Annotated in this window: 173 protein-coding genes, 1 tRNA gene, 1 pseudogene and 1 riboswitch; of the genes and pseudogenes, 85 read left to right on the forward strand and 90 right to left on the reverse strand. The window is 59.2% G+C overall.

Going from position 1 to position 179,806, the window contains the following annotated elements; translation table 11 throughout:
* Positions 1-27 precede the first annotated feature (27 nt).
* The 14 genes from A9G06_RS06160 to ruvA all read right to left on the reverse strand — a co-directional run bounded on the left by A9G06_RS06160 (position 28) and on the right by ruvA (position 11,710).
* A tRNA-Lys gene (locus A9G06_RS06160) sits at positions 28-103 on the reverse strand.
* Between the two features lie 174 nt (positions 104-277).
* Complete coding sequence (gene ybgF / locus A9G06_RS06165; RefSeq protein WP_069554606.1) at positions 278-1,078, reverse strand: tol-pal system protein YbgF; 801 nt, start codon at positions 1,076-1,078, stop codon at positions 278-280.
* Between the two features lie 158 nt (positions 1,079-1,236).
* The gene (pal, locus tag A9G06_RS06170) at positions 1,237-1,761 is read right to left on the reverse strand and encodes a peptidoglycan-associated lipoprotein Pal (protein ID WP_005304908.1); all 525 of its coding nucleotides are present in this window, start codon (positions 1,759-1,761) and stop codon (positions 1,237-1,239) included.
* 49 nt (positions 1,762-1,810) lie between these two features.
* A complete protein-coding gene (gene tolB / locus A9G06_RS06175; protein WP_005335728.1) occupies positions 1,811-3,136 on the reverse strand; it encodes a Tol-Pal system beta propeller repeat protein TolB in 1,326 nt (441 codons plus the stop codon).
* A 95-nt stretch (positions 3,137-3,231) separates the two neighbouring features.
* A complete protein-coding gene (gene tolA, locus A9G06_RS06180) occupies positions 3,232-4,365 on the reverse strand; it encodes a cell envelope integrity protein TolA (RefSeq protein WP_013723471.1) in 1,134 nt (377 codons plus the stop codon).
* A 5-nt stretch (positions 4,366-4,370) separates the two neighbouring features.
* Positions 4,371-4,817 (reverse strand): protein TolR, encoded by a 447-nt coding sequence (gene tolR / locus A9G06_RS06185; RefSeq protein WP_005335733.1) that lies wholly within the window; start codon positions 4,815-4,817, stop codon positions 4,371-4,373.
* Positions 4,817-5,506 carry a protein TolQ gene (tolQ, locus tag A9G06_RS06190; RefSeq protein WP_005335735.1) on the reverse strand — a complete coding sequence of 230 codons (690 nt, stop codon included), beginning with the start codon at positions 5,504-5,506 and terminating at the stop codon, positions 4,817-4,819. The genes tolR and tolQ overlap by 1 nt, the downstream gene beginning before the upstream one ends.
* Positions 5,496-5,903, reverse strand: coding sequence for a tol-pal system-associated acyl-CoA thioesterase (gene ybgC, locus A9G06_RS06195; RefSeq protein WP_069554607.1), 408 nt, complete (start codon positions 5,901-5,903; stop codon positions 5,496-5,498). The genes tolQ and ybgC overlap by 11 nt, the downstream gene beginning before the upstream one ends.
* Before the next feature lie 104 nt (positions 5,904-6,007).
* Entirely contained in the window at positions 6,008-6,319 is a 312-nt protein-coding gene (locus A9G06_RS21365) for a cyd operon YbgE family protein (protein ID WP_041202810.1), read from the reverse strand.
* Positions 6,306-6,422: a cytochrome bd-I oxidase subunit CydX gene (cydX, locus tag A9G06_RS06205; protein WP_005304933.1), complete on the reverse strand. Its 117-nt coding sequence runs from the start codon at positions 6,420-6,422 to the stop codon at positions 6,306-6,308. Before cydX ends, A9G06_RS21365 begins: the two co-directional genes overlap by 14 nt.
* Positions 6,423-6,436: 14 nt before the next feature.
* The gene (gene cydB / locus A9G06_RS06210; RefSeq protein ID WP_005335741.1) at positions 6,437-7,573 is read right to left on the reverse strand and encodes a cytochrome d ubiquinol oxidase subunit II; all 1,137 of its coding nucleotides are present in this window, start codon (positions 7,571-7,573) and stop codon (positions 6,437-6,439) included.
* 11 nt (positions 7,574-7,584) lie between these two features.
* A complete protein-coding gene (locus tag A9G06_RS06215) occupies positions 7,585-9,141 on the reverse strand; it encodes a cytochrome ubiquinol oxidase subunit I (RefSeq protein ID WP_005335743.1) in 1,557 nt (518 codons plus the stop codon).
* 935 nt (positions 9,142-10,076) lie between these two features.
* Complete coding sequence (gene ruvB, locus A9G06_RS06220; RefSeq protein ID WP_005335744.1) at positions 10,077-11,087, reverse strand: Holliday junction branch migration DNA helicase RuvB; 1,011 nt, start codon at positions 11,085-11,087, stop codon at positions 10,077-10,079.
* A gap of 8 nt (positions 11,088-11,095) precedes the next feature.
* Positions 11,096-11,710: a Holliday junction branch migration protein RuvA gene (gene ruvA, locus A9G06_RS06225; protein WP_005335746.1), complete on the reverse strand. Its 615-nt coding sequence runs from the start codon at positions 11,708-11,710 to the stop codon at positions 11,096-11,098.
* 260 nt (positions 11,711-11,970) lie between these two features.
* On the opposite strand from ruvA, the gene A9G06_RS06230 reads away from it, so the two are divergent.
* Positions 11,971-13,980 (forward strand): methyl-accepting chemotaxis protein, encoded by a 2,010-nt coding sequence (locus A9G06_RS06230; RefSeq protein ID WP_069554609.1) that lies wholly within the window; start codon positions 11,971-11,973, stop codon positions 13,978-13,980.
* Positions 13,981-14,061: 81 nt separating this feature from the next.
* On the opposite strand, the gene lysE is transcribed toward A9G06_RS06230, so the two are convergent.
* Together lysE and A9G06_RS06240 are read right to left on the reverse strand one after the other, a co-directional pair.
* Positions 14,062-14,670, reverse strand: a complete 609-nt coding sequence (gene lysE / locus A9G06_RS06235) for an L-lysine exporter (RefSeq protein WP_069554701.1) — start codon at positions 14,668-14,670, stop codon at positions 14,062-14,064.
* Positions 14,671-14,865: 195 nt separating this feature from the next.
* The gene (locus A9G06_RS06240) at positions 14,866-15,642 is read right to left on the reverse strand and encodes a LuxR family transcriptional regulator (RefSeq protein ID WP_021231752.1); all 777 of its coding nucleotides are present in this window, start codon (positions 15,640-15,642) and stop codon (positions 14,866-14,868) included.
* A 62-nt stretch (positions 15,643-15,704) separates the two neighbouring features.
* Here A9G06_RS06240 and A9G06_RS21370 point away from each other — a divergent pair, with 62 nt between their 5' ends.
* From A9G06_RS21370 to A9G06_RS06270, 6 genes are all read left to right on the forward strand, one after another.
* Positions 15,705-16,343: an acyl-homoserine-lactone synthase gene (locus A9G06_RS21370; RefSeq protein ID WP_081042838.1), complete on the forward strand. Its 639-nt coding sequence runs from the start codon at positions 15,705-15,707 to the stop codon at positions 16,341-16,343.
* A gap of 209 nt (positions 16,344-16,552) precedes the next feature.
* Positions 16,553-17,452 (forward strand): LysR family transcriptional regulator ArgP, encoded by a 900-nt coding sequence (locus A9G06_RS06250; RefSeq protein WP_069554610.1) that lies wholly within the window; start codon positions 16,553-16,555, stop codon positions 17,450-17,452.
* Positions 17,453-17,551: 99 nt separating this feature from the next.
* Entirely contained in the window at positions 17,552-19,588 is a 2,037-nt protein-coding gene (locus tag A9G06_RS06255; RefSeq protein ID WP_069554611.1) for an exoribonuclease II, read from the forward strand.
* A 255-nt stretch (positions 19,589-19,843) separates the two neighbouring features.
* Positions 19,844-21,484 carry a sensor domain-containing diguanylate cyclase gene (locus tag A9G06_RS06260; RefSeq protein ID WP_069554612.1) on the forward strand — a complete coding sequence of 547 codons (1,641 nt, stop codon included), beginning with the start codon at positions 19,844-19,846 and terminating at the stop codon, positions 21,482-21,484.
* Between the two features lie 4 nt (positions 21,485-21,488).
* On the forward strand, positions 21,489-22,592 hold the full coding sequence (locus tag A9G06_RS06265) for an EAL and HDOD domain-containing protein (RefSeq protein ID WP_069554613.1): 1,104 nt from the start codon (positions 21,489-21,491) through the stop codon (positions 22,590-22,592).
* A 65-nt stretch (positions 22,593-22,657) separates the two neighbouring features.
* Complete coding sequence (locus A9G06_RS06270; protein ID WP_069554614.1) at positions 22,658-23,248, forward strand: HAD family phosphatase; 591 nt, start codon at positions 22,658-22,660, stop codon at positions 23,246-23,248.
* Between the two features lie 132 nt (positions 23,249-23,380).
* On the opposite strand, the gene hfq is transcribed toward A9G06_RS06270, so the two are convergent.
* Positions 23,381-23,740, reverse strand: a complete 360-nt coding sequence (hfq, locus tag A9G06_RS06275; RefSeq protein WP_005335772.1) for an RNA chaperone Hfq — start codon at positions 23,738-23,740, stop codon at positions 23,381-23,383.
* A gap of 176 nt (positions 23,741-23,916) precedes the next feature.
* Here hfq and A9G06_RS06280 point away from each other — a divergent pair, with 176 nt between their 5' ends.
* From A9G06_RS06280 to A9G06_RS06290, 3 genes are read left to right on the forward strand one after another with little or no spacing between them, the layout of a single operon-like run.
* Positions 23,917-25,188: a paraquat-inducible protein A gene (locus tag A9G06_RS06280; protein WP_069554615.1), complete on the forward strand. Its 1,272-nt coding sequence runs from the start codon at positions 23,917-23,919 to the stop codon at positions 25,186-25,188.
* Positions 25,181-26,830: an intermembrane transport protein PqiB gene (gene pqiB / locus A9G06_RS06285; RefSeq protein ID WP_069554616.1), complete on the forward strand. Its 1,650-nt coding sequence runs from the start codon at positions 25,181-25,183 to the stop codon at positions 26,828-26,830. The genes A9G06_RS06280 and pqiB overlap by 8 nt, the downstream gene beginning before the upstream one ends.
* Positions 26,827-27,396, forward strand: coding sequence for an ABC-type transport auxiliary lipoprotein family protein (locus A9G06_RS06290; protein ID WP_069554617.1), 570 nt, complete (start codon positions 26,827-26,829; stop codon positions 27,394-27,396). Before pqiB ends, A9G06_RS06290 begins: the two co-directional genes overlap by 4 nt.
* 79 nt (positions 27,397-27,475) lie before the next feature.
* Here the strand turns inward: A9G06_RS06290 and rlmD are convergent, their stop codons facing one another.
* A complete protein-coding gene (rlmD, locus tag A9G06_RS06295; protein ID WP_064339398.1) occupies positions 27,476-28,828 on the reverse strand; it encodes a 23S rRNA (uracil(1939)-C(5))-methyltransferase RlmD in 1,353 nt (450 codons plus the stop codon).
* A 273-nt stretch (positions 28,829-29,101) separates the two neighbouring features.
* Here rlmD and A9G06_RS06300 point away from each other — a divergent pair, with 273 nt between their 5' ends.
* Entirely contained in the window at positions 29,102-30,826 is a 1,725-nt protein-coding gene (locus A9G06_RS06300; RefSeq protein WP_069554618.1) for a proline--tRNA ligase, read from the forward strand.
* A 90-nt stretch (positions 30,827-30,916) separates the two neighbouring features.
* Here the strand turns inward: A9G06_RS06300 and A9G06_RS06305 are convergent, their stop codons facing one another.
* The 3 genes from A9G06_RS06305 to A9G06_RS06315 form a co-directional block, all read right to left on the reverse strand.
* Entirely contained in the window at positions 30,917-31,597 is a 681-nt protein-coding gene (locus A9G06_RS06305; protein WP_005363016.1) for an SDR family oxidoreductase, read from the reverse strand.
* A gap of 31 nt (positions 31,598-31,628) precedes the next feature.
* Positions 31,629-32,261, reverse strand: coding sequence for a TIGR04219 family outer membrane beta-barrel protein (locus A9G06_RS06310; protein WP_069554619.1), 633 nt, complete (start codon positions 32,259-32,261; stop codon positions 31,629-31,631).
* A gap of 95 nt (positions 32,262-32,356) precedes the next feature.
* On the reverse strand, positions 32,357-32,806 hold the full coding sequence (locus A9G06_RS06315) for a copper chaperone PCu(A)C (protein WP_005335782.1): 450 nt from the start codon (positions 32,804-32,806) through the stop codon (positions 32,357-32,359).
* Between the two features lie 90 nt (positions 32,807-32,896).
* Here A9G06_RS06315 and A9G06_RS06320 point away from each other — a divergent pair, with 90 nt between their 5' ends.
* On the forward strand, positions 32,897-33,646 hold the full coding sequence (locus tag A9G06_RS06320) for an enoyl-CoA hydratase-related protein (protein WP_069554620.1): 750 nt from the start codon (positions 32,897-32,899) through the stop codon (positions 33,644-33,646).
* Between the two features lie 18 nt (positions 33,647-33,664).
* Here A9G06_RS06320 and A9G06_RS06325 read toward each other — a convergent pair whose 3' ends face one another.
* Positions 33,665-34,093, reverse strand: a complete 429-nt coding sequence (locus A9G06_RS06325; protein ID WP_005335785.1) for a DUF2753 family protein — start codon at positions 34,091-34,093, stop codon at positions 33,665-33,667.
* Between the two features lie 285 nt (positions 34,094-34,378).
* Between A9G06_RS06325 and A9G06_RS06330 the strand changes: the two genes are divergently transcribed.
* Positions 34,379-35,038 (forward strand): CatB-related O-acetyltransferase, encoded by a 660-nt coding sequence (locus A9G06_RS06330; protein ID WP_069554621.1) that lies wholly within the window; start codon positions 34,379-34,381, stop codon positions 35,036-35,038.
* 94 nt (positions 35,039-35,132) lie between these two features.
* On the opposite strand, the gene A9G06_RS06335 is transcribed toward A9G06_RS06330, so the two are convergent.
* Complete coding sequence (locus tag A9G06_RS06335; RefSeq protein ID WP_069554622.1) at positions 35,133-35,840, reverse strand: ParB-like protein; 708 nt, start codon at positions 35,838-35,840, stop codon at positions 35,133-35,135.
* Between the two features lie 184 nt (positions 35,841-36,024).
* On the opposite strand from A9G06_RS06335, the gene A9G06_RS06340 reads away from it, so the two are divergent.
* The 3 genes from A9G06_RS06340 (at position 36,025) to A9G06_RS06350 (ending at position 39,744) form a co-directional block, all read left to right on the forward strand.
* Positions 36,025-37,629 (forward strand): ABC transporter substrate-binding protein, encoded by a 1,605-nt coding sequence (locus A9G06_RS06340; RefSeq protein ID WP_069554623.1) that lies wholly within the window; start codon positions 36,025-36,027, stop codon positions 37,627-37,629.
* 118 nt (positions 37,630-37,747) lie between these two features.
* Entirely contained in the window at positions 37,748-38,047 is a 300-nt protein-coding gene (locus A9G06_RS06345) for a hypothetical protein (protein WP_005335795.1), read from the forward strand.
* Between the two features lie 137 nt (positions 38,048-38,184).
* The gene (locus A9G06_RS06350) at positions 38,185-39,744 is read left to right on the forward strand and encodes a PAS domain-containing methyl-accepting chemotaxis protein (protein WP_069554624.1); all 1,560 of its coding nucleotides are present in this window, start codon (positions 38,185-38,187) and stop codon (positions 39,742-39,744) included.
* Between the two features lie 68 nt (positions 39,745-39,812).
* Here A9G06_RS06350 and dusA read toward each other — a convergent pair whose 3' ends face one another.
* Positions 39,813-40,799 carry a tRNA dihydrouridine(20/20a) synthase DusA gene (gene dusA, locus A9G06_RS06355; RefSeq protein WP_058059697.1) on the reverse strand — a complete coding sequence of 329 codons (987 nt, stop codon included), beginning with the start codon at positions 40,797-40,799 and terminating at the stop codon, positions 39,813-39,815.
* 137 nt (positions 40,800-40,936) lie between these two features.
* Between dusA and zur the strand changes: the two genes are divergently transcribed.
* From zur to A9G06_RS06370, 3 genes are read left to right on the forward strand one after another with little or no spacing between them, the layout of a single operon-like run.
* A complete protein-coding gene (gene zur / locus A9G06_RS21375; RefSeq protein WP_005335805.1) occupies positions 40,937-41,395 on the forward strand; it encodes a zinc uptake transcriptional repressor Zur in 459 nt (152 codons plus the stop codon).
* Positions 41,385-41,846 carry a chemotaxis protein CheX gene (locus A9G06_RS06365; protein ID WP_005343179.1) on the forward strand — a complete coding sequence of 154 codons (462 nt, stop codon included), beginning with the start codon at positions 41,385-41,387 and terminating at the stop codon, positions 41,844-41,846. The genes zur and A9G06_RS06365 overlap by 11 nt, the downstream gene beginning before the upstream one ends.
* 4 nt (positions 41,847-41,850) lie before the next feature.
* Positions 41,851-42,081: a hypothetical protein gene (locus A9G06_RS06370; RefSeq protein WP_005335809.1), complete on the forward strand. Its 231-nt coding sequence runs from the start codon at positions 41,851-41,853 to the stop codon at positions 42,079-42,081.
* A gap of 73 nt (positions 42,082-42,154) precedes the next feature.
* Here A9G06_RS06370 and brnQ (A9G06_RS06375) read toward each other — a convergent pair whose 3' ends face one another.
* From brnQ (A9G06_RS06375) to A9G06_RS06385, 3 genes are all read right to left on the reverse strand, one after another.
* On the reverse strand, positions 42,155-43,432 hold the full coding sequence (brnQ, locus tag A9G06_RS06375) for a branched-chain amino acid transport system II carrier protein (RefSeq protein WP_069554625.1): 1,278 nt from the start codon (positions 43,430-43,432) through the stop codon (positions 42,155-42,157).
* A 454-nt stretch (positions 43,433-43,886) separates the two neighbouring features.
* Positions 43,887-45,191: a branched-chain amino acid transport system II carrier protein gene (gene brnQ, locus A9G06_RS06380; protein WP_005335813.1), complete on the reverse strand. Its 1,305-nt coding sequence runs from the start codon at positions 45,189-45,191 to the stop codon at positions 43,887-43,889.
* A 191-nt stretch (positions 45,192-45,382) separates the two neighbouring features.
* Positions 45,383-46,093, reverse strand: a complete 711-nt coding sequence (locus A9G06_RS06385) for a tRNA1(Val) (adenine(37)-N6)-methyltransferase (RefSeq protein WP_069554626.1) — start codon at positions 46,091-46,093, stop codon at positions 45,383-45,385.
* A 119-nt stretch (positions 46,094-46,212) separates the two neighbouring features.
* On the opposite strand from A9G06_RS06385, the gene srmB reads away from it, so the two are divergent.
* Positions 46,213-47,436 (forward strand): ATP-dependent RNA helicase SrmB, encoded by a 1,224-nt coding sequence (gene srmB / locus A9G06_RS06390; RefSeq protein ID WP_069554627.1) that lies wholly within the window; start codon positions 46,213-46,215, stop codon positions 47,434-47,436.
* 286 nt (positions 47,437-47,722) lie between these two features.
* On the opposite strand, the gene A9G06_RS06395 is transcribed toward srmB, so the two are convergent.
* Genes A9G06_RS06395 through rlmB form a run of 3 tightly spaced genes read right to left on the reverse strand, consistent with a single transcriptional unit; the run spans position 47,723 to position 49,559 of the window.
* Positions 47,723-48,178, reverse strand: coding sequence for a GNAT family N-acetyltransferase (locus tag A9G06_RS06395; RefSeq protein ID WP_041209216.1), 456 nt, complete (start codon positions 48,176-48,178; stop codon positions 47,723-47,725).
* A 56-nt stretch (positions 48,179-48,234) separates the two neighbouring features.
* On the reverse strand, positions 48,235-48,807 hold the full coding sequence (locus tag A9G06_RS06400) for a Crp/Fnr family transcriptional regulator (RefSeq protein ID WP_005354833.1): 573 nt from the start codon (positions 48,805-48,807) through the stop codon (positions 48,235-48,237).
* 2 nt (positions 48,808-48,809) lie between these two features.
* Positions 48,810-49,559 (reverse strand): 23S rRNA (guanosine(2251)-2'-O)-methyltransferase RlmB, encoded by a 750-nt coding sequence (gene rlmB, locus A9G06_RS06405; RefSeq protein ID WP_069554628.1) that lies wholly within the window; start codon positions 49,557-49,559, stop codon positions 48,810-48,812.
* A gap of 854 nt (positions 49,560-50,413) precedes the next feature.
* Here rlmB and A9G06_RS06410 point away from each other — a divergent pair.
* From A9G06_RS06410 to A9G06_RS21865, 3 genes are all read left to right on the forward strand, one after another.
* Positions 50,414-51,388, forward strand: coding sequence for a hypothetical protein (locus A9G06_RS06410; protein WP_069554629.1), 975 nt, complete (start codon positions 50,414-50,416; stop codon positions 51,386-51,388).
* Positions 51,385-51,894 (forward strand): hypothetical protein, encoded by a 510-nt coding sequence (locus A9G06_RS21860; protein WP_139126172.1) that lies wholly within the window; start codon positions 51,385-51,387, stop codon positions 51,892-51,894. Before A9G06_RS06410 ends, A9G06_RS21860 begins: the two co-directional genes overlap by 4 nt.
* 375 nt (positions 51,895-52,269) lie before the next feature.
* Positions 52,270-52,599 carry a hypothetical protein gene (locus A9G06_RS21865; RefSeq protein WP_139126173.1) on the forward strand — a complete coding sequence of 110 codons (330 nt, stop codon included), beginning with the start codon at positions 52,270-52,272 and terminating at the stop codon, positions 52,597-52,599.
* Between the two features lie 593 nt (positions 52,600-53,192).
* On the opposite strand, the gene rnr is transcribed toward A9G06_RS21865, so the two are convergent.
* Positions 53,193-55,586, reverse strand: a complete 2,394-nt coding sequence (gene rnr, locus A9G06_RS06415) for a ribonuclease R (protein ID WP_069554630.1) — start codon at positions 55,584-55,586, stop codon at positions 53,193-53,195.
* Between the two features lie 134 nt (positions 55,587-55,720).
* Between rnr and A9G06_RS06420 the strand changes: the two genes are divergently transcribed.
* On the forward strand, positions 55,721-56,743 hold the full coding sequence (locus A9G06_RS06420) for a GGDEF domain-containing protein (protein WP_019445736.1): 1,023 nt from the start codon (positions 55,721-55,723) through the stop codon (positions 56,741-56,743).
* Between the two features lie 131 nt (positions 56,744-56,874).
* Here the strand turns inward: A9G06_RS06420 and ompA are convergent, their stop codons facing one another.
* Both ompA and A9G06_RS06430 read right to left on the reverse strand, forming a co-directional pair.
* A complete protein-coding gene (gene ompA / locus A9G06_RS06425) occupies positions 56,875-57,912 on the reverse strand; it encodes a porin OmpA (RefSeq protein WP_005335824.1) in 1,038 nt (345 codons plus the stop codon).
* Positions 57,913-58,176: 264 nt separating this feature from the next.
* A complete protein-coding gene (locus A9G06_RS06430) occupies positions 58,177-59,214 on the reverse strand; it encodes an SGNH/GDSL hydrolase family protein (protein WP_069554631.1) in 1,038 nt (345 codons plus the stop codon).
* A gap of 254 nt (positions 59,215-59,468) precedes the next feature.
* Between A9G06_RS06430 and A9G06_RS06435 the strand changes: the two genes are divergently transcribed.
* Complete coding sequence (locus A9G06_RS06435) at positions 59,469-59,849, forward strand: YgiW/YdeI family stress tolerance OB fold protein (protein ID WP_069554632.1); 381 nt, start codon at positions 59,469-59,471, stop codon at positions 59,847-59,849.
* An 85-nt stretch (positions 59,850-59,934) separates the two neighbouring features.
* Here the strand turns inward: A9G06_RS06435 and mltC are convergent, their stop codons facing one another.
* The 3 genes from mltC to mutY form a co-directional block, all read right to left on the reverse strand.
* The gene (gene mltC / locus A9G06_RS06440; protein ID WP_069554702.1) at positions 59,935-61,038 is read right to left on the reverse strand and encodes a membrane-bound lytic murein transglycosylase MltC; all 1,104 of its coding nucleotides are present in this window, start codon (positions 61,036-61,038) and stop codon (positions 59,935-59,937) included.
* A gap of 117 nt (positions 61,039-61,155) precedes the next feature.
* A complete protein-coding gene (locus tag A9G06_RS06445) occupies positions 61,156-61,428 on the reverse strand; it encodes an oxidative damage protection protein (protein ID WP_005335828.1) in 273 nt (90 codons plus the stop codon).
* An 8-nt stretch (positions 61,429-61,436) separates the two neighbouring features.
* A complete protein-coding gene (mutY, locus tag A9G06_RS06450; protein ID WP_069554633.1) occupies positions 61,437-62,489 on the reverse strand; it encodes an A/G-specific adenine glycosylase in 1,053 nt (350 codons plus the stop codon).
* Between the two features lie 237 nt (positions 62,490-62,726).
* On the opposite strand from mutY, the gene A9G06_RS06455 reads away from it, so the two are divergent.
* Positions 62,727-63,965, forward strand: a complete 1,239-nt coding sequence (locus A9G06_RS06455) for a multifunctional CCA addition/repair protein (RefSeq protein ID WP_069554634.1) — start codon at positions 62,727-62,729, stop codon at positions 63,963-63,965.
* 117 nt (positions 63,966-64,082) lie between these two features.
* Here the strand turns inward: A9G06_RS06455 and A9G06_RS06460 are convergent, their stop codons facing one another.
* Positions 64,083-65,681: a BCCT family transporter gene (locus tag A9G06_RS06460; protein WP_069554635.1), complete on the reverse strand. Its 1,599-nt coding sequence runs from the start codon at positions 65,679-65,681 to the stop codon at positions 64,083-64,085.
* A 9-nt stretch (positions 65,682-65,690) separates the two neighbouring features.
* Positions 65,691-66,218, reverse strand: coding sequence for a hypothetical protein (locus tag A9G06_RS06465; protein WP_069526903.1), 528 nt, complete (start codon positions 66,216-66,218; stop codon positions 65,691-65,693).
* Between the two features lie 163 nt (positions 66,219-66,381).
* Here A9G06_RS06465 and A9G06_RS06470 point away from each other — a divergent pair, with 163 nt between their 5' ends.
* Positions 66,382-66,861, forward strand: coding sequence for a MarR family winged helix-turn-helix transcriptional regulator (locus tag A9G06_RS06470; RefSeq protein ID WP_042081587.1), 480 nt, complete (start codon positions 66,382-66,384; stop codon positions 66,859-66,861).
* A 70-nt stretch (positions 66,862-66,931) separates the two neighbouring features.
* On the opposite strand, the gene A9G06_RS06475 is transcribed toward A9G06_RS06470, so the two are convergent.
* Positions 66,932-67,513: a YjaG family protein gene (locus tag A9G06_RS06475; RefSeq protein ID WP_021231718.1), complete on the reverse strand. Its 582-nt coding sequence runs from the start codon at positions 67,511-67,513 to the stop codon at positions 66,932-66,934.
* A gap of 162 nt (positions 67,514-67,675) precedes the next feature.
* Between A9G06_RS06475 and A9G06_RS06480 the strand changes: the two genes are divergently transcribed.
* Positions 67,676-68,620, forward strand: coding sequence for a D-2-hydroxyacid dehydrogenase (locus tag A9G06_RS06480; RefSeq protein ID WP_069554636.1), 945 nt, complete (start codon positions 67,676-67,678; stop codon positions 68,618-68,620).
* 71 nt (positions 68,621-68,691) lie between these two features.
* On the opposite strand, the gene mepM is transcribed toward A9G06_RS06480, so the two are convergent.
* Positions 68,692-70,029, reverse strand: coding sequence for a murein DD-endopeptidase MepM (mepM, locus tag A9G06_RS06485; protein ID WP_064339376.1), 1,338 nt, complete (start codon positions 70,027-70,029; stop codon positions 68,692-68,694).
* Between the two features lie 260 nt (positions 70,030-70,289).
* Here mepM and A9G06_RS06490 point away from each other — a divergent pair, with 260 nt between their 5' ends.
* Complete coding sequence (locus A9G06_RS06490; protein ID WP_069554637.1) at positions 70,290-71,588, forward strand: LapD/MoxY N-terminal periplasmic domain-containing protein; 1,299 nt, start codon at positions 70,290-70,292, stop codon at positions 71,586-71,588.
* On the forward strand, positions 71,585-72,526 hold the full coding sequence (locus A9G06_RS06495) for a TAXI family TRAP transporter solute-binding subunit (RefSeq protein ID WP_069554638.1): 942 nt from the start codon (positions 71,585-71,587) through the stop codon (positions 72,524-72,526). The genes A9G06_RS06490 and A9G06_RS06495 overlap by 4 nt, the downstream gene beginning before the upstream one ends.
* Here A9G06_RS06495 and A9G06_RS06500 read toward each other — a convergent pair.
* Together A9G06_RS06500 and znuA are read right to left on the reverse strand one after the other, a co-directional pair.
* On the reverse strand, positions 72,521-73,195 hold the full coding sequence (locus A9G06_RS06500; protein ID WP_069554639.1) for a transglutaminase-like cysteine peptidase: 675 nt from the start codon (positions 73,193-73,195) through the stop codon (positions 72,521-72,523). The two genes, A9G06_RS06495 and A9G06_RS06500, sit on opposite strands and share 6 nt — an antisense overlap.
* A gap of 67 nt (positions 73,196-73,262) precedes the next feature.
* Positions 73,263-74,201, reverse strand: coding sequence for a zinc ABC transporter substrate-binding protein ZnuA (gene znuA / locus A9G06_RS06505; protein WP_069554640.1), 939 nt, complete (start codon positions 74,199-74,201; stop codon positions 73,263-73,265).
* 93 nt (positions 74,202-74,294) lie between these two features.
* Here znuA and znuC point away from each other — a divergent pair, with 93 nt between their 5' ends.
* Positions 74,295-75,071, forward strand: coding sequence for a zinc ABC transporter ATP-binding protein ZnuC (znuC, locus tag A9G06_RS06510; RefSeq protein ID WP_005354861.1), 777 nt, complete (start codon positions 74,295-74,297; stop codon positions 75,069-75,071).
* A gap of 21 nt (positions 75,072-75,092) precedes the next feature.
* Positions 75,093-75,872 (forward strand): zinc ABC transporter permease subunit ZnuB, encoded by a 780-nt coding sequence (gene znuB / locus A9G06_RS06515; RefSeq protein ID WP_043849673.1) that lies wholly within the window; start codon positions 75,093-75,095, stop codon positions 75,870-75,872.
* A 7-nt stretch (positions 75,873-75,879) separates the two neighbouring features.
* On the opposite strand, the gene A9G06_RS06520 is transcribed toward znuB, so the two are convergent.
* Positions 75,880-76,770 carry a LysR substrate-binding domain-containing protein gene (locus A9G06_RS06520; protein ID WP_042032621.1) on the reverse strand — a complete coding sequence of 297 codons (891 nt, stop codon included), beginning with the start codon at positions 76,768-76,770 and terminating at the stop codon, positions 75,880-75,882.
* Positions 76,771-76,861: 91 nt separating this feature from the next.
* On the opposite strand from A9G06_RS06520, the gene A9G06_RS06525 reads away from it, so the two are divergent.
* Positions 76,862-77,719 (forward strand): DMT family transporter, encoded by an 858-nt coding sequence (locus tag A9G06_RS06525; RefSeq protein WP_041209234.1) that lies wholly within the window; start codon positions 76,862-76,864, stop codon positions 77,717-77,719.
* A gap of 3 nt (positions 77,720-77,722) precedes the next feature.
* Here A9G06_RS06525 and A9G06_RS06530 read toward each other — a convergent pair whose 3' ends face one another.
* Positions 77,723-78,310, reverse strand: a complete 588-nt coding sequence (locus A9G06_RS06530; RefSeq protein ID WP_069554641.1) for a uracil-DNA glycosylase family protein — start codon at positions 78,308-78,310, stop codon at positions 77,723-77,725.
* A 102-nt stretch (positions 78,311-78,412) separates the two neighbouring features.
* Here A9G06_RS06530 and rarD point away from each other — a divergent pair, with 102 nt between their 5' ends.
* The gene (rarD, locus tag A9G06_RS06535) at positions 78,413-79,303 is read left to right on the forward strand and encodes an EamA family transporter RarD (protein ID WP_069554642.1); all 891 of its coding nucleotides are present in this window, start codon (positions 78,413-78,415) and stop codon (positions 79,301-79,303) included.
* Here the strand turns inward: rarD and A9G06_RS06540 are convergent.
* The gene (locus A9G06_RS06540) at positions 79,285-80,019 is read right to left on the reverse strand and encodes an ABC transporter substrate-binding protein (protein WP_069554643.1); all 735 of its coding nucleotides are present in this window, start codon (positions 80,017-80,019) and stop codon (positions 79,285-79,287) included. The two genes, rarD and A9G06_RS06540, sit on opposite strands and share 19 nt — an antisense overlap.
* Positions 80,020-80,063: 44 nt before the next feature.
* Between A9G06_RS06540 and A9G06_RS06545 the strand changes: the two genes are divergently transcribed.
* The gene (locus A9G06_RS06545; protein ID WP_069554644.1) at positions 80,064-80,408 is read left to right on the forward strand and encodes a GIY-YIG nuclease family protein; all 345 of its coding nucleotides are present in this window, start codon (positions 80,064-80,066) and stop codon (positions 80,406-80,408) included.
* 90 nt (positions 80,409-80,498) lie between these two features.
* Here A9G06_RS06545 and pspG read toward each other — a convergent pair whose 3' ends face one another.
* From pspG to A9G06_RS06565, 4 genes are all read right to left on the reverse strand, one after another.
* Positions 80,499-80,717 carry an envelope stress response protein PspG gene (gene pspG / locus A9G06_RS06550; protein WP_005335871.1) on the reverse strand — a complete coding sequence of 73 codons (219 nt, stop codon included), beginning with the start codon at positions 80,715-80,717 and terminating at the stop codon, positions 80,499-80,501.
* Positions 80,718-80,765: 48 nt separating this feature from the next.
* Positions 80,766-80,972, reverse strand: a complete 207-nt coding sequence (locus A9G06_RS06555; RefSeq protein ID WP_043826074.1) for a PspC domain-containing protein — start codon at positions 80,970-80,972, stop codon at positions 80,766-80,768.
* Between the two features lie 2 nt (positions 80,973-80,974).
* On the reverse strand, positions 80,975-81,637 hold the full coding sequence (gene pspA, locus A9G06_RS06560) for a phage shock protein PspA (RefSeq protein WP_019446683.1): 663 nt from the start codon (positions 81,635-81,637) through the stop codon (positions 80,975-80,977).
* A gap of 210 nt (positions 81,638-81,847) precedes the next feature.
* A complete protein-coding gene (locus A9G06_RS06565; protein ID WP_069554645.1) occupies positions 81,848-82,576 on the reverse strand; it encodes a 1-acylglycerol-3-phosphate O-acyltransferase in 729 nt (242 codons plus the stop codon).
* A 186-nt stretch (positions 82,577-82,762) separates the two neighbouring features.
* Between A9G06_RS06565 and A9G06_RS06570 the strand changes: the two genes are divergently transcribed.
* Genes A9G06_RS06570 through A9G06_RS06585 form a run of 4 tightly spaced genes read left to right on the forward strand, consistent with a single transcriptional unit; the run spans position 82,763 to position 86,507 of the window.
* Positions 82,763-83,140, forward strand: coding sequence for a hypothetical protein (locus A9G06_RS06570; RefSeq protein ID WP_069554703.1), 378 nt, complete (start codon positions 82,763-82,765; stop codon positions 83,138-83,140).
* Between the two features lie 52 nt (positions 83,141-83,192).
* Entirely contained in the window at positions 83,193-85,235 is a 2,043-nt protein-coding gene (locus A9G06_RS06575) for a protein-disulfide reductase DsbD (protein WP_069554646.1), read from the forward strand.
* Between the two features lie 9 nt (positions 85,236-85,244).
* Positions 85,245-85,988 (forward strand): DsbA family protein, encoded by a 744-nt coding sequence (locus A9G06_RS06580; protein ID WP_069554647.1) that lies wholly within the window; start codon positions 85,245-85,247, stop codon positions 85,986-85,988.
* Between the two features lie 3 nt (positions 85,989-85,991).
* Positions 85,992-86,507: a protein disulfide oxidoreductase gene (locus A9G06_RS06585; protein WP_069554648.1), complete on the forward strand. Its 516-nt coding sequence runs from the start codon at positions 85,992-85,994 to the stop codon at positions 86,505-86,507.
* 62 nt (positions 86,508-86,569) lie between these two features.
* On the opposite strand, the gene A9G06_RS06590 is transcribed toward A9G06_RS06585, so the two are convergent.
* Positions 86,570-87,394, reverse strand: coding sequence for a LysR family transcriptional regulator (locus A9G06_RS06590; RefSeq protein ID WP_069554649.1), 825 nt, complete (start codon positions 87,392-87,394; stop codon positions 86,570-86,572).
* 130 nt (positions 87,395-87,524) lie between these two features.
* Between A9G06_RS06590 and A9G06_RS06595 the strand changes: the two genes are divergently transcribed.
* From A9G06_RS06595 to A9G06_RS21380, 10 genes are all read left to right on the forward strand, one after another.
* Positions 87,525-88,403 carry an NAD(P)-binding domain-containing protein gene (locus A9G06_RS06595; RefSeq protein ID WP_069554650.1) on the forward strand — a complete coding sequence of 293 codons (879 nt, stop codon included), beginning with the start codon at positions 87,525-87,527 and terminating at the stop codon, positions 88,401-88,403.
* The gene (locus tag A9G06_RS06600; protein WP_069554651.1) at positions 88,400-89,140 is read left to right on the forward strand and encodes an SDR family NAD(P)-dependent oxidoreductase; all 741 of its coding nucleotides are present in this window, start codon (positions 88,400-88,402) and stop codon (positions 89,138-89,140) included. The genes A9G06_RS06595 and A9G06_RS06600 overlap by 4 nt, the downstream gene beginning before the upstream one ends.
* 280 nt (positions 89,141-89,420) lie before the next feature.
* The gene (locus tag A9G06_RS06605) at positions 89,421-89,705 is read left to right on the forward strand and encodes a DnaJ domain-containing protein (protein ID WP_005305278.1); all 285 of its coding nucleotides are present in this window, start codon (positions 89,421-89,423) and stop codon (positions 89,703-89,705) included.
* A 23-nt stretch (positions 89,706-89,728) separates the two neighbouring features.
* The gene (locus tag A9G06_RS06610) at positions 89,729-90,271 is read left to right on the forward strand and encodes a hypothetical protein (protein WP_069554652.1); all 543 of its coding nucleotides are present in this window, start codon (positions 89,729-89,731) and stop codon (positions 90,269-90,271) included.
* A 12-nt stretch (positions 90,272-90,283) separates the two neighbouring features.
* A complete protein-coding gene (locus tag A9G06_RS06615; protein WP_005343119.1) occupies positions 90,284-91,051 on the forward strand; it encodes a hypothetical protein in 768 nt (255 codons plus the stop codon).
* An 11-nt stretch (positions 91,052-91,062) separates the two neighbouring features.
* Positions 91,063-91,965, forward strand: coding sequence for a hypothetical protein (locus A9G06_RS06620; protein ID WP_069554653.1), 903 nt, complete (start codon positions 91,063-91,065; stop codon positions 91,963-91,965).
* Between the two features lie 525 nt (positions 91,966-92,490).
* On the forward strand, positions 92,491-93,978 hold the full coding sequence (locus A9G06_RS06625) for a peptide MFS transporter (protein WP_253182313.1): 1,488 nt from the start codon (positions 92,491-92,493) through the stop codon (positions 93,976-93,978).
* 368 nt (positions 93,979-94,346) lie between these two features.
* The gene (locus A9G06_RS22255) at positions 94,347-94,505 is read left to right on the forward strand and encodes a DUF5993 family protein (protein WP_005343116.1); all 159 of its coding nucleotides are present in this window, start codon (positions 94,347-94,349) and stop codon (positions 94,503-94,505) included.
* 9 nt (positions 94,506-94,514) lie between these two features.
* Entirely contained in the window at positions 94,515-95,090 is a 576-nt protein-coding gene (locus tag A9G06_RS06630; RefSeq protein ID WP_069554655.1) for a disulfide bond formation protein B, read from the forward strand.
* Between the two features lie 731 nt (positions 95,091-95,821).
* Positions 95,822-96,220, forward strand: coding sequence for an SH3 domain-containing protein (locus A9G06_RS21380; protein WP_139126174.1), 399 nt, complete (start codon positions 95,822-95,824; stop codon positions 96,218-96,220).
* A 44-nt stretch (positions 96,221-96,264) separates the two neighbouring features.
* On the opposite strand, the gene parC is transcribed toward A9G06_RS21380, so the two are convergent.
* The 10 genes from parC to nudF form a co-directional block, all read right to left on the reverse strand.
* On the reverse strand, positions 96,265-98,559 hold the full coding sequence (gene parC / locus A9G06_RS06635) for a DNA topoisomerase IV subunit A (RefSeq protein ID WP_069554656.1): 2,295 nt from the start codon (positions 98,557-98,559) through the stop codon (positions 96,265-96,267).
* Positions 98,560-98,642: 83 nt separating this feature from the next.
* Complete coding sequence (gene parE, locus A9G06_RS06640; RefSeq protein WP_069554657.1) at positions 98,643-100,553, reverse strand: DNA topoisomerase IV subunit B; 1,911 nt, start codon at positions 100,551-100,553, stop codon at positions 98,643-98,645.
* A 115-nt stretch (positions 100,554-100,668) separates the two neighbouring features.
* Positions 100,669-102,678 (reverse strand): FUSC family protein, encoded by a 2,010-nt coding sequence (locus A9G06_RS06645; RefSeq protein ID WP_069554658.1) that lies wholly within the window; start codon positions 102,676-102,678, stop codon positions 100,669-100,671.
* Position 102,679: 1 nt separating this feature from the next.
* On the reverse strand, positions 102,680-103,546 hold the full coding sequence (locus A9G06_RS06650) for an HlyD family secretion protein (protein WP_069554659.1): 867 nt from the start codon (positions 103,544-103,546) through the stop codon (positions 102,680-102,682).
* Positions 103,539-103,781 carry a DUF1656 domain-containing protein gene (locus A9G06_RS06655; RefSeq protein WP_033113020.1) on the reverse strand — a complete coding sequence of 81 codons (243 nt, stop codon included), beginning with the start codon at positions 103,779-103,781 and terminating at the stop codon, positions 103,539-103,541. Before A9G06_RS06655 ends, A9G06_RS06650 begins: the two co-directional genes overlap by 8 nt.
* A gap of 196 nt (positions 103,782-103,977) precedes the next feature.
* On the reverse strand, positions 103,978-104,601 hold the full coding sequence (locus A9G06_RS06660) for an NUDIX hydrolase (protein WP_069554660.1): 624 nt from the start codon (positions 104,599-104,601) through the stop codon (positions 103,978-103,980).
* A 2-nt stretch (positions 104,602-104,603) separates the two neighbouring features.
* Positions 104,604-105,191: a YqiA/YcfP family alpha/beta fold hydrolase gene (locus A9G06_RS06665; RefSeq protein ID WP_069554661.1), complete on the reverse strand. Its 588-nt coding sequence runs from the start codon at positions 105,189-105,191 to the stop codon at positions 104,604-104,606.
* Positions 105,192-105,200: 9 nt separating this feature from the next.
* Positions 105,201-106,019 carry a 3',5'-cyclic-AMP phosphodiesterase gene (gene cpdA, locus A9G06_RS06670; protein WP_033113016.1) on the reverse strand — a complete coding sequence of 273 codons (819 nt, stop codon included), beginning with the start codon at positions 106,017-106,019 and terminating at the stop codon, positions 105,201-105,203.
* A 22-nt stretch (positions 106,020-106,041) separates the two neighbouring features.
* On the reverse strand, positions 106,042-106,491 hold the full coding sequence (locus A9G06_RS06675) for a DUF1249 domain-containing protein (RefSeq protein WP_005335899.1): 450 nt from the start codon (positions 106,489-106,491) through the stop codon (positions 106,042-106,044).
* A 1-nt stretch (position 106,492) separates the two neighbouring features.
* Complete coding sequence (gene nudF, locus A9G06_RS06680) at positions 106,493-107,134, reverse strand: ADP-ribose diphosphatase (protein WP_064335385.1); 642 nt, start codon at positions 107,132-107,134, stop codon at positions 106,493-106,495.
* 304 nt (positions 107,135-107,438) lie between these two features.
* Between nudF and tolC the strand changes: the two genes are divergently transcribed.
* On the forward strand, positions 107,439-108,761 hold the full coding sequence (tolC, locus tag A9G06_RS06685) for an outer membrane channel protein TolC (RefSeq protein ID WP_069554662.1): 1,323 nt from the start codon (positions 107,439-107,441) through the stop codon (positions 108,759-108,761).
* Between the two features lie 116 nt (positions 108,762-108,877).
* Here tolC and hldE read toward each other — a convergent pair whose 3' ends face one another.
* Entirely contained in the window at positions 108,878-110,305 is a 1,428-nt protein-coding gene (hldE, locus tag A9G06_RS06690; protein WP_069554663.1) for a bifunctional D-glycero-beta-D-manno-heptose-7-phosphate kinase/D-glycero-beta-D-manno-heptose 1-phosphate adenylyltransferase HldE, read from the reverse strand.
* Between the two features lie 229 nt (positions 110,306-110,534).
* Here hldE and lpxL point away from each other — a divergent pair, with 229 nt between their 5' ends.
* From lpxL to A9G06_RS06720, 6 genes are all read left to right on the forward strand, one after another.
* Positions 110,535-111,458 (forward strand): LpxL/LpxP family Kdo(2)-lipid IV(A) lauroyl/palmitoleoyl acyltransferase, encoded by a 924-nt coding sequence (lpxL, locus tag A9G06_RS06695; RefSeq protein ID WP_069554664.1) that lies wholly within the window; start codon positions 110,535-110,537, stop codon positions 111,456-111,458.
* Positions 111,459-112,084: 626 nt separating this feature from the next.
* Positions 112,085-114,007 (forward strand): PTS mannitol transporter subunit IICBA, encoded by a 1,923-nt coding sequence (locus A9G06_RS06700; protein ID WP_069554665.1) that lies wholly within the window; start codon positions 112,085-112,087, stop codon positions 114,005-114,007.
* Positions 114,008-114,044: 37 nt separating this feature from the next.
* Complete coding sequence (locus A9G06_RS06705) at positions 114,045-115,190, forward strand: mannitol-1-phosphate 5-dehydrogenase (protein ID WP_047436917.1); 1,146 nt, start codon at positions 114,045-114,047, stop codon at positions 115,188-115,190.
* Positions 115,191-115,323: 133 nt separating this feature from the next.
* Positions 115,324-115,845 (forward strand): MltR family transcriptional regulator, encoded by a 522-nt coding sequence (locus A9G06_RS06710; protein ID WP_005335907.1) that lies wholly within the window; start codon positions 115,324-115,326, stop codon positions 115,843-115,845.
* A 169-nt stretch (positions 115,846-116,014) separates the two neighbouring features.
* Positions 116,015-116,587 carry a DNA-J related domain-containing protein gene (locus A9G06_RS06715; protein ID WP_069554666.1) on the forward strand — a complete coding sequence of 191 codons (573 nt, stop codon included), beginning with the start codon at positions 116,015-116,017 and terminating at the stop codon, positions 116,585-116,587.
* A gap of 64 nt (positions 116,588-116,651) precedes the next feature.
* The gene (locus A9G06_RS06720; protein ID WP_005363113.1) at positions 116,652-116,900 is read left to right on the forward strand and encodes a hypothetical protein; all 249 of its coding nucleotides are present in this window, start codon (positions 116,652-116,654) and stop codon (positions 116,898-116,900) included.
* Between the two features lie 60 nt (positions 116,901-116,960).
* Here the strand turns inward: A9G06_RS06720 and A9G06_RS06725 are convergent, their stop codons facing one another.
* The gene (locus tag A9G06_RS06725) at positions 116,961-117,473 is read right to left on the reverse strand and encodes a mechanosensitive ion channel domain-containing protein (RefSeq protein WP_005354921.1); all 513 of its coding nucleotides are present in this window, start codon (positions 117,471-117,473) and stop codon (positions 116,961-116,963) included.
* A 13-nt stretch (positions 117,474-117,486) separates the two neighbouring features.
* A complete protein-coding gene (gene zntB, locus A9G06_RS06730) occupies positions 117,487-118,452 on the reverse strand; it encodes a zinc transporter ZntB (RefSeq protein WP_021231682.1) in 966 nt (321 codons plus the stop codon).
* A gap of 140 nt (positions 118,453-118,592) precedes the next feature.
* Between zntB and A9G06_RS06735 the strand changes: the two genes are divergently transcribed.
* Together A9G06_RS06735 and A9G06_RS06740 are read left to right on the forward strand one after the other, a co-directional pair.
* Positions 118,593-119,042 carry a YaiI/YqxD family protein gene (locus A9G06_RS06735; RefSeq protein WP_005335916.1) on the forward strand — a complete coding sequence of 150 codons (450 nt, stop codon included), beginning with the start codon at positions 118,593-118,595 and terminating at the stop codon, positions 119,040-119,042.
* A gap of 125 nt (positions 119,043-119,167) precedes the next feature.
* A complete protein-coding gene (locus A9G06_RS06740) occupies positions 119,168-119,668 on the forward strand; it encodes a metal-dependent hydrolase (protein ID WP_069554704.1) in 501 nt (166 codons plus the stop codon).
* 64 nt (positions 119,669-119,732) lie between these two features.
* On the opposite strand, the gene A9G06_RS06745 is transcribed toward A9G06_RS06740, so the two are convergent.
* Positions 119,733-120,938 carry a nucleoside transporter C-terminal domain-containing protein gene (locus tag A9G06_RS06745; protein WP_005363118.1) on the reverse strand — a complete coding sequence of 402 codons (1,206 nt, stop codon included), beginning with the start codon at positions 120,936-120,938 and terminating at the stop codon, positions 119,733-119,735.
* 542 nt (positions 120,939-121,480) lie between these two features.
* Between A9G06_RS06745 and dbpA the strand changes: the two genes are divergently transcribed.
* The 3 genes and pseudogenes from dbpA to A9G06_RS21875 form a co-directional block, all read left to right on the forward strand.
* On the forward strand, positions 121,481-122,860 hold the full coding sequence (dbpA, locus tag A9G06_RS06750) for an ATP-dependent RNA helicase DbpA (RefSeq protein ID WP_069554667.1): 1,380 nt from the start codon (positions 121,481-121,483) through the stop codon (positions 122,858-122,860).
* A gap of 89 nt (positions 122,861-122,949) precedes the next feature.
* Positions 122,950-123,240 (forward strand): YkgJ family cysteine cluster protein, encoded by a 291-nt coding sequence (locus A9G06_RS06755; protein WP_005341481.1) that lies wholly within the window; start codon positions 122,950-122,952, stop codon positions 123,238-123,240.
* A gap of 24 nt (positions 123,241-123,264) precedes the next feature.
* Positions 123,265-123,379 (forward strand): annotated as a pseudogene (locus A9G06_RS21875) (YkgJ family cysteine cluster protein); the annotation flags it as partial.
* A gap of 27 nt (positions 123,380-123,406) precedes the next feature.
* On the opposite strand, the gene A9G06_RS06760 reads toward A9G06_RS21875, so the two are convergent.
* Positions 123,407-123,814, reverse strand: coding sequence for a hypothetical protein (locus A9G06_RS06760; RefSeq protein ID WP_069554668.1), 408 nt, complete (start codon positions 123,812-123,814; stop codon positions 123,407-123,409).
* A 268-nt stretch (positions 123,815-124,082) separates the two neighbouring features.
* Here A9G06_RS06760 and A9G06_RS06765 point away from each other — a divergent pair, with 268 nt between their 5' ends.
* Positions 124,083-125,477 carry a PepSY domain-containing protein gene (locus A9G06_RS06765; protein ID WP_069554669.1) on the forward strand — a complete coding sequence of 465 codons (1,395 nt, stop codon included), beginning with the start codon at positions 124,083-124,085 and terminating at the stop codon, positions 125,475-125,477.
* Between the two features lie 70 nt (positions 125,478-125,547).
* Here A9G06_RS06765 and A9G06_RS06770 read toward each other — a convergent pair whose 3' ends face one another.
* Together A9G06_RS06770 and A9G06_RS06775 are read right to left on the reverse strand one after the other, a co-directional pair.
* Complete coding sequence (locus tag A9G06_RS06770; RefSeq protein WP_005363132.1) at positions 125,548-125,763, reverse strand: DUF6500 family protein; 216 nt, start codon at positions 125,761-125,763, stop codon at positions 125,548-125,550.
* A 106-nt stretch (positions 125,764-125,869) separates the two neighbouring features.
* Positions 125,870-126,775, reverse strand: a complete 906-nt coding sequence (locus A9G06_RS06775; RefSeq protein ID WP_069554670.1) for a 1,4-dihydroxy-2-naphthoate polyprenyltransferase — start codon at positions 126,773-126,775, stop codon at positions 125,870-125,872.
* A gap of 208 nt (positions 126,776-126,983) precedes the next feature.
* On the opposite strand from A9G06_RS06775, the gene A9G06_RS06780 reads away from it, so the two are divergent.
* The 7 genes from A9G06_RS06780 (at position 126,984) to A9G06_RS06810 (ending at position 135,568) form a co-directional block, all read left to right on the forward strand.
* Positions 126,984-128,306, forward strand: coding sequence for an isochorismate synthase MenF (locus tag A9G06_RS06780; RefSeq protein WP_069554671.1), 1,323 nt, complete (start codon positions 126,984-126,986; stop codon positions 128,304-128,306).
* Positions 128,307-128,338: 32 nt separating this feature from the next.
* A complete protein-coding gene (menD, locus tag A9G06_RS06785; protein ID WP_069554672.1) occupies positions 128,339-130,096 on the forward strand; it encodes a 2-succinyl-5-enolpyruvyl-6-hydroxy-3-cyclohexene-1-carboxylic-acid synthase in 1,758 nt (585 codons plus the stop codon).
* A complete protein-coding gene (menH, locus tag A9G06_RS06790; protein ID WP_069554673.1) occupies positions 130,056-130,853 on the forward strand; it encodes a 2-succinyl-6-hydroxy-2,4-cyclohexadiene-1-carboxylate synthase in 798 nt (265 codons plus the stop codon). The genes menD and menH overlap by 41 nt, the downstream gene beginning before the upstream one ends.
* Positions 130,854-130,857: 4 nt before the next feature.
* Complete coding sequence (gene menB, locus A9G06_RS06795) at positions 130,858-131,706, forward strand: 1,4-dihydroxy-2-naphthoyl-CoA synthase (RefSeq protein WP_198283370.1); 849 nt, start codon at positions 130,858-130,860, stop codon at positions 131,704-131,706.
* Entirely contained in the window at positions 131,706-132,635 is a 930-nt protein-coding gene (menC, locus tag A9G06_RS06800) for an o-succinylbenzoate synthase (RefSeq protein WP_069554674.1), read from the forward strand. The genes menB and menC overlap by 1 nt, the downstream gene beginning before the upstream one ends.
* Positions 132,628-134,034, forward strand: a complete 1,407-nt coding sequence (locus tag A9G06_RS06805; RefSeq protein WP_069554675.1) for an AMP-binding protein — start codon at positions 132,628-132,630, stop codon at positions 134,032-134,034. Before menC ends, A9G06_RS06805 begins: the two co-directional genes overlap by 8 nt.
* A gap of 298 nt (positions 134,035-134,332) precedes the next feature.
* On the forward strand, positions 134,333-135,568 hold the full coding sequence (locus tag A9G06_RS06810; protein WP_069554676.1) for a winged helix-turn-helix domain-containing protein: 1,236 nt from the start codon (positions 134,333-134,335) through the stop codon (positions 135,566-135,568).
* Between the two features lie 2 nt (positions 135,569-135,570).
* Here A9G06_RS06810 and A9G06_RS06815 read toward each other — a convergent pair whose 3' ends face one another.
* From A9G06_RS06815 to A9G06_RS06840, 6 genes are all read right to left on the reverse strand, one after another.
* Positions 135,571-136,122, reverse strand: a complete 552-nt coding sequence (locus tag A9G06_RS06815) for a fimbrial protein (RefSeq protein WP_069554677.1) — start codon at positions 136,120-136,122, stop codon at positions 135,571-135,573.
* 11 nt (positions 136,123-136,133) lie between these two features.
* Positions 136,134-137,162 (reverse strand): fimbrial protein, encoded by a 1,029-nt coding sequence (locus A9G06_RS06820; RefSeq protein ID WP_069554678.1) that lies wholly within the window; start codon positions 137,160-137,162, stop codon positions 136,134-136,136.
* Between the two features lie 5 nt (positions 137,163-137,167).
* Positions 137,168-137,899, reverse strand: a complete 732-nt coding sequence (locus A9G06_RS06825; RefSeq protein WP_069554679.1) for a molecular chaperone — start codon at positions 137,897-137,899, stop codon at positions 137,168-137,170.
* Between the two features lie 10 nt (positions 137,900-137,909).
* On the reverse strand, positions 137,910-140,444 hold the full coding sequence (locus A9G06_RS06830) for a fimbria/pilus outer membrane usher protein (RefSeq protein ID WP_069554680.1): 2,535 nt from the start codon (positions 140,442-140,444) through the stop codon (positions 137,910-137,912).
* Positions 140,445-140,511: 67 nt separating this feature from the next.
* On the reverse strand, positions 140,512-140,901 hold the full coding sequence (locus A9G06_RS06835) for a hypothetical protein (RefSeq protein WP_005354943.1): 390 nt from the start codon (positions 140,899-140,901) through the stop codon (positions 140,512-140,514).
* 99 nt (positions 140,902-141,000) lie between these two features.
* Positions 141,001-141,546 carry a fimbrial protein gene (locus A9G06_RS06840; protein ID WP_069554681.1) on the reverse strand — a complete coding sequence of 182 codons (546 nt, stop codon included), beginning with the start codon at positions 141,544-141,546 and terminating at the stop codon, positions 141,001-141,003.
* Between the two features lie 871 nt (positions 141,547-142,417).
* Positions 142,418-142,504: riboswitch (cyclic di-GMP riboswitch) on the forward strand.
* Positions 142,505-142,595: 91 nt separating this feature from the next.
* On the opposite strand from A9G06_RS06840, the gene A9G06_RS06845 reads away from it, so the two are divergent.
* The 3 genes from A9G06_RS06845 to A9G06_RS06855 all read left to right on the forward strand — a co-directional run bounded on the left by A9G06_RS06845 (position 142,596) and on the right by A9G06_RS06855 (position 147,242).
* Entirely contained in the window at positions 142,596-142,913 is a 318-nt protein-coding gene (locus A9G06_RS06845; RefSeq protein WP_069554682.1) for a fimbrial protein, read from the forward strand.
* A 470-nt stretch (positions 142,914-143,383) separates the two neighbouring features.
* A complete protein-coding gene (locus A9G06_RS06850) occupies positions 143,384-146,143 on the forward strand; it encodes a collagenase (RefSeq protein WP_069554683.1) in 2,760 nt (919 codons plus the stop codon).
* Between the two features lie 187 nt (positions 146,144-146,330).
* Positions 146,331-147,242, forward strand: a complete 912-nt coding sequence (locus A9G06_RS06855) for an ElyC/SanA/YdcF family protein (protein ID WP_069554684.1) — start codon at positions 146,331-146,333, stop codon at positions 147,240-147,242.
* Positions 147,243-147,324: 82 nt separating this feature from the next.
* Here the strand turns inward: A9G06_RS06855 and A9G06_RS06860 are convergent, their stop codons facing one another.
* The 3 genes from A9G06_RS06860 to A9G06_RS06870 all read right to left on the reverse strand — a co-directional run bounded on the left by A9G06_RS06860 (position 147,325) and on the right by A9G06_RS06870 (position 149,627).
* Complete coding sequence (locus tag A9G06_RS06860; RefSeq protein ID WP_069554685.1) at positions 147,325-147,939, reverse strand: superoxide dismutase; 615 nt, start codon at positions 147,937-147,939, stop codon at positions 147,325-147,327.
* Between the two features lie 17 nt (positions 147,940-147,956).
* Complete coding sequence (locus tag A9G06_RS06865; protein ID WP_083243739.1) at positions 147,957-148,436, reverse strand: hypothetical protein; 480 nt, start codon at positions 148,434-148,436, stop codon at positions 147,957-147,959.
* 174 nt (positions 148,437-148,610) lie between these two features.
* Positions 148,611-149,627 carry a chemotaxis protein gene (locus A9G06_RS06870; RefSeq protein WP_005335957.1) on the reverse strand — a complete coding sequence of 339 codons (1,017 nt, stop codon included), beginning with the start codon at positions 149,625-149,627 and terminating at the stop codon, positions 148,611-148,613.
* Positions 149,628-149,828: 201 nt separating this feature from the next.
* Between A9G06_RS06870 and A9G06_RS06875 the strand changes: the two genes are divergently transcribed.
* Entirely contained in the window at positions 149,829-150,548 is a 720-nt protein-coding gene (locus A9G06_RS06875) for an SDR family NAD(P)-dependent oxidoreductase (RefSeq protein WP_069554686.1), read from the forward strand.
* Here the strand turns inward: A9G06_RS06875 and A9G06_RS06880 are convergent.
* Both A9G06_RS06880 and A9G06_RS06885 read right to left on the reverse strand, forming a co-directional pair.
* Positions 150,535-152,601, reverse strand: a complete 2,067-nt coding sequence (locus A9G06_RS06880) for a GNAT family N-acetyltransferase (protein ID WP_069554687.1) — start codon at positions 152,599-152,601, stop codon at positions 150,535-150,537. The genes A9G06_RS06875 and A9G06_RS06880 overlap by 14 nt on opposite strands.
* On the reverse strand, positions 152,598-152,909 hold the full coding sequence (locus tag A9G06_RS06885; protein WP_042081878.1) for an HlyU family transcriptional regulator: 312 nt from the start codon (positions 152,907-152,909) through the stop codon (positions 152,598-152,600). Before A9G06_RS06885 ends, A9G06_RS06880 begins: the two co-directional genes overlap by 4 nt.
* A 136-nt stretch (positions 152,910-153,045) precedes the next feature.
* Here A9G06_RS06885 and A9G06_RS06890 point away from each other — a divergent pair, with 136 nt between their 5' ends.
* The 3 genes from A9G06_RS06890 to A9G06_RS06900 all read left to right on the forward strand — a co-directional run bounded on the left by A9G06_RS06890 (position 153,046) and on the right by A9G06_RS06900 (position 154,517).
* The gene (locus A9G06_RS06890) at positions 153,046-153,252 is read left to right on the forward strand and encodes a bacterioferritin-associated ferredoxin (protein WP_005335965.1); all 207 of its coding nucleotides are present in this window, start codon (positions 153,046-153,048) and stop codon (positions 153,250-153,252) included.
* A 144-nt stretch (positions 153,253-153,396) separates the two neighbouring features.
* Positions 153,397-153,873, forward strand: a complete 477-nt coding sequence (gene bfr, locus A9G06_RS06895) for a bacterioferritin (RefSeq protein WP_005354959.1) — start codon at positions 153,397-153,399, stop codon at positions 153,871-153,873.
* A 185-nt stretch (positions 153,874-154,058) separates the two neighbouring features.
* Positions 154,059-154,517, forward strand: coding sequence for a methylglyoxal synthase (locus tag A9G06_RS06900; RefSeq protein ID WP_005363178.1), 459 nt, complete (start codon positions 154,059-154,061; stop codon positions 154,515-154,517).
* 89 nt (positions 154,518-154,606) lie between these two features.
* Here A9G06_RS06900 and A9G06_RS06905 read toward each other — a convergent pair whose 3' ends face one another.
* Together A9G06_RS06905 and A9G06_RS06910 are read right to left on the reverse strand one after the other, a co-directional pair.
* Positions 154,607-155,758, reverse strand: a complete 1,152-nt coding sequence (locus A9G06_RS06905) for an iron-containing alcohol dehydrogenase (RefSeq protein WP_069554688.1) — start codon at positions 155,756-155,758, stop codon at positions 154,607-154,609.
* A 143-nt stretch (positions 155,759-155,901) separates the two neighbouring features.
* On the reverse strand, positions 155,902-156,357 hold the full coding sequence (locus A9G06_RS06910) for a hypothetical protein (RefSeq protein WP_069554689.1): 456 nt from the start codon (positions 156,355-156,357) through the stop codon (positions 155,902-155,904).
* 474 nt (positions 156,358-156,831) lie between these two features.
* Here A9G06_RS06910 and A9G06_RS06915 point away from each other — a divergent pair, with 474 nt between their 5' ends.
* On the forward strand, positions 156,832-158,304 hold the full coding sequence (locus tag A9G06_RS06915; protein WP_069554690.1) for a C69 family dipeptidase: 1,473 nt from the start codon (positions 156,832-156,834) through the stop codon (positions 158,302-158,304).
* 61 nt (positions 158,305-158,365) lie between these two features.
* On the opposite strand, the gene A9G06_RS06920 is transcribed toward A9G06_RS06915, so the two are convergent.
* From A9G06_RS06920 to A9G06_RS06930, 3 genes are read right to left on the reverse strand one after another with little or no spacing between them, the layout of a single operon-like run.
* Positions 158,366-159,112: an SDR family oxidoreductase gene (locus tag A9G06_RS06920; RefSeq protein ID WP_069554706.1), complete on the reverse strand. Its 747-nt coding sequence runs from the start codon at positions 159,110-159,112 to the stop codon at positions 158,366-158,368.
* 56 nt (positions 159,113-159,168) lie between these two features.
* Positions 159,169-159,414: a DUF3624 domain-containing protein gene (locus tag A9G06_RS06925; RefSeq protein WP_069554691.1), complete on the reverse strand. Its 246-nt coding sequence runs from the start codon at positions 159,412-159,414 to the stop codon at positions 159,169-159,171.
* Between the two features lie 31 nt (positions 159,415-159,445).
* Positions 159,446-159,955, reverse strand: coding sequence for an N-acetyltransferase (locus tag A9G06_RS06930; protein ID WP_069554692.1), 510 nt, complete (start codon positions 159,953-159,955; stop codon positions 159,446-159,448).
* Between the two features lie 186 nt (positions 159,956-160,141).
* Between A9G06_RS06930 and A9G06_RS06935 the strand changes: the two genes are divergently transcribed.
* Complete coding sequence (locus tag A9G06_RS06935; RefSeq protein ID WP_069554693.1) at positions 160,142-161,581, forward strand: RimK family protein; 1,440 nt, start codon at positions 160,142-160,144, stop codon at positions 161,579-161,581.
* Between the two features lie 84 nt (positions 161,582-161,665).
* Here A9G06_RS06935 and A9G06_RS06940 read toward each other — a convergent pair whose 3' ends face one another.
* Positions 161,666-163,294 (reverse strand): alpha-amylase family glycosyl hydrolase, encoded by a 1,629-nt coding sequence (locus tag A9G06_RS06940; protein WP_069554694.1) that lies wholly within the window; start codon positions 163,292-163,294, stop codon positions 161,666-161,668.
* 109 nt (positions 163,295-163,403) lie between these two features.
* Positions 163,404-165,371: a TonB-dependent copper receptor gene (locus tag A9G06_RS06945; protein WP_069554695.1), complete on the reverse strand. Its 1,968-nt coding sequence runs from the start codon at positions 165,369-165,371 to the stop codon at positions 163,404-163,406.
* Between A9G06_RS06945 and A9G06_RS21880 the strand changes: the two genes are divergently transcribed.
* Positions 165,360-165,620: a hypothetical protein gene (locus A9G06_RS21880; RefSeq protein ID WP_127006022.1), complete on the forward strand. Its 261-nt coding sequence runs from the start codon at positions 165,360-165,362 to the stop codon at positions 165,618-165,620. The two genes, A9G06_RS06945 and A9G06_RS21880, sit on opposite strands and share 12 nt — an antisense overlap.
* On the opposite strand, the gene A9G06_RS06950 is transcribed toward A9G06_RS21880, so the two are convergent.
* Positions 165,617-165,874, reverse strand: coding sequence for a DUF2442 domain-containing protein (locus tag A9G06_RS06950; RefSeq protein WP_005335997.1), 258 nt, complete (start codon positions 165,872-165,874; stop codon positions 165,617-165,619). The two genes, A9G06_RS21880 and A9G06_RS06950, sit on opposite strands and share 4 nt — an antisense overlap.
* Positions 165,875-166,133: 259 nt before the next feature.
* Here A9G06_RS06950 and A9G06_RS06955 point away from each other — a divergent pair, with 259 nt between their 5' ends.
* Positions 166,134-168,098 (forward strand): LTA synthase family protein, encoded by a 1,965-nt coding sequence (locus tag A9G06_RS06955; RefSeq protein ID WP_069554696.1) that lies wholly within the window; start codon positions 166,134-166,136, stop codon positions 168,096-168,098.
* A gap of 91 nt (positions 168,099-168,189) precedes the next feature.
* Here A9G06_RS06955 and A9G06_RS06960 read toward each other — a convergent pair whose 3' ends face one another.
* Positions 168,190-168,660 (reverse strand): Lrp/AsnC family transcriptional regulator, encoded by a 471-nt coding sequence (locus tag A9G06_RS06960; protein WP_005336001.1) that lies wholly within the window; start codon positions 168,658-168,660, stop codon positions 168,190-168,192.
* Between the two features lie 143 nt (positions 168,661-168,803).
* Between A9G06_RS06960 and A9G06_RS06965 the strand changes: the two genes are divergently transcribed.
* On the forward strand, positions 168,804-169,322 hold the full coding sequence (locus A9G06_RS06965; RefSeq protein WP_069554697.1) for a cyclin-dependent kinase inhibitor 3 family protein: 519 nt from the start codon (positions 168,804-168,806) through the stop codon (positions 169,320-169,322).
* On the opposite strand, the gene metA is transcribed toward A9G06_RS06965, so the two are convergent.
* On the reverse strand, positions 169,323-170,270 hold the full coding sequence (metA, locus tag A9G06_RS06970) for a homoserine O-succinyltransferase (RefSeq protein WP_069554698.1): 948 nt from the start codon (positions 170,268-170,270) through the stop codon (positions 169,323-169,325).
* A gap of 144 nt (positions 170,271-170,414) precedes the next feature.
* Here metA and A9G06_RS06975 point away from each other — a divergent pair, with 144 nt between their 5' ends.
* The 4 genes from A9G06_RS06975 (at position 170,415) to yidA (ending at position 175,697) form a co-directional block, all read left to right on the forward strand.
* Positions 170,415-171,653 (forward strand): DUF3391 domain-containing protein, encoded by a 1,239-nt coding sequence (locus A9G06_RS06975; RefSeq protein WP_005336014.1) that lies wholly within the window; start codon positions 170,415-170,417, stop codon positions 171,651-171,653.
* A gap of 53 nt (positions 171,654-171,706) precedes the next feature.
* Complete coding sequence (locus A9G06_RS06980) at positions 171,707-172,855, forward strand: CinA family nicotinamide mononucleotide deamidase-related protein (RefSeq protein WP_069554699.1); 1,149 nt, start codon at positions 171,707-171,709, stop codon at positions 172,853-172,855.
* A gap of 250 nt (positions 172,856-173,105) precedes the next feature.
* Positions 173,106-174,773 (forward strand): DUF342 domain-containing protein, encoded by a 1,668-nt coding sequence (locus A9G06_RS06985; RefSeq protein ID WP_069554707.1) that lies wholly within the window; start codon positions 173,106-173,108, stop codon positions 174,771-174,773.
* 114 nt (positions 174,774-174,887) lie between these two features.
* The gene (gene yidA, locus A9G06_RS06990; RefSeq protein ID WP_005363212.1) at positions 174,888-175,697 is read left to right on the forward strand and encodes a sugar-phosphatase; all 810 of its coding nucleotides are present in this window, start codon (positions 174,888-174,890) and stop codon (positions 175,695-175,697) included.
* 109 nt (positions 175,698-175,806) lie between these two features.
* Here the strand turns inward: yidA and A9G06_RS06995 are convergent, their stop codons facing one another.
* Together A9G06_RS06995 and tmaR are read right to left on the reverse strand one after the other, a co-directional pair.
* Positions 175,807-178,890 (reverse strand): transglycosylase domain-containing protein, encoded by a 3,084-nt coding sequence (locus tag A9G06_RS06995; RefSeq protein WP_069554700.1) that lies wholly within the window; start codon positions 178,888-178,890, stop codon positions 175,807-175,809.
* Positions 178,891-179,098: 208 nt separating this feature from the next.
* Complete coding sequence (tmaR, locus tag A9G06_RS07000; protein ID WP_005336024.1) at positions 179,099-179,416, reverse strand: PTS system regulator TmaR; 318 nt, start codon at positions 179,414-179,416, stop codon at positions 179,099-179,101.
* Positions 179,417-179,806: the final 390 nt, after the last annotated feature.

The following is a 179,806-nucleotide window of genomic DNA, read 5'->3' on the forward strand; positions in this document are numbered from 1 at the left end:
AATTCTGTCTCCACCGAGTGGAGTAAATGGTGGGTCGTGCTGGATTCGAACCAGCGACCAATTGATTAAAAGTCAACTGCTCTACCGACTGAGCTAACGACCCTCACCACGACCAGTTCCGACTGCATTACTGCTTCGGCTCTGACGGCGGCCTATATTACGGATTTAAATTTCCGGTGCAACAGAAAATTCGTAATTTAAATCCGTTTGCTCACTGTGCGTACAAATGCAGGCTGTTTTTACAGTAGCGTTACGAAAACAGTGACATACAGCAATGTTAGAGCTTGGCCAGACTCTGTTTGGCCAACTGGGCCGGCGAGGTGTTGGGATAGCCCTTGATCACCTGCTCATAGAAGGATTTGGCTTCCGCCTTCTTGCCATCCAGTTGCGCCAGCATACCCAGCTTCAGCAGCGCATCGGCTCGCTTGGGGGATTTGCTGTATTTGTTGGCCACGGTCGAAAACTGGGCCGAGGCACCGGCTCTGTCACCCTTGTTGAACAGCAACTGGCCGAGCCAGTAGTGTGCATTAGGTACATAGCCCGAATTGGGGTACTGCTTGATGAAGCCCTGGAAAGCCGGAATGGCTTTGTCGTAGTTCTTCTCTTTGAGCACCATATTGACCGCTGCGTCGTAGGCCTGATTCTCATCCTGATTGGTTGAGTAATTGGCGGCAGCAGCCGGTGTGGCAGCAGCAGGGGCCGGGGCGGCTGGAGCAGCTTGCTGGCTGCTGGCAACCTTGTCGAGCTCTTGGTAGAGCTGACGCTGGCGCTCTTGCGACTGTTCCATCTGGTAGGTCTGCTGCTCCAACTGACCACGCAGCTCGGAGACCTCCCCTTGCAGGGAGTCGACCTGTTGCTGCAATTCAGCTTGCAGTCGCAGACGGGCATTGAGGGTGCGCTCCAGCAGGGCAACCCGATCTTCCAGGCTACCGGTGGGCACGATGGCACCGTTGTTGCCGCTAAGGACAACCCCACCACCCGAGTCACCGCCCAGATCGCTGACAGGAGCCGCAGCTTGCGCATTCAGAGCAACCAATAGGGCCAGCGCAACGACAGCTTGCTTGTACACAGATTTCATTCGGATCAAACCTTAGCGTTTAGTACAGATAAAACGGCCAGCGCCATCGTCGCTCGCATATGCAGATTTCATTCGGATCAAACCTTGACGTTTAGTGCAAATAAAACGGCCATCGAAATGGCCGCTTGCATATAAACGAACTTCGTTCGGTTCAAACCTTAGTAAACCAGAACCGCGCGGCGGTTTTTGGCAAAGGCATCCTCGGTGTGGGACATGTCCAGCGGCTTCTCTTCGCCATAGCTGACGATGGAGAGCTGCTCGGCCTGCACACCCAGGGTTTGCAGATACTTGGCAACAGCCTTGGCACGACGCTCGCCCAGGGCGATGTTGTACTCCGGAGTACCGCGCTCATCGGCGTGACCTTCGATCAGGACTTTAACGCTCGGGCGCTCGCGCAGGTAGCTGGCGTGGGCATCCAGCAGATCAGCATACTGACCCTGGATATCGTAACCGTCGAACGGGAAGTAGATCACGTTGTCACGCTGCAGTGCTTCGAACTTCTGACGCATCTGCTCTTCCGGGGACAACATGCCGTTGGCGCCGCCGGTTTGTACACCGCCCATGCCGTCGGTCATACCTGATTCGGCGCCAGCGGCGTCGGAATCAGAAGAAGAACTACAAGCGGCCAGGGTGAACAGTGGCAGTGCGATGGCCAAACCCTTGAGCAGTTTATTGAGTTGCATGCTATTTCCTTAAACCTTTATAACAAAACAAAAAACAATTGGATTTTTATCAATTCAAGAAGGGCGACCAAGCTGGTGCACGAATTTCACCGCTACTGGTCGGAAGCACAGCCTTGAAGCGACCATCAGTCGACACCAACGCAAGACTCTTACGACCCTGATAGATGGTGGCATAAATGATCATGCTGCCATTGGGAGCCACACTTGGCGACTCATCCAGAGCACTCTGGGTAAGGACCAACAGGGCATTGTTTTCCATGTCCTGACGGGCAATACGATACTGTCCCTGAACACGGGTCACCATCACCATGATTTTGCCATCAGGAGTGATGGATGCACCCTGGTTGGATTCACCTTCCCAAGTCATCCGGCGAGTCATACCAGTCGCCAAATTTACGCTATAAATCTGGGGTTTGCCACCACGTTCAGAGGTGAACAACAAATTTTGCCCATCCGGCATCCAGGAGGGTTCGGTGTCGATCACACGGCTGGTTGTAACCCGGGTCAGCTGCTTGCTAGCGACATCAACCACATAGAGGTTCGGTGAACCATCTTTGGAGAGAACGATAGCCAGACGACGACCATCCGGAGACCACTCCGGCGCCCCGTTGATACCGCGGAAACTGGTGATCAGGCTGCGCTGCTGGGTGTAGATATCCTGCACGTAGATTTCGGACTTCTGGTTCTCGAAGCTCACGTAAGCCAGCTTGCTGCCATCCGGCGACCAGGCCGGAGACATCAACGGCTCGCGGGAGCGCAGCAGGGTCTTCTCGTTGTAACCGTCGTAGTCAGAAATACGCAGCTGGTACGGGAACTGGGTACCCTGCTGGACGGAGACGTAAGCCAGACGGGTCAGGAAGGCACCGCGCTCGCCAGTCAGACGCTCATAGACGATGTCGGAGATACGGTGGGCAAACTGGCGCATCTGGGCACCCGGGATGGTCGCCATGCGGCTATCCAGGATGTAACCGTTGCTCTCGCCACCTTGTGCCTTGGCCAGCTGGCCTTTCAGCACATCGACCAGCTCGAAGTTGACCTTGTAGGTGCCGTCACCGACTGCCGAAATGGAACCCACCACCACGGCTTCAACCCCTTGGGAGGCCCAGGGAGCGAAGTTGATCTCGCTGCTGCTGCTCGGGGTTTGCGGCATCTGGCCACGGGCCAGCGGCTTGAACTTGCCGCTGCGCATCAGGTCGTTGGAAACCACTTCCGCGATGTCCTGCGGCAACTGCCCGTTACCTTCCCACTTGAAGGGGGCGACAGCGATGGGGCGTGCGCTATCAATACCGCCGGTGATGACGATGTCCAGGGCCGCCTGGGCACTCTGGCCCAGCAACAAACAGCCAACCAAAGCAAAAAATACTTTTCTGATCATGGCTTAAATACTCGGTTCCAATATAGATGAGAGGTTAAATTCCTTTCTCGGCGAGAGGTTGCCAACCGGAGGCAAGCAACCTCGTTTTATCACGCTTAGATACTCGGTTCTAACTTCAGGTTAAATTCCTTCAACATCTCAAATGCCGCAGGATCCTTGGGCACAGGCAGTTGATTGGCTTTCAGAACAGCCGCCTTACCGGAACGACAGACCGCCGGGTCACCCTGGCCGTTATCTACCGATATGACAAAGCCACTGCTCGCAAGACGTACGCCGATAGTACATGTTTTGCCCCGCATGGTGGGATCCAAAATCATATACCGCTCAACAGTGGCCTTGATGAGCGCCGCATATTTGTCGACTTCGCCCTGGGCTGCTGCCGATGCCGCCTGACTGCGGGCATTGGCCTCAGCCGACAGCTGCTGCTGCATCATCTCTTCCATCTCTTTTTGCAGCTTGGCCTGCTCGGCTGCTTTACGCTTGCGCTCAGCCGCGATCTTGGCCTGCTTTTCGGCTTCTGCCTTGGCTTTCTTCTCTGCGTCAGCTTTTGCCTTTTTCTCAGCCTCTTCCTTGGCCTTCTTCTCGGCCTCGGCTTTGGCTTTTTTCTCTGCTTCTGCCTTGGCTTTCTTCTCGGCTTCAGCTTTGGCCTTCTTGTCAGCTTCCGCTTTCTTGGCCTTGGCTTCTGCCGCCTTTGCCTTCTCTTCGGCCTCTTTCTTCTCTTGTTCCTTTTTCTTCTTCAGCGCCAACGCCTTGCTTTCGGCTTCCGCCGCTTTACGCTCGGCTTCGGCCTTCTTGGCCTTCTGCTCTTCCAGCTTGCGGGCTTCCTCGGCTTTTTGGGCCTTCTCTTCCGCCTGCTTCTGCTCGGCCACCTTCTTCTGCTTTTCGGCTTCGGCCTTGCGAGTCGCCTCTTCGGCCTGCTTGCGCTTGGTCTCGGCGATGCGAAGCTGCTCCTGTTTCTGAGCCAGCTCGCGCTTGGCGAGATCCGTGTCTTCCTTATCCTTCTCTTTCTCTACCTTTTGAGGCTTGGGCTGAGATTTCTGCTGCTGGATCTGCTTGGCCTGCTCGTTGAGGAAGTTCTCATCGAGCATAACAGCATTGACGATCTGCCCCTTCGATTCGGGTCGTTTCGGTTTGCTGAAATCGAGCCCGACAAACAGGATGATGCCGATGATCAGGTGCAGCAGAAACGACGCGATGAGATAACCGGAAATACCACGCTTCACATCCATCTCCGTTAGTTCACCGGATCTGTCATCAGGCCAACCTGAGGCACACCCGCATTCTTGAGGGCCACCATCAACAGGATCACCTCTTCGTAGCGCACGGCCTTGTCACCCGCGACCACCACGGGGGCATTCTGGTTGATCGCCAGATAGCCCATGGCTTTTTCGGTGATGTATTGCTGCATCGCCTCTGGCGTGCCGCTTGGTACCGGCTCATCATCGGCTTCGCCAGCCTTGATGACATACTCGCCTTCGGTATTGACGCTGACGATGAAGGGCGGCTTGGCATCTTCCGGCAACTGCTCGGACTCAGCCTGTGGCAGATCCACCTTGACCCCTTGCGTGATCACCGGCGTGACCGCCATAAAGATGATAAGCAGCACCAGCATGACGTCGATATAGGGAACCACGTTGATCTCGGCCACCTTCTTGCGCCGGATCCGCTGATAGGTTTGCATTACTGATCACCCTGCTGCTGTGCAATTTGACGGTTCAGAATGGTGGTGAACTCGTCCATGAAGTTGGCGTAGGCGTTCTCCAGCCGCTCGACCTTGTTGGAGAAGCGGTTGTAGAAGATAACCGCCGGGATAGCGGCAAACAGACCCATGGCGGTAGCGATCAGCGCTTCCGCGATACCCGGTGCCACCATCTGCAGGGTGGCCTGTTGCACCTGACCCAGGGCGATAAAGGCGTTCATGATCCCCCACACGGTACCGAACAGACCGATATAGGGGCTGATAGAGCCGATGGTCGCCAGCACCGGCAGATTGGATTCCAGATCATCCACCGCGCGGGAGAGGGAGACACGCATGGCGCGGTAGGTACCATCCATCACCGCATCCTGACCACGGGCACCGGCCTTGAGCAAGCGGGCATACTCCTTGAAGCCGGAGTAGAAGATATCTTCCATGCCTTCGATGTCATCGCGGCGGGAAGAGGACTCCTGATAGAGGCGATTGAGATCGACCCCTGACCAGAAGCGATCTTCAAACTGTTCCGATGCGAGATTGGCCGCCTTGATCGCCTTTGAACGCTGGATAATCAGCGCCCACGAGACAATAGACATGCTCATCAGGGTCATCATGACCAGTTTTACCAACAGGCTGGCTTGCCAAAACAGGCCAATAAACGAAATTTCAGCGTGCACTTAACAGCACTCCCTTGATTTTTTCAGGTATAGCTACAGGTTTCATTTTCGGATGACTGACACAGGCTATCTGTACCATGGCCTGGGTGATCAGTCGTCCATCAGCCGCCAGGATCTGCTGCGAAAAGCGCAGGGATGCGCGTTTCACTTCAATCACTTGCGTTAATACATTCAATAGTTCATTAAAACGGGCCGCCGAGCGGAAATCGATCTCAGTTCGGCTCACCACGAAGGCATATCCCTCCTGCAGCCAGACGTCCTGTTCGACCCCTTTGGCACGAAGAAACTCGGTGCGAGCACGCTCCATAAACTTGAGATAATTGGCGTTGTAGACGATGCCCCCGGCGTCGGTGTCTTCGTAGTAGACACGCACCGGAAACTCAAAGACTTCCCCCATAACAATCTGTGATCCATTCGACAGTCAGATGGGGGGCTATCATAGCGCAGGGCTGAATAGGAAAGAAGCAGGGGGAGACAGGGAAATCCTGCCTCCCCCGTTTTTTATGAAAGGAAATATGAATGTGTCAGCCAGAGGCCATACAACAAACTGGGCCAGGCGAGCCAGGGGTTGAACAGCACACGTCCGGGCAGGCTTTTCAGATGAAAGCCAAGTCCGTTAAGTACGCCACAACAGACAGCCCACATCAGCCAGGGAGCAAGCCAGAGACCATGCTCGCTGGTGTTGGCTGCGATCAGATTGGGGGCCTGTAAAATAGCGACGGCCAACAAGGCCGCCGCGAGTAACATCAACCCCTGCCACGGCTGCCGCTCCAGTGGAGCGGCCAGCCTGGCGAGTCGATCACTTGTTTTCATCGATCTGACGATCCATGTTCTCGGTGTGTTCCAGCCACAGCGCATTGATGATGCCAAATGCACAGGCCAGCAACAGCCCCAGGATCCAGGTGAAATACCACATTGTCAGCGCACCTCTTAATAGAGAGATTGTTGGTTATCTTCGATGTGCTTGTTGGTTACCCGGCCAAACATCTTGATGTAAGTCCAGATGGTGTAACCCAGCACAATCGGTACGAAGATCGCTGCAGCCACAGTCATCACCTGCAAGGTGTTGAAAGAGGCGGTAGCATCCCACATGGTCAGGCTCAGTGACGGCTCAAGGCTTGAGGGCATCACGAACGGGAACATGGAGAAACCGGCAGTGAGGATGACCCCGGCAATCGCCAGCGAGGAGCTGGTAAACGCCAGCCAGCCGATGTTCATACGGGCAAACAGCGCAGTCAGCAGGCTCATGGCCAGACCCAGTACAGGGGCAGCCACCATCCACGGATAGAGGGTGTAGTTGTTCATCCAGGCACCAGCCTGCAGGACAACTTCCTTGTTCATCGGGTTGGATACCGCGTCAGTCGCAGCAGCCTTGACGATGACATACCCTTCCATACCGCTTACCCACCAACCTGCGGCAGCAAACAGCACCAGGGTCAGCAGTGAGCAGATCATGGCGGCAGTGCGGGAACGTGCCAGCACTTCACCGTCAGTCTTCATCATCAACCAGGTTGCGCCCTGGGTGAGCAGCATGAACAGGCTCACCAGACCAGCCAGAATGCCGAACGGGTTAAGCAGGCCAAAGAAGTTGCCGTGATAGGTCAACATCATGAACTGGTTAAACTCGAACGGAACGCCTTGCAGCAGGTTGCCAAAGGCCACGCCAAAGACGATAGGCGGCACGGCACTACCGGCGAACAAGGCCCAGTCCCAGTTGCTGCGCCATTTGGCATCAGCACGCAGGGAACGGTACTTGAAACCGACCGGACGCAGGAACAGCGCCATCAAGGTCAGGATCATGGCGATGTAGAAGCCGGAGAAGGTCGCGGCATACACCATCGGCCAAGCGGCGAACAAGGCACCACCGGCAGTGACCAGCCAAACCTGGTTACCTTCCCAGTGCGGCCCCATGGTGTTGAGCATCACGCGGCGCTCGACATCTTTCTTGCCGACGAACGGGAGCAGTGCGCCTACCCCCATGTCGAAGCCGTCAGTGATGGCAAAACCGATCAGCAGTACGCCGACCAGAGCCCACCAGATGACACGCAGAGTTTCGTAATCAAACATGGTCGCTCTCCTTATGCCTTGATCTGTTCAAAGTGATACTTGCCAGTCTTCAGGCTGCTGGGGCCAAGACGGGCATACTTGAACATCAGGTACATCTCGATAACCAGAAGTACGGTATAGAACAGGCAGATACCGATCAGAGAGAACCAGATCTCGGCTGCAGGCAAATTGGATGCAGAGAGGGAAGTCGGCAACACCTCTGCAATGGTCCAGGGTTGGCGACCATATTCAGCCACAAACCAGCCAGCTTCAATAGCGATCCACGGCAGCGGGATACCCCACAGCAGACCCTTGAGCAGCCACTTGCGCTTGCCGATCTGGTGACGGGCACTGTCATAGAAGGCCATACCAATCAGCACCAGCATCAGCATGCCGACGGCAACCATGATGCGGAAGGCGAAGAACAGCGGCAGAACCTGCGGGATGGAGTCATCCACAGCAGCCTTGATCTGCTCGTCGGTAGCATCGGTCACGTTGCTGGTGTAGCGCTTGAGCAGCAGACCGTAGCCCAGATCCTGCTTCACTTCGTCGAAGCGAGCGCGGGTCTCGTCAGACTTGTCACCGGATTGCAGCTTGGTCAGCAGGTCGTAAGCGGTCATACCGTTACGAACGCGCAGTTCGTGCTCGCTCTTCAGATCCTTCAGACCGGTTACCTGACCGTCCAGAGAACGGGTCGCGATAATGCCCAGCGCATAGGGGATCTTGATGGCGTAGTCGGTGCGCATCTCTTCCTGATTCGGAATACCGAACAGAGTAAAGGCGGCCGGAGCAGGTTCAGTCTCCCACTCAGCTTCGATAGCGGCCAGTTTCACCTTCTGCACTTCACCGGTCTCGTAACCGGATTCGTCACCGAGGATCAGCACGGACACGATGGAAGCCATACCGAACGCAGCGGCAATGGCGAAGGAGCGACGGGCAAAGGCCACATCACGATTCTTCAGCAGGTAGTAGGAGGAGATACCCAGCACAAACATGGCGCCACAGGTATAACCAGCCGCCACAGTGTGGACGAACTTGACCTGAGCAACCGGGTTGAGCACCACGTCAGCGAAGCTCATCATCTCCATCCGCATGGATTCGAAGTTGAACTCGGCACCGACCGGGTTCTGCATCCAGCCGTTGGCGACCAGGATCCAGAGGGCGGAGAGGTTGGTACCCAGCGCCATCAACCAGGTGGCAGCCAGGTGCTGATGCTTGCTCAGACGATCCCAACCAAAGAAGAACATACCGACGAAGGTGGACTCCAGGAAGAAGGCCATCAGCCCTTCGATAGCCAGCGGGGCCCCGAAGATATCGCCGACATAATGGGAGTAGTAAGCCCAGTTCGTCCCGAACTGGAACTCCATGGCCAGACCTGTGGTGACCCCCAAGGCAAAGTTGATACCAAACAACTTACCCCAGAATTTGGTCATGTCCCGGTAGATGGTGTTGTTGGTCATCACATAGACGGATTCCATGATCGCCAGGAGAAAGGCCATTCCCAGCGTCAGAGGTACAAACAAAAAGTGATAAAGGGCCGTCGCAGCGAACTGGAACCGCGATAGGTCTACCACATGCTCAGCAATCATGATGTTTCCTCACCGATTATTGGCACGGCTATTTTAAGTTTTAAGCACAAAGCTTCCGTTGGAGGTTATCGAATGAGCCTTATTGTGACGTGTCACAACAAAACGCGTTCAGTAACCACTGGCATTAACAACAAGGCAATACGAGAACACAAATAAAGCTAATGTTTAACAATTCCAAAACAATCAGCCTAAATTTATTCTCGCCCATGATGACCGGGTTTTTATATCACCTTTATTTGATTGAAATCAATGTAAAAGGACCCGCCATACATGGCTTTGAAAGGCATTTTTAATCTATTTCACGATTATTGACGCGAGCCAGATCACAAAACACGATAAAGCGTAAAACATTGATTTAAATCAATTTAAGAATTTAACATCCCGCCACTCGGTTTAATTTGAAAAGCGTGAATGACGCGCCTTTTTCCATGTTATCCGAGTCAGGCAATCTGATTCGAAAACTCAATTTAAAATTGCAAAGAATGCATACTCATGCGAACCAATTTCATCAATAAAGACATTAGATAAACTAATTTGAAGAGTGCAATTTTTCTTGTTTGCCGGGGTCGATTCGAACTCCTACAATGCGCCTCGCAGTGAGGGCATACCCTTGGATACAGGCCGGTTAATCCGGGTTCACGGTACGTATTCGACGATCAATTTGAACCTGTCTATTGGAATCGAAGATGAAAAAGTTTGTTGCTAAAACCATCCGTTACTACAAGCTTTCCTTTGTTCAGCTCTATCAACTGAACCGACTCTGAGAGCTCGCGACGGCTCACCTGTTTATTTTCCGGTCTGTGTCCAGACGCACTCACTGTCTGTGAACATCCATCCTGAATTGTCTTTGCCCACCGCATCCGCCGTGGGCTTTTTTTTTGCCCAGATAATAAAAAACCGCCTTTGACGGCGGTTTCATGTTCAAACGACTGTTTTTACTTCTCATCTGGTCGCTGAAGACCGAAATGAGCGTAGGCTCGTGTGGTCGCAATCCGTCCTCTGGGTGTACGTTGCAGATACCCTTGCTGGATCAGATAAGGCTCCAGCACATCTTCGATAGTATCTTTCTCTTCCCCGATCGCGGCGGCCAGATTATCGAGACCCACCGGGCCCCCCATAAACTTGTCTATCACAGCCAACAATAACTTGCGGTCCATGAAGTCAAAACCTTCGTTATCGACATCCAGCATGTCCATGGCGCGAGCAGCAATGGGGCCGTCGATCCGGCCATCGGATTTCACCTGGGCAAAGTCGCGCACCCGCCTTAACAAACGGTTAGCAATCCGCGGCGTGCCGCGAGAGCGACGGGCGACCTCAATGGCACCATCTTCCGTCATGTCTAGCCCCAGACAACGGGCACTGCGGGAGACGATATCGGTCAGGTCCTTGACGTTGTAGAACTCCAGCCGCTGGACGATACCGAAGCGATCCCGCAGCGGGCTGGTGAGTGAACCAGCCCGGGTGGTGGCGCCAATCAGGGTGAAGGGAGGCAGATCCAGCTTGATGGAGCGAGCCGCGGGTCCCTCCCCGATCATGATGTCGAGCTGGTAATCCTCCATCGCCGGATAGAGCACCTCCTCCACCACCGGGCTGAGGCGATGGATCTCGTCGATGAACAGCACATCGTTCGGTTCGAGGTTGGTGAGCAGCGCCGCCAGATCCCCCGCTTTCTCCAGCACCGGGCCGGAGGTGGTCTTGATATTGACCCCCATCTCGTTGGCGACGATGTTGGCGAGGGTGGTCTTGCCCAGACCCGGCGGACCGAAGATCAGCAGGTGATCGAGCGCTTCGCCCCGCTGACGGGCCGCTTCGATAAAGATCTCCATCTGTTCGCAGACGGTATCCTGACCGGTGTAGTCAGCCAGCTTCTTGGGGCGGATAGCCCGGTCAATAATGTCATCCTCACGGGCGGCACTGGCCGAGATGAGGCGGTCTGCTTCAATCATCAACTACCTCATACCAGGCTACGCAGGGATTCACGGATGATATCTTCCACCGACATCCCCTCTTTGGCGATCTTGCTGACAATCTGACTCGCCTGCTGCGGCTTGTAACCGAGGGCCACCAGCGCACTGGCCGCCTCCTCGGTCACATCCGGTGCCCGCAATTCGGGCTCACTGGCTGGCAGGGTGACCATGGCCGGGGAGAAGAGGTCGTGACTGACCCACCCCTTGAGGCGATCCTTCATCTCCACCACCAGCCGCTCGGCGGTCTTCTTGCCGACTCCCGGCAGTTTGACCAAAGAGCTTATCTCTTCACGTTCGACACTCAGCACAAACTGGGTAGCTGTCATGCCGGAGAGAATAGCCAGCGCCAGCTTGGGGCCGACTCCGTTGGTCTTGATCAGCTCGCGGAACAGCGCACGCTCCTGTTTGTGGTTAAAACCATAGAGCAGCTGGGCATCTTCCCGCACCACGAAGTGAGTATGGATGGTCGCTTCCTTGCCGATCTCCGGCAAATCATAGAAGCAGCTCATCGGCATCTGTACCTCATAGCCAACCCCGCCCACTTCCAGCAGGACCTCTGGGGGCTGCTTTTCAATGACAATGCCTCTCAAGCGACCAATCACGGCTCTCTCCTCACCAATACAACTATTCGTAAATTGGCTCATAGCATAAAGAATAACTGGATAAGTATCCAGCATAGGGCAGCAACCCCCTTGTGATCAGAGAGGCTTTTTATCCAATTTTCCACCATGCTTGATCGGGTGCAGCCAGTGCACGGGATGTTTCAGCGCTGCACCGGCCCCCGAGCGGGGGATAAACCACTACACTAAACCCGTTCGGAACCGAAACTGGTGCCAATGTCGATACCAAGGAAGGCCATCACATGAAAATTGTTACCACCTCCAATCTGGGTCTTGCCATATTGCTCGGCTGTACGCTGGGCATGGGGGTCGTTGGCTGGTATGGCAGCCAGCGGCTAGCCAATCTGCTCTCCTACGTACTGGGCGCCGCCTGGCAGACCGCCGACGGAGCCATGGAGGGCTCCATAGAGCTGGGCAACCAACAGCTACAGATTCAAAAGATGCAAAACGGAACCCCGCTCAATCGCGCCGAACTCGATGCAGCCAAGGCGGCGACCGATGACGCGCTGGCCCGGGTCAGCCAGGGGCAGCTCATTGATGGTGCAGCCCTTGCCACCATGGAACAGCACAAGCAGGACTATCAACAGCAACAAGAGAAGCTGCTGGCGCTCTATCACGCCTATACCGAGGTGGATCAGGCACTGCATCACAACGCCGATCTGATGGCCCGCCTCTCGACCCAGCTGGAGGTGATCGGCGATGGGGCAGTCGAGGCGCTGACCCAATCCCCCGACCAGACCATCAGCTGGAACAGCGGCCTCTCCACCCGTTGGGAAGCGGCCGATGGGGGGATGGAGTCAAACATCGGCTTTTTACGCCAACTCTATGCGCTAGAGAAGATGCGCAGACAAGGAGTCACAGATGCGATCAAGGCCGAGTTGAAAGAGGCGACCGATTTCTACCACGAAGCGATCGACAGCATGCTCGGCACCGGGCTGTTCGATATCGAGGGAACCGGCGAATTTGCCGGCAAGACACTGTCGGCAGAGTATCGCGCCCTGTTGGCCCGGCATCAGCAACTGATGGGACAGTGGGTCGATGCGCTCGGCAGCTATCAGGCCCAGCAGTCCGCCTATGAGGTCAGTGCCGATGAGCTGCGACAACAGCTGGTTGCCATCGAGGAGAGCGGCGATGCCACCGTCGAGGATCAGGTGGCCCAGCTCAACGGCATCATCAGCCAGACCCGAACCCTGCTGCTGGGTGGCCTGCTGCTGAGCCTGATCATGGTCACCCTCTGCGGCTTCTGGCTGACCCGCAAGCTGGTGACCCCGCTGCTGCAAGTGGACAAGCGGATGCAGGATATCGCCGCTGGCGAGGGAGATCTCAACGCCCGCATCAATCTGCAACGGGATGACGAGATAGGCTCGCTGGCCAACAGCGTGGATCGTTTCATCGAGAAATTGCAGAAGATGATCAGCTCCACCATGGACAACAACCAGCACATCAGCGAACACGTTCACACCTCGGTCAACCGGGTGGAGGCAATCAGCCAGAGCAGCCGCCAGACCGCCGAACATGCGCTGGCCCTGCACCACGACAGTGAGCAGATGGTGCAAGTCGCCACCGGTATCTCGGACAACTGCAGCATGGCGGCCCACAATGCCAACGAGGTGCGCCAGCTGACCACCGAGAGCAGCCAGTATGTCGCCTCCGCCAGCGCGGGCATGCAGCGGGTGGTACAGGAGGTGAGCGAGTGTGCCATCGCTATCAACTCCCTCAAGGAGCAGGCGGGTCAGATTGGCCAGATCATCTCCACCATCAGCGGCATCTCGGAACAGACCAACCTGCTGGCCCTCAATGCGGCCATCGAAGCGGCTCGCGCGGGGGAGATGGGGCGTGGCTTTGCGGTGGTCGCGGACGAGGTGCGCACCCTGGCCAATCGCACCGCAACATCGAGCGCCGAAATTAGCCAGGTGATCAGCAGCATCCAGCAGCAGACCGAGACCGCCTACCTGATGATGCAGCGCAACCTCAAGACGGTAGAGTCCGGCATGCAGGACTCCGAGAACACCAAACAAATCCTGTTCAAGGTGGAAGGCGCCATCGATCAGCTGGCCGACATGGTACAGCAGGTGGCCGTGGCTACCGGGCAACTGTCACACACCCTGAGCCACTCCTCTGACAAGGTCTCCGGCATCAGTCTGCAAGCCAGAACCGGCGAACAGGAGGCACAGGAGTGCCTGCAGCTCGCCTCCTCGCTTCATCAAGCCAGCCTGCTGCAACAGCGCCTGCTCTCCCAGTTCAGGGTCTGACCCCTTTCAATAGCAAAGATGCCACTCATATGAGTGGCATCCTTTTGCTACCGGTCGCTCATTCCTGCCGCCTTAAATTCCTCAACGTCCTATGGCCAGTTGAACAGCCAGGCTCAGCATGATGATGCCAACCAGCAGATCGATCCCCTGCTGTACCCGGCTGCGGGCCAGCCAGGGCGCCAGTGCCGCAGCACCCAGTGCCAGTGAGTAGAACCACACCAACGAGGCCAGCATGGCCCCCGCAGCAAAGGCCGGACGCAGGGACTCGCTCACCTGACTGCCAAGGGAGCCGAGCAGCATTAAAGTATCGAGATAGACGTGAGGATTGAGCAGCGTAACACCCAGCGTCATTGCCAGCACGCTTTTGGCACCCATCTGCTGAGCAGACTCGGCAAGCCCCTCCCCTTTACCACGCCAGGCAGTGCGCAGGGAACGGCCACCAAACCAGCCGAGAAACAGCACGCCTCCCCAGGTGAGCAGTGCCATGCCGAGGGGGCTGGTGGCCAGCACATTGGCCCCGCCAAATACGCCGATAGCAATCAGGGTGAGATCGCAGAAACTGCAGAGCGTGGCCGTCAGCAGATGGTGATTGCGATGGATGCCCCGGCTCAGCACAAAGGCATTCTGGGCGCCGATGGGGATGATCATGGCCAGACCGATGGTGAAGCCTTGCAGTGTCGTTGCGAGCATCATGGAGAGCACCGTTCGAAATGATGAATGAGCGGCACTATAGCGATGGCAGTTCCTTCTTAGAAATTCATTGATTTACTTATTGATTCATTTTTCTAATAAACTCGAGTCACTAAAGCCCCATCCGAAACCAACAGTCAATAGCAGGATCTGACAATTGAGTCCCCCTGCTTCTGCCCCGAGAATCAACAGGTTCTATTGCATCAGTTTAGGGAAGTTGGTGACAACAACCTGTTCAAGATTCGGCAGCAAAATGCCACTGCTAATCCCCTTGGCAATGGCTTGATAGCGATTCATTGATCCGGTTTTGCGAGTGACCTGATTGAGGTGGTAATTCACCGTACGCTCGGTGATCCCCAAAATGCAGGCGATCTCCCCCGATGTTTTCCCCTCACTGGCCCAGAACAGGCATTCGGTCTCACGATCCGTCAGCGCGGCTTGTTGATCCGAATCCCTCAGGCGCACAACCCTGATCGCAGCCTCGAAGATGTAATTGGCCATCCAGGAGAGGATTGGCGAGGACTCCAGCAACAGATCGCTAGAAGCCCGCTCGGAGGTGATGAAGGAGAGGATTCCGTTCTCCCCGGCTGCGCCGTGCAGAGGGAAGGAGATGCCATTGCGCAATCCGAACTCGGCGGCCAGTCCCATCACGTCCATGCTTCCCTCTTGCAGAAAGCGAGCCCGCTCATCGAGGCGGTTCCAGTAAATGGGTAGCGTCTGCTTGCGTGCCAACTGAATCACAGGGTCGCACGCCAGCATGTTGTTATCGGTATAGGTCTGTACCCAGGAGATAGGGCACTGATTAAACAGTACCACTTTGGGTCTTTGCATCGACATCGGAATGATCAGGGTAAAGCCGTAATAGTCATAACCCATATCGACCGTAAAGCGACCGATCAATCCGGCAAGACGGTCACCATCCGTCACCGAAGTGAAATGTTCCAGATACTCAAACAGTTGCTCTTGTTTCATATGCTAGCCCCCCTGGCCAAGCTTCTGATTATAACGGCGAACAGGCAGAGAGAGAGTTCATAATGTTGGTTTTCAAAGGAAAATTGAGAGATCACCCACGAAACGCCGTAGAGAACGAACTCTATCAATTTCGAAATCGCGTCTTTTCCGACCGGCTAGGCTGGGACGTCGAGTCTTACCACGGTTTGGAACGCGACCGCTTTGACACGCCAGACACCCATTGGGTACTGGTCGAAGATGAACGAGGAGTCTGCGCCTGTATCCGTCTGCTCAGTTGCGCCAGCGCCTATATGTTGCCCAGCATTTTTCCCACCGCCCTTGCCGGTGAAAACGCGCCCCGCACTCCCGAGATCTGGGAACTCACCCGTCTGGCTATCGATGCGACCCGCGCTCCGTGCATGACCAATGGTGTCAGCGAGCTGACCTGCGTGCTCCTTCGGGAAGCCTATGCGTTTGCTACAGCCAACGGCATCAAAGAGTTTGTTGGTGTAGCCAGCCTGCCCGCAGAACGCATTTTCCGCCGTCTCGGAATCCCTATGGCTCGTCTGGGCCACCGCCAAGCGGTAGATCTCGGTGCAGTGAAAGGTGTCGGCCTGCGCTTTTATCTGGATGAGCGCTTCGCGCAGGCGGTCTCGCAGCCACTTATCGGACACTATCAAACTGCCACCTATCGCTCGCATGAGTTAGCGGCCCAGATATAAAAAATCCCGGGAAAACAGGCCCGGGATAAACGTATCGCTGTATCGCTATGACCCCGCAGGGCTGCCCCCTGCGGTCTCTAGCAGTATGCCTTCCTTACAAGACAGAGCACCACTGTCAGATATCACAGCGCAACGCCCCTTCCACCGCCCATTGTTGTCCCCTGCCGAGTGACGTAGAGTCAGCCCTTGGGCAACGGAAGGGGGAGAAGATGAAAGAGCTGGACTACAAACTGCTGCGGGCGCTGGATGCGGTACTGCAGGAGCAGAACTTCGATCGGGCGGCCAAGTCGCTCCATATCACCCAGTCGGCCATCTCCCAGCGGATCAAGCAGCTGGAGCAACAGTTTGCCGAGCCGCTGCTCATTCGCAGCCAGCCGCTGCAGGCCACGCCACTCGGCCAGAAACTGCTGGCCCACTATCGGCAGGTACACCAGCTCGAGCTCGAACTGGCGGGGGAGCTGACCCCCGACCAGCCGCAGGGGCCAATCCGGATCAGCATCGCCGTCAACGCCGACAGCCTGGCCACATGGTTTTTGCCCGCCATTGCCCCCTTGTTGAAACAGCACCCCATCGAACTCAACCTGCTGGTCGATGACGAGAGCCGCACCCTCGACAAGGTCCGCGAGGGTCAGGCCTTTGGTGCAGTCAGCCTGCATCCCCAGCCGCTGGCGGGTTGCTGCGTCGACGAGCTCGGTGAGATGAACTATCTGCTTACCGCCAGCCCCGCCTTCGTAGCCCGCCACTTCCCTCATGGCCTGACCCGTGAGGCGCTGGCCAAGGCACCGGCGGTGGCGTTCGATCAGCGCGATGACATGCATGTGAGCTTTATGAGGGAACACTTCGGGCTGGAGCCGGGCGGTTATCCCTGCCATACGGTCCACTCGTCAGAGGCCTTCGTCGCCATGGCCGAACAGGGCCTGGCCTACTGTCTCATCCCCGAATTGCAGATAAGAGGCCAGCTGGCAGGCGGGTCACTGCTCAACCTCAGTCCCGACCACGTCCTGGCGGAACGCCTCTACTGGCACCGCTGGGTACTGGAAAAAGGGGTTCACAAGCAGCTCTCCCAACGCCTTATCGACCATGCCAGATCGCAGTTGAAACCACGCTGAGCAGGCCATTCACCTTGGCTTTGCAGGGCTAAAAACGTATAGTGCTGGGCGATCCTTCATCAGGTCTCCACCCAGGTTTTCACTTCAGGTTCCTCACTTATGTTCCAAGACAATCCGCTGCTGGCCCAGCTCAAGCAACAAATCCGCGAAAACATCCCGAAGAAAGAGGGTGTGATCCGCGCCTCGGACCGGGGCTTCGGCTTTCTGGAAGTCGATGAGAAGACCAGCTATTTCGTGCCGCCTCCCTACATGAAGAAGGTGATGCACGGTGACCGGGTGACCGCCCTGATCCGTACCGAAAAAGAGAAGGAAGTGGCCGAGCCGGATACCCTGCTGGAGCAGTCCGTCACCCGCTTCGTGGCCCGGGTCAAGATGTTCCGTGACCGCCTCAACGTGGTTGCCGACCATCCGCTGATCAAGGATGCCATCAAGGCCCGCGTCAAGAAGGGTCTGGATGAGAAAGAGTTCAAGGAAGGTGACTGGGTGGTGGCGACCCTCAAGCGCCATGCGCTGGTCGACGGCAACTTCTCTGCCGAGATCACCCAGAAGATCGCCGCCCAGGAAGATCACAATGTGCCCTGGTGGGTAGTGCTGGCGCGCCACAATCTGGCCCAGGTCGAGCCGGCTGATTTGCCGGAGTGGAAGGTGATCGAAGAGGAAGAGCTGCCCCGTCGCGATCTGACCGATGTCCCCTTCTTCACCATCGACGGTGCCAAGACCAAGGATATGGACGATGCGCTGGCCATCACCAAGCTGGACAACGGCTGGGAGCTGCTGGTCGCCATCGCCGACCCGACCGCCTATGTGGCCGAAGGGAGCGAGCTGGACAAAGAGGCCGCCCAGCGCGCCTTCACCGTCTACATGCCGGGCCGCAACGTGCCGATGATCCCGCGCACCCTCTCCGACGAGCTCTGCTCCCTGAAAGAGGGCGAGGAGCGCAACACTCTGTGCGCCCGTCTGCTGATCGCCGAAGATGGCCTGCTGCTGGAGGAGACCGCGTTCTTCGCCGCCCGCATCTGCTCCCACGCCCGTCTCAACTATGACGATGTCTCCGACTGGGCCGAGCATGGCAAAGAGCTGGCCATCGACGCAGGCGTACTGGCCCAGCTGCCGCTGATGAAGGCGATGACCGAGGCGCGCATCGCGTGGCGCACCGAGCATGCGCTGGTATTCCCGGATCGTCCCGACTACGACTTCGAGCTGGGCGAGAATGGCGAAGTGCTGGCCATCCACGTCGAGCCGCGCCGCATCGCCAACCGCATGGTGGAAGAGTCGATGATCGCCGCCAACATCTGCGCCGGTCGCGTGCTGGGCAAGAGCGTCGGTTACGGTATCTTCAACGTTCACACCGGCTTTGACGAAGAGTCCCTCGACGGCGCCATCGACCTGCTGAAAAGCGCCGAAGCCCCGTTCGAGCGCGACGAGATCGCCAGCCTCTCCGGCTTCTGCGCCCTGCGCCGCTGGATCGACAACCTCGACACTCGCTGGCTGGATGGCAAGATCCGCCGCTTCCAGAGCTATGCGCTGATGTCCTCCGAACCGGGCGCCCATTACGGTCTGGGTCTGGATGCTTACGCCACTTGGACCTCCCCGATCCGTAAATACGGCGACATGGTCAACCATCGTCTGCTCAAAGCCGTCATCGCCGGCAAGACCCCGGGTGAGCGCCCAAGTCAGGAGCTCACAGAGCATCTGACCGCCTGCCGCCGCCTGCACCGCATGGTGGAGCGTGACATCGGCGACTGGCTCTATGTCCGTTACCTGAAAGCCGCGGCTGGCACCGATCAGGTATTCAACGCCGAGATCATCGACGTGATGCGTGCCGGTCTCAAGCTGCGTCTGCAGGAGAACGGCGCTGTGGTCTTCCTGCCTGCCCGTCACATCCTCGACAACAAGGATCGACTGGAGTGCAACTGGGACAACGGCCGCGTCTATCTGGACAAGACCGAGGTGGTCTACGAGCTCGGCCAGATCATCGAGGTGAAGCTGACCGAAGCGGTGGAAGAGACCCGCTCCCTTATCGCCAAACCGGCGATAGATCTGGTACCGGGCCCGGCACCAGAAGCCCCGGCGGCCGAGAGTGCGCCAGCCGATAGCAGTGAAACGCCCGCTGAGACTGCCCCCAAGGCAGAATAAGCCACGCAGAATCATCTGATCTGCCCGAGAGCCCGCCATCGTGCGGGCTCTTTTTTTGCCCGGCATCCCGCCCTACAAGCTGCCATATATACCGTTATGGCACACAGTTCTATCCACGATTGGCAGAGAACGCAGTGAATGTCTCCACCAGCAGGGCTGAAAGCAACCGTTATGTGCGCTGCCTCTCCTTTCTGACATATTAATCAAGGAGAAATATGTCTATACTCGCTTGGGTACAATCCAAGGGATATTGGCATGCAGGAATGGGACCCGGAACACTTCACCAACTTCGCTCAGTTATGCGAAGTGAGCCTCGCCACCATCCGTGAAAAGACCGATGCCGAACGCCTCTACCTCTGGCTGAAAGCCCCCGAACCGCAGCTCTACAGTTTTCAGCTCGATCACGGGCTGACCACGCTTGATCTCGCTCATCTCGGTCAACTGACCCTGCCCCACCACCTGATCGACAAGGCGATGGAGAAGGGACAACTGGTGATCGAGCAGCTCCAAGCACCGCCGGATCCCGGCGAAAATATGGAGCCCGCTCAGCCGCAGTTACGCGCCTGTTTCCCTCTCAAGCGTCACATGAAGCTGGAAGGGGTCATCTATCTGGAGACCCGCCGCCGCATCGACCGCCTCTCCTCCCACCAGCGTCAGGGCATCCAGCTCCTTATCCACTATCTGACTGCCGAGCTCAGCAATCACCTGCTCTCCAGCCAGGTCAATCAGGAGCGTGACCAGCGGCTCCATACCCAGACCGATCTGGTACAGAGTCAGGCACTGCAGGGCTCCTTCCTCACCATGTTGCAGGCGCTGCACATGGTCAGCGTCACCCTCTCCCGCAGTCGGAGCGAGAACGATCTGCTGCGGGATGCCGTGCTGCTGGCCCGCAAGGAGCTGCAGTTCGATCGGGTCGCCATCTTCCTGATCGAACCCGATGGCAAGACCATGCGCGGCACCTGGGGCACCAGCGAAGAGGGCGAGCTGATGGATGAACACAACTTCATCAGCCCCATTCCGGATCACCCGACGGTACAAGAGGCGCTCAGGCGCAAGGACTACGTACTGGTGATGGAAGATACCCCCCTCTACTACGAGAAGCAGCAGGTGGGCCGTGGCTGGAACGCCATGGTATCGCTATGGGATGGCACCACCCCCATCGGCTGGATCGCCGCCGACAACCTGCTCTGGCACCGTCCGCTCAAGGCCTATCAGAGCGAGATCTTCAAACAGTACGCCGCTATTCTGTCACAACTGCTGATCCGCCAGCGCACTCAGGAGCAGCTGGAAACCCTGAACCGCCAGCTGGAAGCCCGGGTCGCCGAACGCACCATGCAGCTGGCCGAGACAAACCGGGCGCTGGAGGAGGCCAACCGGCGCCTCTCCCTGCTGTCGCTGGAAGATCCCCTCACCGGCATCGCCAACCGGCGCCAGTGGGACATCACCATGCAGCGGGAGTGGGAGTGGGCACGACGCACCCAGAACCTGCTGGCGGTATTGATGATCGACGTCGACGAGTTCAAGGCCTACAACGACCACTTCGGCCATGCCAAGGGGGATGAGTGCCTCCAGCAGGTGGCCCATGTGCTGCGGGATGCTGAACGGCGCTGCACCAATCTGGTCGCCCGTTATGGCGGGGAGGAGTTCGTCATTCTGCTCTGCGCCCCCCAACCCGGTGAAGCGGAACAGCTGGCCGGGCGGATCCACGATGGTCTTGCCCGCTTGAAAATGCCCCATCCCGCCTCGCGGGTTGCTGATTTCATTACGGTTAGCATAGGCTTTAGCTATCTGGTTCCCTCCCAGGACGGAGCATGGCAGACCCTGACCGAACAGGCTGACCAGGCGCTCTACCACGCCAAGTCACAAGGGAGGGCCCGCACTCTGGCCTATCGGTGATCCCATGCTGTTGCGTCGCTACCCCATCTTCAATCGTCGCCTGGCTCTGGTGGCCTACGGCATCGACTATCAGCTCAACTCACCGGCCGAATGGCCTTCACTGGCGCAACATTGCCGCCTGCTGGCGCAGGGGCGTCAATATCTGGTGCCCTTCACCCACGAACAGCTCGATGAACAGCGTCCCCTGCTGCTGGATCAGGACGCGATCCCGCTGGTTGAAGCCTCCAGCGAACGCCAGCCCAACTCGTTCCCGGTGCTGGAGCAGTGGCGCGACAGTCGGCGCAGACTGGCGGTACATGGCGCCAACCGGGATCCACGCTGGCTCGGCGCAAGTCGCCTGCTGGTGTACTGGATGGGAGAAGAGGGGATCTGCCAGCCCACCGAACACAAGCGGATGGCGCTGAACATCGAAACCTGGGCGGATTTTCTCCCGCTGCGGGAGGCGGGGGTCGACTTCTTTGCCGGCGGCTTTCTCGCCCGTCCCGAGCTGGTCAATCAGCGAGCCAATCAGCCCGATATGGCGCTGGTACAGCAGATCCTCCAGCTCATCTGCCACGAAGAGTTCTCCTTCGCCCAGGTAGCCCGCCTGCTGGAGCAGGATGCCTGGCTGCCCGGCCTGCTGCTCACCTACGTCAACGCCCCCGGCTTCGATCATGCCGCCCCCATCACCTCGGTACCCCGCGCCCTCTCCTATCTGGGGGAGCAGGAGATCCGCAAGTTCGTGCTGATCAACGGTCTGGCCCGGGTGAGCCAGCACATGCCGGAGGCCTGCACCCGAATGGCCATCGCCCGCGGCCGCTTCTGCGAGCTGATTGCCCTCACCGCCCTCGGTAAAGCGGAGGCCAGCTGGGCCTTTCTGGTAGGGCTGGTGCTTGATGGATCCCTGCTGTCGGAGCCGCTGATGGCCCACCTGCCCAAGAGCGTGCAGCGCGCCATCGAACTGCACGAAGGGCCACTCTTTCATCTGTTTCAGCTGGTCAGCACCTATGAACAGGGCAACTGGGCCCTGCTGGAACAGCTTGCCCCCAAATATCAACTCGATCCGGCCCAGCTCACCCCCGTCTATTTTCAGTCACAAATGTGGGGGCAAGCGTTTCTCACCAGCTAGGTGATGGCGAGGCGGGGAGCCACTGGCTAGAATGGGTTCCCTTTTTTCAGAGACTGACCCGCACCATGACGCTTTCCGGATTCCAAGGCCTGGTCTTTGACCTTGATGGCACCCTGGTCGACTCCATGCCGCTGCACCTCGCCGCCTGGGAACATACCGCCCGTGAGTTTGGCTTTCGCTTCGATGCCGACTGGTTCTATGAACTAGGTGGCATGCCGAGCCGCAAGATAGCCCTGCTGGTCGCACAGGAGCAGCAGATCCCTCTCGATCCGATCGAAGTCACCCGCTGCAAGACCGCCCACTATGTGGCCAACCTGCACAAGGCGACCGTCTTTCCGGCCATGCAGGCGCTGGTCGAGCGCTATCATGGCGTCATCCCGATGGGGATCGGCACCGGCTCGCCCCGCATCAATGCCGAGGCGGTGCTGCGCAACACCGGGCTGGATCGCTACTTCTCTGTGGTGGTCACCGCAGACGATGTGGAGCTGCACAAGCCCAATCCGGACACCTTCCTGCTGGTCGCCAGCAAGCTGGGGGTCGAGCCATCAGGCTGTCTGGTGTTTGAAGATACCGGTATCGGGGTTCAGGCCGGAGAGGCGGCGGGTATGCAGACCTGCATGGTCAAAGAGGGCAAGCCGATCGGCATAACAGCGTAGTGCGGAAAAAAATATCGCCCTGCAAGGGGCGATAACCGGAACCGGCTCTCATACGGGACATGAATGAAAATGAGAGCAGGTTCCGTCAGCTGCTGACGCAGGGCGCGTCAACGAGGAGTGCGGGGCAGACGATTACTCGTTGTTGCCGCCACCCTGATTGTCATCATAACGACCCGGCGCACCGTGGGGGCGCGGCGCCATGGAGACACGTGGCTTGCGAGCACGCTGGATATTCACCTGCGGACGGCCGGTGTGCATGGCGATGGTGGAGATCTTGGCCTTGTAGACCAGCTGCTGGTTACCATGAGCATCGGTCAGCAGCACGCTGTACTGGTCGAACCCGCTGATGGTGCCTTCCAGCTTGATGCCGCTCACCAGAAAAATAGCGACCTGACTGCGGTTCTTGCGCAACCAGTTGAGGGCAGAATCTTGCCCGTTCCCGAGGGAGAAGGCTTGCTCAATCGTGGAGTAGCTGGGGGATTCAGTTGTCATAAATTATTGTCCCGCGGAAAAAAAGTGGCGTTTGATTGTGCTAAATGGGCACTGGCTTGTCAAAGTCATTCTCACTCCCGCCAGCAATAGCGGCCTTCGGGGGCTGGTCGCTGACCAGCACAACTGCGATAATCGCCAGCTCTGGCTCTACTACGGGCCTTATCTGGGGTTTTATCTTGCATCCGGTTTCACACCAACACCACACCACCTATGTCCATGATGCCACTGCCTGCGAAGAGTGTGACCTGCTGATACCGGCCACACCGCTCGAGGTGGGACAGGCCAGCTGCTGCCCCCGTTGCGGACACACCCTGAGTCGCCACCTGCCACAGCAGGAGTTGCGGCCGATCTCCTACGGGTTCGCAGCACTCATCATGTTCGTGCTCGCCAATGCCTTTACCTTTATGTCCTTCTCGGCCAAAGGGGTGGGCCAGGAGATGACTTTTCTGCAGAGCATCACCACCCTGGTGGATGAGGGCTATCTGTTTCTCGGCGCGGTACTGAGCCTGACCCTGATCGGCCTGCCGCTGGTTTATATGGGCTCCATCATGCTGGTGCTGTGGCGGGTCGATAAAGATCTGCACAGCAATGCCCTGCGCTCCCTCGGCCGTCTGCTCTGCCGGCTCAAACCCTGGCTGATGGTGGATGTCTTTCTGGTGGGGGTGCTCATCTCGCTGGTCAAGCTGATGGGGATGGCCGACATCAAGATGGGGCTGTCATTCTGGGCTTTCGTCGGTTACACCGTGCTGCTCATCAAGATGATCTCCTCACTGGATCAGATGTGGCTGTGGCAGCGGCTGTTCGGCCCAACCGAGGCGCGGGATATCGACCCGGAAGCGGGTGCGCTGGAATCAGGTCTGGTGGGCTGCCATATCTGTGGCGCCCTGAGCGAGGTGGGCAGCCACAGCTGCTCCCGCTGCGGCGGCAAGCTGCATGCGCGCAAGCCGGGCGGCCTGAACCGCACCTGGGCACTGCTGTTTACCTCCGCCATTCTCTACATTCCGGCCAACGTCTATCCCATCATGGATACGGTGTTTCTCGGGGATGACAGCCCCTCCACCATCCTCGGCGGTGTGGTGCTGCTCTGGGCCATGGGCTCCTACCCCATAGCGGCGGTGATCTTTTTCGCCAGCGTGGTGGTGCCGCTGGTGAAAATACTGGCGCTATTCTGGCTTTGCTATATGGTGCAGCGCGGCAATGTCACCTCCCCCCTCGGCAAGCTCAAACTCTATCGCATGACCGAATTTGTCGGACGCTGGTCGATGATCGACGTCTTCGTGGTGGCCATTCTGGCGGGCCTGATCCGGCTCGACAATCTGATGACCATCTATCCCGGCCCTGCGGCCGTCGCATTTGCAGGTGTGGTGCTGATCACCATGGTCGCCGCCATGAGTTTCGACTCCCGCCTGATCTGGGATTTACAACAAGGAGAACGCGAACGTGAGTGAGCGTAAAAAAAGGTGGAAACCGGGCTCTGACTTTCTGAGCTCTGCCGCCGCAATCTGGATGGTGCCCCTGCTGGCACTGTTCATCGGTCTCTGGATGCTGTTCCAGCACTGGTACTCCCAGGGCCCCAGTTTCACCCTGACAGTCGCCACTGCCGAGGGCATAGTCGCTGGCAAGACGGTGATCCGTTCCCGCGAAGTGGACGTCGGCCGTATCGAGGCCGTCGAGCTGAGCGATGACTACAGCCATGCCGTGCTGAAAGGACGGCTGACCAATGCCGCCTCCGGCATGCTGCGCGGTGACAGCCAGTTCTGGGTGGTCAAACCCAGAGTGGGCCGTGAAGGGGTATCGGGTCTGAGCACCCTGCTCTCCGGCGCCTATATCGAGCTCGCCCCCGGCAAGAAAGGTCGGGCGCTGGACGAGTACGCCATGCTGGACAAACCGCCGCTCGCCTCCCTCGATGCCAAGGGGCTGCGCCTCACCCTCAGCAGTCGCGACACTCGCGCGCTGGGGGAAGGCTCCCCCATCAACTATCAGGGCTTCACCATAGGTCAGGTGGAAGAGGCGAAGTTCCTGCCGGAAAAGAGCGAGATGCAGTATCAAATCTTCATCCACGCCCCCTATGACATTCTGGTGAGCAGCAACTCCCGCTTCTGGATGACCCCGGGCTTCGAGGTCTCCATGAGCAGCGAGGGGATGAAGGTGAAGATGGATTCGCTGGAGAGCCTGATCGATGGCGGCATCACCATGGGTCTGCCACCCGGCTGGGCGCCTGGCGAACCGGTCAAACAGATGGAAGGGTTCACCCTGTTCCAGGATGAGGCGAGCGTGCTGGCCGGTAGTCTGGATCAGTTCATCGACTACGTCTTCCTGTTCGATGACAACGTGGGTGGCCTGCACCCGGGCGCGGCGGTGCAGTATCGCGGCATTCGGGTCGGTACCGTCATCTCCGCCCCCTACCTCATCGAGGACAAGGGCGTGCAGATCTTCAAGAGCCGCCAGATCCCGGTGCTGGCTCGCATCGAGGTACAGCGCCTCTCCCACCGCTATGCCAAGGCGGAGAAGGATCAATGGCGCGCCCTGTTCGGCAAGCAGTTCAAGGAGGGGTTGCGTGCCAGTCTCAAGACCTCGAGCCTGCTGACCGGCGGCAAGATCATCGACCTCAACTTCTATCCGGACGCGCCACGTTTCGAACAGGCCAAGCTGGCCGGTTATCAGGTCTTCCCCACCGTGCAGGGCGGGCTGGATCAGATCGAGCGCAAGGTGAACCTGATCCTCGACAAGTTTGTCGACATGGACATGGCGACCACCCTGACCAAGGTCAACGGGTCACTGACCACCCTGGATGGCACCCTGAAGAACATCAGTGCAGTCAGCGCCAACCTGAACAAGCTCACCGCCAAAGACTCCACCCAGCAGTTGCCGGCTTCGCTCAACGAGAGCCTCAAGCAGTTGCAGGAGACCTTGCAGGCCTATGATGCCCAGTCGCAGACCAATCAGGACCTGCGTCAGTCGGTGCAGACCCTCAATCAGTTGATGCGCGAACTGCAGCCACTGGTGCACTCCCTCAACGAGCAGCCCAGCTCGCTGATCTTCGATCGCGCGCATCCATCGGACCCTGAGCCCAAGCGAGGCAAACAATGAAAAAAGAGATCCTGACGCTGGCCTTGCTGGGCCTGCTGGCGGGTTGCAGCAGCCAGCCAAGCCTACACTACTACTCGCTCGATGCCGACAGCCAGCAACCCGTGATAGCCCCGGCCCAACCGCAGCACCAGCTGGTGCTGCGATCGGTAGCGCTGGCCAGCCAGCTCGACCGGATCAGTCTGGTCTATCAGCTGAAAGGCCAAGAGCTGCACTTCACCGAGTACCATCGCTGGGCCGGAGCACTGGACGATCAACTCAACCAGCTCACCCTCAATGGCCTCTCCACCCGCCTGCCGGGCTGGGTGGTGCGGCAGGATGGCGCCCGCAAGGGGCCGGTGCTGACCATCTCGGTGGAGCGTTTTCAGGGCCGCCACGATGGTCGCGCCGTGCTGAGCGGCCGCTGGCGCCTGTTGACCGAAGAGGGCACGGTACTGCGTGACGTCCCCTTCCAGCAGGTGCGGGTGTTGCCTGCCGACGGCTACGGCACTCTGGTGAGCGAACTGGGGCAGGGCTGGCAACAGCTGCTCGACCAGATCGCCGCCGAGGTGCGCCAGAGCGCCAGCTAATCGCCCATCCGCCGATTGCAGAGATAAAAAAACGACGCCAGTTGGCGTCGTTTTTTTATGGGCAAGAGTCGTGGACGACTTATGCCTTGGCAGGCAGGCTCAGGCGGGCAACCGCTTCCACATGCATGGAGTGCGGGAACATATCGACCGGTTGCACTTCGTCCAGCACGAAGCCCTGCTTGACCAGCCAGGCAAGATCGCGGGCCAGGGTCTGCGGGTTGCAGGAGACATAGACCAGACGACGGGGCGCCATGGCGACCAGGGTCTGCAGTACCGCCTTGTCACAGCCTTTGCGCGGCGGATCCATCACCACCACATCAGCGGTCACACCTTGGGCGTGCAGCTCGGGCATCAGCTGCTCCGCCTTGCCAACGTGGAATTCGGTGTGCTCGATGCCGTTGAGGGCGGCGTTGCGGCGGGCATCGCTGATGGCGCTCTCCACCGACTCGATCCCGACGACCTTGGCGGCCTTGCCAGCCAGGAAAAGGGAGATGGTGCCGATACCGCAATAGATGTCGAACACCGTCTCGTTGCCAGTCAGCTCGGCATACTCGAGGGCGCTGGAGTAGAGCACATCGGTCTGGGTCGGGTTGTTCTGGAAGAAGGAGAGCGGCGAGATCTCGAACTCGAGCTCATGGATCTTGTCGCGGATCACCCCTTCGCCAAGCAGCACACGGTTGGTCGCGCCCAGAATGCGGTTGGTACGCTCGTTGTTGATGTTCTGCACCAGAGTAGTAACCGGCAGATCGCTTAAGCTCGCCAACAGTTCGGCTTCGAACGGCAGCACCTCGCCCAGGGTCACCAGCACCACCATCAGCTCGCCGCTCTTGAAGCCCTTGCGGGTCATCAGGTTGCGCACACAGCCGCTGTGGTTTACTTCGTCATAGGCGGCGATGTCGTGCTCGCGCATCCAGTTGCGCACCCGGGCGTTGAGCTCGACATGCAGCGGATCCTGCACCGCACAGTCATCGGCGGTGATGAGATCGTGAGAGTGCTTGCGATAAAAACCGATCTCGGCACCGGCGTCACAGCCACGCACCGCATATTGCGCCTTGTTGCGATAGGCGAACGGACTCTCCATGCCAAGGATATCCTTGACCGGAGTGTCACCCAGCCCGACCTGCTCCAGTGCGCTCTGCACCAGTGCCTGCTTGAGCTTGAGCTGGGCCGGATAGGCCAGCGGGCGCACCTGACAGCCACCGCACTCGGTGTTGGGGCAGAAATCGGCAACCCGATCGGCGGAGGGCTGGAGCAGCTCGGCAACCTTGCCGTGCAGATAGTTCGGCTTGACCTCGGTCAGCTCCACCAGCGCCTGCTCACCGGGCAGCAGACCTTCGACAAACAGGGGGCGATCGAACAGGCGTCCTTTGCCATCTCCTTTGTCGGTCAGTTCCAGGATCTCGATCTGGTGTTGATGTCCCACTAACGGCATGAGCGGCTCCAAAAGTACTAAAAATGGGGGTGATGAACGCGGCAGAGCCATGCCCATCGAGAAAAGGTGGCAGAGTTTAGCGGAGATCCGGCCAAATTGCAGGCATAAAAAGCCTGCTTGTTGCAATGGTCATTGCCCCTGGTCATCTGCCGGGCGTTGCCACCTTTCGGGTTGCGGCAAATTTAGCCCTTGGGCCATAACGCCCAGCCTGTTAAAATTCCGCCCTTGAAATTATCCTGGGCCCCGCGCCCGTTCTAGCTAAGGTCTACCGCGATGCGTACCAGCCAATATCTGCTTTCCACTCTCAAGGAAACCCCCTCCGACGCTGAAGTTGTCAGCCACCAGCTGATGCTGCGCGCCGGGATGATCCGTAAACTGGCCTCCGGCATGTATGCCTGGTTGCCAACCGGTCTGCGGGTACTGAAGAAAATCGAGAACATTGTTCGCGAAGAGATGAACAATGCTGGTGCCGTCGAAGTTTCCATGCCGGTGGTACAACCCGCCGAGCTGTGGCAGGAGTCCGGCCGCTGGGATGACTACGGTCCCGAGCTGTGCCGCCTGACCGACCGTCACAACCGCCCCTTCGTGCTGGGCCCGACCCACGAAGAGGTGATCACTGCGCTGGTACGTTACGAAGTGAACAGCTACAAGCAGCTGCCGCTCAACCTCTACCAGATCCAGACCAAATTCCGCGACGAAGTGCGCCCCCGTTTCGGCGTGATGCGCGGCCGCGAATTCCTGATGAAGGATGCCTACTCCTTCCACATCGACAAAGAATCTCTGGTCGATACCTACGAGAAGATGCACGCCGCCTACTGCAAGGCGTTCACCCGCATGGGTCTGAACTTCCGTCCGGTGCAGGCCGATACCGGCTCCATCGGTGGTACCGGCTCCCACGAATTCCAGGTGCTGGCCGAGAGCGGTGAAGACTTGATCGCCTTCTCCGACAGCTCCGATTACGCCGCCAACATCGAGATGGCCGAAGCACTGGCGCCGGCCGGCGAGCGCGCTGCAGCCACCGCAGCCCTGACCAAGGTTGCCACCCCGAACGTCCACACCATTGACGAAGTGGCCGCCTTCCTGAACGTGGCTCCGGCCGCCATCGCCAAGACCCTGCTGGTACTGGCAGAGGAAGATGAGCACGGCAAGCAGGCCGTCATCGCGCTGGTACTGCGTGGCGACCACGAACTGAACGAGATCAAGGCCGAGAAGCTCTCTGGCGTTGCCAACCCTCTGACCTTCGCCAACGACGAGCAGATCAAAGCGGCCGCCGGTTGCGACGCAGGCTCCATCGGCCCGGTCGGCTTTGCCGGTCGCATCATCGTCGATCGCAGCGCCGCCCATCTGGCGGACTTCGTCTGCGGCGCCAACGAGACCGGATTCCACCTGACCGGTGCCAACTGGGATCGCGACATCGCTTCTTACGAAGTTGCCGACCTGCGCAACGTGGTGGAAGGCGACCCGAGCCCGTGCGGCCAGGGCAAGCTGCTGCTCAAGCGCGGTATCGAAGTGGGCCACATCTTCCAGCTGGGTACCAAGTACTCCGAAGCGATGAAGGCGAGCGTGCTGAACGAAGCAGGCAAGTCCGTCACCATGGAGATGGGTTGCTACGGTATCGGGGTTTCCCGTCTGGTGGCTGCCGCCATCGAGCAGAACAACGACCAGTACGGCATCATCTGGCCGGACGCCATCGCTCCGTTCGAAGTGGCCATCGTGCCGATGAACATGCACAAGTCCGAGCGCGTGGCCGAACAGGCACAGCAGTTCTACGCCGAGCTGAAAGCCGCCGGTGTGGACGTGCTGTTCGACGACCGTAAAGAGCGCCCGGGCGTGATGTTCGCCGACATGGAGCTGCTGGGCATCCCGCACGCCATCGTCATCGGCGATCGCGGTCTGGACAACGGCGTGGTGGAGTACAAGTGCCGCCGCACCGGCGAGAAGCAGGAAGTGGCCATCAGCGACATCATCGCCATGCTCAAGGTCAAGCTGGGCCGTTAATTCCGCCCTCTTCCCGATATAAAAAAGCGCGCCATTTGGCGCGCTTTTTGTTTCTGTGTGCTGACGACGGCAACCGGATGAAGGGTTGCCTCAGGGATTGCGACCGATAAAGAGGTCGGTCACGTGGCAGCTGCTTCTGGCTTCCAGTGCGTCGAGCATATAGGCCGCCGCATCTTCCGGGGTCATGAAGCCACTCGGGTCCACGTGATCCGAGTTGTCCCAGAATTCGCTGCGGATCCCGCTCGGATAGAGGTTGACCAGCCGCAGTGGCGAGCCTTTCAGCTCGGCGCGCAAGGATTCGAGAAAGCCGCGCATCCCCCATTTGGAGGCGCAGTAGAGGCTCTCGTTGGCCTTGCCCACCTGAGCGGCGGAGGAGAGCACATTGGCCAGCACTCCGCCTTTCTCCCCGATAAGCCGCACCGTCTGCTGGGCCACCAGAATGGTGGAGATGAGATTGCTCTCCACCACCCGGCGGATCTGCTCGGCGGTGTAGACACCGACCGGGCCAAACTCGCCCACCCCGGCGCAGTGGATCACCATGTCGGGCAGACCGCCCCACTCCACCGCAGCGGCAAAGGCGACATCGACCTCTTCATGGTGCGCCAGATCGGCGGCGATGCCGATCACCGCGCTGCCGAGCAATTGCTCCTGCTCCTGCAGTCGCTGATAACGGCGCCCCATCATGGAGACCTGATGGCCCCGCTCAACCAGACCTATGGTCAGCGCCCGGCCGAGACCAGAACCGGCACCTGTCACTATGATGTGGCCCATTATCGCTCCTCGTCGTCAGCTGACGATCAGATTAGAAGGTGAATTCGCCGCCCATGAACCAGCCATCGACAGACTGATCGATATTGGCGAAGTCGACCTTGGCTTCACGCCAGCCGGCACGCAGCTTGATCGGCATGGAAGAGAACTTGTAGGAACCACCCAGACGGTAGTCATAGTTGTCCGCATCGTGAGTGCGCAGATCGCCGAAGAAGGAGATACCGGTGCCCGGGATCTTCACTTCACTGCCGGCATAGGCCATCAGGGTATCTTCGTCATAACCCTTGCGACCGAAGTAGACCTGCTCGCCATCGTAGTGACGACCGGTCATACCCAGATCGATCTTGAACAGATCGTTGTTGAACAGACGGTAGTAGAGGCTCAGATCGTAGGCGGTCAGATCGTTCTTGAAGTTACCGCCGGAGGTGCTGAAATCGGAGACTTCAAACTTGGCGTTCGGCAGGAAGATGATGCCGTGTTCCAGTTGCAGATAGCCGTTCCAGTTGTAGCTGTCGTCATAGCTGCCATCAGCACTGGTGCCATAAGCCTGACCACTGCCCTTGGCGGCCCATACGTCGGCACCGGCGGCAAAACGCCAGTCGTCAGCGGCCATGGCACTCTGGCTGCACAGAGCCAGCACAAAACCGGCAATCAGCGTCTTTTTCATTACGTCACTTCCTCTTGCATACATGGAAAAGAGCACTATTTTACTCGGTGCAGCCAAAATACCCAGCGTCAATCCTGAACAAACGACGACAAATGTCAGTGCTTCATATGCTTCATCTCTGCCATCGGCTCAATCGGCTTCACCGGCAGTGACAGATCCAGCTTCTGACCATCGTCCATGGTGAGGGTAAGCGGGAAAGGGGTCTGCTCGGAGAGCGTGCCCACCTCGAACAGCATGATGTGCAGGCTGCCCGGTTTCAGCACCGCTTCGCCCTTGGCCGGGATCTCGATATTCTCGACCTGACGCATCTTCATCACGCCATTTTCGTGCAGGTGAGTGTGCAGCTCGGCACGCCCGGCCGCAGCAGAAGCCGCCGCCACCAGCTTGACCGGCTGGTCGGCGTCATTCTTGAGCACCATAAAGGCGGCAGTGTTGGGGGAGCCCGGCGGCAACAGCCGCACATAGCCGTCGACAGCCTCGACCTTGGCCAGTGCAGGCGCAGTCATCCCCAGAACCAGCAGAGAATAAAACGCACGTTTAAACATGGTTGAAATCCTTTTATGATGTTGTTAAACGGCGCCAAGGTTACCCCAGCGGCAACCTTTTTTGCACCTTTCAATAACAAGGATTTAGACATGGCCCCCATTCTCATTGCCGAGCAGCAGGATGGCTTGCTCACCCTGACCCTCAACCGCCCCGACAAGCGCAACGCTCTCAATACCGAGCTCTATAAGCAACTGGTGGCAGCGCTGCGAGAGGCGGCAGCCGATGAGGAGGTGCATGTCCTGTTGTTGCAGGGGCAGCAGGATTGCTTTACCGCGGGCAATGATCTGGCCGACTTTATGGGCAAGAGCGCGCTGGAGCCCGACGACCCCATCCTGCAGCTCCTCCACACCCTGGCCGACTTCCCCAAACCCGTGATCGCCGCCGTTGCAGGCCCGGCGGTGGGGATTGGCACCACCATTCTGCTGCACTGCGATCTGGTCTATCTGGGGGATAACGCCCGCTTGCAGCTTCCTTTCGTCGAGTTGGGGCTGGTGCCGGAGTTTGCGTCCAGCCTGCTGCTGCCGCGTCTGGTGGGACACCTCAAGGCGGCCGAGCTGTTGCTGCTGGCCGAGGCGATTGATGCCGAGGAGGCGCTGCGGCTCGGGCTGGCCAACAAGGTGGTGGCGGCCGATGGAGTGCTCCCCTTTGCCCACGAGCAGGGACTGAAGCTGGCGGCCAAACCGCCCAGAGCGCTGCAAAAGAGCAAGGCTCTGCTGAAACAGGAGCTCAAACAGGCGGTGCACTTCGTCATCGATCTGGAAGCGCGCGCCTTCGCTCAGGCACTGCAAGGGGAAGAGGCGCAACAGCGCATCGCCCAGAAACTCAAACGGCGGAGCTGAGCAGCCGCTCAACGCCAGTCAGTTGAGTCGAAAACGGCCGATCAGCTCGCAGCCCTGTACCTTGTCCTGTAACTGGATCAGCCGGGCAATTTCCGGATTGGGGTGACGCTTGAGAAACGCGAGCAGGGCACCGCGACAGCAACCCAGCTCGCTGATCAGTGCCTCGCACTCCCGGTTGGGGCACTGCGGCACCAGCGCAGTCACCAGCTCGGAGGCGAGTTTCAGATAGCGCAGCTCGTAAGTCGGCTCATCCATCGCCCGCCAGAAGTCTGCCAGCCGGTGACAGGTGGCGACTCGCATGGTGGCCAGCTCGGTCAACTCGACCTGGGTCATCTCGTAAACATCCCCCAGCGCCTGCTGATAAAAGCAGATCGCTGCCCCCAGCGAACCGGCCTGCCAGGCACGCTCCGCCTCCAGCATGTATCGTTGCCAACTTTGCGGTGTCATTTCGCTCTCCCGAGTCCGTCATGGTGGGAGTGTTATCATGGCTAATTGAGAATAAATATCAACCAGATGGTTAGTGCAGGATCTCTGCGCAACCTTGGCAAACCCGGCACCCGACCTTATGATCGTGCCCCTCCTTCCTTCTTTGGAGCACACCACAATGCGACCACGCCTCCCGCAGATACTGGGCTGCTCCCTGCTCTGCGTGCCCCGCATGCTGGTCTGGATCTATTAGCTGCGCTCACGCGAACGCAACCCATCCGATCCATTCAGCAAAGGAGTACCAACATGAACCCCTGCCAACACTGGTCGCAGGTCGAATACCTGCACCTGACGGTGACCAACCCCAATATCTGCCTCAAGGGGCAACACAGCTACTACTCGGGTGCCTGGGATGGCCCCTTCGAAGAGGTGGCAGTGCGCTACCTCCATGGCGATCCCTTCAGCCGCAGCCCGGAAACCGGCTGGGAGCCGCTCTGGCATATCGACCGGCTCCATATCGGCGACTATGTGCAGATTGCCGCCGGGGTGAAGATCATCATGGGGGGCAACCACACCCACAACACGTCCTTCATCAGCACCTATCCGTTCGCCGATCTGGCGGCGCTCAAGCGCAGCTACCACCCCGCAGGTGATACCCGCATCGGCAACGATGTCTGGATCGGCATGGAGGCGATGATCATGCCCGGCGTCACCATTGGCGACGGCGCCATCATCGCCGCCCGCTCGCTGGTCAATCAGGATGTGCCGCCCTATGCCATGGTGGCGGGCACCCCGGCCAGGGTGGTGCGGATGCGCTTTGGCGAGGAGGAGATTGCCCGGCTACAGGCCCTCGCCTGGTGGGATTGGCCGGATCAACAGGTCAACGATCTGCTACCGCTGATCCAGCAAGGTGACGTCGCCCTGCTTGAGCAGGCGGCTGCCCACTGGGCGGAGCGCCATGAGTGACCACCGCTAACCAGTAGCTGACAGCAGAAGGGCGACCCCGGGGTCGCCCTCTGTTATCTCCGGCATGCTCTGGATGCCGTCATCGCACATCCACTCACTGCGCGCTTTTGGACTGGTTGAGGCTGCACTGCTTGCCGGGATAACCGGGTAGATCCTTGGCATCGCTGCCGCAGGCGAGCCGTTTGGCCTGTTGCAGGCGGGCCGCCAGATTGGCGCTGTCCACCGGCATCCACTGCATCTGCTTGCCGAGCCAGCTGGCCCAGGCAAACTCGACGAAATAGACCTGTTTGTCCTTGCGAAAGTAGCCCGCATTCTGCAGCAGTCCGGCGAGGGTGCGATAGGGATAATCAGGCAGCTTGTCGATACTGCTCGGCAACTGCTCCGGGGTCAGCGGCTGCCCCTTCTCATCCTTGAGCCAGGTCCAATGGTTGTTCTGCATCTGGCTCCAGAAGTTGGCTTTGTCCTGCAGGCGGCCAATCACCTTGACCCGCGCATCCTTGACTCCTTGTTGCCACAGCGCCTTGGTGAGATGGTGTCTGTCCACCAGCCAGTAGCTGCCATCCGGCGCAATCACCACGGGGATCTCTTTCTTTTTCATCAACTTGTCGAGCTGCTTTGCGCTCATGCCCGCCAATGTGGCCTGGGTCTCATCGACCTGGATCTGGCCGACGCCCCCCTGGGTCGGGTGCAAGGCATCGATGCCGATCTCGCACCAGTTGCCCACCGCCGTGTCGCTCTGGCACGGGGCCAACGCCCAGGCACCCTGGCTCAACACACAGGCCAGCAATAACCATGCTTTCATCGTTTGACACTCCTCACCACATTGAACTGCACAGACGCCGGGAACGCTCTTCTACCCCGATTGGGAGTGAGAGTCGAATGCTGGCGGTCAGACCAGCAAACGGGATATCATGATTTCCCATCTGTCGGCGATATTTTCTCGCCGAGTTTTCTCCCCGCTTCACACTATTTGAAGGATCCGACCCATGAAAGGATGGAGCCCCTTGCTGGCCCTGCTGGGCTGTGCTGCTGTCCAGGCTGCCGATATTCCCGCCGGAACACAACTCGCCGCCGAGCAGATTGTCGTTCGCCACCTCAAGGATGAACCTGCAAGCCTGAGCCCGCTCAAGCTGGTCGGCCTGCCGGAGTTGCAGGTACTGCGGGATCTGTTCGAGGGGCTGCTGACCCAGGGGCCGGATGGCAAACCGGTTGCCGGGGTGGCGGCCAGCTGGGAGAACAAGGGCAACCAGTTCTTTACCTTCCATCTGCGCCCGGATGCGCGCTGGTCCAACGGCGATCCGGTCAAGGCCGGCGACTTCGTCTACGGCTGGCGCAAGCTGGTCGACCCGAAAGAGGCGGCCACCTTCGCCTGGTTTGCCCAACTGGCCCGTTTCGACAAGGTGGACGAGATAGTCGCTGGCAAATTGCCTGCCAGCGAGCTGGGGGTCAAGGCCCTCGATGACCACACCCTGCAGGTGACCCTCTCCCAGCCGGTGCCCTACTTCCTGAACCTGCTGAGCCACCCCAGCCTGTCGCCGCTCCATCAGGCCAGCATCGAGCAGTACGGCAACCAGTGGACCCAGCCCGGCAAACTGGTGGGCAACGGTGCCTTTGTGCTGAACAACCGGGTGGTCAACGAGAAGCTGGAGCTGACCCCCAACCCTTATTACTGGGATCGGGCCCATACCGTATTGACCAAGGTGATCTTCATGCCTATCAATCAGGAGAGCGCGGCCACCAACCGCTATCTGGCGGGCGATCTGCATATCACCGAGTCCTTCCCCAAGGAGCAGTACGACAAGCTGAAGCAGCAGATCCCGAATGAGGTCTACACCCCGGACCAGCTCGGCACCTACTACTACGCCTTCAATACTCGTCAGGCACCACTGAACGATGTGCGGGTGCGCAAGGCGCTCTCCTACACCATCGACCGCGCCCTGATCGCCGACAAGGTGCTCGGTACCGGCGAGAAACCGGCTTATCACTTCACTCCGGATGTGACCGCCAGCTTTACCCCGGTCGCCAACCTGCTCTCCACCAGCAGCCAGCCGGCGCTGGACAGCAAGGCCAAGGCCCTGCTCAAGGAGGCCGGTTACGGCCCGGACAAGCCGCTCAAGCTGACCCTGCTCTACAACACCGCGGAAATTCACAAGAAGATGGCGCTGGCGATTGCCAGCATGTGGAAGCAGAAGCTGGGCGCCGAGGTCGAGCTGACCAATCAGGAGTGGAAAACCTATCTCGACAGTCGCCAGAGCGGTCAGTTCGAGGTGCTCCGCTCCTCCTGGGTCGCCGACTACAACGACCCGTCAGCGTTCCTCGGCCTGTGGGGCTCCCGTCACAGCGGCAATATGGCGGGCTTTGCCAATGCCCGTTATGACCAGCTACTGGCAGAGGCGGCCAGCACTCAGGATGCCGCCAGCCGCAGCAAGCTGTTTGGCGAGGCGGAGGCGATCCTGCTGGATCAAGCCCCCATCGCCCCCATCTACCAGTACACCAATGCCCGACTCATCAAGCCATGGCTCAAGGGCTACCCCATCAACAACCCGGAGGATGTGGCCTACAGCCGCCAACTCTACCTCGTCAAACACTGACACCGGCCACAACGATGCGAGGCCCCGCCGGGCCTCGCTATTGATACTGTTCACACCACGATTTCCAGCCTAAAATTCCGCCCCTTCTGTTCAATTAATCTTCAATGCCCAGTCAGACATGCGTTATTTGATACTGCTCTCGTTGTTGTGGACCCTGCCTGCACAGGCCAACAGCGAATCCCAATGCCAGCAAGAGTTTGTCGGCTGGATGCTGCACCAGCAGCAACAGTTCAGCGATCGCAAATCTGACAAGATGGAGCGGCGCCGGGCCGAACGGGCCATCGAGTTGGCTCGTCAGGAGTACGACAAGCAGACCAGCTTTTGCAAGACGATGGAGCTGGTGCGCAGCTACAAAGATAGCGATCCGCGCTTTAAACCGAGAAGCGGCGAAGTTCACGATTTCACACCGGCCAGCTGACCCTTACTTCATCAATTCATTGTGTTGATTAATTGACCCAAGCCAAGTTCGGGGCACTGAAGAGCCTTAGAATGATTAACTGAGAACGACAATAAAAAACATAGTTATCAGTTATTTGGCTTTTTCAGGAACGACACATGACCAAACTCCATCAGGAGGGGGAGATACACTTCCCCGACAACATCGCACTCATCTCGACCACGGATCCCGCCAGTCATATTACCTATGCCAACCAGCACTTCTGTGATGTGGCCGGGTATGGTGCGGCCGAAATGGAAGGGGTACCCCACAATCTGGTGCGACACCCCGACATGCCCAAGGTGGCCTTCGCCGACATGTGGCAGCGGCTGCGACAGGGCAAAAGCTGGATGGGGTTGGTCAAGAACCGTGCCAAAAGCGGTCAGTTCTATTGGGTAAACGCTTACGTCACCCCGATCCTCAATGCGCAGAAGGAGATCGTCGAGTTCCAGTCGGTGCGCACCAAACCCGCCGCCAGCGATGTGGCCTGGGCCGAGCAGCTCTATGGCCTGCTGCGAAGCGGCAAGGCGCTTCCCTGGCTGAGCCGCTTTCACATTGAACCGGGTCGGCTGACCCTCTGGCTCTCCGCTTCTGCCTTGCTCACCACTCTTGCTACCTTTGCCACCGGCAACCTGTTATGGCTGCTGCCCACCGCCTTGTTGCTGTTGGCACAGGCAATCCACGGCTGGCGATTGCAGCAGCGGCTGGCTCATCTGCTCACCCTTGCCGATCAAGACAAGGGAACCCGCCTCTGTCAGGTGCTCTACACCCGACGGCGCGACACTCTGGCGGCCGTCGAACTGGCCCTGCGGATGAAGCAGGCCGAGCTCAAGGCAGTGGTCGGGCGCAGTGCCGACACCAACCAGCAGATCCTGCAGGCAGCCGAAGATGACCGGGGCAATATCCAGACCATTGATACTCATCTGCAGCAGCAGCGCGCCCACAGCGAGCAGCTGGCGACCGCCATCACCGAGCTGAGCCACTCCATTCGGGATGTGGCCCACAGTGCCCATGAGGCGAGCAATCTGGTTATAGAGGTACAGCAGGTTTCCGACGAGGGGCTGCAAGCATTGGCGACCACCCGATCTGCCGTCAACCAACTCCATCAGGAGCTGGATGCCAACCACGCAGTGCTGGCCCAGCTCACCAGCGACAGCCAGAAGATCAGCGGTATTCTGGAAGTGATCAGTCAAATCGCCGACCAGACCAACCTGCTCGCACTCAATGCAGCCATCGAGGCCGCCCGTGCTGGCGAACAGGGGCGCGGTTTTGCCGTGGTGGCGGATGAAGTGAGGGCGCTGGCTCAGAAGACCCGTGCCTCGACCAGCGAGATCCACGAGATGATCCAGGCGCTGCAACAGACTACACGACAGCTGTCGGACGGGATGACACAAGGGGCACAGACTTCGGTGCGCTGCCAGCAGCACGCAGGCACCACCGCCGACGTGCTCACCCAGATCAACCGGATGCTGGGGCAGGTAACCCGCACCAGCGACGAGATCGCCCAGGCAGTGAGTCAGCAGGCCGACGTCACGGCGACCCTCGATGAAGGGGTACACCAGATCCACCCGCTGGCCAGCCACACCGCCGACAACAGCAGGCAGGCGCTAGATGGCATCACCCTGCTGGTAGAGCGGCTGCAGGATCTCTCGCGGCTGATCAACCAGTTCAGACATTGAAGCGAGAGCGATCAAAAAAGCGCGTCAACTGACGCGCTTTTTGTTGTTCTTGCCCTGGCACAACTTGCTTATTCGGCCGCCTCGCTGCTGGCAAACTCCGGCACCTTGGCCATGGCATCCAGCACCACCTGAATACCGGCACCCGGTTTGCAGGCGTTCTCGCTCAGGTGACGACGCCAGGCGCGCGCCCCCTGCATATTCTGGAACAGCCCCAGCATATGGCGGGTCATGTGGGAGAGGTAGTTGCCCTTGGCCAGCTCCTGCTCGATATAGGGCAGCATCATCCGCACCACTTCATGGCGGCTCGGCACGGCGTTGTTCTGGCCGAACACCAGGTTGTCTACCTGCGCCAGAATGTAGGGGTTCTGATAGGCTTCACGCCCCATCATGACGCCATCGACGTGTTGCAGGTGCTCGAGAGTCTGCTCCATGGAAGTAACACCACCGTTGAGGGCGATGGTGAGATCCGGGTAATCCTGCTTGACCCGATAGACGCGGGGATAATCGAGCGGCGGGATCTCGCGGTTCTCCTTGGGGCTCAGGCCACTCAGCCACGCCTTGCGGGCATGGACGATAAAGGTATCGCAACCGGCATCGCGCACCTGTTCGATGAAGGCCTGCAGAAATTCGTAGGAGTCCTGATCGTCGATACCGATACGGGTCTTCACCGTCACCGGAATATCGACCACATCCCGCATCGCCTTGACGCAGTCTGCCACCAGCGCCGGTTCACCCATCAGGCAGGCACCAAAACGGCCGTTTTGCACCCGATCGGAGGGGCAGCCGACGTTGATGTTCACCTCGTCATAGCCGCGCTCCTCGGCCAACTTGGCACAGCGCGCCAGATCGGCCGGATTGCTGCCACCCAGCTGCAGGGAGATGGGATGCTCCTGCTCGCTGTAACCCAGATAATCCCCCTTGCCGTGGATGATGGCGCCGGTGGTCACCATTTCGGTATAGAGCAAGGTCTGGCGGCTCATCAGTCGATGAAAGTAACGGCAATGCCGATCAGTCCAGTCCAGCATGGGGGCGATGGAAAAACGCTGCGCCTGCATAAAAATCATCCGGGTTGGCTAAAGAAAGGGGCGGATTTTATCACAACGTGAAGCAGCCCCAGAAAATGAATTTTGTCGCCGCGCCATGCGAGGCCCTGTGATAGTATCCGGCTAATAGAAAGGGTATCTGCGCGATCATGAATCAAGACCAACTTTTACAACGAGCCGAGCGACTCTGTATACAGCGAGGGATCCGCTTCACCCCGACCCGACGTCAGGTATTTCGCCTGCTGGCGGCACACGGCAACGCCATCAGCGCCTATGATTTGTTGGCCCAGCTGCAACAAACCGAAGCCAATGCCAAGCCGCCAACCGTCTATCGGGCACTCGATTTTTTGCTCGAACAGGGCTTTGCTCACAAGGTGGAATCTCTCAACGCGTTTATCTTCTGCTGCCACTTCGATCACGCTCACCCGATGCAGTTGCTGATCTGCGACGAGTGCGGGGATGTGGTCGAGCTTCACGATACGGCGATCGATAGCGCGTTTTCCGAGCAGGCCCACCTGCATGGTTTTACTATTACCAATAAGACGATAGAGGCACATGGCCAATGTGCCCGTTGTACGCCCACTGTAGGAAGTCATCATGAAGGCTGATTTTGTAAATCCGTTCCTGCTATCCCTGCTCAATGTGCTCTCGACCATGGCACAGCTGGAACTCAAACCGGGCAAACCGAAACGCAAGATGGATGAGCTGGCGCGCGGCGACGTCTCCGGCCTGATTGGCATGGTCGGCCCGCAGACCCGTGGCTCCCTCTCAATCAGCTTCGAGAAGGGACTGGCGCTGGAGATCATGCGCCGCATGCTGGGGGAAGCTCCCGCCTCCATCAACGAAGAGGTGACCGACATGGTCGGTGAAATCACCAACATGGTGACCGGTGGTGCCAAACGGATGCTGGGCGAGAAGGGCTACGAGTTTGACATGGCGACCCCCATCATCGTCTCCGGTCCCAACCACACCATTACTCACAGGGCCGATGGCACCAAGATCATGATGCCGTTCGAATCGGATTTCGGTCGCGCCACTATCGAAATCTGCTTCGAGTAACCCTATGTGGAAAGCATTGAAATGGATTTTCATCTGCTGGGCCCTGCTGTTGATCCTGTCGGACATTCAGATCAGCACCTCCCTCTACAAGTACGAAGATAACCGGGTGCTCATCAACTTCCCGCGCTGGGAAGCCAAGCAGCCCTGGGGCACCTTCGAGTGGCATGCCGGACGGGTAGAAACCCACTGGTATGGTCTGGAGGGAAAACCCAAGCCAAAAGGCCCGCAAATCTGATCCTGTAACTGCTACAGCAGAAACAGAAGAGGCCAGCAGTTGCTGGCCTCTTTGCTATCTCGTTGTTTCTGAATCAAGCCGCTTCGGCCGCCAACTTCCCGCTTGGTCGCACCAGGATGCCGACGATGCAGGCCAATAGAGTCGGCAGCAGCCAGGCAAGCCCCTTGTCGAACAGCGGCAGGAAGGCAAAGCCGTCCATCGCCATCCCGGCAACCCCCAGCCCATCGAGGCAACCAAACAGAAAGGCGACCGTCAGCACACCGCGAAACACCAGCCGTGGCTGGGCAAACCACCCCTTGAGGAAGGTCACCAGCACCAGCGCGATGGCCACCGGATAGATGGCCACCAGCACCGGGATGGAGAGGCCGATCAATTCGCTCAACCCCACATTGGCCACCAGTGCACAGAGCGCCCCCAGCAGGATCACCCAGTTGCGATAGGCCCAACCTGTCAGGCCATGGAAGTAGTCGGCACCGGCACAGAGCAGGCCGACCGCACTGGTAAAACAAGCCAGGGTAATGATGGCCGCCAGAATAAACTGACCCGGTTGACCAAACAGACTCAGGACGTAGGCATTGACGATGGCGCCGCCATTACTGATATCGCTCGCCACCCCACCGGCGCTGTTGCCCAGCTGAAAGAGCGAGACATACACCGCCGACAACCCAACCGCCGAGATCAAGCCTGCAATGGTCAGATATTTGAACTGGCTGCGATAATCCTCGATCCCCTTCTGGCGCAGCAACCCGATGATCAGGGCTCCAAACATCAGGGAGGCCAGGGTATCCATGGTGTTGTACCCTTCCAGCATCCCTTTGGTAAAAGCCGCATCTATGTACTCACCGCTGGCATCAGGCATGATGCCCTGCGGCGTCATAAAGACCCCGACCGCCAGAATAAGCAGCATCGCCATCAGGGCTGGGGTCAGATACTTGCCGACCGCATCAAGGAGCTTGCCCCGATCGAGCGCCACCAGGATCACCAGCGCAAAGAAACTCAGGGTGTAGATCAGCAGCCCCTCGTGACCGGCATCGCCGAGCCAGGGCTTGAGCCCCATCTCGTAGGCGACCAGACCGGTGCGGGGAATGGCAAAAGCAGGCCCCATGATGATATAGATGGCGATGGCTAGTGCCGTCGCAGCCCCGGCGGGCAGATAGCGGGTCATTCCGGTCCAGCCACTCGCGCCGCCCCCCGAACTCCCCTTGGCCACCGCAATCAGGGTGATCAGCGGCAAGCCCACCGCCGTCAGCAAAAAGCCGCACATGGCGGCCAGCAGATGCTCACCAGCCATAAAACCGGCCAGCGGCGGAAAAATGATATTGCCAGCCCCCAGATAGAAGGCAAACGTCATAAACCCCAATCCGAATACGTCGGACAACTTCAATGATTTCGTCAAACTCAACCTCATCTGCCTTATCAGCTTGTTATTGATTGCACCCACTGCCTGGCAGATAACCGGTAACAATACCTCTCGCCCCCACACGGCCCGCGGACCGGATGAGGCGCACCACCTTTAGCATAAAGAAGAGGAGTTCGATCTCAATCACCAATTAATATCTTGAAACAATTTACTGCTGCGGAATTAATCGCCGAACAACTCGGCGCTCCATAAACAGGTGTCACACGTGGCGTATGGGAGGTGAGAAGGGGGGGGCAGGTTATAGCGGCCAAATACTGCTGCTCAGGTGCTATCTGCGTACAGTGACAATTACGGCAGCAAAGCGAGGCGAGGCGAGAAGCTAGGCTCACAGAAAACAAAAGAGCCTGCACGGGGCAGGCTCTTGGCAATATCAGATCGGGTGTGATCAGGCAGCTTCGGCAGCCATCTCGGTCGGACGCACCATCACGCCAACTACGCAGGCCAGCAGGGTCGGCATCAGCCAGGCGAGGCCCTTGTCGAACAGCGGCAGGAAGGCAAACGCATCCATCTTCATACCGGCAGCACCCAGACCATCCAGGCACCCGAACAGGAAGGCAACCATCAACACCCCACGGAACACCAGACGTGGACGGCCGAAGTAACCCTTCAGGAAGGTGACCAGCACCAGCGCCACGGCAACCGGATAGATGGCAACCAGTACCGGAATGGAGAGGCTGATCAGCTGGCTCAGGCCCACGTTGGCCACCACGGCACAGATAACGCCCAGCAACACCACCAGCTTCTTGTAAGCCATGCCGGTCAGATTGTGGAAGAAATCGGAACAGGCAGAGATCAGGCCCACGGCAGTGGTGAAGCAAGCCAGAGTGATGATGGCCGCCAGAATGAACTGACCCGGCTGACCAAACAGGCTCAGTACGTAGGCGTTGACGATGGCGCCACCGTTGCTGACATCGGTCGCCACACCGGCGGCAGTGTTACCCAGCTGGAACAGGGAGACGTACACCACGCTCAGACCAACGGCAGAGATAAGGCCAGCAATGGCCAGATACTTGAACTGGCTCTTGTAATCGTTGATGCCTTTCTGGCGCAGCAGATCGACGATCAGGGCGCCAAACATCAGGGACGCCAGGGTGTCCATGGTGTTGTAGCCTTCCAGGATCCCTTTCACGAAGGGGCTGTTCTGATAGTCACCGGACGCATCAGGCATGGAGCCTTGCGGCGCAACAAATACCCCGATCGCCAGAGTCAGCAGCAGCAGCATCAGTACCGGAGTCAGGTATTTGCCGATGGCGTCCATCAGCTTGCCCTGGTTCATGGAGACCAGAATGGCCACACCAAAGAAGATCACGGTATAGGCCGCCAGACCCGCTTGCCCCATATCACCGATGAACGGCTTGAGGCCCATTTCGTAGGCAACCAGACCGGTACGGGGCGCGGCAAAGGCCGGGCCTATGATGATATAGATGGCAACGGCCAGCGCAGTCGCGACACCGGCAGGCAGCAGCTTGGTCATGCCAGCCCAACCGTTACCGGCTTTCGCCACGGCCAGAATGGTCACCAGAGGCAGGCCCACGGCAGTGACCAGGAAGCCAAACATCGCCAGGGAGAGGTGCTCACCAGCCATGTAACCGGCCAACGGCGGGAAAATGATGTTACCGGCGCCCAAGTAGAAGGCGAAGGTCATAAACCCTAATCCGAGTACATCGGACAATGTGAGTGATTTCGTCAAGTTCAACCTCGTCTGTCTTGTAAATTATTGCTTGTTATAGTTTTTATCGGTCGCTGACCGGGTGTGTTCAGGGGGTATAAAAAAAGAGCCCCGCATGTTTTTTCATCGCAACCAGTGGTTTTAGCTGGTCTGGAGCGGGCACTCGATCTGGAACCAGCATAATGGCGTGAAAAAATAGTTCAAGACGAAATTTACATCTTCAAATAGAAGGGGTTGGTCAGTTGGATATATCTGTCGGAATAGGCCCCGTCAGCAGAATGGATCACAATTTCACCCCTCTCACACCTGTTTAATCCTCTGCCAAGTAGCAATAAAACACGATTTGCCTCTTTACCCTCTCTGGTGATAACAGCTGTATAACAAATACCATGCAGATCATAATTCGCCGAAATACATAAAATTTCATCGGCCATCGCCGTCGGCAGCACCAGCGCCACCTGCCCGTTCGGGCTCAGCAAACGATCGCAGGCCGCCAGTAATGCGGGGCTGTCGAGGGCGCCGGTATGGCGGGCCAACGCCCGCGCCGGATCGCTAAATGACTGGCCTGCCACGAAATAGGGAGGGTTGGAGACGACAAGATCGTAAGGGGCTGCCTGATAATCCTGAATGGCACTCTCTATGACGGTCACCCGATCGGCCCAGGGAGAGGACGCCGCATTCTCCCGCGCCTGGCTGGCCGCATTAATATCCAGTTCGACCGCATCAAGACGGCAGTCAGATCTGCTGCGCTGGGCCAGCATCAGGGCGATCAGGCCGCTGCCGGTGCCGATATCGAGCACTCGACGCGCCTGTTCGACCGGCGCCCAGGCACCGAGCAAAATGCCATCGGTGCCCACCTTCATGGCGCAGCGATCGTGATTGATATGGAACTGTTTGAAGGTAAATCCGCGACTACGTCCCATCTGGCCCCCGTCATCTGCAAAAATGGTGGGCGATTATAGCGGCTAAGACACACTCACCAATAGGAGCCGACGAGATAATCGCCTATAATCTGCCGTTTCCTTAATGACCGAGTATTGCCATGAGCCAGTCCTTTGATGATTTCGACCTGCACCCTGCCCTCAACCGGGCTTTGGCCGAGATGGGATTCACCCGCCCCACTACCATCCAGCAGATGGTACTGGAGCCAGCCCTGGACGGCCGCGATATTCTGGCATCCGCTCCGACCGGTACCGGCAAGACCGCCTCTTTCCTGCTGCCGGCGCTTCAGCACCTGCTGGACTTCCCGCGCCGCAAGCCGGGCCCCTGCCGCATGCTGATCCTGACCCCGACCCGCGAGCTGGCGCTGCAGGTGACTGCCCACGCCAAGGCGCTGGCGGCCCACACCAACCTCAGCATCGAGACCATCATCGGCGGCGTCAGCCATGAAGAGCAGCTGCCTGCCCTGACCAAAACCACCGACATCGTGGTCGCTACCCCGGGCCGTCTGCTCGAGTACATCGAGAAAGAGGAGTTCGAAAGCCACGACATCGAGGTGCTGGTGCTGGATGAAGCGGACCGCATGCTGGACATGGGCTTCATCAAGGATGTGAACCGCATCGTGGCAGAGGCGCGCTACCGCAAGCACACCATGCTCTTCTCCGCCACCCTGGAAGGGGCCGGCCTTGAGAAGTTCGCCAGCGAAATCCTCAAAGATCCGGTGGAGCTGCACGCCGAACCGCCGCGCAGCGAGCGTCGCCCCATCACCCAGTGGATCCATCTGGCCGATGACGCTGCCCACAAGCTGGCGCTGCTGACCCACATCCTGAAAAACCCGGAAACCCAGAAGGCGATCATCTTCGTCAAGACCCGCGAGCGTCTGGCGGAGCTCTCCGGCCAGCTGCAGGCGGCAGGCATCTCCTGCGCCTGGATCCGCGGCGAGATGGAGCAGAGCAAGCGTATCGAGTCGATCCGCAAGTTCCACGAAGGGGAAGTGCCCTTCCTGATCGCCACCGACGTCGCCGCCCGCGGCATCGACCTGCCGAACGTCAGCCATGTCATCAACTACGACATGCCCTACGGCGCCGATGTCTACGTCCACCGGATCGGTCGTACCGGCCGCGCTGGCAACCGTGGCTGTGCCATCAGCCTGGTGGAAGCCCACGACATGGCGATGGTCGCCAAGATCGAGCGCTACACCGAGGAGCGCCTCAAGCGCCGGGTGATCGACGAGCTGCGCCCGAAACACAAAGAAGCGCGGGTACCGGTGAAGAAGAAAAAGCCGGTCGACAAGAAGAAGTCCGCCAAGAAGAAAAAGAAGAAGTAATCGCCTGGCGATAAAGAGAAGGGCCATCCCGCGGGATGGCCCTTCTGCATTCTGTACATCTGGCAAATCGGAGCCGTGTTACTTAGGGCTCGCCACAGCCGTAGCAGGGCTATTTGCAGCCAGAACGGCTCACTATAAATTTAATTTATGGGTTTTAGCTGAATGCCCTAACCAAAACTTATAGTGAACCTCATCCGATCATCAGGACATCAATCTGCCCGCCAGACCCCATGTCGGGCCATCGCCCGATCCGGGCAACGAATCCCCCCTGAATGCAGTCGGTCTGTCAGGCCACCGTCTTGCGCATGCCGATGTGGGGGATATCGTCCTCGACATACCCCTCCCCCTCGGCCACAAAACCGTGCTGGCCGTAGAAGCCCTGCAGATGGGCCTGCGCCCCCAGCCAGATGCTGTGGGTCGGCCAGCGCGCCTCGCACGCCTTGACCGCCTCGCCGATCAGCTGGTGACCGAGACCACCGCCGCGCGCCCTGGGTGAGGTCACCACCCGACCGATGGCGGCACCGCGCTCGTCGCCGATGCCGGGCGCCATGATCCGCGCATAGGCGGCCAGCAGATCGCCCTGATAGCCGAGCAGGTGCCAGACCCCTTCGCGGCGATCGAGCCCGTCCAGATCCTGAAAGGGGCAGGTCTGCTCCACCACGAACACCTCGGCCCGCAGCGCCAGCAACTCATACAACTCGTCAGTGGTCAGTTCAGACCAGGGTTTCAGGATCCAGTTCATCGGCAACTCCTTATCAGTTCGGCCTGCCAGCATAATCGCGGCGCCAGTGCCCCGCATTAACCTTTGTTAAGTTCTTTCAGTCGCTTGCGAATGCGACTAAGGCTGATGGGAGTAATGCCGAGATAGGCGGCGATCTGGTGGTCGGGCACTCTGGCATCGAGTGCGGGAAAACTGTCGAGAAAGTGCTGATAGCGCGCCTGCGGGCTGCCGGTCAGCAGCAACTGCTCCTTCTCCTCCTTGATGCGCAGCTGCACCTCCAGCAGGTGCTGGTACCAGCGCGGCCAGCCGGGCAACTGGCGCAAGTCGGCCAGACTGAACAGCTGCAAACGGCAGGGCTCCAGCGCCTCCACGCTGTAGCGGGCAGGCTCGCCACTGAGCAGGTGGTGGAAGTCGAGAAACTCGTCCCCCTCCCAGTAGAACTCCTTGATGTACTCGCGGCCATCCTCCAGCACCAGCTTGGCCCTCAGCAGCCCCTGCTCTACCCTGACCAGCAGATCCGGGCTGTCGCCGGCATGCCAGAGACAGCTTTTCGGGCTGAGGGTCAGCGGGCGGGCAAAAGAGAGGAGGCGCGCGGCCTCCTCTCTATCTGCGACCTGCGCCCAATCGAAGGGGGGTCTGTCAGTCAGCATGATTAACCGCGACGCTGACGCACGGCTTCAAACAGGCAGACGCCGGTTGCCACCGAAACGTTGAGGCTGGATACCGCCCCCGCCATCGGGATGCTCACCAGCTCGTCGCAGTGCTCGCGGGTCAGGCGACGCATGCCCTTGCCTTCGGCGCCCATCACCAACGCCATCGGGCCGGTCAGTTTGGCCTGATAGAGGTCGTGATCGGCCTCACCGGCGGTGCCGACGATCCAGACGCCGCGCTCCTGCAGCTCGCGCAGGGTACGGGCCAGGTTGGTGACCTGAATAAGCGGCACCACTTCGGCGGCGCCACAGGCAACCTTGCGCACGATCGGGGTCAGGCCGGTGGCCTTGTCGCGCGGCACGATCACAGCATGAGCCCCGGCAGCATCGGCGCTGCGCAGGCAGGCGCCTAGGTTGTGCGGATCGGTCACGCCATCCAGCACAAGCAGGAAGGGCTGGCTCTGTTGTGCCGCCAGCTCGTCCAGCAGGCTGGCCAGATCGTGCTCGGCCAGCTTCGGCGCCTCTTTCACCCGGGCCATAATGCCCTGGTGATTGTTGCCTTCCGCTTTGTCATCAAGGGTCTTGCGGTTCACGCTCTGCACGCGCAAGCCGAGGGATTCCAGCTCGGCCAGCAGGGGTTGCAGCCGGTCGTCATCCCGCCCCTTGAGGGCCCACACTTCGATGAAGCGCTCGGGAGTGCGCTCCAGCAGCGCGGTGACAGCGTGAATGCCGTAGATCAGTTCAGTGCTCATGTTCAAGATCCGTAGGTCGGGTCGCATAAATGTGCCCCGAAGAAAAATGGCCGTACCGGCAACCTAACCCCCATGATGCTGGTCTCGTCACCGGTCGCTAAATGATGGCGCATCATACCAGAGACGCCGGCATCTAGGGAGAAGGAAGCTGCTCGGCCAAGCGCCTACCGCTATATCGAATCCTTCGGCGGCATATGGCGGCAAGCCAATCATGGCCTGTTAGCCATTACGCGGTGCTCAAAACGATGAGTGTTCAAATTTCAGTTTCCCAATTTCAGTTCATTGAAGATCAGCCCTTTCCTTGTTGATGTTCGACTTCAACACATCTCGGAACGATTAATTTATTGATCTTGCTCAGGAAAACATTATCACCCACTTCCCTCTCCTGAATAGCTCGCTAACATATACGTTTGGCAACAGCCTCGCCGGAGTCACCCATGGGGCAGGCCTACGCCACATCACAGGTTAACAACAGCAGGCTGGAGGCTGAAATTCAGGGGCGGTAGTCGTGCCTGATGGAATGGATAAGCGAGTAGCACGAGTGGCGCGATCACTGAACATGGTGACGGCCTTATGTGGATTTCTGAGCGGCTCACGCCGCCGTGGCTTGGTTACATCGTCCATGAGCACCCATGTGCTTTTTGTATACTGTCGTAATAGTGACGCAGAAAGAGGAAATCAAGCGAATACGCTCGGCACGAGAAGCAAGCTGGTAATATGTTGATTTAATGATAATTTTTACTTGGCGACGATAAAGATGTTACGGAGTTATATAGAATGCTCTGCTAACGGATTAGTACCGCCTTCCATCTAATCACTGTTAAGTGCTACTAAACACCTAATTAAGAGTAAAAATGAAAGAATATGAAACCATAGAAGAATTTGTTGATTCATTTGAATTTGAAAACATCGTTTACGAAAAGAAAGGTAATCATGATCATATACATACTTTAATACCGATGATTTCAAATGATTTCATTTATGCTCTACAAGCTAGCGAACAAACTAACGTAAAACATATTATTCATTTAGTGTTTAGTTCTTTTGATCACAATGGTAATTTTAACTTAGATAACTTCATTGAAAACCATGATCAAAATTATGATAAAAATGACTACTCTGTAAGCAAAGAATATTTAATGAGCGATTACATGGTAGCCTCTATTGTTGGAATATCTAGAGATTTTTCAAGAGTAATGCAGGAGATCAAGGTTAATAAAGCCAATCACATTAGCTATATTACAATTGGAAGGCTGCCTTCTACCTTTCAATCAGCTGCAATACTTATAAAAAATGGTTTTTACTATGAAACCAAATGTTTGTATCGTGTGATACTTGAGCAAATTGCATATTCATTTCAATGCAGCAACACTAGTGACGACAATGTTTATAATCTGAAACCACAATCTAGCATAACTGAACTCAAGAAAATATTTTCAAATGCAGGAGTTCTTAATGGGTTATTTTCACAGTTCATCCATCATAACAAGAATATATGGAATGAGTTTATAGATAATGAACACTATATAATTTCTCGTTCTGGCTCTCGCTCAAAAGATAATGTTATTTTTTTGGCTTTTTTAGCGGAAATGTATCTAGTAGTTGTATATGATATCTACAAGCGATTAAAACACAATGAACCAGATGAATTATTTTGTGGTAACATAATCATCAATATTGATATAATCGGGAAAGTAAAAGACTATTTCAAACAGAAATTTGATATAGAGTCTGAAAGCACTCAACAACCAGCTCTAGGTACCCCCTCAAGCGACACTCCTGAATCAGGCATTATACCTCAGCAGATAAAAGTAAGCATGGAAAAATGAAGAGATTTGAAAAGACACAATATTACATAAGTAATGGGTTCGTAAAAACACCGACTAACAACTCTGGGCTGTCTACGGATGTTTTGGTCAAAGGTACTACAGTGGTTAGAATTGGTGATGACAATTCATACCATCATTTCGCAGATGGGGTCTGTGGCGGTTTTTTTAAGTCCAACCATTTGGTCTGCATTTCAAGTCACCAAACTCCTTTAGGTGTTCCACACAGTCAAGGAAGCACAGGTCATGAATATACTGTAACAGAAATGGAATTATTATCTGAACTTACAGACGCAGAGGCTCTTCAATACAATAATTGGATCATACCTACAGTAAAGGATGTGATTGCAGGGAAAACACCATCATCTGATCCATTTGGGATGTTAAGCATTACTATAGAACTGATTCACTATGCTAAAAAGAACAACCTAAAGTTGGATCTGATTCAACCCAAAAATGTAATGAAACGTGGTTCAGTTTGGGTTCATATAGATCCATTTGCATTTTAGGCATAAGAGGGACTGTCAACGTGTGGCGTTTCCAGTCCCAATAAACCGTAGTGGTTACGGTAGTGTTATGCGTTGCTAGCCCCTTAGGCGGACGTTAGGGCTACTTTCTTAGCAACAGAAGATTATTAGGGAAACTGAAGATACATATCGATACAGAAGTAGATGATGTTGTAACTCTACAAAAAAGACAACTTTCCAGTTTGTTTTGAGTGAGGCTTTGGTTTACTTATCACCAATCATGGCCTTCTTTTGGGTGGCATTTTTAGTTTCAGGGGGGCTTACAAATGAAGAGAAGCTTGTAATATTTTTGGACTCTAAAGCTCACGACAACTCTCTTTCTAAAATCGGGCATATAACTCTTGAAGTATTAGTTTAATGACTATTAAGGATTTTCCCACGTCACGCTGGCTAGAAGAACTATCGGATGATATCTTGTTGTCAATTTCAAGAATAATATACTTTTTTGGCAGTAGTGTAAGTGGCTCTATTTTGGCGATAGAGATTTATTCAAATTTAAATCCTACCAAAGACAATCCAACTCCTGAGTTTTGGTTTTGGCTTGGGCTTTCTGCTATTTTCGGGTTCGGGGCATTTCTCTATGGCTGTAGCACTAGCTATACCTTCAAGTATAAGAAGGACATTACCAAATCCTGTCCTAACAAGTCAAAGCAGGCGGATACCGATAAAACTGGTGCCGATGTTTGAGGCGTTATGTGTAATTTATCTCACAAGGAAATAGACGTGCTCTACGAAACGTCAATATTTGAAAAGACATCTAGTTCAAGTGCAGCCAAGGTTGCGGCACTTCCACAAGATAACGAAACGTGGTGCTGAGCTATAAAAGTTGGTGTCTCGATAGCTTATCTTGGTGATTCAACTAGCCAAGATGCTAAAGAGTTCTCATCCCTCGATGAACTAATCAACTACGCTCATTAAAATTTAATTGGTGAGGTGTTAGTTATCACCGGGGCTAAGTCTTGGCGTTTTTAGAGAAAAATGGGGCCCCCACCTTTCTGAGCTCCACGTAGAGGCCAATAGAGTGGCAATCACGCAGGGATTGAGCTCCTAGCCATAGGCACGGCGCTTGGCCGCTCTCCGCCGAAGGGCTAAGCCCCCCCCCCCCCCTTTTGCGCTGACCATAAAAAATCCGAACCCCGGTAACAGGGTTCGGATTTTTTTCATCTCAAGCGTCGCAGGCTTTTGTAGTGATAACCCGGGCGCTGATGCAGATACCCGGGGGCCATCAGCCCCTTACGACCTCAGCCTAGGTCGCCAGACCCAAGCCATAGGCCGAGGGCTTACCCCTTGGCCTTCACCTTATCGCGAGCCTTTTTGCCCGGTCGTCTGTTGCTCGGTTTGGCGCGGCCACCCTTGTCGGATTTGCCGTGATCCTTGCCCTCTTTACGTTTTTCGTGGCGCTGGGCGCTCTTGGCCTTCTCTTTCTTGATCTCGGCCTGCTTGCGCGCCATCTCTTTGGCGTTCTTGCCGGTGGCCTTGAGGGGCTCTTCGACCATCACGAAGTCGATCTTGCGATCATCCAGGTTCACGCCCATCACCTTGACCCGCACCTTGTCGCCCAGACGGTAGCGACGGCGGAAGTTCTCGCCAATCAGCTGCATGTGCAGGGGATCAAACTGGTAGTAGTCGTTGGTGAGGGTGCTGACGTGCACCAGACCATCGATGTGGATCTCCGCCAGACGGACGAAGAAGCCAAAGCCGGTGACGCTGGCGATAACGCCGTCAAACTCGTCACCCACGTGATCCAGCATGTACTCGCACTTGAGCCAGTCGGCCACGTCGCGAGTGGCATCGTCGGCACGACGCTCGGTCATGGAGCAGTGCTCGCCCATCGGGTCCACTTCTTCCAGCTGGTAGTGATAACCACCGCTCGGGGTCCACTTGTGGCGCAGGTTGCCCTGCTGCTCCTTGGCGGTCTGATACTTGATCGCCCGGTGCAGGATCAGGTCGGGATAGCGACGGATTGGCGAGGTGAAGTGGGCGTAGGACTTCAGGGCCAGACCGAAGTGACCGATGTTGTCGGCCTGATAGATGGCCTGACGCATGGAGCGCAGCAGCATGGTGGAGAGCAGCTCCGCATCCGGGCGACCTTCAAACTTGGCAGCCAGCTCGGCGAAATCTTTCGGCTCGGGCTCGAGACCGCCCTTGAGCTCCAGACCCAGTTCGGCCAGGAAATCGCGGAAACCGGTCAGACGCTCTTCGCCCGGACGGTCGTGCACCCGGAACAGGGCGGCGGCTTCGTTCTTCTCGATATAACGGGCAGCAGCCACGTTCGCCTGGATCATGCACTCTTCGATGATCTTGTGGGCGTCGTTGCGCACCAGCGGCACGATGCGGTCGATCTTGCGCTGGGCGTTGAAGATGAAGCGGGTCTCCTCGCTCTCGAACTCCACCGCGCCACGCTGATGGCGGGCATGCTTGAGCGCCTTGTAGAGGTTGTTGAGCTCCTCGATATGGCCCACCAGCGGATCATACTGCTGGCGCAGCTTGGGATCGCCGTCGAGGATCGCCGCAACCTTGGTGTAGGTCAGACGGGCGTGAGAGTTCATTACCGCTTCGTAGAACTTGTAGCCGGACATGCGGCCAGCGGCGGAGATGGTCATCTCGCACACCATGCAGAGGCGGTCAACCTGCGGGTTCAGAGAACACAGACCGTTGGAGAGCACCTCCGGCAGCATGGGCACCACGAACTCGGGGAAGTAAACGGAGTTGCCGCGCTGATAGGCTTCGGCATCCAGCGCCGTGCCGGGCTTCACGTAAGCGGAGACGTCAGCAATGGCAACCCACAGACGCCAGCCGCCACCACGCTTGGCTTCACAGAAGACGGCGTCATCGAAGTCACGGGCGTCTTCCCCGTCGATGGTCACCAACGGCAGGGCGCGCAGGTCGATGCGGCCCTCTTTGGCTTTCTCAGGCACCTGCTCGCCGAGACCGGCAACCTCTTTGGTCACCTCTTCCGGCCAGGTGTGCGGGATACCGTGGGTACGCAGGGCAATTTCGATCTCCATGCCCGGCGCCATGTTCTCGCCCAGCACTTCCAGTACGGTGCCGACGGCATTGATGCGGGAGGTAGCGCGCTGATTGATGCGCACAACCACGACCTGGCTCTGGCGAGCCCCTTTGTTCTCCCCTTCCGGGATGATGATGTCCTGGCCGATACGGCTGTCATCCGGCACCACGAAACCTACGCCATTCTCGACGAAGTAACGGCCGACAATGTCTGCCTCACGGGACTTGAGCAGGCGCACCAGACGAGCTTCCTGACGACCCTTGCGGTCGATCTCGGTCGGTTGCACCAGCACGTAATCGCCATGCATCAGGCGTTGCATCTCTCGGTTGTTCAGATACAGATCCGGACCACCACCTTCCGGACGCAGAAAACCGAAGCCATCCTTGTGGCCGATTACATAACCTTTGACCAGATTCAGGCGATCCGGCAGGGCATAACATTGGTTGCGAGTGAATACCAGTTGTCCATCACGCTCCATGGCGCGCAGACGACGACGCAAGGCTTCCAACGGCTCTTCATCTTTCAGCTTGAGGACCTTGGCCAACTCTTCACGGGACATGGGCTTTTCATGGCCCTTGATGAGTTCCAGGATCAACTCGCGACTGGCGATGGGGTTATCGTATTTTTCGGCCTCGCGTTCGAGGAAAGGATCTTTTTGAGACATAAGCAGGCCTTAGGGTAGGTGGTAACGGTGCCATTATATCGGAGGGGGGGGCGAATGGCATCCATCGGCTGCCTTTTGGCCAATCTCTCTGTCATACTATCTTCAGTTCGCTGGCATGATGAGACACAGAACTCATGAGTAAGGACACATTTGCCCAATCCGCCGCCTATCTCAAACAGGCGGTTCCCTTGATGATCAAGTACCAGATCCCCACGACGCCGGACAATTACCACCTGTGGTACAACTATGTCTCGGCCAGCATGCCCGAGCTCAACCAGGCGATTGATCAGGCTGTCAAAATGCAGGGAACCTGCTCACTCACTACCTGCGAGCGGCTCTATCACCAGTATCTGGCCGCTCAGGACGAGAAGCAGATGGAGGCGATGAAACTGAGCCTCGCCGCCATGGCCAACGAGCTCGGCCACTCCATGCAGGACGCCATCTCCGATACCGGCATGTTTCAGGAGATGCTCGACAAGAGTTTTGACAAGCTCAGCCGCATTGATGACGAAGGTTTCAGCCTGGAAGACACCATGGGGATCCTGCGGGAGCTGGTGCGCGAATCGCGGGATGTACGCATGTCCACCATGCACTTTCGCAACCAGCTCAGCAATGCGGAGAAAGAGATCAAGGAGCTGCGGGCGGCGCTCAACGAGACACGCAAACTGGCCAACGAGGATGCCCTCACCAACCTGCTCAACCGCCGCGCCTTCGATCTGGAGCTGGAGGGGTTGATCCGCAGCCAGCACCCCTTCTCGCTGATCCTCGCCGATATCGATCGCTTCAAGAACTTCAACGACGAATATGGGCACCTGCTCGGTGATCAGGTGCTGCGCGCCTTCAGCAAACGGCTGCGCGACGCCTGCAAGGAGGGGGTCACCGCCTATCGGCTGGGTGGGGAGGAGTTCGCCATGCTGGTCCCCCATCGCTCGCTAGCGCTGGCCAGACAGATGGCGGAAAGCATGCGCCGCGCTATCGAGCGGATGTCGATTCTGGATCGCAAATCGGGCCGCCGCATCGACCACATCACCGCCTCGTTTGGCGTGGGCGAGTTCAATGGTCAGGAGAGCGCAGACTGTCTGGTCGAACGTACCGACAAGCTGCTCTACAAGGCCAAGGAGCTGGGGCGCAACCGGGTGATGCCGCTCCCTTCCTGATTTAGTCCCTTGTCCGACCGCAATGCCAATGTAAAAAGCCAGTCAGATCAACTGACTGGCTTTTTGGTCTCTCTTGCTCCAACAGGGGCTGTTCATTCCAGCCCCAGTGGAACTCTGCTCAGTGTGAAGGATTACTCCTGCACCTCGCTAACACCTTCGACTTTCACATCAACACGGCGATCCGGAGCCAGGCAGACGATCAGCTCACGCTTGGACTTGCTGACGCAGCTGTCGCCGGTAACCGGTGAGGATTTACCACGCCCTTCCACATTGATCTTGGCGGCCGGGATCCCTTTACCAACCAGATAGTTGGCAACAGTCTGGGCACGCTGCTCGGAGAGCTTCTGGTTGTAGGCATCAGAACCGATACGGTCGGTGTGACCAATTACGGTTGCCACGCCATCTTTGGGTCGTGCTTCTTCAATCTGGCTATAGAGGCTATCCAGTGCCTGACTGGCCTCTGGCTTGAGGGTCGCCTTGTTGAAGTCAAACAGCACATCGGAGCTCAGGGTAAACTGCTTCTCAACCATCACAGGTGCAGGAGCAGGTTCCGGGGCCGGGGCGGGCGCAACAGGGGCAACCTGACCAAAGCGATAAACCGCTGCCAGCGAGAGCAGGCCGTTATCCATTCTCAAACCGGTATCATCGCGGCTGCCATACGGGGTGGTGTACTGATACTCCAGGCGAGCGGCCCAGTCGAGATTGAACGCATACTCGGCACCCAGTGCACCGACCATGACAAAGCGGCTGTCATCTTTGTAAACATCGCTCTTGGTATCAGCCCAGCCATAACCGCCACCGACACGGCCATACAGATCCAGATTATCGGTAACCGGGAAGCCCAGTTTCAGGGTCAGTTGAGCCAGCTGTGCTTTTACTTCATCACTGAAAGCGCCTGCCGCCGTAGTGGCATCGTATTTGTAATTGCCCAGATAGTCGTAACCCAGCTCCAACCCCAGATTCTTGTTGATCTGATAACCGCCAAACACGCCTGCCCCCAAGGCATCGTTGGTCTCATTGCCAAGGGTCAGGGCATTGCTTTCATCAATGCCGTAGAAGTTGGACCAACCCAGTTTGGCACCGCCATACCAGGTGTTGTCTTGACCGGCAGCCTGGGCATTGGCCGCCAGCAAGCCGGTAACCAGCAAGGTAATCAATGATTTTTTCATGTTTGAGCCTCTGCAACTTTATGTAGGAGGAGGTTGATTGATATCACCTCGTCTTATAGGTGCAACCACCCAAAAGCGATCGCAGCATATCAACGTTAGCCTATTTTCAAGTCACTGATATCAATTAACAAAAAACACTCTAACGCAACCACGTTACAAAAACAGCAACAAACGTTTGTTATTTGAACTGAATGTGACGCAAAAAGACGCACAGATGAGGGCAGATAGGAAAAAAGGCCAGCAACATGCTGGCCCGAAGCGATATCAGTGACGAACAAACTCGTAGTGCTGATCGATAAAGTCAGCAACACGCTGGCTCAGTACCTTGTGCACCGTCCTGGTCGGATGCACTTGATCCCAGAATATATGCTCATCGCAGTTGAGAGTTGCGGCTCGCCCTTTTGCCTGCCCGCTCACCACCGCCTGCGCCAGGATCGGGTTACCGGCAATAGCCACTCTTTCGGAGACACTCAAAGCCGGGGTCGCAGCCACCTCGGCGGCGCTGCCGGAGAACGGCTTCCACGTATAGCCGCCACCGTAGCAGGCGTGTTCTGTGTCACTCAGCCCGAACAGCTGGGGATCGCGCATCATCTCGTCAAACTGCTTGTCCACTTCGAACAGCTTCACGATGCCAAGGGGAGCCAGCTCTCGAGTGAGGTTCTGCAACTTCTGGTTGTGGTAACTGGCCACATGGCGCACCTTCTCCACCACCTTCATACTGCGGGCTGACGGGGTCTGCCCCAGATCAGGAATGTTGAACAGCAGGATCTGCTGCGCACCGTTGAGCACCAACCGGTTGGATGCCAGCCGGATGGTATCGATCACCCTATCCGCATCCCGCTCAGTGTTCCAGCCATAGGCCAGATAGTCGTTGGCACCGACCCAGATCACCACCAGATCATCGGGGCGGAATTTGTCCTTTTTCAGGAACTGATCGATCTCGTAATCGAGGTTGTTGATCACCTGATATTTGGGATCCCAGGACCAGAAACCGAGCCAGCCGTTCAGGGCGCCCAGATGGTTATAGGCCACCGCGGTTGCACCGCCTTCCGCCTCGTTGGCCACGACCAGACCGGGAAAACGCTCGTCACCCAACTGCTCCAACCACACTGGGCCGTTGCTGAAGCGCCCGTTGAAGTAGGGTGGGCTGGAGGGGAGATACCCCCGCATCTTTTTGTACATCTTGCCGGTGTCGGAGAGGCTGTCACCAAACATCACAACCCGGGAAAAAGGTTGGCGTCCCTCTGCCGCTTGCGCGGTCAATGCCATTAACCCCAATAAACAAACAAGCCATTTTTTCATATTGTTATGCTCTTCGATTAAGCAGGTGAGACCTGCGGACTTCTCCTCGAGTGGCGACAGGCATGGGAAGAGTCTGCTGCCACTGACTTCTGGTGAAGGCGACAGATTACAGTTCCAGATGAAATCACACATGTTCCGACACCGATGAAATCGCTTGCGCTCACAAAACAGACAATCACACCAGCCTATTTCTTTCACGCTTGTTTCACATCCCCCCCGGCACAATGCCCCCATACCAACGACAGGAGTATGAAATGAACAAGGCAAGCGTAATCGGACTGTTGACCCTGATGTCTGTCTCCTCTTTTGCCATGGCGGCCTATACCGGCCCGCAGGAGCAGAACAAGGTTTCCGTTGCTCAATTGAAAGATCTGGCCGATGACAGCTGGGCCACCCTGGAAGGGAAACTGGTCAAGCACCTGGGCGGTGAGAACTATCTGTTCCGCGATGCCAGCGGTGAAGTGGAGGTCGAAGTGGATCAGGATGTGTGGCGTGGCACCGAAGTGGGCCCGGATGATCAGATCCGCATCCGTGGTGAAGTGGACCACAGCTGGAACAAAACCGAAGTGGAAGTGAAAACCCTGGAGAAAGTGGGCGCGGCCCCGCAGACCAAGGGCGGCTTTATCGCCAAATAAGGCCACTACAACGACGAACTGGCCGGACGTTAAAAGGGCGCTTGATATCAAGCGCCCTTTTGCATGGTTAACCCAGCGTCACCGCTTAACCGGCCCGACTGGCAAAGGCTCTTTTGAACCCCTTCTCGGCCTGATTGACCTTGTAGAGGTAACGGCGCGCCTCCTCTTTGGGATGTTGCTCGGTCAACACCTGATAGACCGCCTCGGGGGAGAGCCGGTTGATCCGGCCCGGCGCCGCCTTGCGATCGCTGGAGAAGGTATTGAGCACCCCGCCAGCGCCACCGTTATAGGCGGAGATCACCGCATAGCGACGGGAGCGCGGATCCTGAATATCCGCCAGATAGACGGTCTGCAACAGGTGCAGATAGGCGGTACCGACATCGATGTTGTAGGCCGGGTTGAACAACTCCTCCCGGGTCGGCTGGCCGTTCTTGCCCTTGACCCGCACATAGACGTCACGACCGGCGGTAGCCGGGATCACCTGCATCAGGCCATAAGCGTTGGCATGGCTCACCGCATAGGGGTTGAAGCTGCTCTCGGTCTTGATCACCGCATAGATCAGGCTCTCCGGCACGCCGTATTTTCGCGACGCTTCCCGGATGATCCCCGCATACTTGTAGCCCCGTCGATCTTCATGGTTAGCCACCATGGGAATATCGACGAAGAAGATGGTGCGAATCCCCAGAGTGCGCTTCTTCATCGCCGTGTTGAGCAGGTAATCGGCATAACGCTCGGCGCGCCAGGAGGCGCGGATTGGCTGGCGCTGATTGTCCAGCACCTGACCGTAGAGGAAAGGCTCGCCGCCGGTCAGAATTTCCCGGTCGGAGTAAAGATCCACTTCGGCCGGATCGTCCGGCGTCAGCAGGGTCTCGATAATGGCGCGACGCAGGTGAGCGCGGGGATCTATGCCAGAGACCGTCTCCACCATGATGTGGCCGCTGGAGAAGTCGATGTGGGCCCGGCTCTTGTACTGATCCGTATATTTTACGTAGTCAAACTTGCCCGCAAACAGCGCCTCCCGCCCCCATATCTCGTTCACGTTATGGGAGAGCGCGCTGATCATGTGTTCAAAACCGCGGATGTCCTTGCCGTTGACCAGATCGTCATCCTCACTCCCGCTGGGCTTGGGGGAGGATGAGCAGGCATAGAGAAACAGCAGGGTGCACAGCAGCCAAAAAATTCGGCCCATAGGATCCTCAAACCGGGCAGCAGAGCTGCCCATCATTCATTTGCTGCGACTTCAGGAGCGGTCACGCCAGTGTGGCGCCATTCCCGCACCTGTTCACACGTACAACAGCCGGAGAGCTTACTGGGCAGGCGGGGTGTAACCTTCGATCTGCACTTCACCTGCATCAAACAGGTAGCTGACCATCTCTTTTTCCAGCAGTTGGCGATGCTCAAGATTCATCATGTTGAGCTTTTTCTCGTTGATCAGCATCACCTGCTTCTTCTGCCACTCGGCCCAGGCTTCCTTGCTGATGTTGTCAAAAATCCGCTTGCCGAGCTCACCGGGATAGAGTTGGAAATCCAGACCCGGGCCCTCTTTTTTCAGGCGTTGGCAAAATACAGTACGGCTCATGTTGACCTCTATGGTTGTAACTCTGGATAGGCGAGCAGACGGGCCGTGGCGGCCGCCAGCCCCACCTCGGCAGGATGGCGTAAGTTATACCAGAGTCGGTTATCTGCTTCCATGAGCCGCAGCGGCTGCGCCTCATCAATGTCAATCAGCAGCGGCTGAATATCGAGATGGAAGTGGCTGAAGGTATGGCGAAAACCGGCCAGTTCACGATAACCGTGATGGCTCAGGCCGAGGGATGCCAGCAGACCATCCACCTCCGCCAGCGAGGCCACCTGCGGGAAGCAGTAGAGCCCGCCCCAGATCCCTTGTGGCGGCCGCTTCTCCAGCAGCAGCTCATCGCCGTGACGGATCAGCAGCATGATGCCATCGCGAGCCGGAATGCTCTTCTTCGGCTTGCTGTTGGGGTAGGCAGTGGGGTTGCCTTGCGACAGCCCCTGGCAATCGGCCCGCACCGGACAGCGATCACAGGCAGGCTTGCTGCGGGTGCAGATCGTCGCCCCGATATCCATCATCGCCTGATTGTATTGCGCCACGCCCAGTTTGGGAGTCAGCCGGATGGCGATCTCCCACAGCTCGTTCTCCACCTGTTTTTGGCCGGGCCAGCCCGGCAGCGCCAGCCAGCGGGTGAGTACCCGCTTCACATTGCCATCAAGGATGGCGTGGGGCTGACCCAGAGAGAGCGACAACACGGCCCCGGCGGTAGAACGACCAATCCCCGGCAGCGCCATCACCTCGTCAAAGCGCTCGGGAAAGAGACCGTGGTGGTGATCGCGGATCTGCTGGGCCGCCTTGTGCAGGTTGCGGGCCCGGGCGTAGTAGCCAAGCCCGGTCCAGTGGTGCAGCACCTCGTCGACAGGGGCATCGGCCAGCGCCACCACATCGGGGAAGCGCGCCATAAAACGCTGGTAATAGGGGATGACTGTGGCGACCTGGGTCTGCTGCAGCATGATCTCCGAGACCCAGACCCGGTAAGGGGTCTTCTCCTGCTGCCAGGGCAGGGTTTTGCGGCCATGAAGCTCGTACCACTCCAGAACCCGGCTTGCGAAGGTTGATTGATTCACGTTGTTCTCATGTCGTTGATATATGGGGAACTCTGCGGTTCCTTCGGCTCATCTGGCCTGAGCGGGCATAAAGTCATCCCGCAACACAGCGCCAGCTGTCTGGTGCGGCAGCGTAAGGCCTCGCCACGCCCAAGTCAAAGCCGCGCTGACTGGCGTTGCGGGCAGGTGGAGGTCAGGCAGCAAAGCGGTAACAAAGACGATATACTCGGCCCCACGATTGATGACGGGAGAGACGGTTTGCAGACTTATCTGGTTGGGGGCGCAGTGCGGGATCGCCTGCTGGGATTGCCGCAGGGCGACAGGGATCATCTGGTGGTCGGCGCCACCGTGGAGCAGATGCTGGCACTGGGATTTACCCAGGTCGGTCGCGACTTTCCCGTGTTTCTTCACCCCAAAACCCAGCAGGAGTATGCCCTCGCCCGTACCGAACGCAAACAGGGTCAGGGCTACACCGGCTTTGTCTGCCACGCCGCCCCCGATGTGACGCTGGAACAGGATCTGCTGCGCCGGGATCTCACCATCAACGCCATCGCCGAAGATGATCAGGGCCAGCTCCACGATCCCTACGGTGGCATCAAGGATTTGGAAAAACGGCTGCTGCGCCACGTTTCCCCTGCCTTTGCCGAAGATCCGCTGCGCATCTTGCGGGTCGCCCGCTTCGCCGCCCGCTTCCACGCTCAGGGCTTTACCATAGCGCCGGAGACCCTCGCCCTGATGAGCGAGATGACGGCCGCTGGCGAGCTGGCCCACCTCACGCCGGAGCGGGTCTGGAAGGAGCTGGAAAAAGTGCTGCTGGGGCCGACCCCGCAGATCTTTATCGAGGTGCTGCGCCAGTGCGGCGCCCTCAAGGCGCTGTTCCCAGAGATTGATGCGCTGTTTGGCGTCCCCGCCCCGGCCAAGTGGCACCCTGAGATCGACACCGGCATCCACACCCTGATGGTGCTGGAGCAGGCGTGCCGGATCTCCCCCGAGCTGACGGTACGCTTTGCTGCCCTCTGCCATGACCTTGGCAAGGGAGTGACCCCCAAGGAGTTCTGGCCAAGCCATCACGGTCATGGCCAGAAGGGGCTGCCGCTTATTCGCGCCCTGTGCGAGCGGTTCCGGGTTCCCAACGAGTGCCGGGATCTGGCGCTGCTGGTGAGCGATCTGCATACCCATATCCACATCGCCTTTGAGCTCAAGCCCGCCACCCTGCTCAAGGTGTTCGACAAGGCAGATGCCTGGCGCCGCCCCGAGCGCTTTGCCCAGTTGCTGGATGCCTGCCGCGCCGACTTCCATGGCCGTACCGGTTTCGAGGAGCGGGTCTATGCCGAGCCGGACTATGTGGCCGAAGCGCTGGCTGCCGCCCAGGCGGTGCCGGTGAAAGAGATAGTGGCGGCCGGTTTCAAAGGGGAAGAGATCAAGGAGCAGCTCGCCAAAAAGCGCACTGATGCCATCAGCCGCATCAAGGATGAGTGGACCTTTATCGAGGAGTAACCTCGGTCCCATAACAGACGGCCGCCCTGATGATGAGCTCCGCAAGGAGAGCATCGCCAGGGCGGCCGTTTTGCATCCAGATTGATATGTGAGGGGCGCTCACCCCTGCTGGTGCCGTTATGCCGGACCAATTCGCTCCATCAGGCTCATATGGGATGAGCCATCGTGGCGCTTGAGGTTCTGGCGATACTCGAACTGGCGCTGACTCTCCTGCTTGAGCCCCAGCATCAGCGAATAGCACATCGCCAACATGATCACCGAGAACGGCAGCGCCGCTATGATGCTGGCCGCCTGCAAGGCTGCCAGGCCGCCGGAAACCAGCAGGATAGCGGCAACCAGCCCCTGCCCCAGACCCCATACGGCGCGGTGCAGTACCGGCGGCTCCTGATCACCGATGGAGAGCAGGGTGGTGATGACCAGCGTGCCCGAGTCACTGGAGGTGATGAAGTAGGTGCAGATGAGCAGGGTCAACACGGCCTTGGCGATCCAGCCGAAGGTATCCCAGTGCAGCAGTTCGACCGTCTTGTAGAGCGCCAGCGTCACATCCTGATTGACCGCAGCCACCACGCCACCACCACCAAACAGCTCCAGATTCATCGCCGTGCCGCCAAACACGGTGAGCCAGAACATGCCGAGCAGCGAGGGTACCAGCAGCACACCGAGCACAAACTCGCGAATGGTACGCCCCTTGGAGATACGGGCGATAAACATGCCGACAAACGGCGCCCAGGCAATCCACCAACCCCAGTAAAACGCCGTCCAGCTCGACTGCCAGGCCGAGGTGCCGTTGGCCTCGGTGTTGGTCCAGAAGCTCAGTTTGACGATGTTCTGCAGGTAATCACCGATGTTCTGTACATAGGCGTTGAGGATATAGGTGGTCGGCCCCAGCACCAGAAAGAGCGCGAGCACGAAAACACTCAGCCAGATATTGAGCTCGGAGAGGAGCTTCACTCCGCGCCCGACCCCGGAGACCGCCGAGAGGGTGGCGATCAGGCTGATGCCGCCAATCAGCCAGAGCTGGTTGGACTGCGACACTGCCATACCGAACATCTGGTTGAGGCCGGTATTCATCTGGGAGACACCCAGTCCAAGGGAGGTTGCCACCCCGAACACGGTGCCGAACACCGCCAGCACATCGGCCGCATGGCCCCAGAAGCCGTAAATGCGCTCACCGAGGATGGGGTAAAGCACGGAGCGGATCGCCAGCGGCAACTTGCGACGATAACTGAAAAAGGCCAGCGATAGGCCAACGATCACATAGATGGCCCAGGGGTGCAGGCCCCAATGGAAAAAGGTGAGGCGCATGGCGATCTGGGCCGCTTCCGGGGTCATCCCTTCGGTAATGAACGGATTGCCCTGCAGATGGTTCATCGGCTCGGCGATGCTCCAGAACACCAGACCGATACCCATGCCTGCGCTAAAGAGCATGGAGAACCAGGCGAAGTAGCCGAACTCCGGTACCTGGTCGTCGTCACCCAGCCGGATGCTGCCAAAACGGCTGAACATCAGGTAGACAGCGAAGAACAGGAACAGGGCGACCACCAGAATGTAGTACCACTTGAACCCGGCAATAATCTGATCCTTGGCACCGACAAACCAGGCGGCCGCGGTATCGGGAACAAATACGCCAAATAGCAAAAACAGGGTGATCACGGTGAGGGCCGTCATGGCCATGGTGGGGTTGAGGCCTTTCAATAGCCCTTTGCTTGCTCGCATCCAGCCTCCTTAGTCGTTGTTGAAAAAGTCTTCGCCCACATGATCACCGGCGCCGCCGATGGCGCGATAGACCAGTTTGCCGGCTGCCTGTTCGCGGTGATCCACCAGCGAAACCGAGGGCTGGCCATTCACGGCGTGACGCTTGCCAAGGAAGATGGCCATGGGAACCCCCAGATTGGAGACACCGCTGGTGATCCAGAGGCGGTTGAAGTCGTAAGAGCCACCGATGAACTCCAGCTGGGCCAGGCCGGTATCGAGGCCGGTCAGATAGAAGTTCATGGCACTTTCGTCAGGAAAGAGGTGCACCAGCACATAGGCGTAGCGCAATTCATTCACCAACTCCTTTAGGTTGAAAGTACCTGTCTCACTACAAGAGAGGGGTAACTCACCATCATAGTGGTGCACCTTGAGGTTGTTCGGGTCTTCATCATAGGCAGGCTGATAGCGCACAAAAGCCGAGGTATCCGGCAGTTCATAGCGCACTCTGACCACACGTAACTCGGCCACCAGAGACTTGATATCCAGCTCGTCATTCATCATTTCGCTCCTCAAATGTCAGGGTGAATTCCGTGAAATGCCCGTCAACCTAACACAAAATTAATTAGAGCAGAAATCATTACAGCAAAAACCATATTGACCTTGTGACGAATTAGGCGGAAAATTCTGCGCCTCTCCATAGCCCTCCAATGACGCACACCCCATGGAAAAACATGATGAAGTGCTGGTCGCCCTGCGCCAGATTATTCGTGCCATCGACATGCACTCCAGGCGCTTGATCAAAGAAGCCGGGCTCACCTCCCCGCAACTCTTGCTGCTCAAAGGGATCGACGAGCTGGGACAGATCTCCATGCGTCAGCTGGCCGATCACACCAACATGAGCCAGGCCACCGCCACCACCATCATGGACCGATTGGAGAGCCGTCAACTGGTGCAGCGCGTTCGCAGCAATACCGACAAGCGCAAGGTTCACGCGACACTGACTGACGCAGGTCGCGCCCTGCTGGCCCAGGCCCCGACCCCGCTGCAAGAGCGCTTTATCCAACGCTTTCAATCCCTTGAAACCTGGGAGCAGACCCTGCTGCTCTCCTCCCTGCAACGCATCTCATCCATGATGAATGCAGACGAAATCGACGCGGCCCCGGTGCTGAGCGTCAGACCCCTCACCGAAGAGCAGGCATAAGCTGCTGAACAATTTCAGGCATAAAAAAGCTCCCGAAAGGGAGCTTTGTTCTATCAGGGGTCGTAGAGGATTACTCTTCCAGGCTGATCCCGATATTGGAGACGCCATCCTGAGAGGCAAATGCTCTGATGGCCAGGATTCGATCGCTGTCGCGTTCATGGGCAACCCGCTTGAGCAGTTCAACCTGGAACTCCAGTTCGGCTTCCATGTACTCGTGCTCGTAGAGCTCCTCTTCGGTCAGATCCCGCTCTTCCAGCAGCTCGATAAAACCGGCCACGGTACCGACTGACGCATGGCTGGCATCGTTGGCCTCTTCGCCGACCCGGCAGATCACTGAGTTGTAGGCGCAGCCCAGCGCAACACAGGCATCCAGCGCAGGATAGGCACCGTAGGATTCAAACTTGCGGGGATCCGGAATGTGAGACTCGAACTCTTCGAGAATGGCCCCCAGATTGACACGGGATCCCTTGACGGTGAGGTAGACCCACATCTGATCCAGCGCATGCCGGAAAGCGCCTGCATTGCCAAAGCCGGAAGCCTGACAGAACAGGGCATAGTTGGGGTACATGCGCTCTGCCAGCGCCAGGGTGTAGACGGTCTGTTGCCAAGGCTGTAGCTCGGCCAGTCGCTTATAAAACTTGTCACCAAACACTGGAGTCGGATCCTTTGCAAAATGTGGGGCAGATTGTAGCCCACGAGGGGCGCGGCGAAAACGAAAAAGCGCCCTGGTCGGCTATGTTGCGATATGAAGTCAGGTAAGATGGGTCGAGAGCGGCATCTTGTTGCGCCGCAAATTCTGATAAGGAACAAGAGTATGAGCCAACGTACCCTTCTTTTGCTCAGCCAGGATAATGCTCACTACGAACGGCTGCTCAAGGCCGCCAACCTCCCCCATCTGCGCATTCTGCGGGCCGATAACCAGAGCGATGCCGAAAAACTGATTGGCGAAGCCCATATTCTGATGGCCGAACCGGCCCGTGCCAAACCGCTACTGCCCAAAGCCAACAAGCTGAGCTGGTTCCAGTCCACCTATGCGGGAGTCGATGTGCTGCTCGACCCTGATAGTCGCCGTGATTATCAGCTCACCAATGTGCACGGCATCTTCGGCCCGCTGATGAGCGAGTATGTCTTTGGTCATCTGCTCAGCCTGATGCGCCAAATCCCCCTTTATCGGGAGCAGCAGAAACAGCGACTGTGGCAAAGCCACCCCTATCAGGGCCTCAAGGGGCGCACCATGCTGATCCTGGGGACCGGCAGCATTGGTCAGCATATAGCCCACACCGGCAAACATTTTGGCATGAAGGTGCTGGGCATCAGCCGCAGCGGTCGGGAGCGGGCCGGGTTTGATCAGGTTTATCAACTACCTGCGCTCAACAAGATGCTGGCGCAGGCCGATGTCATCGTCAGCGTGCTGCCAGCCACCCGCGATACCCGTCATCTGTTCAATGCCGCCCGCTTCGAACACTGCAAACCGGGCGCCATCCTGTTCAACGTCGGTCGTGGCAGCGCAGTGCACTCTGGCGATTTGCTCACTGCACTGCGTACCGGCAAGCTGGCGATGGCGGTGCTGGATGTGTTCGAGCAGGAGCCGCTGCCCGCCGACAGTCCACTGTGGGGCCAACCCAACCTCATCGTCACCCCCCACAACAGCGCCTACAGCTTCCCGGATGATGTAGCCCAGATCTTTGTGCGCAACTACATCCGCTTTATCGATGGCCAGCCACTGGATGGCAAAATCGACTTCGACAAGGGTTACTAACCCTCACTGCGCATGTCAAAAGGCCCCGCCAATCTGGCGGGGCCTTTCATTTCAGGCGGTGACAACAGGTATCAACCCGCAGCCAGCTCCTTGCGGTAGCTCTTCACCTTGGCAAGGAATTGACGACGCTCCTTGCCGCTCAGGGGTTCAGCCATCGGCAGCTTGGCAGTCATGGCATTGACCGGGCGGTTGTTGATCCGCAGCTCGTAGTGCAGGTGAGCACCGGTAGAACGACCTGTGTTGCCGGAGAGGCCGATCTTGTCGCCCATCTTCACTCGCTGACCGGTTTTGACCAGCAGCTTGCTCAGGTGCAGATAACGGGTAGAGAGAGTACGGCCATGCTTGATGACGACATAGGTACCTGCCAGCGGGTGGCTGGTTGCCTTCTGGACGATACCATCACCAGTCGCCAGCACTGGCGTGCCCACCGGTACAGCGAAGTCGGTGCCCTCGTGAGGACGCACCATACCGGTTACCGGATGTTTGCGCGCCGGGTTGAAATTGGAGCTGATCCGATAGCGGCTGTGGGTCGGGTAGCGGCGGAATCCGCGCTCCAGACTGTTGCCCTGGCCGTCATAGTAGTTGCCGTCATCGGAGAGCCAGGCTGACACCGTCTTGCCCTGGCTGGTCACTTCTACACCCAGCAGCTGGCTGTTGCCAGTGCTCTTGCCTTCCACCGTCTCCTGGCGGACCAGCACTTTGAACTTGTCGCCCTTCTGCAGATCCTTGGCGAAATTCATCCGCCACTGGAACAGGTTGGCAATTTTCTGGATATGGTTGGCCGGAATCCCCGCATTGCGGGCACTGACATAGAAGCTGCCGTTGATCACGCCGTTGTAACGCTGCGGTTGCCACTCGACCTTCTCATTGATCATGGAGGCAGTATAGGCATCATCGCTGCGTGCCATCACCAGCGTCTGCTTGATGTTCAGGCGGATTTTGAGTTGCTGCAGGATGTTGTCCTGATCGATCAACAGCTCGATATTCTGGCCCGGCTTGAGGCGCGCCAGATAGTTCTTGTTGTCCGCGTCCAGCACCTTGTAGAGGGTGGTGGTGGAGAGACCGAGATTGTTAAAAATGGCGGTCAGGTTTTCGCCGTTGCGGACCCGGTAATCCTGCCACTGGGGAGTGGTGTCGACCGGGATGTCGTCATCCGGCGCACTCTGATCAACCAGTTCGTGATCGGGAATTTCGTTAAAGTCGGTGTTGTTTTCGTTGGTTGCCGTACCGGCGGTATCAATGGGCAACTCAAGACGCAGCGGCCGCTCGAGGATGTCACCCGGAGCTGGCAATAATGCCACTGCTGACAGGGTCATGGCCGTCAGCATCAGCATGGCGTAAAAGTGTTTGCGGGGAACCGGTGGTTCCCAATTGGCAGCCTGTACTACCAAGGGACGGAGACGTTTCATCCGCTATCCTGTATTTAGATCTAAAGAGTGTGAGTTGCGATGTCAGTTGTGACAAAACCGTATAAAACTGTTTGTTGGACACAAATAGTTACAAATAGTTCATCACAATCTGCATGAACCTCACATTTTATGCATAACCCGCCCGGATGGGCAGAAATGATCGTCTTTTTTAACCATTTTTTCCTATTTTTAAGAACCGGGTCGGATTCGATACTGAATAGAAACCTGGAATGTTGCGATAACTTTTCCATGGAGTGGATATGTCGTTAGCAAAACTGTTAATCAGAATAATTGTCGTCCTGTTCCTGATCGGTGCAGCGCTGCTGTTTGCACTGGAAGTCACGACGGTCCGCCAATCCATCCTCGACCAGATGTCAGCCAACCTGGAAACCGCCATCACCGCTCTCGGGCTGGTGCTGCAAGGAACCCTGCTCAATGACGACAATGTGCTGGCCGAGACCATCGTCAATGCCATGTTTGATGGCGGTTTCGTCAGCTCGGTCACCCTGATCGATCCTGATGGCCAGTTGCTGTTTCAGAAGGCATTCCACTCTACCCAGCAAAATGTCCCCGGCTGGCTTCCCTCGGTTATCGGCATGCCCCCCGTCAAAATTGAGCAAGAGTTGACCGATGGCTGGCGCATGCTGGGCACTCTGACCCTTGAGGGGCATAGCGGCTACGCCTATCAGCATCTGTGGAATGCCATCAGTCGCACCGGTCTGGCGCTGCTGGCGGGCCTCGTCGTATTTACCCTGATCATCTCCCTGGTGTGCCAACGCCTGCTGCAGCCCCTGGAGCAGATCAACCTGCAGCTGATCCGTATCCGCAAACACCAGTTCAACAGCACCCTGCCCACTCCCTGGTTGCAAGACCTCAAAGAAGTGGCACTTTCCATCAACCAATTGGTTTCCGAACGCAAACGGGATCTGCTGCAACAACGACTCAAAATCACCCAGCTGGGAAAACAGCTGCCACTGACGACCCCACAGCCGCTGCAAGGAGTAAGCCCGCTGCCGGAAGGTGGGCAACTGCAAAAATTTGTCTCCACACAAGGGGAGATCGCGCTCTATCAGCGTTTCTTGCCCAGTCAACCCCTCGGTGCCGACAGCGAGCTCGCAACCATCCAGAGCGCCCTGCAACAGTGGCAGCACTCTCATATAGAAGGGATCTTGCTGCCCCTCTCCCTGCTCAATCACCCGCAATGGTCCGAGATTGCCCCTCTGCTAAGCCAGGGTCGAGGAAAAACACTGGATTGGCGCTGGGATGTAGCCACATTCCCCGCCCACGGCCAAGCCACATTGGCTGCGTTGCAGGAACAGGGGTGTGAGCTCGCCTTCAGCGCCATTCCCCTCAATGCAGATACCTTCAATCAACTTGACCCGCTCAATCCCATCTTTATCAGCTGTCAGCTGACCGATGCGCCGCTCTACTGGAATCTGCTCTCACAGACCATGCATGCCGCCGGTTATACCCTGCTGGCAGAATCGGGAGTGTGTCGCGACATCGACAAACTGCGGACCTGGGGTATCGATGGTTATGCCAAGGAGACGCAATCATGAAAAGGCTCGCCATGCTGTTGCCCCTACTGTGGCAACCCTGCCTGATGGCTGAAACCGTGACTCTCACTACCGGTGGTGAGCAGGGGATTTATCACCAGATAACCAAAGAGTTTTGTCGTCTGGCTCATGAGGTCGACGAGCAACTTGCGTGCACACTGCAGAGCTCATCGGGTTCAATAGAAAACCTGACGCGACTGAAGAGTGGCGAGTCCTCCTACGCCATGGTGCAGTCAGACTGGCTATATCAGGCAAGCCAGGGCTTGGGCCCTTTTGCCACGCAGCCGCAACCTGAGCTGCGCGCCCTGTTTGCCACCCATGCCGAGCCCTTCACCATAGTGATCCGTGCCGATGGCGATATCACTTCACTGGAACAGCTCAAGCTCGCCCCCATCGACATGGGGTTGAAGAGCTCGGGAACCCGCCAGACGGCGCTGACCCTGTTCAACATCTTGGGAGCGAAAGAACAGGATCTCGACCTGAAGAGCATGGCCAACCTGCCGGATGCTCTCTGTAGCAAGCAGATCGACGCATTTGCATTGGTGATGGGGCATCCCAACCGGATTGTGCTCGACACCGCCAAACGTTGCGCGGTCACTTTCCTCCCCATCGATGGGGCCACACGTGATCAGCTACTCAAAGGGGTCAAATATTACCAACGCAGTCAGGTGCCCGCCCGCATCTACCCCGGCAATCTGAAGGCGACGCCCACCTTTGCCATTGCTGCCACCCTGGTTACCAATGCCACCATGCCGGAAGAGTCTGTCTATCGTCTGACCAAGGCCATGCTGACCCAGCAGACCAAGTTCAATGAGCAGACTTATGGCTACGCCAATATGTTTCACCGGGCACGCAATAAAACCGGCCCGGTGCTGAGCATTGAACAGCATCCGGGCGCGGCGAAATATTTCGATGAGTTGAAGGCGGCGGGCAAGCTATAGCTGACGACGGGGAGAGCGCAGTTGCTCGCTGGAGAAACGGGTCTTCATCGATGTCCACTGCGCCAGCCGATCGGCACTCCCCGCCAGCGTCCCTTCCCGTCGTGACTTCATGATCCAGATGCTTTTGGCATCGAAGCTGTAGACGGGGATGAGATCGGTTCGCTTGCTGCCCGGCAGGATCCGGCTGTTGATGTTGTCTAGCACCATTGGGTCAGCCTTGGGTGTCGGGAAGTAGAGCGTCACCATGTGGAACTGGTTGTAACGCACCGCCTTGACGTAGGCCAGCCGCAGTTTCTTCTCATCCACCCCCAGCTCCATCAGGGTGTAGTACTTGGAGATGCTGTAATCCTCGCAATCCCCACCCCGGGCACCGATGAACTCCAGCGGATTGGCCCAGTAATCCTCATCCCCCCACAGCTTGGGATCCTCGCTGTAGGTGAGATTGTTGAAGTAGTTGTTCACCAGCTCGACCTTTTGCTGGTCGGTTGTACCCGCTCTGGGGGTGAGCAGGCGAGAGAATGCCTCGGCCCGCTGGATGGCCCGGCCACCATACACTTCCTGCAGCTTGGCCCGCAGATCCGGACTGGCAATATATTCGGAAAGACGCGAAGCCTGCACGTTGGCGCAACATAGCGCCAACGTGCAGACCGGGATCAACAACCATTTCATACCGGACACTCCATGTCAGATGCTGGAGGTCAGTATAGTCCCTCCGGATGAGAGGCTCAGCAGGCGATCAGCGACACTGGGCGAATGCGTCTGCCAGTTGTTGCATGAATTGGGGATAACCATCCGGGCCGAGTGGCACCTGTTCACCCACCTCATCCAGCAACAGTACCTTGGCGCCGGTATTGCGTGCCACCGATTCGATCACAGCCGGTGAGAATTGCGGCTCGGCATAAATGCAGCTCGCCTGCTTCTCTTCCAGTGCCTTGCGGATATCCACCAGGGTCTTGGCGCCCGGGCGACGCTCAGGGCTCACGGTAAAGTGACCTTTTGAACTCATGCCGTAGTGGCGCTCCCAGTAGCCATACGCCTCGTGGAAGACAAAGTACCCCTTCTCATTCACTGCCTTCATCTGGCCGGCAATCACCTTGTCCTTGGCATCCACCTTGGCATCAAATGCCGCGAGGTTGGCGTCATAGCGAGCCTGATTGGCCGGATCCAGCTTGCCCAATTCACTTGCGATCGCCTTGGCAATCACCTTGGCCTGCGTCGGGCCAAGCCAGATATGGGGATCGACCCCTTCGTGATGATGTCCCTCATGCCCTTCATCATGATCATGGTTACCGTGCTCGTGGGCGGCATGATCGTGATCATCATGGTCATGGGAGTCATGACTATCCTGAGTCGCGTAGTTGAAAAGCGGCATTCCCTCAACCTGAGTCAGGGCCAAAGCATAGGGATGATTGGCCAGCGGCTTGGCCATAAACCCTTCCAGCTCGGGGCCAACCCACACCACCAGCCCAGCACTGTTGATGCTGCGAATATCGGAAGGGCGCAGGGAAAAATCGTGGGGAGAAGCACCGGTCGGCAACAATACCTTGGGCTCGCTCACCCCGTCAGTGATCGCCGCAGCGATGAAGCCAAGGGGCTTGATGGTGGTCAGTACCTCAATGGCACGAACAGGCAAACTCACCGCCAGCAGGGCAGTGAAAAGCGCAATAATTCTCATTGGTGAATCTCGTCAGGGGGTGAGTATGTGATAATATAACAGCCGCTTTTTGTTATATTATAACTCTCACTGGCTGTAAACCCCGGAGTTGTCATGAGCCAACTGGTAGAGCTGAAAGAGGTCTCTCTCTCGTTTGATGGACGCTCTGTGCTCGACAAGGTCTCCTTTACCCTCAATAAAGGCAAAATCACCACGCTCGTCGGCCCCAACGGGGCGGGCAAGAGCACCCTGAGCAAGCTGGTGCTGGGTCTGCTCACCCCGGACTCGGGCAAGATCACCCGCAGCCGCGATCTGAGAGTCGGCTATGTGCCACAGCGCCTCTATCTGGATCCCACCCTGCCGCTGACGGTGCGCCGCTTCCTGCAACTGGGCAAAAATAGCCGCCTCTCCATCGAGGAAGCTCTGGCCCGGGTGGGCGCAGAGGGATTGCTGGAGAACCGGATGCAGAAGCTCTCCGGCGGTGAGATGCAGCGGGTGCTGCTGGCCCGCGCCCTGCTGGTCAAGCCCGAGCTGCTGGTACTGGACGAGCCGGTGCAAGGGGTCGATATCACCGGCCAGATAGAGCTCTACGCCCTCATCGGCCAGCTCGCCGCCGAGTTCAATTGCGCCGTGCTGATGGTCTCCCACGACCTGCATCTGGTGATGGCCAGCACCCACGAGGTGATCTGCCTCAATCGCCACGTCTGCTGTCATGGCGAGCCGGAAAGCGTGGCGCGCCACCCCGAATTTGCCCGACTGTTCGGGCGACCGGAGCAGGAGGTGCTGGCGGTCTATACCCACCATCACCACTGCGACGGCGAACACCATCATCATGAACCGCAGGCTCCCGTCATCCGCCTGCCCTCTCGCAACAACGCTCACAGCAAATAGCGCAAGCAACAGGACATTCAAGTGGACAGCTTTCTGTTATACGCCCTCGCGGCAGGTCTCGGCATCGCCCTGCTGGCCGGCCCCCTCGGCAGCTTCGTGGTATGGCGCAAGATGGCCTATTTTGGCGACACTCTCTCCCACGCCTGCCTGTTCGGCATCGCGCTGGGCATCCTGCTGCAGGTCGATCTCACCCTGGCGGTAGTGGTCTGCTGCCTTGCCATGGCGATGCTGCTGGTGATCATGAGCCGCAACCAGCAGGTAGCGACCGATACCCTGCTCGGGATTCTGGCCCACAGCGCCCTGTCCCTCGGTCTGGTTACCTTGAGTTTTATGGATAACGTGCGGGTGGATCTGATGGCCTACCTGTTTGGCGACCTGCTCTCGGTACAACCGATGGATCTGCTCTGGATCTATGGCGGTGGTGCGCTGGTGCTGCTCACCCTGTGGCGACTGTGGGATCCCCTGCTCTCCATGACCATCTCGGAAGAACTGGCGCGAGTTGAAGGGGTTCGGGTCGATGTGCTGCGCTGCGTGCTGATGCTGCTGATCGGGCTGGTGATCGCCGTAGCGATGAAGTTTGTCGGGGCGCTGATCATCACCTCCCTGCTGATCATCCCCGCCGCTACCGCCCGCCGTTTCAGCCAGACGCCGGAGCAGATGGCCGGCTTTGCCGCGCTGATCGGCTGCCTTGCCGTACTCGGCGGGCTGACCCTATCTTGGTATCAGGATACTCCGGCGGGCCCGTCAGTAGTGGTCTGTGCCACCAGCCTGTTTGTCCTAAGCCAGTTCAAGAAGGCTTGATACCACGCTAGAGCGGCATGCTCTGGCGTGTCTCCATCATCAGCCACTGGCGTAACCGGTTGATGGCAGGCTCATGGGCCCGTGAGCGCTTGCAGGTGAAATAGAAGGCATCCCCCGTCTCCAGCTGGTGTACCGGCAAGGCCACCAGCTGGGGATCATCGGGCCGCAACATGTAATCATTCACGAATGCCACTCCCTGATCCCAGGCCGCAGCCTCCATCGCCAGCAACACATGGCTGAAGTGGTGCATCCTCGCCTCGTCTGGTATCACCAAGCCACCCGCCTTGGCCCAGCGCTGCCAATCCTCCCCCCGCGCCTTGTAGATGGATTGCACTGATAGCAGCGGCAGTTGCCAGATGGCATCTGGCCACTCCCCCTCCACTTGCTGCAGCAAGCGGCGGCTGCAGACCGGAAAGAGCCGCTCCTGATAGATAAGGTCATGGCAGTAGCCCCGCCCGTGGGGTGAGACTGTGATAAAACAGTCAGCCACCCGATCGGAGAGCTCGGGATCCTCCGCTACCATCTCCAGACTCAGATCCAGCTCGGGATAGAGCTGGCGCAGTCCGGCCAACCGCGGGATCAGCCACTTCACCGCAAACGAGCTGTAGACCGCGAGGCGCAACCGCATCTCGCCGCCCCCGCGCAGCTGCTCGCTGCTCTGGGCAATCTGGCCGAGCCCGGCAGCAATCCCCTCAAAATAGCTCTCGCCCTGCGTCGTCAACGAGAGCAGCCGCCCCTGACGCAGCAGCAACCGCTCACCCAGAAAATCCTCCAGCAGGCGGATCTGGTGGCTGACTGCACTCTGGCTGACGTTCAGTTCAAGGGCGGCGCGGGAGAAGCTGAGCAGCCGAGCCACCACCTCGAAATATTGCACCGCACGCAGGGGAGGAAGCTTCATTATCTAAATATCTCATGGATGGTCATTTTTTATCATTTTACTGGATATCAACCGGCACGCTACCCTCCCCTCATCTGAAGTGGGAGGTGGTATGAATGCAGTGGGGATCGGCATCCTTTATCTAGTGCTGGGCAATATGGTGGCGGTTTTTTCCGATGCGCTGGTCAAGGTGCTGGAGCCGGATCAGCCCATCTTCCAGTTCGTCTTTTTCCGCCAGGTTTCTGCAGCCCTTCTGCTGATGCCCTGGCTGCTCTGGTCATGGCGCCGCAACCCGCCGGTGGCCATCAAGTGGCACCTGCTGCGGGCCCATATCTGGGCGGTCGGTGTCTGCCTGATGGTGGTCGCCCTCACCCGCTTGCCGCTCGCCACTGCCAATGCCCTCTTCTATGCCGCGCCCCTGATGATGGTGCCGCTGGCAGTGTGGATGGCAGGAGAGGCGATCTCGCGCCAGAAGGTGCTGACCGCAGTCATCGGGTTTATCGGGGTACTGATCGTGCTGCGCCCGACCGAAGTGAACTGGGCCGCACTGGCGGCGCTCGGGGTAGCGCTGTCGATGGCGCTCAACAATCTGCTGATCAAGCGGATCCCGCTCAAGCAGCCCATCGCCCAGACCCTGTTTTTCACCAACGTGCTGAGCATGCCCTTCATTCTCGCGCTGGCCTGGTGGGAAGGGGGCGACTGGCAGTGGCAGATGTGGTGGCCCGCCTTCGGCTCGTCGGCGCTGATCATGGTCTATGCGGGATTGTGCGTGGTGGCCTATCGCAAGGCGGAAGCGAGCAAGATCGCCTCGGCGGAATATACCGGTCTGCTGATGGCCGTCGCCATTGGGGTATGGCTGTTTGACGAGCAGCCGGGTCTGCCGCTGCTGCTGGGCTGTATCTGCATCGTCCTGCCGCTTATCGCCATGGCGCGCAGCAAGCCAAAGCCGCTGGCCGAGCCAGCGGTCTAATACTCAGGGTCGTTTCAGCAAAGGGGCGACCCTTTGCTGCAGATGAGGGATGACCTCCTGCTCGAACCAGGGATTCTTTTTGAGCCAGAGGGTGTTGCGCGGGGAGGGATGCGGCAGCGGCAACCAGCCGGGGCCATAGTCGGCCCAGCTGCGCACCGTCTCGGTCAGCGATCCCCTGGCCGCCTTGCCCAGATAGCGATGCTGGGCATATTGACCGATTAGCAGGGTCAACTCGATATTGGGCAGCAGCATCAGCACCTTGTCGTGCCAGGCAGGCGCGCACTCGGGTCTGGGCGGCAGGTCGCCCGACTTGCCCTTGCCGGGATAACAGAGCCCCATCGGCATAATCGCAATGCGTGATTCGTCGTAGAAGGTGGGTTTATCGACCCCGAGCCACTGACGCAAGCGATCGCCAGAGCGGTCATTCCACGGGATACCGCTGGCATGCACCTGAGTGCCAGGCGCCTGACCGATGATCAGCAGGCGGGCACTCTCGGCCCCGCGAATTACCGGCCGCGGCCCGAGCGGCAGATGCGCCTCGCACAGACGGCAGGCACGGATCTCTTCAAACAGGCTATCCAGTCGACTCATGAGCGCGATAGTAACAGAGTTTTCCACCAGATCTCGCTTGTGAAAGGGGTGGCCTCTATTTATTATTCACCGACAGATGTTTAATTTAATAAACAGGTAGAGATGAAAAACTGGCTAGGCACGGGCACGGCGACCCTCTCCTTCATCCTCTGGGGGATGCTGCCGCTCTATTATCAGTTCATGCCCGAGGTCAACATGTGGGAGCTCATCTCCCACCGCGTGCTCTGGTCGGTTGTCCTGCTTGGCGGCCTGTTTCTGCTGCTTGGCCACAAGGTGCCCTGGACACGGCTGCGCAGCGAGCCGCGCCAGCTCGGCCTCATTCTGCTGGCCGGCCCCGTTATGTCCATCAGCTGGTGCATGTTCACCTGGTGCCTCACCACAGGGCAGGTACTGACCACCAGTCTCGCCTTCTTCATGACGCCGCTGTTCAATATCGTATTCGCCGTCATCTTCCTGAAAGAACGGCTCACCCCGCAAAAACATCTGGCTGTCGCCCTGGCACTGGCGGGTCTCGCCTACATGCTCTTCTGCTACGGCCAGCTCCCCTGGTTCTCCCTCATCATGGGGGCCAACTTCGCCTGCTACGGTCTTATCAAGAAGAAGATCCACTACGACACCGGCACCAGCCTCTATCTGGAAGCCATGGTGCAACTGCCCGTCGCGCTGATCATCATCGGCACGCTGGCGTGGCACGGGGAAGGGGCATTCGTGAACGGGGATCTGGCCGACAAGCTGCTGCTGATGGGCAGTGCGCCCGCCACCCTGCTGCCGGTGGGGCTGTTCTGCTACGCAGTGGCGAGAACCCGGATGAGCACGGTGGGGCTGCTGCAATATATCGAGCCCAGCCTCGCTTTCCTGCTCGCCATCTACTGGTTTGGTGAGGCGCCGGACCCCATCAAGGCAGTCGGTTTCGCCTTTGTCTGGGCAGGTCTGCTGGTGAGCCTGTTGCCACTGCATCGGCTCAAGCGCCGTCCTCAGGGCGTACCGCGATAGGACTCCAGCACCTTGTGCCAACGGGGATCCCTGTCCATCTGCTCGGCGATGTCGTTGAGGGTGGCATGCAGCTCGGGACGGGATTTGGGCAGCAGGATATGGCGGGTATAGCTGGATTGGGGGAAGGGTGAGATAAACAGCTTGCCCTGATAGTGCTGTGCGTCGATGAAAAAGCCCAGCGATGAACCACTCACCAGCGTCACATCGATGCGGCCGCGCACCAGCAGCTCAAGATTGGTCTTCACCTTCTTGGCATCCTGACGCACCAGCTCCCCGCGGCCAGCCGCATCATCGATCCCCTGATAGCGGTAGCCCTCCGCCCCGCCAAACACCAGCCCCTTGAGGGAGTCAGGCCCGCGATAGGTGACCGGGTTGTCAATGTTCGAGACCAGCTCGTTGGTGTCGCGCATCACCGGAAAGGTCCAGAGATAGCGATCGCGATGGGGATCCCCCACCCAGGCCGGATTGACCCAGACCACCAGACCATCGAAGTCGGGATCTGCCATCTCCAGCGCCAGCCGGGCGCGATTGACCAGCCAGAGCTCGATTCTGGGTTCACCCCCCAGCTTTTCATTGAGATACTTGACCAACTCGCGGCTCAGCCCTGCATCCACTCCGGTGTTGAAGGGGGGATGCTGATGGTAATCGTAGAGACGGATCGTCTCCCCCAGAGCCGGGACCGACAACAGTAACCACAACCAAAACCAGACTCTCATCGCACCTCCTTGAGCTGCCTCTGAGTTTGGCACAGAGAATTTGAATGAGAGAACCCGCGACCACCACTCCAGCGCAGCAACCATCCGCCCCTTCCCGCTGGTCTGTCTATATGGTGCGAACTGCCACCGGCCTGCTCTATACCGGGATCAGCACGGATCCACTGCGCCGTCTGTACCAGCACCAGAGTGGCAAGGGCGCTCGCGCCCTGCGCGGCAAGGGGCCACTGACGCTGGCGTGGCAACAGGAAGTCGGCGAGAAGGGGGCGGCCCTGCGTATCGAATATCGCCTCAAGCAGCAGCCAAAATCCTTCAAGGAGCAGCTGATCCACAGCCCGGCACTCTGGCAGAGCTGGAGCCCCCAGTGGTTACCCGAAACGACCCGACCTTAAGGGATGCAGGCAAAAAAAGGCCACTCGATGAGTGGCCGGAAAGGGGAAATCAGGGAGCATCACACAACGTCTTGCACAACCTCAGGCGGGTTAGAGGTAGGTATTGGAACGCTTGCTGCGGTTGCTGATCAGCCAGCAAACCGCCAGCACCAGCAGCAACCAGGGTGCCAGCTTGATGATCAGAGCAAGCATGCCACCCAGCGCCCCAAGCAGCACAAACAGGCCGCTCACCAGCAACATGGCTACCAGGGTAAAACCGGTCAGTGCCATGACCAGCAGCACCACCAGCAATATGAAAAATTCCAGCATAACTTGCTCCTTATCAGTACCTTGTCTGCCGACTGGTCAACCCTTCGGTCAATCCAGCCAGCGCTTCAATTCATAACGGGGCGGCATCATCAGCACCGCCAGCAGATAGGCAGCCAGTGCCAGCGGCGGCATCAGGATCAGGGCGAGCAGTGCCACCACTCGCACCGTGACTCTGGAGACCCCCAACCGCCTGGCAATACCGGCGCAGACCCCGGTCAGCTTGCGATGCACCAGATCCTTGGGCCAGGGGCTCATGATTACACCTCCGCCTTCTGGCCTTTGAGGCGAGCAAGCTCGCGCTCGATCTCATCATTGAGCTCCAGCTCGCGGAACTGGGCCTCCAGCGAGGGATTCTGCCCCAGGGTGGCCGCCTCCAGCTGGGCTTCCAGCTGATCGACCCGGCCCTGAAAACCGTCAAAGCGCGCCATCAGCTCATGCATGCGCTGGTTGTCCACCTGGGCGCGGGCACGAATGCGGCTGTGGGCGGTCTGCTCGCGCAAGGTCAGCAGTTTCTGCTTCTCGCGCGCCTCGGTCAGCTTGGCCGCCAGCCGTTCGCTGTCGGCGGTAAGCTGGGCCAGCACCTCGGCTACCCGGGCCTTGTCCTGCTCCAGCTGTTCACATTTTTTGACCTCCGCCAGCTTCTCGGTGAGGGCGGCGCGGGCCAGATCCTCACGTCCCTTCTGGATGGCGAGCTCGGCCTTGGCCGACCACTCCAGGATCTGCGCCTGCAACGCCTGCTGATGGCGCTCCAGCTGTTTTTGCTCGGCGATGACGCGAGCGGCCTGGGTACGCATCTCGACCTGCACCTGCTCCATCTCTTCGATCATCAGGCGCAGCATCTTCTCCGGCTCTTCACTCTTGTCGAGCAGGCTGTGCAGGTTGGCATTTATCACGTCGGTCAAGCGGCTGAATACGCTCATGGTCTGGCTCCTTGTTGATGGGATGGCTATCTCTTCCCATTGCATTACAAGAGCCGTGCCAAGAAAAATTATTGTTTTTTTACATATAGATGGGAATTTACTGAGGAAATTCAAGAAGAGATTGTTGGTGAGAATAGCCAACCAAGTGGTGATTTTCACCAACAAAAAAGGGAGCCTGTGGCTCCCTTGTCGATTCGTCTGCGTTATCCGTCAGGCGGCGTGGCTGTGGCCCAGCTTGCTGTCAAGTTCGGTCAGCTTGGCCTCCATCCGGGCGCGGCAGGTGTCGGAGAGATCGCGAATGCCGCTGGCACCGTGCTCCTTGCTGCAGACCGGCGCCATCACCTCCACCAGCACTTCGCCGTTGTCCCAGCGATTGAGGTCGACCTGACCAAAGTAGCTGGAGCAGACGATGGGTACCACGGGGACTTCAGCCTGTACCGCAGTGTGGAAAGCGCCCGCCTTGAACGGCAGCAGGCCACGTCCCTGGGAACGGGTCCCTTCCGGGAACATCCAGATGGAGGTGCCGCGGTTCTTGATGCGATCCACCACCTGACCTATGGTGCCGATGGCACGGGAGCGGTTGGAGCGGTCGATCAGCACGTTGCCGGAGAGCCAGAATATAAGGCCAAACAGCGGCAGCCAGAGCAGGCTCTTTTTGCCCACTGCCACCACGCCAGGCTGCACCGCACCGGTCACGGTGAAGATGTCGAAGTTGCTCTGGTGGTTGCAGACGTAGACCGCCGGGCCGACCGATTTGACCTCGTCGGCCACCGTCACCTTGACTCGCAGCCCGATCAGCGGGCAGACCGCGTGATACATGCGGGCGAAGACATAGACGTTGTTGGGATGGCGCGGACGAGCCAGACAGAGCAGCAGGCCGAACAGGAACCAGAAAATGAGCAGCAGACCAAGCAGCAGCACACGGGCAATTTTGAGCATCGAACACCTCGAGTTTTAACTCGCCGCAGTATACTGATCCCCCTTTTAGCGAACAAGCGTTCGCCAAACAGAACCGACCACACGGCGCCATGCCGTCACCCGCCTCAGCGCTCATAAAACGGGCAGCAACTTGCCCCACCCGCCATTGGCCGTTAGGATGTGGCCATCTTGATGAACGGGGCGAGCATGATTCACCAACAACGCGTGGCGAAACGACTCCTGCTGCTGGTCTGCCTGCTGGTGCTCAATTGCGCGGCCCAGCCGCTGGCCCGGCTTGCCCTGCTCGATCACGCCCTCAGCTGTCAGGCGCTGCCCGTTCCAAGCTCGGCAACGGATCAAGAGAATGCCAAACCGGTCAGCCCGCAGCCCACCAGCTGCCAGCTCAATGGCAAATGGCTGAGCGCCGCCACCCTGCTCTGCGTCGAACAGCTCTTCTTTGCCGTGGCCGTGCTGATCGCCCTGCTGGCCCCCCTTTGGCGCTACACACCGCCACTGCCCCCTCCCAGAGTCATCTCGCCGCCCGAGCGGCGTCTGCACCTCACCCTGTGCGTCTGGCGGGAATGAGTTCGGCAGCGTTCTTTCGTTAGCTGTCACTCATTTTTGCGAGACTAAAAAGATGTCGAATCTCTTCAAGGCGGCCCTGCTACTGGGCGGTCTGCTGTGGCAATCCATGGGATTGGCCAGCGACACGGGCTGGCTCACCAGCCCACAGAATGATCACGCCCGGGTACGGCTGCAGGCCGACCGCGGCACGGCAGATCAGACCCGCATCCTGCTCGATGTCGAGCTGGAGTCGGGCTGGAAGACCTACTGGCACAGTCCGGGAGAAGGGGGGATTGCCCCCCAGATCCTGTGGGATGAGCCGGTCGGTGCCTTTCAGTGGCGCTGGCCGGTGCCACGCCACTTCGAGGTAGCCGGGCTCAGCACCCAGGGTTATCAGGGGGAGGTGACCTTCCCTCTGAGCCTCAACTATCCCGCCGGGCAACCGCTCAAGGGGACTCTACGCCTCTCCACCTGCAGCAATGTCTGCATCCTGACCGACTTTCCCTTCACCCTCGCGGTGGATGGGCGAGCGCCAGCCGGTTTTGACTTCGGCTGGGCCAAGGCCATCAGCAACCTGCCCCAGCCGCTGCCTGCCGACACCCGGGTCGAGCTCGGTTATCAGCACAACCAGCTGCAACTGCGCGCCGAGCGGGCAGAGGGCTGGCAATCACCAGCGCTCTTCATCGACGCTCTGGAGGGGGCCGAGTTTGGCAAACCGGCGCTTGAGGTCGAGGGCAACACCCTGATCGCCCGGGTGCCGGTGAGCGACGGCTGGCAGGGAGATGCGCCGGATCTGAGCGGTCAATCCCTCGGCCTGCTGCTCACCAGTGGCGAACAGGCGTGGCAGAGCAAGGGGACGATCGGCGCGCCACTCGCACTGCCCGGCCAGAGCCATCCGCTGTTCTGGCTGCTGGGGGCGGCGCTGCTCGGCGGCCTGATCCTCAACCTGATGCCCTGCGTGCTGCCGGTGCTGGCACTCAAGCTGGGAACTGTGTTGCAACATCAGGAGCGTGAACAGGGAACGGTGCGCAAGCAGTTCCTCGCCGCCAGCGCCGGGATCATCGCCTCCTTCTGGGTGCTGGCGGCCATGAGCAGCCTGCTACGCGCCACGCAAGGGGCCGTTGGCTGGGGCATCCAGTTCCAGAGCGCCGGTTTTATCGGCTTGATGGTGCTGGTCACCCTGCTGTTTTGCGCCAACCTGTTGGGGCTGTTCGAGATCCGCCTGCCCAGCGCCCTCAGCACCCGCCTCGCCACCAGCGGCGGCAACGGCCTCGGCGGTCACTTCCTGCAGGGGAGCTTCGCCACTCTGCTGGCGACCCCCTGCTCGGCCCCCTTCCTCGGCACTGCCGTGGCCTTTGCGCTGGCGGCGCCCCTTGGTCAGCTCTGGCTGATCTTCACGGCATTGGGGATTGGCATGAGCCTACCCTGGCTGCTGGTGGCGGCCCTGCCACGACTCGCCCTCTGGCTGCCGAAACCGGGGCGCTGGATGAACCATCTGCGCATCCTGCTCGGCCTGATGATGCTGGGCTCCAGCCTCTGGCTCACCAGCCTGCTCGACAACCATCTCGGCAGCTATGCCACCGGCTGGCTGATGGTTGCCATGCTGCTGGCACTGCTGATTGGCATCATCTGGCGTTACGGCATCCGCGGCTTCACGCTGGCGATCGCCCTCGCCGCCCTGATTGGCAGCCCCCTGCTGCTGAGCGGTGCCTTTAGCGCACAGGACTCGGCCAGCGTTGACAAGGTGGTCTGGCAGCCGCTCTCTGAGCGCGCCATCACAGATGCGCTGGCCCAGAACAAACGGGTCTTTATCGATGTCACCGCCGACTGGTGCGTTACCTGCAAGGCCAACAAATACAACGTGTTGCTGCGCGATGAGGTACAACAGGCCCTCTCGGCCCCCGATGTGGTGGCCCTGCGCGGCGACTGGAGCAAACCAAGCGACACCATCGCAGCCTTCTTGCGTAAGCGGGGCGCGGCGGCCGTTCCCTTCAACCAGATTTACGGCCCGGAGTTGCCGCAGGGGGTCACACTGTCACCCCTGCTCGACAAGGACGATCTGCTGACCACATTGCACAAGGCTGGCCTGCTTCAGGCTGGCTCCACCCGATTTTAAGGAGCAACCATGAAACCGACTCTGAGCGCCCTGACCCTGCTGGCCTCCCTTTCCGCAACCCTGCTGGCTCCGACCCTGCACGCCGCCCCCTTCACCCCGGAGCAGGAGGCGCGCATCAAGGAGCTGATCCGCGAGACTCTGATAGCCAACCCCAAGATCCTCGACGAGGCAGCCGAATCCTGGGAGAAGCAGAACGCGGCAGCCCAGGAGGCGCAGCTTGGCAACTTCATCAAGGGCAACAAGGATGTGCTGTTCAACAGCGCCACCAGCCCGCGTCTGGGAGCCAAAGACCCCAAGCTGACGCTGGTGCTGTTCACCGACTACAACTGCCCCTACTGCAAGCAGTTCGATCCCCAGCTGACCAAGCTGCTCAAGGCCTATCCGGACGATCTGGGGCTGGTGATCAAGCTGCTGCCGTTCAAGGGGCAGAGCTCTGCCAAGGCGGCCCAGTACAGTCTGACCCTGTGGCAGCAGGACCCAGCCCGCTTCCTCGCCCTGCATGACAAGCTGATGAGCAAGCAGGGGATGCTGACCGAGGCGGATATCAACAAGGCGCTGGCCGCCACCGGCAACGTGGCGCTCAAGCCCGCGCCGAAGGCGACCGAAGAGCTGCGCAACAGCCTGCGCATCGGCACTATTCTGGGTGTGCAAGGCACACCGGCGACCCTGATCGGCAACCAGCTGGTGCCGGGCGCCGTTCCCTATGAGGAGCTGGAGCAGCTGGTGAAGGCCGAACTGGCCAAGCTGGGGTAAGGGATGACCACCAACCCTCAACCCCGCTGGCGACGCTGGAGCAAGGAAGCGATCTGGCTGCTGTTGCTGGCGCTGGTCACCTCGACCCTGCTCGATCTGTGGCGCAGCCCGACCCTGCCTGCGGGGGCGATGAGCGCCCCCGTCACCCTGCAGGATGGCAGCAACACGGATCTCGCCACCCTGAGCCGCGGCAAGCCGCTGCTGGTTTACTACTGGGCCAGCTGGTGCGGGGTGTGCCGTTTCACCACCCCGGCCGTGCAGCAGCTCTGGCAAGAGGGGGAAAACGTGCTGACGGTGGCACTGCGCTCCGGCAATTCGGAGCAGTTAGGCAAGGGGATGAGCAAGAAGGGGCTCACCTTCCCGACCCACAACGACGAGTCGGGAGCGCTGACTGCCAAGTGGCAGGTGGGGGTTACCCCGACTTTTCTCGTCATCAAGGATGGGACGCTTGTGAGCAGCACCACCGGCTGGAGCTCGAAGTGGGGCTTGCAGCTGCGGCTCTGGTGGGCGTCGCTCTAGCCACGCGGCATCGTTGCCTGCAACAGGGCCATCCCACCGGATGGCCTTTTTTTATGCCGACATCAGGCGGGGAGCTGCATCCCACGCACCTGCTCCAGCAGGGCAGTCACCGCCGCCGAGCGTAACGCATCGGGGGCGTAGCAGAGCCCCACCCTCCGCTTGAAGGAAGAGGCCGCCAGCTCGGCGACTGTACAGCCGGGCGGACAAAGCGAACGGGGCAACCAGGCAATCCCCGCCCCGGCGGCCACCATGGTCGCCGCCAGTCGCAGCGACCCCGCCCGCCGTGGATAGAGGGGTGCCTGATTGCCGAGAATGGCGATCAGCCGCAGGTGGGAGTCGTGGCGCGGGCAGGTGACCCAGGGCTCGTCCGCCAGCGTATCCGGGGTGAGCGATCCCTTGCCCGTCAGCGGGTGATCCGGCGGCAGCACCAGCACAAACTCCTCCTCCAGCAGGGGGATAAATAGCTCGTCGCCGCAGCGCAGGGATTCACACCCCAGCCGCACATCGCCACAGCAACCCTCCTCCAGAGTCAGCAGGATCTCCTCGTGGGCGAGTACCCCGTTGACCAGCGTCCCCACCACGCCATCGCCAAGGTCTGCCTCAATCCCCACCGTCAGCTCGAGGCAGGGGGAGGTTTCACGAAACTCGCGGGCGAGGGAGTCGGTGTCGGCGATCAGCCGCTTGGCGCGGGGATAGAGCCGGTGCGCCGCTTCGGTCCCCTCCACCCCGCGCGCCTGCCGCACAAACAGGGTCACCCCCAGCTCATCCTCCAGCGTCTTGATGGTGGTGGAGAGGGTGGGCTGGGTAATGAAGAGGCGGGTGGCCGCCGCCGTGATGTTGCGCTCCTCGAAGACAGCCACAAACGCACGCAGGGTTCGCACATCCATAGAATTAACCTATACCAGACAGTCATAAAAGCCATTTTTCACGGCGACACGGGGCAAATATAGTGGCTTGCCTGCCACAAGGCATCTCAATTTTCTATATCAGCGTCTATCAACACCGTCAGGAGCCATCATGCGCCATCTCTCTGTCATCGGCCTCGGGGCCATGGGCTCCGCCCTCGCCACCACCCTGATCAAGGCGGGCCATCCGGTCACCGTCTGGAATCGCAGCGCCGCCAAGGCGGCCCCGCTGCAAGCGCTGGGTGCGACACTCGCCCCCTCGGTTGGCGCAGCCATCGCCGCAAGTGATATCACCCTTGTCTGCGTCGATAACTACGCCGTCAGCCAGCAGCTGCTGGATGAGGCGAGCGATGCGGTGGCGGGCAAGCTGCTGGTGCAGCTCTCCACTGGCAGCCCGCAAGGGGCCAGAGCGCTGGAGAGCTGGAGCCACGCTCGCGCCGCTCGCTATCTCGATGGCGCCATCCTCTGCTTCCCGGATCAGATCGGCACCACTGATGCCAGCATCATCTGCTCGGGGGCCAGCGCTGCCTTTAGCGAGGCCGAGCCGGTGCTGCGCCTGCTCGCCCCCACCCTCGACCATGTGGCCGAGGCGGTGGGTGCCGCCGCGGCGCAAGATTGCGCCGTCGCCGCCTACTTTGCCGGTGGTCTGCTCGGTGCTCTGCACGGGGCGCTGATCTGCGAGGCGGAAGGGCTACCGGTGGCCAAGGTGTGCGCTCAGTTCAGCGAGCTTTCACCGATTTTGGGTGGTGAGGTGGCCCATCTGGGCAAGACGCTGGCGAGCGGCGATTTCGATCACCCCTACGCCAGCCTGAAAACCTGGAGCGCCGCCATCAGCCGCCTCGCCGGTCATGCCACCGATGCCGGGATCGACAGCCGCTTCCCGCGTTTTGCCGCCGATCTGTTTGAGGAAGGGGTGGCGCAAGGGTTTGGTCAGCAGGAGGTGTCGGCCCTGATCAAGGTGCTGCAGGCCCGCAATGGAGCCGCACTATGAACGGTAAACAAATCGCACTTGTCACCGGCGCCGCTGGCGGGATTGGCCGCCAGCTCTGCATCGGGCTGGCCGAGGCGGGTTATCGGGTGATCGCAACCGATCTGGCCCCTCACGCTTTCGACCATCCCGAGATCCACTTTCACCCCCTCGATCTGCGAGATGAGCAGGCCATCGTGCGGCTCTTTGCCGAGGTGCGCGCGCAGCATGGCGGCGTCCATCTGCTTATCAACAACGGCGCCATCAGCAAGTTCCACACCCGCTTCGAGGAGCTGAGCGCAGCCCAGTTCGATCAGGTGATGATGGTCAATGTGCGCGGCGCCATGCTCTGCGCCCGCGCCTTTGTGCAGGTCAACCGCGGGTTGTCCTATGGCCGCATCATCAATATTGCCTCCACCCGCTGGCAGCAGAACGAACCGGGTTGGGATGCTTACGGCGCCTCCAAGGGGGCGCTGGTCGCTCTCACCCAGTCCCTCGCCAACTCGCTGGCCGACCATCCCATCACGGTCAATGCCATCAGTCCGGGCTGGATCCAGGCGGAGGATTACCACACCCTGACCGAGGCGGATCACCGCCAGCACCCGAGCGGCCGGGTCGGGCGCCCCGACGACATCACCCGCGCCTGCCTCTTTCTGGCGGATCCTCGCAACGACTTTATCAACGGTGCCAATCTGGTGGTCGATGGCGGGATGAGCAAGAAGATGATCTACCACACCTCCGCCTCCTTCTGGGAGGAATGACCCCCGCGGCGGCAGCCTCGCCCCGGCCTGCCGCCCACCCCTTTTCTGCCCGTTTTTTCATCGCTTTTGCCCCGCCGCCCTTGCACTGGCCAGACCGACTGGCAACAATAGACGCTCAACTGACCCCTCTTCATCTAGCCCGTTAATTGATCGCCCAACTCATCGCGTTGGCGGGCTGTTTCCGTTAAAATGACGGGTTTTTGCCGTGCCTGGTTTGCCAATCCCCACCATCAGGCACTCGCAGCGTGAATCCTATGATGCCAGTGATGCAGGATCTGCCATGAACAACTACTTTCGGGTGCTGGGCGTCAAGTCCAACGCCAGTGAAAACGACATCAAGAAGGCCTATCGTCGGCTGTCGAACCAGTACCACCCCGACAAGCTGCACGGGGCGAGCGAAGAAGAGAAAGAGCAGGCAGCCCTCAAGCTGCACCAGGTAAAGCAGGCTTATGAAGTGCTGTCTGATCCGAAACAGCGGGCCGCCTTTATCAAGGATTTCAACAACGTCATCGTGACCGATCCCGCTGCTGCCATGCAGGAGATGTGGGACCAGTTCTACCCCTGAGCCACCAGGCAAGAAGAGCGACTATGCAAAAAAAATGGGACCAGGCACGGCTCAAGGCCCTGCAAAGCGATGCCAGCGAGAATATCGAATCCTACCGGGATCAGGACGACCCCAAGGGGCTCGAGCAGTTCACCGACCAGATGAAGGCCCTGCTGCTGGCCGACATGAGCATGCTGGAGTTCATGCCCGAATACCTGCCGCTCGCTCTCTATGGACGGGTGCAGTTCCCGGCCAAGGCCAAGTCGCAGTGGAACAAGTGGCTCGCCAGCGGCCAGCAGCCAAGCTGGGACGAGTTCAAGGTGAGCGTCGGCTTCAACAATGCCGCCCTGCCGCTGGTCAAGGCGGTGCGGGCCCAGAGCGAAGATCAGCTGATGGAAGCCTGCGCCGTGCTGTTCCTGCTCGATAACCCGCTGCCGCGCGGCAGCCACCGCGGCGATGACGACTATGAGCTGCGCGACGAAGAAGATGAAGACGGGGAAGATGCCGACGCCGACTACCATGGCGGCAGTGACCGCTATGGTGATGACGACGGCGATCAGGATATGTACGACGAAGTCCGTTTCTAATTGGGGCAAGGCATGAGCAACAGTCTGATAGAAATTACCGCCATCGAGATCAAAGAGCTGGCCGTTATCGAGCCGAAGCAGGCCAGCGAGAAGTTCGAGCTGATCGCCAAGACCATGTCTGACGACCAGCTGGCAGAAGTGATTGAAAACATTGATATCGTTACCCTGACCCAGATTAACGGCCAGCACGATATCTCCTTCCCCTCCATCATCTCCGAGCTGATGACCCCGGAGCGGATCCGCGACATCGTCTGCCAGCAGCCGCTCTACTGGGAAGAGGCGATCAAGAACAACGCCGACGAGCTGCAACAGCACACCTTCGACTTCCTCAACTACCTGATCCGCACCCAGGATAGCGAAGCCAAGCAGCGCGAGATCCTCGAGTGCGTGGCCGAAGATCCGGCCGGTCTCTTCTACCTCGCCATCCCCTTTATCGAGTTCTATCGCGGCGATCGCTATGAAGAGGACGAAGGCTATCGCGACGTGCTACACGCCGAAGAGGAAGATCTCGAAGAGTCCCTGCGCTACAGCGAGCGCCAGCAGAGCGAGGATGTCCACGACTACGCGCTGGATGACCCGAGAAGCCTGTTGATGCTCATTCGCGAGCTGGCCCCCGAGGTGGAGAAAGCCATCAAGGCGCTGCTGCGCAACGAGCACTCCAGCTGGGACGGCATCATCAACAAGTTTGCCGCCGAGCTGGTGATGCAGGCCAAAGAGAAGAACAAGGTCGAGGAAGACGAGTACGGCGACGTCGACGACATGTTCAGCTTTCTGGATTAAGGAGCCCATTCATGCAGTTAGTCATTCGCGATGCCAACCAGGGCCCCTTTCTGACCCAGGTGCTGCGCTTTGGCCGCGACAATGAACGTTTGAGCGAGCAACAGCTGGCAGCCATCAAGGGCAAGGCGGTGCTGATGAGCCTCAAATTCGCCGACAAGTACTACAACAAGTACAAGATGCACCTGCTGGAGCAGGCCGCCCACGACGTCATCGGCGTGGTGAGCCTCGGTCTGCAGGAGCTCTCGGCGCGGGATCCGGCCAAGGCGCTGGCGCTGCTGCAGGCGCCGGAAGGCCCCATCAAGCCGTTCCAGAAGGGCTGGTCGATGCTCATTACCGTCAGCCCCAAGCAGGCTGGCAACAGCCTCTACGGTGACGTGGATGCGCGGCTCTTGGACAAGATCTCGAGCCCGCCCGATGTGGAGGAGTGGCAAGGGTGGCAAGAGTACGAGAAGGCGCTGACCGAGCACAACAAGAGCCGCCTGATGGAGCTCATCGACCAGCACTTCTTCGCCTGCGAGAGCGACCACCCCACCATGGAGGACAAGCTGGCCGAAGCGCTGCTATACCGCATCCTCTGCGGCAAGGGCAGTGGCGCCGCCCCGCTCAAGGTGAAGCAGGATCTCAAGCGCAAACTGGCGCGGGAGATTGAGCTCGACGAGGGCTGGTATGACACCGACTACCTCGCCGCCCAGCTCGCCCTGATGCTGAATGCGCTGCCCGCCGACATGGCCGCCGCTCTGCGCCAGGAGCTGAGCCCGGGCTTTGTGCCCAACCTGCTCCACACCCTCGGCTTTGTACGCCAGTACCAGCTGCTGCAAAAAGAGAACGCCTCGCCGGAGAAGCTCGACAACATCGAGATGCGTGCCGGTCTCAAGCACCCGCTGCTCGGCTGGCCGCTCTACCACGACTTCTAAGGCCGCTTTCGCCGCCCATCAGTCGCACCACAACGCCCGGCCCGCCGGGCGTTGTTCTATCCTCCCCTCACCCTCTCCCAAACAGATAGGTAACACGCGCAAGTCACCCTGGGGCTGCCCCTTCTCTTCCCGATATTTATTCACTCAATACCCGAGGATGAATAAACAACCTGCAATACAACAACTTGGCGCCAGCTGCGTTTCGGGGCAACAAAGCGGGACGCAGATCCCGCTACAGCACCAGAATCAGCACTAAATAGCCGACTGGATCACATCAACCGTGCCGCAATCCCGTGGTAAGCCGAGCTAAAACCACGGCTCAATCACGCATAAAAAGGCGGAATAGATCAATAAAAAGCAATTAATCGCGCCGGATTAAATTTCAGGTATGGCTATTTGCACGGCTTGGCCGCTAAATGACAGACCGGCCTTCAGACCAGCATGGAAGCGCACAAGGCTAGCCGGCAGCAGACCGGTACGCTCTCAGGACGAGTTATGACTTTCTTCTCTCACAGGAGACAGACCGTGAGCGCTTCGAATCAACACCCCACCATTCCCCCCGGCTCCGGGGCGCTGTTCTTTATCCAGACCTTCTCGACCCTGGGGTTTGCCGTGCTCTACTCCACGCTGGTGCTCTACGCCACCAAGCGACTCGGCTTCAGCGAATCCCAGGCCAACGCCATGATGGGGGTCTTCGGGGCCTTCAACTATGGCCTGCACCTGTTTGGCGGTTATCTCGGCGGGCGCTACCTCAGCAACCGCAACCTGTTCGTGATGGGGATGGTGCTGCAGGTGATCGGCTGCTACTTCATCGCCGAGATGGGGATCACCGGCCTCTACTGGGGGCTCGCCATGTTCCTTACCGGCAGCGGCCTCAACGTCACCTGCCTCAACATGATGCTGACCCAGCGCTTCGCCCCGGATGATCACCGCCGCGAGAGCGCCTTCCTGTGGAACTACGCCGGAATGAATCTGGGCTTCTTTATCGGCTTCACGGTGGCGGGCTACTTCCAGCTCACCGAGGATTACCGCACCCTGTTCCTGTTTGCGACGCTGGGCAACATCATTGCCATCATCGCCACCTTCGCCTGCTGGCCCATTCTGGCGGATATCAGCACCCCACTGCGCCATATCAAAGGGAGCGGCTTCTACCGCCGCATGCTGGCCGGGATCGCCATTCTGGCCATGCTGGTACCGGCGCTACGTCTGCTGCTGACCCACGCCAGCTTCAGCGGCAGCTTCGTGCTGATCCTGGGCGCCGTAGTGCTGGTGCTGCTCTGTGTGATGACCGCCCGCCACCCGGACGCCGCCGAGCGCAGCCGCATGGTGGCCTACCTGATCCTCGCCCTTGGCTCCCTTATCTTCTGGTCGCTCTACCAGCTAGCGCCCATGGGGCTGATGCTCTTCTCCGAGCACAACATCAACCTCAACGTGTTCGGGCTGCGGGTTGCTCCCCAGTGGATCCAGAACATCAACACCCTCGTCATCGTCATCGGTGGCCCCCTGATGGCGCTGCTGTTCAAGCGACTGCGCGAACAGGGGTGGAATATCGACATCCCCTCCCAGTTTGCCGCCTCCCTGTTCTGCATGGGGCTCGGCATGCTGGTGCTGCCGCTCGGCATCCATCTGGCGGGGGCCGACGGGCTGGTCGCCTTCAAGTGGATCGCCATCAGCTATGTGCTGCAGAGCTTTGGCGAACTGCTCATCTCCCCCATCGGTTACGCCATGATTGGCAAGCTGGCCCCCGCCAGCCTGCAAGGCCTGCTGATGGGTTGCTGGATGATGGTGACCGGCGTTGCCTCGGTGCTGGCGGGCTATGTCTCCAGCGCCATGCCGCAGAATATCGGCAGCTCTCCGGTGGCCACCAACCCGGGCTACAGCTCGGTGTTCAACATGCTCGGCTGGGGCTCGATGGCGGGCGGGATCGTCCTGCTGTTGCTGGTGCCCCGCCTGCGCCTGCTGATCGCCTCGAAAATTGCCCCGCAACCGGCGGCGACAGCTATCCCCGTCTGATCGGTTTGAACCACTTGGCGGCGTGAGCCGCAGACAAGACCAGAGGCCCCGCCATCATGGATTGCGGGGCCTCTGCTTTTGGTGGGATGGCGGGTTCGTTTCTGACTGGCGGTGCGACGCCTATGGTTATTTTTGCACCAAAGAAGCCAATCTATTTTTTACTGTCGCACTGATGAAACAATCGCGCAGATCGGGGGGTAAGGGGAATCAACACAGCGTCAGCCACCCGGTAGGTATTTCCCGCCGACAGGGGTAGGATGAGTGAAGTCGGAGCCATATAGCGACGGCTGTTAGCCGGGTCGCCCAGTGCCGCCCGCCATATACTCAAAGCCTTGTGAGCCCGGCTCACCACGATAAGGAGAGACGAGATGTATATGTTTTTACCCTTCCTGCTGGCGCTGATAACGGGGATCAGCATCTTGCTGAACAAGCGTGGCGCCTCCTATCTGCTCTGGGCTCTGTTGCTGGTGGTGACCCTGCTCTCCTTTATGCACCATGTGACCGACCCGCTCACCCTCTCGTTCTAGGAGCCTGCCATGAGCCTTTCGACCTCTGCCACCGCCGCGAAGAGTGATCTGCCCCAGCTGCTCGACACGCTGGGGCTGGCGGGCATCTGCCTGACCCTGATCATCGCCTTCTATTACCAGTTCTATCTGGCCGAACTCCCCTGCCCCTTGTGTTTATTGCAGCGGGTCGGCCTGGTCGTCGCCGGTTTCGGCTTTATGTTCAACCTGCAATTTGGCGCAAAAGGGGCCCACTACGGCATCGTGATTGTCGGCGCCCTGACCACCGCCATGATCGGCGCCAGACAGGTGCTGCTGCATATTCTGCCCGGCGATCCCGGCTACGGTTCCACCTTTCTCGGGCTGCACTTTTATAGCTGGTCGCTGGTCAGCGCCCTGCTGATCATCCTGGCCGTCGCCCTGATATTGATGGTGCGGGATGGGCTCGCTATTGCGCTACCCAAGCTGGATCTGGCGCGCTGGGGGCGTATCGCCTCCCTGCTGTTTGTCTTGCTGATTGCGGCAAACCTGATCTCTACCGTGCTGGAGTGCGGCGCGGGACAGTGCGCCGATAATCCCGTCATCTATGACCTGCTGAGCCTGCGTTAATACCCCTCAAGGTGGCGGCCAGTCCGCCACCTGTTATTGCCGCCTTATATTGCCGAAAGGCGCAATAAACCCGACCTATTGCAGCGGCAACCTCGCGGATTCAATAGCGGTGCAATTTTCATTGCACCCTACGGTTACCTCCCCTCACCCTGACCCTCTCCCAAAGGGAGAGGGGACTGTATCGAACCTGCCTAGTGCTCTAGCTGCCTTCTTCTAAGCCACGCATCACCAGCCGCTTATGTCACCGCTATCCGATTTTGCTACGAGCGGCGCTCCCTTCTCCCCTTGCGGGGGAAGGGTCGGGGATGAGGGGAAACAAACCATCACAACAGCAGCCACCGACCAGCCACAGAACGTTAAATCAAGCAGGAGCACGTAGGGTCGATTAGCGAAGCGTAATCGTCCGCACCGCAATCCCGGTGGCTATGAACATAGAGAAGAGATCGGCTGGAGCACCAGCAGAATTACGGCAACAGGTTTTCGCGATCGTCTGATTACGCTTCGCTAATCAGACCTACAGCCCTCTCCCAACGGGAGAGGGGGAAAATCATAACATCAGAGTTTTTATGTAAGATGGAGTAAATATCATCAAGCAGCCTCGAATACTTGGCTGCTGCTCAGCATTATATAAAAATCTGGCTCAGATCATAATAATGCATTATTTGTTTCTGATAGAATACCAACTAAAAAGCTGTGTATTCTCTCAACAAATTTACGAGCATCACAATTTCATGACAAATAAAATTGTAATTTTCATCTCGATGATTTTTTTGCTGAATATCCCTGCCTACGCAAAAAACTGTAAAAAGGGGCAGCCATGTGGAAACTCATGTATTTCATGGAGTAAAACTTGCCATAAAAATACCTATACCTATCCATCTCCGATAGAAAAGCAGATTACAAGCAAAAAACCTGCGCCTGCATCTACAAACGTGTTGATAAGGTATGTCATTCCTAAAAAATTGAACGTCCGTACATCCCCCACTATCAGAGCTAATATAAATACATCTCTTAAAAAAGGGGACTTTGTTTTATTGCACCATCAAGAAAATAACTGGGCATATATTAGCAAGAGTGGTGTATATGGATGGGTCAGCAAAAAATATCTCTCTTCATCTCCTGTGAAATAATTAAATCTAAACAGAAAGGGCGCTTTCGCGCCCTTCTTTATTAATTACCCTTCCTGATTTTCCCCGGCTGCCGGCTCGGCACCGGCGGCGGGTTCAATCTCGATGCGATCGACGCGCTGCAAACCGCGGGGCAACTTGGCGCCGCGGCGGCCGCGCTCGCCGCGGTAGTAGTCGAGGTCGGACGGTTTGAGGGTCAGCTTGCGCTTGCCGGCAAACAGGGTGACCGACTGGCCCTGCGGGATCACGGCGGCCATCACCACGAACTCCTCCCGCGCCTTCACCCGAGCAGAGGGGATGCTGATGAGCTTGTTGCCCTTGCCCTTGCCGAGCACCGGCAGGGTGTTCATCGGGAACAGCAGCATGCGCCCTTCGTTGGAGATGGCCATACAGAGATCGGTCTCTGGCGAGCCAATCTTCTGGGGTGCCATCACCAGACCCCCTTCCGGCACGGTGAGCAGCGCCTTGCCGTTCTTGTTCTTGCCGATGAGGTCGTCATAGGTGCAGACAAAGCCGTAACCGGCGTCGCTGGCGATCAGATACGGCTCGCCTTCGTTGCCCATCACCAGATGACGCACCTCTTCACCGGCACCCAGCGCAAAGCGGCCGGTGAGCGGCTCGCCCTGACTGCGGGCGGAGGGCAGGGTGTGCGCCTCCAGCGAGTAGGTGCGACCAAAGCTCGACAGGAACACCGCCTGCTGGTTGCTGCGGCCAAAGGCGTGGGTCAGGTAGTTGTCCCCCGCCTTGTAGGAGAGCCCCTCGACATCCACGTCGTGGCCCTTGGCGGCGCGCACCCACCCCTTGTCGGAGAGGATGACGGTGACCGGTTCGCTAGGCACCAGCTCTTTCTCGGTCAGCGCCACCGCGGTGGCACGCTCCACCAGCGGGGTGCGGCGATCGTCGCCGTACTTCTCGGCATCGGCCAGCAGCTCTTTCTTGAGCAGGGTGTTGAGACGACGCTCGGAGCCCAGGATCAGCTCCAGCTTGTCGCGCTCTTCGGCCAGTTCGTTCTGTTCGGCACGCAGCTTGAACTCTTCGAGTTTGGCCAGATGGCGCAGTTTCAGCTCGAGGATCGCTTCGGCCTGGGTCTCGGTAATGTTGAAGCGCTCCACCATCACCTTGCCCGGCTCATCCTCGGTGCGGATGATCTCGATCACCTCGTCGATGTTGAGGTAGGCAATCAGCAAGCCTTCGAGGATGTGCAGGCGAGCCAGCACCTTGTCGAGGCGGAACTGCAGACGGCGACGCACTGTCTCGCGGCGGAACTGGATCCACTCGCTGAGGATGGTCTTGAGGCACTTCACCTGCGGCCGGTTGTCGAGGCCGAGGATGTTGAGGTTGACCCGGTAGTTCTTCTCCAGATCCGTGGTGGCGAACAGGTGGGCCATCAGCCCCTCTACATCCACCCGGTTGGAGCGGGGCACGATCACCAGACGGGTCGGGTTCTCGTGGTCAGATTCATCCCGCAGGTCGGTGACCATCGGCAGCTTTTTCGCCACCATCTGGGCGGCGATCTGCTCCATGATCTTGGCGCCGGAGGCCTGATGGGGCAGCGCTGTGATGACGATGTCGCCATCCTCCTCGCTCCAGACCGCCCGCTGCTTGATGGAGCCCTTGCCGGTCTCGTAGATTTTGCGGATATCGTCGCGCGGGGTGATGATCTCGGCATTGGTCGGGTAGTCCGGCCCCTGAATGTGCTGCATCAATACATCCAGCCCCGCATTGGGGTTGTCGAGCAGCTCGGCACAGGCGTAGGCCACTTCCCGCGCGTTGTGAGGCGGAATGTCGGTCGCCATGCCCACCGCGATACCGGTCACCCCGTTGAGCAGGATGTGTGGCAGGCGGGCGGGCAGCACTACCGGCTCCTTCATGGTGCCGTCGAAGTTCGGCGTCCACTCCACCGTGCCTTGCCCCAACTCGGAGAGCAGCAACTCGGAGAAGCGTGACAGCCGCGCTTCGGTATAACGCATGGCCGCGAAGGATTTGGGATCGTCCGGCGCACCCCAGTTGCCCTGACCGTCCACCAGCGGGTAGCGGTAGGAGAAGGGCTGGGCCATCAGCACCATGGCTTCATAACAGGCGCTGTCGCCGTGGGGGTGGTACTTACCCAGCACGTCACCCACGGTACGGGCTGACTTCTTGTGCTTGGAGAGCGCCGACAGACCCAACTCGCTCATGGCGTAGATGATGCGCCGCTGCACCGGTTTGAGGCCATCGCCGATATGCGGCAAGGCCCGATCCATGATGACGTACATGGAGTAGTTCAAGTAAGCCTGTTCGGTAAAGGTGCGCATTGGCTGGCGCTCTACCCCGTCCAGACTGAGCTCGATAGCATCACTCATGTGATTTTCTCTTTCGGTTCGGGAGCCGCCACAGGGCGACTCCGGCTAAATGCTTGCCGGCCCCGACAGGGCCGGCCGACGGCTTAGATGATGGCGAGGTTGCCCTTCTCTTCAAGCCACTCACGGCGATCGCTCGCCCGCTTCTTGGCCAGCAGCATGTCCATCAGCTGCAGGGTCTCGTCAGCCGCATCCCCTTCGCTCTCTCCTGCCGGCTCCATGGTGAGCTGCACCAGACGGCGGGTGTTGGGATCCATGGTGGTTTCCCGCAGCTGTTTCGGGTTCATCTCACCCAGACCCTTGAATCGGGTCACCATCACCTTGCCCTTCTTCTTCTCGGCCTCAACCCGCTGCAGCACGCCGTTCTTCTCATCCTCGTCGAGGGCGTAGTAGACCTCTTTACCGATATCGATCCGGTAGAGGGGCGGCATGGCGACATAGACGTGGCCCTTCTCCACCAGCGCACGGAAGTGTTTTACGAACAGGGCGCAGAGCAGAGTAGCGATGTGCAGACCGTCCGAGTCCGCATCCGCGAGGATGCACACCTTGCCGTAGCGCAGACCAGAGAGGTCGTTGGAGTCGGGGTCAAGCCCGATGGCGACCGAGATGTCGTGCACCTCCTGCGAGGCGAGCACCTGACCGGCCTCCACCTCCCAGGTGTTCAGGATCTTGCCGCGCAGCGGCATGATGGCCTGAAACTCGCGATCCCGCGCCTGCTTGGCACTGCCGCCTGCGGAGTCACCCTCCACCAGGAACAGTTCGCCCTGCATGGGGTCGGCGCAGTTACAGTCGGTCAGCTTGCCGGGCAGCGCCGGGCCCTGGGTAATCTTCTTGCGCACCACCGTCTTGGCGGCACGCATCCGGCGCTGGGCGCTGCTGATACAGATCTCGGCAATCTGCTCCGCCAGCTCGGTATTGCTGTTCAGATAGAGGCTGAAGGCATCCTTCACTACGCCGGAGACGAACGCCGAGCTCTGGCGGGAGGAGAGGCGCTCCTTGGTCTGACCGGCGAACTGCGGATCCTGCATCTTGATGGAGAGGATGTAGGCGCAGCGATCCCAGATATCTTCCGGGGTCAGCTTGACCCCGCGCGGCAGCAGGTTGCGGAACTCGCAGAACTCGCGCATGGCGTCGAGCAGCCCCTGACGCAGACCGTTGACGTGAGTACCGCCCTGCGCAGTGGGAATGAGGTTCACATAGGATTCGGCGAGGCATTCGCCCCCTTCCGGCAACCAGCAGAGGGCCCAGTCTACCGCCGACTGTTCGGAGCTGAACGAGCCGATAAAGGGCTGCTCCGGCAGGCAGGTGTACTGCTTGACCGCGTCGATCAGGTAATCCTTGAGACCATCTTCGTAGCACCACTCCAGCTTGATGCCAGTGTTCTTGTCGAGGAACTTGATGGTAAGGCCGGGGCAGAGTACCGCTTTCGCTTTAAGCAGGTGCTCCAGCTTGGTGACCGAGAACTTGGGCGAATCGAAGTAGCTCGCCTGCGGCCAGAAACGCACCCGGGTGCCGGTGTTGCGACGACCGCAGGTGCCGGTGATGGTCAGCTCCTGCACCTTCTCACCACGCTCGAAGGCGATGTCGTAGACCTGACCGTCGCGACGTACCGTCACCTCGACCCGATCGGAGAGGGCGTTTACTACCGAAATACCCACCCCGTGCAGACCGCCGGAGAACTGGTAGTTCTTGTTGGAGAACTTGCCGCCCGCGTGCAGCTTGCAGAGGATCAACTCCACCCCGCTGACACCCTCTTCCGGGTGGATATCGACCGGCATGCCGCGGCCGTCGTCGATCACTTCGAGGGACTGGTCTTCATGCAGGATCACCTCCAGATTGCGGGCGTGACCTGCCAGCGCTTCATCGACGCTGTTGTCGATGACCTCCTGGCCGAGGTGGTTGGGCCGGGTGGTGTCGGTATACATGCCGGGGCGACGACGCACCGGTTCAAGGCCATTGAGGACCTCAATGGCATCCGCATTGTATTGAGTAGACATGGAGGGCCTTGCGAATTGACGTTTGGGGAGAATCTTACTCGTTGGGAGGGTATTGGACAAACTTGGCTGCGGGAAAGGGTGATCCGGAGGGGATTGTGCCCCTCCGGAGCCTGTTTCAGCTTCCTTCGGCGGGGCCCGGCAGCGCCTGTTGCAGTTGGGAGAGCGAGCTTTGCAGCCGCCACACCATGCCTGCCAGCTCTCGCGCCGTGCCATCGCCATGGTTGGCCAGCCCCAGACTGATCCGCTGCAGCTCGGCCAGCGTGCGATCCAGGGAGGCGTACTGCACCCCCTGCTCGGTGAGGATCCCCTTCAGGCTGCGGATACAGTTGTCGCGCACCAGATAGAGGGAGTGCTCGTCACCGCGCCACTGGCGCAGCTGCCAGACGATATGGCTGCAGTTGAGCAGCACCACGCCCCAGCGCAGCACCCAGAGGCGGGCGGTCTGATCCTGACTCTGACCGAGCTGGCTGATGCAGTGGTAGATGAGCGACTCGAACTGGCTCTCGCTCTGGCGCGGGGCTGGCTCCAGCTGATCCATGAAGTGGCGGCGCAGGGAGCGGATAATCCGGCGGCTCTTGCGCCGATCCGAGCTGGGTCGCAGCAGCTGAAACGCCAGCGCGGCGCTCATCACCCCCAGCATCTGGGCGAGGCTGCTGTTGATGAACTGCTGATAGTCGTAGCTGGGCGGATTGGTGATGGCGAGAAAGGAGCCGAGCAGCACGATCATCTGGCCCCAGAGGCCCGCCTGCCGCACCTGTTGCTGTTTGCAGAGCTGCATGGTGAGCAGCGCCGGAAAGAGCAAGAGGCAGAAGACCCAGAAGTCATCGATGCGGATCATCAGGCCAAACTTGACCGCAAAGCAGATGAGGCTGAGCAGCAGGATCGCCCTGAGCATGGTGTTGGCCCCCTGAGCCGGCGCCGGGGTCGCCGAGTAGAGCACGCAGCAGATGGAGAGCATGGTGAGCGCCGAGCTGCCCGCATCCCACTGACTGTTGATCCAGAAGGTGCAGCCGAGCAGCACGCAGAGGAAGGTACGCCCGCCGTTGTAGGCGGCCTCCAGCGTGTCGGTATGGCTGGTGAGAGAGGTGTGACGGGGCGGCGCCGGCCACTCCTGATCGTCGTAGCGAGACAACCGGTCAAGCCAGCGCTGACACTCCAGATAGCTCCAGCAGAAGTGGCGCAGCCGCAGCAAAAAGGTGCGCAGTCGATAATCATGCTCGCCGGTCGGCATCAGGGGAGCCAGCAACCTCGCGACCCGATACTTGTCGCACTCCGGCTTGCCAAGCTCGGCCAGCAGGGTGGCGAGCAGCGCCTGAATGCCTTCCGGTTGTTCCGGCCAGTTGTGCAGCATGCGGCGCTGGCTGGAGATAAGGCTGATCAGGCGCAGCTGGCGATGGAGCAGGAAGTTGAGCAGCCGGTTCTGGCGCCGCAGCCGGTGATGGCTCCAGACCGCCTGAATGCGCAGCACGTTCATGGTGAGGATCTGGCCGATCAGCCCTTCGTGGGAGCTGCGCACCTCGGGCGTCATCTCCCCCAGCCAGAGCAGCTGGGCATGATCCAGCAGGCGGGTCTGGCTCTTGCGCAGGGATTCCAGCAGGGTTTCGCTGTCCGAGGTGCTGGGCAGGATCATCATCATCAGACCGCCGCAGAGGATACCGATGATCACCTCGCTCACCCGCGCCTGGGCAATATCGAAGATATGGTGGGGATCCGCCACATTGACGCAGGAGAAGGCGATGATGGCGGCCGTATAACCACCGAGGGCGAAGGCGTAGGAGACGTTGTTCTGATAGTGGTTGGAGATGTAGGTGCACAAGCCCAGCCAGAGCGCGATAAGGAAGCTGAACAGCCAGGGATCGCTGATACCAAGACCGGTGATCACCACCGCCGCCATCGCCCCCATCAGGCTGCCAACCACCCGTCCCAGACTCTTGCTGATCACCCCGCCCACGGTGGGAAAACTCACCACGGCCGCCGAGCTCATCGCCCAGTAGGGGGAGTCGAGCTGCAGCACGAAGGCCAGCCAGAGTGACAGGCACATGGCCAGCGCATTGCGCAGGGCATAGCGCCACTGTCCCCCAGTCGCCTTCCCCCAAGGGGTGCGCAGCCAGAATGACTCGCTCACCCTACTCGCCAATGGTGATGGTGCAGGTGGAGCCGGCGATCAACGTCATGTCCGCCGGCACATCCAGCAGCTTGATCCGCACCGGCACCCGCTGGGCCAGCCGCACCCAGGGCACGTTGGGTTTGACGTCGATCAGCAGGCCGTTGCCGCCATCGACGCTCTGATCGTGGATGGCGCGCCCTATGCTCTCCACCTCGCCGCGCAACCGCTGCTCACCACTGTAGAGCACCACTTCAGCCGGTTTGCCCGGCGCTATGTGGCCGAGTTTGGTCTCTTCAAAGTAACCCTGCACATAGAAGGAGTGAGTATCCACCAGCGCCACCAGCGGCACGCCGGCACTGGCATAGTTGCCGACCCGGGTCTGCAGGTTGGTGATGTAGCCATCGCTCGCGGCATGCACCCGGGTCTTGGCCAGCGACCACTCCGCCTTCTCCAGATTGGCCTGCGCCACCTGATAGGCCGCCTGCATTGCCTGGGCATTGAGGCGCGCTTCGTCCATCGTCTCGGCGGAGATGACGCTGCGCGACAGTCCGCTGCGGCGGTTCGCCTCGTGCTCGGCCTTGTCGAGATCCGATTTCGCCTTGGCCAACGCCGCCCGGGCATTATCGAGGGCGATCCGGTAGGGCTCGGGGTCGAGCGTAAAGATCTCCTCCCCCGCCTTCACCAGCTGGTTGTCCTTCACCGCTATCTTGATGATCTTGCCCGACACCTCGGGGGTAATGCTGACCAGCTCGGCGCGCACCTTGCCATCACGGGTCCAGGGCCCCTGCATGTAGTAGTTCCACAGCCACCAGCCCGCCGCCAGCGCCAGCGCACAGACCAGCAGGGTGGAGAAGTATTTGAGGGTCGCGAGAGGTGATTTAGCCATGTAACAGCATCCATAGAGCGCCGCTGACGGCGAGGATAAAGAGGGAGAGATCCATCAGCAAGGGGTGCCAGACATCCCCGCCATAGAGCCAGTCACGCAGCAGATGGTGCACCGGCAGCCAGCAGAGCAGGCCGAGCAGCACCGCCTTGAACAGCGGCGGAAAGTAGAGAGAGGCGCCCAGTACCAGATCCGGCAGCGCAGAAGGAGTTGTCACAAACGTGCTCCCTGTTGGCAGTGAAGTTCAGAAGAGTTCGGCCATCCCCTGCCCCGGGCGAGGCAAAGTAAACAGGCCGCTAAAGATTAACACTGCCCCGCAGGGCGCAACAGGAACATATGAGCCCCTTTCGTTCAGACCTGTCGATCCGCTGGATGGTGCACGCCATCGCGCGTCGGCACCTCCCCCAGCTCGAACGGGTTCACTTCCTCAGATGTCAATCAAACAGGGTATCACGCCGCCCCTGCAGCAGATGCTCATGGAGAGTATGCAGTTGGGACGCCACCACCCGATGGCGGGAGAGAGGAGGCAAGTCGTCGATGGGGAAGTACCCCGCCCTTTTGGTTTCATCGGTTTCGCCCAGCAGCTGGCCGCCGGTCACCTCGCACAGAAAGAAAGCCTTGTGCGCGTGGGGCAGCTGGGGCGGATGAGGATGTTTTAGCTTGTCGAACAGGGCCAGCAGTTGCACCGCACGGCACTCAAGGCCGGTCTCCTCCACCACTTCACGCACCACAGCATCCGCCGGCGAGTCACCGATATCGCACCAGCCACCGGGCAGAGTCCAGCAGTCGTCGCTACGCTCCTGTACCAGCAGGATATGGCCCGCATCGTTCTGAATGAAGGCCCGAACATCGAGCTTGGGGGTGGGATAACCGCTGTCGAGGGCAATCCAGTCACTGATGGCTTCCGGTGCCAGCTCGCTCTGGCTGGCGATAAGGGCTACGGTGGCCGCTCGCAGCGCCTCGAAACGGCCGATATCGAAGGGATCTTTGGAGTAGGTGAGGCCCGCTTGCGCCGTGGCCAGTACCTGTTCCAGAAAGGCGGCCAACGGCGGTTGCATGATTAAAGTCCGAGGAAACGGATAATCTGGGCGGGGTAGCGCTCGAACGCCACGAAGGCGTGGTCGCCGCCGCACTCCAGCGAGAGGCGGGCAAAACGGTATTCGTCCAGCGCCTTGCGGTAGTCGAGTACCTCGTCCTCCTGCTGTTGCAGCACCCAGAGGCGATCGGGGGCAGTCACCGGAACCGCCAGCGCTCGCAACTCGTCCATATGTTCAGGCAGCAGCTGGTACTGCTCGCCTGTGTAGGGATTGGTCTGGGGGCCGAGGTAGTCGCAAAGCAATTCGTGGGGGCGCACCGCCGGATTGATCAGTGCTGCGCGGCAGCCGTACTGCTCGCTGACCCGGGTCGCCATAAAACCGCCGAGGGAGCTGCCCACGGCGCCGAGTTTGAATTCACTGCCATAACGGCTCTGCAGATTGGCGATGGTCTGCTCGATGGCCGCCCAGGCTGCCGCCGGGGTGTTGGGCTGGGCCGGGATCACCACCTCGATATCGGGTCTGTGCTCTGCCACCCAGGCAGCCATCTGCTGCGCCTTGGCTGAACCGGGCGAGGAGTTGAAACCGTGCAGGTAGAGGAGAACGGGCTTCATGACGACTCCTCAATAACCGGTGGCATTGGGGTCGGGCACAAACTGCCCCACCGGCAGACGCCACACCTGGCTGGCGATACGACCATCAGGGTAGAGGGTGAGATAGCGCCAGCCCGGGCCGGACTCGTCCAGCGCGAAGCCATCAGAGAGCGGTTTGAACTGGATGCAGGTAGATGGGCTGGCGATCAGCCGCACGCCGCGGTGCACCTCGTCAAACTCCTGATGGACGTGGCCAAACAGGATGGTCTTCTGCTGCGGGTGACGGGCCAGCACGGCAAACAGATCGTCGGCATTCTTGAGATTGTGCTGATCCAGCCAGGCACAGCCCACCGGCACCGCCTGATGGTGCAGGGCGATAAGGGCATGGCGATCCGGATACTGACGCAGGGCGCGGTCGAGCGCCTCCAGCTGGTGATCGCCGATCATGCCGTGGGGTTTGCCGCGCACCTGGGTGTCCAGCAGGATCACCTGCCAGTGGTCGCCCACCAGTTGCTTGGATTCGCTGATCCCGGCGGCATGAAGCTGCTCGGTCATCAGGGGACTGTCATCATGGTTGCCGGGCAGCCAGTAGATGGGGCGGCCAAGAGGCGCCATCATGGAGGCGAAGCGCTGATAGGACTCCGGGCTGTGATCCTGCGACAGGTCGCCGGTCGCCAGAATCACCTCGTAGGGATGGTCGTTGGCCTGCACCCGCTCCAGCACCGCAGCCAGACTCTCGGCGGTGCGCACAGCCAGCAGCCGACCCTCGGCACTGGCAAAAAGATGGGTATCAGTAATTTGCAACAGGCGCACACTGCCGTCCTGCGCCTGGGGGAGCTCTGTTTCCAAAATCACGCTTCTTTATATTTGTTCAACTGGAGATATTGATCGGGCTGGTACCATGTCTGAGACAAAATTTTAGCCACTCGGCCAGAAACAGATTTACCTGCTCCTTTTCGTCCCGCTGGTGCATCTTTTTATTGGGATAATCATAACGTGGTTGCAAACGGGAAATCTGTTGCGCTGCACACACTTCCGCCATCCGCACATCATGATACAAACGAATCTCTATCTGAGCTTGTAAATATTCGGGCAATTCGGGGTTGTGCTGGCTCAGGATCACCTGATTGGTGAAGCGACTCTCGCCAATGATGGTGAGCTGGAACTGCAGATCGTTGCCGACCCGATAGCGGCGCTCGGCCCCGACTTCCCCATCTGGCGGCAGCAGTTTCATCAACGCCATGTAATTGACCTCGCAGGTACGCTGCAAGGACATCAGATCAGGCACATAGCGCCTGCTCTGTTGCAGGGTCAGCGCCACCTCAGCGATCCGCCAGCCAGCGGGCACGCAGCTCGCCATGGTTGAGGGCCAGCCACTGCAGGGCGATGACCGAGGCCGCATTGTCGATGCGTCCCTCTTTGAGCCAGGCATAGGCCTGTTCGCGGCTCACCACGTGCACCCGGATATCCTCGCCCTCATCCGCCAGACCGTGCAGGCCGCTCGCCTTGCTGGCATCCACCTCGCCCACAAAGACCTCGATCCGCTCGGTGCTGCCGCCCGGGCTCACCAGATAGCTGATGGCATGCTCGCAGCGGGCCACCTCGATCCCGGCCTCTTCCACCGCTTCGCGGCGCACCACCGCCTCGGCGGTCTCCCCTTCGTCGATGATGCCGGCCACCAGCTCCAGCAGCCAGGGGGTCGGGCTGGTCTCCATGGCGCCGATACGGAACTGCTCCACCAGCACTATCTGGTCGCGCACCGGATCATAGGGCAGCAGCGCGGCAGCATGGCCCCGCTCGAACAGCTCGCGCACGATGGGCTGGTTCCAGCCGCCCGCAAATAACCGATGCTGCAGACGATAGACATTCACCTTGAAGAAGCCGTTATATCCAGCTGATTTTTCAATGATTTTCACATCATCGGCGGCGTAATGCCGATCTTGCGGCAAGGGTTGCTGCGACATCCGGGGCTCCCGTCAGCTTGACTTGTATCAGTTTGACCATAAAATCCGAGGAACATGAATGAACGTTCATTCACTCGGCGTGCCATGGTAATGAGGGGTGGATTTTAGCAGCCACAGACCATTTGGCTAGGCGCGCGGGGAGAAAACTGCGTCCGGTTCTTGACGTTCCCGTCACCGGACCTGAGACTCTTAGCATTAAATTTTGCTTATAGTAGAGTGATTAAGCTGCAATCAAGCTTGGTCGGTGACAATATTTGCCTCTCCAGCAACCAGTTTGGGTTACTACATAAGGTTAAAACGATCTATGAAAAGAACACTTTTGTCCGTCATGGTGTTGCTGGGCGTCAGTGCCGGTGCCCATGCCGAAAACCTGCTCGACATCTACCAGCAAGCCCAGATCAAAGACCCGCAGTTGCTGCAGTCCAAAGCCGTTCGCGACCAGGCCTTCGAGAAGATCAACGAATCCCGTGCCCCTCTGCTGCCCCAGATCGATCTGGGTGCCGGGCTCAATTATCTGCAAAACAAGAACGATACCCAGAGCAATACCAACGCCAAGGGTGAGGTAAAGCTGTCTCAATCTATCTATCGTCGCAGTGACTGGGTCAATCTCGATATCAGCGAGAAGCAAGCCACCCAGTCAGATGTCGCCTACAACCTCGAGATCCAGAACCTGATGGTGCGCACCGCCAAAGCCTACTTTGATGTGCTCAAGGCGATGGATACCCTGGAGTTCGTCCGTGCCAACAAGGTTGCCGTAGAGCGTCAGCTGGAGCAAACCCAGCAGCGTTTCGAAGTGGGCCTGACCGCCATCACCGACGTCCATGAAGCCGAAGCCTCCCGCGACCAGGCGCTGGCTGACGAGATCAATGCCGAGAACACTCTGGATAACAGCTACGAGACCCTGCGCGAGCTGACCGGTGTTGATCACCGCAACCTGGACATCCTCAACACCGATCGTTTCAGCCCGCAGAAGACCGCTTTCGGATCCGACAAGTGGCTGGAGCTGGCGCTGGACAAGAACCTGCAACTGCACAGTGCCCGCATCAGCAAGGACATTGCCAAGGAGCGGATCGATCTGGCCAAGACCGGCCATGAGCCGACTCTGGGTCTGGATGCCGGACTGCAAACCAGCAATACCGATTACAAGCTGGATAGCATTCAGAGCGGGGGCAATGACAATCAAGCCAATATCGGCCTGACCTTCAAGCTGCCCATCTACAGCGGTGGCGCCACCAGCTCCAAGGTGAAGCAGGCTCAGTACGACTACGTAGCGGCCAGCGAGCTGCTGGAGAAGAACTTCCGTTCGGTGCAGAGCACAGTGCGCTCCTCCTACAACAACGTGAACGCCAGCATCGGCTCGGTGCGCGCCTACAGCCAGTCTGTGGTCTCCGCCGATAGCGCCCTGAAAGCGACCGAAGCCGGTTACGAAGTGGGTACCCGTACTATCGTCGACGTGCTGGACTCCACTCGCAAGCTGTACGAGGCCAAGCAGAAGCTCTCCGAAGCCCGTTACAACTACATTCTCAATATCCTGAGCCTGAAACAGGCTGCCGGTATTCTGGAAGCGCAGGACCTGGTGGAAGTAAATCAGGGTCTGATGCCTGCCACGGCAAAAGCCAAAGGCTGATAGCCGCTATCAGACATGAAAAAGGCGACCGCAAGGTCGCCTTTTTGTTATCCGTATTTCTGTCGGCTTGCTACCGCCGATAATGAGCCCCGCCAGATTGCGGGGCCAGCAGAACGTTAGCCGCGCTCGCGGATCGTCTTGATGATGTCGGTGGTGGAGCAGCCATCCTCGAAGTTGAGAACGCGCACCTCACCGCCATTGGCGGTCACCTCGGCGTAACCGGCGATATCTTCCGGCTTGTAGTCACCGCCCTTGACCAGCAGATCCGGCAGGATCTCGGCGATCAGGCGCTGCGGGGTATCCTCGGAGAAGGGCACAACCCAGTCCACCGCGCCCAGCGCAGCCAGTACGGCCATGCGGCGCTCGGTCGGGTTGACCGGACGACCCGGCCCTTTCAGACGGCGAACCGACTCGTCGGTATTGACCGCCACGATCAGGCGATCCCCCAACTTGCCGGCGTTGGCCAGATAGGAGACGTGACCGGCATGCAGGATGTCGAAGCAACCGTTGGTCATCACCACCTTCTCGCCGCGCAGACGGGCGGCACGAACCGCCACTTTCAGCTGGGCTTCGGACATGACGCCGAAGCCGGTCTCCTGCTCGGTGTAGAGGGCGTTGGCCAGCTCGACCGGACTGACGGTAGAGGTACCCAGCTTGCCGACCACGATACCGGCGGCGGTATTGGCCAGCGCACAGGCTTCATCCAGGCTCTTGCCTGCCGCCAGCGAGGTGGCGAGGGTCGAGATGACGGTATCACCGGCACCGGTCACATCGTAAACCTCGTGGGCCTGAGCTGGCAGATGCAGCTCCGGCTGACCTTCGCGGATCAGGGTCATGCCGTTCTCGGAACGGGTGACCAGCAGGGCATCCAGCTCGAAACGCTTGACCAGATCCAACCCCTTGGCGACCAGCTCCTCTTCGCTCTTCACCTTGCCTACCACAGCCTCGAACTCGGACATGTTGGGGGTCAGCAGGGTGGCGCCGCGGTACTTCTCGAAGTCGGTACCCTTGGGGTCGACCAACACAGGAATACCGGCGGCACGGGCGCGCTGGATCATGCCGGGCACGTCGTTGAGAGCACCCTTGCCGTAGTCGGAGAGGATCATCACGTCGCTGTTTGGCAGCGCCTGCTCAACCTTGCTCATCAGCAGGGTGGCATCGACGGAGTGGAAGGGCTCTTCAAAGTCCAGACGCAGCAGCTGCTGGTTGCGGGACAGCACCCGCAGCTTGGTGATGGTCGGGAAGTCGGCCAGACGAACGAAATCACAGGCCACCTTGACGCCAGCCATCTGGCCAGCCAAGGCATCGGCAGCCTCGTCCTCACCGGTCAGGCCAAGCAGCACGGCGTGAGCGCCAAGGGCGGCGGAGTTGAGGGCCACGTTGGCTGCGCCACCGGGACGCTCCTCAATGTGTTCAACCTTGACCACGGGCACCGGTGCCTCGGGCGAGATCCGACCGGTAGGGCCATGCCAGTAACGGTCCAACATGACATCGCCAACGACCAGAACGCGGGCTTTTTCAAAATCGGGCAGGGTGATCTTCATCTGTATCGACTCTCAAAACCTGAAAAATCAGCGGGCGATTTTATCACACTCTTTTATTTGAGGGAGAAAAAGCAAACCTGCGGTTTCCATTTAAAGGAAACCGATAGTTAGGATTCCCGTAACACCAGTGAACCACAATCAGCCCCTCTGACCAGCACACAGCCATTCGCCCCCGCCCCCCCTTTTCGGCTAGAATCCCCCGATTGTGTTTGCGAACAAGAGATTAGCCATGGCCCACGACAACGCTCCCCGCCTGGAGCCCCGCCTGTTTCATCCCCGTTACTGGGCCAGCTGGTTCGGCCTCGGCCTGCTCTGGCTGCTGACCCTGCTGCCGTGGCGTAGCCAGATGTGGCTGGGGCGTCAGCTCGGTCGTCTCGCCGCCAGGATATTGAAGTCCCGGGTCAAGATTGCCCGTCGCAATCTGGAACTGGCGATGCCTGAGCTGACCCGGGATGAGCGGGAGAAACTGCTTAAGGCAAACTTCGAGAGCGTGGGCTGCGCCGTGTTCGAGGTGGGTATCGCCTGGTTCTGGCCAGACTGGCGGGTGCGCAGCCTGATGAAGGTGGAAGGGGAAGAGCACGTCATCGCCGCCATGGAAAAAGGTCAGGGCATGCTGCTGCTCTCCTGCCACTTCCTGACGCTGGAACTCAACGCCCGCTGTTTCGGGCTGGTGCGCCCCGGCGTGGGGGTCTATCGCCCCAACACCAATCCGGTGCTGGAGTATGCCCAGTACCACGGGCGCTGTGCCTCCAACAAATATCTGGTAGACCGGATGGATGTGAAGGGAATGATCAAGGCGCTGCGCAACGGCGACGCCCTCTGGTACGCGCCGGATCACGACTACGGCAGCCACGCCAGCGTGTTCGTGCCCTACTTCGCGGTAGAGCAGGCGGCCACCATCACCGGCACCGCCACTCTGGCGAGGGTGAAGAACACCGTCACCCTGCCCTGCTACAACATCCGCACCAGCGAGGGTTACACCCTGCATATCGGGGCGCCGCTCGCCGACTACCCGAGCGGAGATGACATGGTCGATGCCGCCCGCGCCAACCGTGAGATTGAAACCGCCGTGCGCAAAGCGCCGGAGCAGTACATGTGGCTCCATCGCCGCTTCAAGACCCGCCCCTCCCCCGAGGATGCCGGTTTCTACTGAGCCGCAGCCTCGACAGGGGCCAGATCGCAAAAACTGACAAACCGCCTGCTGGCGGTTTGTTTTTATCTGCAATCTGGCCTGCGCGGCAAACAAGCGCCCCGCACATCTGCCGCTCGATAGCATCCTGCATGTTGGCGCCCATTCCCATCAATCAGCCGCAAAAGAGCCCTCATCACCGACCGTAAAAACTGAAAGCGGGTTACAAATTTATTGATTCATTGGTAAGCAATGGAGTGTTTCGATAGATCCATCGTCACTACCCGCTGATGAGTAATTGAGTGATTTGTCCCATTCGAATACAAAAACTGAATTTGTGATGCAAATCACCTTTGCGCAAAGGAGCGGCAAAGCTGAACTGATGATCTAAATCACAAAAAATGGTCATTCAAAACAGAAAAGATCGAAATGTAGCCGAATTACAGCATGGGAATGTGACGTGTGTCACTGGTTGTGGAGGGGGTATCGCTGGGTATCTGAGAGCTGGATCACAAGACACCCCGTTTTCAGCCTAATTTGATATCAAGCTGGTAGATTGAAGTTGCTTAGACGACCGGGATGGAGGTTCGGCAAAACCGGCCATCCCGACTACCACTTTTAATCAAACAGGCTTAAAACGGGGTCCCGACATGTTATCACCGGATACCAAAGTCAAGATACAGAATTTTGGACGCTTCCTGTCCAATATGGTCATGCCCAACATAGGCGCCTTTATCGCCTGGGGCTTTATCACCGCCCTCTTTATCCCCACCGGCTGGCTGCCCAATGAAACCTTGGCCAAGCTGGTCGGCCCCATGATCACCTACCTGCTGCCGCTGCTGATTGGCTACACCGGCGGCAAACTGATGGGCGGTGAGCGCGGCGGCGTGGTCGGTGCCATCACCACCATGGGTGTCATCGTGGGGACCGACATCCCTATGTTTATGGGTGCCATGATGGTCGGCCCGCTCGGTGGCTGGGCCATCAAGCGCTTCGACAAGGCGATGGACGGTCGCGTCAAGAGCGGCTTCGAGATGCTGGTCAACAACTTCTCCGCTGGCCTTATCGGCATGCTGCTGGCGATCCTGGCCTTCTTCGTGATTGGCCCCTTCGTCAAGGTGCTCTCCGGCCTGCTGGCCGGTGGCGTCGGCTTCCTGGTAGAAAACCACATGCTGCCGCTCACCTCCATCTTCGTCGAGCCGGCCAAGATCCTGTTCCTCAACAACGCCATCAACCACGGCATCTTCTCGCCGCTGGGAATCCAGCAGGCGACCGAGCACGGCAGCTCTATCTTCTTCCTGATTGAAGCGAACCCGGGCCCGGGCATGGGCGTGCTGCTGGCCTACATGGTGTTCGGCCGCGGTGCGGCCAAGCAGTCCGCGGCTGGCGCCTCCATCATTCACTTCTTCGGCGGCATCCACGAGATCTACTTCCCGTATGTGCTGATGAACCCGCGCCTCATTCTGGCGGTGATCGCAGGTGGCATGACCGGGGTCTTTACCCTGACCCTGTTCAACGCCGGTCTGGTCTCACCCGCGTCGCCGGGCTCCATCTTCGCAGTGTTGTTGATGACGCCGAAAGCCTCCCTGATCGGGGTCGCCCTCTCCATCATCAGCGCTACTCTGGTCTCTTTCCTGGTCGCCGCCGTGTTCGTCCGCGCCCAGCAGCCGGAAGCCGATGAGGCTGACGCCCTCGGTGAAGCCACCCGCAAGATGAAAGCCATGAAGGGCGGCAAGCCCGAAACCGCAGCGGCCAAGAAGCCGGGCGGCGAACTGATGGCGGTGCGCAATATCGTGGTGGCCTGCGATGCGGGCATGGGCTCCAGCGCCATGGGCGCCGGCATGCTGCGCAAGCGGGTGCAAGCCGCCGGGCTCGATATCAGCGTTACCAACCGCGCCATCGATCAGCTCGACGATCAGGTGGACTGGGTCATCACCCACAAGGATCTGACCGAGCGGGCCCGTCGCCATGCGCCGAATGCTCATCATATTTCCCTGACCAACTTCCTCGACAACGGCCTCTATCAGGAGCTGGTACAGAGCCTGAGCCGCGCTGCCAACGATGATGTCGCCAACCCGCAACTGCTGGTGGCGGCCAACGACGACAGCTACGAGCCGCAAGCGGCCGAAGTCTTTACCCTGAACCGTCATGACGTGCATCTGGGGCTGAAAGCGGACAACAAGGAGGCCGCCATCCTGACCGCTGGCCGACTGCTGGCAGAGCGCGGCTACGTGGCGCCCGACTACGTCAACGCCATGCTGGAGCGGGAACAGCTGGTCTCCACCTACCTCGGCGAATCCATCGCCGTGCCGCACGGCACCATCGCCGCCAAGGAGTTTGTGAAGCGTACCGGCATCGTCATCTGCCAGTACCCGGCCGGGGTCGCCTTTGGCGAAGCCGCCGATGAGGTGGCGCGGCTGGTGATCGGTATCGCCGCCCGCAACGACGAACATATGCAGGTGATAACCCGCCTGACCAATGCACTGGATGAACCCGGTCTCATCGACCGGCTGGCCAGCACCACGGATCCCCAGGCCTTCCTGGATCTGCTGGGTGCCGAACAGGCTGCGTAATCATCTTTCATCGTCTTTGGTTCAAGAGGTTAATATCATGAAAACATTGCATTTTGGTGCCGGCAACATCGGTCGCGGCTTTATCGGCAAAGTACTGGCAGATGCCAGCCATCAGGTCACCTTCGCCGACGTCAACGACACCCTGATCGACCAGCTCAACCACCGTCAGGAGTACAAGGTCCATGTAGTAGGGGCGGATCAGAAACTGGACGTGGTGCGCAACGTGGCGGCGGTGAGCTCCGCCGGTCACGAGGTGATCGCCCGTATCATCACCGCCGATCTGGTCACCACGGCAGTGGGCCCCAACATTCTGGACAAGATTGCCAGCACCCTGGCCAAGGGGCTGCAGGCCCGCTTCGATGCCGGCAACCTGACCCCCCTCAACGTCATCGCCTGCGAAAACATGGTGCGCGGCACCAGCCACCTCAAGCGGGAGGTACTCAAGTACCTGCCGGTCGCGTATCATGCCACGCTCGAATCCTGTATCGGCTTCGTCGACTCGGCGGTGGATCGCATCGTGCCGCCCGCCGCGGCTGCCAACGATGATCCGCTGGAAGTGACGGTCGAGAGCTTCAGCGAGTGGATCGTCGACCAGACCCAGTTCAAGGGAGAGCTGCCACAGGTGGCGGGCATGGAACCCACCGACAACCTGATGGCCTTCGTCGAGCGCAAGCTGTTCACCCTCAACACCGGCCACATCGTCACCGCCTACCTCGGCAAGCTGCGGGGCTATCGCACAGTGCGCGAGGCTATCGAGGATCCGGTGATCCGCAGCAAGGTACGCCGCGCCATGGAGGAGAGCGGTGCCGTGCTGGTAAAACGCTACGGTTTCGACCCGCGCCTGCACGCCGCCTACATCGAGAAGATCCTGGCCCGCTTCGCCAACCCCTATCTGGTGGACGAGATTGACCGGGTCGGCCGTCAGCCGCTGCGCAAGCTGGCGGCGGGGGATCGACTGGTGAAGCCGCTGCTGGGCACCCTGGAGTACGGCCTGCCGAGCGATCAGTTGCAGGAGGGGATCGCCGCGGCGCTCCACTATCGCAATGCCGATGACCCGCAGGCGGTGGAGCTGCAAGCCCTGCTGGCGGAGCTGGGCCCGGCCAAAGCGCTGGCCCGCGTCACCGGACTGGATGAAGAGAGCGAGGTGGTTCGCGCCATCGTCGCCCGTTACGAAACCCTGTAATGACCCTGCTTGCGGCGCATTCAGCCACCACTGATAGCGCGCCAAGCGCTTGAATGGCAAGGGAATGTGCCCCATATGATAAAAACCGGGAGAGAGGCTGACTCTCTCCCTGTCAGCTGGACCCAATGCACCTATGACCACACACCAGGAAGATGAAGTACTGGAACGACTGAACGAGCAGGATGGCCCCCGCGGCTTCTTTCTCGAAGCCGTGACCATCCTGGAAGAGGCGGTCGACTCCCTGATGCGACGCGCCTTTCGTCAGGAGGAGTATGCCGTCAAATACGCCATCGAACCCCTGCTCAACCAGAGCGGCCCCCTCGGCCAGCTGGAGGTGCGCCTCAAGCTCATCTTCGCCCTCGGCCTCATCTCCCTCGAGCGCTATCAGGATATCGAAGCCTATATCAAGATCCGCGACTTTCTGGTGCGCGACCCCAAGGATTACCGCTTCAGCGACAAGCCGATCCGCGATCTGCTCGACCGCCTGCACGGGGTCAATCAGGGCGGCATGATGAAGCTGGAGCCCCCCGCCAGCGAAGAGGATTGGGCCTTCTACCAGATGCAGCTCAACCGGCTCGATCAGATGGTGCGCTCCGCACTGGTACTGGCGCTGGCCGACTGTGTCGGCGAACTCCACAAGGAGAGCCCCATCTAATCCGGCCACATGAAATGACATGACCGCCTGCTGGCGGTCTTTTTCTGCGCCTCCCTTGCCACTGCACCTTGCTCCGCCCTCTGGCAGATGTCACTCTGACTCATCCCCCCCTCGCCTGTACGGTGGCCCCAGCTGTCACCACAGCTCTCATCCGGAGGAATCACCCCCCATGAGCGACCAGAACGCCAACCCGCTGATCGCCCCGCTGCTGGCTCTGCTGCAACGGGCCGATGGCAGCTACAAGGTGCACGAACTGATGGCGGCACTGCGCCTGCAGGAGGTAATTCCGCTACTGGCTGACGATGAGCAACTACAGCTGTTTCGGCTCAACTTCCTGATCATGAACGCCCTCTACCAATTGCAGGCCGAGCTCTGGCAAGAAGGATGGTGGCTGGTGATCAGCACTCTGGATATCCGGCTCGAACCGCTGGCCGGGAATCAGGAGGCCAACCACGGCTTTACTGTTGGCGAAAATCTGCGCAGCTACTATCTCGACTGGCAGGTGTTCTGGCAGACCGACCGTGCCGAAGTTGAAGCCCTGCTCAACCGCTTTTGGCACGCCTATGACGGTGAGGGGCACAAAGCCGAGGCGCTGGCCCTGTTCGAGTTGAATGAAGGAGCGAGTCAGGAGGCGATCCGCCGCCGCTGGCGGGAGCTGGCACTGCAGCACCATCCGGATCGGGGCGGCAACGCAGAGACCTTTATCCGCATCCGCTGGGCATGGGAGGTCCTGCGGGGATGATCCCGTTGCCGCATATAAAGGGCAGGCATAGACTGGAGCTGGATATTCCCCACAGGAGAGCATCATGACAGTCAGTGAACTTCGTAAGCTCTATCAGCAACAGATCCTGCAAGAAGCCGAAATCCTCCACGATGTGGCCATTCCCGGCTGGCTCATCGAATTCAGAGGCAAGGATGGCGCACTCTACGAGCTGACCGACACCCTCGGCTGCCCGGTCAGTTTCGGCACCGTCGAGCAGGCCCGCGAACATCTGCATCAGGTGGCAGACTGCCCGGTTCAGGTGGAGCACCTCTACCGCTTCTTCGAACGCTAGCTCCACCTACCGCACAGTAAAAAGGCTCCCGAGGGAGCCTTTTGTTATTCCGGTTGCTTTCTATTCCGGTTGCAGCGGTTCCGCCACCTTGCCCTCCAGCTTCCTGACCGGCTTTTGCAGGATCAGGTTGGCCGGATAGGTGACCAGATCGCCGTTGTCATCACGCACCCGCACGTAGAAGAGCCCGATCTCGGTGATGACGCCGGTGACCGAATCATCCTTGTCGAGGATACGGATCCGATCGCCAATCTTGTAGGGAAAGGCGAAGAAGATGGTGATGCTGGCGGTGATATTGGAGAGGATCGACCACTGGGCCACCATGGCGACCCCCAGTACCGCAAAGAAGGAGGAGGCGAGCACCACCAGTCGGGAGAAGTCGAGCCCCCATACCCCGGCCAGCACCAGCAGGGTGGCGCAGCCGAGCAGGAAATGGAACACATGGGCCACGTAGAGCACCCGGTTCTCGCTCACCTGCCTGCTCTGACCGAGCGCCAGCAGGCTCTTGTGAATAAGCCGCCGGATCAGGGTATGACCCAGCAACAGCAGCAGGGTCAGGCCAATTGATTGCCACATGGGTTATGCCTCCTTACCACCAGCGCCGATGTTTGAGCCAGATAGCCAGCCCGCTTGCCAGCGCCACCAGCGAACCACAGAAGACCCAGAAGGCAGTCGGATTCTCGGCACCGGGGATACCGCCAAGGTTGATGCCAAACAGGCCGGTCAGGAAGCTGGCAGGTAAAAAGAGCAGTGCCATCACCGACATCTGGTAGGCGCGGCGGTTGGTCGCCTCCGCCATCAGATTGTTGATCTCGTCTGCCAGCACAGCGGTGCGCGCCACCCCGGCATCGAGGTCGTCGAGCCAGCGCCGCAGCCGATCGGCGATATCGAGCAGACGGCGGCGATCATCCTCATCCAGCCAGCTGATCTTCTCGTTGGCAAGGCGCGCCACCAGATCCCGCTGGGGGGAGAGGTAACGACGGATCATGATGAGCTGCTTGCGGATCAGCGCCAGCCGGCCATTTGCGGGCATGTCGCGCATCAGCACCATCTCCTCCAGGTCGAGGATCTTGTCGTGCAGCTCCTCGACAAACTCCCCCGCCCGATCGGTCAGGGCATCGCAGATCTCCACCAGCCAGTCGGCCGGGGTATCGGCGCCGCCCCCCAGCTTGAGCTGGTTGAAGACATCCTGCTCGGAGAGCAGCGGACGACGACGGCTGCTGATGATGAGATCCGGGGTGATGAAGATGCGCAGCGCCACCATCTCTTCGGGCCTGTGATCCTTGTTGTGGTTGATGCCGCGCAGGATCAGCAGCACCGTCTCCCCCATCCGCACCAGCTTGGGACGATTGCTCTGGCCGAGCAGCGACTCCCTGGCCGCCTCGCTGAGCAAGGGGGTCTGCAACAGCCAGCGCGCCGAATCGGGATTGCCGTAATCCAGATGCAGCCAGCCGGGATGCGCCGCCGGGACTTCGCTTCCCGCCATCAGCGGCGCCATGCCACCCTTGCCATCCAGGGTCAGGGCATAAATCACTTCACCGGGCACCCGATCCATCTCGTCTCCTTCTCGTTTCATGTACTGGCCCCAGCTTACACCAAAGGTTGGGCCGACTCAGCCCCGCGCCGGGAAGGGGAGGCCTGTGTTAACATGGCCGCTCTCGTTTTCCATCCGCTTTCACTACAGGAAACCATGCCATGCCCATCTGGGTTGATGCCGATGCCTGCCCCATTCCGGTCAAGGAGATCCTCTACCGCGCCGCCCACCGCGCCCAGGTCGTCACCACCCTGGTGGCCAATCAGGGATTGCGGGTGCCCCCCTCGCCTTTCATCAAAACCCAGCAGGTGGAGAAGGGGTTCGATGTGGCAGATCATGTCATCGCCCAGCAGGTTCAACCCGGCGATCTGGTGATCACTGGCGATATTCCTCTCGCCTCCTGGGTGATCGATGCCGGTGGCGAGGCGCTCAATCCCCGCGGCGAGATCTACACTCGCGAGACCATCAAGGCACGGCTCGGCATGCGCAACTTTATGGAAGAGCTGCGCTCGGCTGGCGTGCAGACCGGCGGCCCGGCCCCCTTCAATGCCGCCGATAAGCAGCGCTTCGCCAACGCCCTCGACAAGTGGCTGGTCAAAGGCAAGCTGTAAAGAGACCCTAAAGGCGCCCAACATGGGCGCTTTTTCGCCGTAACATCCTGATTTTTAAAATAAGAGCTGACCACAACCGTCAGGCTGGTAAGATGCGCCGCCATCTTGTCCACGCCGTAATCATCATGACCGCCCAAGGGCACCTGCTCTTCTCCGTTACCTGCACCCTGATCGCCCATAAACTGCAGCTCACTCCGGCGCTGGCCGATGCCAGCCTGTGGCAGACCATCCCTGCCGCGCTGGCCAGCGCCCTGTTGCCCGACCTCGACCACCCCAAATCGGTGCTGGGGCAGCGCCTGCCGTGGATCTCGAAACCTCTGTCGCGGCTGTTCGGCCATCGCGGCTTCACCCACAGTCTGCTGGCAGTCGCCGCCGCTATCTGGGGGCTGAACCAGAGCCTGCCGCCGGGCACCCTGCCCATGGGGGTCAAGGATGCGCTTATCGTCGGCTACCTCAGCCATCTGCTGGGGGACTGGCTCACCCCGGCGGGCATTCCGCTCTTCTGGCCCATCAAACGCCGTTACCGCCTGCCGGGCTGGCCGCTGCGCACTGGCGGCGCCATCGAAACCGGCTTTTGCACCCTCACCCTGCTGGTTGCCGGCTGGTGGTGCGGCTGGCAGCTGTAAGCCAGAAACAAAAAAGCCCCTGACGAGGTCAGGGGCTCAAACCGTGGCGGGTGCAGCCAGAGGCTCAGATCATAATGCCAGCGATAACAGCAGAGAGCAGGCTGACCAGAGTAGAACCGTAGACCAGCTTCAGACCGAAGCGGGAAACCATGTTGCCCTTCTCTTCGTTCAGCGCTTTCACTGCACCGGCGATGATGCCGATGGAGCTGAAGTTGGCAAAAGAGACCATGAAGATGGAGAGAATGCCGACGGTGCGCGGAGAGAGCTCGGCAGCCACCTTGCCCAGATCCATCATCGCCACGAACTCGTTGGTCACCAGCTTGGTCGCCATGATGGAGCCGGCTTGCAGCGCTTCACCACTCGGGATACCCAGGATCCAGGCGATCGGGTAGAAGAGGTAGCCCATGACGAACTGGAAGTTCACGCCAAATGCCATCTCGAACAGGTAGTTGATGAGGGCGATCAGAGCGATGAAGCCCACCAGCATGGCACCCACGATCACGGCAACGGTGAAACCGGCCATGATGTACTCGCCCAGCATCTCGAAGAAGTTCTCTTTCTTCGGCGTGTGGTGCTCGTCACCTTCGGCAATGGCCTTGATGTCGGTCACGGAGTTATCCGGCTCGTAGGGGTTGATCAACGACAGCACGACGAAGGTACTGAACATGTTGAGCACCAGCGCGGCAACCACGTAGCGCGGCTCGATCAGCTGCATGTAGGCACCGACGATGGACATGGAGACGGTAGACATGGCCGTCGCCGCCAGGGTGTACATCTGCTTCTCGTTCAGGTGCGGCAGGATGTTCTTGAGGGCGATGAAGTTCTCGGATTGACCGACGATCATCGAGCTGATGGCGTTGAAAGACTCCAGCTTGCCCATGCCGTTGATCTTGGCCAGCACGGTACCGATACCGCGGATCACCAGCGGCAGCAGGCGGATGTACTGCAGAATACCGATCAGCACGGAGATGAAGACGATGGGCATCAGCACCATCAGGAAGAAGGAGAAGGCCCCTTCGTTAACCAGGCCACCGAACACGAAGTCGGTACCCTGTTTGGCAAACTCCATCAACTTGGTGAAGCCGGCCGCGAAGCCACCCACCACCGCCAGACCCACTTCGGAGTTCAGCATGAACCAGGCCAGCGCCAGTTCGACCACCAGCAGTTGGCCGATATAACGCAGTTTGATCTGTTTCCAGTTGTGGCGGTTAGCCAGCAGAGAGAGAGCGAGGACCATCACCAGTCCGAGCACAAAGTGAACGTATTCCATACCTGTAGCACCTGAGTAAATTGTAATTTTTGACCGGCGTCATCATAGACATTTGCACATTTAAAAATCAGATAGCCATCACAATCCCGCGCAATATTATGGAGGCAGGATAATACAAACGTTTTTAAATTAATTGTGCAATGAACTGATATTAATCGCGCAACACGGACAACATAAATCCTTTTAAAACATCACGTTGAGTAATAGTGGTGCCGTTTTCATGTTCTTTGAAAATATTTCATCAGCATTTTCGCAACATTCCCTGTGGCGCAGTAACTGTTCGCGGAATATTTCCCGATAATTATATTAAAATACCGAAAATAGAAAACGTTTATCCACGATAAATAATTAGATGGGTGTTTGAAAAATAGTCCTTATTACATTGTTAGTGCTCGCCCGCGATCGGTTTGGCAACAAATGAACCTTTCATGGCCCCTCGTGGCCAGCCGTTCAAAAATCCGCCACATCCGGTGCCACATTCTGGTATGATGCGCGGCCTTAGCGCTCGCGCATCCCCGTTTTCTCCGAAATAGAGTCCTTTTGTGAACAACAGCGAATTTAGCAGCCTCAATCTCTCCCCCGCCCTGCAAGAGAACCTCACCAGCCTGGGTTACCTGCAGATGACCCCGATCCAGGCCCAGAGCCTGCCCCTGGTGCTCGATGGCAAAGACCTGATCGCCAAGGCAAAAACCGGCAGCGGCAAGACCGCCGCCTTCGGCCTCGGCCTGCTGGCCAAGCTCAACGTCAACCGCCTCGAAGTGCAGGCGCTGGTGCTCTGCCCGACCCGCGAACTGGCGGATCAGGTGGCTCAGGAGATCCGTCGTCTGGCGCGCGCCCTGCCCAACGTCAAGCTGGTGACCCTGTGCGGCGGCACCCCGACCGCACCGCAGTCCGCCACCCTGAGCTTTGGTGCCCACATCGCCGTCGGTACCCCGGGTCGCATTCTCAAGCATCTGGAGCAAGGTACGCTGGAGCTCTCCGGCCTCAAGACGCTGGTGCTGGATGAAGCGGATCGCATGCTGGACATGGGCTTTGGCGAAGATATCAACCGGGTCATCAGCTATGCCCCCCAACAGCGCCAGACCCTGCTCTTCTCCGCGACCTATCCGGAAGGGATCGCCCAGATGAGCCGCGGCGTGCAGCGCAATCCGGTCGAGGTGAGCGTCGAGTCCCTGCACGAGGGGAGTGCCATCGAACAGAAGCTCTACGAAGTGCCTGCCGGTCAGCGCCTCGACGCCCTCACCTGGCTGCTGAGCCACTACCAGCCCAGCTCCTGCGTGGTGTTCTGCAACACCAAGCGCGCCTGTAACGACGTAGCCGACCATCTGGCCGCCAAGGGCTTCTCGGCGCTGGCGCTGAACGGCGATCTGGAACAGCGGGAGCGGGATCAGGTGCTGGTGCGTTTTGCCAACTGCAGCGCCACCATTCTGGTCGCCACCGACGTGGCGGCCCGTGGTCTCGACATCAAGGAGCTGGGCGCCGTCATCAACTACGAGCTGACCTATGATCCCGAAGTGCACGTGCACCGCATCGGTCGTACCGGTCGTGCCGGCCAGCAGGGTCTGGCCCTGAGCCTCTATCAGCCGAACGAGGCCCAGCGTGTCAACTTTATCGAAGAGTACCAGCAGGCTCCGATGCCGCTGGGTGATCTCGACAGCATCGGCCGCGACATCAAGCCAATCGCCCCGCAGATGGTGACCCTCTCCATCGATGCAGGCCGCAAGACCAAGGTGCGGGCTGGTGACATTCTGGGCGCCCTGACCGGTGAAGGCGGCATTGCCGGCGCCGACGTCGGCAAGATCCAGATCTCCGAACAGTACTCCTACGTCGCGGTGAAGCGCAGCGTGGCGAGCGCCGCCCTCAAGCGGTTGCAGGAAGGCAAGATCAAGGGTCGCAGCTACCGCGCCCGCAAACTGGGCTAAGGTTCTTTGCAAGCCGTTAGCCAGACCACAGGCGCCTGACAGGCGCCTGTTTCATATCTCCGATGCCGCCATGCGGCAAGACAGGCACCATGACCCAAGCAATCCAAACCGATGTGAGCTGCCAGAACTGCGAAGCCTGCTGCTGCCGCCTCGAAGTGATGCTCTTTACCGATACCGGCGTGCCGGACCGTTATGTACTGGAACGGGATGGCGAGATACCGGTCATGCGCCGGCTGGACGACGGCTGGTGCGCCGCCCTCGACCGCAACACCATGATGTGCCGTATCTACGAGGTGCGACCGCTGATCTGCCGTGAATTCGAAATGGGTGAACCCGACTGCGTTGACGAGCGGGACAAGTGGTTTATCAAGCTGGATTAACCAGGCTCCTCGAATACACTCACCACGATGATGTGCCCCATCCATGTACGAGGTACGGCCGCTGATCTGCCGCGAATTCGAAATGGGTGAACCCAACTGCGTTGACGAGCGGGACAAGTGGTTTATCAAGCTGGAGTGAAGCCCGTCCACGCGGGGAGCAGGGTGGTCAAGCGCTCGCAGGTTCACAGGGCGCGATGTTGAGCTGCTCCCCCAGCCACTGGATGGCCGCTGCCTCTTGCTCGAAGTAACGTACCGCCCGAAAGGGCAATCCCTTGAAGATGTTATCCGCCAGATAGCGCTTGAAGCCCCCTACGAAAACCACCGCCAGAAACTGACAGCCACTCTCGGCACACCAGCCAAACTGGCGACGAAAACGGGCCAGCACCTCGGGCCCGGCCGCTTCAAACTCGGTCGCGACCTCGACAATCCCCCAGGGGCCATCCATCAATCCGGCCAGTTCGTGACGAAAGCGCGCCTCATAGGCCATGGCACCAGCCAGATTGAAGGGGCCACTCGGGCGGCAGATCAGCATCTGGCCCCTGCGCTCCATGTCAAATTGCCCATGTGGCTGCATGACTGCTCCCATTCCTTTACCACCACCATCGCCTGCAAATTGTTACCACAAGGTAATAATTTATAAGGAAAAGTCCAGCAGCAAACAGGCTTTCCCCAAAGCGTGATCATCCTATCCGGCAAACCGTCTGCACCTCATGTTACCGACATCCCGCACTGAATCGATCTCAAGATGTGCGATTGCAGTTAACGAAACGTTACTGCTATTATCCGCGCCGCCACAAACATTCCACCAACCGAAAGGTTTGGCACCTCAACAAGGATGTGCAATGAAAAACAGGGACTCGAGTCATTACCAACGGATCTGGCGCTGGCACTTCTACGCCGGTCTCTTTGTCGCCCCTTTCCTGATCCTGCTGTCACTGACCGGGATCGTCTATCTGTTCAAACCCCAGCTCGACAACCTGATGTACCCAGAGCTGATGAAAGTCGCCCCCGCCAGCCAGACCCTGAGTGCCGACCAGCTGCTGGCCAAGGCGATGATGACCATGCCCGATGCCAGCCTGCGTAAATACCTGCCGCCTGCCGCTCCCGACCAAAGCGCCCAGTTCATCGTCAATCGGGGTGAACAGGAACTGACCCTGTTCCTCGATCCCGCCAGCGGCGTCCTGCTCGGCACCATGGATAACAAGTGGAATCTGCAAGCGGTAGCCCGCTCCCTGCACGCCGACCTGCTGCTCGGCACCACGGGGGACCGGCTGATCGAACTGGCGGCAGGCTGGGGGCTGGTACTGCTGCTGAGCGGCCTCTACCTCTGGTGGCCGCGCAAGGGGCCCGGCGTGGGCGGCATCCTCTGGCCCAGAGTGAGCCAGCGCGGACGTCTCTGGTGGCGGGATCTGCACGCCGTGGTCGGCTTCTGGGGAGCTGGTTTCCTGCTGCTGTTGCTGTTGAGCGGCATGACCTGGACCGGCTTCTGGGGCGATCAGTTTGCGGCAGTCTGGAACCGCTTCCCCGCTGCCATGTGGAACGAGGTGCCCAAATCGGCACCGCTGGCTCGCAGCCTGAATCAGGCACATGAGCAGACCGTTCCCTGGGCGGTGGAGAACACCCCCATGCCCAGCTCGCAGCCGGTTGATGAGAGGCACGATCACGGCGCCATGAACCACGGCGAGCACGAGGGAGTGGTGATGGCCAGCCAGCGGATCCCGCTGCAACAGGTGGTCGAGATCGCCCATGAGCGGAGAGTCCATCCGGGTTACAGCATCACCCCGCCGGTCGGCGCCACAGGCGTCTACACCATCGCCCTGTTTGCCGACGATCCGCGCAACGACGCCACCCTGCATATCGATCAATACAGCGGCAAGGTGCTGACCGATGTGCGCTGGCAGGATTACGGCCCGGTCGCCAAGACGGTGGAGAGCGGCGTCATGCTGCACATGGGCAAGCTCTACGGCTGGCCCCATCAGCTCGCCATGCTGCTTATCTGCCTGATGGTGCTGGCCAGCGCCATGAGTGGTCTGTGGATCTGGTGGTGCCGCCGTCCGCAGGGCCGTCTCGCCGCGCCGCCGCTGCCCGCCAAACTCCCGCCGATGCGTGGTGCCATCGCCCTGCTGATCCTGCTGGGCATTGCCTTCCCGCTGGTGGGAGCCTCCATGGTCGCCATCTGGCTGCTGGATACCCTGATTTTCTCCCGCCGCCCTCTCAGGGTGGCACGCGCCAGCTAGTCGATAACATCATTAACCAGCAGAGAGGGCTCCCGCTTGGGAGCCTTCTCTGTTTCATGGCCGCCGACTATCACTCCTGCTCGACCAACAAGAGAATTTTCTTGGCCTTCTCGAAGTGATCGAGCTTGTGGGTCCGGATCCACCAGGTCGCCGCCTCCATCAACAACTCGGGATCGTCATTGCGATTGGCAAAAAAAGCATAAAAGGAGAGCCCGACCGTCTCCCCCTTCTGGGCGATTTTCTGCTGGCATACCTGAATGATTTTCTGTTTGAGTGATGCACGCATGGCAGTCTTCCTGTCTGACTGATTCAGTACCAACGCGTCGCATCGGCACACAAAAAGGGCTCCCGCCTCGGGAGCCCGTTTCACATAACAACAAGCCGGTCGCTCATCAGGAGAGCGCCAACCCGATGGAGAGCAGCAGGCTGAACAGAAACGCGCTGATGGCGGTCTTCTTGAGGGAACCGGTCAGCACCTCGCCATCGTAGCTTTCGCGAAGGGTGCGGGCCGCATCGCTGAGAGGCTTCATGGCGGGCAGGAAGATCCACGGCCAGAAACTGGCGGGCTGGATCAGGATAAAGGCGATAGTTGCCAGCAACGCTGCCCCCAACAGTACCCAGTGATAGGCGATGGCGCGGTTGCGGCCAAGGCGCACCGCCAGGGTGATCTTGCCGCTGGCGGCGTCGGTCTCGATGTCGCGCACATTGTTGATATTGAGCACGGCGGTCGCCAGAAGGCCACAAGCGGTGGCAGGCAGCAGCAGATCCCACTCCAGACTCTTGGTGAAGAGGTAGTAGGAGCCGAGCACCCCCAACAGACCGAAGAACAGGAACACCGAGATATCGCCAAACCCGCGATAGCCGTAGGGAGTCTTGCCGACGGTGTAGGTCACCGCCGCGACAATGGCCGCGCCACCCAGCACCACAAATGCCAAAATCTGCAGCCACTGGCCACCAAAGGCACAGCCCAGCAGCAGCAGGCCACTGGCCACCGCCGCCAGCGCAGTCAGCCCCATCGCCACGCACATCTGCTTTTTGGTGATAAGACCGGAGACCACCGCCCGCTGCGGGCCGATCCGCTCACCGTTGTCGGCGCCGGAGACCGCATCGCCGTAATCGTTGGCCAGATTGGAGAGGATCTGCAGCAGGATGGCGGTCAGCAGGGAGAGCGCCATGATGGTGCCATCGAAGGCACCACGACTGGCAGCCAGCCCCGAGCCCAGCAGGATGGAAGAGCAGGCGAGCGGCAGTGTTCGCAAACGCGCCGCCAGCAACCAAACAGAGAAGGTATTTGTCATTTTGTGATGGCCAAACAATCGGATATTGATCGTGTTAAGGGTTATCGAACCGGATTTGGGTATACTTGGCCCCGGAGAGTGAAGCTCCCGCGGGCGATTTACATGGACGAATGGGCAGATAATATATAGGAAATCATCGCCCTTTGGCATAAACCTACGGCATCCAGCTACCGGATCGCTCGTTACTACCCGGCTCAGACAAGAATCCATGTTGGCTCAGACCCATATCAAGCAACAACTGGACGCCCTGCGTCACAGCAACGTCAGCGGCTTCGTACGGTTGCGAGTAGCGATCGAAATCCGCTCCTTTCTGGGCTGGCTCGCGGCGCAAACCCTCTATCCCCGCATCTACTGGCAGGCCCGTGGAGAGGCTCGTCCCGAGTATGTCGCGCTGGGCGCCATCCATGAACTGACCGAGCCGCACGCCATCAAGCAGGTGTGCACTAACACAGCCAACCAGCATCATGACGACAGCCCTCGCTACTATGGTGGACTGGCGTTCGATCCGGCCCAATCAAGCTGGCAAGGGTTTGGCCCCTGCCGTTTCGTGCTGCCCCGCATCGAGCTGGTGCGCCGTGGCGAGTGCGTCAGCCTCTGCCTCAACCTCTGGCTGGATGAAAACAATCTCGAGGCCGAACTGCAGGCGGCCGACGCCGCCCTCGATGCCCTGCGCCCGGAAGCCCCGCTGCCCGCCCTGAAAAAGCAGCCCTGGCAGCGACAGGATTGCCCCGGCTCCGCCCAGTGGCAAACGCTGGTGGAGCGCGTCACCGCCCCCGATTTTCAGGCCCACACTCCCAAGGTGGTGCTGTCGCGGGAGAGCGTGCTGACCAGTCCGAACCACGATGCGGATATCAATCCCTGGGCCATGCTCGACCAGTGGGCCCGCCACGCCCAGGACTGTTTCCACTTCGGTTTTCAATTCTCCCCCGAGCAGGCCTTTATCGCCTGCTCCCCCGAGCGGCTCTACCGCCGGGAAGATCGCCACCTCTTTACTGAGGCGCTGGCAGGCACCATCCGCCGCTCCGGCGATGAAGAGGTGGATGCCCAACTGGCCGCCGAGCTGCTGACCGACAGCAAGAACCGGCTGGAGAACCGGCTGGTACATGCCGACATCCTCAGCCGACTGGCGCCACTGACCCACGATGCCACCCTGACCGAGCCACGCATTCTCAAACTGCGGCTGCTGCAACACCTCAAGTGCGATATCGAAGCCGAGCTCAAGCCCGGGGTCTGCGACTGGCAGCTGCTCGACGCCCTCCACCCGACGCCGGCGGTGGGCGGCGCCCCGCGCGAGGCAGCGCTCGCCTTTATCCGCGAGTTCGAGCCCTACGATCGGGGCTGGTACGCCGGAGCCTGCGGCATGCTGAGTCGGGAGACGTCCGAGTTCTCGGTCGCCATTCGCAGCGCCCGCATTCAGCCGGGCAGCGTCACCCTGTTTGCCGGCGCCGGCATTGTCGCCGGTTCCGAGCCTGTCGCCGAGTGGGCCGAGCTCGACAACAAGATCGCCAATGTGCTCTCCCTGCTGGGATAGTCATTCACCCTTTTCACGCTACGAGAGCCCCTATGCCCACCCGTAAAGAGCCTGCCAGCGAAGAGTTTGCCTGCCCCCCGTTTTCGAGCCAGCACGCCACCTTCAACCACGTCTGGTCCTCCCTCTTGCTGGAGGAGCTCTTTCGCCTCGGGGTGCGCGACATCGCGCTGGCCCCCGGCTCCCGCTCTGCGCCGCTGACCATGGCCGCCGCCGCCCATCAGGGCTTTCGTCGTCACCTGCACTTTGACGAGCGCGGCCTCGGCTTTATGGCGCTCGGGCTGGCCAAGGGGAGCAACCGGCCGGTGGCGGTGATCATGACCTCGGGCACCGCAGTGGCCAACCTCTGGCCTGCCGTAGCAGAGGCCCAGCTCACCGGCGTGCCGCTGATTATTCTCTCCGCCGATCGCCCTCACGAGCTTATCGACAACGGCGCCAATCAGGCGATCGACCAGCAGGGGATCTTCGGCCGCTACCCCGTCTATCAACAGAACCTGCCGAGCCCCACCCCGACCATTCCGGCGGCGTTTGTGCTGAGCTCGGTGGATCAGGCGCTGGCCAAACAGGCGCTCACTCCCGGAGTGGTGCACTTCAACTGCATGTACCCCGAGCCCCTCTACCCGGGCGAGCACTATCAGGATTTCTCCGACTATCTGGCTCCCCTCGGTGACTGGATCGGCTCGCACAAGCCCTGGAGCCCGTGGCAGCAAAACGAGCCGAGCTGCCCACCTCAGGCGGAGTGGGAAACCTTTCGCCAACAGCGCGGCATTATTGTCGCCGGCAGGATCACTGACCCCGAACAGGCACAGGTGGTCGCCGCGCTGGCAGAGCAACTTGGCTGGCCGTTGCTGGCAGACCTGCAGAGCCAGATCCGCTTCGATTGCCGTAACCTCATCCACATGGATATGGCGCTCAACGACCCTGAATTCGTCGCCGAGCTCGGCCGCGCCGAGGTGCTGCTGCAATTTGGCGCGCGGCTTGTTTCCAAGCGGCTCGGCCAGTTCATCAAGCACCATTCATGGCAGGATTACTGGCTGGTGGAGCCGCAACCGGCGCGGCTGGATCCCGACTACCGGCTGCGCAACCGGCTGCTCTGCAGTGCCAGCGCCTTTGCCACGGCCCATCCGGTCACCACACAAGCTCCTTGGCACACATTGGCCGAGCTGCAACACAACGCCAGCCAGCAGATCGCCGCTGCCTGCGAACGCTTCTCGGAACTCGGGGTCTGCCATCGCCTCAACCGCCTGATCGAAGGGCAACTGTTTGTCGGCAACAGCATGCCAGCCCGACTGATGGATATGCTCGGCGAAACGGGCAAGGGGCCAAGCCGGGTGATGACCAACCGCGGCGCCTCCGGCATCGATGGCCTGATCGCCACCGCCTACGGGTTTGCCCAATCAATCGAGCAGGACAGTGATGAGCCCACTACCCTGCTGCTTGGCGATCTCAGCGCCCTGCACGATCTCAATAGTCTCGCCCTGCTCAGCAAGGCGAGCCGACCGCTGGTGGTGATCCTGCTCAACAACGATGGCGGCAGCATCTTCCGTATGTTGCCGGTGCCCACCGAAGGGGAGCTGCTGGAGAGCTACTACCGGCTGCCCCACGGTCTCAGCTTTGAACATGCCGCCGCCATGTTTGGCCTCGCCTATCGGGCGCCGACCACCCTGCCCGAGTTCGAACGCGATTACCGCGCCGCCCTCCAACATGGCGTTACCTTGATCGAGATCCGGGTACCGAGCGAGCAGGTGGCAGATGATCTCAAGACGCTGGGGGCAGCCATCCGTGGCAAATAAAGATGCCAATGTGCCGCTGGTGCTGCTGCACGGCCTGCTGGGGGATAGCGGCGACTGGCAACCGGTGATCGACCGGCTGCCCGCCATCCGCTGCATCGCCCTCGATCTGCCGGGTCACGGCCAGCATAGCGATCTCAACGTCAGCGACTTTGAGCAGAGCCACCAGTGGCTGATCTCCGAGCTGGCTAGCCGCAACATTGAACGCTATCTGCTGGTGGGCTACTCGCTGGGTGGACGACTGGCCCTCTATCACGCCAGCCGCGAGCCCGCCGGGCTGCGGGGGCTGCTACTGGAGAACTGCAACCCGGGGTTACCGGCCTGTGAACGGGCCGCCCGCATCCAGCACGATGAACAGTGGGCGCGGCGCTTCGAGCGTGAGCCCCTGGCTGACGTGCTGGCAGACTGGTACCGGCAAGGGGTATTTGCCGATCTTGACGATGCGGCCCGGGCCCGCCAGATCGCCCGCCGTCTTGGCAACGACGGTCAGGGCATCGCCACCATGCTGCGCGCCACCTCGCTAGGCAAGCAGCCGGATCTCGCCCCCTGGCTCATGGCGAGCCAGCTGCCGGTTACTTATGTGAGTGGCAAGCGGGATCACAAATTCCATCAGCTGGCTTGCCAGCTGGCGAACCAAAATCGCAGAATCAACCACTTGGTGCTGGATGGCGGCCATAATCTGCACGCCCATCAGCCTGATAACTTTGCCCGACTCCTCGCGGAGTGGGTCAACCAACAAGAAGAGACGAGTCATGATTGAAGCAATGACGGAAGCTGAACTGTACGCACCTGTTGAATGGCAAGATTGCTCCGCCGGTTACGAGGACATCCTCTATCACAAGTCCAACGATGGCATTGCCAAGATCACTATCAACCGTCCCCAGGTACGCAACGCCTTCCGTCCCCGTACCGTCAAAGAGATGCTGCAGGCGCTGGCCGATGCCCGTTATGACGATCAGATCGGCACCATCATCCTGACCGGTTTTGGCGAGAAAGCCTTCTGCGCCGGCGGCGACCAGAAGATCCGTGGCGACTACGGTGGATATCGCGATGACGAGGGGACTCACCACCTCAACGTGCTCGACTTCCAGCGCGACATCCGCACCTGCCCGAAACCTGTGGTTGCCATGGTAGCGGGCTACGCAGTCGGTGGCGGCCACGTGCTGCACATGATGTGTGACCTGACCATCGCCGCCGACAACGCCCAGTTTGGCCAGACCGGCCCGAAAGTGGGCTCCTTCGACGGCGGTTGGGGTGCTTCCTACATGGCTCGCATCGTCGGCCAGAAGAAGGCCCGCGAAATCTGGTTCCTCTGCCGCATGTACGATGCCCGGCAAGCCCTCGACATGGGTCTGGTCAACACTGTCGTGCCGCTAGCGGAACTGGAGCGCGAAACCGTGCGCTGGTGCCGTGAAATGCTGCAAAACAGCCCGATGGCGCTGCGTTGCCTGAAAGCCGCCCTCAACGCCGACTGTGATGGTCAGGCGGGCTTGCAGGAGCTGGCGGGCAATGCCACCATGCTGTTCTACATGACCGAAGAGGGTCAGGAAGGGCGCAACGCCTTCAACGAAAAGCGTCGCCCCGACTTCTCCAAATACAAGCGGAACCCCTGATGACACTAGCCCTCTATCGCTATCAACTGCCTTTTACCCAGCCACTGACCTTTCACGGCAAGGTGGAGGTGGCGCGAGAGGGGCTGTTGGTGCGCATCAACGACGGCTGGGGGGAAATTGCCCCCCTGCCCGGCTTCTCGAAAGAGAGCCTGCAACAGGCAGAGGCGGAAGCCCTTGCCACGCTGGCGGCTCTGGCCGCTGGCGACACCCCGAACCCCGTGCTGCCGTCGGTGCAATTTGGCCTCGACTGCGCGCGCCGGACATGGCCCGAGCAGAGCAACCCGCTGCCGGAGCCCTATCCCCTCATTCAAGGCTCCCCCCAGGAGCTGCTGCGCAACTGGAAAGAGTGGCTGCACCGCACGCCCGGCAAGGCCAAGCTGAAGGTGGCGCGCTACCCGATGCGTGACGAGCTGGCGCTGATCCGCCTGTTGTGCGACCGCCTTCCCTCCCTCAAGCTGGTGCTGGATGCCAACCAGGGCTGGACCCGCGAGGAGGCGTGGACCTTCTGCGGCCACCTCGACCCAAATCGCATCGAGTATCTGGAAGACCCCTGCGCCGACTTTGCCGACATAGCCTTTGTCGCCAACCGCACCGGCATGCCGGTGGCGCTGGACGAACTGCTGGCACAAGGCAAGCCGTGGGAGCCGATCCCGCAACTGCGTGCGCTGGTGCTCAAACCTACCCTGCTCGGTTCACTCGCCCACTGCGAATCGCTGATCGCCCGCGCCCGCGAACTGCGGCTCAAGGTGATCATCTCCTCCTGCTTCGAATCGGATCTGGGCCTGAACCAGCTCTTTCACCTGGCAGGCGAGTGGGCGCCGGAACAGGCGCCGGGTCTGGATACCCGCCGCTGGATGGCGGGCAACCTGCTGGGGGAAGATGGCAAACCGGATCTGAGCCGACTGGAGCAACTGTATTACCGTGATTGACCCCTCACGTTCACCCGAACAGACACCTTGCCCGGTACGCCACCGGGCAATCACCACCCCGAACCGCATTGCCATCTACGCCGCCTCGCCCCTCAGTTATCGCCAGCTCGATGCCCGCCTCAACAGCCTGTGCCAACAGATGGGACAAGCCGACGTGCGCCGTGGCGCTCATCTGGCGGCGGTGGTGCGCGGTGCGCTGGAAGATGTGCTGCTGGCGTGGGCCTGCGTGCGCAGCGGCGTGGTGTTCTGCCCGCTCAATCCCGCCTTTCCTCTCGAAAAGCAGCGCGAGCTGGCGGTGCAACTCGATGCCGATGCCTTCTGGTCGGCAGGGGAGATCCCGGCAGGCAACTGGCAGCCCTTGCGGCTCGACTTCATGCGCGAACTGCCAGCAAGCGAGGAAACATGGCCGCTGGCATCGACCCAGCTCAACAACATGATCCTCACCTCGGGCTCCAGCGGCACGCCGAAAGCGGTGGTGCACCGGCTCTGCAACCACCTGGCCTCGGCACTCGGCTCTGCCACCCTCATTCCCCTCGATGAGGCCTGCGGCTGGCTGCTCTCCCTGCCGCTGTTCCATGTCGGCGGCTACGCCATCCTGTTTCGGGTCTTTCTGGCGGGCGCAACTCTGGTGCTGGATCAGCGTGAACGGCCTCTTAAGGAGCGGCTGGAGTGCCAACCCATCACTCACTTATCCTTGGTGCCGACCCAGCTCTGGCGCCTGCTGGCAGAGGGATTTGACCCGCCCCGCACCCGCCTGCGCGAACTGCTGCTCGGTGGCGCCGCCATTCCGCAACCGCTGGTGAGTCGCCTCTGCGCCATGGGGCTCGAACCCAAGGTGAGTTATGGTCTCTCCGAGATGGGCAGTCAGGTCTGCACCGCTATCCCCGGCGATGCAGGCGTAGTTGGCAAACCGCTACCGGGGCGGGAGGTGTGCATCCGGGGGCAGGAGATTTGCGTGCGCGGCGCCACCCTGTTTGCCGGTTACTACCGAGATGGCGAGCTGGAACTGCCCCTCGATGACGAAGGCTGGTTTCATACCCGCGACAAGGGGAGGTTCACTGCGGCAGGGGAGCTGCTGGTAGAGGGACGGCTCGATAACCTCTTCATCTCGGGTGGCGAAAACATCCAGCCCGAAACCATAGAGCAACGACTGGTAGATCATCCCGCTGTCGCCCAGGCGCTGGTGGTGCCGGTAACGAGCGACGAGTGGGGGCAACGCCCCGCCGCCTTTATCGACTGGCACGACGAGCCGGTACCCGACTCCGAACTGGCAGCCTGGATCCGCAGCACCCTGCCCGGCTTTATGGTCCCCGACCACTGGCTTCCCTGGCCCGATCTTGGCGGCAATCTCAAGCCACAGCGGAAACAATTTCATAATATTATTAAATCGCAACAATAAATCATGCGACAAGACCTGACACTTAGGAGTCATCCAAATACATACATGACTCAAAATAAAATGCTGGCGGTGTCAAAATCTCCCTCACTAGCCTGAATAAGTGAGAACGATTACATAAATGGCCATTTTTTTGCACATTTTTTGAACCAAATTAATTGGCTGTAGTACCATATACCCCACCATGCATTTAAGCGGAAAGGTAACCATTTGATAACAAAGGAAATTGACGATTTATCATTATTTGAACAAAGACTGCATGGTGGTAAAATGCTCTCCTTGGTAGTAAGGCGAGTCACACATGAGTAACAGAATTTATAAAATTGCAGAGGATATATTTTTCTCCGCTGCAATATTCCGGCTCTCGAAAGGGGACAAGGACATCAAGCTCAGCAACAAGGAAGCGGAGCTACTCGAAATGCTGTGTGATGAAGCAGGCACTGTCATTCCCAGAAGTAAACTGCAGGATGCTTTGTGGCCAAATCAGGACAATACCGATACCAATTTGAATCGGCAGATACTCTCGTTAAGAAGAAAGCTGGAATCATTCGGCTTGATGGACGCAATCGATACTATTCCGAGGGTAGGCTATATCTTTTGTGCCCCTATTGAGGCCGCAGGTGAAACGGAAGAACCTGCGCCAAATGAAGAAATTCAAGCGACTATGCCTTCCCAGGCACCTCAAGCCAGACGACAATATTCTCGTCGAAAATATGACCGGTATTTCAACCCACAGCGTATTTTTCTGTTTGCGTTGCTGCTGGTTTCGCTGACTTCACTGGCCGTCGTCATTTATAACTATGTGACAGCAAATACGCTGCGCACTATCAATCTCAGCCAAACCTCTCTCTATATGACCAGCGATACCGAAAAAACGCTGAATGTCAAAATAGATTCGCTGACACCCTTGATACAACGTATTTCACGCAAGACTGATGAGCAAGTTTCAATTCTGGTCGGAAAAGAAGCCATCAGCTATTTTTCCATCGACAATGACAGTAAAAAACTTTCTGCGAATATCTTTCTGCTGCGTAGCGGTCATCCGGTTGCTGAAGAAGTGCAATGTGTCATCACAACCATGAACCAGCAGGGAGACAATGTTTCCCACAACTATTACAACAATCCTGATACCACTGTCAGATATCACAGAAATTGTCTGGCACCGGACAACTGGGTAGAGATGACCAGAAAAAGTAAATATATTGTGACCATGAACAGAGAGATAGTGGTGGCCACCGTGATAGCCACTGACAATCAGGGAAAGACGCTGTTTAATCTGGATTCCGTCGGGGATCTGGAGCGGGATAATGGTGATATTTCGGTCGAAATCAAAAACACCATTGTCAATTTCATTGACCAACAGGCGCTGACCAATAATGGAATGGTCGCCACTCTGGTGGCAGCGCTAACGCCCCCCAGACAAAAGTCCCAGTTTATTCAATTGCCGGGCGGCATTTACCTCTCCAGTTATCTGGGTGGCGTCATCACCTGGCCCAGCCATAGCAATTCAAAGGTCATCCAGCGTAATGACCTCTGACTTTATTCATAGGCAACGATGAAATTGGCGACGGCAGAATAGTCGCCAGGTTTGATGTTCTTGGCGGCCAGTGCAGCCGGATGTCCTTCTACCCGAGCAAAAAATTGCAGCTCATTATCTGTCGCACCACCCAGCAGATAGCCGCGGGAAGCAGTACCCAGATCCAGAGGTGATTGAGTCACGTCATACAGACGAATACCCGCCCCCCTGGCAATCCCGGCAGTGAATGCCAACCCGCCGCCAAGTTGGGTATCTTGCGAGCCGGTAAAGGTTACCTTGGCCATACGGAAAATACCCGACTTGCAATTGGTCAGGCGAATGGAGAAAGGTACCAGCTGTCCGGCTCCGTTGGCATAGAGTTCCTTGACGTCAACTACTCCCATCTCGACTTCCTGATCAAGGGATTCAGGGGCAACCACACAGGGCTGATCGATGATCCGGCCATGGAGATGGACCGTATTGCCCAGCAATTCCAGATCATTGCTGGCACGGGGCTCTGCCATTACTGCCAACAGTGGGCATAGCGCCAAGCCTATCCACAATGTCCGTAGCATAAAACAACTCCTCATTGGAACTCGGCAACGATAGTAGCGGTGGCATAAAAGTCACCAGCCGGGATATCTGCTCCTGCTGGTGTTACCGGCGCAGCGATAAAACCCCAGTCACCGATATTACCCTGCATGGAAACCGGATAGAAGGTATTCAATTTCAGCTGAGAACCATCAAGTTGCTTGAATTTTATCCCCAGATCGGAAATGACATTTCCACCTTGATAGCTATCCCGGGTTGTTCGCAGATAATCTTGACTGAAGGAGGTTGGTTTACCAGAAATACCAAGATTGATCTTCAAGGCATCCCCTTCGAAAACACCGCCACGGCATTGAAATGTCAGCGGAACCGTCTTTTCAAAGTTATTTCCATCCAATCCTATGCCCGGCAGATCACCAAATTCGACTTCAATAGTCTGGCCACCATTAATCACGCACTCTTCAGGAACATATAATATTGCAGATGTAATCGTAATTCGAGACATTGGCAAATTATTGAAATCTGTAGTGGTAGACCCCAAACGGCCATACATTTCTACCACTTGACGATCTGAAATTTGCACACCATTAATTATTTGTTTTCTCACGCGAAAAGTGACCTTCCCGCGGCTACCACTTTCAAAATTATTAATCCTGGTCTCTTTTCCCTTAGTACAGGCGTAATTTGGGTAATCATTACTTTCATTCGGGAACGGAGCCGTAACAAACTTATTCTTCCGACCTGCTATCCAAATTTCGACCTTCATATCCAGAAAGTCATTTAATTTTACAAAACCACCACCAGCCTGAGGCAGGCCGTCCGTCATGGTCGACTTATAGTAAACTGGAGATTGTGGAATGCTTCTATCAGGGCAGGTAACGATACCTGAATATTGCCCTCCCAAATTCCACTCAAATGCCTTGGTAGTAAAACCAGGTCTGTTTTGAATGTCAGCCTTGTCCAACGATATATAGTAATCATGGGTTGGGTTAGGCGTTACATAGCCATTTGCCAATGCCGTTCCTGCAAACAGCATAAGACTTGAACAGAAGATGGAACGTAGCATAGGCCTTACTCGCTCTTCACGGCTTTACAGGCATTGCCTGCACACTGGTATTTGATGTCCATATATCCGCCGTAGTCATTGACGTAGCTGATCACAAATTCATTTCCCAGTGTTTCCGGAATGGTGACCGTCTGCTCTGACTTGGGGGCAACCATAAAGGCGGAGAACCCCTTGATGGTGGTCCGCTCCTTGCCCTGCGGATGGCCGAGGCCCACGTAGGTGATGTAGTAAGGAGTCGGGTTATTGACCTTGAGAGCCTTGCCCTGCTTGGTGATCAGCACCTGATCCTGCCAGATGGCGCCGCGCTCGGGCAGGATGGCCTCGGGGCGGTAGAACAGCTTGATCTTGGATTGCACGGCAATCTGCATCACGTTGCTCTTCTCGCTCTTGGGCGGGATCTCGCGCAGATTGAAGTAGTAGATGGACTCCCGATCCTTGGGCAGACTGTCGATGGCCGGCACGCTGGCGATACGCACGATGGACTTCTGGTTGGCATCCACCCTTTGTACCGGCGGCAGCACCACGAAGGGAGAAGAGATCTTCTGACCCTGCGCATCTTCAATCCAGGCCTGAGCCAGGTAGGGCAGCTTCTGGTTCTCATTCTTGATGTTGAGGCTGATGGACTTGGCGCCACCCGGATAAACGGCGCGGGTACGGTCCAGCACAATGGCGGCACTGACGTTGAGCGAGGTCATGCCCAGCACGGCCAGACAGGTATAAGAGAGCAGTTTTTTCATCGGTATCCCATTACTTGCAAGTGAGAGTCTTCATCGACAGATCGGTTACTTGTTGCGGCGCCACCATCTTGCACTGGCGGGCCCCGCCCCAGGAGAGTTCAAATGCTTCATTCGGTTTCACCCCGGTCAGATAGACCAGGCCATCTTCATCCACTACCGAGAGCACCCGGCCGGAATCCTTGATGACGGTGGCACCAAACGGCGGCACTGAGCCGTCAGGCAATCTGACATTGGCCAGTAGCTTGAATCCTTCGGCGATTTCGAAGGCATTATATCCAATTGCCCCCTCAGTCAGGGTCCCCTGCTTGATGGCGTTCATCGCATCGATGTCATCGCTCAGCTGATCCACATCGATCCGGGTATCGCTCTTGCGATAGTCGGTCATATCGCTGATCACCGCGACGCCAAAGCGATTGGTCACGGCGCGGCCGTTGTTGAAGGAGACACCGGAGGTCTTGTCGGTATCCACCATCATGCGGGTACCGCCACGGCGGGTCGCCTGGTGCAGGGCTGCACCGTGCTCGGTTGCCGTCAGACCGCCGCGCAGGCTGGCACCGACCGAGGTGTACTCGCTCTGCACACTGTAGGCGTTGAGGCTGACCGCCCCGACGTCGCTGTTGTGGTTGTAGTAGCCCCGCGCCACGGCGTGGCCATTGCTCTGCACACCCGCCCCCAGCTGATAGGTATCATCCGGCCGGCTGTAATCCTGATAGGTGGCCAGGTGGGTCACATTGCCGTTGGAGGACTGCACGCTATATCCCGCACTCTTTCTATCCCCAATCGGCATGCTCAGGGTCAGCATGACGCTCTTGTCATCCTCGTAGTTCTCGGTCTTGGTCTTGTAAGCCGACACATAGACAGATACATCCTTGAAGCTGCCAATATTCACGCTCTTGTTAATAGTGAGGCCGTAGCGATCCTCTGCATCGTGTTCCCAGTAAGTTCTGTGGGTGTAGTCCAGATAGATAGTCAGCGCCTTGGCCGCATCCTCCGCCCAGAAAGTCTTGTTGGCGGTGATGGTATAAAGCTCCTTGTCACCCCAAGTGTTGTAGTCATCGCTCGAGGTCGTGGTGTTGTTCTCCAGCCGCTCCTTGTTGCTCAGGAATTGCGACATGGTCATGAAGTCATGCTGGGAGAAACGATAACCGGCGAAGGTGATAGAGCTGTTGTATTCATCGAACTGCTTGGCGTAGTTCACCCGCACCGACTGGCCAATCTTGGTCGACAGGCCCGGCAGCTTCGCGATTGACTGAGTCAGGTCAGCGGAGATGGCGCCCAAGGCATAGAGATCACGACCAATACCCAGCCCCATGGAGTTGTATTCACCCGCAACCAGGCTGCCACCATAGAGCGACCAGGAGTTCGCTACCCCCCAGGAGAAATCACCGGTGACAAAGGCTGGGCCGTGCACGTCGTGCACCGAATCCGTCTGTTCGGAAGGTGCACCAACCGCCAGGTTGTATCTGACATAGCCCGGGCGGGTCAGATAGGGCACGGTCGCGGTGTCTACCTGGAACGAATTGACACTGCCATCTTGCTCCTCTACCCGGACATCGAGACGGCCGCGCACCGAGCTGTCCAGCCCCTGAATACGAAACGGACCGGCTGGCACGTTGGTCTCATAGAGAATGTGGCCGGACTGGGAAACAGTCACCTTGGCGTTAGTCTTGGCGATGCCGCTCACTTCCGGTGCATAGCCCTGCAGGCTCGGCGGCAACATGCGCTCATCATTAGCCAGATTGACACCGGTATAACGGAAGCCGTCGATCAGCTGAGAGTTGAGTTGCTGCTCGCCCACCGTCAGCTTGGCGGCCATGTTCGGCAGCGGACGATAGGCATAGATACGGTTCAGCTCAGTCGACGTCCGCTCATTATCACCCCAGTAAGAACTGGCCTGATAGTCACCCCGCAGACGCCAGGCGCCGTAGTTGAACCCCAGCGTACCGTAGCTGCTGATGTTGCGGTTGGAGTAGCCATCCCCTTCATTAACTTGGGCATTGATGTTGTAATCCAGCATCATCCCCGGAACACCTTCATCCCATTGCTCGGGCGGAATCCAGTTTGGATCGCTGTATTTCATCCACGCTTGAGGCACGGCGATCCTGAGCAGACCGTTACCGATATCGTTCGAGATCACCACGCCGTCCAGCGCCAGCAGGTTGGCACACTGACCATCGTGCCAAGTATCGATCTTGGCGATGGCCTCATCGGTCAGCGCCAGCTTGGGGATCACCTCTTGGGGCAGACAGGCCACACCACCCTTTCCTTTGCCGGTGTCAGTCTCGTAGAAAGGGATCTTCTGCAGGGGAAGCTTGTTCTTGTTGACCTCAATCTCGAGGTAGTAGTCGCCAGGCAGGATGTAGCCTTCGTCGGCAAACTGGGAGAGGTCGATCTTGGTTCGCTCATCCAGATCGAGCGCATCAATATTAAACTCCGTTTCTGCCCATGCGTGATTTGCCACCGCCATCAGGCCGGGCACGCATAGCATAAAAGCCATTTTTGAATAATGTTTTTTTCTCACAGAGTCTGATGTTGAAACGCTCATATTTTCACTCTAGGAATTGCATAAAGGTCTCACGTAATGAGGTATCTACACTAAGCAATTGGTTTGCTTACATATAATTGAGTTCTAACAGCGTCGTACTGTCCGGAAAAAACAGCTGACTGCTGATGAGCCCCAAATTGAATTCCAGATCACTGTTGACGATATCCGAGACAATAAAGCGCTCGCCGGACACCTTGTGATATTGGCCGTTATTGAGAATGCCCAGCTCATCGCTCATGGCACCACGCACGGACATGGAAATAAAAGGCAGTGATGCCACCGTTGCCCCATCAACCTGACAACCGCTGATTTTCAACGTGCCCGGTTGCTGAGCCTGCAATGGAATACTGCGCAGCACCTCCAGCGTACAGCCTGATTCGGCTAGTCCATCCGTGAGTTCGTTGGCGTGGACTGATCCCGCCATCATCACCAGCTGCAGCACCATGGCCGCCATCATTGAAGTTTTCATGATTAGGGTTCGATGTGAGGAAACAGAATGTGTGAAGTTGTGGTGGCTCGCGCCACCACAACCCTTGTCACACGTTAAGGCACTCTATTACTCGTAGGAGAGAGTAAAGTTGGTCACTGCAGTGAAGGCACCAGCAGTCAGCGGGTTGGTGTCTTGGCTTGCATAACCTTTCAGCACGGCGCTGAACGGCAGTTCGTTATCACCATTAACCAAGGTAAAGGCTGAAGTCGGAGTACCCAGCACGATCGGGGCACCACCCGGAGCGGTCATCTTGATACCGGCACCAGCGGCTTGACCACCACCGATCACCAGCAGGCTGGAATCTACCGGGTCTTTGGCACCGCTGAAAGTCACCTTGACAGCATCTTCGGCGTCGGAGATTTCACAGTTCAGCAGCTTGATGCTGAACGGCTTGGAGTTGGACTCACCACCGTTGGCCAGCTCTTTGGTGCTGATCTGGCCCATTTCAACAACCTGGTCAACAGACTCAGGAGCAACAGAGCAAGGGGCGTTGATGATTTCACCGTTAAAAGTGACTTTACCGGAACCGGCACCACCAGCAGCAGCAAAAGCGGAGCCACACAGCAGCATGGAACCAACACCCATAGCAACCAGAATCTTATTAGCTTTCATTTGTTTATACCTACATTAACGTGTGTTGTACTGCATCACTCCAATCATGCTGGAGTCACGATATTCAGTGATGCCGCAATATACTGCACAGCAACTGCTGGTGCTCGCCTCTCATTAAGCCGATGAGAGGTCATGCCAATAATCAGCTGTGCCTTTTAAGGTTTATTTTAAGTAAGCAAAAGCAGCACACCGCATCAGGGGTAGTTCCCGCTACACCTAAACTGCACAACTACATACATCCTTGTCGTCTGTGCAGAAAGCCGCATTCCACTTTTGCTTGGCGAACAAATTAACGACTCGTCCGATGCACATCAAATACATTTTGATTTATATAAATTTTTTTATAAACCCTTAAAAAACAATCACTTATAAAACACTCACAACACTTACAGACATCACAAAACAAATAAACACCATATAAAATACATCTATTTCAATATGGTCAGACTGTGAATTTAAAATTATCCTCAGCAACATAACAAAAACACAACAAAGATAATCTATTTAGTTTCAACAATAGTTATCAACTACCTCGTCCCCCCCCCTAAAGGGGTGATCAGGTAATCAGGTAATCAGGTAATCAGGTAATCAGGTAATCAGGTAATCAGGTAATCAGGTAATCAGGTAATCAGGTAATCAGGTAATCAGGTAATCAAATTATTGGCAGCCAACACATAAATATACATCTACTACATTACATATTAAACATGGATATGTTGCGCTAATATATAGCGCTTGTCCGCAATATTCACAGGCAATATTTGAGATAAAAAATAAATATACGTTATTAATTATGCAGACTTACTGTGATCCATCTCTCATGATTTTTAAGCCGATTGATTTCTCAAAGTGGAGTGTTATCATCTAAACATAGAGTAAAGGGCAAACCGGTCGAAAGGTCGGGACGCAAAGCCACCGGTCTAAGGGTTTTGATACCTAAGACAGCGGAGCTGCCATCTGAGAAGAGTTATGTCATTGCCAATTTATGGTATTACTCTTTGATTGCGTTGCCCTTTTCGTACAACACCTGTGACGAAAAGGACATAGATATGAAAGCTCAACACACCGCCTCCAATTTAGTCCGCAAAACAGTTTTCTCTGCATTCACCGCACTGCTACTTGGTACCGCCTTGTTGCCATCCACCGCATCTGCTGCTGATGGCTCAGTGACATTTACTGGTGCTATCTACGAATCTCCATGTGATTTTTCTGATAGCAACGTGACCTGCTATTCAGGCATCAACAAGCAGACCATGCCTTTGGCTCACTTGCAGCAAGTCGGTCAAATCAGCTCAATTAGCAGCACGATCAACTACAGAGTGATCAATGCCAGCAACATGGCGATCGTGACCGTCAGCTATCTCTGATGATTCATCTGTAGTGACGCTGAAGTTGGCGCGAAACAGATGATCTGGTGGTGTTGAAAGAAGCTCTTATCAGGTCGCCTGTGCTACCGATACAGGCGGCCAATATCTTTTCATCCTGCCTCCTCACAAACAAATAGCTGGCTTTGCTGATTGAGTCACAAGTCATCATGCGCCCAGATAATGTGACTTAAGCCATAGGGACATCTCGCTTTTCCTAGTCATTTGCTGCATGTCTCGTGTTGGTGAAATGAGATCTGACACACACTTTACACAACGAACAACTTCCTCAATCAAGTCGCATGTGAGCCCTCACTACGGCAGCAGGAGTTCAGAAATCGCAAGCATATAAATCAACGGCATATCATTGATTTATATGTCATTTAAAAAACCGTTGATATTCTTTTGAGTCCCTGTAAATTGCCTTGCGATTACTCGCAAGACAATACACAAACAAGAACAAAGGGATAAAAATGAACCGTTCAGGTACCGGGTGGCTGCTGCTGGCAAGCCCCCTGCTTTTGGCGACATCCTCGGCGCAAGCCAACTACTCCTCCAATGACTGGCGACAGTATCAGCTGACTGGCGCATCGAGCCGGCAACTGGCCGCTCGCATCACCGAGATCACCTACGAGCTCAAGGCGCGTAGCAGCAATGCTCCTTACCAGCAGCTTAGGGTCTACCGTCGCTTCGACTGGCAGAGCAGCGATCTCACTGCACTGGCCGAGCAGCAGTGTGGCGAGCCGCAGCTCAAGGTAGATGCGGGCTGGCAGATCCGCTTCGTGCGCTGTGAAGATCGGATTCCGGCGGGCAAGCTCATTCCCGCCAGCAGTTATGACTTTGGTTATGGCCTCAAGCAGGGTCGCTGGGAGCAGCTGGCGGGCACGCCGACCGCCCAGCGGCAGGATCGCCTGCCGCTGCCGCAAGCCATCATCCTGGGCCAGAGTGAAAGGGAGCTGGATCGCTGCGAACTCAACGCACAAGGCCGCTGCGCCGAGTCGGAGTGGCACTATCAGCCGCAGGATTGGCAGCAGTTGCAGGTACTTGAAGAGACCCCGAGTGAGCGGGATGGCCGGTTGGAGCAAATCTTCTTCCGCCTGCAACCGGTGGCAGGCAGTCAGGCTGCCGCTCAGGTCAGCGAGATCCACGTCTGGCGCCGCTATCAGTGGCAGCTGGCTCAGCTCACGCCTCAGCAGGAGTGTGATGAGCCGCAGGAGCGCAAGGAGGGGAGCAACACCATCCGCTATCGCATCTGCCGTCAGGTGATCCCCGCAGGCAGCGAGGTTCAGGTAACGCTGCAAGATAGCGGCTACCAATACCCGGTCGCTGGCGGCGAGTGGCAACCCCTGCCAGAGAGCAAAGAGTGGCAGGAGAGCCGGGTGCTCAATCGCCCCATCGTGCTGGCCAGCAAGGAGGAGCAGCTGGAGTGCCGCCGCGCCAACGGTCGTCTCTGCTCCGAGCCCGAGCAGCCCGATGTGGATCTGCTCGACAGCGATGCCGCCAAACTGGTAGCCGATGTGAGCGGCCAGAACAGTCCTGCCTGGCAGGCGGATTACGGCCACGATGATGCCAAGCTGATGGCGGTGGTGCGCGGCATGCGTGCCCTGCTGGCGGCCAATCAACCGACCCATCCGGCAATGGACAAGCTGCTCTACTATGTGCGCGCCCACAACTACCACGGCGGCGTTGGCAAAGAGAGTGATCAGGCCGCCCGGGCACTGGCCGGGGTGATGATTGATCTGCTCAACCACCCATTGCTGCTGGGTGCCGAACCGCAGGATCAGGCTGGCACAGTGCTGGAAGCCTGGAGCGTGGCGGCGCAGGGACAGCTTGGGCAAGCCGCCTTCCGCCAGAGTGCCGCTCCCATGCTGGCCCAGCTCAACCAGGCGCTCGGCTATGCGGTGCAACATGCGGCGCAGATCAATGGCCACAAACCCTGGGCCGACGGCCTGTTCGAGCTGCTCAATCTGGTCGATCAGAGCGCCTCTTACGGTCAGCAGGCAGACTTCAGCGCAGCTGTGCTGCAACAGGAGGCGGCATTGCGCCAGAGCCTGCTGCAACTGGGCCTGAGCGAGCTGGCCCTCTGGAAACAGCGCGATGGCTCACGGGATCTGTTTATCTTCAACAACATCCTCGATGCCCACAGCCGCCTCTACCAGATGATGCGCTACCTCCATCACACCAGCCCGGATAAGGCGATCGCCTATCGCCAACAGCTGGATCGCGATGTCATCGCCATCATGCGCCAGCAGGGGCTGATCCCGGGTGGCCAACATCCGGCCGCCATGCTGGAAGAGGTCTCCCTGACCCTCTCCAGCTACTACCTCACCTACACGGATCGCACCAGCGAAGCCTGTGTCAGCGGCGAGTTCGCCGGGCTTTGTACCCCGATCCGCATGGAAGATATTCTGCCGTTCGAGCACACCTGCTCACCCACCCTGCGTCTGCGCGCCCAGGATCTGACTCAGGCTCAGGCCGAAGGGATCTGCCGCGAGCTGGGTGATGAAGAGCTGCGCTTCCACCAGCAGATGGAGACTGGCTGGCAACCGGTGGCCGATGATCACAACGAAGCGCTGGAGCTGGTGCTCTTCAACTCCTCCGCCGACTGGGGCCGCTACGGCAGCGCGCTGTTTGGCGTCTCTACCGACAATGGCGGCATCTATATCGAGGGGGATCCGGCTCGCCCCGGCAATCAGGCCCGCTTCTTCGCCTATGAGGCAGAGTGGAAACGCCCCGCCTTCCAGGTGTGGAACCTGCGCCACGAGTACGTTCACTATCTCGACGGCCGCTTTAACCAGTACGGCAGCTTCGGCCACTATCCGCTCAACCGCACCACCTGGTGGGCCGAGGGGATTGCAGAGTACATCGCCCACGGCCAGTGCTTTGCCCGGGGTCTGGATAACGTGGCAAACCGCCCCGCCAACCAGCGCCCGACACTGGCGGCTATCCTCCACCTTGACTACGAGCAGGGTGGCGAGATGGTCTACTCCTGGTCCTATACCGTGCACCGCTTCCTCAACGATACCGGTCGCGGCGCCAGCTGGCTGGCGCTGGCACAAGCGCTACGCAATCCGGATCGGCAGCAGGCGATGAGCGACTTCGAAGGGGAGCTGGACCGGCTGATCGCCAACGACAGCGACGCCTATCAGGCGTGGCTCGCCCGGGATCTGCTGCCCTGGTGGCAAGCAAACAAGGAGTCAGACGCCTGCAAGGGTAACGACTCCGCCCACTGATAAACCTTCACCGACCAGAGGGGCTGCCATTGCAGCCCCTCGCTTTATCCTCCCGCCCCCCCGGCCTCTGCTGCGACAACCTCTGCCCGAATGAGGTATCCACCCGTTATCAAGCCTGACGCCAGCGGCCGAGTTGTAATAGAATGCCGATAGCCACTCCCAACTTCAGACCCTGACCGCACCGCGCATGAAGAAGTTTGCCAAGATCCTCCTCGCCTGCCTCGTTTTGCTGCTGGCCCTGATTGCCATGCTGCTGGGCTACAGCGAGTGGATCGTCTCGGATGCCCGTCACTACACCTACGATCAGGTGGACAAGGTGCCCTACAACCGGGTTGCGGTGGTGCTGGGGACCTCCAAATATCTCTCCGGTGGCGGCCCCAACCACTACTTCAAATACCGCATCAAGGCAGCAGCCGAGCTCTACAACAATGCCAAGGTGGACTTCATCATCGTCTCCGGTGACAACGCCACCGTGCAGTACAACGAGCCACGCCAGATGCGCCGCGCCCTGGTCAAGGCGGGCATCCCCGCCTCCGCCATCTATATGGATTTCGCCGGATTCCGCACCCTCGACTCAGTGGTTCGCGCCAAAGAGGTGTTCGGTCAGGAGCGCTTTACCGTAGTATCCCAAGGCTTTCATAACGAGCGGGCCATTTTCATCGCACGCCATTTCGGTATCGACGCGGTTGGCTTTAATGCCGAGGATCCCAGCGCCTATCAGGGGATCCGCACCCGGGTGCGGGAAGTCTTTGCCCGCCTGATGGGGCTGCTCGACCTCTATGTACTGGACAAGGGGCCCAAGTTCCTCGGGGCACCGGTCCCCATCGGTCTGCCTGTGCCTTGCCAGTCACTGAGCACCATCGGCAGCCTGCAACCCTGCCTCAAACAGCCCAAACCGGCGGTGGATGAGGCAAAGCCAGCGGCAGTCTCTGCCGCGGTTGCCACCGAGTCGGCTACTCCATCTGCCTCGGCCGCAACTGAACAACTCACTCCTGCTTTATCCGCAGCGGCAGAAACCACCGCCAAGACGCCCAGCGCGGCCTTGCCCATATTGCCTATGGCCTCTTCAGCCGCCAACACCAGCACGACAGCACAATAAACAAGACCCGCCAACTGGCGGGTCTTGTTATGGCTGCGCGGGTTGTGGCGGTGAGCCTGCACACCCATACCCAGCGACCAAGTCAGCCTCTCGCCGCCTGATAGCGACGGGCCACTTCGACCCAATCCACCACCTGATAGAAGGCAGCGATATAGTCAGGACGCTTGTTCTGGTACTTGAGATAGTAGGCGTGCTCCCACACATCCAGCCCCAGGATCGGGGTATGGCCATGCATCAGGGGACTATCCTGGTTGGCACTGCTCTCCACCTGCAATCTGCCCGCCTTGTCCACCACCAGCCAGGCCCAGCCACTACCAAAGCGGCTCAGAGCCGCCTGAGTGAAAGCCTGCTTGAAGGCATCGAATCCCCCCAATTCCCGCTCGATGGCCAGAGCCAGCTCACCACCCGGCTCACCGCCCCCCTGCGGGCTCATCACCAGCCAGAACAGGGAGTGGTTGGCATGGCCGCCACCATGGTTGCGTACTGCCCCCTGCAGGGCGGTTGGCAGGGTGTCGAAGCGGCGCAGCAACTCCTCTACCGGCAGTGCAGCCAGCTCGGGCGCCCCTTCCAGCGCGGCGTTGAGGTTGTTGATATAGGTCTGGTGATGACGGCTATGGTGGATCTCCATGGTCAGTGCATCGATATGGGGTTCCAGTGCGTCGTAGGCATAGTTCAGGGCTGGCAGGGTATGGCTCATGATGACCTCTGTTCGGATTAATGGAGCCGGGATGAGGGCTCGCTCTGACACAGGCAGTGACCGAGCGAACGCATGATCCCGGCGTGGCTGCCGTGGCGCTGTACGAACGTCAGCAACTCGGCACAGGTTGTGCGGGTATGACGCAACGCGGCTTCTCGCAGGCGAGAGGAGCAAGCGGGGGAGTGGCAGGTCGCCAGCAAGCAGTCGTGCACATAACAAAGCAGGTCGGCGGCGCGATCGGGCAGGGTCATGGCCACCAGCAGATCCGCCAGATTGTGGTGAGCCACCACCAGCGCCGCCACCGCCTCATCGGCGTCATGCCACTGCACCAATTGCTGACGAGCCAGCCAGAGCGCCTGCTGATAATGGGCCAGCGCCTGATGATACTCGCCGTAGTCAAACAGCCGGTTGCCCTCTCTGGTCTGCTGTTTCCAGTGACTCATGCTGCTGCCACCTTCGGTCGACTCGACCCACCCCTTCACCCAGGTTGCTGTCATATGCTTCACACCAACAAATGATAATAATTATCATTACATAAATCATATCCGGGAGACAAGGGGCGTCGGGATCGCAGCAAACAGCCAAAACAGCGCGGCCACTCCTTGGCAAGGAGTGGCCGCTTGAGGCACCGGTCAGTGGATTCGACCGGCTAATTGGAAGTTAACGGCAGGTCAGATGTTGTTGGCTGGCGAAGGCGGGGCAATCCCCAGCAGCATGTGATCCATCATCCCCACCATGCGCCCTATCTCGGGCTTGGTGATGGTATCGTTAGCCCCCAGTTGTAGCGCTTTCTGACGGTTGTCATCGCTCATCAGGGAGGAAAACATCACGATGGGCATTTCCTTGTAGGAGGGGGTATCCCGCAGTCGCTTGAGCAGGTGCATGCCATCCATGCGCGGCATCTCCACATCGGTGATCACCGCATTGACGAAGCCGGTCACCGGCATTCTCTCCTCCTGGGCCAGACGATCGAAATCCGTCATCATCTCCAGCCCCTCGCCGCCGTCCTTGGCCGTAATCACGTTGTAGCCAGCGGTGCGCAGGGTGGTCTCGATCATCTTGCGGATAAAGGCCGAGTCGTCCACCACCAGAATGGTTTTGCCCTGACGCAGCGCCATCATGCGATCGTCGATGAGCACCTTGCGATCCTGGGTGACGTCGTACTTCTCCATGCTGAGCTCGGGGTTGATATCGGCGATGATCTTCTCGAAGTCGAGGATCATGATGAGGTTGCCATCGCGCCTGACCACGGCCACCACGCAGTCGTTCTCCCCCGCTTCCAGAAACTGGCTGGGGGACTCCACATCCTCCCAAGAGACCCGGTGAATCCGGCTGACGCTGTCGATCAGAAACCCGTTGGCCATCTTGTTGAAGTCGGTGACGATCACCACCTTGTGGCTGGGGTCCGGGTTGGTCTTGATGCCGAGCCAGCCCGCCAGATCCACCAGCGGGATGAGGCGATCCCGCAGGGAGAAGACCCCTACCATGTGGCGCTGTGCGTTGGGATAATCGGTGGTCTCCGGCACCCGGATCACCTCGCGCACCTTGGCGACGTTTATCCCGTAATAAGCGGTTTTTTCACGGCCGTCCGGTAGCTGCTTCTTGAGGTGAAACTCGATGATCTCAAGCTCGTTGGTGCCACTTTCGGTCAGGATAGATTTACGCTCTTCCCCATCTTTGGACATCATGGTGACTCTCATTCTGGTTGCGCGGGCAGCAGACCGCTGCGGTTTTCCCTCAGTATAGGAATGGATTTCACCCAACGGCTCGGATCTCGGCAAGATTGCAGCGTTAACCGCTTGATCCCGCAGGCTGGCGGGATCGTATCTGCCAATCAGGACAACATTGGCGTATGGTGAAATCCATCATGTACTCAAAAGGAGCCTGAGATGAGTGAAGGTATCGTCGTGATTGGCGCTTCTGGCGGTATCGGGGCGGCTCTGGTGACACACTGGCTGGCGGCGGGTGTCGGGCCAGTGATTGCCATCAGCCGCCAGCCCGCACCTGCTGGCCTCTCATCGCCGAGTCTGCACTGGCTATGTTGCGATTACAGCGATGAGCAGATGACAGAAGTGGTGGAGCGCATCGCGGAGTTGGCACCGAGACCACATCGGGTGGTGATCTGCAACGGCATCCTGCATCAGGGGGAGATTCAGCCAGAGAAGCGACTCGAAGCAATCAATCTCGATGCCATGACCCGTCTCTACCAGACCAACGCACTGCTGCCGCTGCGCTGGATCAGCCAGCTGCTACCGCTGTTTGGCCGAGAGCCTTGCACTCTGGCCGTTCTCAGCGCTCGGGTCGGCAGCATTGGCGACAACCGGGCGGGCGGCTGGTATGGCTATCGCGCATCCAAGGCCGCCCTCAACATGCTGCTCAAGTGTGCCGCCATCGAGCTGGCCCGGCGGGCCCCCGGCGTCAAATTGCTGGCCTTCCATCCCGGCACAGTGGATACCCTACTCTCTCGCCCGTTTCACGCCAATGTACCGCCAGGAAATGTGCAGAGTCCCGAACTGGTAGCCGACCATCTGATTAACCTGATGAGCCGGCTGCAACCGGATGGCGAACTGAGCTTTCTCGACTGGCAGGGCAAACCTATCGAGTGGTAGAGGAGATCAGGAGACGCGCCAGCAGCACCCGCAAGCTCTTGATCACGGCGGGCTTGCCAGCCAGTTGCAACCTCGCAGCCAGTCTTCCCCAGTCGGCATATTGCCAGATGGCAGCGATAAGCAGATAACGCTCTTCAGGAGTCAGTGAACCCAGCACAACCAGATGGCGCGCCAGCCACAGCTGCAAGCTGGATTGGCTCAGTTCGAACGGCTTGTGATGCAGGGCAAAGCACTCAACCTCATCGCGCTCGTACTCGCCAAGCTCCGCTGCGGTAGCGGTGCTGCCTTGCAGACATTGCCATACCAGCTCGGGATCCAATCCTTTCAACTCACCCGCCAGCAGGGTCGGCAACTGGCGAACAAAACGCTGCTGCCACTGATCCAGCTCGGACTCATGCTCGGGTTTCAGCGCTTTGAGCAGCAGGGCTGCGTGGCAGCCGCTGGCGGCATCCCGTTGCAGGCCGATGCGCAGCACCTCCAGCCCGGCCTTGCGCCAGAAAGGGAGCAGGTCGGCGCTAGCCGAAAAGGCAGAACCGAGGTAATCGATCCCCGCCTGACGATAATGTTCTTCAAGCCTGCCAAGCAGTAGCGACCCCAACCCGTGGCGGTGTAGCTCGGGATGGATGGCGATACGCATCACCCGGGCGTAGCTGCGCCCCCCCGCCGTTTTGAAACCGGCGTGGGCCAGCAGCGATTGGGGCAGCAGATGGCCGCGCGGACGGCGGCGCCCGGCCCAGATCGCCTCGGCCAGCTCGGGCTCTATCTCCCCTTCCCGCGCCACCAAGGCCACACCCAGCAGGCTCTCGTCCTGCTCCAGCAGATGGATATCGAGATCCGGGCTCTCCAGCAGGGATCTGAGATCGCTCGGCGTAGTCTGGTAGTGAGCCAGCACCAGCAGGCCGAACAGCTGGTTGAGCAACGTCTCGTCGCTCTCCAGCGCCTCCTGACTGACCAGACGCCAGCTCGGGCTGGTCGGCGGCAAGGGCGTTGCCACTTCGGCATTGAGGCCGAGCAGGCGGAAAATCAGCGGCTCCAGCGGATCGCGCTTACTCCAGCGAATAGGCTCAGAGAGGTGGATCTCCTGCCACTCCGGGGTCTGGCTATCGAGCACCCGCTTGAAGCGCAGGTGAAAACCGCGCCCCGTCCCCTCGTAACCGTGCTCGGTGGTGGCAAACACGATGCGGCTGTAGCGGGCCAACATGGCTTCGAGCAGCGGGGTCGGAATGGCGGCCGCTTCATCCACCAGCAGCAGATCGGGATTCATCGCCTCGTGCACCAGCCGATCCGGCGAGCAGTAGCTCAGTCCGGTCAGCTGTTCCGGCGTGGTATCTAGCCCACGAGCGGCGTGGGCAAACAGGGTCGCTACCGTCGCCTGCGAGGGGGCCGTCACCACTATGTTCAGCCCTGGCTGCTGGCGCAACAGCTCGGCGGCAGCCAGGCCCAGCAGCGCACTCTTGCCACGGCCACGGTCGGCGCTCAGCACCAGCGGCCGACGGCGATGACCGTGCAACACCTTGTGGATGGCGGGCAGCGCCCGTGCCTGATCCCAGCTCAGCCTGCGCTCTGGCCCAAGCGGTTGCCACGGCTGTGAGCAAACCGGCGGCTCCAGAGAGAGGGCTGGATCACCTTCCAGCAACCGAACCAGTCGGGCGATAAAGCCGTGGCCGGCCCGGCTCGCCTCTTCCGGCTGGGCCACCAGCCGGATCCGGTCAGGATCCGGCCATGCAGGCCACTCTACTCTTGGCGGCGTCAGCAGCAACAGCAAGCCACCGGCGCATAGAGTGCCTGCCAGCGCCCCGAAGGCATCGGGGTGAAAGCCGCTGAAGGCGTTGAATACCAGCGTGTCGCACTCCTGACCGAGCCGTTGCAGCGCCTTGGCAGCGGGTTGAGGGGCATAACACTCGGGCCCGGCCCCCAGCCAGAAGACGGTCTCACCGAGCAGGGATTGGGCGCGGGCAATGCACTCAGCCTCCTCCCCCTCCAGCCAGATCAGGCGCCGCTCACCGGCGCGGGCCAGCGCCTCGCGTAGCAGGGTGACCTCTTGCAGTGTCATGAAGCTTGGCTGTCAGCCGATTTGCGGGGCTCGAACATGCGATCTCCCATCTGATCGATAAAGGTGTGGGCCTTCTGCACCATGAAACGCTCGGCATCGGCCGGATTGGCAAACAGATCGGAGCGGATGAAACGGTGGGTTTGCAGCACCCCATCCAGCTCTTTGGTGATGCGTCCTGCCAGCCGATACTGGCCACCTTCGGCCATGGGCTCCGGATAGATGAGATAGCCGGCATATTCGGTGGGCGTGACTTCCGGCGCCTTGGTCGGCTCGCCCCCGAACAGGGCGCTGAACAGTTTCTTGAGCATGGTGATCTCCTCTGGTTGCCAGCATTGTCCCCAAGGGGTTGCACAGTGGCAAGCAGGGGATCTTATTACCAATGGTTATTTGCACTGCGAACCATTCTCATTTAGATTTCATCTCATTCCACAAGAGGTGACCATCATGTACGTCTGTTTGTGCCGCGGCATCACAGATACCCAGATCCGCAAAGCGGTGCAGTCAGGTAAAAGCGAATTCCGCCAGCTCAAGCAGTCGCTCGAGGTGGGCGCCCAGTGTGGCAAATGCGTGCGCATGACCATGGAGATCATTGCCGCCGAACTCGACAAGATGGAGCAGGAGCAACCCGTGCTCTACTACGAAGTGGCCTGATCCGGACACCTCTTTTCTGATGCGACCCGCCAACCGGGTCATCCCTTCTCTCAGGCGAGCTGGCTCGCCAGACCTCTTGTTGTCACTTTTCTGGACTAAGCTCTAACGATCGAAGCCTCAGGCACGAACCAAGGAGCACTGTCGATGAAAGGAGATCCCAAGATCATTGCCCACCTCAACAAGGTGCTGGCCAATGAGCTGATTGCCATCAACCAATACTTCCTGCACGCCCGCATCTACGATGACTGGGGCCTCAAGGCGCTCGGACACAAGGAGTATCACGAGTCTATCGATGAGATGAAGCACGCCGACGAGCTGGTCAAGCGGGTGCTGTTTCTCGAAGGGCTGCCCAACCTGCAGGATCTCGGCAAGCTGCGCATCGGTGAAACGGTGGAAGAGATGCTGCGCTGCGACCTCTCGCTGGAGATGGATGCCATTCCCGACCTGAAAGTGGCCATCGCCTACGCCGAATCGGTGCAAGACTACATCAGCCGCGACCTGTTCCAGGAAATTCTGGAGGATGAGGAGGAGCATGTGGACTGGCTGGAGACCCAGCTTGACCTTATCGATCGCATCGGGCTGGAGAACTATCAGCAGTCGCAACTGCACCACGGCTCCTAAGCCAGCAGACCAGCAAGCAAAGAGACCCGCCAGCGCGGGTCTCTTCATTTTGGCCGCCATATTTGGGTCGCCATGACTCGAAAACTTTTCGACAGGATCACAGTTAATAGCCCCGACACAGCATCTGTCATGGCTTTCGATTAGGATACGGCTCTCTGCCAATAACAATGCTACGGACGATTTCCATGGAACAGATTGCACGCGAGATGGCGCCCCACAAACGGGTGGCACTGGTGGCTCACGACAACATGAAGACCCCTCTGCTGAACTGGGTGATGCGCCGCAAGGAGGAGCTCAAGCTCCACCATCTCTATGCGACCGGCACCACCGGCACCATGCTCGGCAAGAAGGCGCAGCTGCCCATCACCTGCCTCTTCTCCGGCCCCATGGGGGGCGACCAGCAGCTCGGCGCCCTGATCGCCGAAGGGAAGATCGACGTGCTGATCTTCTTCTGGGATCCCCTCAATGCGGTGCCGCACGATCCGGATGTGAAGGCGTTGCTGCGGCTGGCGGCGGTATGGAACATCCCGGTCGCCACCAATGAGGCGACCGCCGACTTCATCATGGACAGCCCCCACATGCGGCAGGCATTCAGCGTGCAGATCCCGGATTACGCCGGTTATCTCAAGGCGCGTACCGAGTGATCGGCTAACCCGTCATGCAAGAGGGCCGCAACAAGCGGCCCTCTTTTATTGGGAAAATGAATCAGCCAGGGACACACACCGGCGCCGGCTTATAGCGCGCGGGCGAGAATGCGCGCCACCCGATCAGGGTCGATATCCTGCTGCTCACCGAGCGCGGTGCGCCCCACCCGCTTGAGATTGGAGCAGACCGCCGGAATGCAGCTTTCGCTGAGGCCATAGTCGGCCAGCCGGGTACCCAATCCCATCTTCTGGAAGAACTGCTCGGTACGGATGATCGCCTCCTCGATGCGCAGGGCCTTGTCCTCGCGGGTCGAATGCCACACCCGTTCGGCAAACTGAGCCAGCTTGTCCTGCTTCTGGCTCGCCCGCTCACGCAGCAGTGAGGGGAGCACCACCGCCAAGCTCTGGCCGTGGTCGAGCCCGTAGAGCGCCGTCAGTTGATGGCCGATGGCGTGAGAAGCCCAATCCTGCGGCACCCCGCAACCGATAAGGCCGTTGAGCGCCAGACTGGCCGCCCACATCAAATTGGCTCGCACTTGATAGTTGGTCGGCTCCGCCAGCGCTTTCGGGCCGTTCTCCACCAGCACCTGCAGCAGCCCCTCCGCCAGTCTGTCCTGCACCTCGCCTCCCACCGGGAAGGTGAGGTACTGCTCGGCGATATGGACGAAGGCATCCACCACTCCGTTACCGGTCTGGCGCGGCGGCAAACTGTAGGTGGTCGCCGGATCGAGCACCGCAAATTGCGGCTGCACCAGCGGGCTTCTGAAGGAGATCTTCACATCCCCCCGGCTCACCACAGAGGTGGGATTGCTCTCGGATCCGGTGGCGGGCAGAGTCAGCACACAGCCCATCGGAAGCGCCTTGTGCACACTCGCCTGTTTACCGCAGATATCCCAGGGATCATCCCCCTCGTAGCAGGCGGCCGCCGCGACAAACTTGGTGCCATCGACTACCGAGCCGCCACCGACCGCCAGCAGGAAGTCGATGCACTCGCGCTTCACCTGCGCCACCGCCTCCATCAACAGCTCGAATCTGGGGTTGGCACCGATGCCGGAAAACTCCTGCCACGTCACCCCCTCCAGCGCCCGGGTCAACTGCTCATAGACGCCGTTTTGCTTGATGCTGCCTCCGCCGTAGAGCACCAGCAGCCGGCTGCCGGGCGGGATCAGTTCGGGCAGGCTGGCGATCTGCTCCTCGCCGAAACAGATGCGGGTCGGATTGGCATATTGGAAGTTGTACACGGCGGACTCCTCGACTGGCTCAATGCGCGGACATTGTGCGCCTGTGGGGAGGTGAGGTCAAAAGAGGTGGCAGAAGCTTGCCCATCGGCGGTCGACACTGGCCCATCGGTGCCGACCGGGTAGATCCCAGAACTGCGGCAGGATCAGGCAGTTTTGGCCTCATCTTTGGATGAGCTCTTCTTGCCGGTCAGGCGATCCATCGCCTCTTTCAGCATCGCATCTTTCTGCTCGTTGAGCGGCTTGCTCTGCTCCGCCCGCTCTTCCGGCGTCAGCTTCTTGTTGTCGGCAATAGCCTTGAGTTTGTCTTCTATCTCGTTGAATTTCTTGCGATCAAACCCGAGCGCCTTGTCCACCAGCTGCTGCACCACGCCCCCCTTGTCGGAGCTCATATCCAGCGCCGGTGGCAACTTGTTGTTCTTGGCCAGATGTTCGTAGGTCAGCACCTGCTGGGCCTGGCCGGTCATGCGCTGGGTGGAGAGGCTGACCATCTCCTCCCAGCCACCGCCCTGACCGCCGCTACTGGCACTGTTGAGAGTAGCGAGGGCACGGTTGTTGGATGCGCTCTGGGCAAGCTGCTGGCTGTAGGGTTTGATATCCATGGGGGCTCCAATTCAGTGCGCATCTGCAGCAATGGGCACAGGCTGATCCGGTCACATGGGGCGTCAGGCCCCACCATTATCAATTAAACCAGCAAGTTACAGGCCAACTTGTCAGATGGTGCAAGATCCCGCGCTATGGCGGATCTCACCACGCCCCACACGCAAGGCTGGCGTCAGAATCATGACTCATCTGCTGCCGGCTCTCGCTGTTTTGGCACATTTCGCCGTCCACGCGCCACGACGCCAGAGAAAAGTCAGGAACCGCAGATCGATCACAAAACAAACAACCACTCAGGAATACAATTTTGGCGCACATCACAACCAGCCAGCCGTGTCATGGATGATCTGTTCGTCAAACCAATAACAGGCAGACCAATCTGCCGTGCTCGCTCCACTGCCAGTTCGGAGCTGCAGCCTCCCCACACCTCATCCCCTCGTCTGACTCTCACTCACCGCAACCCTTCGGGTACACCTATGAAAAAACACACCTTGAGTCTTCTCTCCGCCACCCTGCTCACCCTGCTTGGCACCAGTGCCGACGCCTGTACCGGCCTTATTGTCGGCAAGGGGGCCAGTGCCGATGGCAGCGTGATGATCGCCAGAAACGAGGATTTTGGCGTCAACAACTGGAACAAGTACCTCGCCTTCCGGCCCGCCCAGCAGAACGAGGGCAAGGTCTGGAAACTGGGCAACGGGCTGGAAGTACCGATGCCCAAGGCCTTCTTCGCCTACTCAGCCATTCGTGACTGGGATGCCACAACCAGCGACCCGGCAGGCAAGTATTACGAGGAGCGCGGCATCAACGAGTTCAACGTCGCCATCTCGGCCACCACCAGCGCCGAGGTCAACGACAAGGCCCAGAAGGCCGATCCGCTGATTGAGAAGGGAGTGATTGAAGCCATCATTCCCACCCTGATCCTGCCGCAGGCCAAAACGGCCAAAGAGGGGGTCGCGCTGCTCGGCCGCTATGTGGAGCAATATGGCGCCGGTGAGGGCAACAGCCTCTATCTGGCAGATGTGAACGAGGCCTGGCTGATGGAGATTGGCTCCGGCCACCACTGGATCGCGGTGCGGGTGCCGGACGACAGCTACGCCATGGTGGCCAACGGCCTGCGCATCCACGGCGTCAATCTCGACAGCGCCGATGTGTTGCACTCGCCCAAACTGCTGGAGTTCGTACGCGAGCACAAACTGCTGGATAACGCCGACCCGAAAGAGTTCAACTTCGCCAAGGCGTTCGGGGTCATCGCTGACCCGTATAACGTGGATCGGGAGTGGCTCGGCCAGAAAATGCTGACCGCCAGCCACCCGCAGCCGACCCGGCAGGCACAATATCCGCTGTTTATGAAGCCGGATGCCCCCATCGCCGTGCCGGACGTAGCCAAACTGCTGAGCGCTACCTATGACGGTACGCCGCTGGCGGGCAAGGCGGAGCGGCCGATCCGCATCGATCGCCAGCTGGAATCCCACGTCATCCAGCTGCGCAAGGAGATGCCCAAAGAGCTGCAGGGATTGATCTGGCAGAGCTACGGCGTGCTGGCCGAATCCGTGATGGTGCCGCTCTACAACACCCTGGAATCCTACCCCCTGCCCTATCGCACCGGCAGCGACAGCTACTCCGATGACTCCGCCTACTGGCAGTTCCGCAGCCTGACCGCGCTGGCCAGCGCCGATCCGGACAAGTACCTGCCGCTGCTGCGCGGCGTCTGGAGCAAGAAGAGCAACAAGCTTTATAAGGAGGTGGCCCTGCTCGACCAAAGCCTTAAGCACGCCTACGCCAGCGACAAGGCTACCGCCATCGGGCTGGCTGCCGACTACTCCTATGGCCAGTTGGAGCAGACCTATCAGATGGCCAAAGATCTGCGCTACAAGCTGATGACGGATCTCACCAAGCGCAGCGAGAAGAAGTATTCGCCGGAGGAGTTCAAGAAGATCATGAGCCTGTGACCGGCTCGCCAACGCAAAGAGGCTCCCACGGGAGCCTCTTTTGTTTCAGCCAATCCAGCGATCAGCGGCGGCTGATATTGAGCGGGCCGAAGGTCTGGGCCACCGGCATGATCTCGATGCTGTTGATGTTGACGTGGGCCGGTTGCTGGCTCACCCAGAGCACGGTATTGGCGATATCTTCCGGCTGGATCGCCTCCACCCCCTGATAGACGGAGGCCGCCTTGGCATCGTCACCGTGGAAGCGCACGTTGGAGAACTCGGTGCCGCCGCACAGGCCCGGTTCCACGTTGGTGACGCGGATGGCGGTGCCAGCCAGATCGGCGCGCAGGTTGAGGCTGAACTGCTTCACAAACGCCTTGGTGGCGCCGTAGACGTTGCCGCCCGGATAGGGGTAAGTACCGGCGATGGAGCCGATGTTGATGACGTGGCCGCGATTGCGCGCCACCATGCCCGGCAGCAGCAGGCGGGTGAGCAGGGTCAGGCCGCTGATGTTGGTGGCGATCATCTGCTCCCAATCTTCCAGATCCGCCTTGTGGGCCGGCTCCAGCCCCAGCGCCAGACCGGCGTTGTTGACCAGCAGATCCACCTCCTGCCAGGCGGCCGGCAGCCCGGCGATCGCGGCGCGGGTGGCCGCCTTGTCCTGCACATCGAACGCCAGCGGCAGGAACTGCGCACCCAGCTCGTCGGCCAGCGCAGCGAGCCGCTCGGCGCGGCGACCGGTGCCGATCACCTTGTAGCCCGCCTGCACCAGCTGGCGGCTGATGGACTCACCAAAACCAGACGAGGCGCCCGTTACCATTGCAATCATCTGAACCTCCATATCTACATCGATATTGTTATTTATCTGTTTGAATCTATTCAGATTCATTCATCGCTCAATTCACGTCCGGTCGCCTTGCGCCAGACAAATACCACCAGATGGAGCAGCAGCAGGCCCGAGCCACCCAGCGCAAACAGCAGGCCGGTGAGGGCGTTGACCGAGGTGTCGGCGCCACACCACCACCAGACCAACCAGCCACTCAGGCCGATGACGAAAGTCTGGATGGCGCAGACCGGGCAGCGCCCCAGCTTCGCCTTGATGGCGGTGGCAAGACAGTTGTCGCAGCTCATCTTGATCCTCGATTCTGCTCATGCAACATGGTCAGTTGGCCTGCGCAGACGGCTTGCGAGCCAGTCTGCGCCGCTCACGCTCCTCGTCGCTCACCAGCGGCAGCACCAGCCGGTGGGCGTGCTGGTCGCGGCCATAGTAGTCCGCCAGCCGCTGCTGGGGACGAAATCCCAATCCCTGATAGAGCGCCAGCGCCTCTTCGTTGGCGTCCCCCACTTCGAGGCGAATCGCCCCCCAGCCAGCGGCCTTGCCCTCGCGGATCACCTGCTCCAGCAGGCGGCGGGCCCAGCCCAGACGACGCACTGTCCAGCGGATGGCAAGCGCCTGAATGACCAGCCGATCCCAGCCTCTGTGCTCCAGCAGGCAGAGATAGCCCATCAGCTGATGTTTCTCGTCCAGCAGCAACAGGGTGCGCCCCTTGGCGTGGGCCAGCAGATAGTGCCAGCGGCTGCGGCCAAAGGCGACTTCGGGCGGAAAACAGTAGCGTTCCAGATTCACGATGGCGCCCAGATCATCGGTTCGGGCCGCACGTACGGTCAACACGGAGAGTCCTTGTTCGGTTATTTATCCTCAGCACCAAAAATGCGACTTGTATCACAAGTTACCAAGGCGTCATATTAGGCACTGTAACCTCTTGTTTCCCCTCGCGCCATTGTCGTGCTTGTCGGTGCATCGAAGCCCACTGGGGATCCTGCCTGTTCAGGCAGTCTGATCTGTGGAGCCGAAAATATGAGTACCTATGTCATCGTCGAAGAGCTGGGCGACTGGCCTTGCCATGCCGATTATCTGCTGACCGCCCGCACCTATCTGCAACATGGCGTGCCGACTACCGGCGGGAGGCCCCGCATCATCAACCTCTGCCGCAATCTGGAGCACCTGAGCGCAGGCTACTACTGCTCGCTGCTGGCCCAGGCCCGCGGCCACCACTGTCTGCCGGGTCTGCAGGCCATCAGCCGACTGCAACCCCAGCAGCCACCGGCCAAGCTGTGGCGCAAGGCGCAGGGATGGCTGGCCCAGCAGAGCGAGGATCGGATTCGAGTGCGCGCCATCTTCGGCCAGTGTGAACAGAGCGAGCTGGCGGGGCTGGCCCGCTACTACTATGGCCTGAGCCAGCTGCCGCTGCAGGAGCTGACCCTCAAGCGCGGCCGCCACGGCTGGTCGGTGCGCCAGCAGCAGAGCCTGTCGCCACTGGCGCTGAGCCCAAGCGAGAAAGAGCTGATGCTGCACCACGCTCAGGCGCTGGTGGGGACCGGTGACGAGGAGCAGGCGGCGCCGCTCTACCAGCTCGCCATTCTGGTGGATCCCGATGATGGCCGTGCCAGCAGTGACGGGCTGGCGCTGGAGCGCTTTATCCGGGCTGCCGCCGCGCAGGGGATCCGGGCCGAGATCCTGCCACCGTCCGCCATCGAGCGGCTGCCGGAGTTCGACACCCTCTGGCTGCGTGCCGAAACCGCGGTCGGCCACTACACCTTCGAATTTGCCCATCGCGCCGAACAGCTCAAGATGCCGGTGATCGACAGCTCCCGCGCCATCCTCGCCTGCAGCAACAAACTCTACCTCTACGAGCTGATGGTGCGCAGCGGCGTGCCCATGCCGCCCACCATGGTGGTGACCCGCCGCGGCCGCCACCATGTGGATGAGCTGGTGCAGCGGCTCGGCCTGCCGCTGATGGTGAAGGTGCCTGACGGGGCACAGGGGCGCGATCTCGCCATGGCCAGCGACGAGCAGCAGCTGGCCCGCCTGCTGGACGAGGGGCTGGGCCGCTCCGCCCTGCTCTTGGTGCAGAGCCGGATCCCCGCCGAGTTTGACTGGCGCATCGGCTTTCTCGACGGCTCGCCGCTGTTTGCCTGCCGCCGCTACCGACCCGAGCCCGGCAACCGCATCCGCCGCCGCAAACACCCCCTCGACATGAGCCGCATCGAGGCGCTGCCGCTTAACGAGGTGCCGGAGCGGGTACTGCAGACCGCTCGCCGCGCAGTGCATCAGCTCGGCAATGGCCTCTACGGGCTCGATTTGCGCCAGCAGGGGCGCGACTGCGTGCTGCTGGAGATCGTCGACAACCCCTGGATCCGCGGCGATATCGAAGACAAGGAGGCGCAGGATCTCTACGAGCGACTGGCCCGCGCCTTCCGCCAGCGGCTGGAAAACCGGGGCCAGAGCACCGCATAACCCCGCCATGACTTTGTCGCCCCCAATGACAGAGAGGGCCCCGCGATGGGGCCCTCTCTCATATCAAAGCGTGCTGCGGCTGACTTATTGCAGACGCAGGAAACGCCCGCTCAAGGGCGGTATCTCCACCGTCACACTGCTGCCACCGATAGCCAGACTCTCGCCGCTTTGCAGATCCACCAGCGCGCTGCCACTGCGCAGTTTGCCCGTAGGCAGGTTGTAGCTGAGCGCAGTGGTGGAGAGGTTGAGCAGATAGACTATCTGCTCCCCCGCCGTCTGCTTGATGTCACCATAGAGACTGCCCTCGGCCACCAGTTTGACTCGCTCTCCCTGATAGAGAGCGGGGTGCGCGGCACGCATCGCCAGCAGCTGGGCCATCCACTCTTTCAGCTCGGCCTGTTCGCTACTTGGCACAAAACCGGTGACAGCGGGCACCTTGCCATCGCTGCGGGCCACATGATCGTCGCACAAGCCCTGCGCTGCGCAGTCACCACCAACCTTGGCGGCAAAGCCCGGCACCTCGTCGCCAAACTCCTCGCCATAGTAGAAGGTGATGGGGCCGGAGCGGGCCGCCATAAAGCTGAAGGCTGCCTTGTGGCGCTGCCAGTACTCGGTCGACTTGAAGTTGCCGCGCTCCAGCAGATCACCAAAACGCACCAGATCGTGGTTGCCCAGCATCAGGTTCGGCATGGCATGATTCGGGTAGTTCTCCACCTTGTTCCAGCTGGCATCGAGCACGCTGGCCCCCTGCCCGCCCTTGCCGGACTCCTCCACCGCCAGCGCCTGCAGGATGCCGTAGCGCAACGGGAAGTCAAAGGCCGAGGAGAGCGCCGGATTGTCACTGCTGCCGTAAGCCTCGGCACGGATTTCGTCGGCACTCTTCCACACCTCGCCCACCATATAGCCTAGGGTGCCCCACTGCTGACCGGCAGCCTTGCGCGCTGCGCTGGCCTGCTCCACCTCGCTGCGAATGGCGCGCCAATCATCCAGCCCAAGCTGATAGGCCTGATCGAGGCGCCAGCCGTCGATGCCGTACTGCTCGACCCAATAGCGTGCCACCTCCTTGAAGTAGGCGAGGCTCTCCGGCTTGCTGTAATTCACCAGCTGGCCGGGATAACCCGCACCGCCGCTGGTGAGGGCTGGCAGACGCCCCTCTGGCGAGGGCTTGCTCACCCCCACCTTGTTGACGTGGCCAAACACCCCGTCGAGGAAGACATAGAGGCCGCGCTGGTGCGCTGCATCCACCAGCTGCTTGAGCTTGGCATTGCTGCCGAAGTTGGGGTCCACGGTGAAAAAGTCGCAGGCGAAGTAGCCGGTGGCATCGAGCTTGTTATCGCCGCCTTGCCCCGCGCAGGAGTCGAACACCGGGGTGAACCAGATAGCGTTGACGTTGAGACTCTTGATGTGGTCGAGACTGTCGATGATCCCCTGCAGATCGCCGTTGTGCTGGGAGGGGCCATAGCCAACGCCGTAGTTGGCGCTGCCGTCACCATCGGCAAACGACTCCACCATCACCTGATAGATGCGCAGGTTGCAGGCGGGTTGATCGTCGCCATAGCAGGCACGACTGGCCGTGGCGACCGGAGGGTGGGTGACCGGCGGATTCACGACGGGGGGAGCGCCCTCCCCACCTGAACTACCGCTGCCGCCGCAAGCGGCAAGTAACAGGGCGGCCCCGAGCAGGCCGCCATAGCGCAACGTTCCCTGTTTCATTGTTATGTTCCCGCTGTGAGAGCAAGCGTCTTATACGCCTGTTTTTCACCATGATAGCGATGCTCACACAGCGGTGTCTGTGACTGAAAACGTTATCTGACTCAACTGGTTAGAGCACACCTGCCGAGGCAAAGCGGTAGTTGACAGAGAGCCAGTAGGAGCGACCCGGCTCGGGGATGCGGCCGCTCTGCTCATAGCCCAACCCAGCCTGACTGGCGTGCACCGACTTGGAGAGGTGCTCGTAGTAGAAGGTGTCGAACAGGTTGTCTACCCCGGCCGAGAGCTGCCACCCCTTGGCAAACTGCCAGGCGCCGCTCAGGTTCATGGTGAAGAAGCCCGGAGTCTCCCCCTGATCCTGACCCGCAACGGTGCCGGAACCGACGTCCACCCTATCCTGCGCTGCCACCGCGCGCCCCAGCAGGGTGAAGTTCAGCGCCTCATTTGGCTGCCAGCCAAGGGCCAGCTTGCCATCGAGCGGTGGCATCTGGGCCAGTGGCTTGTTGTCGCTCTGGTTTTCGCCATAGACCACCGCCAGACCACCGTCGAGACGCCACTGCTCGGCAAACTGCCAGCGCCCCTCCAGCTCGCCACCGCGAGTCTGGGCATCGATATTGCGCACCTTGTTCGACTTGCTGTTGTAGAGCAGGTAATCCTTGATATCGGCGCTAAAGATAGAGAGGGTCAGGTCCAGCTCGCGACTGCGCAGGGCCAACCCAGCATCCCACTGGCGACTGCGCTCCGGGTTGAGGGTGAACGGGGTGCTGTCCTTGCTGCGTTCCCAGTAGTCCGGCGCACGCTCTGCCTGCCCCCAGGCCAGATAGCTGGACCAGCGTGGCGACCACTGATATTCGTAGCGGCCAAACCCGCTGTTAAGACTCAGGGTATCGCTGTAGATGGTCTGTTCACCGGCGCCATAACGGGTGGTCTCGACCCGATCCTGACGGTAACCCCCCTTGTAGCTGTGGGCCCCCTGCTGACGTCCCAGCTCGGCAAAGCCGCCCTGCTGCTCGAAACGCAGGGTGCGCTGGCGATCTTGCGTCGCATAATCGACGCCACCCCGGCTGCGGTGCTGATCCCGGTTGCTGTCGAACCCGGCGGTCAGCAACCAGTCGGCAGGCAAGGCGATGTCGTTGGCCCAGCGACCGCCGGTGTTGCGGCGATCCGGGTTGGAGAGCATCTTCATGCCGCTGTTTGGCCGCAGGCTGAAGTTGTCCATGATGTGGTCTATGTAGTTGTCCCACAGGGTCAGCTCGCTGCGCTGCCAGTGAGTGGTGATCTGCTCCTGCTTGAGCTTCAGCCCGAAGGATTCGCGATCAAACATGGGGCCATCCATGGTGCGGTCCGCATAGGCGGCGCGGGCATTGCTACGCTCGGCGGTCAGTTCCAGCCAGGTGTGCTCCCCCGGCGTCCAGCCCAGCTGGGCGGTGCCGTTCTCGCGGCGATAGAAAGATCGCACCTTGTTACCGTGACCATCGCGGTAATCGTCGCTGTCGGAGTGGGTGAACTGACCGCGCAGATAGCCATCAGTCGAACCCGCCGTCATATCCACCATCTGATCATCGCGGCCGAAGCTGCCAAAGAGGGCCGAGGCATCGGCCTTGAGGCCCGGTGCGGTGAACTCGGGTCTGTCCCGCTCGAACAGCACGGTTCCCGCCAGGGTGGCACCCTGCTCGAGGGATTGCGGCCCCTTCAGCACCCGGATCCGGTCAAAGGATTGGGGGAACACGTAGGCCGTGGGCGGGTCCATCCGGCCGCCACAGCCACCGGCCAGCATGCCGCCATCCATCTGCACGTTGAGGCGGGACATCCCCATTCCCCGCAGTACAGGGTCGCCACCGAGCCCCCCTTTGCGCACCATGCTCATGCCGGTGACATTCTTCAGATAACCGGCGCCGTCGGCAGCGGGCATGGGGGAACCGGGCTTCTTGGGATCCAGTGTCACCTCCAGGGTGCTGGCGGGGCGGGTTGCCACCACCACCATGGGATCCAGCTGTTGCACCGATTCCTGACCGGCAGCGCCGTGACAGGCGAGTCCACCAACCAGCAGGGCAAGGGGTGTGCGCATATGACAAGCCATACATTTTCCTTATGTATTTGTTTGTTTTGTTATTTTCATTCAACCAATCAAACCTTTCAGCAAGGGAAAGGTTTGCCGTCAGGCCGCAAAAAAGGCCTGCGGCGCGAAAGCGGCAAGCCTCTGTCAGGTGAAGCGAAGGCAAGTTGGCAAAATGTTGCGCAGGTTTTACCCAAGTTGGCTCAGAAAGGCAAACGGGCAAACATTCCAGCAACAGGAATCTGGCGTTGGCTCACAAAAAATGGGGATTAGCTGAAGGCCTCCCGCTCATCGATGGGAGAGATGAGGTGATAGACCTCATGAGCGGATAGCGTGCAGCCAACAGGCCACTCCAGCTGGTGGTGACGGTTGATGAAGACCCGGGCGCAGTGACGCTCGCTCTCAAGCTTTGCAAACAGCGGCTGGGTTCGCCAGGGGGTCAGATCCAGCACACCCGTGGTGCCATCCGATAACACCAGAAACAGGCGCCATCCCCGCACATACTCGACATCGATAAAGACCGGCATCCCTTCGGCTCCGATTGAGATAATTCGCGGCAATTATAAACACCAGCGCTCCATCCATACACGCTGTGGCTCACATTTTACCCAGCAGATTATGCTGTGCTCATTAGTGGCGCGACATCACATTTTTAGATGACAAATGTGTTAATGCCGACTTTTAACAAACTTGAATGCAACCTTAACCAATTCGTTCTGTCATAACCTCACAACAACTAAAAAAACGTCTGTGGACAGACGTTTAGAGTCTCATTCAGGAACAAACATGACAGATCTAAAACAGCGACTCGGCCCGTTCTGGCCCTTCGCCGTCTTCTGCGCGCTCGCGCTTTTTTCTCTCTCTTTCAGCCGAATCGCCCTCGGTCTCTGGCAACTGGAACGGGTGGATGCCGTGGCCGGTTGGCAGGAGATGCTGCTGCAAGGGATCCGGGTCGACTTTGCAACCCTCTGCTGGGTCTGGGGTGTCCCCGCCATGCTCACTCTGCTGCTGGCAGGCCCCCATGCCATCGGCCGGGGCTGGCTGCAACTGATACGCGTCTGGCTGACCGTCGGACTCTGGCTGATGCTGTTCCTCGAGATCTCCACCCCCTCGTTTGTCACCGAATATGGCGTGCGTCCCAACCGTCTCTATGTGGAGTACCTCATCTATCCGAAAGAGGTCTTCGCCATGCTGTGGGCGGGCCGCAAAGCCGAGCTGCTGCTGGCGTTACTCTTCAGTGGCGCCGTGCTGACCGGCGGTTGGTGGCTGAGCGGCCGTCTGGTGCATGGCCTCAGCTTCCCCCGCTGGTATCTGCGTCCGGCCTTCGCCCTGCTCATTCTGGCCATAGGTTTTCTCGGTGCCCGCTCCAGTCTCGGCCACCGCGCCCTGAACCCGGCCATGGTCGCCTTTGCCGAGGATCCGCTGGTCAACTCGCTCACCGTCAATTCCGCCTACTCCCTCTTCTTTGCCATCAAACAGATGGGCGCCGAGGAGGATGCTGGCCAGTTTTACGGCGAGATGCCCCCTCAGAAGGTGCTCGAGGTCATGCGCAAGGAGAGTGGCCGTCCGGCCAGTGATTTCAACTCCGATCTGCTGCCCAGCCAGACCTTCAACGAGGCGAGCTTCCAGGGTAAACCGAAGAATCTGGTGATCCTGCTGCAGGAGAGTCTGGGTGCCCAGTTTGTCGGTTCCCTCGGCGGCCTGCCGCTTACCCCCAACATCGACGCCCTGTCGCAGCAGGGCTGGGCCTTCGAGCAGCTCTACGCCACCGGCACCCGCTCGGTGCGCGGTATCGAGGCGGTACTGACCGGCTTCACGCCGACCCCGGCACAGGCGGTGGTCAAACTCGGCAAGAGCCAGACCAACTTCTTCACCATCGCGGATCTGCTCAAACAGCGGGGTTATGACACCAGCTTTATTTATGGCGGCGAGAGTCACTTCGACAACATGCGCAGCTTCTTCCTCGGCAACGGCTTCACCACCATCGTCGAGCAGAAGGATTTCGACAATCCGGTGTTCAAGGGCTCCTGGGGCGCCTCCGATGAGGATCTGATGGCCAAGGCCGACGAGACCTTCAAGGCGCTGCACAAAGAGGGCAAACCCTTCTTCAGTCTGGTATTCAGCTCCAGCAATCACGATCCGTTCGAATTCCCGGACAACCGCATCGAACTGTTCGAGCAGCCCAAGCAGACCCGCAACAACGCAGCCAAGTATGCGGATTACGCCATCGGCGAGTTCTTCAAGAGGGCGAAACAGTCCGAATACTGGCAGGACACCCTGTTCCTGGTCATCGCCGACCACGACAGCCGGGTCGGTGGCGCCAGTCTGGTGCCCATTCCCCGCTTCCATATCCCCGGCGTCATTGTGGGTGACGGCATTGCACCGAGAAAAGATCCGCGCGTCGTCAGCCAGATCGATATGGCGCCGACCCTGCTCTCACTGATGGGGATCAGTGCCGACTACCCCATGCTCGGCAAGGATCTGACCCGCATGCCCGCCGACTGGCCGGGGCGCGCCATCATGCAATACGACAAGAACTTCGCCCTGATGCGCGGCAAGGATGTGGTAATCCTGCAACCGGAGCGGGCGGCGGAAGGCTATGTCTACGACAATGCCAGCGAGAAGTTGACCCTTGCGGCGCAGCCGGACACCTTGAAGGAAGATGCCCTTGGTCTGGCCCTGTGGGGCAGCATGGCCTATCAGAAGAGTCTCTATCAGACGGCCAAGGATGAACGCACCGCCGCCAATTGAGCACCCCGTGCAGATTCAACCCATAGCAGAATAGAAAAAACCGCCAGCTGGCGGTTTTTTCCATCTATCCATACCGTCGGCCCACTGGCCGTTATGGCTGGGGAAAGCAGGGAAGGGAGCGACTGAACTTGTGCTCGAATACCAGCGAGGTTTCGAGGTGCACCACCTCTTCGCGGGAGGTGAAGTGATCGAAGACGAAGTTGCGCAGGTGCTCGGTATCGGAAACACAGAGGTGCACCAGAAAATCATCCTTGCCCCCCATGTGGAACAGGCTGATCACTTCGGGCAGCGCCAGAATGGCATCGCGGAAGGCATCGATGATCTGGCGGCTGTGGCGGGCCAGCTGCAGGGAGACCATGGCCTGAATGTGGCCACCGAGGGCCTGATAATCCACTTCGCAGTGCGCTCCCTTGAGCACGCCATCCTGCTGCAGCTTGCGCACCCGCTCCAGACAGGTGGAGGGGGCAACGCCCACCAGCGCGGCCAGATCCTTGTTGGTCATGCCCGCATCCCGAAACAGATGGGCCAGGATATCCAAATCCAGTTGATCCAGGTTTCTCATCTTAACTCCTTGAACCGCTCAATTTTTTAGACTCTGCCCGTAAATCGGGGCAAACACAACGGCCATTGACATCCCCCCTGCCCCGCCTATCCTTGGCGCCATTCACCGGTCGCAGCCCTGCGGCCACCACGCGAGGATCCGCCATGCACCCGTATCACCCCTTCTGGAGCCTTGAGGTTCCCCGTGTCGACGGTCAGCTGCTGCTGACCCCCTGCCCCGGCACCCAGCAGGTGCCGCTGACCCTGGCGCTCGATCAACTGCGGTTGGCCGGTGCCCACGGAGTAGTGACCCTGATGACAAGCGCCGAATTGATCCGACTCGAACTGGCGCAGTTCGGCCAGCAGGTCGAACACGAAGGGATGCGCTGGTTTCATCTGCCCATCGAGGATGATCTGGCCCCCGACACCGACTTCGAGGCTGCCTGGCAACAGACGCTGCCGCAGCTGCGCGAGCTGCTGGGGGATGGCAAACATCTGGTCATCCACTGCAAAGGGGGCAGCGGTCGTACCGGTCTGGTCGCCGCCGCGCTGCTGATGACCCTCGGCCAGCCACAGCAAGAGGCGATGGCCGCCATCAAGTCCCACAGACCCAAGGCGTTTACCCTGGCCTGCCACCGCCAATGGCTCGACCAGCTGGCCGAGCGGCTGGCGCAGGGCGGCTGACTACTTGCCTCCCTGGTCGTAGGTAAAGACCTTGCCGATATCTTCCACCCGATAGCTGGTGAGCTGATAGACGTAGTAGTTGAGCCAGTTGGCAAACAACAGATGACCGTGGCTGCGCCAGCTGGCGTGCGGGGTCTTGCCCGGATCGTTATTCGGGTAGTAGTTGACCGGAATGGTCGGTTCGAGCCCTGCCGCCAGATCCCGCTGATACTCCCCGTCCAGCGTCAGGGCATCGTACTCCGGGTGCCCGGTGACAAACACCTGACGACAATCCTTGGTCGCCGCCAGATAGACCCCCGCCTCTTCTGACTCGGCAAAAATCTGCAAGTCGGTCTGGGCACGGATCAGATCGCCATCAAACGCCGCGTAACGGGAGTGGGGGGCGACAAACTCGTCATCGAAACCGCGCAGCAGCGGCTCGTGCTCATCGAGGCGATGGTGGCGGTAAACCCCGGAGAGCTTCTCGCCGTGGGTCTGCTTCTCCATACCATACAAGGCTTTCAGCGCCGCCTGCACCGCCCAGCAGAGGAACAGGGTGGAGGTGACATGCTGATGGGACCACTCGATGATCTCGACGATGCGCGGCCAGTAGACCACCTCCTCGAACTCCACCAGCCCGAGCGGCGCCCCTGTGATGATCATGCCGTCGTAGTTGTTGCCACGCACCTGCTCGAAGTCGTGATAGAAGTTCTCCAGATGCGCCTGCGGCGTGTTCTTTGACTCCCTGTCATCGATGCGCAGCAGATCCACATCCACCTGCAGCGGCGAGTTGGAGAGCATCCGCATCAGCTGGATCTCGGTCTCAATCTTCTTTGGCATCAGGTTGAGGATGAGCACCCGCAGCGGACGGATGTTCTGGGTGACGGCCCGGGATTCCGTCATCACGAAGATGTTCTCCTGCCCCAGCACTTCGGCGGCGGGTAACTGATCCGGGATCTTGATCGGCATGCTTACTCCCTGTACTGCATCGGTAAATATGTCTGGACATCCAGAAGCCTATAATAAAGCTCCAGCCCTGTCATCAGATACCTTTTGTATTCACCCCCGCCTTTGACTAGCATACGGCTCAGTGTGTCTCCTGCTTCCAAGATAATGACCGGTATCAAGATTTCCGTAGATCGACTGCAAGTCGGCAACTATGTATCCCTGCCACTGGGGTGGCGCGAACACCCGTTCCTGTTTTCCAGCTTCAAGATCAAAAGTGAAGAAGAGATCGAGCTGATCCGCCGTCTCGGCCTGAAACTGGTCACCATCATTCCCGACAAGAGCGATGTTCCGCCCAAGCCCCTCAATCAGGTACAGCCTCAGCAACAAGAGAGCGCAGACGCCGCCCAGCGCCAGGCCCAGATGCAGCAGGAGAAGGATCGCCGCATCGAGCAGTTGCAACTCTATCGCCGCAACCTGCAGCAGTGCGAGAAGCAGTTCCAGCAGTCGCTGGCGCAGGTGCGCAGCGTGATGAGCAAGATCCAGTCTCGCCCCCTCAATGCCATCGGCGAGGCGCAGGAGCTGGTCAATGCCATGACCGAGCAACTGCTCTCGGTGGACGAAATGGTGCTGCACCTGGTCTCCGACAGCGAGGATGGCAACAACCTCTACTTCCACTCCCTCAATGTGAGCGTGCTCAGCATGCTGCTGGCCAAGGAGTGCTGCATGACGGCCGACGAGATCCGTCAGGTCGGCATGGGGGCCCTATTCCACGACATCGGTAAATTGAAGATCCCGAGCCAGATCCTGCGCAAGACCGAGCCGCTGACCAAGCCGGAGCAGAATCTGATGGCCCAGCACCCGCGCTACGGGCTGGATCTGCTCAATCTGGCCAAGGATTTCCCGGCCGAGGCGAAGGGGATCGTGCTCCATCACCACGAATATCTCGATGGCAGCGGGCCGGAAGGGCTCAAGGGTGGCCAGCTCGATCCGCTGACCCAGATGGTGTCGCTGATCAACGAGTACGATAACCTCTGCCACATGCAGGCCAAGGTGCCCTACTCGGCCCTGAGCGGCCTCTACAAGCAGCGCAAGGCGCAGTTCAATCCGGAGTACCTCAGCATGCTGATCCGGTTGATGGGGATTTATCCCCCCGGCAGCGTGGTGCAACTCTCCAACGGTCAGGTGGGGCTGGTAATGTCGGTCAACGCTTCCCGCCTGCTCTACCCCTCGGTGCTGGTCTACGATCCGCGCATTCCCCGGCAGGAAGCCGCCATCATCGACCTGCAGCAAGCCGAACTGTCGATCGCCAAGGTGATCCACCCCAAACGGCTGCCGCCCGCCGTGTTCGAGTACCTCAATCCGCGTACCCGGATCAGCTACTACTTCGAGCACAACAAAGCCTGATTGTGTTGGCCCGAGGCCAACCGTTGCTACCCGTTGCACCCAAGGAGCCCGCCATGCGTATCGAGATCATCAGTACCGGAGACGAAATTGTGACGGGTCTGGTGGTGGATACCAACGCGGCCTGGCTCAGCGCTCTGCTGCTGGAGCAGGGCTGGCAGGTGCGCCGTCGCCTGACGGTGGGGGACAACCTCGCCGACCTGAAAACGGTGCTGCAAGAGAGTGTCAGCCGCGCCGAGGTGGTGCTGGTGTGTGGCGGACTCGGGCCCACCGCCGACGACCTCACCGCTCAGGCTGCTGCCGAGGCCTTTGACCAGCCGCTCACCCTCTTCCCCGACTGGCTCGCTACCATCGAAGCGCGCTACGCCAGCCGTGGCCGCCCCATGGCACAAAGCAATGCCAAACAGGCATGGCTGCCACAGGGGTGCGAGATCCTCGACAACCCGGTCGGCACCGCCTGCGGCTTTGTGGTGCGAAGTGGCCAGAGCCAGCTCTTCTTCACCCCGGGCGTGCCGTTCGAATTCAAGCAGATGGTACGCGAGCAAATTCTGCCGCGCCTCAAACAGCTGGCCGGTGCGCAGATCGATACCGAGCTGCGTCGCTTTTACACCTTCGGCGTCTCGGAGTCGGCACTCAGCGATATGCTGGATGCCGAACCCTGGCCAACTGGTATTGAGCTGGGTTACCGCTCCTCCATGCCCCTTATCGAGCTGAAACTGATCGGCCACGGCGCCAGTGCCGCTGACATGGAGAGTGCAGAGCGCCGACTGCTGGATACGATCCGCCCCTGGCTGGTTGGCAGCGGAGATACGGAACCGGCGCAGCAGATCCTCGCGCAGCTGCAAGGCAAACCGCTGGCTCTGCTGGAGGGAGAGAGTGGCGGCGCCCTGCTGGCGCTTTGTCACGGCCATCCCCGGCTGGAGGCCAACTTCAGTACACAACTGGCCGATGAGCTGGCGCAACTGCCGACAACCGATGCGGGCCTGCAACTGACCATAGGGCGAGAGGGGCCAGAGGGGGTGCCACTGCTGCTCAGCGCCGATGGCATGCACATCGGTCAGACGGTCAAGGTCAGCCACCCCGACCCGGAGAGCCGCCGCAAGATCCTCGCCTTTGCCGCCCTCGACATGCTGCGCCGCCATATGCAGGGGGAGCCGGTGCTCGGCGATTACCTCACCCTGGCCAGAACAGCCCAGCGCAGCTGATAACCACCGCCCCTACCAGCGACCCTCTGTTGCTGGCACTGCGATCCGCCTTTTCGCACCATTGCCAAACAGCACCCATATTTATCCGGCCGCCATCACCGATTTGACTTCAATTCATTGACCATTCAGAGGAAATATCTGAATACTGCCCACTCTCAGGGTTGGTGACTCGCTTTATTAATCATTGAGAGATTAAATGACAGTAGAGGAGCGAGCCGATCGCTCCGTTCTGATCCAGCAAGGAGATGCGGTGTTAAGCAAAGAGTGGTTGCTGCTATCAAGCGATATGGAACTGGTCTGCCTGCGGATTGCCGCCGGTCTCACCAAACCTGTCACGGAACAGGATGTGCAGGCTCTGCTGCTCGCTTCCAACTGTCGCCGCTATCAGCCGCTGCCCGAGGGGATCAAACAGGCTATCAGCCTGCTCAATACCCTGCTCACCAACCCTGCCGCCCCCGTCCCCGCCAACCCCATCCCTGTCGGCAAGCGTCAGGATGCCCGACTCGCCGTAATAGTGGAGAAGGATCGCATGAGCGCCATCGCCCAGATCACTGCCGACTGGGGTGGCAAGTATGTGACGCTGGAACAGTTGAAAGAGGCGATCGCCATCAGCGAAATCAAACAGGGGGTGAGTGAGCAACTGCTCACCGCTGCCATCCAGTCAGCCAAGGAGGCCGCCCCCGGCAGTCAGCTCAAGCTGGTGATTGCCAACGGCCAGCCTGCCGTCAATGGTCAGGACACTCGCTATGAGCGGCTGGTGGAGACACCGGCCGAACGGATCCTCAAACCGCAGGAGTTGGGGCATGGCAAGGTCGACCTGCGGGATCTCGGCTCCATCGTCACCGTCAAGGCCGGTGCTCCGCTGATGCGCCGTCATCCGGCCACCGTCGGGGTGCCCGGTTTTACCGTGACCGGTCAGGATCTGCCCGCCAAAGATGGCAAAGACAGCCCGATGAGTGCTGGCGAGGGCACCTTCATCTCCCCCGACGATCCCGACCTGCTGATTGCCGGTCGGGCTGGCCTGCCCTGTCAGGAGAAAGCAGGCATGAAGGTGGACGAGGTGCTCAGCGTAAAACAGGTGGATGCCCGCCACGGCCACATTGATTTTGAAGGGGGCTTAATCGTCAGCGGCGACGTCAACCCGGGCATGAAGATCAGGGTCAGCGGTGACATCGTGATTGGCGGCTTTATCGAAGGGGGCTGGATCGAGGCTGGGGGCAGCATCACGGTACGCCACGGCATCATTGGCCGCCGCAACGAGCAGGGAGAGTACCTTTGCCAACTCAATGCGCAGGGGGAGATCCACGCCAGCTACGCCCAGTATGCCCAGCTGGAAGCGGGGGGGGATATCCAGATCCAGAGCCAGCTCAGCCACTGCTACTCCCGCAGCGGACAAGATATCAAGGTGGGTGATAGCAACATGCGCAAAGGCACTCTGCTGGGGGGCACCAGCATTGCCAATCGCCTGATCATGGCCCCCAACCTGGGGGCCGAGGCCGCCAACCATACCCGGCTGCAGATCCTCGGCGGCTACTTCACCCACAAGGAGCAGGAACACCAGCTCAAGCTGCGCCAGCAGGCGTGTCAGGCCCAGCTGGAGAAAATCAAGGAGCTGGTCATGAAGTTGCTGCAACTGCCCGGCGACAAGCGCAATCCGGATACCCTGCGCAAGCTCAAACCGATCCGGGACCATCAGCTGGCCGAACTGGCCCAGCTCGATGAGCAGCTCACCGCCAACCAGGAGGAGCTGCGAAACTTGATGGCTCAGATGGAGGTCATTGCCACCCAGCACCTCTACTCCGGCATCGAGGTCGAGATGGCCAGCTTCAAACGCAAAGTTACCATCACCCGAGGCCCTACCCGCCTGACCATCCATGATGAAACCCTCGAGATGACCCCTTACGAGGGACACAAATAGCTCAACCGGCACGGCCCCATCGCTGAACCGGCCGTGATCCCGCCGCCGATTTTCGCTACACTCGCCACTTCCTTGGCCCCACCGGGCGGGCCACCCAGACTCAGGTAGTGAGAGATGTACAAGCTGATCGCATTGGATATGGATGGCACCCTGCTCAACCCGCAGGGCCAGATTACTCCCCGCACCCACGCCGCCATCAGTGCCGCGCGCGCCAAAGGGGTAACCGTTGTGCTGGCCTCCGGCCGCCCGCTGGAAGGGATGAGCCGCTATCTGGAAGAGCTCGGCCTCACCACAGAGCATGACTACGTCATCTGCTACAACGGCGCCCTGGTGCAGCAGGTGGCCGATCAGCGCATCATCCGCAGCCAGCTGCTGACCGGCAGTGACGCCAGCGCCGTCGCCAAACTGGCTGACGAGCTGGAGGTGAACGTCCATGGTTTCTCGGTCACCCAGGGCCTCATCAGTCCCCGTGTCAGCACCTACACCGAGCACGAATCTCGCCTGATCGGCATGCCGATCAATCTGATCGACTTCGCTACCCTGCCTGCCGATGAGCAGATCATGAAGGTGATGATGATCGACGAGCCGCCCCAGCTCTCCCGCGCCATCGAGCGCCTGCCTGCAGAGCTCTATGAGCGCTATACCGTGGTACAAAGTGCCCCCTTCTTCCTCGAGTTCATGAACAAGCAGAGCAACAAGGGAACCGGCGTGGCCGCACTGGCCGAGCACTTGGGCCTGACCGCCGATCAGGTGATCTGCGTCGGGGATGCGGGCAACGATCGCCACATGATCGAGTACGCGGGTCTCGGGGTTGCGATGGGCAATGCCACCGACGAGATCAAGGCTCTCGCCCAGCACACCACTGCCCGCAACGATGAAGATGGCGTGGCTCAGGTGATCGAGCAGTTCGTACTGAACGCCTGATCGCAATCGAGCGCCGCTGCGCCCGATAAGGAAATAAAAACGGGGAGGCTGTCAGCCTCCCCGTTTTTTCTGGTCAGTTATCTGCGTGATGAGCGGTAATTCGCTCGCATCACTGGTTCGCCAGACACTGGGTATGGGAGCCCGGTTGCAGGTAAGGCGTCAGCAGGGGAGCCATCCCCTTGAGCACCTGCACCGGCAACGCCGAGGTGAAGCGGAACTTGTCAGACTGGCTACCCGGTACATAAGCGGTCAGAGTACCGAAGTGATCCTCACCCAGATAGAAGACGAAGGTCGCGGTGCGGTTGCGCGCCAGCGAGCTGGTCACGTTGCCATAACGGCCCACTGTTTCAATCCGGTTATCCCCGGTCCCGGTCTTGCCCCCCATCTGCAGCACAGTGCCATCCGGTAGGGTAAAGGCACCGGCGATACGTCTTGCCGTGCCCCCTTCAACGACCTTGGAGAGCGCACTGCGCAGTGCTGCCGCCACCTCTGCCGGCATCACCCGGGTTCCCTCGGTGTGCTGCGGCTCAAACTCGGTCTCGAAGGGCGTCCCCTTGGCGAACGAGAGGTGCTCGATACGCAAGGTTGGCGAGCGGATACCGCCATTCTGGATAATCCCCATCAGCTCGGCCAGTGCTGCCGGGCGGTCACCGGAGCTACCCAACGCGGTCGCCAGCGAAGGCACCAGATGGTCGAACGGATAACCGAGCTTGGCCCAGCGCTGATGGATATCGAGGAACGCTTCCACCTCCAGCATGGTGCGGATCCGGCTGTCACGGGCACTGCGATGACGGGTCTTGAACAGCCAGCTGTAGACCTCCTGCCGCTCGTCACGACTGGCCGCCACCGCGTCGGCAAAGGTCGCCTTGTCGAACTCCTTGAGATAGGCCAGCAACCACAGCTCCAGCGGGTGAACCCGGGCGATATAGCCCTGATCCGGCAGTGAATACTTGCCCGGGCCATAGCTGACATAGAGCTGATTGATCCGCTTCGCACTCAACTTCTCCCGCGGCAACCGCTCCGCCAAGAAGGCAGCAAAAGCCGCTTCGCTGGCTTCCGGCATCAGGTAGCGGTGAACCGCCGCCAGACGTACCGCACTCGGCTTGAGACCATCGAGGAAGGTATCGATCTGCTCCTCGGGGGTCTTGCCGCGATATTTTCGCCAGAAGCGCAGCAGATAGGTCTGGCCCTCTTTGTCGGCAAATTTAGCCAGATACTCCTGACGACGAGGATCCTTGTCATCCTTGAGCAACTGGGCACGGTTGCCCTCCTTGTAGAGGCTGTAGCGCACAATATCGCGCATCAGCCGCACAAAGGGCAGGTTGATGGACTCGCGCAGCGCATCTCGGATGGGGGGAATACGCCCATTATCCTCGCGGCGGAAGTTGTTGAAGGTGTGCATGCCACCACCGGTAAAGAACCCTTCGTTGGGGCTGGCGGAGTATTTGCGATCCAGCGCCGCTTCCAGCATCACAGGCAGGCTCTTGTCCTGAGCCGTCATCAGATAGGAGATGGCCCAGCGGCTGAGGTTGTCCTGAGAGACGGCAGCCAATTTACGCAGATTCTCGACCGGCATCCCGGCATAGTTGTCGTGCAGCTCAGCCACGATCTCCAGATAGGTAGTCAGCACCCGCAACTTGGCGGTTGAGCCCAACTCCAGCTTGGAGCCTTCGTTGATATCGAACGGCTGATCGGTGTTGTCGGTCTGTACCCGCACCTTGAACCCATCCGGCGACTTCTCGAACAGGGTGAAGCTGTAGCGCACATCGCCGGTCTTCTCCGGCGAGAGCAGGCGCTCACCAAACAGTCCCACCTGAGCGGCAAACGTCGGGTCGGCCAGCTGTTGCAGATAACGGGAGATTTCGTTCTGCAGCGGCATGTTGAGGCTGGTATCGGCGGTCAGATCCATCCGGTCAAGGTCATAGAGCTGCACCCCGAGCTGACGGCTCAGGCGAGTACGGGCAACCTGCAACCCCTTGTTATTGTTCACCCGGGTGATAGCCGGGGACTGCAGGAAGTCCCGGAACGTAATCTTGGCCTTGAGCGCCGCCTCCATCAGAGGTGGCGTGATCATCCCCTCCTGCACAAACAGGCGCAGGTAGCTGTCGGTCAGGGTAGCCAGCGCCTCTCGCCCCTGAGCCAGATAGTAAGAGGGACGGCGGTGCGCAATCATCAAAGAGACAACCTGACGCAGGGCAAGTCCCTGTTCGGCCAGCGGTGCGTTCTGGTTGCGGGCGGGGTCCAGCAGACGGTTCACGTCATCGACATTGGCACCAAACCAGACCCAGAGACCATCCCCCAAACCATGCACCTCACCATATCCCGGCGCAGCCGAGAGCGGTACCGAGTTGAGGTAGGCCCAGGCGACCAGCTTGCGCGCTTCGAGGGTTTCCGGCCCGAGACGATAGGCCCGCACGCTGGCAGAGGCCATCTGACGGATCTTCTCGGTCGGCGACAGGGTCAGGCCATCCGGCGAGTGGCGATACTTCTCCACCTGGGTCGCCAGGGTACTGCCACCGGCAGATTGATCCTGCATATCGAGCGCCTTGCCCACTTGAGAGAGCGCGGCCTTGGCAAAACGGGGCCAGTCGACTGCCGGGTTGGCCAGCGGCTCTTCGTTGCTCAGCAAGTCGCGGTTCTCGATAAAGAGCAGCGACTGGATGACGAGCGGCGGAATGGAGTCAAAATCCGGATAGTGATGGGTCGGATACTTGAATTGATAGAAAGGTTCTGCGCGGCAATCGTGCAACGTCAGGCCAGCCTGCACCTTCTCGGTATAGGGCACGAAGAAGCCTCGACTGGCGTAGTCATAGAGCGCGTCGGAGAAATGCACCTGCTTGCTGACTTCATAGCCCCGCTGAAGCAAACGCTCCTGCATCATCGGCAGTTGCACATAGCCGAGCCGCTTGTCGAATGGGCCATCCTCAGGGAAGGCGATCTGCTTGCTCTGGCCAGGCTCGACCTGATAGGTGAGCTTGGCGGCATAGCGGGAAATCTCCTGAGATTGCAGCTTCGAGGTTTTCATCTCATAGCCAACCAGAGCGATCACCGCCCCCAGGCACAATAAAAAGAGAAAACAGAACAGCCAACGCCACCATGGACGACGCTTGCGCTTTGGGTTCCCGTCCGAGGTCTGGACAGATGAATCTTGAGATGCCACTTGTGTCAAATCCGTCTGTTCTGATGCGCCCATATCAGCCCCACCATGGTTGCGCAATTTATTGTGTTTCACTCAAGCTTAGTCTTTTCAAGTCAATGGCTTGAAACTATTGACCGCTTTGTGGTGATGGTAACAGGGCAATTCTAAAAAGGGGAGCCGATTGTTGCAGGAGTGGCAGAGATCCGAGCTGATAACAAAACACCGGCCAGTGGCCGGTGTCTCTTAAGCGAAAGCTGAACGCTTATTTGTGAGAGCTCATGCCCTTCAGTTTGGTGCTCAGCTCTTTACGCTCTTTGGAGAGCTCGGCGTTCTTGATGATGTGGTCATCCACGCGCTCTTCATAGTCGGCACGCATGTTGGCGATGATCGCCTGTACATCATCAATGCTCATGCCCGGCTTGATGTAGTCGCTCAGGTTGTCGAGCAGCAGCACGCGCTTCTGGTTGTCACGGATCTTCTTCTCGTTATCCGCAATTTCACGCTTGAGTTTGTTCTGGCGACGGGACATACGCACATATTCCAATACATCGCTAAAGGTGGACTTGTTTACTTGTTCCATATCGATACCACTGACTTAAGGTTGATAAAAACTGGCCAAGTTACACCTGGAGCCCGACACACTCGGCGCGGGACAGGCAAACTCAAGATGCCCTTACTCTACCGAGTTATAAACGAGATACAACCCTAATCGCGTACCATGAACAGAGTTTGACCAAAAGTAAACCAGTTAAAATGGTTAGCAATCCATCAGATAAGAGCTTGATATATATAAAATAGAGGAAATGCCAGGGTTTTAGTTCTCTTCCTGCAGATAAATGCTAACTCTGGCTGTTTAACACGCTAAAGACACCAAAACCCGGTCGTGAGACTGGGCTTTGTGTTGGTTCCGGTGTGCAACCATCGCGGGAAGTTGGCAAAAACCGTCCATAGCAAAAAGGCCTTCCCATCA

The sequence above is a fragment of the Aeromonas sp. DNP9 genome (genome assembly GCF_001728955.1).
In the GTDB taxonomy this organism is placed as follows: domain Bacteria; phylum Pseudomonadota; class Gammaproteobacteria; order Enterobacterales; family Aeromonadaceae; genus Aeromonas; species Aeromonas veronii.

What these genes read in the sequence shown, in the direction of transcription:
- A9G06_RS06495 (WP_069554638.1), top strand. Translation starts at nt 71,585, where the DNA reads ATGAAAAGGCTCGCCATGCTGTTGCCCCTACTGTGGCAACCCTGCCTG.
- A9G06_RS06830 (WP_069554680.1), bottom strand. Translation starts at nt 140,444, where the DNA reads ATGAGCGTTTCAACATCAGACTCTGTGAGAAAAAAACATTATTCAAAA.
- A9G06_RS06565 (WP_069554645.1), bottom strand. Translation starts at nt 82,576, where the DNA reads ATGCTCAAAATTGCCCGTGTGCTGCTGCTTGGTCTGCTGCTCATTTTC.
- A9G06_RS06880 (WP_069554687.1), bottom strand. Translation starts at nt 152,601, where the DNA reads ATGACACTGCAAGAGGTCACCCTGCTACGCGAGGCGCTGGCCCGCGCC.
- lpxL (WP_069554664.1), top strand. Translation starts at nt 110,535, where the DNA reads ATGGCCCACGACAACGCTCCCCGCCTGGAGCCCCGCCTGTTTCATCCC.
- A9G06_RS06775 (WP_069554670.1), bottom strand. Translation starts at nt 126,775, where the DNA reads ATGACAAATACCTTCTCTGTTTGGTTGCTGGCGGCGCGTTTGCGAACA.
- A9G06_RS06240 (WP_021231752.1), bottom strand. Translation starts at nt 15,642, where the DNA reads ATGAAACAAGAGCAACTGTTTGAGTATCTGGAACATTTCACTTCGGTG.
- A9G06_RS22255 (WP_005343116.1), top strand. Translation starts at nt 94,347, where the DNA reads ATGTATATGTTTTTACCCTTCCTGCTGGCGCTGATAACGGGGATCAGC.
- A9G06_RS06660 (WP_069554660.1), bottom strand. Translation starts at nt 104,601, where the DNA reads ATGCAACCGCCGTTGGCCGCCTTTCTGGAACAGGTACTGGCCACGGCG.
- parC (WP_069554656.1), bottom strand. Translation starts at nt 98,559, where the DNA reads ATGAGTGATGCTATCGAGCTCAGTCTGGACGGGGTAGAGCGCCAGCCA.
- A9G06_RS06995 (WP_069554700.1), bottom strand. Translation starts at nt 178,890, where the DNA reads ATGGGCGCATCAGAACAGACGGATTTGACACAAGTGGCATCTCAAGAT.
- A9G06_RS21880 (WP_127006022.1), top strand. Translation starts at nt 165,360, where the DNA reads ATGACAAGCCATACATTTTCCTTATGTATTTGTTTGTTTTGTTATTTT.
- A9G06_RS06875 (WP_069554686.1), top strand. Translation starts at nt 149,829, where the DNA reads ATGAGTGAAGGTATCGTCGTGATTGGCGCTTCTGGCGGTATCGGGGCG.
- A9G06_RS06955 (WP_069554696.1), top strand. Translation starts at nt 166,134, where the DNA reads ATGACAGATCTAAAACAGCGACTCGGCCCGTTCTGGCCCTTCGCCGTC.
- znuC (WP_005354861.1), top strand. Translation starts at nt 74,295, where the DNA reads ATGAGCCAACTGGTAGAGCTGAAAGAGGTCTCTCTCTCGTTTGATGGA.
- A9G06_RS06590 (WP_069554649.1), bottom strand. Translation starts at nt 87,394, where the DNA reads ATGGATGTGCGAACCCTGCGTGCGTTTGTGGCTGTCTTCGAGGAGCGC.
- rnr (WP_069554630.1), bottom strand. Translation starts at nt 55,586, where the DNA reads ATGTCTCAAAAAGATCCTTTCCTCGAACGCGAGGCCGAAAAATACGAT.
- A9G06_RS06780 (WP_069554671.1), top strand. Translation starts at nt 126,984, where the DNA reads ATGTTGGCTCAGACCCATATCAAGCAACAACTGGACGCCCTGCGTCAC.
- metA (WP_069554698.1), bottom strand. Translation starts at nt 170,270, where the DNA reads ATGCCGATCAAGATCCCGGATCAGTTACCCGCCGCCGAAGTGCTGGGG.
- A9G06_RS06600 (WP_069554651.1), top strand. Translation starts at nt 88,400, where the DNA reads ATGAACGGTAAACAAATCGCACTTGTCACCGGCGCCGCTGGCGGGATT.
- rarD (WP_069554642.1), top strand. Translation starts at nt 78,413, where the DNA reads ATGAAAAACTGGCTAGGCACGGGCACGGCGACCCTCTCCTTCATCCTC.
- tolC (WP_069554662.1), top strand. Translation starts at nt 107,439, where the DNA reads ATGAAAAGAACACTTTTGTCCGTCATGGTGTTGCTGGGCGTCAGTGCC.
- A9G06_RS06595 (WP_069554650.1), top strand. Translation starts at nt 87,525, where the DNA reads ATGCGCCATCTCTCTGTCATCGGCCTCGGGGCCATGGGCTCCGCCCTC.
- A9G06_RS06915 (WP_069554690.1), top strand. Translation starts at nt 156,832, where the DNA reads ATGAAAAAACACACCTTGAGTCTTCTCTCCGCCACCCTGCTCACCCTG.
- A9G06_RS06500 (WP_069554639.1), bottom strand. Translation starts at nt 73,195, where the DNA reads ATGAAATGGTTGTTGATCCCGGTCTGCACGTTGGCGCTATGTTGCGCC.
- A9G06_RS06400 (WP_005354833.1), bottom strand. Translation starts at nt 48,807, where the DNA reads ATGCTGACTGACAGACCCCCCTTCGATTGGGCGCAGGTCGCAGATAGA.
- A9G06_RS06975 (WP_005336014.1), top strand. Translation starts at nt 170,415, where the DNA reads ATGACCGGTATCAAGATTTCCGTAGATCGACTGCAAGTCGGCAACTAT.
- menH (WP_069554673.1), top strand. Translation starts at nt 130,056, where the DNA reads ATGATCTCAAGACGCTGGGGGCAGCCATCCGTGGCAAATAAAGATGCC.
- A9G06_RS06840 (WP_069554681.1), bottom strand. Translation starts at nt 141,546, where the DNA reads ATGAAAGCTAATAAGATTCTGGTTGCTATGGGTGTTGGTTCCATGCTG.
- A9G06_RS06870 (WP_005335957.1), bottom strand. Translation starts at nt 149,627, where the DNA reads ATGATGTCCAAAGATGGGGAAGAGCGTAAATCTATCCTGACCGAAAGT.
- pspG (WP_005335871.1), bottom strand. Translation starts at nt 80,717, where the DNA reads ATGCTGGAATTTTTCATATTGCTGGTGGTGCTGCTGGTCATGGCACTG.
- A9G06_RS06960 (WP_005336001.1), bottom strand. Translation starts at nt 168,660, where the DNA reads ATGAGAAACCTGGATCAACTGGATTTGGATATCCTGGCCCATCTGTTT.
- A9G06_RS06865 (WP_083243739.1), bottom strand. Translation starts at nt 148,436, where the DNA reads ATGACAGCAACCTGGGTGAAGGGGTGGGTCGAGTCGACCGAAGGTGGC.
- A9G06_RS06700 (WP_069554665.1), top strand. Translation starts at nt 112,085, where the DNA reads ATGTTATCACCGGATACCAAAGTCAAGATACAGAATTTTGGACGCTTC.
- A9G06_RS06430 (WP_069554631.1), bottom strand. Translation starts at nt 59,214, where the DNA reads ATGAAAAAATGGCTTGTTTGTTTATTGGGGTTAATGGCATTGACCGCG.
- A9G06_RS06585 (WP_069554648.1), top strand. Translation starts at nt 85,992, where the DNA reads ATGACCACCAACCCTCAACCCCGCTGGCGACGCTGGAGCAAGGAAGCG.
- A9G06_RS06525 (WP_041209234.1), top strand. Translation starts at nt 76,862, where the DNA reads ATGAATGCAGTGGGGATCGGCATCCTTTATCTAGTGCTGGGCAATATG.
- tolA (WP_013723471.1), bottom strand. Translation starts at nt 4,365, where the DNA reads ATGGATGTGAAGCGTGGTATTTCCGGTTATCTCATCGCGTCGTTTCTG.
- A9G06_RS06850 (WP_069554683.1), top strand. Translation starts at nt 143,384, where the DNA reads ATGAACCGTTCAGGTACCGGGTGGCTGCTGCTGGCAAGCCCCCTGCTT.
- A9G06_RS06335 (WP_069554622.1), bottom strand. Translation starts at nt 35,840, where the DNA reads ATGAAAGCATGGTTATTGCTGGCCTGTGTGTTGAGCCAGGGTGCCTGG.
- A9G06_RS06320 (WP_069554620.1), top strand. Translation starts at nt 32,897, where the DNA reads ATGGCCCCCATTCTCATTGCCGAGCAGCAGGATGGCTTGCTCACCCTG.
- A9G06_RS06755 (WP_005341481.1), top strand. Translation starts at nt 122,950, where the DNA reads ATGACCCAAGCAATCCAAACCGATGTGAGCTGCCAGAACTGCGAAGCC.
- cydB (WP_005335741.1), bottom strand. Translation starts at nt 7,573, where the DNA reads ATGTTTGATTACGAAACTCTGCGTGTCATCTGGTGGGCTCTGGTCGGC.
- A9G06_RS06950 (WP_005335997.1), bottom strand. Translation starts at nt 165,874, where the DNA reads ATGCCGGTCTTTATCGATGTCGAGTATGTGCGGGGATGGCGCCTGTTT.
- A9G06_RS06575 (WP_069554646.1), top strand. Translation starts at nt 83,193, where the DNA reads ATGTCGAATCTCTTCAAGGCGGCCCTGCTACTGGGCGGTCTGCTGTGG.
- A9G06_RS06720 (WP_005363113.1), top strand. Translation starts at nt 116,652, where the DNA reads ATGACAGTCAGTGAACTTCGTAAGCTCTATCAGCAACAGATCCTGCAA.
- A9G06_RS06815 (WP_069554677.1), bottom strand. Translation starts at nt 136,122, where the DNA reads ATGCTACGGACATTGTGGATAGGCTTGGCGCTATGCCCACTGTTGGCA.
- A9G06_RS06340 (WP_069554623.1), top strand. Translation starts at nt 36,025, where the DNA reads ATGAAAGGATGGAGCCCCTTGCTGGCCCTGCTGGGCTGTGCTGCTGTC.
- A9G06_RS06480 (WP_069554636.1), top strand. Translation starts at nt 67,676, where the DNA reads ATGAGCCAACGTACCCTTCTTTTGCTCAGCCAGGATAATGCTCACTAC.
- A9G06_RS06820 (WP_069554678.1), bottom strand. Translation starts at nt 137,162, where the DNA reads ATGCTACGTTCCATCTTCTGTTCAAGTCTTATGCTGTTTGCAGGAACG.
- A9G06_RS06305 (WP_005363016.1), bottom strand. Translation starts at nt 31,597, where the DNA reads ATGGGCCACATCATAGTGACAGGTGCCGGTTCTGGTCTCGGCCGGGCG.
- A9G06_RS06765 (WP_069554669.1), top strand. Translation starts at nt 124,083, where the DNA reads ATGAAAAACAGGGACTCGAGTCATTACCAACGGATCTGGCGCTGGCAC.
- A9G06_RS06860 (WP_069554685.1), bottom strand. Translation starts at nt 147,939, where the DNA reads ATGAGCCATACCCTGCCAGCCCTGAACTATGCCTACGACGCACTGGAA.
- hldE (WP_069554663.1), bottom strand. Translation starts at nt 110,305, where the DNA reads ATGAAGATCACCCTGCCCGATTTTGAAAAAGCCCGCGTTCTGGTCGTT.
- brnQ (WP_069554625.1), bottom strand. Translation starts at nt 43,432, where the DNA reads ATGACGTTTGCCTTCTATCTGGGGGCTGGCAATATCATTTTTCCGCCG.
- nudF (WP_064335385.1), bottom strand. Translation starts at nt 107,134, where the DNA reads ATGTCGCAGCAACCCTTGCCGCAAGATCGGCATTACGCCGCCGATGAT.
- A9G06_RS06545 (WP_069554644.1), top strand. Translation starts at nt 80,064, where the DNA reads ATGAGAGAACCCGCGACCACCACTCCAGCGCAGCAACCATCCGCCCCT.
- A9G06_RS06300 (WP_069554618.1), top strand. Translation starts at nt 29,102, where the DNA reads ATGCGTACCAGCCAATATCTGCTTTCCACTCTCAAGGAAACCCCCTCC.
- zntB (WP_021231682.1), bottom strand. Translation starts at nt 118,452, where the DNA reads ATGGATCGGGTGCCCGGTGAAGTGATTTATGCCCTGACCCTGGATGGC.
- A9G06_RS06740 (WP_069554704.1), top strand. Translation starts at nt 119,168, where the DNA reads ATGACCGCCCAAGGGCACCTGCTCTTCTCCGTTACCTGCACCCTGATC.
- A9G06_RS06580 (WP_069554647.1), top strand. Translation starts at nt 85,245, where the DNA reads ATGAAACCGACTCTGAGCGCCCTGACCCTGCTGGCCTCCCTTTCCGCA.
- A9G06_RS21865 (WP_139126173.1), top strand. Translation starts at nt 52,270, where the DNA reads ATGACTATTAAGGATTTTCCCACGTCACGCTGGCTAGAAGAACTATCG.
- srmB (WP_069554627.1), top strand. Translation starts at nt 46,213, where the DNA reads ATGAGCCAGTCCTTTGATGATTTCGACCTGCACCCTGCCCTCAACCGG.
- A9G06_RS06385 (WP_069554626.1), bottom strand. Translation starts at nt 46,093, where the DNA reads ATGGGACGTAGTCGCGGATTTACCTTCAAACAGTTCCATATCAATCAC.
- A9G06_RS06735 (WP_005335916.1), top strand. Translation starts at nt 118,593, where the DNA reads ATGCCCATCTGGGTTGATGCCGATGCCTGCCCCATTCCGGTCAAGGAG.
- ruvB (WP_005335744.1), bottom strand. Translation starts at nt 11,087, where the DNA reads ATGATTGAAGCAGACCGCCTCATCTCGGCCAGTGCCGCCCGTGAGGAT.
- A9G06_RS06845 (WP_069554682.1), top strand. Translation starts at nt 142,596, where the DNA reads ATGAAAGCTCAACACACCGCCTCCAATTTAGTCCGCAAAACAGTTTTC.
- A9G06_RS06935 (WP_069554693.1), top strand. Translation starts at nt 160,142, where the DNA reads ATGAGTACCTATGTCATCGTCGAAGAGCTGGGCGACTGGCCTTGCCAT.
- A9G06_RS06910 (WP_069554689.1), bottom strand. Translation starts at nt 156,357, where the DNA reads ATGGATATCAAACCCTACAGCCAGCAGCTTGCCCAGAGCGCATCCAAC.
- A9G06_RS06520 (WP_042032621.1), bottom strand. Translation starts at nt 76,770, where the DNA reads ATGAAGCTTCCTCCCCTGCGTGCGGTGCAATATTTCGAGGTGGTGGCT.
- A9G06_RS06980 (WP_069554699.1), top strand. Translation starts at nt 171,707, where the DNA reads ATGCGTATCGAGATCATCAGTACCGGAGACGAAATTGTGACGGGTCTG.
- cydX (WP_005304933.1), bottom strand. Translation starts at nt 6,422, where the DNA reads ATGTGGTATTTCACCTGGATCCTGGGGCTGTTGCTGGCCTGTGCATTT.
- parE (WP_069554657.1), bottom strand. Translation starts at nt 100,553, where the DNA reads ATGTCTACTCAATACAATGCGGATGCCATTGAGGTCCTCAATGGCCTT.
- ybgF (WP_069554606.1), bottom strand. Translation starts at nt 1,078, where the DNA reads ATGAAATCTGTGTACAAGCAAGCTGTCGTTGCGCTGGCCCTATTGGTT.
- A9G06_RS06540 (WP_069554643.1), bottom strand. Translation starts at nt 80,019, where the DNA reads ATGAGAGTCTGGTTTTGGTTGTGGTTACTGTTGTCGGTCCCGGCTCTG.
- A9G06_RS06270 (WP_069554614.1), top strand. Translation starts at nt 22,658, where the DNA reads ATGACGCTTTCCGGATTCCAAGGCCTGGTCTTTGACCTTGATGGCACC.
- A9G06_RS06965 (WP_069554697.1), top strand. Translation starts at nt 168,804, where the DNA reads ATGCACCCGTATCACCCCTTCTGGAGCCTTGAGGTTCCCCGTGTCGAC.
- A9G06_RS06350 (WP_069554624.1), top strand. Translation starts at nt 38,185, where the DNA reads ATGACCAAACTCCATCAGGAGGGGGAGATACACTTCCCCGACAACATC.
- A9G06_RS06665 (WP_069554661.1), bottom strand. Translation starts at nt 105,191, where the DNA reads ATGAAGCCCGTTCTCCTCTACCTGCACGGTTTCAACTCCTCGCCCGGT.
- A9G06_RS21860 (WP_139126172.1), top strand. Translation starts at nt 51,385, where the DNA reads ATGAAGAGATTTGAAAAGACACAATATTACATAAGTAATGGGTTCGTA.
- A9G06_RS06925 (WP_069554691.1), bottom strand. Translation starts at nt 159,414, where the DNA reads ATGAGCTGCGACAACTGTCTTGCCACCGCCATCAAGGCGAAGCTGGGG.
- A9G06_RS06555 (WP_043826074.1), bottom strand. Translation starts at nt 80,972, where the DNA reads ATGAGCCCCTGGCCCAAGGATCTGGTGCATCGCAAGCTGACCGGGGTC.
- A9G06_RS06420 (WP_019445736.1), top strand. Translation starts at nt 55,721, where the DNA reads ATGAGTAAGGACACATTTGCCCAATCCGCCGCCTATCTCAAACAGGCG.
- A9G06_RS06705 (WP_047436917.1), top strand. Translation starts at nt 114,045, where the DNA reads ATGAAAACATTGCATTTTGGTGCCGGCAACATCGGTCGCGGCTTTATC.
- tmaR (WP_005336024.1), bottom strand. Translation starts at nt 179,416, where the DNA reads ATGGAACAAGTAAACAAGTCCACCTTTAGCGATGTATTGGAATATGTG.
- A9G06_RS06745 (WP_005363118.1), bottom strand. Translation starts at nt 120,938, where the DNA reads ATGGAATACGTTCACTTTGTGCTCGGACTGGTGATGGTCCTCGCTCTC.
- A9G06_RS06325 (WP_005335785.1), bottom strand. Translation starts at nt 34,093, where the DNA reads ATGACACCGCAAAGTTGGCAACGATACATGCTGGAGGCGGAGCGTGCC.
- A9G06_RS06465 (WP_069526903.1), bottom strand. Translation starts at nt 66,218, where the DNA reads ATGAATGACGAGCTGGATATCAAGTCTCTGGTGGCCGAGTTACGTGTG.
- A9G06_RS06315 (WP_005335782.1), bottom strand. Translation starts at nt 32,806, where the DNA reads ATGTTTAAACGTGCGTTTTATTCTCTGCTGGTTCTGGGGATGACTGCG.
- A9G06_RS06890 (WP_005335965.1), top strand. Translation starts at nt 153,046, where the DNA reads ATGTACGTCTGTTTGTGCCGCGGCATCACAGATACCCAGATCCGCAAA.
- A9G06_RS06365 (WP_005343179.1), top strand. Translation starts at nt 41,385, where the DNA reads ATGAAGGCTGATTTTGTAAATCCGTTCCTGCTATCCCTGCTCAATGTG.
- A9G06_RS06460 (WP_069554635.1), bottom strand. Translation starts at nt 65,681, where the DNA reads ATGCGAGCAAGCAAAGGGCTATTGAAAGGCCTCAACCCCACCATGGCC.
- rlmB (WP_069554628.1), bottom strand. Translation starts at nt 49,559, where the DNA reads ATGAGCACTGAACTGATCTACGGCATTCACGCTGTCACCGCGCTGCTG.
- A9G06_RS06395 (WP_041209216.1), bottom strand. Translation starts at nt 48,178, where the DNA reads ATGAACTGGATCCTGAAACCCTGGTCTGAACTGACCACTGACGAGTTG.
- A9G06_RS06470 (WP_042081587.1), top strand. Translation starts at nt 66,382, where the DNA reads ATGGAAAAACATGATGAAGTGCTGGTCGCCCTGCGCCAGATTATTCGT.
- tolR (WP_005335733.1), bottom strand. Translation starts at nt 4,817, where the DNA reads ATGCAAACCTATCAGCGGATCCGGCGCAAGAAGGTGGCCGAGATCAAC.
- znuA (WP_069554640.1), bottom strand. Translation starts at nt 74,201, where the DNA reads ATGAGAATTATTGCGCTTTTCACTGCCCTGCTGGCGGTGAGTTTGCCT.
- A9G06_RS06810 (WP_069554676.1), top strand. Translation starts at nt 134,333, where the DNA reads ATGAGTAACAGAATTTATAAAATTGCAGAGGATATATTTTTCTCCGCT.
- bfr (WP_005354959.1), top strand. Translation starts at nt 153,397, where the DNA reads ATGAAAGGAGATCCCAAGATCATTGCCCACCTCAACAAGGTGCTGGCC.
- A9G06_RS06900 (WP_005363178.1), top strand. Translation starts at nt 154,059, where the DNA reads ATGGAACAGATTGCACGCGAGATGGCGCCCCACAAACGGGTGGCACTG.
- A9G06_RS06570 (WP_069554703.1), top strand. Translation starts at nt 82,763, where the DNA reads ATGATTCACCAACAACGCGTGGCGAAACGACTCCTGCTGCTGGTCTGC.
- pal (WP_005304908.1), bottom strand. Translation starts at nt 1,761, where the DNA reads ATGCAACTCAATAAACTGCTCAAGGGTTTGGCCATCGCACTGCCACTG.
- A9G06_RS06610 (WP_069554652.1), top strand. Translation starts at nt 89,729, where the DNA reads ATGCAAAAAAAATGGGACCAGGCACGGCTCAAGGCCCTGCAAAGCGAT.
- zur (WP_005335805.1), top strand. Translation starts at nt 40,937, where the DNA reads ATGAATCAAGACCAACTTTTACAACGAGCCGAGCGACTCTGTATACAG.
- A9G06_RS06770 (WP_005363132.1), bottom strand. Translation starts at nt 125,763, where the DNA reads ATGCGTGCATCACTCAAACAGAAAATCATTCAGGTATGCCAGCAGAAA.
- A9G06_RS06825 (WP_069554679.1), bottom strand. Translation starts at nt 137,899, where the DNA reads ATGAAAAAACTGCTCTCTTATACCTGTCTGGCCGTGCTGGGCATGACC.
- menD (WP_069554672.1), top strand. Translation starts at nt 128,339, where the DNA reads ATGCCCACCCGTAAAGAGCCTGCCAGCGAAGAGTTTGCCTGCCCCCCG.
- A9G06_RS06855 (WP_069554684.1), top strand. Translation starts at nt 146,331, where the DNA reads ATGAAGAAGTTTGCCAAGATCCTCCTCGCCTGCCTCGTTTTGCTGCTG.
- A9G06_RS06310 (WP_069554619.1), bottom strand. Translation starts at nt 32,261, where the DNA reads ATGAAAAAGACGCTGATTGCCGGTTTTGTGCTGGCTCTGTGCAGCCAG.
- A9G06_RS06370 (WP_005335809.1), top strand. Translation starts at nt 41,851, where the DNA reads ATGTGGAAAGCATTGAAATGGATTTTCATCTGCTGGGCCCTGCTGTTG.
- A9G06_RS06445 (WP_005335828.1), bottom strand. Translation starts at nt 61,428, where the DNA reads ATGAGCCGTACTGTATTTTGCCAACGCCTGAAAAAAGAGGGCCCGGGT.
- ybgC (WP_069554607.1), bottom strand. Translation starts at nt 5,903, where the DNA reads ATGGGGGAAGTCTTTGAGTTTCCGGTGCGTGTCTACTACGAAGACACC.
- A9G06_RS06605 (WP_005305278.1), top strand. Translation starts at nt 89,421, where the DNA reads ATGAACAACTACTTTCGGGTGCTGGGCGTCAAGTCCAACGCCAGTGAA.
- pspA (WP_019446683.1), bottom strand. Translation starts at nt 81,637, where the DNA reads ATGAGCGTATTCAGCCGCTTGACCGACGTGATAAATGCCAACCTGCAC.
- A9G06_RS06435 (WP_069554632.1), top strand. Translation starts at nt 59,469, where the DNA reads ATGAACAAGGCAAGCGTAATCGGACTGTTGACCCTGATGTCTGTCTCC.
- A9G06_RS06945 (WP_069554695.1), bottom strand. Translation starts at nt 165,371, where the DNA reads ATGGCTTGTCATATGCGCACACCCCTTGCCCTGCTGGTTGGTGGACTC.
- A9G06_RS06725 (WP_005354921.1), bottom strand. Translation starts at nt 117,473, where the DNA reads ATGTGGCAATCAATTGGCCTGACCCTGCTGCTGTTGCTGGGTCATACC.
- A9G06_RS06250 (WP_069554610.1), top strand. Translation starts at nt 16,553, where the DNA reads ATGAAAGAGCTGGACTACAAACTGCTGCGGGCGCTGGATGCGGTACTG.
- mepM (WP_064339376.1), bottom strand. Translation starts at nt 70,029, where the DNA reads ATGAAACGTCTCCGTCCCTTGGTAGTACAGGCTGCCAATTGGGAACCA.
- A9G06_RS06530 (WP_069554641.1), bottom strand. Translation starts at nt 78,310, where the DNA reads ATGAGTCGACTGGATAGCCTGTTTGAAGAGATCCGTGCCTGCCGTCTG.
- rlmD (WP_064339398.1), bottom strand. Translation starts at nt 28,828, where the DNA reads ATGCCGTTAGTGGGACATCAACACCAGATCGAGATCCTGGAACTGACC.
- menB (WP_198283370.1), top strand. Translation starts at nt 130,858, where the DNA reads ATGACGGAAGCTGAACTGTACGCACCTGTTGAATGGCAAGATTGCTCC.
- A9G06_RS06885 (WP_042081878.1), bottom strand. Translation starts at nt 152,909, where the DNA reads ATGCTCAAGAAACTGTTCAGCGCCCTGTTCGGGGGCGAGCCGACCAAG.
- A9G06_RS06345 (WP_005335795.1), top strand. Translation starts at nt 37,748, where the DNA reads ATGCGTTATTTGATACTGCTCTCGTTGTTGTGGACCCTGCCTGCACAG.
- A9G06_RS06255 (WP_069554611.1), top strand. Translation starts at nt 17,552, where the DNA reads ATGTTCCAAGACAATCCGCTGCTGGCCCAGCTCAAGCAACAAATCCGC.
- A9G06_RS06260 (WP_069554612.1), top strand. Translation starts at nt 19,844, where the DNA reads ATGCAGGAATGGGACCCGGAACACTTCACCAACTTCGCTCAGTTATGC.
- A9G06_RS06760 (WP_069554668.1), bottom strand. Translation starts at nt 123,814, where the DNA reads ATGCAGCCACATGGGCAATTTGACATGGAGCGCAGGGGCCAGATGCTG.
- A9G06_RS06835 (WP_005354943.1), bottom strand. Translation starts at nt 140,901, where the DNA reads ATGATGGCGGCCATGGTGCTGCAGCTGGTGATGATGGCGGGATCAGTC.
- A9G06_RS06215 (WP_005335743.1), bottom strand. Translation starts at nt 9,141, where the DNA reads ATGATTGCTGAGCATGTGGTAGACCTATCGCGGTTCCAGTTCGCTGCG.
- A9G06_RS06290 (WP_069554617.1), top strand. Translation starts at nt 26,827, where the DNA reads ATGAAAAAAGAGATCCTGACGCTGGCCTTGCTGGGCCTGCTGGCGGGT.
- hfq (WP_005335772.1), bottom strand. Translation starts at nt 23,740, where the DNA reads ATGACAACTGAATCCCCCAGCTACTCCACGATTGAGCAAGCCTTCTCC.
- A9G06_RS06330 (WP_069554621.1), top strand. Translation starts at nt 34,379, where the DNA reads ATGAACCCCTGCCAACACTGGTCGCAGGTCGAATACCTGCACCTGACG.
- ompA (WP_005335824.1), bottom strand. Translation starts at nt 57,912, where the DNA reads ATGAAAAAATCATTGATTACCTTGCTGGTTACCGGCTTGCTGGCGGCC.
- A9G06_RS21370 (WP_081042838.1), top strand. Translation starts at nt 15,705, where the DNA reads ATGTTGGTTTTCAAAGGAAAATTGAGAGATCACCCACGAAACGCCGTA.
- A9G06_RS21380 (WP_139126174.1), top strand. Translation starts at nt 95,822, where the DNA reads ATGACAAATAAAATTGTAATTTTCATCTCGATGATTTTTTTGCTGAAT.
- A9G06_RS06715 (WP_069554666.1), top strand. Translation starts at nt 116,015, where the DNA reads ATGAGCGACCAGAACGCCAACCCGCTGATCGCCCCGCTGCTGGCTCTG.
- A9G06_RS21365 (WP_041202810.1), bottom strand. Translation starts at nt 6,319, where the DNA reads ATGAAAACAAGTGATCGACTCGCCAGGCTGGCCGCTCCACTGGAGCGG.
- dusA (WP_058059697.1), bottom strand. Translation starts at nt 40,799, where the DNA reads ATGCAGGCGCAGCGTTTTTCCATCGCCCCCATGCTGGACTGGACTGAT.
- A9G06_RS06710 (WP_005335907.1), top strand. Translation starts at nt 115,324, where the DNA reads ATGACCACACACCAGGAAGATGAAGTACTGGAACGACTGAACGAGCAG.
- A9G06_RS06265 (WP_069554613.1), top strand. Translation starts at nt 21,489, where the DNA reads ATGCTGTTGCGTCGCTACCCCATCTTCAATCGTCGCCTGGCTCTGGTG.
- lysE (WP_069554701.1), bottom strand. Translation starts at nt 14,670, where the DNA reads ATGCTCGCAACGACACTGCAAGGCTTCACCATCGGTCTGGCCATGATC.
- tolB (WP_005335728.1), bottom strand. Translation starts at nt 3,136, where the DNA reads ATGATCAGAAAAGTATTTTTTGCTTTGGTTGGCTGTTTGTTGCTGGGC.
- A9G06_RS06490 (WP_069554637.1), top strand. Translation starts at nt 70,290, where the DNA reads ATGTCGTTAGCAAAACTGTTAATCAGAATAATTGTCGTCCTGTTCCTG.
- A9G06_RS06920 (WP_069554706.1), bottom strand. Translation starts at nt 159,112, where the DNA reads ATGATTGCAATGGTAACGGGCGCCTCGTCTGGTTTTGGTGAGTCCATC.
- menC (WP_069554674.1), top strand. Translation starts at nt 131,706, where the DNA reads ATGACACTAGCCCTCTATCGCTATCAACTGCCTTTTACCCAGCCACTG.
- mltC (WP_069554702.1), bottom strand. Translation starts at nt 61,038, where the DNA reads ATGGGCCGAATTTTTTGGCTGCTGTGCACCCTGCTGTTTCTCTATGCC.
- A9G06_RS06230 (WP_069554609.1), top strand. Translation starts at nt 11,971, where the DNA reads ATGAAAATTGTTACCACCTCCAATCTGGGTCTTGCCATATTGCTCGGC.
- A9G06_RS06650 (WP_069554659.1), bottom strand. Translation starts at nt 103,546, where the DNA reads ATGGCTAAATCACCTCTCGCGACCCTCAAATACTTCTCCACCCTGCTG.
- A9G06_RS06620 (WP_069554653.1), top strand. Translation starts at nt 91,063, where the DNA reads ATGCAGTTAGTCATTCGCGATGCCAACCAGGGCCCCTTTCTGACCCAG.
- A9G06_RS06630 (WP_069554655.1), top strand. Translation starts at nt 94,515, where the DNA reads ATGAGCCTTTCGACCTCTGCCACCGCCGCGAAGAGTGATCTGCCCCAG.
- A9G06_RS06410 (WP_069554629.1), top strand. Translation starts at nt 50,414, where the DNA reads ATGAAAGAATATGAAACCATAGAAGAATTTGTTGATTCATTTGAATTT.
- yidA (WP_005363212.1), top strand. Translation starts at nt 174,888, where the DNA reads ATGTACAAGCTGATCGCATTGGATATGGATGGCACCCTGCTCAACCCG.
- A9G06_RS06615 (WP_005343119.1), top strand. Translation starts at nt 90,284, where the DNA reads ATGAGCAACAGTCTGATAGAAATTACCGCCATCGAGATCAAAGAGCTG.
- A9G06_RS06940 (WP_069554694.1), bottom strand. Translation starts at nt 163,294, where the DNA reads ATGAAACAGGGAACGTTGCGCTATGGCGGCCTGCTCGGGGCCGCCCTG.